Below are 230686 nucleotides of genomic sequence, written 5' to 3'. Positions count from 1 at the left end.
CCTCTAAGCGGGCTATGCCACGATGCTTATTCCAAACGCTTTGCAGCATCCTGAAAAATATAAAAAGCAGGACGTATACCGTCCTGCTTGATCATCACCGTTTCTACCATTCATGTTACCCTTTTAACCTATTCAGCAATCGTATCGCATCCGTTTCCTTAGACAACGCACTGACCAGTGCCGGCTGCTCACTGATGCGCGACAATTCCTTGAACAGCTGCCGCATCTCTTTTCGCTCATCATGCTGGATCGCAAGCAAGAACACAAGCTCTACCTTCTCGGTCCCCCAGGTAATCGGCTGCTTCAACGTAACGACAACGATGCAGGACTGTGTAACCCACTCCGAGCCGCCATGAGGGATGGCAATGCCTCCTCCTATCGTCGTAGCAGACAGTTTCTCACGTTCCAGCACACTTTCCGTATACCCGGCCTGGACATACCCTTTGTCCACCAGCATCTGCGCAAACTTGGAGATTAACTGTTCCGGACGCTCTAGCTCCTGCTGAGGAAAGATGAGAAAAGGTGTCGTATATTTCAAAAAAACCGATTCCTCAGCCGCCCTGCCGTCCGGCTCATCAAGCCGACGGATCGCTTGCTCCAGCTTTCGCTCGTCACTGTCCTCGAGCAGAGGGGAAACGAGGATATGAGGTATTTTTAGCTTGGGCAGATCAACGGTCGTAATGACAAGATCCACCTCATGAGCTGCCAGATAATCCTCAACTTCCGCTTTGGACATCGTTGTCTCTACATGCACGGACGGGAATCTCCGCTCCACCTTCGCGAGAAGGAGTTGGGACATCCCTACCCCCATATGACACACGATAATGACCTTTTGAGGGTGACTTTCATTCTGGTGAAGCCGCTCCACGGACGCCTGAAAATGCAGCGTCAAGTACGCGGCCTCCTCTTCGGGAAAATACAGCTGGAACGCTTCCCCTACCTCTTCCAGTGCCATAATGACCCGATCGAACATATACGGGTACATCTTTTTGATCTCAGCCAGCATCGGGTTGGACACAGGCAGACCATAATGAAGACGGTTCATGGTCGTGTACAAATGCAATTTTAACCCGTTCAGCAATACGGGGTCCCTGGAGAAAGGAAGCATATTCAGCTCCGACATCCGCTGGGTCAGCTGCTCAACCAGGCGGGGCAAGAGGGGGTGGCTGTCTGCCAGATCGCTTCGTCCAACGCCCTCATTCTCCTGCGTGTATCGGATCTTCCCGCCAAGCAGGTGCAGGGTTAGATAAGCGGTTTCCTCCTTGGAGAAAGGGACGGCAAACAGTTTTTGCAGCTGCTTCAAAAAGTCCGTCGCCCATGCAAATTCCGTTTTGTTTCCCAAAAAGGCCATGTCCTGATCAGAGAGCGAAATCGGCTGACCCAGCTTGGTCCGTTTGACCATGAGCAGAATATGCAGCATCAGGCTTTCAAAGGTTTCATCGGTGAAGCGGAGCTGATGCTGCTTTTGCAGCTCCTTCAACTCATGGGACACGGCTGCAATCTCGTGCGGTTCAAACTGGTTACGCATCATCTGTCCCGTCAACTCCGGACGGTTGATCAATTGGTTCAGCCGCGCCAGCGCCATCCGTTTGTTCTTCTCCGTACCCTCAATCATGAAGCCTACGCGCTGCTTCGTCACTAAACTCAGATCAAAGCTTCGCAGCCAGTCCGCAATCTTGTCCATATCCCGTCGGATAATCGCCTTGTTCACGTAAAACGGCGAAGCCAGGCTCTGCAGGGTTACGGGCTTCGCGTTCATCAAGAGCCGATATGCCAGGTGCAGCACCCTTCCCTCATCGGATTCATCCTCGCCGGTACGCTCGTTGGAATACAAACGGTGGAACAAATCAGCCCGATCCGCTTCTCCAATCTCCAGATAGACGCCAAGTCCCGGCCTTTTCACCAGACGGCCACTGGAGTGCTTAACGATATATTCTTCAATCACCTTCAGATCGTTACGGATCGTCTTCTCCGAGCACTCGGTCTGATCCGCGAGATCCTGAACGAGCCATTGGCGGTTCGTTTCCATTAACAAGTTGCGAAAAATCTCTTTTTGCCTGTTATTCATTCCGGTCTCCTATTCAGCTTATTGGGAGAGCTCACGCTTCGTAGAGCAGGTACATCGTCCTACGTATATCATATCCGGGTCGCTATGGCAATCTGAACGGGGACGTTACACGGGAAGGGAGCTATAAAAGGGCTTGTTGACAGGAAAACGGAGCGAGCGGTAAACCAAACAAGGATGCCTCAAAAGTCGGCACCCTTGTTCTTGATCCGCTTATAATCCTCGTACAACTTAAGAAATCCCTTCGGCTCCTCGGCGTATCTTTCCCATAAAAGCCTCCACAGCCTCCTGCGCCGACGCCGCTCCCGTCACGGCGGATATCACCGCGACGCCATCCGCACCCGCTCCAATCACTTCCTCCACGCGCTCCACGGTAATCCCGCCAATGCCAACGATCGGCAATCGGATTCCAGCTTCGCGCAGCTCACGGAGAATTGCCGGGCCTTGCGCAGCCTTGGCATCATCCTTTGAGCGGGTCGGATAGATCGGTCCGATGCCAAGATAATCGGCACCATGGAGGATCGCGCGCCGGGCTTCCTCCACCGTATGCGCCGAGACGCCCAGCATCCGGTTGCCGATCCGTTCACGTACCGAAGCCGCAGATTCGTCGTCCTGGCCGATATGCACGCCGTCGGCGTCCAGCTTCAGTGCCAGCTCTACATCGTCATTGACGATGAAGGGTACGCGTGCTTGCCGGCACTGCTCCTGGATCCGGCGAGCCAGCCGGAGCATCGGCTCCCCGTTGAGTGCTCCATGTCCCTTCTCACGAAATTGGACCATGGTTGCGCCTCCAGCCAACGCCTCCTGCACGACCAAGCTAGGCTCGACGATGCAGTTCACGCTGCCGAGCACGAGGTACATCCGCAGATGCCGCCTCATCATCTCAGGTGCCACTCTGCCTGTCATTGCAGCACCTCCTGACGGCGGCGATTGTATGCCCAATGATTGGTCGGGCCCTGTCCCTGCCCCAAGTTTAATCCGTCCTCAATGGCCGCTTGAATGAATAAACGCCCGCTCTGAATCGCATCGAAGGCGCTCAAGCCCTGGGCCAGACCTGCCGTAATGGCTGCAGAGAACGTACAGCCGGTCCCATGCGTATGAACGGTGTTCACGCGCTTGGCGCTGAGTTCCGTAAAGCCGGTGCCGTCATATACCAGATCCACCACCTGATCTCCATCCTCCTCGAAGCTGCCATGACCGCCCTTGATGATGACGATCCGCGGACCGAGCCCGCCGATGCGGCGAGCCGCTTCCCGGCAGTCATGCCTCGTGCGGATTCCCATTCCCGCCAGCACCTCCGCCTCCGGAATATTAGGCGTCACCACCATCGCCAAGGGAAGCAGCTCCCGCTTTAGTGCATCAACCGCTTCAGTACGCAGCAGCTCCGCACCGCCCTTGGCGATCATCACGGGATCGACAACGACGTTCTCCCAGCCAAACGACCGGATCTTAGCGCTGACCAGGCGGATAACATCCGCATGAAACAGCATCCCGGTCTTTAAGGCGTCCACGCCGATATCGCCGCCCACCGCCTCGATCTGCTCCGCCGCCGCTTCCGGCGGGAGCGGATAGACGCCATGGACGCCCAATGTATTCTGCACCGTTACTGCAGTCAATGCCGACATGCCGAATACGCCCAGCTCCTGGAACGTCTTCAGATCCGCTTGAATACCTGCGCCGCCCCCGCTGTCGGACCCGGCAATCGTCAGCGCTCTCGGAATCCGCGCGTCTGTCATCGGGACACGCTCCCTTCCGTCAGGATGTCCGCTTCGCGGACCGACGCGTGCCCTTCGAGCGAACCGGAGTGGAGCTTTGCAAGCTCATCCAAGAAGGCGATCTGGAAGCTGCCCGGCCCGAGTCCGGCCGTTTGCTCGGCCGCGCGGGCGGCTGCTGCCCCATAGAAGGCAAGGCCAGCCGTCCCCGCCAGCAGCAAATCCGGCTCCACAGCGGCGAAGGCCCCGAGCACGGACGTGAGCAGGCAGCCCGCTCCGGTTACTTTCGTCAGCATCGCATGCCCGCCGCGTATGATTCGCGCCGAAACACCATCGCTGATCACGTCCTCCTCTCCCGTAATGGCCACCACCGTATTTAGCCGCTGTGCAGCCCGCAGCGCCAGCTCCAAGTTCCCGCCGGACGCAGAGTCGTCTGCATCGACCCCCTTGATCACCCGGACTTCGCCGATCAGATTGGCAACCTCGGCCGCATTGCCCCGCACCAGGGAAACCTTCACTTCACGCATGATCCGCAGGGCCGAATCGGTCCGAAACGGCGTGGCCCCCGCTCCTACCGGATCGAGGAGAACCGGGACGCGATGCGTATTGGCAGATTGCCCGGCAATGATCATCGCATCCACTTGTTCGCGGGACAACGTGCCGATGTTGAGCACGAGCGCTCCGGCAATTTGGGCCATATCCGCCACCTCGTCGGGGGAAAATGCCATTACCGGCGACGCGCCCAGCGCGTATAAGCCGTTGGCCGTAAAATTCGTAACCACCACATTGGTCATGTTATGGACAAGAGGCTTCTGCTGCTGCACCTTCGTTAAAAGCCCCGCAAGCTCCGAATCCCATGTATTTCCGCTCATTGCCATCATCCTTTCCCATTCTTTTCTTGGTTTTTGGCATATGACATACGACATATGAAACCCATAATCTCATCTCAACCCGAATTCTGATTCATTCTCAAAATGCATGACCTTTCGTAACCCCTGTCTGTCCCATAACTCAAATGCTCAGCGCCCATACCCCTTGGCATCGACCAACGGCTGGAACGGCACGGGCCATTCCTCCTGCTTGTAAGCCATGTCCCAGAACATATACTCCAGCTGGCAGCTCAGCATGAAATGCTCGCGCATCCGCTCGCGCTCCTTCATCGTCGCTCCTTCCGCCCACGCATCCACACGGCCAAGGAACTTCCCTGCCGCATCCTCCCCTCGATTCCCGTAAAAATGAATCCATTCATGGAACGGATGGGTGCGATCCGGCTTAACTTCATCCAGCAGTCTGCGGCCGATCTCATAATACGTCCACGGACAAGGAAGCAGGACCGCCATAATTTCGCCGAGGGTTCCCTCGTGCGCAACGGTCAGCATGTGACGGATGTAATGGTGCGCAGACGGGGCAAGAGGGTAGCCCTGGAGCTGCTCATAGTTCACTCCCGCGACCGAGCAGAAATTTTGATGCGGATGCACCTCGCTGTTGAGGATAAACGCAATCTGTTCGTTGAACGCCGCCATATCCTCCCGCCTCGTGCACTTGGATATGGCGACGCCATAAATGCGAATGTAGGCATTCAAATACTCGAAGTCCTGCTTCACATAGTGAATCAGCTGTTCGCTGTCCAGCTTCCCGGCGGCAATTCCCCGCACGAAGGGATGGTTTATGATCGCCTCGAAAATTCCGTCCGCCTGCTGGCGAAGCTCTTGAGTAAACGTCATGGTTTTCCCCACCTCCATCTTGAAATGAAGAGCAGGAAGTCCTCCTAGCGACCCGGCAATCCCGGTAATCCGGGCAATCCTGGCATTGGCAGCCAAGCATCCATTGCATGTCCCGCAAACCTACGCATACCGTGCATCCTTTTCATATCAGCAACGGTTGCATCCGGGAAACTTTGCAGATCCGGCAGCCGTTGTACCCGGCTACATGTGTATATCCGGCAACCCTTTATGTACACGGCCAACCCTTTATGCACGGCATATGGCAACCTTGCATGCTGCTAGCTCGTACTCGTGCGCTATCGTGCTGGGCAACGAAGATGCAGAAAATTTACGTTCTTCGGAGCATGACAAACAAAGCCGCCCCGAAAAACGGAGCGGCTTCAGCAATAGTCCTCTTGCCCGGAAGAAGCAGGCGCAAAAAGGACTCTATCCGTGAAGGCTCCACTTTCCTACGCTAGTACGAACTAGATCAGGTTCAAAGGGTCCAAGATACGCTCTTGTCTCAGCCGCTGACGGCTCCCCTAGTGGACTTCCTATTCTATTGACTATTACTGTACATAGGTTTGGCGGTGGTGTCAAACGTTTCCGTGTTTGCTGCAATACTCGGTAGATATAACCCCCTAACCCCCTTATTCCAGAAAAAAAGGTGACCGTTCATGCTTTCATTCGCAAGACTAACGAAGTGCAAACCCCCGATCCCGTAATTTCTTTGCCAGCGAACTTGAGATTTTTGAATGATAAGGGGGATATTAGCTGTGCAAAGAAAAATCTCAACTCCTTCCATATGGTTGTTCATGATCCTGGTGGGTTTTCCACAGATCAGTGAAACGATATATACACCTTCATTACCGGACATTGCCCATCAATTGGGCGCTAGCAATAATGCGGTCCAGCTAACGCTCAGCATTTACTTTCTGGGTTTTGCGCTCGGCGTTTTTTGCTGGGGAAGGCTTTCCGACTCCATCGGACGGCGGCCGGCCATGCTGTGGGGCATCCTGGTTTATGGGATCGGCAGCTTGGGCTGTTATCTGTCAGGCTCAGTCGAATGGCTATTCGCGAGTCGATTCGTTCAGGCATTCGGTGCCAGCACCGGTTCTGTCGTCACGCAGACCATTTTGCGCGAGAGTATCGATGGAGCCAAGCGTCATGCGGTATTTGCCCAAATATCAGCAGTGCTTGCGTTTACGCCTGCCCTAGGGCCTCTTATTGGCGGATGGGTAGATCAATTGTTAGGTTTCAGAGGGGTATTCTTGACGCTCGTTCTGATGAGCGCAGCCATTTGGGCCTATACATGGACTTCTCTGCCTGAGACCAGAGTGACGGCTGCTTCCAAGATAAACACCCTATCCGTTGCCAAGCGTCTGCTCTTCGACCGTAACGTATGGGGATTCGGGTTTCTCATTGGAGCAACGAACGGCATATTATTCAGTTATTATGCGGAGGCCCCGTTTATTTTTATTGAGTTTTTTCAGATGAGTCCCGGCAGGTTTGGTTTCTTCGGCATCTTTGTTGCGCTCTCATCTATAATGGGTGCCATGCTGTCGAAAAGACTGCTGAAAAGGCTCCAGGCTGAGCAAATTATCGTGATTGGCACGCTCTTTACGATGGTGGGAGCTCTTGGTCTTACAGCACTTGCGGCTACCGGCATCAAGGTCTCCTTCTTTGATCTTGTGCTTATGGTAGCATGTATTTTCGTTCTTCTGCTCGGGATCGGAATGGCGATACCCAATTGCCTAAGTCTGGCGCTTACGTCTTATCCAGATGTGCTCGGCACTGCAGGAGCGATCTTCGGATTGGGTTATTACGTTGTCGTCAGCCTGATCACCACGGGCATGAGCGTTCTTCACAATGGTTCGTTAATGATGATGCCTTTGTATTTTCTAGGCCTGTCCATTGCCATGATCTTTGTGAGCAAAAGGCTTGCCGGAAATGAGCCGAGGTAGTAATCGGCATATACTGTAGTAATCTTTAAGAAAGTTATTAATAGAAGCTGTCCCTTTCGTTATCTAAGATGGGGCAGCTTCTTCTTTTTATTGAAATTGTACAGGCACAGAAATAAAATGTTATGCTGGATTCTGTCAAACACAGATAAACGGACATATGGACAAACGAAAGCAGCCTGTTGAGCGGACTCAACAGGCTGCTTTTACTAGTATCCCATCATACTCTCTATATAAAATGGGGGCAGGACACGATTTATTTCTCCAAGCCGTAAAATTCATACAGCTGATCAATCATCAGGTTTGCCGCCAGAATGCCACCTGCGGTGTTCCAAATCGCGTCATCGACCTTATGGGCTTGACCGTTCTTAACGACGTTCAGGTTTTTCCACAACGGATCGTTGACCCATTCCTGCTCGGTCTGGTTGGCGCCGCCGTCGCCGGTTTCGTACGTGAAGTAGAACAGTCTGTCGGCATCCACCTCAGGAAGCCGTTCCTTCGTAATCTCGTCCACGAAATTGTCCTTCGCGTTCTTCGTCATCTCATTACGTGCGATGCCGATCTGATCGAAAATAACCCCCGAGAAGGTGTTCGTATGGTAAACGCGCGTCTTTCCGGCCATGAAGCGCACCACAGAAACGGTCTCATCCAGCTTGCTTCCGGCTTTCTCCTTGAAATCCTGAATACGCTGGTCGTACGCCGCGAGAAGCTCTTCCCCTTCGCTTACCTTATTCACTGCCTGTGCGTAGAGCTTGAAGTTGTTCTGCCATTCTCCGCGAAGATCCTCCGCAAATACCGTCGGCGCGATCGCCTTCAGCTGCTCATACACTTTCTCCTGACGCATTTTGTTGCCGATGATCAGGTCAGGCTGCAGTCCGGCAATCAGTTCAATGTTAGGCTGGCTCTCCTCGCCGACCACGGTAACGCCTTCCATCTGGTCTTTAATATGCGGGTACCACGGATCGCCTGTCCAGGATTTAACGGCGCCCACCGGCTTCACGCCCAGTGCGAGCAAGGCTTCCGTTCCTTCGTTCGTAAGGACGACCACTTTTTGCGGCGTGCCCTTGATCGTTTCGGTTCCCATCGCATGCACCACTTCGTACGAATCGCCGGATGCACCGGAGCCGTTATTCGCAGGAGCCGTTCCGCTTTCTCCGTTCGATGGCTGGCTTGCATTATTCTGCGTCCCATTCGATCCGCAGCCTGCGAGTATGACAACCATAATAAGCGCCAGCAAGCTCCATTTCAGGCTTCGGCCCGGTTTCTTAGCTGTTCCTTGTCCCATTCCTATCGTAATCCCCCTCATATCATTTCCGCTTTATTGAAAATCATTATCACTTACCGATTCAAAACTATAACGGTTTCCAGCAAAAATATCAATATATTTTTTGAGAATGATTATCAAGTTCATTGACAGATCGGCTCCCTTTCACCTAAAATTCATATGAACTTAATAATCCATGAACTTAAGAAAGTGAGTATATATGCGCTTACTCGGACTATTGATATCGCTGCTGGCGCTTGCCGCCGCGATGATGGGCAGCATCGCGTTCGGCGTAACGAACATTCCGCTAACGGAAGTATGGAACTCGTTCGCTCACTATAATGGCGGCAACGAGCATCTCATCATCCTGACCGCAAGGGTTCCCCGGGCACTCATCGCAGCAGCCGTAGGGGCGAGCCTCGCAATCGCAGGCGCGTTGATGCAGGTCATCACCCGCAACCCTATTGCATCGCCCAGCACGCTAGGCGTGAATGCCGGTGCAGCCTTCTTCATTATTATGGCCGCAGGCTGGCTCGGGGTTGACGGGCTGCAAGCATTTACCTTGGTGGCCCTGATCGGCGCCGCTGTCAGCGGAGGCATCGTATTTATGCTCGGCAGCATCGGCCGTGACGGCATGACCCCGGTCAAGATTACGCTGGCAGGCGCCTCCATGGCCGCATTCTTCCACTCCTTGACCCAAGGACTGATGCTCTCCGACGGTAAAATGTTCGACCAGGTGCTGATCTGGCTCGTTGGATCAGTTGCCGGTCGGGACTTGAACCAATTGAACGCCGTCTGGCCTTACATGGCGGCAGGTATGCTGATCGCCCTCCTGCTCGGGCGGCATCTAAACGCGCTCTCCATGGGCGATGACATCGCGCAAAGCCTTGGACAGAAGACCGCGCTTATCAAGCTGCTTGCTGCGGCCGCCGTCATTCTGCTGGCTGGCGGATCCGTTGCCGCCGCCGGACCGATTGCATTCATTGGCATTATTATTCCGCATATCGTGCGCTATTTTATAGGAAATGATTACAGATGGATATTGCCCTACAGCGCGGTGCTCGGCGCCATCCTGCTGGTAACGGCCGATCTGGGCTCCAGGTACATCGCGATGCCGAAGGAAGTTCCTGTCGGCGTTATGACGGCAATCATCGGTGTGCCGTTCTTCGTGTACATTGCCAGGAAAGGAAGGCGAACATCATGAGCAAGCACCGCATCCTCCGTGGAGGAAAGGCCGGCATCTCATTCATGCTGGAGCGAAGAACCGTCTGGGTATCCCTCATCCTGCTTGCCGTATGCTTCATCGTCATTGTGGTTAGCACGGGCATGGGAAGCCAGCCCATATCGCCGCTGAACGTCATCAAAGCGCTGGCGGGCAAAGCCCCGCCGATGGAGCAGGTCATCGTCATGAAGCTCCGGCTGCCGCGGGTGATCATCGCCGTGCTGATCGGGGCGGCGCTGGCTGTAGCCGGCGCCATCCTGCAGGGCGTAATCCGCAATCCGCTCGCCTCTCCTGACGTGATCGGCATGACGGAAGGCGCATCGCTCGGCGCGGTGCTGTTCATCTTCCTGTTCACCGGAACCGTATCGATTCACTGGTTGCCGCTGTTCGCAATCCTCGGCGCCTTCCTCATTACCGGGCTGCTGTACGTGCTGGCCTGGAAAGGGGGCGTATCGCCGCTTCGTCTCGTGCTGATCGGCATCGGGGTGTCTGCGGCGGTCAAATCGATCTCGTATATGCTGATCATCTCCGGCCCGCTCCAGCTGGCCGATCGCTCTCTTACTTTTATGGCAGGCAGCATATATGGAATGTCCTGGGATAAGGACGTTATGACGCTGCTGCCATGGGTAGCGGTCCTTCTGCCGGTGACCTGGCTGCAGGCCCGCAATGTGAACATCCAGGCACTCGGGGACGATGTTGCCAGCAGCGCGGGCGCCCATGTGCAGAAGCAGCGCCTGCTGCTGATCGGCTTAAGCGTGGCGCTTGCCGGGGCGGCTGTCTCCATCGGAGGCGCGATCGCCTTCATCGGCTTGATGGCCCCGCATATGGCCCGCAGGCTGGTCGGACCTTCCTTCGGCAGCCTGCTGCCGGTAAGCGCCCTGATCGGCGCGATCGTGCTGCTTGCCGCCGATCTGGTGGCGCGGACGGCGTTTCTGCCGCGCGACGTTCCGGCCGGCGTATTCACCGCCGCCATCGGGGCGCCGTTCTTCCTCTATTTGCTGTACCGCAATCGGAATCGGTTTTAATATGAAAAAAAGGAGCTGACATGATGAGTGCACTCGAAGCGAAAGGATTGAGCCTCTCCTATGGGGGAGACTACATCTTTGAAAATTTGGATTTGACCGTGCCCGTAGGTAAAATCACCGTGTTCATCGGCAGCAACGGATGCGGCAAATCGACGCTGCTGCGCTCCATGGCCCGGCTGCTGAAGCCGCAGCGCGGCGCGGTCGTGCTCGACGGCGCCGACATTGCCGGCATGTCGACCAAGGATGTGGCCCGCAAGCTGGCCATCTTGCCCCAGGGTCCGACGGCACCGGAAGGGCTGACCGTCCTGCAGCTCGTCAAGCAGGGACGCTACCCTTACCAGAGCTGGCTTCGCCAATGGTCGCCTGAAGACGAGAAGGCCGTCATGGCAGCTCTTGAGTCGACCGGACTTACGGGCCTTGCCGATCGAACGGTGGATTCGCTATCCGGCGGGCAGCGTCAGCGGGCCTGGATCGCGATGACGCTTGCGCAGGAGACGCCGCTGATTCTGCTGGATGAGCCTACGACGTATTTGGACCTGACGCACCAGATCGAGGTGCTTGATCTGTTGTACGAACTGAACGTGCAGGAACAACGAACCATTGTCATGGTGCTGCATGACATCAATCTGGCCTGCCGTTACGCCGATCATATTGTCGCCATCCGGGACGGCAGCATCAAGGCGATGGGAAGACCGGAGGATATTATCTGCTCCGAGCTGATGCAGACGGTGTTCCAGCTGCCGTGCGAGATTATTCCCGACCCGCTGTACGGGACGCCGATGTGCGTTCCGCATGGAAAGGGCCTTCGCCGGACGCAAACCGCCTCGTCTGCTCCAGAGGAGACGGAACGGCTCCGAGAGCTGACAACCGCATAGCAACCGAAATGCACGGGGCTGTATTCCTCACCGAAGTCGTGAAGGTGAAGGGAAACAGCCCTTCTGTATGGAATTATCTGTATGGAATATCCGACACAAACCAGTTCAACAAACAGCAAGGTGGCGTATATGTTGAAAGAACCTATAATTACGCCGGCTCGAATGCTCGGCTCTGGCTTAGCTGCAGGCAGCCTTCTGGGGATATACCTTAAATTTATCGAGCATTTCACTTCATTCAACGTGTATACGCTGCTTCTGAACGTCGATTATATCCCCGGCCTAAATCGTCTGGAGCTGCCGGAATGGGTGGAGTTTCTGCTCCATCTTGCGATTTCCGTCCTGCTTAGCGCTGTGCTGGCTCAGATTCTGCGCATGCAGCTTTTGCCGCCTGCACGAGCCTTCACCTTTGTCGCAGCCGCCTGCACCGGTGTGGGCGTTCTGCTCTACCCGACAACGGCATTATCCGATCGGACGCCGGAGCTTACCGATCCGGTCTCTTTCCTGCTGTGGCTGTCCGGCCACTTGCTGTATGGGGTTGTATTGGGGAGGCTATTGGCGGGTGCACGGGCACGCACGCGCTTGGAGTAAACAACGCGAATAAGCCGCCCCGAAACGGGACGGCTTCTCTATATTTCCGTAAGACTGCTTAACGCCCTACAGACAAATCCTGATCCTCATGGCTTTCTTCTGCATCCTCGGAATCCAACTGGTCACCGGAGGCCGCTATGCCATCCATAAAATCTTGAATCTGTCCGCTATTGCGGGTCAGGGTTGCTACGGCAACCTCATGCTTCTTCGCAATGTCGGACTTCGTCACGGAGATGTTAAGCAGTGAAGTCGCAATATATTCTAATGCACTGGCGTATCCGCCTGGCTTGCGGTACTTCGGATTGGCTTCCCTGGAGAAGTTATTCCAGACGATCAGCAGGCTGAACACTTGAAACAGCTGCTCCTCGCTCTTAAGCTCGTAATCCCGGCAAATCTGCGGAAATAACGACTCGGCGAGCTCACGGTGCTCGTCCGCATTCCAGTCCATCCAATCCAGCTTATCGTGAATCATCTGGCGCAGCTGGTCAGCCTTTTGCTGTGGTACGGATGCAGCTCTGGTACCAGGGAACGGAATGACCTTACCTTGGATCGTGCGTTGATCCTTCTCAAGACAACATCTTTTGTACTTATTCCCGCTTCCGCAGTGACATAGATCGTTTCTTCCTAGCTTTTTCATTTCCTAGCTCCTATTTAGATGATTTCTTCTATTATACATGGAAAAGCTCGAAAAGCGCACCTCTACCTGTAAAATGCTCATGCATGCTTCCCGTTCCTCCCCTGATTCATCTCCTAAAGGGATAGTCCTTTACGCTCAGAGACGAATGGCCGGGGCGAATAGCAAAAAAAACGCGGGTTGCTTCGTGGAAAGCCGCGCTCTATTTTATTATTCTATAATATTTCATTTTATGCAAGTAAGAAGTAACAAATTTGTAAAAACTTATCCCTTCCCATGATTTACATACTTCATTTCGGAGCAAGCAGCCTTGGTTATGTAAGAAAACCGAAGCCAGCCCCCGTGATGGAGACAGCTTCGGCTTGATCTAATTAATAACCGAGCGCGGTTTTCGCTTCCTTCCACTTCGCGTTCAGCTTGTCGAACGCTGCCTGCAGATCCTCGGCCACGACATATTCCTGTACATAGTCGCCGGTTCCGATGCCGATCTGGGCTTTATTCGCAATCTCGTTAAACTTCGGATCGGTCGCCTCACTCTCGATGAGGGTCGGATTGAACGACTGGAATTCAGCCAGCTGCGGAATGGTGGACTCGGCCGTCTTGATAATCGGCATAAAGCCCGAATCTTCCACGTAGCCGGATTCTTTCACGAAAAATTCCACCCACGCGGTTGCCAGCTCCTTGTTCTCGCTGTCCTTGCTGACTGCAACGAAGTAGTCCGAGCCAAGCGGTGCGTTATACTTGCCGCTGTTGTCGTAAGGGAGCGGGAAGAACCCGATGTCCTCTGAAGCGGCGCCTGCGCCGATCACCTGGGGAATGACCCAGTTGCCAAGGAAATACATCCCGGCTTTGCCGGCAGCCATTTCCCCTTTCGAAATCTCCCAGTTATTCGTGTACAGATCCTTCTCTACCCACTCCTTCTGCACGAAGGTACGTGCAATCTGGGCCAGCGTGCCCCATGCATTATCAACCTGGAACGGAGCCTCTTCCGATACCAGCTTCGAGTGATATTGCGGATCGCCTGCCACATACCATGCCGAGTTATCGGCCCAGTTGCCCATCGTCCACTGAGCGCCGAAGTTCATGTAGAGCGGAATGATATCGGCTGCCTTCAGCTTCTCGGCCGCGGCATAGAGCTCATCCAGCGTCCCCGGAACCTTGTCGATCCCGGCAGCCTCGAACGCTTTTTTGTTATACACGATCCCTTGCGTATTCACGCCGGTCGAAATCCCGTAACGCTTGCCTTCGAACAGCGTGTTGTCCGCGAAATACACGTTCTCGAACATCGCATCCGGCAGCGGCTCAAAATATTTCGGATACTCCGAGGTTGCAAGGCCGGTCGGAATCATGAGCACGTCACCGGCTTCTCCGGTCGTCAAACGTACCTGGATATCCTGGGCGTAGTTCGTCAAGCCTTCGAATTCGATTTCGGCCTTCGGATACTTGGCTTTAAAAGCCTCCTCATACTTATCGAGCGTTCCGTCATTCACAAGATCCGTACGGTGCGTCAGCACCTTTAGCTTGCCGCCAAGCTCGGTCGCTCCCTCCGTGCCGGCCGTTTCGCTGCCCGTGCTCGCACCAGGCGTCGTGCCCGCATCATTCGCTTTGTTGCCTCCGCAGGCGGCCAATATGGATGATACGGTAAATAACAGAAGCAGCAGCATTGTCAGTCTGTTCTTCATTTGTCTCTTCCCCCTGTACTTTGTAATGATCCGGCGTCTCCCAAAAAGGGAATGCCGATATTGTTATCGCTTACAACTCAAATATTAATAGCTAACAAGAACAAAACAAATGAAGTACATTTGTTTTTATTGTCATAAATTATGCTAACCTATGATTATTTTGTTAGGCGGGGATTCTATCGATCATACCGACTCCCGACAGCGTGCCTCTTCCCAAGCAAATACCGCACCGCATGCGCCAGAAGCTGCATGCGATGCGGTTCACTTCACAAAGCAATAAACCTATTTAAACTTGCGTGTTATCGAGCATCGGAACTCTCACCGGCTTCCAATGCCAGGGAGCCGCTTGCGTAGAAGCGCCGCACCGTTCCGGCCGCGCGTTTGCCGTACATGCAATAATCGTCGTTCTCCGAAGCCTCCTGCGCGTCGTACAGCCGGGCCGGCCAGTCCCACAGCATATATCCCTGCATCCAGTCCCGCTGTGCGCATGCAGCGAACATCGCTTCATAGTACCGCTCCTGCTCCGCTTCGGACGGCCCGCCCGGCAGCGACCAGTCATTCGGCCGGGCCGCGGAGCCTTCGCGGCTCGGGCATCCGGCTTCCATGAAGAAGAAAGGCTTGTTCCACTTTTTGACCGTGTCTTCGATTCGGTCCAGCTGCGCTTCCCATTGATCGATCGGATAATAGCCGCTCGACGAGATGATATCGACCGCGTCCCACCAGGTCAGGCGATCCTCCTGGTACTTATCGCAATTATAGGTAATCAAGCCTCCATATACCGACCGGACATCCGCAATCAGGCACCGCCATTCGGCCTCGCGCTTATCGGCCTGTACCATCTCGCAGCCGATGCACAGCATTTCGCAGCCCTCTTCTTCGGCGATCACAGCATAGCGGCGGATGAACTCCCCGTAGGAACGGAACCATTCCGCCCAGCTTGGCTCGCCAGGCACCTCTTCATCGAAGAAGCTGATATGCGCCCGCCATGTGCCGTTGCCAACGTTGACGACCGGCTTCAGGCACACCTTCAGGCCAAGCTGCTTCGCCTTGCGGATCGCCCATCGGACCTCGTCATCCGTTACCGTCGGCTCCTCGCGAAACGGAATCTCCGTCGATTGCGGCGTTGCTTGCACGGCGGAAAGCGCGAGTGCTGTCCAGTTCACGTTCATCTCCGCCATTCGCTCCATGGAGAACTCCGCTTCAGGCCCGCTCCAGGTGCCCCGGATGCCGGTCCACCCCCATGTCATGCCGTTGACATACTCCGGCCATATCTTGTTTGTATTCATATTGGCACTCTCCCTCTCCGTTATGTCGTTTTTATCTCTTTTTTAGGCTCCGGCAAACCGGGTCTACGCTGTTCACAGCGGTATACAATTCATCATTTGGTTGGGTCCGGGAGGTTGGGGACTCGGCGTTAGCCTACGTCGAACTCTAGTGCGTCCATCCGTCACATCGAGCCCGTCGAACCCTAGTGCGTCCATATGTCACATCGCCCCGCCGAGCCCTATGCACCTATCCGCACCCCGGCTCGTCGAACCCTATGCAATCCATCCGTCACATTGGCTCGTCGAACCCTATGCACCTATCCGTCACATCGCTCCCACCGAGCCCTTTTTGATCCGTCACCGTCAGCCTTCCCCTAATTACTTGACCGCTCCGTTCGTCACGCCTGCAAAAATATACCGCTGCATGAACAAGAAAAGCACCACCGTCGGAATAAAGATAATCAGAATACCCGCTGAAATGACGTTCAGCTGCGCCGCGTTCGGACCGATGAAGGAATAAATCGCGGTGGATACCACCTTCAGATCCTGCTTCGGCATGTACAGATACGGCGTGTAGAAATCGTTATATATCGAAATGCTCTTCAGAATGATCAGCGTTGCCGTAGCCGGCGCAAGCAGCGGGAAGATGATGGAGCGATAGATTTTGAACAGGGATGCTCCCTCGATCATGGCACTCTCGTCAAGATCTTTAGGAATGCTGTTGACGAATTGGAGATAAATGACGATCTGGAGCACGTCCGCGCCCAAATAGAGCAGAATCGGCGCAAGCATCGTATTGTAGGCGCCCAGGCTTTGGATCACGCTGAACGTTGCGACCTGAGTCGTGACCATCGGGATAACCTGGGCTACAAGGTACATGCCCATGATCGCCTTTTTCAGCTTGAAATCAAAGCGTCCTACCGCATAGGCAACCATTGTTCCGAGCACGATGTTTCCCGCCACGGAAATGGCCAGAATGATCAGGATATTGCGGAAGCCGAGGCCCAGATCGCCAATGTCGATCACCCGCTTGAAGTTTTCCAGGTTGAAGAAATTGTCCGGCAGCGCAAGACCCGATTGATAATACTCCACCTGGGTCTTGAAGGCTCCCACCGCGATCGAGTAGATCGGGAAGAAGACAACGAACAGCGCAACCGCCAGCGTAAAATAATTAAAAATCGTCATTGCGATGGATCGTTCCCGCTTCATTCGCTTCTCCCCTCCCTAAACAACAGCTTCCGCTGAATGACGATAAACAGCAGCACCATGATGAGCAGCACGACCGCCATGGCCGAAGCCAGACCAAAGTTTTGATACTTAAACGCCGTATTCACCGTATGGATGACAAAGGTTGACGTATCGTTTGCGCCCAGCATCATGACAAACGGAATATCGAATGCCTCAAGCGCGCCCGTCAGGGTCAGGATGAGCATCAGCTCCAGTACGCCGCGGATGCTTGGCAGCGTAATATAGCGGAACTTCTGCCAGCCCGACGCGCCATCGATGGAAGCGGCCTCATAAAGATCGCCGGGGATGGACTGGAGCGCACCGATGAAGATCACCATGTTCAGCCCCATGTATTTCCACATGGAGATGAATGCCAGCGCGAAATTCACGATCCGCTTGTCGCCGAGCCAGCTCTGCTGCCAAGAATCCAGCCCGAGCGCGCCAAGGAGCGTGTTCAGCGAGCCGTATTCCATGTGGTACACGTTCTTGAACATGATCACCGTCGCGACGCTGTGCAGAACATACGGCAGAAACAGAGCTACGCGAAAGCCGTTTCTCCCCTTCAGCTTCCCGGTCAGAATGACCGCGAAATACAGGGCAAAGACGACCTGCACCAGACCGCCGCCCAAATAGTACAGATTGTTCTTCAATGTGCTGAACACTTCAGGCTTCGTAAATATTTCCACATAATTATCCAGTCCGATGAAATTCATATCCCAGCCGAGGCCGGTCCAATCCGTCAAGCTGTAATACAGCAGGGAAATCGCCGGATAATACGAGAAGGTCAGAGACAGGACAACAGGAATGGTGAGGAACCCGAACAGAATAAGATAGCGCTGTGTTTTATAACTGAAATTGAACAAGCTCCCTTCCTCGCTTTCTGCTTGAAGTGGTACCGATTTCATAATTATAAAAGACAGCATGCTGAAAAATAATAGATTCGGTTTCGTTTTATTGTCCTCATTTTAGATAACAATCACCTAACAAAGTCCCGGTATTCCTTCGGCGTTTTTCCCGTCATCTTCTTGAACACCTTCGTAAAATAAGCCGGGTCGGGGTACCCTACCCGTTCGCCGACCTTATACGTCTTCAGGCCGCGATCCTCTTTCAGCAGCCGCTTCGCCAGCGCGATCCGCTCGCTGATGATATAGTCCGTAATCGTCTCTCCCGTCTCGGTCTTGAACAGCTTGCTTAAATAGCTCGGCGTTAAGTAAACGAGATCGGCCAAATGCTGAAGCTCGAGCTCCTCGGTAAAATGCTGCTGGATATAAGCTTTGACCGTTTCAACGGCCCGGTGCTCAGTCTTTACCTGCTCCAGCAGACCTGCAAGCTTCTCTACCGCGCCCTTCAGCGCTGCGGCAAATGCACGCCAATCCTCGAACCGCCCCGGATCATGGGGCCATTCAACCTCATCCTTGGGAATCCCGCGGTGCACCAGCTCCTCCGAGCCATGGGCCGCAATCGCTGCGCACGCTTCTTTAAGCTCCGCCCACCCGGGTGCCAACGGTGCAACCTCATCCAGCCAGGCGCCGGCCAAATCCGGCAGTCGGGCATAATCGCCCCCGTGCAGAGCCGGAAACAGCTGCTTGTCCAGCAGCCGCACCAGGCGGTAGCGCTCCTCCGGCTGCCTCCGCGCCCCTTGCCCGTCCCCCTGGGCTCCGCATACCCGCCGTTCTCGGCTGTACCACGCCTGCTCCAACGAGCGCAGCGCTTCCTCGTAGGCCTGCGGTAGCCACTGGCTGCCGGAGAACACGCCGCTGATGCCCGCTTTGACTGCGGTTCCGGCAGGCAGCTGCTGCAGCAGCATCACCGAGCGTTCCCTGGCTATGCCGGCATGCTCGATGGGCCTCACCGGCAGGATCACGGCCCTTCGGCCGTCGATGCAGCCCACGATTCTGCGCTCCTCCCCCCACTCGGCGGTGAGATGCTCCAGTCCGGCCGGCGTCACCTCTGAGGAAGTCTGAAGCAGCAGGATGGCATAATAGCCCCGGAACAAGGGCTGGCGGTCCAGTCTTGCGCACACCTCTTCGAAGAGATGCTCCGGCACCCTGTTCTCACCCGGACCCAGCAGGAAGCTCACCAGATCATCCGATTCGAGTCTTCGTTCGCTTCGCTCCTTCTGCACCATCTCAAGCACGTTTGCAAGCAGCTGATGCAGCTCCTTGATGTTGACCGGCTTCAACAAATATTCCACGGCGCCCTGGCGCATGGCCGTCCGGGCGTACTCAAAATCGTTGTAGCCGCTCAGCACGGCGATTTTCGCGCCGCTCGCGAGCTCCCGCACGCGGGCCATCAGCTGTAGGCCGTCCATCTGCGGCATTTTGACATCGGTAATGACAAGGTCCGGCTGCAGCTCATGCATTCGGTCGAGCAGCTCCTGGCCGCTTGCGAACGTCCCGACGACACGGTAAGGCTCGCCCGCGTCCCGAATCAGCTTGCCCAGCCCCAGCCGAATTCGCTCCTCGTCATCCACCACAGCAATCGTAAGCATCCTCAACCAACTCCTGTTCTTAAATGCTGCTCTGTATCGTCACTTGGAATCGTAATCCGGACCGTCGTTCCGAGCCCCTCCTCGCTCTGAACGGCAAGCCCGTAAGCTCTGCCATATCGCAGCTGTAAGCGTTCATGAACGTTGCGCAGACCGATTCCCCGCCCTTCCGCTGCCTGCGGCTGCTCCTCCTCCAACGCTCGGCGCAGCCGCACTAGCGCTGCCGGCGGCATGCCCAGGCCGTCATCCGCTACGGTGAAGATATGATGATCCCCCTCGCGTTCATGGGTAATCGTCAGATGCAGGACGGCTTTCGTTTCATCGAAGCCATGATTCACGGCATTCTCAATGATGGGCTGGAACAGCAGCTTCATGACCCGGATGGAATGAACGGCTTCCTCTTCCGGCAGCGAGAGCACGAAACGATCTCCATATCGGTAATTCAGCAGCTCAATATAGGCTTTAATATGTGCCCACTCCTGCCTCGCTTCGACGATTTCGCTGCCGGCGTGAATGCTGTACCGCAGCTGCTGTCCCAGCAGCTGAACCATTTCTCCTACCTCGGCATCATCATGAAGCACGGCCGTCATCCGGATCGTCTCGAGCGTATTGTAAATAAAATGCGGGTTGATCTGGTGCTGCAGGCTCTCCAGCTGAGCTTCCTTCTTCCTCGCTTCCATCGCGTAGATATCGTCGATCAGCTGCTTGATCCGGGCCATCATGCGGTTGAAGGAAATCCCGATCAAACCCGCTTCATCCCGCCTGCGGACCGGAAATACGACATCCAGGTTGCCGGTCTGCACCTGCTTCATATGCTGGACAATGGATCTCAGCGGCCGCATCAGCGCATAGATAAGGACGAGCGAGATCATGAGCGCAAATCCGGTGACGCCTACGGCGGCGGCAATGGTGATCCGGCGGGTATCGAAGGCCTCCTTCATCAGCGGCTGCTCCGGTACCGTTATCAGGATCAGCCATCCCGTCTTCTCGGATTTCTTGTACACGACGAGCTGAGGCTCGCCCTCAATCGTCATGCGGAAGCTCCCCTCCCTTCCGGTAACCTGGGCCAGGGCCGCATGCTCGTTCATGCTGCGCGCCAAGTATTTTTTCTCGCTGTCGTAAATGACGGTTCCGTTATCATCCAAAATAAAGGTCTTTCCGCGGGTCGTATCCTCGAGGTCGGTCACGATATTCTCGATCACGCCGATGTTTGCATCGACCGCAATCGTCCCGATGGAGTGATATGACTTGTCGATGATGTCGCGGACGACCGTGAACATATACTGCTTGCTTCCGGCAGGAACCGCAATCTCCTGCGTGCTGACCAGCACGGGCCGGCCGTTCGCCGCGGTGGCGAGCTTTCTCCAGCCCTCGTAATACTGCTGCAGATTCGAGCGGCTGCCGCCGCTTTTGACCACGAAATACGGGTTGCCGTAAAGATCGAACAGATATACGTTGCTGGTACCTTCCTTGATATTGTTCATAAAATAAATGCTGCGCTCGACCTTCCGCGTAATCTGCAGCTTGACCTCGCTCTCGTTCGGGCGGTCCGCTGCCTTAGACGGGCCTCCCTCTTCGTAATACCGGTTCGACATGTCCAGCCCTGATTGAATTTCATTCAAATACGAAGGGATAATGGAAATCTTCATCATGTCATTCACGTAATCGTCCAGCTTGCCCATCATCTTGCTCGACAGCTGGGAGACATAGGCCACGGTATTCTTTTCGATCGAAGCCGTATAACGCTCCGCCGCAAAATACGTGATGAGCCCCATCGGCAGCATGATCAGAAATAAAAATACGACAGACAGCTTGCGGTCCAGCCGGCCGGCCGGCCGCTCTCTCCATAGCTGCGCAATACGGCGGAAGCCTGTCACATCAGTCAACCTTCCTTGCATAAGCTGTTGAATTCCGGATGACGAAGTCCCCGGCCAGCAGTATTTTCTCCAGCGGGCTGTCCGGCTGCTCCACGCGTCTTAGCAAGCTCTCCACCGCCCGCTGGCCGAGCGCCTCCTTATGCACATGGATCGTGCTTAACGACGGGGACGAGCTCGCCGCATCCTCGATGTTATCGAAGCCGGTAACCGAGCATTGCTCCGGTACCGCTACATCCATTCTTCCGAGTACGGTCATGACGCAAATGGCAATGGAGTCGTTCGCGCATACGAAGGCCGTCGGCAGCTCATCCATCCTCCCCAAAATTCCTTCCAGCGCCTCGGTCAACTCGGATCGGTTCTCGCCCTCAAGACGAAGCAGCTCCTCGTTCTGGCCGAGCGGTATCCCCTGCTCTTCCAGAATGGCCCGATATCCCTGATAGCGGTCCGCGAAGCTCCTCGAGAAGTGGATGTTGCCGACGAACTGCAGCTTCCGGTGGCCGCAGCCGATCAGGTAGCTGGCTGTCCTGCGGATACATTCCACATTATTCATGAACAGCGCATCCGACGGGATCAGCGGGTCTTCATGGTCAATGAGCACGAACGGAATGCCGAGGCTGCGGATCTCAAGCAGCAGCTGCGACGAGATGAAGCCCACGCCGATGATGCCCTTGACGCCGGCGGGATTGATGAGATTGGCGAAGCTGTCCTTGAACTGGTCGGTCACGATCACCATCCCCATATCTCTGCGCTCAAGCTCGCTCGTTATTCCGTCGATGATGCGCCCCCAATACATCGAGTCGCGGGTCTGATAGCGGACGTTCGGGACGAGCACGATGACGGTTTCGCGCGCAGCCGTCTGCCCGCCCGCCGCCTCGCTCTTCCGGCTTCCGTTTTTTGGCGCTTTATTCGCGAAATACCCGAGCTGCGTCGCCACGCTCACAATTCGCTCCCGCGTTTCCAGACTAACGCCGGGCTTTCCTGAAAGCGCTTTAGAAACCGCGAACTTCGAAAGGCCGAGATGATCGGCAATTTGCTGCATCGTTACTTTGCCTGCCATGTGAACAGCACATCCTTTTTCTATCATCATTATGTTAGTTTGTTGTTATCATAACATCATAATAATTAGGAAAACAATCGTGATTTTTATCTTTTGCCTTGCGGTAGAGAACTTGCGGTAGTGAATGTGAGGTCGAGCTTGACGCCAGTGGACATGCGGTGGGGCTACGGTGGAAGGACCTGTGGTTAAGCTGTGGAGGAGATGTGTAGGACTCGAGGCTGAGCCTATAGTTGAGGAGTTTCAATGGTGCTCACAGTGAAGGACTTGCGATGAAGCTTAAAGCGGAGAATCTGCGGTGGGGCTTACAATGGAGGGTCTGCAGTGAACATGAGTGTGGAGCTCACAATGGAGGTATTGCGATCGAGCTTACTGCTGAGGACTTGCGATTGAGCCTACAGTGAAGTTTTTGTAGCGGAGCTAAGCAAAATAAAAACGGCGCAGGAATGACTCCCGTGCCGTCTTGTTTCCCGCCGCTATTCGGCGGTAAATGATTGAACGAATCGGCCATTACCAGCCGGATGCTTGGTATTACCGGCTCGTCGCTTGCCGAATAACCGGCAGCAGACCGTCTGCGATCCGCTGAAAGCCCAGATCCGTCGGATGAACGCCGTCCACCATCGCCTCGCCCGGATCGTCGCCGAGCAGATCCGACCCGTCCACGAACACAATATGCCGGTCCCCGGCCTTATTCCGCTCCGCGACAAGCTCCGACTGGAACTTCAGCCTGGCGAGCCGCCCTTCCCGGATCTCCGGCTTGAAGGACTCCGCTCCATGCGGAATCCGCGATACGAGAATGATCGGCACATCCGGATGGGCTTCCCGGTACGTCTTGATGAAGCCCGGCAAGGTATGCCGGTATTCCTCGGTTCCTCCACAGTTCGCTTCATAATCGATAACGAAGCATGCCGGATCCGAAATCTGCGAGGCGAGCATTGCCAGCTCCGGCTCGCCTTTTCCGTTGCCGGAAAAGCCGAGGTTTATAAACTCCAGATGGATATGCCTGCTAAGGATATTCGGATAGGACATGCCGGGCCGTGACGCACACCCGCCCTGGGTGATGGAAGTGCCGTACAGGATCACCTTTTTGCTTGAATCATACGGTTCTGGTGCCCACACCTTCGCACCTGGTTCCAATCCGATCCATAGCTCTCGTACGCCCTGATATAGCGGCATGTTCAACATGAAGGAGCGCTCCTCGGCGTCCTCGCAGGTGAACAGGCTGCTCTCGTATTCTTCCTGACCGGGCTTGAAGCTTGCCGTTCCCGCGTGAATCCAATGCCCGGGGCCTCCGATATAGGCATCCATGCCGCACTCCCCGGTCGGCGGCATATGGTACATGCCGGAGCCTGACGTTAAGCGGACGCGAACCGATACGGTGCGCGAATCGGTTCGGAACCGGATCTGGCCTCCCGAGGTGCAGTTCGACAAAGCATCCACTTCCGGGCGGACCGGTACATCCGGCACCGCCGGCAATCTCCGGTACAGGCGCTCGGCCTGAAACCAGCCGAATCCGGCTACGAGAAACGGGGCCTCCAGCGGGGAATGCCACTGCAGGCGGTCCGAGAGCGGGCTGCCGATGCTCATATTGCGGTCCAATTGATACAGAGGGCTGGATGTTAGCTTCTCGCTATCACTTCCCATGTTGTTTACCCCCTGTCCCAGGCGGTGACCAGCTCTTCTTTGCGTTCCTTCAGCAGCTCTTCCTTATCGTCCCGATAGAACAGATTATAGGTATCGAACGGGATCATCCGCCCGTCAGGATGGACGATGTGAACGCATGATTTTTTGACCGAGCGGACATCGAAGTTATGGGCATCGAGGAACTGCATGATAATGACGCGGAACACATTATCATAGGTAATTTGCTCCGGCACAGCCGCCAAAGGAAGGCAGCAAAGCAGGCTCTTCAAGGACAGCGCCGAGGACTGCGGGGAATGTCCGGTAGAGAGCAGCTCGAACATTTTGCCGCGAATGACCGGATCCTGCTCAAATACGATCGTATTGCTGTCGCCCTCAAGCAGAATGTTCGGATCGATCATGCCTGTCAGAGGCAGCACCTCCCCGCCCAGCTTGAGCGCATAGCCCATCGCCAGGCAATCCGGGTGGCAAGGCACCGGCAGAATGTCGGCCTCCTGGAACACTCCGGACTGATCGATGATCATCCTGCGCACTTCGCTAACCGTAAGCCGATCCGTCGACGGGTCATAGCCTTCCAGACGACCTGCCGCCTGAATCGGCTGAATCGTCACGCCTCGCACCGCCCGCTGCTTCATCCCATACTGGATAATGTCGCCGATCTCGCCGTCATTGAGCCCTTTCTTCAGCGTAACCACGAGCGTAGTGGAGATATTAAATTCATTTAAGCGATCGATGGCCTGCTGGCGGATACGTCTCAGATCGGCCCCTCTCAGCTCCTTCAATACATGGGCTTCAAAGCTGTCGAACTGCAAATAGATCTCGAATCCGGGCATATATTCCGACAACCGCCGGGCAAAATCGGCATCTTGAGCAATACGGATGCCGTTGGTGTTCACCATGATGTGTTTGATAGGACGGCTCTTGCACATATCCAGGATTTCGAAGAAATTCGGGTGCGTCGTCGGTTCCCCGCCGCTGATCTGCACGATATCCGGCTCGCCTTCGTTCTCGACGATCCGGTCGAGCATGAACTCGATCTGTTCAAGCGACCGGTAAGAGGTACGGTGCGGCGATGATTCCGCGAAGCAGATCGGACACTGCAGATTGCAGTGGTCCGTAATCTCGAGGAGGGTCAAGCAGCTGTGCTGCTCATGATCGGGGCATAGACCGCAGTCGTAGGGACAGCCGTAACGTATCGGCGTGTTCCACTTAAGCGGCATTTCGGAGGGCTTAATAAACTTCCGGGTCTGGTGATAGTAATCGACCTCCGTTGAGATCAGCACTTTCTCCGGGCCGTGAACAAGGCAGCGCTTGACCATATAGATCTTGCCGTTCTCCTCAATGATTTTGGCTTCGACTTTACGGTAACAGGTCGTGCAAATGCTATTCGTCAGTTCATGATACAGATAAGGCCGGTTCGGCATAATGTAACGCTCCTTTATCTTGATCAGCTTGGAAGATGGGACTCCGGGATCGATCGGCGAAGCTTGCTCTTGCCGCCGATGAGCCAGGCGTAGTAGATCAGGCCGGCAATGCAGGCCAGCTGGATATTGTTCAGCCCCAGGTAGGGGTGAGGCGTCGGCTTGATCCATTCGACCCCTAAACGGAACAGCAGGTACCCGGCCATGAACCATTGGAACATCCGGCCCGATACATAACCTTCACCGGGGGATTGGCTGCGGCTCTGACGGTACAGCGGGATAAGCAGCAGTGCCAGGACGATCAGAAAAACAATCTCATACAGCTGAGTCGGATGGCGAAGGACTCCATCGCCGAAATCCACGCCCGTCACCCAGGACGTCGCCGTGCCGTACGTATGGTCGTCCAGACCGGTCAGAAAGCAGCCGATCCGTCCCAGCCCCATGCCCAGGATAAGCGGGTATACGAAATCATCGCCGGTAGAATGCTTCCAGCCCACCCAGCGTTTCGTCAGCTCCACCCCGATTAGGCCCCCTAGGAGACCCCCAACAATCGTTTTCCCGCCCCACAGCAAATGGAGCTGGCTCAGCTGCTCCCACGTGGCGGCCGGATCCTCCAGCCAAAACAGCAGCTTGGACCCTATGGCCGCGCCCGCGATCGTCCCTGCCAAAATTTGCAGGCTCATCAGCTTGGACATGCCGCTGGGCCGCCGGGTCCACAAATAGACGCGAAAGCCGATAAAGTAGGCCAGTGCTTCAAACAGCACATGCGGATGAATCCGCCAGGAACCTAGGTATATATAAACGGGAAATTCCATCTGCCCACTCCTTGATTTACAAACTTAACGCATAAGATTCATTGCCTAATAGGAAAACAGCATGGCGCCGCAAATCGCAAGCAGCAGCACCGCCAATCCGCCGAGAATGGCAAGCAGGGACACAATGACGCTCCAAAACGCGCTCTTGGGCCGGGGCGGCGTATGCGGAGCATAGCCGATCTCGCCGCAGCGGTAGCGGCAGCAGCCGGTGTCCAGGTTATAGCAGTCCTTGCAGATCGGTTTCCCGCAGCGCCTGCATTGACCGATGGCCGGCGCTTCAGGATGGTTCATGCAGCGGTAAACGTCCATCCTTTCACCTCACTTGGAATTTCTATCCTTGTATTTTCTTATTGTAACCGCTGCCGGGTCGGTTGGCTACGGTTCGGTATCGGGAGCGTCTGCGAATGCGGACCGGACATAAGGAAAGCAAGCCCTTGGACCAGCATTCTAAAAAGGTCCGAGGGCTTGCCATCCGCTCTTTTCATTGTTATATATCAAAACGGATTCCATGCATGGAATGGAGTGCTAAGGTGCAAGCTGCGCGCTGTTTTTACTTTAAATCCTCCCACCGGGCCCACATCTCCTGCGGGTTCAGCTCGTACACGCCATTGTCCCGGTACATGAAGTGGTGCATGATGAATTCCCGGCGAATCGTCGCAAAGTCCTCATGGAATCCGGCGATGAACTCGTTGATCTCCTTCTCGCTGTACTTTCGTCCATTTTCCAGCATGGATACGATATGCGTCAGCACGATGAGCTTCTTCTTCAGCTGTGCCGGAATGCTCTTCAGCTTCCCGTCTTGTGTGAAGAAGTTCTTGATCACCGATTCCCGCAGCTGCTGATCCGCATCCGGAATGCGCTCGGCTGTATGCTCCGGGTTCACGCGCTGGTAGATTAAATTCTCCGTTGCCGACGCGCTGTTCTTAATGAAATAATGATTGAGCGAAAAATAAATCGTGTTCTTGTCCCGGCGCTCTTTAATGAGGCTCGCTTCCCGCAGCTTGGCGGCATGATGCGTAATCGTTGCCGGCGTAACGCCGAGCTTCTCCGCAAGGACCTGCCCGTTCAATTCCCCTTCGGCGAGCAGGATGAGGATTTTAATCCGCGTTGGATCCGCAAGTGCTTTGTGATAGTTGACCACTTTATCCAGTTGCATTGTCCGGGTCCCTCCAATCCGTTAGTTTAATCATCGTCTAATTTAATATTCATCTAATTAAATATTAAACCAACGGCAGGGAAAAGTAAACCAGCATGGGCACGACGTACGTACACCTCAGCTCGCTTACCATTGGTCTGCTGGAGGTCTACACCATCGGCAGCGTTATCCTGTCAAAATGAAAAGACCATCCCCTTGAATAAGGAATGGACTTTTTGATGGATGCCTCTTATTAGAAAGGCGGCTCACTCCCGCCATCCGGCGCCTTGCACCGACCCCCTCTAGATTACGGGAGCGTCCACCCTGGCCGGGTCGGCGTTCTGGCATCGCTTGCATACCTTCAGCGCCGTGCCGTCCGATTTGTTCGCGGTATAGAGCAGCTTGATGCGCTTCGTGCTGCATACCGGACATGTGCCGCGGCCCCGGGAAGGCGTGTTCCACAGGGCTCGGCCCCGTTTCGTTTTAGCCATGTTTCATATCTCCTTTAGTTTGATATCTCTCTCTTGTTTCAGCGAACCTGTACACGAGCAGCTCCCTTGATGCGTTTATCCCATGTTATGAGAATCCACATCCTTAGGGACACAAGCCGCTATGCATGTTCAACTCCATTATAGAGGCCAGCTTGATGCAAAATATAGGGAATAAACGCCTCTAAACCTTTTTTACATATATCGCTTCGAGGTTCGAGCTTCACCTAATCTTGATATCGAATGTATGCGGCAAGCTTCGGGGATATGGATATCCGGAATTTTGCTGTCCCGCTGTAAATCATGAACATGACAGGCGGGGATGCCTTTGCATCTCCATGATAAAAAACCGAGCGAAACGATGGTTTTCCCACGTCTCACTCGGTTCGTTGTTTCTATAAACCCGACCCGCCTTAATCTTCGTCGTCTTCTTCCTCGATCTTCAAGATTCTTCCTGACTTCGCGAGTACCTCGACTTCGAATAGCCTGTTCTCGGATGTCAGGATAAATACTTCGTATACCAACACGCCGTGCTCCAGCTCCATATCGACATGCACAATTCGCCCCGGAACGCGGGCCAGTGCTATTTCTTGGGCTTGCTGCATTGAAACTCTCTGCCTAGTCATGGGTCCCGGGACATGATAGTAATTTCCGTACATCGATCAATAACTCCCCTCATCATAAGATCCGCTCCTGTACCATATGAAAAAGGCCGGTTGTTGGTGCGTCTTCATCTACCGGATGTCATTTCATTTTCCCTCTACCTTGAGGACTCCTTGCAGCACGGCACGGTGAATTAGCGCCATGATCATGCCTTTCTCTGTACCCATAGCTTCCAGCTCCGCTTATGTGGTAAAGTACACGATGGTAGGATTTAGGACATTATCCGAGGGAGGGACCTAATGCGCAATCACGGAACTGATTTTTATGACAACGACGCTAACTTTGAGAAGTATATGCAGCGCCGGCAATGGCAGGAGAACGCTAACGATACCTTAGAGAAGCCCGTCATTATGGAGCTGCTCGGGGATATTTCGGATCGTCATATACTGGATCTGGGGTGCGGGGATGCGGGATTTGGCGTGGAATTGTTGAAAAAAGGTTGTGCAGCCTACGTGGGAATCGAGGGTTCCCGCAAAATGACGGATGCCTCTACGAGCAACCTAACGGCATACAACAACGGGACCGTTCTGCACATGAGGATGGAGGAATATACGTATCCGCGGGATACCTATAATGTGGTAATCTCCAGACTCGCCATTCATTATCTGCAACATATCGAGAGCGTCTTTCGAGGCATTCATCAGACCCTTAAGCCCGGCGGAAAATTCATCTTCTCCATTGAGCATCCGGTCATTACCTCTACCCTTCAGCCGTCCGGGATCAGAACGAATTGGGTCGTGGACAACTACTTCATCGAGGGGTACCGGGAGCAGCAGTGGCTTGGGGGAACGGTCCATAAATATCATCGCACGGTGGAGGATTATTTTATGGCACTTACGGGAGCAGGCTTTCGCGTAGCGTCTCTTCGCGAGTCGAGGCCGGTTCGGGAGCATTTCCTAACCGAGGAGACGTATGAACGCCGGCGGCGGATTCCGCTGTTTTTGTTCTTGGAGGGGGTTAAGAACGGGTAGGGCTTCATTGCGTTGATGACCACGAAAAGTCTGGCATTAGATGTTCAATCATGTGTTCCAATGAACGACTCAGGACTTCATTCGTCCTATGATAATCCGTGAAATAATAACGGCCGTTTCCTTGGTGATATTCCAGGAAACGGCCGCAATTCAATGCTGTTCAATTCATTCATTTCATATTTATTCATTTCAATGCAATACAATAAAATAAAATGCAATGCGATATAATACATTGCGATACATGTAGTACGATACATGCAATACGATACATAATACGGATACATGCAGCACGGTACATGCAATACGGCACAATGCAATGCAATGCAAAGCAACGTAATCCAATGTAATCCAATGTAATCCATGTAAGTCCGATGATACCAGTATACGCGTTAATCCTTGTACGGATCGAATTCATCTGCACCCGCCATGCAGACGCCGATCGGCTTCAGCACATGCAGTACCTCAATCGTCCCGGCGTGCGCATCCAGAACGTCCTGGAGCTTGCGGTACACAAACGGGCTTTCGTCCGTACCGGCGCCGCGCAGCTCCACGCCAAATTCCTTAACTGCCGACAGCATCTGTGCTGTCGAGATTTGTCCGCCGCTGCGGGTCCGGGTCTTCCAGTTCATTCGGCCGGCCGCCTGCGTCCGGCTCATGATGCGTCCTGCCCCATGTACGGTGCTGTAGCAAGCGTCCCGGTTTTCCTCCGAATCCTTGCCCCGAACGATCACGGATATATCACCCATGCTGCCGCCGATAAACCCGGTCTGCCCCGGTGCCGACGGCGTGGCTCCCTTCCGCACGACAATGGCTTCTCTCCCGTCATGCGTCTCCTTCCAAGCATAATTGTGATGATTATGCACCTCGAAGTCGGCTTCGGCCCCGAGCATCGACAGCACCTGCCCGATGACGTAATCCCGTCCGGCATAGGCGTAACGGCCCACAAGCTTCATCGCCCGATAATACATATCGCCAAGCTCGCTGTCCAGGTCGAACAGCACCGGCGGTTGGTCCATCGATTCCCCCGGGGCATTTGCCAGAAAATCGCGTCCGGCACTCAGATTGAGGAAGCCGCTCGCCGTTTTATGTCCAAAGCCCCGGCTGCCGAAGTGATTGGCGACCCACAGCCGTCCCGTCTCCTGCTCCTCAAACAGATCGACGAAATGGTTGCCGCTGCCGACCGTGCCAAGCTGGCTCCGGGCCAGCGCCAGCAGCTTGTCGTGCTCCTTCTTCCCGATCGAGCGGTACACGTCCCAGTCCGGATCATCAAACAGCTCATGATCGACCCGTGTGTTGTTGACGCGCCCGATCCCGAAGGAAATGCTGCGCGCGATGTCGTCCATTATGCGTCCCAGCACTGGCTTGATGTCCTTCGCATGCAGGTTCGTCCGTACCGCCTTGTTCCCGCAGGCAATATCGTAGCCTACGCCGGAGGGTGAGATCTGGCCGTCGTATACAACGACGCCTCCGATCGGCTGACTGTACCCTTTATGATGGTCGGCCATGAGCAAGGTCCGGATGACATTGCCGGTTTCGGCGCATCTGCGCGCTTGGGCCACCGCGCTTTCATCCGGCTTTCCCCACACCCGTACACCGTCGATGTTTTGATATCCCATTTTCCGTTCACTCCAGTTTCTTAAAAAATGAAAGCCTTCTGTACTAATGCTTCTCCCCAAGGTTACACGTATGATTGCTCGTTAAGCGTATTTTTCTAAGCGTTTTTTAGGGGCCGTCTCCTAAGAGTGACCTGAGGAGTTCTCTTCAAAAGTTCTCCTCATTCTCAAGAGTCCTCCTTAGGAGTTTTTTCCTTGGGAGTTCCTTGGGAGTTCCTTGGGAGGTTCCTTAGGAGTTCTTCCAAGGCGTTTTTCTTGGAGCCAGCCTCAAGCGTTCTTTTCATGACCCCACCTTAAGAGCTCCCATAAACAACTTACTTATGCTTCTCCCTGCGTTGCCTGTTTGTTTGAAATTCCAATCTCCTCCAAAAGGGAGCGAATGCGTTCCCGGACCGATTCATCCGGGTCAACCGCCAACACCTGAACCAGCACTTCGGACAGCCGTGCTTTCCAAGAAGCTACCGTCCATGCCTCCAGCGCGGTAAGCGCCATATGCCGGTTATTCACCACCGGGCTGTTTAGGCCGGCTGCGATCAGCTCAAGGCCGATCCCTTCATGACGGTCCAGGTTCTGAAGGATGCTGCTAAGGCACCGGTGTGCCGCAAATTCCTCGCCGAACCCCATCTCCTCGCCCGGGCCCGAGGCAATCTCCGCGAGCGGCAGCCGCTGCCCGGCGAAGTCGACAAGCTCCCGGATTCGCATGGAATCGTTGGATTTCATCAGCTCCAAATAGTGCGAATCTAGCAGCGGGTTCACCGTAAGCTGAGCAAATAGCTCCTGCCAGATATCAACGCCCAGCCTGCGGGCAGCGGACACCCCGTACCATTGCTCCGTGGGACTTCCGCTCTTGACCGCTCCCATGACGACTTCTTGCCACATCGGCTTCGATAGGATGCGTTCGCAAGTGCCGGCAGCGGCTTGTCTCCGCTCCTCGGTCCATCCCGCGGTTAACCGTTGCACCCAGCCTTCATCCGAAGCGTCCAGATATTCACGGAGCTTCAGAATGACCGTCAGATGCTTCGCCGTCCGCCCCTGCTCCTCCGCGAGCCGCACGTAGTCCGTTACAACCTGCGGGGCGAACTCGTAATCGTCGATATCCTCGGCGGGTCCGCCATGGAGCAGCGCCTGAATGATATCAGTCGCGCCTTCAAACAGCTCGTCATCGACGCGGCTTGCCGAGAGCGCTTCATGAAGCTCGCCGTTCCGTGCGCAAATGCAAGCCAGGTATTCATCCATGATGCTGTTTGGGCAGCCGTAACGAAGCAGCCACGCCCGAATTTCCGGTGTATCGGGCTGCAGCCGTTCGACTGTATGGATTTTTCCCCAGCCATGGACCGTCTGGGCCAATTCAAACAACACGTCATTGCTGTTTTCCATCCCGTTCGTGATCGCTACGGCGGCATACAGTGTAAATTCTTCATGCCTTCCCAGCGTCAGGAGCAGGTCCTTCGCCGCTTCGTTTCGGAACAACCCGAGCACGGCCATGCCGAATTTGACGACATTGCGGTGTGCCCCGCATTCCGCAAACCATTTAGCTTCGTAAAACAGCGGCTCCGGCTCGATGCCGGGAGCTTGCCGAATCTCCTCCAGCACGGCATCGATGCTGCCGCCGATATCCAGCTTCATCAGCTGTTCGTATACGGCCTTACGCTTCAACGCCCCAGGCTTTCTCGTCAGCTTTACCAGCAGGCGGATCAGCTCCCGGACATCCTCCGAAGCGCCGGCTGGTGCCGCATGGTGCCCAAGCGCGCCATCCAATCCTCCGGCCACCCAACGCATTCGGCTTCCCGCCCAGAATTCCTCATCATCCGGCAGGGAGCCGTCCACCGTGCCGCCCTGCTGCCGAATATGATCGTATATAGAGGTCCTCCCCTCCCAAGGCATCCGTTTCGCTTGATTAAACAAAATGACCATCGCACTCATCCTTCTCCCATCCTTCATATACTACCGACCGGAACAGATCGTCAAGCTTCGCATCGATGCCGACTTCGTCCCTTTCGGCCGTCCGCATGTCCTTCGCGATCCGCTCGTATTCGGCTAATTTGGTCTCAATATATTCATTGATCACGGCGATTTTAGGCTCATCTTTCATTTCATCCCCGGCGATTTTGCGGGCGAGCAGCTCCTGAACGGCCGTCTTCAGCCCGCTCCCTTCGGGAATCAATGCATCCGCCAACCGCTGGAACTCCATAGGCGGCATCGCGCCATGCTTCTCGATCCACTCGCAAGCCAGGATCGGACGAAGCACGTAGAAATATTTTTTGATCTTGACGGTATCGCCTTGGAGGTAGGTCCGGTAGTTCCCTCTGGCCATATGCAAGTAATGATGCATGCACGCTCTAGGCGAAAACATCTGCGACGCGTGCTCCCGGATTCGCGAAGCGGCCGAGTAGCATTCCAAATACCGGATTGGCGACTGCAGCCATTCGAGCAGCGGCGGGTTTGATTTGCGGAAGAGACGGAGCGCTTTTTTCAAATCCCACCCGTTGATGTCCAGCCTATCGCTGATCGGTCGTTCAATCACGTCCCGCTTGTCGAATATGGATAAGTACCACTCAACCGGCCGGATATATAGAAAACGCACGTCATAATCGCTGTCCCGGGAAGGAAAGCCCCACGCCCGGCTGCCCGACTCGCACGCATATAGAATCCGGACGCCCTCCTCCCGTTCAATGCGCTTCAGTTCTTCGAGGATCGTTTGCTTGATCTGCGACATGTTGAATTCCTCCTTTGGGGGTCTATTGGTGCGGTCACATCACTTCGGATGCCGGACCGTCGTCGTTGGGACTCTCTGTTCAAGCACGCCTGGCAATAACTTCGTGTGCGAATCGTACCTTTGTTCATCTATCAGCACTCCGCATACGGATCAGTACCTTTGTTCGTCGCCTATCAGCACTCCGCATGCGGATCATGTCTCCAATCTCTGTTGTCCTCTAATTTTTGGAATGATCTTCACAGTTGTTAAAATTAGAGGACAAAGGAGAACGCTGACGCTTTTCCGACCTGATTCCGCCTGCTCCGTTGAAGCAGGTTTTGAGAGCTAACTCACGTAGTACAACTCACTCGTGCGCTGGCAGCGCTCGCTCGCGCTCCGAAGGCCCCTTTTAGGGACTTGCTCGCCCCGGCAGGGCTCGTTTGCGCTCCACATGTCCCTTTTGGGGACTTGCTCGCCCCGGCAGGGCTCGTTCACGCTCCACAAGTCCCTTTTGGGGACTTGCTCGCCACTGCCCGGCTCGTTTGCGCTCCACAAGTCCCTTTTGAGGACTTGCTCGCCCCGGCAGGGCTCGTTCACGCTCCACAAGTCCCTTTTGAGGACTTGCTCGCCACTGCCCGGCTCGTTTGCGCTCCACAAGTCCCTTTTGAGGACTTGCTCGCCACTGCCCGGCTCGTTTGCGCTCCACATGTCCCTTTTGGGGACTTGCTCGCCACTTCCGGGCTCGTTTGCGCTCCACATGTCCCTTTTGAGGACTTGCTCGCCACTGCCCGGCTCGTTTGGGCTCCACAAGTCCCTTTTGAGGACTTGCTCGCCACTGCCAGGCTCGTTTGCGCTCCACATGTCCCTTTTAGGGACTTGCTCGCCACTGCCCGGCTCGTTTGGGCTCAACATGTCCCTTTTGGGGACTTGCTCGCCCCGGCAGGGCTCGTTTGCGCTCCACATGTCCCTTTTGGGGACTTGCTCGCCACTGCCCGGCTCGTTTGGGCTCCACAAGTCCCTTTTGAGGACTTGCTCGCCACTGTCCTGCTCGTTTGCGCTCCACAAGTCCCTTTTGGGGACTTGCTCGCCACTGCCCGGCTCTTTCACGCTCCACAGGTCCTTTTTAGGGACTCGGTTCTTTGTTGCCTCTATCTTCGCGCATTCCGGGGGTATTGAACATGGCAAAAGTATTACGAAGCGGCAAATCCGGGTTAAAGTTTTCCGTTTCACCGCTTTTCAACCCCTGATACAATAGAGAGATAGCCTGCTTAACGAACGGAGGTTGACCATGGCCAAGGAAAGCTTTGACAAGGAGATCCAGTTTCTGCGCATGCTTGCACTGACGAGCGGCGCCTACAGCCGGCAGCAGTTCGCCGACCGGCTCGGCATTTCCGTACATACCTTTGATAAAACCATCCGGAAGCTGAAGGACATCGTCAGCACCGTGCACCAGCAGCTGCCCATGGAGCAGGGCGCCGAGCTGGCTGATGCCCTCCGGTTCAGCTACTATGAGTCGGCCGATCCGGTACTGCTGTTCCTGTTCCGCGCCAAGTCGGTCAAGGAATCCGAGGGACTCCGGATTTCTTTGCTCCTCAGCGCCATGCGTGATGAGACCTTAACGGTCTCGGAGCTGCTGGACGCCTGCTGCGGCGGAACCCCGGACGGCGTTCCCTACCCGGATGAAAAAACCGTCCGCTCCGATCTGAAATATCTCGAGGAGGTCGGCGTCATTTGCAGGGAGCCCGGTCCCCGGCCTTACCGGTACCGGATCCGCGGCGAGCTGGTCCATGAGCTGTCCGAAGAGGAGCTCCTGGACCTCTATGACTTCGTTGATATCATGGCAAATACGCAGGTGCCATCCGTGCCGGGATACCTGCTCCGCGACGGGCTTAAAAAGCAGCTTCAGCGAAGCGAAGCCATGCCGTTTACCGAAACCTTTTTATACAAGTATCACTATCATTCCCGCATCTTAGACGAAGCGCATCTGTTCACCCTCCTTAAGGCCATCCGTAATCGGCACAAGGTACGCTTTCTGTACTTTTCGCCGAAAACGGAGCTCAGCTATGCGTCTAAAAATACAAACCCGCTGTTCGAGCGGGAATCCAAGGGCAGATGGGAAAAGGTGCTTCCGTTGAAGGTCGTCTACGACCACCAGTACGGCAGATGGTATCTGCTCGCTAATGGCCGGGAAGGCATTCGCAAATATCGAATGGAGGGCATGACTCAAATTGAGGAAGACGCGGCGGTTGACGAGGCATGGTTCGAGGCGAAAATGCAGGAGCTGGAGGAGCGTATCCGGCACAGCTGGCTGATCGATACCGGCCGTCCGGTGACGGTTCGGGCCCGATTTTTCCACCCCGGGGTCTCCGGGCCGAGCTTCGTGAAGGAACGCGTACTGCTGCAAGGACAATGGGGAGAGATCATCGAAGAAGACGAGGTCTCCTTCATATACGAAATTACCGTGAACGGCACAACCGAGATCAAGCCTTGGCTGCGGAGCTTCGGCTCTGCCTGCGAAATTCTGGAGCCGCTGACGCTCCGCCAGGAAATGATCGACGAATGGAAGGAGATCCAGGCTGCCTATGAATCCGTTTGAAAAAATTTTTAACTACCAGATCCTATCCCGTCTCGAGGACTCGGGCACGTTCATGGTGACCTCGCAGGAGCGCAGCTGGCTGAAAACGATGCTGGACCATCCGGCTGCAGCGGATGCCTTCTCCCCTGCCACGCTGGAGAAGCTGCGGGCGATCCTGGAACCCGATGCGGGAATGGAAACCCCGGAGCATCTGCTGGAAAAAGCGAAGGCCGCTGGCAAACCGGTCGTCCACCCGCTGCTGCGGCCATTGCGCCGAGCGATCATGCGCAAGCGCGCGATCAACATCTCCTACGCGATCAAGGGCGGGCGTACCCATAAGGACCAGCCTGGGCTGCCTTATAAGCTGGAGTTCTCCATGGTCAAGCAGGAGTGGTACCTGCTCTGGTATCACCGGAAGAACCGCTCGCTGCTCCGCACCCGGCTGTACAGCATCCTGTCGGTGTCCGAGGAACCGATCGCCGAATCCGATGCGGACCGCATCCTGGAGAGGATTCCGCAACTGCTCGATGCAAGGCGGACGGAAGCCGTCATTGACGTCGTCCCCCGGTATAACGGGGAGCTGTCCCGAATTCTGTACGCTCTCTCCTGCTTCGATAAGGAAGTAACGTATGACGAAGGGCAGGATACCTACAGTGTCCGGCTCTTGGTGCCCGGTGACGAGCAGGAGTATCTGCTATCCAAGCTCCGCTTTCTCGGCCGGCGGGTGCGCATCCGGGAGGGTGCCTATTTACGGCGGCGGATGCTGGAGTCATCCACGAAGGCGCTGGAACGGTACGGCATCGTCTCGGCCTGTAAGGAAGAAGTGCCAAAGGGATAGGAAATTATGTTAGTGAGGTGAATACATGAGGAGCAAACGGTATTTCGTTAATGTATTTGGTAAGATTTTCGCGATGCTGTTGTTGGTTATGGCCCTTGGCTGCTCGGGAACCAGCAAGCAGGATGTGCTAGATTTTCTATCATCCGATTCGAAAGATCAATATAAAATCCATTTATTCTATGAAACTTACTCGGGTCTCGACATGCAGCTTCTTGAATTCATGAACTCCAGCGATGTTCTCTTGAAAGTGATTCAAGGCATTCAGGTATATGATCTCGAGACCCCGACAAACCGAGACATCGCCGACAAAATCGGCCTCGATCGATTTCCTGCGATCATGGTAACGAACGATAAGGAAGTGGTGCTGAAAACTCAGGAGCTGGAGGACATACGAAGCTTTTATTGTTCAGTAACACCAATCCATTGCTCCTATTTAAAGCTTGGATCTTCTTTTCCTAAACAGCATGACTGCGGCTCCGATGATGGCGAATCCGGCAAAAATAACAGCTCCCACAGTATAATATTTCCCATGTGCATGTGTAGAATCAGACGGAAACAGCCTTCCCCCCGCTGAACCAGGAGGGAGCTTCCGGCTTGCTTGATATTGCTGAATCAGTTGATTTCCAAGCGAACGGATATCGATTTCCTGTGCAGTACTCAGTTGGTGTTCACCTGCTTTTTGTATATATTTCTCATTTTGACTAATCCCCAACAGACCAAAGGCTTGATCGTAGATCAGCTTGGTATCCGGAACGGCTGCTGATTGTTGACGGGTATCGACTATCGCCTGAACCGGGCTGATTCCACTCGAAAGCTTGAAGATGCTCCAAGCCCCATTTTCTTTGGTAACGTCTACGTTCCCAACAGGTTTTCCGTTCTCCTCCATAACAAATAAATACCCGCCGTGTTCAAAAATATCATCGTCTGTGTGCTCCCCGTCTGCACTCGAAGACTTCAGAAATTCGGATGAGACGATGTAGTAAGGCTGCCCTTCACCAAGCTGTACATCCTCCGTGTCGGTGATCCCATAATCATCCTTAACCGGACGTAAAGAGCCTGATGTGTAAGTCATAAACTCAGGGTTTACCAGTTCCCGGATTTGCTCAACGGGAGCTACGGATGCCTCAGCCGGACTGATCATAAACAGCGAAAAGATCATCAATAGGACGAAACCAAGCTTCTTTTTCACAGGCAACATCATCCCTCCCCACTTATTCACCGAGAAGCGTCAACATAGAGGCAAATCTGATCGGCTGCTGATTCTATATTAGTACCTCAAGTATATAAAAAGAAACGATATCGCCAATAATATCGCTTCTTTATTTCATCCAGGAGATCCGTCGAAAGCGAAATGTTCCTTATACAATGCGAGGCAGCGACATCTTTTTAAATGTGAATTTCTTTAATCACCTTCGCAGGATTGCCGCCGACAATCATGTTGTCCGGAACATCTTTGGTCACCACGGCTCCTGATGCGATAACCACATTATTGCCAATCGTAACACCCGGATTAATGACGGCGCGTCCGCCAACCCATACATTGTTGCCGATCATAACCGGCTTCCCGTATTCCGGTCCCTTTATCCGTTCATACGGATCCACCGGATGCGTAGCCGTGTAGATGTGAACGCCAGGTCCGAACATACAGTTATCGCCAATCCGTACCTCGCATACATCCAGAATAGTGCAGTCAAAGTTGGCGAAGAAATTTTCACCGACATGAATGTTGTAGCCATAATCGAATCGGATGTTCGGCTCCATCTTCAGGTTATTCCCGGTCGATCCCAGCAGCTCTTTAAGAATCCGCACCCGCAGATTCTCGTCGGCTTCAGTGGTTTGGTTATACATGCGCGTCATCCGTCTGGCATAGGCCTGCTCACGCACCAATTCAGGGTCCCAAGCCTTGTATAGCTCTCCATCGAGCATTTTTTGCTTTTCTGTTTTCATGTGGTACTCCCAATCCTCTCTCATATCAGGTATTTGTTCCGAAATGGTTAGCGTCCGGCGAATATGGCCGAAGAACCCGGGATATCAGCGGTTAATTGCCTACAATCGTTTCTCCACCAGCTGAAGCGAATAGGCCAGGCTTTCGAGGGTCATTGTGATCAGTCCGTACATATAATCCTCCTCCGGATGCTCGAGCAGGGTCAGCTGCGGCATATGCATCTCCGGAATCGATTTCAGGCATTCCTGTTCGTGAAAACAAAAGCCGCCCCATCACCGGCGACTTTCTTATGTATCCATTACCCGGCAGATCTCCAAGGACTTTCCTGCGGAACAGCTAGGAGATGGCAAAATAGCATTTTCAATAGTCTATCTGTCTTTCTACATTCATCATTTCATTCATACAAACGGTACATGGACAGCTCGCTGCTCATAGGTACGGTCATCGCGAAAGCTTCCTTCACATCCCGGCCCTGCTGAATGATCTCATAGAACAGCCGGAGCACGAACATTAGCGCATCGTTGCCGTCCGGATAGTCATCCGGTCCGATGAACATGTTACAGCCACTGGCAAGAAAGGCTTCGGCCAGCGCCGGATCTCCCAGCGTGCAGCCATTCGCGATCACCGTCTTTCCGTCCAGCCTCGCAAATCGCCGGATCTCGTCCGGCCCGAAATCTCCTCTCGGTTCGTTCGGCTCATATACGTCATCGCCGAGCTCCGGCATGATTAGACGGCCTTCATCCCCGTGAAAGCTCAGCAGAATCATATCGGTGCCTTCATATAAATCATCGCCGGACAAGACGTCGATCAGGTCATTCGGCCTGCCGATCCAGTAGGTAAAGACGCGTACCCCAAAATACTCCAATGCCGCTCGCACGGCCTGGGCCTCCATATCACTATCCGGTCCGCATACCAGCGCGACCTGCATGACAGGCTTACTCATTTTCTACATTCCCCCTGTTAACCTAACGATATTTTTGAGCGCAGTGCCCTTATATATTTGGAATCTGCCAATCGATCTCCGGCAGACCCGCCTCACGCAAGAAGCGGTTGGTCCGGGAGAACGGACGGCTTCCGAAAAAACCGCGCATTGCCGAATACGGACTCGGATGCGGTGACCGGATCAGATGATGTTTCGGGTTCGTAATCAGCTCCGCCTTCCGTTGGGCATGGCTCCCCCACAGCAGGAAGACGACCGGCTCCTCCTTCCGATTCAGCGTCTGGATCACCTGATCCGTGAAGGTTTCCCATCCCATCTCCTTGTGCGAATTGGGCGTGCGCGCTCGAACCGTCAGCACCGTGTTCAGCAGGAGCACTCCCTGCTTGGCCCAAGGAACAAGATAACCGTTGTTCGGAATTTCGCAGTTCAGATCATCGTGCAGCTCCTGAAAAATGTTCTGCAGCGACGGCGGCGGCGTCACCCCCGGTTTGACCGAGAAGCTAAGCCCATGGGCCTGCCCGGGTCCGTGATATGGGTCCTGCCCCAGAATGACCACCTTCGTATCGGCAAACGACGTATAATGCAACGCGTTAAAAATATCGTACATATCCGGATAAATCCGTCTCGTCTTATACTCTTCCGCAAGAAATTTGCGCAGCTTCAAATAATAGGGCTTCTCAAACTCCGGCGCCAAATAGTCGGCCCAGTCATTTTTCAATATCGCCACTGTGTATCACCTCGGTTAAACAATGGATGTTGAGTAAGGGGCTTGTCCTAAATTATCCATTTCATGAATATGTCGTATGCGCTTTATAGAACAGTTGAAGGTGCATGCTCCCATTCCTTACTGAATTCCATGCCAAAGTTTCTTACGGACTCCTCATGGACGGTCAGCGTAAAATCCTGATCCGATCCAAAAAATCTTAACCTGTAGCAACCTTCTGGTCCTGTCTCCTCCCAGTCCAGCTGATATAGATGTTTTTCGAACGACATGAACAATCCTTTCGAAGGCATGCTGTGCGGGGGTTCAACGGGAAAGCGTGAAGTGACCTTGATATAGTTCCTGATCGTAATATTGGTCCAGCCAAACTCCAGGTCATATACAAGCTGCCCCGCCTTGCAAAACTTGAACTGAAGCCTACATCCCTCATCCTCACCAGGTATCCGGGATATGAACCTAAATTCAACCCATGTCCCCGGCTCGCGCATATCCTGAAGCACCGCCAAAGGATGACCCCCTTTTGCCAGGCATACTCTATCATTCGTTAACGATCTATCACGATGAGCAGCTGTTCTCCTTCATCAACGCCGCCCTTCTAATGCTCTCTTTCGTCCAAGGCGGCGCCTGCGGGTGATTCATAATAGCCTCGTAATCCAGCCAATGCACCGCTTCGACCTCGTCCGGACTTTTGCAATAGGCCGTTCCCTCTTCGTATTCACACAGGAAAACCACGTTAATGACATGACTTCCATCGTCGGTTACAAAGGAAGAGCTGTATACGAATGCAGCCTCATCTTTAACCCGGATTCCGACCTCTTCGAACAATTCGCGCCTTACCGTTCGCTCAAGAATCTCCTGCGAATGCCCTTCCGCATCGACTTTGCCTCCTACAAGCGAGAGAGTCCCCCCGGCATGCTCCTCCTTCATGCTGCGAGTAATCAGGAGCCATTGCTTGTCCCTATATACAGCGCCTTCCACGTTGACGATGAACATCGAATCGCCCTCCTCTTCTCCATAACTTTAACATGATTTTCCTGTTGGTGGAACGGAAGCAGACATTGGAGAATTCACGTCTGCACGGCAGCTATAAATTTGCGTTTAGACTTGCTGGTCCATGTTCCAAATCGGTTTGCAGGGGGCCAGCCCAGGCCGACTTTTATTATTCGCAATATGCAAAAAGCTTTCGAGGCATTTTTTCAAGCAAGCTTCCCGGTCAAGGACCTTATGTAAGTTCGTCAGCTAATCAAAAGATTACTAATCTTTCATAAAAGAAATACATTGTATCAACTTTCCAGTCCAGAGAATCTACTATAATAAGTCCGGAATTGGATTTCTACTTATTCCAAATATAACAAATCGGAGCAGAAGGGATGAAATAATGAAGAAACTAAGATTTACAATCTTAACCGCACTATGTCTTCTCGCAGGTTGCAATCAAGCATCTGACGTCCCCGCAATGAATTCAACACTTTATGAATCCGATATCCATGGGTTGAACACAGACACCAATGAAGCTCAGCAATATACCTTAAGTTTTGAAATTGCTGACATAGAGAAGCCGCTAATGGAACTAACTGCAAAGCAACTAACCAATAGCATACTTACACAAAAGATCGGTGACTACACCGTGTATTTTTATCATAAAAATCGAGATCATGGAGAGGTTAACGCAGCTATACAGCTGGGAACAAATCGATTCGAGATCGGTCAGGTTGGCTACTCTGCACAAAATACTGAACTGTTTACAGTTAGACAAGTAGATGCGTTCGGCAAAAACTATATAAAAGTCAATGGCGTATGCGGAGCAAACTGTCCGATTAGCGACTACATTGATGTAAATACGAATTCTCCAAAAGTCATGCGAATTGAAGCACATACCGTGGAAGCTGACGTTGACAAGGATGGCATCAAGGAAATTGTCGCTACCGTTGGTACGATTGCTCAAACTTCAATTTACAAACTAGAGCCTTCTCATACTGTTGTAACAAACCTAAATGAAACGCTGGGAGTTCAGGAAGTAACTTATGACAATGAAGCCAATACATTTGTAGTGGGTACTACGAATTGGATTGTAAAAGGTGGGAAACTACATGAAATTGTTCGATAATGATATCCGAACACGATCCCAATCGAAATGCCAGAAATAAAATTATCCATAATCCAACCCAAGATGACGCCTATGAAAAGCCCATAGCTAGTCCCCAGTACGACCGTTTGTCCTTGCTCATTGCCTTTCCCACTACATCCCGCATCATTTCCTGTATATACGCTGGAATATTGCTATTGTTCCAAAATTGTTAGGATGCATCATCGTTAGTCTCCCATTCAAACGAAACTAAATAACCAGTCACCGAATAATTTACGGCGACTGGCTGCTTAAACTTGCAAGGCGTTTTGATCCCTGTCTCACAAACGGGGGTCATTCTCAACAAAGTGAGACAGGGTGCTTTCTATTAGGGGGATTGTCAGAAATGCCGGGAATGCCCGTATACATCGTTCGCACGATGCGTGGTTTGGAGTATGCCCGGATGGCTGTCGCCTATGAAATCATCCCCCATACGTTATTTCTGCTTACGAGGATCTGCCCGTCTTGCTTCCCTTTTTGAATCCATCGGACTTGCGCTTACGGGCTTGGCCATCCTTAGGGTTCAGAGCAGCTTCCGACTTCAGCTTACGTGCCATCTCTAAATACGGATTATTAACTGCCTCCGCTTTCGGCTTACGTGGCGAATTCGTGCTCGAATCGCGAGCCGCGTCTGATTTCGGTTTACGAGCCTTGTCGGTCTTTGGCTTGCGAGTGGTATCAGCTTTCGGTTTAGCAGGTCTGACTGCTGCCGACTTAGCTTGGCCGGGCTTGGCCGAGCCCGATTTCGGGGATTGGTCTACCTTGGCGGCTCTTAATGAGCCGGACATCGGATAGGCATGATCCTTCACTTCCGGAATGGACTTTCCGATTAACTTCTCTATATCCCGGAGCAAAGGCACCTCGTCCACTTCACAGAACGAAATTGCCGTTCCACTCAGCCCCGCGCGCCCTGTTCGGCCAATCCGGTGAACATACGTTTCGGGGATATTCGGGAGGTTGAAGTTAATGACATGTGACAGCTCGTCGATATCAATGCCTCGCGCGGCGATATCCGTTGCCACCAATACCCGCGTCTCGCCGCTTTTGAAATTATTAAGTGCGTTCTGACGGCTGGTTTGCGATTTGTCGCCGTGAATGGCCTGAGCCGTAATATTCACCTTGTTCAGACCGCGCGCAACCCGGTCAGCTCCGCGTTTCGTACGGGTAAAGACCAATGCGGATGCAATCGATGGATCCTTCAGCAGCTCGTTCAATTGCTTCTGCTTACTCCCCGTTTCCAGCAGGTACACGGATTGCACGATACGCTCGGCCGTAGAGGAAACCGGGGTAATCTCTACTTTCACGGGATTATGCAGTAGTGTTTTGACCAGCTGGGTGATTTCTGAAGGCATCGTTGCCGAGAAGAAGAGCGTTTGTTTTTTGCTCGGCATTTTGGCGATGATCCGCTTCACGTCATGAATAAAGCCCATATCCAGCATACGGTCAGCTTCATCCAGCACCAAAATCTCCACATGCTGCAGATCGACGTGCTTCTGATTTATGAGATCGATAAGTCTGCCCGGGGTGGCGATGAGAATGTCCGCTCCTTGCTGAAGGGCCCGCTCCTGCGTTTTTTGCGAAACGCCACCGACAATTGCGGTCGAACGCAGCTTCGTAAACTGGCTATAAGCTTTGACGTTATCCGAAATTTGCAGGGCAAGCTCGCGAGTCGGCGACAACACCAGCGCGCGAATGCGGCGTCCCATACCTGGTTTAGGAGGCTGTTCGTTTAACAGCTGGATCATCGGTACCGAAAAAGCAGCGGTCTTCCCTGTCCCGGTTTGGGCACAGCCAAGCAAATCTCTGCCGGCTAACACAGCCGGGATGGCCTGAGCCTGAATAGGCGTCGGCGTCTTGTAATTCTCCTTGGCCAGCGCCTTGAGAATGATCGGGGATATATTTAAATCTTGAAATGTCATGGGGTCTCCTTTATGGTGAATACCTGAAATTTAAGTCATAACACATAACGATACCACAGATCGGCATGAAAAAAGAAGCGGAATTTATCTCCGCCTCTTGAAGTCCGGCTATGCTGTTGGCGATCCCCGAACTGTTGATATAGCTTTTACCTAACCTTAATGATCCTCCAGCATTGCTTTCACATGATCAAGCGAAATCTTGACACTCTCATAGCCATCGATCTTGATGCGATCCTGCTCAACAACGACCCACTTGTAACCCAAGGACTTGGCCTTTTCGATAATGCCTTTCAGATCAAGGATGCCCGTTCCTACCTCGGTCATCTCTTTACCTTCTTTATTTACCATGTCCTTCACGTGAACGGTCTTGCAGCGGGAACCGAAGTGTTCCATAACCCCCACCGGCTCACGGTCAGCATGCGTCGTCCAGAACATATCGATTTCAAAGCCCAGCTCTGCTTCCGTTGTTGCTTCTCGCAGCATCTCCAATATCGGCTTGTCTCCGAACTCATTCGTAAACTCATGGTAATGGTTATGATATAGAAGATCCATGCCGGCAGCCTTGATTTTCGGACCCATCTCTTTCACAATATCGACCAGGCTATGTACGTCTTCCATCGATTCAATCTTATAGTACGGGATCACGATATAGGACGAGCCGATCACTTGATTGTAAGCAATAACCTCGTCCAGATGATCCATCAGCTCCTCCACTCGGGTATGGCTGCCCATGGCTTCCAGTCCTGACTTCTCGAGCATCGCCTTCATCGCTTCTGCCGAAATATCGGCAAATCCTACGAATTCAACGCCGTCATAGCCGGCCTCCCTTACCTTTCCAAGCTTCGCAGCGAAATCCTCCTGATCGTAATCCCTCAAAGTATACAACTGTAACGCAACCTTCAGATTTGTCATGCGGGCTCGTCATCATGTTAGCGCTTTCGATGATCCTTGCCGCTTGCGGAGGCAAAGATTCCGGTTCCGGCGCCAAGAACGATTCTGGACCTGTCGCTGAAGGAGATTTGAAAGAAAAGGAGCTCGTAAAGCTTAACGTTGTCATAATGGGCAATAACAAGAAAGATACCGCCGAGGTCGTGGAGGCAGTTAACCAAATCACAAGAGAAAAGCTAAACGTCGAGATGGACCTCACGTATATACAAAACGATCCTGTTATGGATCGTTTTTTTAATTACAATATGCTGATGCCTTAGCGCGCAGCCCCGATCAATCGCTTTTATATGCAGTCAGATTACGCCCCAAATCTCTGCCGATACCCGCATTTTCGGCATAGCTCCTCGACGGCTTCCCGGCGCGAAAATCCATCCACAAGGTTGTTGGCCCGCTCCCCGTCAACGATATCCGAGAACGACGTTCGGTGGATATTACCCAAATTAATGACGCCTTCCCCGTCCAGACAGCACGGCACGACCGTCCCGTCCACGAGAATGGCGGCCTGGCTGCGAAGCGCATGACAGAAGCCTTTGCCGTCATCCTCAGGTGCCGACAGGCTTGGCCATTGGAATTCGTAGTCCTGGTTCAGGTAGACGTTCTCGGCCACCTTCACGCCACCGCCGGGCTCCACCTTTTCCTCGATGCGGTAGTCGAGATTAAATTCCTTCTCCAAAATTTCAAGCGTCTGGCGGTTTCGCTGCTTCTCCAGGTTCGTTTGGTTGTCCTGCGTCAAATTCCACAAGCGGAAGGAGAAGATCACATTATGCTCCTTGGCATCCCGTACGAAAGAGAGAATGTCCCGCAAATATCCCTCACGGTCCGTGGAGCCGACATGGCCGTCAAAGCTGTGGAGCGAGAAGTTCATCTGCCTTAAGGCCGGCTTGCCCAGCAGCTTATGCCGGTTCTTGGCGATCAGCGTGCCGTTGGTCGTGATGTTGACCTTGAACCCTTTTTCATGGCTAACATCCAGCAGCTGATCGATCTTCGGATGAAGCAGGGGCTCCCCCTTCACATGCAGATAAATGTAACTCGTATGCGGCTTGATCTCGTCCAATCTTCTCGCGAAGTCCTCCACCTTAATAAAGTTGGCCTTACGCTCCGTAGGCGGGCAGAACGTGCAGGCCAGATTGCAAATACTCGTAATTTCTATGTAAACCTTCTTAAATTTCTTCAAGATCTTATCCCCTATCCAGATGTTTATGATCGCATGATGATGATCTGCTAGTTTGCTAGCTATCAATCATCCACATCGTACCATAGGCTGGCATTTACAGCTACAACTACAGCTACAGCTGTAAATATTAATCTGATGCCATTCTGTATAAAGTAAAAAGAAGAGGGGGCCCCCTCTTCTCTCATTTTGCTCGAATTAACGTTCACCGTATATATTGGAATGCGCCACTTATCAGTATCAAACATACTCAGCAAGCTCTTCAAGTGTCATGAATCTTAGCGTGACGGAATTTCCCGTGGGGCCTCGTTTGGCTGCAGCTTATAACCCTCCTTGGCAGGTCGAGCTTCTGTTGAAGGAGCAACAACTTGGTTCCCTTCACTTACGACCGCCTCCGAAGGAGCTGCTTCTTTAGGAGGAGCTACAACCTGGCTTCCTTCATTCTGAACGCCGGCTTCCGCCGGGGCAGCTTCTGTTGGATAGGTTACAACCTGGTTCCCTGTTTTCTCAACGACAGCTCCCCTAGGAGCAGCTTCTATTGGAGCAGCTACAACATCGCTTCCTCTATTTTCGACAATGACCGCCATAGGGGCAGCTTCTTTGGGAAGAGTTACAACATGATTTCCTTCATTCTCAACGACGACTTCTCTAGGGGCAGGGGCAGCTTCTTTGGGATAAGTTACAACTTGGTTCCCTTCATTGCCAGCTACGGCTTCAGAAGGCGCCGCTTTAGGGGCCGCTTCGCTTGGTTTAGCTTCCGGCCGGCTTTCCTCATTGCCAACGACTTTGGGCGAATTGCCAGACGCCCATGCCGCTGCGGATGTGCTAATTGCACCCACTAAAAACAACGCTGTTATGGTGAGATACACTGTTTTCTTTTTAGGCTTCTTTACATTAAGCATCATCATCAATCTCCTTTTCAATTGTTTGCCGTCACCGGATAAGGAGGCACAAAATTGCACGGGCAAATTCCTTGATCCTGCCATGACGCTTAAGATCGTCTCCCCATAGCGTTTTCGCTGGGCATGAGACATCTCTTTTACGACTTCTTCATCACAGGACAGCTCGCTCCAAAGATGAATATCCTTGCGAAGGATGTGCACCAAGGGATTAAACCAGTGCAAGGCGCTTGCTCCGAGCGTGAACGCTTTGATCCATAGATCCTTCCGTTTCAGATGGACCAACTCATGACGAATCACCATGTCCAGGTTAACGGTATTCTCTATAGGGAGATAAATGGTTGGTCTCCATAGGCCGACGAGAACGGGACTCCGAACGATGGGGCTGTAGGCAAGCCTGACGCTGCTTTTCACGCCAAGGGCTTCCCTGACGAAAGCGAGCTGTTTGGCTGCTTCGCTGCTTTCCGGAGCGATCGTACGGGTTGGTTCTAGTTTCATTAAAAATCTGCGATAACAATACATCTGCCATGCAGCAAAAGCTATAGCGCCGAATGCCCATAAGACAATAAGTACAACGGCCGCGGTTGCTGACAGGGTCAGTTCCGGGACAAGCAGCTTCGGATGAACTGCCGAATATGGACCAGGCAGCGCATGCTGCACAGTTGAAGACAGCTCGTTCGCGGTGGGAGCGGTTGCTGTTGCATTGAATGTAAACAACGGCGAGATCCACTGAATGCCAAGGGCTACGGGTACAAGATAAAAGCCTACCGCCATTTTGCTCATTCCATAGCGCCACTTTGCAGGAAAGGCATTGGCGGATACGGTCCGCAGCAATAGTATGCAGGCTACGACGGCACTTCCAGCAACGGTAAGGGTAAACAGCATTTGGAGAATCGTATTCATCATGCCCCCTACTTTTCCGAGAACCATTGCTTCAGCTCTGCGATATCTTCATCTGAAAGCTTATCGCCGTCATACAAAGCTGAAATTAGATTTTTAACCGAGCCTTGATATAATCCGTCCAGAACATGCTGCGTTTCCATGAGCTTATAATCTTCAGGCGAAATGCGAGGCGTATATTTATTCGTCCGTCCATGCCTCGTAGCCGTTAGTGCCCCTTTGTCCACCAAGCGCGATAAGAAGGTGGAAATGGTCTGCGCCTTCCATTCCTTCCCTCTCTCGGCGAACAGTGCAAGTAGTTCGGTGGATGTGACAGGCGGAGTACACTCCCAAATCACCTCCATGAGCTCCATCTCAGTATCCGATAATTTTTGAACCTGGTTCACGGTGAACACCTCTTTACGTCGTTATGCGTCCATAACGAGTTTAATCACTACACTGTGTAGTGATTATAACCTACTACATCATGTAGTGATATGTCAAGCGAAGGGAGTGAATGTACGACTTCATCGAACTTATGCGTACATCGAGCTTATACGTACATCGAGCTTATACGTACATCGAGCTTATATGTAAAATTAAAGAACCGCGCGGGAGCGCGGTTCTTTCTACAATACAGCTTAAATGATCAAGAGCGCCGACATTCCTCGGTCTCTTCTTATTTTTTCACTCGTACAGATGGCTGGTTTAACGCCGCTCTGTATCTTGATTCTTGCCGTTATCGTCTGCTGCCTCGCCTGCTTTGTTCCCCAATGCTGCACCAGCGATACCACCCGCAATGGTGCCGATTGGACCTAGAACGGAGCCTACAACAGCACCTGCAACGCCACCGCCAGCGGTGCCCAAAGCTTCTCCAGCGTTAACATCCATCTTGGTTGTGTCGCGGTTAGAATCAACCTTTGAATTACGATCGTTTTTGTTAGCCATCATAGCTCACTCCCTCGAAAAATGGTGACAGGAACAGCTTTCTTGCCAGACCCGTTCCAAAGCCTATCTTGCCCTAACCGTGGAGAAAGAATTCTTACAATTGTTCCTGCCCGGATTCCTCTCCACTCCAAAATAGGTTGCGTATTTTAGACGATGTTTGCGGATTATGGGATTATGTAAACGCTATCACCCCTGCTACAATGAACATGTAATTACGAAATGAACTATGTTCAAGGGGGATCAATCATGAAAAAGCTGTCGATTTTACTATTAACCTGCGTGCTCATTATAGGAGCGCTAAGCGGTTGCGCCAGCGGCGAGTCCGACTCCGGTTCGTCGAATAAGCTCGTCATCTACAGCCCGAATAGCGAGGAGATCATCAAAACGATCATTCCGATGTTCGAGAAGGAAACCGGGATTACGGTTGAGCTTGTCACGGCCGGTACGGGCGAAATTATTAAACGCTTACAGTCGGAAAAACAAAACCCTTACGCTGATGTGATGTTCGGCGGTTCGATGGCCGGCTTCCGTGAAAATGCCGCGCTGTGGGAGCCTTACGTCTCTCCCGAAGACAAAAATTTGATCGAAGGCCACCGCAATAAAACAGGCTTCGCCACTCCTTATATCTCGGATGGCAGCGTGCTGCTCGTCAACAAAAACCTCATCGGCGACATCAAAATCGAAGGCTATGCGGATTTGCTGAACCCGCAGCTCAAAGGGAAGATCGCTTCCGCCGACCCGGCAAGCTCCAGCTCCGCTTTCGCCCAGCTAACCAATATGCTGAAGGCGATGGGCGGCGATTATGAGAGCGAGCAAGGCTGGAGCTATGTAGCCCAGCTGATCGAGAACCTCGACGGCAAAATCGCCAGCGGCTCCGGCGCGGTGCACAAAAGCGTGGCAGACGGTGAATATGTCGTCGGCCTGACTTACGAAGACCCTTCCAGCACCTATGTGAAGAACGGGGCTCCGGTCGAAATCGTGTATCCGAAAGAAGGCGCGGTGTTCCTCGACGCGGGCTCGGCGATTGTCAAAGACGCTCCGCATATGGACAATGCCAAGAAGTTCATCGACTTCATTCTCTCTAAAGAAGCACAAGATGCATTCGGCACCCAATTAACGAACCGTCCGCTTCGCCAAGATACGAAGCTCGGCGACCATATGAAGCCTTATGAGGAGATCTACATGATTGAGGAAGACACAGACTATGTAAGTGAGCATAAATCCGAAATCGTTGAGCGCTATGTCGATTTGTTCACTAGCGTTAAATAAATTATAGAATCAGGTGACAACCATGAGCGTGACCATAACCATTCAAGATTTAGTTAAAAAATACGGCGACACGACCGTCATTCCCGAGCTGTCCCTGGAGATCAAGCAGGGTGAATTCTTCACCCTGCTCGGGCCTTCGGGATGCGGCAAGACGACGCTGCTGCGCATGATCGCCGGCTTTAACAGCATTGAAGGCGGAACCATTCACTTTAACGAGCGCGTTATTAACCAGGTGGAGCCGGGCAAGCGGAATATCGGGATGGTTTTCCAAAGCTATGCGATCTTCCCCCACCTGACCGTCAAAGGTAACATTGCGTTCGGACTGGAGAATCGGAAATTATCCAAGGCGGAGATTAACGCCAAGGTCGACGACATCTTGAAGGTCGTTCAGATCGAGCCCTATAAGGACCGCATGCCGAAGAACCTGTCGGGCGGTCAGCAGCAGCGCGTAGCGCTAGCAAGAGCGATTGTGATCCGGCCGGATGTCCTGCTGATGGACGAACCTCTCTCCAACCTCGACGCCAAGCTTCGCGTCGACATGCGTAACGCAATTAAAGACATTCAAAGAGAAGTCGGAATCACCACCGTCTACGTTACGCATGATCAGGAGGAAGCCATGGCGGTATCCGACCGCATTGCGGTCATGAAATCCGGCGTCATTCAGCATCTCGGAACGCCTCAGGAGATTTATCAGCGTCCAGCGAACGTATTCGTTGCGACCTTTATCGGCCGCACCAACATTCTGGCGGGAAGTATAACGAAAGCGGCAGGCGGCAGCTATGCCTTGCAGCTCGGCTCCGGCTATGCGGAAGAGCTGTCTAACATCGAGGTTCCGAGGGCCGATGCCGCAGCTAATACGCTAAATGTTCAAATCTCGGTTCGGCCGGAAGAGTTCATTCTGACCGAGGATCAGACCGGCATGAAAGCAACGATCGTACACAGCGTATTTCTGGGGCAGAACACCCATTATTTTGTGGACTTGGCGTCCGGTCAACGCGTGGAAATCACCCAGGAATCGAAAGCGTCACAGATCCTCGAGCCTGGTCAAGTCATCTATCTCAAGGTAAAGAAAGAGAAGATTAATGTCTATGATGCGGCAGGAGACCTGAACTATACAAGGGGCGCCCGGCTATGAGAGACACGCGCAAACGATTTGATGTCTGGACCAACATTTCGTTACTGATCTTTGTGTTCTACATCCTGTTTCTGGCCCTGCCTTTGTTTACGATGCTGTTTAAAAGTGTGTACAACGGTACGACCGGTGATTTCTCGCTGGCTTATTTCACGAAATTTTTCAGCAAGCCCTACTATTTAAATGCCCTGTTCAACAGCGTCAAAGTCACCGTCAGCGTAACCCTGCTTGCCGCGATTATCGCAACGCCGCTGGCCTACATCATGGCAACGGTGAAGATTAAAGGCAGCTCGGCCATTCGGGTGTTAATTCTGATCTCGTCAATGTCGGCCCCCTTCATCGGAGCCTACTCCTGGATCCTGCTGCTGGGAAGAAGCGGCGTCATTACCAAATTCGTGAGCAGCACATTCGGAATCCAAATGCCGGATATCTACGGGTTTACGGGAATTTTGGTGGTCTTGACCTTGCAGATGGTCCCGCTGATCTTCATGTATGTATCGGGCGCCCTGAAGAATATGGACCAATCGCTGATGGAAGCTGCGGAAAGCATGGGCTATAAGGGCTTAAGCAAAATGCGCAAAGTGCTCCTCCCGCTCATTACCCCAACCTTGCTGGCCGGGGGTCTGCTCGTCTTCATGCGCGCGCTTGCCGACTTCGGTACGCCGATGCTGATCGGCGAGGGCTACAAGACCGTGCCCGTGCTGATCTTTAACGAGTTCATCAGCGAGGTCGGCGGCGACGACGGCTTTGCGGCAGCGATCAGCGTCATCGTCGTTCTGTTCGCCACTACGATCTTCCTGCTGCAAAAATTCGTAGCCAATCGCAAGTCCTTTACGATGAGCGCACTGCATCCGATCGAAGCCAAGAAGAAGAAGGGATTCGGCAATATCGCGGCCCATGCCGTTATCTATCTGTACACGTTAATCGCACTGCTGCCGCAGCTCTATGTCATCTATACTTCGTTCCTGAAATCCAACGGCAGAGTGTTCGTTAAAGGGTTCTCGCTCCGAAGCTACCAGGATGCCTTCAGTAATATTGGCGGCGTCATTCTGAACACGTTCTTCCTGGCCATCGTGTCGCTGATCGTCATCATCCTGCTGGCGATTCTGATCGCCTACGTAACCGTTCGTAGAAAGAATGCGCTAACCAACACGCTGGACATCTTCACGATGTTCCCGTATATCGTTCCCGGCTCCATTCTCGGGATCGCGCTGCTGATCACGTTCAACAATAAGCCGCTCGCTTTGAGCGGAACGGCCGTCATTATGATCATCTCCTTTGTCATCCGGCGCCTGCCGTATACGATCCGATCCAGCGCTGCGATCCTGCATCAGATTAACGACGGGATCGAGGAAGCAGCCATCAGTCTGGGAGCTTCCCAGATGAAGACGTTCTTCAAGATTACGCTACCGATGATGCTGGCCGGCGTTGTGTCCGGCGCGATCCTGAGCTGGATTACCATCATTACGGAGTTAAGCACGTCCATCATTCTGTATACAGGCAAGACCAAGACCGTAACGGTGGCCATCTATACCGAGGTCGTCCGCGGGAACTACGGGGTGGCGGCAGCGCTGTCCACGATTCTGACCGTCATTACGGTGGTATCCCTGCTCGTCTTCCTGAAGCTCTCCGGACAGAAGGAAGTTTCCATGTAAAACCATTAGAACACAGAATACATCCAAGTCGGCACCTGCAGTCTGAAGGGAGCGGCTTGGATGTATTTGGATTATCTGCGGTTGCTCCGAGTCAGTATAATAGGTTTGACAGCTAACCGCAGGTGGAGGGCAGCATGAAGCATATCCGTTATCGTAACTTCAAGGAATCAACCCGTCATTTATTTCGCATCTATGCGATGATCCCGTTCTCCATCTTAATCGTATTGTTCCTGGCGTTTACGATCGTGAATGGCAGAATGAACCTGACCCAAAAAACGACCGAAGCCGCCCAGTCCATCAGCCAGACCATATCGGACGTATACCGGCAGTACGAGGAGGAGATTCAGCGGATGGCCGCCTCTCCTACCGTGATCAATTATGTAAGCTCCCATCTGGGCAGCGAGCAGGTATATTCCGAGTTCTATGATTTCAACAATCGGCAGAAGGTCAAGAGCATTTTTCATATCGTCAATACCAACGGGGTCTTTCTGGCAAGCTCCGCCCCGCCCGACGTGCTGTATTCCAATTTCGCCTTCGGCAACCTGATTCACCGGATCGATCAGCGCCCCGGCGACACGCTATCGGAAATGAACAGCTTCCGTTATTCGCATGACCGCGATACGAGCTATACGTTTGGCCAAGCCATCGTGAAGGACAACGAGACGATCGGCTATATCATTTATCAGCTGTACGAAGCCGATATGCAGAAGGTGATTTTCAAGCAAAATAATGAGATTGCCATGATCACCGATGAGCATAACACCATCATAGCCACGACGAGCAATGTGACCAAAGGCGGCTTGAATAAATTCAGCCCCAAGCTCGATAACAAGGGACGCGTACTGCTGAACGAAGGCAAATACTACATGTATGCCAAGCGAATCCCCGGTACGCCGATTCAAGTCGTTACGCTGAATTCCTACAAATCGGAGCAATATACCTACTTTACGGTATCGTTTTTTGTCCTTGCTGCCGGCCTGCTGTTGTGGGTGTTGATCGAGTTTCTGGCGAATAAAATGTCGGCGCGCAACTCCGAATCGATCGATAAATTAATCCATGCCTTGGAACAGCTGCGCGAAGGTAATTTCAATGGCTATGTCGACATTCAGACGAACGACGAGTTTCAAATTCTCGGTAATGAGTACAATGTAATGCTGGATCGGTTGAAAGAGTTGATCGAGAAAAATAAAGAGCTGTCGGAGCTCCGCACGATTATCGAGGTGAAGCAGCTGCAATCGCAGTTCCATCCGCATTTTATTTTCAATGTTCTGGAAACTCTGCGCTATGCCATTAAGATCGACGCGAATCAAGCCCAGGAAATCGTGCTGATTCTATCCCGGCTGCTAAGGTACAGCATCGGGCCTGACCGCAGCGTCCAGCTGAAGAATGACATGAGCTATGTGCGCGATTACCTGAAGCTGCAGCAAATCCGGTTCAACGACCGGCTGGAATATCGGGTTAACGTCGCGGAGGAAACCCTGGATGTATACGTCCCCAAGCTGCTGCTGCAGCCGATAATCGAAAACGCTATCAAATATGGCTATGAGAATCAGAGCGAGGTGCTGATCGAAATTAACATTTACACCTCCACCGGCAAGCTCATATTGGAGGTGCGCGACAACGGACAAGGCATGAGTGCGCAGAGGCTGCAGGAAGTGAACCACATTCTGCAGAGTCAGACGAATACGACGCAGCATATCGGGCTGTACAACGTTCATCGCCGTTTAGTGCTTCTTTATGGCGAGGAATCCGGCATCCATATTGACAGCGCGGAAGGAACAGGCACCTGTGTCGCACTTACGATTCCTTACGAATGGAGTGGATATCATGTTTAAAGTTCTGCTGGTCGAAGATGAGGATATGATTCGCAGGGGGATACGGTTCAGCATCGACTGGGTTCAATACGATTGCATCGTCATGGAAGAAGGATTGAACGGACAGGATGGCTACGAGAAGATCTGTGAGCTGAAGCCGGATATCGTCATCACCGACATTACCATGCCGATCATGGACGGGATCTCGATGATTCGCGAAGGCCTCAAGCGGCATACCTTCAGCAGCGTCATTATCTCCGGCTATAATGAATTCCATCTTGCGAAGCAGGCACTCCAATTAGGCGTGACCGAGTTTCTCGTGAAGCCGCTCGAGGACGAGCAGCTGGTTGAAGCCCTGGAATCGGCCAAGTCTAAAGTGGACCTGCTCCGCAAATATGAAGTGATCTCGAAGCATCCGCAGGAAAAGGAAGAGATTCTTAGCAGCAAATTTCTGGAGAAGGAAACCAAAACCTCGAAGTATGTGTCCAAGATGATCGCCTATGTCCAAGAGAACTATGCCAAGAAAATCAGCATTCACGATCTCGTGGAAGAGCTCGACTTAAGCGCCTACTACCTGAACCAGAAATTCAAGGCCGAGACAAGCTATACCTTCAATGATTTTCTCAATCGCTATCGCATTCAGAAATCGATCGATTTACTGAAGTCGGGCGATAACAAAGTATACACCATCGCGCAGGATATCGGATTTAGCGACTACAAATATTTTATCAGCATCTTCAAAAAGTACGCCCACGTCACGCCGAGCCAGTACCAGGAGTATTTCGAGAAGAAGCAATCGTAGGATGAGAGAATGCCTTGTGGCGCGGCGAGTGGTTCCCCCTGGATAATCGAATCACACTTTTCTCAATACCATCCACCATTGGTTATCATACGAATCGATTTCGATCTCTTCCAGACCTAGGTTTGCTTCGCTAATCCAGCTTCTTGCGAGCTCTATATAGCTGCTGTGAAATTCGGAGGAATAACCTACCTCATCATATCCGGCATACGTAATGTTATCGAAGATCATGTATCCTCCGCTTTTTAACTGCTTGCGGCTTGTGTCCATGATTTGGATAAACGCATCGTATGCTGCATCCTTCAACATGCCTTTTCGGTGATAATCCATGACAGCTTGCAGCATTAGAGGTTCGATGGTCCACCAATCATGATTTACCGTATCAATGCCCTCACGGTCGGCGATAATGGTCTGGATGATATCGTTAATTGCGTGATGGAAAGCGACAACGTCAAAAGAAGACGCTGGATAATATAAACCGATATTTGCGGCATCGTCCTCAATCACCTGTACGTTGATTGCCATCCCTTTCGTTTTGTCCTGAAAGCTTCGGGTCAGCTCCCTGTTGAGATTGGCAGTCACATAGGTGCCCATGTTGTTGGAATAAGCGTCTAAAGCTTTTGGAATGTAAACAATATCACCAGAACCAACCTCCAAAAGACTTAATGTACGGGGCATATTCAGCTCCATGAAGAGATTGTGCCAAGATGCTGAATAATACAATTGAAGGTATTCAAATACCCTCGGCTTGGATATGTCGATCGGTACTGCTAATGTGTCCTTCAATTTATTTTCCAATTGGACCGCGTTCATCTGTTCTAATTCAGAAATCATGTCCCGCGAAAAGTCACGTTTTAGAATATCATCAAACGCGCCGGCACTCAGTTTCTCTGCTAGTGTCTGCATGTTCATCAGAGTATCCCTCTCTTCGTTTTAGTTTCTAGAGTTATTCGATTATATGGGGGTTATTCCTCTATAAATGATTAAAGAATCTTCTTATGCGTCGCAGGATGATGGCTGTTTATATGATGGAAAGAAAAGACGCCGTCCGACGATGGCGTCTTCTATGCTTACACTACGCTAAGCAGCATAATCGAGATTTGGAATCTACCGCTTTCGGGAACGATGCAGAGCACCTGCTCTCCTTCAGTGAGATGTCCTTCATTCATCAGCTCCTCCAGCATAATATAGATCGATGCTGCGCCTGTGTTCCCTTTTGTATATAAATTCGTAAACCATTTCTCTTCCGGAATCCTCACCCCGCCAAGGTCCAGCAGCCGGAAGACTTCGTCCCTGAAAAAATGCGATGAATAGTGGCACACCATCCAGTCTATTCTCTCGGGATGAATCCTTCCTTCCTCCACGAGCTCTAGTATTCGATTGGTGCCTACCTTTGTTATTTCATTGACAAGCCTTACATCCTGCTTCAAATTCAGAGCTCCTTGATCGGCTGCTTCATGAATGGATGGATAATCCAGCCAGGAACGGATTCCACTCTCCTTACTCATGCCTGAATACATACACACCTCATACTGGTTCGCATAGGATTGGTTATCGATCCATTCAATACGCAGCGACGGCCCATTGGGGGAGGGCTCATTTTGCAATACAGCTGCTCCTGCCCCATCTGAAAGCATAAAACGTAAGAAATCCGTGTCAAAAGGCACCCGGCTATTGCTATAAATCCCCTGCGCTTCAAATTTCGTATGTTTGAATTCGCGGCTCAAAAACTCGCTGGAACAGGCGATGGCCGCCCGGTGCTCCCCAGCTTTGATATGTACATACGCATTCTTGAGTGCATGCATTCCGCTGGCGCATAATCCGGAATGAGACGCAATTTCCATAGGGGGCAAGCCCGTCTCTGCATGCACCATGCTCGCAAATCCTGGCAGGAGCAAATCTGCTCTTGTCGTGCCCGTCGCTAGAAAATCGATATCTTGGTCGGTTACGCTGCCGTTTCGCTCCAAGGCATCCCGAATAGCTAAAGAAGCCATCTCAGCGTTCGTGTATAAGCTCTTCTGCTCTTTATCTATGGCGTAATAGCGGGACCGAATTTGATTCTTCTCCAGAATGAGCCTTTTGGTTTTGGAAGATTTCCCTCCAATCTTGCCAAGATAATCTTCCATCTCTTCGTTACTAACCGGAGAACCAGGGAGAAATTTTCCCACACTTGTGATATAAACGGAATTCATAGCACACCTCGCAAATATAGAATTTGGTTAATATTGGTATATTATATTTCTATGAATGCAAGATATGACTAAATTAAAAGAATAATCTAGCGGCCTTTGGCAACCTGTGATGACCATCAATATCCATAGATAGATTCAGGTATCATCGCAAAGAGCCCGAGAGAGGCACTTTCAAAGAATCGGCTCGGTAAAGGGCAGAGGACTTTAACGTGCAAAAGGCTCATTTCTAACTCATGGTCAAGTTAGAATGAGCCCTTTTATGTTAGTTTTCCAGTCCAGCTGCCCCGTAGAAAAACAATTCCATCCATTGATCCATGCGCCAGGTCATCCGCTCTTGATTCGCTGACTCCCAGTGCCGACGCAGTTCATTCTGGAACATCGTGAAGTAACGCACCAGCATCTCTTCTGATCGATCCTCCCGAATATATCCCTCCTGCTTGCCTAGCGCGATAAACCTTTTGAAAAAGCCGACGATTTTCTCCTCGCTGTAGCGGTCCATCATGTCCATCAGCCCACTTAATTCGGAGGATGGGACTTTCGGAAATTCCTCGCCTAAAATGTTCAGATTACGCGCCTCCAGCAGCATGATTTCCTTCGTCTTCTCCGGAAAAGTCCGCGCGGAATCCAGAATAGCCTCATACTGCTCGAGCTGCTTGTCCATCCAATGGACCAGAGAATCGGCATAAAGCTGCTCTTTCGTACCGAAGTAATTATATATCGTTGCAGGAGAGACCTTTGCTTTCTGCGCGATTTCATTAACGTTGACCTTCTGAAAGCCGTGTTTGAAAAATAATTCAATCGCTGATTCGAAAATTTGCTCCATCTTCTTCTGCTTCCGTCGTTCGTAGCCGTTCATCAGCCTTCACCTCATATGTAGTTTAATCAAAGTTTTAGACTGATTCAATAAAGACACTACAAAACATATTGAACCATCGGATTCAAGTCGATATAATTGTTTTAGAGTGGAACACCAAATTTACTACATAACTTTTAAAATAAGTGTATGGGATGTTCCAATCATGATGGGAGTGAAGCGAAATGAAACAGCTGCGAATGCCTTCTTATTTGCACGATGTATTTGGAGAAAAGCAGTCCGTAGGAGCCATTCTGACAATCCTGCTGTTTGGGGGCATCCTGACGGCTGCGTTATATTACCGATTCCCGGAAATGACCGGGCATTTGCCGGCATGGCGCAGCACCCTGGCCTTATTGTTGATCTTCGACGTGTTTGCCGGCTGCATTGCGAATTTTACGGCTTCCACCAGTAACTTCTATGCAGCGCGGCCTGCCAATCGAATCGTATTTATTGCGATCCATGTCCATATCGTCCTGATCGCTTTTCTATTGAATACCGACACGGGCTATGCCCTGGGAATATGGGCTTATACGGTGATCGGAGCATTGATCGTGAATGCCTTAATCGGGAAGCACACGCAATTATTCGCAGCGAGCTTGATGATGGCCGCCGGCCTGGGCTGCATGCCCATGCTGCCGGGAATCACGCCTTATATGCTGATCATTGGTATGTTGTTCGTGATAAAGGTATTGTTCGGCTTCGCTGTCGATCATTATGGGAGGGGGAAACCCTGCCGGTGAAGGGTGGAGGATGGAATTGGAGTACTTGAGAAGGGGCAAAAAAAACGGTAGCCCCACACATCCTGCTTTATCTTGATGAAGTTTTTCAACTTAAGAAGGTGTATAACTCGGGAAATGCTATGATAAATTAGAATAAGGAGCAGTCAGCCAGGACTGCTCCCCTATACAGCATTTGCAGTGGGATTGCCCCACTCCGTGTTTCACAAGACAGTAACCCGTCTCATTCAGGCCGATCAACCTGTAGCGGGTTACTTCTTTTTTCGTTCATAACGAATCCCCTTCCGCCTGCCTCAGCCTATCGCCAAGCACATAAGCCAGATGCTGTTCGGCCAAACGCATATGTCGGTAAAAGGTCGCCCTGCTCATATGAAAGGATGCTGCGAGCTCGCTTTTATTCCGGTCCTTGCGCAGATAACCCGCGATTAAGATTTCCTTCTCCATTGCCGTCAGCGGCCCCGCCTGATGAGTGTCGGCCAGAATCTCCTGAATGGTTGCCCTCACCTGCATCCCGCTCCAACAGAAACGCCGCATGACAGGGAGTTCTTCCAGCTTGTCTAGCTCAAACAGCCGTTCCAGCATTTGCTTCATTTCATTTCTTTCAATGGATAGACGATGATCGTTCTCCCTTGGAAGCGCTGGTTGAGCTGCTGCTGTCTCTGTTTGCCGAATGATCCGCTGAATCCACTGATCAAAGGCCGATTGCCGAAAATCAAGCTCCCATGTCGTCAACTCGATGCCCGCGAATCCCGTCACTTTCCCGCACGCTTGAAAGCCTAGTACCGATAATAAGGCATTCAACTGCGGATCCGCTGCCGCCAGGATCCCCCGCAGCCCCCTAGTCATATGGACCAGCCACTGCTGCATCAGCAAGGCCCCCAGCTCTTCGGGGCGATATAAGGAATGCTCGGAATTGACTGCGGACAACAGGACGAATATCGTATCGGCCGCCTCCAGAGGAAGCTCATGCAGCGAAAAAGCTTCTTCGCCCAGCATCTGTCTGCATCCAGGCGCGTATCGTTCCAGCAAGGGCATGCTCAAGGCGTGCAGCCACAGACCTGCGCAGAACGCCAGCGGTCTCCCCTTCTCGTCCCGCACAACAAAGATCCCCTCGGGAAATCGAGCGGCAATCCCGTCCAGCAAAGCCGGGTAATCGGCGGGTTCGACCAGCTCGGACTGCCAGTCGGAACCGAGAATCGACGCCTTCATAAAGCGTTGCAAATCCGGCAGATCCTCCAGCTGGAACGGCTTCTGCTCGCCGGGCTTCAGGCTTGAAGAGAAATTGGCATAAGCATGGGCAGAGGGCAAAAATTCGCGGTACAGCTCCAAGATATGGGCGCTCAGGCGCATCTGCATCCGGTGATCGACCGAATGGAACCGCTCCGCCAGCAGGACGAACGCTCGATGGCGAACCGCTTCGAATTGCTCGGGGGTTCTGCGCGCGAAATCCTCCCGTAGGATTCGAGCGACGACCTGGTGCAGCGATATTCCATCCATCGTATCCCGAACAAATGAAAGGGCCGTCAGCTGGTAGTAGTCCGCCCCTTCCAAGGGCTTGTCCAACAAACGGTTCAGCAGCGCCTCATCGGCTGCCGGCAGGAGCGACAAGGCCGTCAGCGCGCGGTAGAGGTTGGGGGAGGCTGCTTCCCGCAAAAATTCGGCGCTCAAAACTGCCGGAACTTCCCGCCATACATCCCGCTCTTCCGCAGATTCGGAAAACAGCATATCCACGGTCAAGGCGAGCGACAACGGGTGGCCGTCCGTCTTCTGGGCAATCTCCCTTTGCAATTCCACAGGCAAGCCGCTGCTACCTAAATAATCGTAGACCTCTTCTCGCGTAAACAGCCGCAAAGGGAATCTTCGTAGTCGGGACTTCCATTCCGGATTCGTCTGCCACTGGAGCGGCAGTCCATTGCGCGAGGCACATACGAACAACACGCGGGCAGACTTCAATTCCGGAAGGAAGCTCGAAAACAGCCAGCCTTCCAGCCTTTCAATCTCCTCACAGTTGTCTATGAGCAAGACGGTAGGCACCAGCGACAACTCCGAAGCGATGTAAGACAGCAGCGCCGCATCCCGATCCCGGGTTCTACCGTATTCGGTTGCCAGACTCATCTCCAGGCTCGCCAAAAAAGAACCCAATGTCGTTAAGCCGCCTCGTCCGTCCAGCCAAAGAGAACGTACGGAAAACTGCCTTGCCGTGCGAGCCATTTGAAGCAGCAGCGTTGTTTTGCCAATGCCCCCGATCCCTGATATCGAAAAGATGGATGTCTTCGCCTGGGCGTCCGTCAGCCAATCCGTGAAGCTCATCATTTCCCGATCAAAACCGATGATGCGATGCCTTGCCATGTTCTCCATTCGTTATATCCTCACCCCATCCGCTTCCCGCAAGCCGAAATCCGCTAACCAACCAACCTTCTATTTGTATACTATACTATGTTTCGAGACTGCGGACAGGCATGATCAAGGAAGAAACGCAAAAAAACGCGCACATTCCTGGCGGAATGTACGCGTGCCATGCGGCTGCGATTAGTTGATGAAATTCAAGTAGTGGAGCATCCGGTGTAAGAGAGCGGCGCTTTGGGCCCGCGTTGCAAATGCCTGCGGAGCGAACGCTGCATTCCCGATGCCTTCGATCAAGCCCGCGGCCAGCAGCTCGGCAGCCGGTCCCTTGGCCCAGCCGGATACCTCGGCATGATCCGAGAAACGTTCTAACACGGAGGCGTCCTGCTGCGGAAGCTCTCCTGCGTACCGGACAGCTCTGCCCAGCATAACCGCCGCCTGCTCTCGCGTGACCCCAGCGTCCGGACGGAACGAACCGTCGGCATAGCCTTCAATCAGGCCGGCCGCGGAAGCCGCTCCAACCGCACCCGCGTACCACGCTTCGTTCGGTGCAACATCAGAGTAAGAAGCTCGCTGCGGCTTATCGGCCAGTTCGAGCGCACGAGCGAGCATCGCTACGAACTCGGCACGGGTCACCGTACGGTTGGGGTCAAACCTGCCGTCAGCCGATCCGTTCACGATCAGCTTGTTCTCCATCCGCTCGATATCGTCTTGCGCCCAATGTCCCCGCATATCCTCGAAGGTTCGGTTAGAGCGTACCGCAGTGTATACGCCGTTATGCGCGCTGTACAAAGTCGCCGTCTCCCTTTCGAAAACGGACGGGACATAGTGCAGCTTCCCAGCATCATCCACCCGGATGACCGTGGAACGATCAGGATCAGCCACAGCGTTCATTGAGAATGTCCGCTCCATGTACGTGCCCTCGGCTTCAAGTCTCTCATCACCATCGCCGTACAAGTCAAAGCTCGTCGGTTCCGCCAGCATGACGTACCCTTGGCGGGCCAGCTCTTCCTCCAGCGCGCGGTTTGCAGACTTCGTCATTTTCGCAATGGCGATCGTTACAGCCGCTCGATTCCGAAGGTCGCTTAGAACGTGCAGCGGAACGCTGTAGCTTGCGCCGTTCACCCCAATCCGAATGGCGGCGTTCGGCCTCGCCGCAAGGAGTTCCTGCAGCGCTTCCGCCGGAAGATCCACCTTCACCACCGGCTCTTCATTGTCGATGTCGATGACGATTTCATCCCCGCCGGCAGCCCACGACCGTACCAGCTCGGCGCCCGGGATAAGCCGTAGAACGGTGCGTCCGTCCTGCTCCTGCTCTTTCTTGATGGTCACCCGAACGTGTTGACCGTTGATCGTCACGGTCATCCTTGGATCCGCCGTAGGGGCAGGAGCGGGAACAGAAACCCAGCCATAGGATGGGGATTCAACGGGTTCAGGGGTCTCCAGTACAGGGGGATTGGCAGCGCTCAGATCGATGCGTCCTACATCCGCCGTCTCTCCCGCTAAGACATTCACGGTTGTCGTATGGCTGCCATAACCCTCTGCCGTCACCGTAAGCGTATGGATGCCTGCGGTCACGTTCGTTAGCGCAAAATCCCCATTAGCGTAGGTGACGTCCGTTACGCCGCCGGCCGATACCGATGCACCAGTCAGCGGCGTATTACCAATGCCATATACCGAGCCGATGACCGTCCCTGTTGCCACAGGCGCTGACTGCACCATAACCTTAGCGGAAGCCGTGTACCCGCCATCGGCCGTTGTCACCGTAATGACCGCCGTACCTTCAGCCATCGGCGTCACCTCGCCGCTCTGGCTCACCGCCGCAACGGCTGGGTCGCTGGAGGCCCAGGCGACCGCCGGGTTCGTCGCATTCACCGGCGTAAGGACGGCTGTCAGCTTCTGCGAAGCCCCTCCTACCGCAAGGGTTAGCTCCGTCTGATCCAGCGTCACTCCCGTAACGCGGACCTGGTCTTGAATGTGAGCTGCTTCTACCTGGACGCTGCTCCATGCCTCGATGGACTTCTGTTCATCCACCTCAAATACCTGAAGATATTGACCCGGAATCGGATGCAAAATATCCGTGCCTAGCGAGTATAGGACCGCTTCGCCATGCAGCGCAGCCCCCCTTAGGGGACGCACACCGGCATCTGGCCCGAGCAGATATGCAAACATGTGGCCGGGATCGCTCGGGACCGCCGTCACGCTTGTCGACCCGTTCGCGCTGCCTGGACTAACGACAAATCCGTCGATGTCCGGAGCAGATTCATCCACGTGCAGGGTCAACACCGTGCTGACGGTGCTTCGGCCCGCATCGGTTGCCGAAACCGCAACCGTGAATGTGCCGCTCTCCTTAGGACTGCCTTCGATCATGCCATAGGCTGTCATCGATAGGCCATCCGGAAGTCCGTAGGCATTCCATGTCAGCCCGCCCCTTGAACCATCGAAAGCGTCCATCGCAATCGAATAGGGGGCGTCCTTGATTGCCCGCGGAAGATCGGTCGTCAAGATGCCGGGGCGTAAATAAGGATAGCCGCCATTGACGCCAGCATCAATGGCCCAAAGATCGGTGAAATCCCAGCCATGATAGTTGGAGGCTGCCTTCATGTCATTGGTCGTAAGGCCCGTGAGATGAGGCGAGCCTATGATATCCCCACTCCCCACGCCAGTGGTTAAGGACGATGCCTCGATATCATAATACGAGGCATTGATCGTGGCAACCGCCATGGTTCCGATAAAACCGCCCACGGCGTAATAGATAGCGCTTCCGGATTGCATGACGGCAGCCGAAGAATAGCTGTTGGCAATGGTTCCGTATATCAGTTGTCCGGCTAAACCGCCCCCAAAATAATAGTAACCTCCCCCCGAATTCGTTACCGTTCCGGTGGCATACGAGTCGTTGATCGCGCCCGCTCCCTGAGATCCGACCAACCCTCCGGCATACTGATTGGGGGTATCTCCGCTCTTCACGGCAGCGGATGAAGATGAGCGGAGAATGCTCGAATCGCCATTGGCCGCCCCGGCCAACCCGCCTGCTGCGCTCACGTAACCCGTATCTCCGGCCGTAACCGTGCCCTGCGAATGCGAGTTGATGATGCTGCCGCCGATCAGATGACCCACCAATCCGCCGGCATAGCTGCCACCGTTCACTTGAACCGTAACGTCCAGATTACGGATCGTACCCGAAACACGGCCAAAGAAGCCGGTAAACTGCAGAGCTCCTCCAGCAATGGTGAGGCCTTTGATCCGGTGTCCCCTTCCGTCGAAAATGCCGCTGAAGACGGTCGCTTCATCGGCTAAGGGCACCCAATCGTATCCGGTCATATCGATGTCGCCGGTCAATCGGATATTCCGATCCAGATAGGACGCTTGATTCCGATCGATATAGGCCAGTTCCTCTGCGGTCCCGACCCACACCCAACCGTCCGCTTCGGACGGAATCGAGGCGTTTCCGGCCCGAACCCCAGACGCAGCGGAAGCCAAGGGAGCAAGCACCGCCGAAAAAATGAGCAGTACCGCCAGCATGATGGACATTTTTTTCATAAACCCGTTTCTCCTTTTACATCAGCGAAGTCAAGCGATGAGTCGTAGATATACTCCGTGATCTGATAGATTCAACATCTTCAATCAGTGTAAACCAATTGTCGATCAAGAACTGTCTCATTTTTGTTTCAAGTTCAAGGAGGGCTGTTATAAACGAAAACCGAGCCAATCCCAGAGGCCGACCCTGCGTTCCGCTTCCATTTTCTGAAATATATATGTCATTTTCTGAAATTCATCAGTCCTATTTTTCTAAGACAAGAGGCTGATATTCGGTTTGCAAAAATAAAGCGCATGAGGCGAAATCAAGAGGAACGGGGCCTAATTAATGACGTTTTTGTAATCTTTAGACCTAATTTTGTGACACTCTTGTCATTTTCAAAACAGCGGCATCCAGGAAATGGGTGATGCACTTTCTCTAAAAGTGCGTTAGTCTAATTGCCGGGAGATCAACCGATTTACCAAGGAGGGATGCCGCGGCACATCGGATGGACACCCAGTCTTGCCAGTTCTTCTATCCTGCAAACCCCAACAAGTTGACGGGGCGAAGTACCAGCACCTTAGATTATGCAGCATGCTGCGGCCACCATCATTAACAGGGAGGAAGGCTGCAGGCTATTCCCTATTTTCCAACTATTCCTATGGGAAAATATATTTTCAGGTGACTGGGCGGATAAGGGGAACACCCATTTAGACCCCTATGATCGCTTGAAATCAAAACGATCACGAGATGTACCGGTACATAGTACGGCGCATGCCATAGAAATGCGTGAAGGGGCAAAAGCCAAAAATAAGGAGGAGCTTATACCATTGAAGTTAAGATCACGATTATTCTCTAAACTTGTTGCACTTACCGTTATTGGAGCCATCGCTGCCGCTCCGCTGCAGATTGCAAACGCAGAATCGAATGATGGAGGAGCGCGTCCGTGGATGAACACATCTCAATCCGCCGAGAAACGCACGGAGCTATTGCTTGACGCCATGACGCTATCCGAGAAAATTGATTTTGTTACCGGGAACGTCAATAACAATTACGGGTTTTATAACGCTCCTATTGAGCGGCTTGGCATTCCCGCGTTAACGATGGCCGACGGGCCGACCGGCGTGCGGGTCGCCAATCCGGAAATTCAGGATAAACAATCGACGGCTCTCCCTACTCCGATTGCGCTGGCCGCAACCTGGAACACGACAACCGCTTCGGAGTACGGAGACCTGGTGGGCAATGAATCCTTTAACACCACCCATAACGTCCTGCTCGGTCCTGGATTCGATATTGCCCGTCTGCCTTGGGGCTCCCGGAATTTCGAATCCATGGGGGAAGATCCTTTGCTGCAGTCGAAGATGGGCGTTGCTTATGTCAATGCGGTGCAAAAATATCCGGTTATCGCGACAGCCAAGCATTTTCTGTTGAACAACCAGGAAACCGACCGTTTCACGGTGAACTCGATCGCTAGTGAACGCGCGATGCAGGAAGTATACCTGCGTCCATTCGCCGCAGCCATCGAGAAAGCCAGCCTGGGCTCGGCCATGTGCTCCTTCAATGAGATCAACGGCACGCCGGCCTGCGAAAATAAAGAGGTCTTGACTACGATGCTCCGAGACCAGTTGAACTTCAATGGTTTCGTCATGAGCGACTACGGCGCCAACCTGAGCACGGCTCCTTCGGCCAACGCGGGTCTTGACTTGGAAACCCCCGGGGACCCTTACGGATTTTGGGGCTCTAAGCTCATGAACGCCGTCCAAAACGGCGAAGTCTCTGAGGACGTCATTGACGAGATGGTAAGCAATATTCTGTATCAGATGTTTGACAAGGGGCTGTTTGATCATCCGGCGGTAAATAAACAGATTCCGGCAGCCGAGCATGGAGCGAAAGCACAGCAGATTGCCGAAGAGAGCATGGTGCTTCTGCAAAACAAAGATAATGCTCTGCCGCTGAAAGCAGACAGCCTGAAATCGATCGCCGTTATCGGTCCGGATGCGGACAACTATGCAACGGTTGGCGGCAGCTCGCTTGTGAAGCCGACTTATACGGTAAGCCCGCTGGAGGCCATCCGCAAACGTGCCGGAAAGGGCGTTGAAGTGAAATATGCAGCCGGTACCGATCCGATTTCCACCGCGGATATTATGAATGGACCATCGGCCATTCCATCTTCGATGCTAAGCCCCGTTGATGAGAACGGTAATGTAATTCAAGGCGAGCATGGACTTCGCGCGGAATATTTCAATAACACGAATCTCGAAGGTCAACCTTCCGTGGTACGCACGGATGGCCAAGTGAATATGAACCTTGGTTTTTATAATTATGACGGATTAAACGGACAGTCCTCCAAGCTGACTCCCGTCCCTGGCGATTTGAACGGCAGAATGTCGGCACGCTGGACCGGCGCGATTGCAGCCCCACAGGACGGCGAATACACCCTGTCGCTCTCGAGCTTCGGCTCCAGCAAGCTGTATTTCGACGGCAAGCTTCTGATCGATAATAAAGGTGAGAAGGTGGCTACCGAGAAAGCGACGCTGCAGCTAAAAGCCGGCGAAAGCCACGACGTGCGCATTGAATACCGCACGGATTGGACGGACGGCGACAGCGATTTTGGCGGACTGGTCCGCTTCGGCTGGGAAGCACCGGAAGAGGTAACCGATTCGAAGATGCAGAAGGCTGTTGATCTTGCGGGTAAATCCGACGTTGCCGTCGTGGTGACGCGTACCTATGAAAGCGAAGGGTACATCGACCGTTCCGACCTGGATCTTCCGAATAACCAGGAGCAATTGATCAAGAAGGTGGCTGCAGCTAATCCGAATACGATCGTGGTTCAAATGAGCGGCAGAGCCGTGCAAATGAACGGCTGGCAAGATGACGTTAAATCCATCGTGCAAGCCTGGTATGCCGGGCAGGAGCAGGGTGACGCCATCGCCAGCGTGCTGTTTGGCGACGTGAATCCATCCGGTAAACTGCCGATTACGATTCCTGTCGACGAGCATTCCACCCCGGTTTCGGATGAAAAGCAATTCCCTGGAGTAAACGGAGACGCGGAATACTCTGAGGACATTTTCGTGGGATATAAGGGGTATGAGAAAGAAGGCATCCAACCAGCGTTCGCGTTTGGTCACGGCCTGTCCTACACGACCTTTGACTATAGAAATCTGAAGACGAAAGCTAAAGGGAATGGGCAGGACTCCACGATTGAAGTCTCGCTGAACCTCCGGAATACGGGAGCTGTAACGGGCGCGGAGGTTGTACAAGTCTATGCAGGCAAGCTTCCGACCAGCGTAGCAACACCGTCCAAACAGCTGGCCGGCTTTGCCAAAGTCGAGCTTAAACCGGGCAAACAGCAGCGCGTAACGGTTAAGCTTGATCCTAAGGCCTTCTCATATTGGGATGAAAATAAAAAGACCTGGGTTATGCCTTCCGGACAAGTGCCGATCTATGTAGGCGGCGCCTCCGACGACATTCGCCTTACAGGCAGCGTCGCTGTTAAAGGCTCCGGCAAATAACCATACGATTCATTCATTCTATTCATCAATTCTTAGCCTGGGGCGTTTTCGCCCCAGGACTTTTTGTTAGGAGATAAGGAGGAGCGGAATTTGAAACTAACGGAGAAGAGGACGGTATTGGAAGTCAAGACCGCGGCCAAAGCCGTAACAGAGACCAAGCTCCTATCCGGCCGGGCGAATAAACCGGGAAGCACACAGCGGCGCAGACGGTTCCTGCTCAGTCTGCTGCTGCTCGTTCTCCTGCTGCTGATCTGTTCTATAGCCATCCCACCCGGTACAGAAGGCGAAATCTCTTCCGAGGTATGGCTAACGACCGGCGATCAGACCAACCTGCTCACCCAAAAGGAGCCCGTCGCATTCACGAATCAAGCTTCAAGCCAGGAAACCCTCAACATCAAGGTGAATCCGGAAATCCGTTATCAAACCATGGACGGTTTTGGCGCAGCGATTACCGGCTCTTCGGCGTATCTGATCAACCATACCATGACCGAAGCTCAGCGAAGTTCCCTTCTGGGCGATTTGTTTACGGAAGAAGGCATCCGCCTCAGCTTTGTCCGACATACGATCGGCGCTTCCGATTTTTCCGTGGATGAACAAGGCCGCCCGAGCAGCTATACGTATGACGATATCGAATCGGGAATGGATTACGGCATGGAGCACTTTTCAATAGCTAAGGATGCGGATGTGGTCTCCCTGCTGCAAAAAATCCTGAAGAAAAACCATGCGGTCAAAATACTGGGCACCCCCTGGACCGCCCCGCCGTGGATGAAATATGGGGAGAAGACATACAACGGCTGGTATTTGGATTATACCAATCCCAAGGTTTATGCCGCTTATGCGGATTATTTCGTGAAATACATTCAGGCGTATGAGGCATCGGGAATTCCGATTTACGGCCTGACGGTTCAGAACGAACCGGCATTCACGTCGCCGGACTATCCAAGCATGAGCATGGGTGCCGAGGAGCAGGCACGGTTCATCCGGGATTACCTCGGCCCCGCCTTTACCAAGCAAGGGATCGGGACTAAAATTATCGCTTTCGACCATAATTGGGGACTTGGGGAAGCGTACGCCCGACAAGTTCTTGGAGACGCAGGAGCCGCTTCGTATATCGACGGAACCGCGTACCATTGTTATGAAGGCTCCGCGGAGGCCATGTCGGCCGTTCACCATGATTTTCCGGACAAAAATATATACCTTACAGAATGCAGCGGCGGACAATGGAGCCCGGACTTTGGCGACAACCTTAGCTGGCAAATGGACCACCTGATCGTCGGTGCACCGCGAAATGCCGCCAAAACGGTTCTTTTCTGGAACCTGGCGCTGGACCCCAGCGGGGGGCCGACCAACGGAGGCTGCAAGGACTGCCGAGGTGTGATTACGGTGAATCCTGCAACGGGAGACGTGGAGAAAAACGTGGAATATTATGCTCTCGGGCATGCCAGCAAATTTGTGGATCCCGGGGCTGTCCGGATCGCATCTACTCGTTACAAAGGTTTATTAGAAACCGTGGCATATGAGAATCCCGACGGCTCCCTTGTCCTGATCGGCGCCAATCCAGGAGCCGAGGAGCTGCCCTTTAGCGTGGAATGGAACGGTAAAGCTTTCTCTTACAGCCTGCCTCCCCAAAGCGCCGTCACTTTTAAATGGCTGCCGGGTTTTGACAGCCGCTCCTAAACGGAAACGCTTAGCCTTCTTGGCTTTCTTTTATTACTTCAAGGAGGCCTGTTATAAACAAAAAAAACCGAGTGAACCCCAGGGACCGGCCCTGCTCTTCGCTCGGTTATTTCTGCTTCAAGTTCCTGCGCTTTGGATGCGGAATCCTTCCAAACATATGCTGCATTAAAAGCGGAAATCATCCTAGAGATAGATGTCTTAACTTATCCGGATTCGCGACCGTATAGATTGTCTGAATTTTATGATCGCGGTAAGCGAAGGAATACACGTATTGGACGGTTTCATCCAGCAGGAATCGGATCCCCGGGAGTCCGTTCACCATGAGGAAAGAGTACGTAAATCGGCCTGCATACGTTTTGATCAGGAACTGATGGAATTTCAGCACGAGCTCAAATCCAACCACAGGCACTTGCGCCGCTTTGACTTTGCCTCCGCCATCCGAGTAGAAAACCACATCTTCGCTAACCAGCTCTAGCAGTCTAGTCGTATCTCCCTGCAATAGCGATGCCACGAAATCCTTGATATGCTTCTCCGCCGTCGATACCGACGGATGCTGGTCCGGATCGAAATGGATGCTCTTCTTGGCGCGATGGAAAATTTGCCGGCAGTTCGCGTTGCTCTTCCCGACCATATCGGCAATTTCTTCAAACGAATACTGGAAAATCTCCCGCAGGAGAAAAACCGCCCGTTCCATCGCATTCAGCTGCTGCAACAGCAATAGGTAGGCCGTGGAAATCGACTCTGAGCGCAAATACGTGTCGGAGGGATCGCCAACCGAAGCGCCATCCGAAGCCCCCCTCTCAATGAGAGGCTCCGGGAGCCAGGGGCCGACGTACAACTCCCTTTTTTTGACGGATGAGCGTAAAAGGTCCAGACACCGATTCGTCACGATTTTGTATAAATACGCCCGTTCATTTCGAATGGCATCCGCATCCTGAAGCCTTTCATAACTCAGGAAGGCCTCTTGTACGATATCCTCCGCATCCATGACGCTTCCGAGCATTCGATAGGCTAAAGAAAAAAGCGGAGCTTTATAAAGCTTATACAATTCCTCGATGCTCATAAAGGTCAGTCCTTTCCTTCCGTTCAAGGGAGAGGATGTGTTGCACCGCTCTTTTGGCACTTGCCGTCGCGGCATCCACCAATAGTTCACCATGTGACGCCCAATCTCCTGCTACATATAAACCGCTAATTTCGGGAACGGCCGGTCCGGGATTAACACGTCCGTTCACATGCATAAAATCATGAGAAACCGTCATTTTCGGCAGGTATTGTTTGACAATCAGCTCTTCCCGCCACCCCGGCTGCACCAAATCCAGCATCCCCTCAAGCTCGCGCAAATCCTTATTCGGGTCGGTCTCTTTCCCTTGGTATTTCAGAACGGATATGACTTGCGCACCGTCGTCGCTTAGATAAGCGGCACGGGATTGATTGGAAAGAAAGACGGTTTGATCGATGCCGTATACAAATTGTTGTTTGGGTTTCGGTAGACGTCTCAATGCAACATCCAGGCAGGCTGCCGTGATTTCGATCGCTTGTTCTTTCCAGGTATGAAGGGCGGTTTTTTCTGAAAAAGGCACCAGCTGATGGGCAATCGAAGGCGGTGTGGCGAGAACGACATGGTGTGCGCCGATCTTCGCTCCATCCTTGCACAGCACGTGACGCACGCTGCCATCCTGGACATCGATGGACGTAACCAGGCTGTTCGTTACAAACCGCACGCCGAGATCGGATGCCTTTCTTCTTAACGCTTCGACCAATTCGCCCCAGCCTCGGTCCAGATACAACACACCTTTAAGGGCACTTTGAAGCTGCTTCAATGCAGGACCCGCTGCAGGCAAATCCGGCCCCACCACATAACTTGCGGTTCGCAGCAAGGAATAGAAAATATTACGCACCATCGGATCCCGCAAATTCGATTCGACCCATTCGCGAATACTGATGCGATCATAGGGATGGGTATCCATTTTGCCGAGTTTCCCCAGCCAGGCAGCAAGCTCCAGCTTCCCTTTCCAAGACAAGAGCGGGGTCGTGAATAAAGATTTCATATCCGTGGGCAAAATGCTCAATTTCCCCTTCCACACCCCATAACCTTCAATCGAGGGCTCCGCTCCCTGAACGTGAATTCCCAAATCCATGAAAGTTGCGTAAGCATCTCCCTTATACAAGGCATGCCCGCCCAGATTGAAGTAAGCCCCTTTTTTCTTCATGGACATGGCCCGGCCGCCTAATCGTTCCTGTTTCTCAATGATGAGCGTTTGCTTCCCTGCTTTCGCTGCATAAATTGCAGCGGTCAACCCGGCAATCCCTCCGCCAACAACGACCACATCATACTGTTGCATCGTTCATCATTCCCTTCGATTTTTACCTGTATGACGGGCAAGGGGTGCGGAGTGTGACAGGAATCGAAAAAAAATTATGAGGCTTATCCTTGCGTGAAAATGAGAGCCCTCCCGAGAAGGGAGGCGCTCGGAACAAAAATATCTCCCCGGGCCGTCTCAACCACCGGGAATCCATTCGATTCAAGATGCCGCCGGGTAATGGCAAGGTCTCGCACCTTTACTACATATCCGGAAAATCCCGGTGAGGACGTGAAGGCTTCTCCCGGGATCGTTTTCATATCATGGACCACATGCCCCATATGATGGATTTTGTTAATTTCGGTCTTCATGGACAAGCGAGTGCCCTCCAATGAATAAAATCCTTGTAACTTTCCAGCTTTTTTTACGTCATAAAGTATGACACCATATTTTGGAGGGAAATTCATGAAAAAAATATCGCAAATTTCAATCGCGCTGCTATGCAGTGCGGCTCTAATTGCTCCAAGCTACAACATATCTTCAGCAGCTTCAAAACAGGAACCACATGTAATCATCAACAACACAAGTCTATCCTCTGAAGATATACTTCTAAAAAACAACCAAGTATTTATTACCTTAACGGGAGCCAAGACTTTAGACGATTTAACGTTTAAGTGGAACAATAAGACAAAGCAAGTGACTGTCCAAGGAAAAGAGACTCATTTAATACTCACGATCAATAAAACAACTGCACAAAAGAATAGTGAACCCGTAAAACTTAGCTCCGCGCCGTTCATCCATAAAGGCAAGACCATGATTCCTTTGCGCTTTGTTACAGAAGCAATGAGCAGCTCCGTAACCTGGAATCAGGCGACCCAAACCGCATATATCACAAAAGCAAGTTCAAAACTGACCAAGGATTATAAAAGCGACGAGCTTAGTACTGCAAGAAATGCAGCCATAAATTTGCCAAGGGTTTCCCAACTACCGAAAGAATTTGAGCCAACATTGGATACGTTTAGTCTTCAATATTATTTTCCTGAACGGGAATCAGGCCAGTTCATAGAAGTAAATAATAACGTAGTTAGTTACTATAAAATTTCTAACCATACGGCTTACCTGAAATGGCAGGGCCTCCCGGGTGATAAACCAGGCACAGCAAACGACCTGTATTTTATTAATCGCATGTTAATAGATGAAGCTGGAACACTTCCGTCATTTAAGGGTACAACCTTTGCAAGCTTCCGTTGGATGCCTCATATTGGAGCTACGGGTTACAGCCTTATTAACAAACAAAACTGTAATAAGGTCACATATAAAGATCAGGAACTCGAGCAAAATCAAATGAAGGAAAATTATATTATCGTGGAAATTCCCGAAGAATAAATAATCTATTGTTTTACGTAAAAAAATGACTTATTCGGGTCCAAATGTTGAGGAAGATGATGTTTCAACGACATTTTATCGAGGAGGATTTATACGATGGGTCTTTACTACGAAGTTCATGGGAGTGGCAGACCAGTTGTATTAATCCATAGCGGCGCTATGGATTCTCGTGATTGGAACTTTATTACGCCAAAGCTAGCTAAGATATTCAAAGTCATCATATACGATGTACGTGGAGCCGGAAGGTCCCCAGTTCCAGAAGCACCAATTGACCATGTTGGGGACTTAAGGCAGCTATTAGCCGAACTTAACATTGACGAAGCTGTACTCATTGGTCATTCCCTAGGAGGTCAAATTGCTGTTGATTTCTCTCTGACCTATCCGAGCATCGTGTCTAAACTCGTATTAATTGCTCCTGGCCTATCCGGGTATCAATTTTCTCCTGAGTATGCTGAACTAGAGAAACAAGCTGCCAAAGCGTTGCCGGACGTCAATAAAATGATTGATCTAACATTGAGCGAACCTTCCTGGAGCATTCCACCAGGAGAAGCCCATGATTTACTACGTGAAATGATGAGACACAACATTCAAAAGACATTTGAATGGAAAACTTACGAAACGGTTTCCTTACCTCCCGCATTAGGAAGGTTGGACGAAATTCAGGCAGAGGCTTTATTATTGATCGGCGAGAATGAATCCAAAGATCTTTTTCGCATAGCTGAGTTATATAATCAAATTCCTAAAATTAAAGTCGTTCGAATACCTGGCGCGAATCATATCATTACCCTGACCCATCCTGACGACATTTGCGAACATATTCTCCATGATTTGAGTCTTCATAAACAGGAAGGTCAATAAATGTAGAAACGAAACTCTTCATTAACAGAAGGCATCCCGCTTTGTCTCCAAACGAAATGTAATCATAAAAAACTGCACCTCCGTTGTTAGTTCTGTCTAACAATTGGGGTGCGGTTTCATTATCACTATCATATGTTTCTGATGCTCACTCTATGGGGTGCTCTCCCCAAGTTGGGGAGAGCCATTGCTCCGCATTTATTTGAACTCTTGCCCGGTTTGCCCGATTTTTCTTTTCATAAATATGGCCACTTCCCCATCTACAACATCATCATTGGTGTAATGAGATAAATCAATGCCTTCGATTTCAAATCCACATTTTCTGTAGAACCTTATAGCATTTACGTTCGTGTTTTGCGTCTCCAGGTTTATTGCTCTTATTCCGTTTCCTTCTGCAAGACGTACTAATTCATCCATCAATTGTTTGCCAACATGCATTCTTCTACAGTCTTCCGAGACTTGGAAATGCCAAATCAAAACGGTATTATTCCACTTTATTTCCTCAGCGATTACGACCCCGATTAATCGAGTACCTATGTATGCTCCTAGTGAATATCCCATGGGGACGATCTTGCTGTAAAGCTCCAAATCATCTTCACTGTCTGTATATTCTTTGTGATACGGTGCTTCAAGCTCTACTAATTGAATGTCGATCGTGGTTCTCTCTTCATTTTCAATTTTGGTCACCTTGTACTTTGCGTTTGAGGAATATCCACACTCCCCAAGTTCAGTTTGTTCTTCGTCCGTGAACCGATGAATCGGTTTAATGCATATAGCTTCTATAGGAATCACCCTTTATAAAAATAATTCGACGGTCCCGCTGCCTAAAGACATGTGCACGTCATGTACAGACTACGATGCATTAGTCGTTGCGGTTGTATCCTAGCTTTTAATAAAAACAATCTTCACGCCTACCACCTGATCCTGCCCATTCACCGCCTTGTACACGCCGTACGCCCCGTCGCCAATGCCGGTACGCGAGACAACGCCTCCCTCGAGAACACCCGCCTCTTCCCCGCTTTCGGTGATATCACAGCAGGCATAATACCATTCCGTATCCGTGCCGTCCGATGATCCTTCCGCATCCGGAATCCGGTATTTGTGAATATCAAAAATCCCAGCCTGTCCGCTGTCCACCCCCGCCACGAAAGGACACTTGATCCACTCCAAGGATGCCCCTTGTTCCGCAACGGACTGATGGTATGCCGTCAGCTTGGCGTTGGCTTCACCCCAGTCCGGGATCTCCGCCTTCTCCACTTCCGAGACCCACGTTCCATTCAATGCAGGCTCCACTACACCCATAATAACGATGCTCGTATCTAGTTCGTAACACGGATCCGCAACAACCAATTGTCCGGAAGTTACTTCAAAATTACCCAGTTGAATGATCAATGAGGATACCTCCCATAACCGCTTGGATTTACATCTATTCTATCATGGGTGCAAAGGAAAGTTTAATGACGCACCAGGATGGTTATCCATCAGGATAGGGTATTACAATCGCTCCTATTCGACATGTATCTACATCTATTCGCCTTTAGGGTATGGACGAATCCTTTTTGAAGGTCTATAATAACAACCACATTCCAAAAAACGAACATTAAGGCGGTAACCATGAGTAAATATATGCAATTATTTCAAGGCACGTCTTTTTCAAGCAAATCGCCCACAGAAATTCAAGTATTACGGGACCATCTGTATTGCATCAATGACGACGGTATGATTGAGCGAATCGTCGCCCCGGAGGACGCCGAGTACGCGTCCTTGCTGGATGCGTATCAAGGCACTGACAAATTTCAACGGTTAGAGGCGGGTCAATATTTCTTGCCTGGTTTTGTCGACTTGCATGTGCATGCGCCGCAGTGGGCCCAATCTGGAACCGCATTAGACATCCCGCTCTACGACTGGTTAAATACGTACACCTTCCCGCTGGAATCGAAATTTTCCGATCTCGAGTTTGCGCGCACGGTTTACGACGATGTGGTCAGCACCTTACTGGCCAACGGAACGACAACGGCTCTTTATTTTGCAACGGTGCATAAGGAAGCCAGCTTGCTGTTAGCCCAAATCTGTGCGAGCAAAGGCCAGCGCGGACTTGTTGGCAAAGTCGTCATGGACGATCCCGAGCAGAATCCGGAATACTATCGCGATGCGGACACATCCACCGCACTTGCGGATACGGAAGAATTTATTATCGCTGTACAGGAATTAGCCAAGACTACAAAACAAGGCGTCTATCCCGTCGTCACCCCACGATTCATTCCAAGCTGCACCGATGAGGGGCTTAGAGGCTTAGGCGAGCTGGCTGCCAAATATGACACCTATGTTCAATCCCACTGCAGCGAAAGCGATTGGGCGCACGGATATGTCAAGAATCGATTCCACAAGAACGATGCCTTTGCGTTACATGATTTTGGCCTGCTGCGGGATAAATCCGTTATGGCGCATTGCAATTTTCTGGAGGATCAGGATGCGGAGTTATTTGCGGACACCGGCACCGCGATTGCCCATTGTCCGATATCCAACGCGTATTTCGCCAACAGCGTCATCCCGGTCGCCCGTTTCCATGCCAAAAATGTCGAGATCGGCCTGGGCTCGGATATCTCCGGCGGCTTCTCGCCAAGCCTCTTCGATAATATTCGACAAGCGGTAATATCCTCGCGGATGCTGGAGGATGGCGTTAACCCTTCCCTTCCTGCCGAAGATCGCGGCGTACCCGATTCGCGCATTACGATCCATCAGGCATTCTATCTGGCAACGGCCGGCGGCGGGGATAGTCTGAGCTTGCCGATCGGTCGTATCCAGGAAGGCTATGCATGGGATGTGCAGGTGATCGATACGAGCATTCCATCCGCCAAGCTGCCGATTTTCGATGAGCATGAGGATGTGCACGATATTTTTCAGAAAATCATGTATTTGGCAAGACCTGAGCATATCCGCGAGGTATGGGTGCAAGGGGACAAGGTCCATTCGCGTTAAGCATGATAGATCAATTAATCTAAACATTCGAGGTGTCCATCGGAGTGAAAACACAAGCAGACAAGCAAAATGACGCACAAACGAATTCACAGCAATTAACGGTTCCGCCCGACGGCAAAATTTCCTTCGGAAAATCCGCCATTCTCGGTTTGCAGCATGTCGTCGCGATGGACGTCTACGTCGTTCCGTTCCTGATTGCCATGTTAATCGGCTTAGCGCCCAATCAGTCCAGCGCCTTAATTCAATCCACGTTTATCGCGGCCGGGCTTGCCACGATCGTGCAGACGTACTTCTGTATGAAGCTGCCGATGGCGCAGGGTCCTTCCTATGTTCCGCTCGGCGCGATTGTCGCCATTTATGCCGCCAGCGGCGGCGGGGAGACGGGCTGGGGCTCGGTGCTGGGTGCCAGCTTGGTTGGTGCTGTTCTCGTGGTGATTTTGGGATATACGGGAATCTTCAATAAAATCGTGAAATCCTTCATCCCGCCGATTGTAGGGGGCACGATTATTTTCATTGTCGGTCTCTCGTTACTGCCGGTTGCCATCCGCGACAATATCTATGGCGCCACGGACGCTGCCATCAATCAGAACGTGCTGCTGGCGCTGATCTCAGCAGGTGCACTCCTTCTATTCGTAGCCCTCGGTTCATTGATGCGAGCGAAAGGCGCGATCTTCCGAGTTACCTCCGTCATGATCGCGTTAATCATCGGATGCATATCGGCTAACTTCATGGGTGTCCTTAATTTCAGCGCTGTCGCAAGCGCCAAGTGGTTCAGCATGCCGCAGCTGCCGTTTAAGGATTTTGGCTTCTCATTTGATCTCTCGGCGATCATCACCATGGTCATCATTTACCTCGTACTCTTGGCGGAAACGACAGGGACATGGTTTGCAATCAGCAACGTCATTGATAAACCGTTAACGGATAAGAACATTAACCGCGGGGTTATTGGCGAAGGGATTAGCTGTCTGATCGCTTCGGTACTCGGTTCAACGCCGGTTACCGGCTATTCCACCAATGCAGGCATTATTTCCATCACGGGCGTAGCCAGTCGCCGGGTCTTCCTTGCGGTAGGCGGATGGTTCGTCCTGTTCGGCTGTTCCGGTAAATTGGCTGCGCTGATCTCCTCGATCCCAACGGCTGTCATCGGCGGCGTATTCGCGATCGTCTGCGGCATCATCTCGATTAACGGAATCCAGGTCATGAAGAACGTAACCATTCGCGAGAAGGAAATGTACATTATCGCCATCCCGATGATTCTGACGTTGGCGCTAGTGCTCATTCCTAAAGATTTCTTATATACGCTTCCTACGTTCGTGCAATATCTATTGGGCTCCCCAATTCTGGCTGCTTCCCTTGCAGCGATTGTGTTGAATAAGTTACTGCCGAGCGCGAAGTAGGTTGTAAAGCGAGGCAAAAACGAGCGGATTATATGTAAGCTAAGCACGTCTGCCCCCAAAGAGGCTGCGTTCATCGCAGACTTTGGGGGTGTTTTTTATAGTTAGGGGATAAACACTTCGTTACACACAAAGTCTAGGAGCTTAGAAGATGCTTGCTGTTTATTAGGTGATGGCAGGTGTTTTATATTTCTGCATGTTGGGCTGGGCAATTCACAAAAGAAAATAAGACCCTGCAACATATAAGCGCAGAGTCTCACCTGTTTATTTCATTTCAATTAGTCTTTTTAGCCATTTAATCGTAATTTCGTCTTTTACCTCTGGATTCATATCTGCAGGAAACTGTAAATATTGTTCTTCCTCTGGCAACTTATGCAGTTGACTCTGAATCGTAGCGTCAGCCGTGCTGTCATTGTAATATTCCGGGAAGCGAAATTCTTGTCCTTGAAGTGACCGATAAACGTGAAAACTGTACTTAATCCCATTCACTTCGCAAAAAGCATGTCCTTGAACTTTCGGATCACACCAGACATGCGTACCCTTCAATTTTTGCAAGGAAAGCATAAACCCATTCTTCTGCGCTTCCGTTAAATGAAAATCTTCCAAATAATACTTCATTGACACTCGATTAAAATTCGTATCGATAATCTGGTAGTTCAGAATTAACTCAGCGCCGCTTTTAAGAACAGGATTGAAATAATCCTCCTGAATCCTCCCCCTATACTTAAACAGTCGGCTCTGGACCAAGTAGTCGATATTGCTATGGTCTAAATTCCGACCAAATGTTAATAAAAATCTTCTCTTTTCCACTTTTATTCCGAACCCCATTTTGGAAGTGAATTTTGATACCGGTCAACATTTCCCTTATGATCTTTCCAATTATCTTTAGTATGATAATGCCACCGAGTGTGATTCTAGATTGAGAAGTATAAGTTATATTAAAACACAATTTAAGGCGCTGGCTAAACGCTTTTGCATTTACACGCAGCACTAAGATTCCGATTCGAAACTCCAACTAGGGCTGTACCCATCCAGAAGCTTCTTTGGTGCACAGGATCTCCACGCTCGTTCGAGATGCTCCAGCAGTTCCTTCGGGTCGACGGCCGAAAGGCGCACAAGCACATACGGAGCGTTGCGGTAATGATCTGTGATGTAATAGACATCGGGATCGAACTGCATCAAGAAGTCCCGCGTTTCGTAGTCCATTCTTAGTACGAGGGTAACCCCATCTTCGTGCAGACGCGCCAATAACTTTCCTTTGATGCGATATGCGGGGGTTCCGTAAGAGGTCCCCTCTTCTACGGCCGGCAAGGATAGAGCAAGATTTCGAACCATATGAAGATGGTCGGACGGTTGAATCGCTCTCCCCCCTATCGTATAGGTATGAAATACCATGATCACCACTTCCTCAACTCATAATTCCCTTATATATTTTATCAATTCTGCGATTCCTTTCATTTGAAGCATTAGTTGATTATTTAAATTTTCCAAAGCCAATTGAAAGGAACGTTCGACTTTATCATAATTTTGGTTGTCCAAATTATTCAATAAACTCTTCATATTTTCAATATAATAAACGGTTTTCCTCAAGCTGCTTATGACCAGGATTTTGCGAAGCTGAGATATCGAGAACAGTCTATAACCGTTTTCATTATTTCTTTCCGAATGGATTAATCCCTCATGTTCCCAATGCCGGATAGCTGAAGTATTTACGCCCGCTATTTGGGCAGCCTCTCCAATACTCATATATTCTTTTAGTTTTACATTTTTATATTTGGTAAAATCGGCATTCTGTATCATCGTAAGTATTTCTTCGACTCGCTGCTTCTCCACTTGAATATGATATTGCTGTTCATTAACTAACCAAAGGGCTTCTTCATATCGTGCATTTTTACTCAGTCTCATGACTTCGTAAACAATAGGGATGTCATATCCTTTCAACAAGGCCCTAATCGTAATAAAAGCTTGGAAGTGTTGCGCTGTATAGAAACGGTGATTACTTTTTGTTCTCGGTACGGCAGGAATGAGATCTAGTTCTTCATACCTTCGCAAAGTTGTGGTGCTGACATTTAAGGTCTTTGCAATTTGTTTAGGGGTATATGTCTCCATCTATTACCTCCTTTTTAAAGTAAGACCTTCAAGTGCTACAATAACATATTTTCCAATAAAGCCCCAATATATAAAGGGCGGGAAATAGAAAACCGAAAGATTGCATGAATGTTATATGATGGTCGTATGAACCGTTTAGGAGTGATAAAAATGGAAAAGAACATAAAACTTACGGATGGAACAGAGCTAAAAGTTGGTCTAGTAGGAAATGCAAACTCTCCCACCATCATGCTTCCGGTTGCTAAAGAATCCGTTTATGGACAGGATGCCGAACACTTAAAGCTGTGGGGAGTAGACCCCGAATTAGGAAAGCATTTTGTTGAGGGACTTATGGACAAGTTCCGGATTCTACACTTCGACTACGAAGGGCACCGTTTACAACATCCGAATCCAGAAAATCTCACCCCTGAAAGCATTGTAAAAGATATACTAACCATTGCTAATGAAATGAACGTTAAGAAGTTTAGCTATTATGGTTACTCTTGGTTGGCTTTGGTTGGATTACAATTAGCTATTCGGACAGACAGACTAGAAAGCTTAATCATGGGTGGCTTTCCGCCAATAGATGGTCCGTATAAAGAAATGATGGTTGTGACAAATAAAACATATAAACAAGCTTTAAGCAATCAAAATGCTTCCGTTGTTGATGAACAAAGCCAAATCAGTCCAGAAAAGGTCGATTGGGATAACATTCAAGTAAAGATCGACACGAATCAAACTAAACAGTTTGTTACAATGTACGAACATTTAATGGAATTTGATGATCGGGAAATTCAACATAAATTAGCTATTCCGAGATTGGCGTTTGCCGGGGAAAAAGACACTATCGTTTATGGAGAAAACTTCGGCAATGTCACAGTTGATATTATCGGTATACTTCAAAACAATAAAGAAGAATTAGAACAGCTTGGATGGGATATAGAAATCCTAAAAGGAAAGGATATGGATCACACCAAAGCCATGCAACCTGCAACGGTTCTGCCATTGATAAAGGCTTGGTTCATTAAACATTTGAAGTAGTTAAAAAATTGTTGGTGATTTTAAAAAACAAGAGGGCAGCCGATCGAGTTCCATCGGCTGCCCTTTTATATGTATAGTTCCATTTTCCAAGATGTTGACCGCTTTGGAAGCCCGTCTGGTTGAGGAATTCTGGTTTCATGGCTTTATAGGCAGCTTCAGCCACGGCCTTATCATCAAATCCAGACCAATAGAAGTCACCTAGACATCGTCGTGGCCGCTGTACCGAATCACTTCTTCTTGTTCCTCATGGCGGCGAGCAGCTTCACCTTTCCGTTCGCCCCTTCCACGAAGCGATGGTAGTCCGGAGATTCTACCGGAACGATCGCGATTTGCCCCTTCGCATTGAAATGGAGACCCCATCCGTATTTTTTCGGGAGCATGGATGCTCTCAAGCATGGTTGCGGCTTCCTAAAAAACGCTTCTCGAATCTGCTCCCTTCTCTCGGCCAGCTCCGCTTCCGGAATGTTCTTGTGCCGGATATGTACTTCGAACAGGAGCTCCTCCTGGGTATAGACGTACGGATGATTCTCAAGCAACTCAAACTCGATGCCCGGCTTGGTTTTTCCGCTTTTCTTGTCCGGAGGCTTCGTTCCGTTCTCTGCGGGGCAATCCGGGGCAACGGTAATAAACGTATCATAGTAATTCCATTCCATCTTCGTTCCTCCTGAACCGATGTATAGCTTCGCTCATCACACATCGAATTTTCTAACATCTATTATAACCCTTTATTCCTGACAGAATCGGTCAGTTATTACGGCAAAGATAGAGCAAGATTTCGAACGAGATCAAGATGGTCGAATGTTGAATCGCTTTCGTCCCGTTATCCTCTATACCGGGTATTACATGGGTTAGAAGTGTTATTGGTTAGAAGATGAAGAACTTTTGATAAACTTCTTCTACATCACATTTATTTTTAGAATTTTGCAGAAGATTATCTAAGAAATCCTTAATGAAACTTTTGACGGTAGATTCAAATATCCCAAGTGATACGTACTCAATTCCAGTTGGATTAATAAATGATATTCCTTCCGAAGAGTAAATTGATTCATTATTCCAAGCAATCTCTATTTTATCGTTAACCCTTCTGAAAAGTACATCAGGCAAAAATGAACCTGCTCTATTTGAAAACCAAGAGTGCTTATACTCCCATTCTTGTTTTGTATCGAACCATGCATCAAACTCATCATCGTTGTCTGATTCAAACAACAGACTATTATTCAAAAGTTCAAGTGAGTTCTGTCCTTCAACAGGGAAGGGGAATGGTTCTTCACTCAAAATATACTTTAAATTTTCGCTAAACCATTCGACAATGTATATCAAATTCCATTGATAGGTAGCTTCGCTATTCAGTCTTTTATATCGACAGACGTCCATGCCACGAACAATTAATTCAAACTTCCCCCATGTTTCACCAGTCAAACTGGTTTCATTAAAAGGATTAACTTCAAACTCATACTGAATAGCAAATGTGTTCTTATCTCCAAAAGTCCTCAGAATTAAGCACCTCACTTGTTTTTAATAGCTTATTGTATTCAAACAAAATAATGGTTGATTAAAGTTACCATCATGCGTTAAATTACTTATATAAGTCATTTCCTAAATTCTGGAATAACGAGGTCGGAGGATGATATTCTTGTTACCTACAGAGGCTACGATCAGTAGGGAGCTATTACGATACCTAGAGAAGGAGCAATTAAGCATCACTTCTTTTGCCAATCGAGCAGGCATTAATTCGGGAACGCTCAGCCGGTTTATCAAGGGACAACAAGCCTTGTCCGTTTCAAGCCTTGATTCCATTACAAGAGCTATGGATGTAGAAGAAGGATTTTTTTATGATCTATATTTAAACGAATTATCCTTGAACTGGCGGCGGCTTGGACCCTTTATCATGCGCTGTGCCGAGCTAGGAAAACTAGACTGCGTCGCACAGGCAGTCGATATGATGATGGATTATCCATCTTACGCTGCACCGCTCTTTGATTGTGCGGAAGAACTATTCCAGCAAGGGAAACGGGAAGCCGCCCTAATCATATACAAAAAAGTGGCTGACGGTGAGAAGTACCAGCACGCCGAGCGGCTTGGCTTGTGCCAATACCGGATTTTTACCTGCTCCTTAAATGAGAACCAGGAGAATAACCTGCACTGCGCCATTCAGTTTGAAGCTTATATCCGGCGAGTCCCCGAAGGCGTGCAATTAGATGCTTTAAAAGACCTGACCAACACGTTATTATCCTTACGCAAATGGAACAAAGCCAAGACGCATGCCCAGGAAATGGGGCGGATCGCAAGAATGTTGTACGCTCAGAAGCATAGCCAAATCAAGACAAACCGGAGACAACTTGAGCCAGTAAAACCATTGTTCGGCTATATTTTGTACTCCGATTTGTTATTAGGTTCGATAGCAGCAGAAAACGCTGATTATGATCTAGCCCTTTACTATTTATCCCGCTACGAGGACCAGAGCTGGATTATCGAAACCGACGAACAGGCTGAACAGACCAAGGAACAGTTTCGGGAATGGGCCAGAGGCAACCGTTATTTGTACCGCCTCATGAAGGGGAATATCGATGTTCTTGAACCGTACATTGAATATATTGCTGCTCACGAGGACGAAATTTTAAAAGCGTTGTTTAAAATCATTCAAGCGGCTAACATGTATCATTTCGAGGTGGATCCCTATCTCGAAAGATTTGAGGAGCTCATTGAAGAGCATCTCCGCCCTGGGGGAATCATCGGCAATTACACCGGACAGATCATCGATGACCGCTTTGCCAATTTCCTGATCGATGTCGGCGACTATTATTTACGGAAGAACAACCTCCTCAAAGGTACGAAGTATCTCTTGGACGGTCTTGAAGTTTCCTATCGCATCAATAATCCGGTCAACATCGTAAGATGCAATACCACGATGGAGCATCTAAGACCCAAATTAAGTCCATCCATTCTTCAACGGTATGGAGCAATTCGGAAGAAAGGGGATTCTTGGTCCAGGAAAAGAAATATTTCTTGAATCACTACCTACGCGGCCTCAAGGTATACTTGAGAAATATGTAACTTCATTTGGATGCTTGAGTGAATAAAACCAGCCGATTCTAATAGAGATTTCAACTGCCCCCCTAATGTTAGACATCATCTAACATTGGGGGGGGCAGTTCACTCGAGGGCCGTGGTTTCTAGCTGAGCCACAGCATCGCCTGCTTAGAGGAAGAGTCTGTGCAAGGGCTGGTAGTATCATTAGGGCTTACGAGTTTTTTGCAGATCGGAATTTGAAAATATACGGCTCTTTCTGCTTTATTTCATGGTCCCCTTAATTTATTACATTTCAAGATTTGGGTTTACTGTTTAGCCTTTAACTTGGAACTAGCGTTTTCCTGAGGTTTTGTGACTAGATCTTGCAATTCATCTTTTGATATTCGTTTCGCGAATAAATAATAATCGTCCCAGCGTTTGTTATCATTTTTATTGATGACATCTGATAATTTCGATATAACGACACCCCCCATTTTACATGAGTGTATCATTTTGTCGTTTCCAATAAAAATAGCGACGTGGGCTATCCTTTCAATGCCTTTTTTTGAATATGGATCGTCTACACTTAGTTGGACAATAAAAATGAGGGCTTGTAGAATAAACCTATCATCCTAAGGAGCGGATCTCTACAATGCCAAAACAACAACGACGTACCTTTACAGCAGAATTCAAAAAACAAATGGTAGAACTCTATGAAAACGGAAAATCCAGAGCAGCGATCGTGGAGGAATATGACCTCACAGCCTCCGCTTTAGACCGCTGGATCAAACAAGCCCAAACAACGGGTTCCTTCAAGGAGAAGGACAATCGCTCCTCCGAAGACAATGAGCTGATTGCCTTGCGAAAGGAGAACCAGCGTCTGAAAATGGAGGTGGATATTTTAAAGCAAGCCGCGCTGATCATGGGACGAAAGTAGCTATCATCCAGAACAACCGTGATAAATACTCGGTATCAGCAATGTGCGACGTCCTGCAAATCGCAAGAAGTACGTTTTACTATGAAGCGAAAGAACAAACGAGCGAAGACGATGTCGCCGAAGCGATTGCGGACATTTTCCATAAGAATCGAAAAGCTTACGGTACACGCAAGATTAAAGTCAAGCTCCAGGAACGTGGTTTCGTCGTCTCCAGACGTCGAATTGGCCGGATCATGAAAGAGCAGGGACTTGTTTCTACGTACACCGTGTCGCAATATAAACCCCTTAAGTCCGCGTGTAATGAAGCGTCTACAGCCAATACGCTGAATCGCGAATTCGATCAAACGGAGGCTAAACGAGTCGTTGTCAGCGATCTGACGTATGTGAAAGTTCAGAACCGGTGGCATTACATTTGTGTACTTATCGACCTGTTCAATCGAGAGATCATCGGCCATAGTGTAGGCCCTCATAAGGATGCCGTGTTGGTTTCTCGTGCCTTTGCAACGGTTCAGGGTGATTTATCTCAGATTCAATGGTTCCATACCGACCGTGGCAGTGAGTTTAAAAATCAAAAGATGGATGCACTTTTGGAGACATTTGAAATTGGCCGATCCCTGAGCATGAAAGGCTGCCCCTACGACAACGCTGTGGCGGAAGCGACCTACAAGATTATGAAAACAGAGTTCGTGAACCAGATGAACTTCCAGAGTCTTCGTCATCTGGAACTGGAATTATACGATTATGTTAACTGGTTTAACAAGCATCGGATTCATGGAACACTAGGATACATGACACCGGTTCAGTATCGCCATGCAGCCCTTAAAAATGCTGTCTGATTTACTGTTGACAATCCAATATCGGGCCCGACTGGTAAAAAACAATAAATCCCCTCTTCGAATATTTTCTTTCTTTATTTTTTTGCCGATCAGGCTCTGCTGCCTGGAAGTACGAGGAAGAATCCCGTCAACTTGACTATAAAGATATTGTACAAATGAGCTGCAATCAAACTCTTTGGTCTGAAACGGCTCAGCCCCCAACCTGTATGGTTTACTCATATGTTTCATTCCAGCAATAATAATTTTTTCATGCGTATTTATTTTTTTTGGCTGTGCCATAAGTTCCTCCCCTCCAGATTCAAAAATAGATCAGCAAATGGTGACATGTACCTTTTTTGCAATGCTACAGATTATTCAAAACCAAACAAAAGGTTTGGTTATTCGTTTATATGCAAATATGCTCTCTAAAAAATGTATTCATTCACCAATAAATTGGCCTATTCGAAAGATAGGAGTCACTAATTTAAACTCCTCGGGAAAATTCTTTACGATCTGATAAAACATCCGGGTCATATGGAATGGACTTCGTGACCGCATATCTAAACAGCGGTTGACAAGATCCTGTATCTTTAAAATAAAAAAGCCGCTATCATGCGGCTATAAAACGCTCAAATCATCCTGAGCAAGAGATAATTCCTTACCATTTTTATTGATAATATAAATTTTCTCCGGAAGACTCTTTAGGCTTTTACCTGTAATAAATAACTCGTGTCCTCCTTCGATTTGATACTTTCTTATATATACTCCTGAACCGATGTCCTCAAAAGAGTATTTGTTGAAATCATCCCAATTCAGTGATACACCCTTTTCAGACAAGCTTTTTAATTCATCTAATAAAATAGCTCCACTTGGCCCTTCTTCCTTAGTGCTCAGGCATGCCGAACAAATAATAAGAATAAGAAAAAATGTTATTGAAAACTTAATGGATTTTACTTTTTTCATTTTCTACCCCATTTCCATTATTTCTGTAAATCATAGGAAGTAAATTATACCGTATTTATGAAAGGGATGATCTGACATTAATGATCCAGTTCGGTTCGCTACTTGTCACGCTTATCGGGCTGGTCGTAACAATTGTCTTAGCATTGAACCAAAACAAAAGAAATAGGCCGCCCGTGGATGGGATAACGACCTATTTCTAGTCCCTCTAACTGCCTACTGCCCTTAGAAGCGGCTGTTGTTAAAGAGTGAGGATGCTAGCTGCATCCTCACTCCACATTATTAATTACATATTGTACCATAATATTACCTGGTATTGTTACTACAGAATAGTCCAAGATTTCCATAAGAACAAAGAGGGCTGTCTATGATAGGCACCCTCCAGCAAAACCATTACCCCCCTCAAGACCTCTTCTAAAGGGGGACGAGCATTTGCATTATCTCCCGCAGTGTGTGATGCGAGACGGGCATCGGTCATTATACCATATGGGTTATGCGTTATAGTTAAATGTAAGGCTCATTCGGCACTGGGTAGCCCCTGCCAAAAATCATATCCTTACATTAATGAATTTTTCTTTCTATCGTTTCAACATAACCTTGGTACGTTTCCTTCTGTTCATCAAACATCCAAACATCTGCTAAATCTATTAAATTCTTTTTTTTAATATTTTCAATCATTCTATTTAATTTATCCTTATGTGTCGAGAGAATTTCCCCACTAACGGACGATAGTTTTTCCATTAGCTCCAGCGAATCAATATCAGCATAGAAAGGAGTATTATTTTCATCAATCCTTTCAATAATTTCATACGTTGCTAAGTTTGTAAAAACATCTTGGCGAATACAGCGAATTAGATCAAAATTTGACAACTCACTTAGACTTTTTTTCGCAATTTCCAGGTGCCATACGGGCAGTGGCATATCGGAAAAATTCGTTGCATTTTGTACTATAACCTCATATTCGTCATCAGATAAAAACTCTTTTAACTTCTTCTTTCTATCGTACATATTTACATAGCCCCAATCATTATTTTGGTGGAAACACTCCCCCGCGGGGAGCAAACATATCTTCTATCTTTTTCATTGTATTATTTACTTCATTCAACTTTGACGTGTAAAGTTGGCGAAGTTCAGTATCTAAATTGGGATTTTTAAGCATTCCTTCCCAACTTTTTTTCAAATCTACTAAACCACGATATGCATCGGAAACTTCTTGAGCATGATCATAATAACCTCCACCTGGTTTTGGAACTGGGTTACCATCTAAGTCCCTCTGAGCTCCTTTTAAATCCATTGCGGTTAAATGCGAATATGTTCTTTCCTGTTGATTCAAAGTTGCCCTCTGACTAGTGGTAATCATTGATTTGGAAGAATCCGATAAATCATCAATACTTGAGATTACCCTATTAAGATCACCAGTCCCCGCTCCACCCTTACCCCCATCGCCACCAGAATCTTTCTTGAGGTTAGGCGTATCCTTGACACCAAGTCGTTTCAAGGCAAAGCCGCCGAAAATCATGGCAGCCTGCTGACCCAGGTAGGTCGATGTGCCCATCTCATTGATTAGTTCTTGCTCCGCCTGGACCTCCTCACCGAATTTCTCGCGGGTGTCACCGATATCAAGTGCCATTTTGGCACCCCAAATCGTTGTCTTTACAATCTCCTCCGCGGTCCCGATCGTAGCATTGTATGCCATCTGCTTCCCAGTCTCGACCGGTTCCTCGATCAAGGCGTTCGCCGTATCTTTAGCTGAGTCCCACATCTCGGCGGCAGCTGCCTGAACTCCCACGCCGAATGCTTTAAATTCCATTCCCAGTTCATTGACATGGTCTCCAAACGATTTTTCCTTGATGGCCTTTTCATAGTGGACATTGCTCATCCCCAAAGAGTTCAGGGTCTGTGGAGATGCGCACCTAGGGTCTAAGTTTCCCTGCTCATTGTCGACCTGCATGAATTTATAAGCAATTTTTTTTAATTCCTGAGAAGTCACCTGCATATGCTCAATCGTCAATTTCATGTCGCGATACGCCTGCTGGAAATCATAATAAAAACGCGAGCACGTGGTCCCGTCCCAACATGACGCCAGCATCTGAATGTGTTGGTTCAGCGTGTTTGAATTCGCCTCCAACTGATTGGAGGCTCGATTGAACTGCTCTGACACCGACAGCAGCACCTCAGGAGGCACAAGGATTTTGGACATAATTCAACCTCTTCATCATTTGCTAGATAGTCATTCTACCCTACTTCAAATAACTGGAAAAGGTTCCAAGGTCCTCTCTTATACGCAGCTTCGCTCAGCCGAAAGTGCCTATCAGAATCGCCAAATCTGCAACGTACTACACAAGAATCGTCACGATTCTGATTGATTCGATCGAAACGCAGGCAAGTTGGCCACTCGCCCCATCCCGCTCAACAGCTTCCCCAAATTGGCTCGCTCGAAAGACGCCAGGTACACAGCCAACACGTCATCCGTTTCCTCTTCGGATACGTAGAGCTCGAACACAATCAGCACATCATCCTTTACGTAGATTTTCCATGCATTCAGTTCTGACCCCTCATCAATCTCATGCTCCCGCTCCAAATGCATGCTGCGGCAATAGTCGGACAAGCCCCACATGCTCTCATCGAAAATGGCCCAATACGGCAGCCGATCCTCGACGCCCAACTGCACAAATGCCTTACCAGCTAGAAAATGCTGAAGTGACCGGTTTTCCAGCTGCCAGTCGGGTGAGTTCCACGCGCAGAGATAGACTGGTGGATCCTCCTTCTCCAAATCCTGAATGCGGATCCCGCAATAGATCACGGATTCCTCCACTTGATAGAAGACCAGGAATGCCTTGTCTGTCGTGAAAAACGTTTTATCCGGAATGAACACATCCTGCAGCGGGAGCGGTTCATATTGGTTATTGCACCCTTGGGTGATATATGGGGAACGTCCCAAATTCTTATAATAATCCCGCAAGACCACCGGCAACCGAAAGCCAAGGCTCTGTTCCTTGGCCTGGATGTCCGCTTCCGGAATGCCGTGGGCCTCCTTATGATGCTCCCCTAATACACGGAGAAGTCCTTCGATTGTCGCTTTCATTAATTGAGTCAACCTCCTCGACGTCTACATCCTTAAACAAGCTTCCGGAACTCCCTGCCAGAGAGCCTTCTTCCACCCATCACAACGAATCCAATCTAGTTTATTCGGTTTCTTTAGTTTTGATTTTGCTGAAGATTGCGGTGGTAGCGTACACCTAATGAATGCCCCTATCTTTGGATAATTTGTTTTCGTCAAAAACCATTCTATCAAAGATCCAGCACCCTTGTTACGTTTTCATAGAGTGATGCTTTCGAACTTCCGGGTGAACAAATATTAGGAAATCCGGCGGATCCGCCGGCTTCTTTTTTTCATAGCAAGGAAAGAGTCATGAAGGTATTCCCTTTAGTCCCATGAGCACGATGTATTATTAGATTCAAAATATGGAAGATGGTTCCAATGCAGTAGGGAATTATGAAGTTTGTGGGATACCAACACCTTAGAATCAAATGAATAATGAATTTGACAGAGGATATCAACAAATTCTCAAGTCAAATACATCATTTGTATCGAAAGGGGTTTGATTATGACAAGAATCTTTTCGCGGTTTATTACGGTATGCATTGCCGGGGTGCTGCTGACGTTTGGGTTTCTGTCCGGATTGGGACATGCGGCTGCCGAAGAGGTGCAATCAGCTGTCGAATGGTCCAGGGATTACGGAAGCAACTCCACCGGGAAAGGAGTGATCTCGACTTCTGACGGCGGCTACTTAGCCTTGGGAAGCATATACGAGAAGGAAAAGGTTGGACCGGAGGATTGGCAGTGGTCTTTGTTTCAAAAGTCCTATATTCTGAAGCTTGATGCGGAAGGACAGGTGGAATGGGAACAGAAACTGAAAAATAATTCGGACAACAGCACGGCATATCTGGCCATTGAACCAAAAGACGGAGGATACCTTGTTGTAGGTTCAGCGAGAGGAGACGGTGAACCCATCCACCAGTTGTTCATAGTCCGATTGGATTCATCGGGGAATGTGCTGTGGGAGAAGGCTCTGGTCAATGACGGATTCTCTAATACCCCCGAAGCTATTGTCGAAACGGACGACGGCAGCTTTTTAATTGCCGGCACAGGGATTTCAAGAGGTGTCGCCTATGAAACACCGAATATTACAAAAATCGATAAAAACGGAGAGACGCTGTGGTACAAAAGGTACCGTTTCTCGGGTACTGCCGACTCTATATACGATCTGATCCCCGCGACTGACGGCGGTTATATCGCTGTTGGCTTTGGAGGCAATGTCGAATATGAATCGAAAGAACTTGATGCGCTGCTGATGGTGAAGATTGATGATCAAGGCCAACAGGTCTGGTTGAAACAATTCGCTGACCCAGGCAGCCGCTGGACTGGCCAATCGATTATTGCTTCGGAGGATGGAGGTTATGTGATCTTAAGCTCCAAATATATGGATCGTAAACGTGTAACTGTTCTTACCAAAACCGATTCGAACGGACAGGTACAATGGGAGAAAACATATCGCGATGGTACAAATTCCGAATCCTTTAATCGCCTGCTCCAGACAAAAGACGGCTACGTCATGTTGGGAGGACATACTACTAAGGGCGCTTTGGATTGGAGACAGCAATACAATCTGGTAAACGTGGACGCGTACGGCGGGTTTATCAGCAGGGAATTGTTTAAGGGGGCTCCAATTTACAACATTGGGACCGCAGCAGCAACCCCTGACGGCGGCTTTATTTTCTCTGGAACCGTTTTGCGGGGGGACGACAATAAATTTCAGCTGATGAAGGTATCTCCTTCCGAGGCCCGGCCGCCAGCGGAACGTACGCTAACGGGTATCTCGTTTACGGATAAGGAGAAGAAATTGAAAGCAGGCGCAAGCGTCACAACCGTGCTTCAAGCAGTTTATTCCGACGGGGTCAAGGATGATTTGTCCAGCGCAGCAGTATACATCGCGGGGGACAGCGCCATCGCAGATGTCGATGCATTGGGCCGGATCACGGGGCATATGCCGGGACAAACCTATGTCGAAGCAACGTATGAGGGTTTCACTGCCAGAATAAACGTCACGGTATTCCCTGAAGATACGGACGAATTCGATCCCGTCTTCGGGTCTATCAAACTGGATTCGGGCGAGTATTCAGTTATGGAAGGCTCGAGTCTTGATCTGAAGGTCACATTCTATGACTATAACACAAATACGGAAACCGACATCACCAAGCAAACAACGTTTATCAGCGATAATCCGGACATTGCCGAAGTAGATGAGGAAGGAAATCTGATCGGCCATAAACCGGGAGAAACCATAATCTATGCGAAGTATAAGGGAAGCATGACATATGCCAGCGTGATGGTCGTTCATGCACCTGTGTCAGAATAATTCCGGTTGACGAAAATTAAATGAAGGTCACAGCCTCAGCAGATAATTGTGCTGGAGTTGTGACCTTTGAATGAACACATCCTCCAGCGGGAGCGGTTCATATTAGTTATTGCACCCTTGGGTGATATACGGGGAACGTCCCAAAACCATATAATATATTAGACACTCTTGTCCCCACACATTTCATGTCTATATAAGATTCGCCCTGATTACCACGTAACGATCACGAATTTAATAAGTCTGATGCTGAAACCTTTTTCCAGCTCTCAAGTCCAATTAAATTTAGTATCCGTTCTTTTTCCAAATCGTCAAATTTGTCGGTATCCTTTTTAAGACTCCCTTCAAATTCCTTCATGTACTGCTTATTACTCGTGTCCGTAACGTACATATAATACACATCTTGGATGGTATCTCCGTTCCGAAATTGAAACTGAAAGACATACATTTGCTCTATTTCTTGGGTTTCAGGCAACGGTTCAAACTCTCCACGATGTGCCCATTGTGCAGCAGTCTTTAGCAAATCAGGATCACTTTGTACATTGATCAACTCAGGCTGAACGCGATGGGAATCGTTACGGTACAAATAAATATTTACCATCTCCAACGAGCCGGATTCTTCTTCTATTCGATCCTGGTTTTTCGGCGAACAGGAGGTTATGAGCAACGTAACAAGAAGAAGATACAACAAGACTATTTTTTTGTTCATATAAAACACTCCTACACATCATCTTCACTCAAGTACGTATTTTCCGTAAGAGAGAATTTGCATTACACCATATTTTAACATAACTTCTTCCATGGACTCGCACATTTCCGGTTGACGAAACCAAAATCCGGAAGTATAATCAAATCCATATTAAACTTATAGGAATTATTAAATATTAAAAAGATACCGACCATTCAAATGGAGGTCACAGCCTCAGCAGGATATTCTGCTGGAGCTGTGGCCTTTTATTTTTGATCCTATTTTTGAAGGCTAGGTGAGTTGAAGCGATGAGAAAGCTCATGTCCAATCCATTGATCGGAAAATGTTTGCCTTGGGTTCTCCCCATCTTACTAATCGTTGTGTGGGCCATATTATCCAATCTTGATGTGATATCGAGGAAAATCCTCCCCCTGCCTCAAGACGTTTTATTTTCTTTCAAAGATTTGCTGTTATCAGGAAAGTTAATCGAACACGTCTCCATCAGCTTTCAAAGAGCGTTCATAGGTTTCTTAATCGGCGGGGGAATCGGCCTTGTACTGGGCTTCATCAACGGCTTATCGCCCATCGCTGAAAAATTGTTGGATACCACGATTCAAATGGTACGCAATGTTCCTCATCTGGCGATGATTCCTCTAGTCGTCCTATGGTTTGGCATTGGCGAGGAGTCGAAAATATTTTTGGTCGCGATCGGCGTGTTATTCCCGGTCTACATCAATACCTTGCACGGCATCCGATCCGTGGATAACGGATTGATCGAAATGGGCAGCGTATACGGGCTGCGCACCGCTTCGCTCTTCTGGAAAGTCGTTCTGCCCGGCGCCCTGCCTTCCATTCTGGTCGGACTCCGCTACGCTTTAGGCATCATGTGGCTCACCCTGATCGTATCCGAGACGATTGCTACGAATTCGGGCATCGGCTTTCTGGCCATGAATGCAAGAGAATACATGCAAACCGATATCATTCTGCTGACCATTGTGCTGTATGCCTTATTTGGAAAGCTGGCCGATTCCATCGCCAAACTCTTAGAGAGGCGGTTCTTACGCTGGAACCCGAATTATCACAACTAAGCCCTGAAAGGATGTGTCGACCCTGAAATCCTCTACCCATGGTGTGCATCTTCGTATAACCCAATTACAGAAAAGCTTTGGCGAACAGCCTGTACTTCGAGGCGTTGAGTTAGACGTGAAGCCTGGAGAGTTCATAGCCATCATCGGGCGAAGCGGCTGCGGGAAAAGCACGCTATTGCGCGTCATCGCCGGATTGGAGCCCGCCACGTCGGGAGGCGTATGGATCAATGACCATCCGGTCCACCATGTGCATGCCGAGACCCGGATGATGTTTCAAGATGCCAGGCTGCTGCCCTGGAATAAGGTCATCGATAATGTAGCGATCGGACTTCGAAAAGAAGATCGTCATAAAGCCGAAGCCGCTTTAGAACAGGTTGGGCTCGGTGCCCGGGCCAATGATTGGCCGTCCTTGCTCTCCGGCGGTCAGAAGCAGCGCGTCGCCTTAGCCAGAGCGCTCGCCAGCCAGCCCAAACTATTGCTGCTCGATGAGCCTTTAGGCGCGCTGGATGCATTGACCCGCATTGAAATGCAGCAATTGATCGAATCACTCTGGCAGCAGCAGCCATTTACGACCGTCCTGATTACGCACGATGTCGAAGAGGCTGTCGTCTTGGCCGATCGCGTGGTCCTCATTGAGGAAGGCCGGGTCGCGATGGATCGAGCCGTCCCTTTCCCCCGCCCCCGTCAACGGGGAAATGCCGAAGTGGCCGCATTTATCGATCACATCCTGAAACGGGTCTTGGGCATAACCGAAGTGGCATGCCGGCATGAAGCAGAAAGCCTCCCCTATCCCTTAAAGAAAGGTTCATAGGTTTCGAATACCCTCCCGCTTGGGAGGAGAATTCCATAACTATTTCTAGAAGGAGGTGGATCACAAGCGAGCGGTATGACCGGATGTGAAACCGTAAGAAAAACGTCTATCAACGTACTTTCAAAGAAGACAGACCGCGTTTAGCGGTAGTTTCTCTTGCGATATCAGGCAGCAGATTCTCCGAAGTTTATACGTTCTGATATCTAGAAAAAGAAAGGAGCCATAGAAACCATGCCCAACATCGATAGTCCGCAAGAAATCGTAAAAGAAATAAGGATTACCCGCTGCCCGGTTCCGACAGCAGCCAGTTTGGCCCTTGACCTCGGGCTGCTTGATCAGGAGCTTGAAAAGTCCGGATGTACGGCAGCGGAGCTGACGCGAGACACCCGTCAAGCTTTGCCTGATGCGCATTTTAATCACACCTTGCCTTTCCTGGTGCGGGAAGGAGGCAACATTCCGGCTTTATGGGCACGCTCAACCGGAAGCGATACGCGGCTGATCGGACTAAGCTGGGTCGATGAATATCAAGCCATCCTCACCCTTCCCGACTCGGATATTCAGGGGCCTGGCGATTTGCGCGGAAAACGAATAGGGATTCCTCGTCATCGATATTTGGAGATCGATTTTCGAGCGGCCCAAGCGCTTCGCGGGTTTCATAATGCGCTCTCGCTGGCGAATCTTACGCTGGATGACGTCAACATCACACATCTTGAAGCGGCTCGTGAAGGAAGAAGGGATTCCTGGAATACCGAAATTGAGGCGCTGCAGCGGCGTGAGATCGATGCTGTTTTTGTCAAAGGAGCTACCGGACTGGAGGTCGCCCGTACGGTCGGGCTAAAGGAAGTGATCGAGCTCGGGTTCCATCCGGATCCGCTGGTGCGAGTCAACAATGGCGTGCCCCGAACCGTGACGGTCGATACGGCCTTAACGGAGCAGGAGCATGTCGTGGAGCAGATTCTCACTTCTCTGCTTCGCGCCGCCGATTGGTCCAAAGATCATCCCGAGGATTTCATTCGGGTCGTTACGAAGGAAACCGGCGCTTCCTCCGAATATGTTGCCTCAGCTTATCGCAATATTTCCCTTCGACCGTCACTGCGTGAAGACTATTTAAAAGCGCTTGAAGCCCAGAGCAGATTCCTGTTCGAGCATGGTTTCCTCCCGAATCCCGTAAACGTATGGGACTGGATTCTTCAAGAACCGTTAGCCGCGGCTGAACAAAACATTGCCAAAGGAGTGTCCCTCACATGACTCAAACGAAAGCAGACGTAACCATCGGCGTTCATCCTAATAATCATTCGTTATTCGTATTGCGCCGCTTGGGCTTTTTGGAAGAGATTCTTAAAGACCTTAACGCAACCGTTGCCTGGGTTGATTACACCGACGGAGCGAGGACGCCGCTGCGGATCGCATCCGGCGAAATCGACTTCGGCGGTACAGGGTCTACCCCGCCTTTAACCGCGCAGGCGTCGGGTATCGATATTGTGTACGTTGCGGTATCGAATCCTCGTACAGCCAGCGGCGCCTTAGTCGTGCGCAAGGAATCGCCGGTGCAATCCGTTGCGGATTTGAAAGGCTTGCGCATTGCGCTGTCCGAAGGTTCCTGGCATACGAGTTTTCTGGCAACCGCGCTCGATAAGGCAGGCCTTCTATATGATGATGTCGCTCGTGCGGATATAGGCAATAAGGGGGCAAAAGCACTGCTGGCCGGCGAAGTGGAGGCTTGGGTCGGCAACGATCCGCAGCTGACGGAGCTGCATTACAAAGGTCTCGTTCGCACGCTGGTGCCGCTTGAGTCCCATATCTCCCACCGTTCCGTATGGTTTGCCAGCCGGGATTTTGCGACGAATCAGCCGCAGCTGCTTAAGGCTGTCGTTGAAGCGCTGCAGCAAGCAGATCAATGGATTCAAGACAACACGCGCGAAGCGGCAGAGCTGTTTGCCCGGGACCTGCCCGATTGGCCATCCGCGGATTCATGGGAAGCCGCGCTTCGGCGGAGACCTTGGGGGCTGCAGCCGATTACCGAGGAGTTCATAACCGAACAGCAGCGGGTTGCCGATCTGTTAGCAAGGCAGCATATTTTGCCGAAAAGCATTGTCGTTTCCGATGCCGTTCTGCCCGTACCCGTAGAAATTGGAGGAGAATAGCATGGCTGCTCACAAAGAGAACGTTGAAGTGTATTGGTATTTAACAGCGCCGGATGGCCGCAGTCCTTGGTCAACGGATGGCGCGCGCAAAATCGATTTGCCTTACCTGAGGCAGATTGCCTCGGCTGTCGATCAATTAGGGTTTACCGGCGCCTTGCTGGCAACGGGCCCGCATGATACGTGGGTGCTGGGCTCCTCCCTGATCTCCAGCACGAACAATATGCGTTTTCTCATCGCTGTGCATCCGCCTCTGATCTCCCCCGTGCTCGCCGCGAAAATGGCGCAAACCTTCGATGATTTCTCTGGAGGACGCGTCCTATTAAATATCGTGAACGGGAACACGGCGCAAATGCGCGCCTATGGATCAACGCTTGGGCATGATGAACGTTATGCCTACACGGATGAATGGATTCAGGTATGGAAGCAAGCCGTGGCCGGAGAACACCTGGATTTCCATGGCAAGTACATTACCGTCGAAGGCAAAGCCTTGCAGCTCACCTCCACGCAAAAGCCAACGCCGCCCCTGTGGTTCGGCGGATCATCGCAAGCGGCTCACCTCACGGCCGCCAAGCACATCGATACGTACCTGAGCTGGGGCGAAACGCCTCCGCAGGTCGCCGAGAAGATTCAAGATCTTCAGGCTTTAGCGGCAGAGCAAGGCCGTACGATGCGGTATGGCATCCGGCTGTATCTGATCGTGCGCGATACGGATGAGGAAGCTTGGCAAGAAGCGGACCGGCTGCTCAAGACGATGGATCCGCAGACCGTGGAGCATATGCAAACCATTCTTCGAAACAGCGATTCGGTGGGGCAGCAGCGCATGCTGCGCAACCACAACGGCCAAATTCCTAAATACGCGCGGGAGCTCGAAATTTATCCGGATTTATGGGCCGGGATGAGTCTGGTACGACCAGGTCCGGGCACCACGATCGTTGGCAGTCCGGCAACCGTTCTGGCGCGTTTAAGAGAGTATCAGGATGCGGGCATTTCAACGTTTATTTTCTCCGGTGTTCCGCTGCTTGAAGAAGCTTACCGTGTAGGAGAATACATCCTGCCCCATCTACGCGTGAACCGTCAGGCCGTGACGACGCCGAAGCAAGAAGAACAGGAGAAGGTCTTCACGTGGGCTCATAACATCCACTAAATGATCCGGCAAAAAGGGAAGTGTCCTATGCGAAAAATAAGCTTACATCTACTATTAGTAATTCTGTTAGTTACGTTATCGGCTTGCGGCAAAGCCGGCCAAGCGAATCAAGCCAGTGCCGAGAATGAGGCCGTCCCCGTTCGTCTTGGCATCCTGCGCAGTGCCCAGCCATTAAGTTTATCCGAGGAAGTCGGGCCTCTGTATAAAAGGCTGGAAGCAGCCGGAGCGAGCATTGAAAAAACCGGCGGTTTCGCCGCCATGTCGCCGGCGATCGAAGCGTTAAACGCCGGTTCGATCGACATCACGATCGGCTCGATTACGGCAGCCATCAGCGCCCTTGTCGGAGGCTCCTCGGAATTTACGATTTTTACGAAGCAGCCTGGCGATCAAGATAATCAAGGCATTGTAGCCAAGCCGGAAGCCGGCATTAAGGGCCCTTCCGACCTCCGAGGTAAAAAAATCGCCGTCAACCGCGGCGGCACGGGCGAATACTTACTATATAAAGCGCTGGAGAAAGGCGGACTTGATGCAAGCGAAGTCGAGATCGTCTATCTTCCGCCAACGGAAGCGGGGCCTGCCTTTGAAAGCGGGCAAGTTGACGCTTGGGCGACATGGGGTTCTTTTACGGCCGTGGCGCTCGTCGACTTCGGTGCAGAGCTGGTCATTTCCGCAGGCGATATCGAATCCGAGAACGATACGGTGTATATTGTGCGAAACGGCTTCCTGAAGGAGCATCCTGAGCTCGTCCATGAAGTGTTCGAAGGCTTGAATGAAGAGTCCGCGCTTCTATCGGGCGACGTCGATCACACCGTCCAATTAATTCAGGACATCCAAGGCGTCTCCGAGCCTGTGGCTCGTCAGCAGCTGGAAGGCTCTTTATACCCGTTTGACCCGATTGATGACACCGTCCGCCAACGTTGGCAAGCGGTCGCCGATTATATGTTTGAGAAAGGGATTATTCCGAATGAAGTGGATGTCCTGTCCAATACGGTGGATGTGAGGACGTTGAAGTGAAGCCGCTTGAGGAAGGTTAGAGGAGCGGTGAGCGTCGAGCACTGCTCGGTAAACTAAAACAAGAGGAACTTCATTTGGCGGTAGGGCAGTCATGACCCTGGTCACGTTTAATATTGAAAAAGGCAAGGAGACTAAGCTCCTTGCCTTCCCGTTTAAAGCCCCTTCCTTATCATTGCGGGACAGGAAAATTTACGGCTTGTACTCAAAATCGGGAATCGAATGCCACCGCTTTCTCAGCTCGTGTGCAGCGGCTTTTGGTTTGCGGTCGCGGGTAAATACGCCTTTTTTGTTTCCTTGAACCCGAATGATATTTTGACTTGTATGGAAGTCGGCGAAATTCCATACGTGTTCCCCGGCGAAATTTCTGCATTCGTCAAAGACTTCGTGATTCGCCTGCAAAAATTTGACCTGAAACTCCTCGGTGAACATGACGGGATCGACATCGTGAAACCCGGCGATCGTATCCGCGCCGTATTCCGTCATGATGATCGGTTTGTCCGGGCAGCGTTTGTTCCAGCCTTCGAGTTCGCGGCGGAGCTTGGCCTGAGCCAACTCCCACTCCCCGCCTTCCACATACCAACCGTAGTAGCGGTTTAAGCACAGGACATCCGCCAGATCCGATACCTTGCAATCTTCGGGGCTGCCTTCCTGCAAGGTCACTACCGTGACGGGACGCTGCTGCGGATCGCATTCCTTCGCCAGCCGGAACAGCGGTTCAAAGTACTCATACGCCCCGTCCTCCGCCGTTGCCGGCTCGTTGGCGATTGACCACATCACGACACAGGCGTGGTTTTTGTCCCTCGCAATCAATTCACGAATGGCCTCCCGATGCGCCTCGCCGGTTTTGATTTCCTTCCACGTATTCCGTTTCGGGCCCTTTGCATGAATCGCCATGAAATTCAAATGCAAGCCGACAGCTGCCACCTCGTCGATCACGACAAAGCCTTCCCGGTCGGCTAGCCGCATGAGCTCTTCCGAGTACGGATAATGGGACGTCCGGAACGAATTGGCGCCGATCCATTTCATCAAGCGAAAATCCATCACGTTGGCTGCCTCGTTGAATCCCCTGCCGTGAATCGGGGAATCCTCGTGCTTGCCGAATCCTTTAAAGTAGAACGCTTTACCGTTGATGAGGAACTTTCCTTCTTTCACTTCCACCGTTCGAATCCCGAAGGGCTGCTCGTATTCGTCGATCTTCTCACCATGTTGCAGCAGCTCGATTTTCAGCCTGTACAAGTAAGCGTTCAGCGGCTCCCAGAGCTTCGCTCCCGTGATCATTAATTCGCCTTCCGCCCCCTCTCCACTCGCGACAACGACGCCGTCCTCATCCAGGATTCTGACCTTTGTCTCCACCGTGCCGCTTGCAGCCACCGAATAATTCACCAAGGCGGATCCATCAGACTGCACGCCGGATACGATCTCGACATCCCGAATGTAGACCCAAGGCGTCGTATAGATTTTGACCGGCCGGTGAAGTCCCGCATAATTAAAGAAATCAAAATTCGGACGATTGCGAACGATTTTGCCGAGTCCTTCAACCTCCTGCTCTGAATAGTTGCCGACGGGCAGCGTTGATTCATCAAGCACGTTACAGACCGCAACGGTAAGCCGGTTTTTCCCTTCGGTTAACCATTCGTTGATTTCGGTCTCGAACGGCGTAAACCCGCCCGCGTGCCCGGCCGCCAAGCGGCCGTTGACGTACACCTTCGCCTCATGCGTGGCCGATCCGAATCGGAGAACGATTCGCTCTGTGGAAAGCATGCTTGGAACGATGAATTCCCGCTCATACCACACCCAGCCGACATGATCTCGAATTTCGGCGCTCACGCCCACATCATTGTATGAGGAAGGTACCGCCATCGGGATCGTATCCGAAAGCGGACGTTCCTGCCATTTCTCGGCGAATCCGTTGCCGGAATCAAGTTTAAAATTCCATATTCCGTTTAAATCGAAGACCGTCCGGGATGCGGTCATAATGGGATAAAGCATGAGCTTCCCTCCTACTTGGAATCGATGATTTTTTGAATGCGTTGCTGTGCGTTTTTTACGGTTGTATCAAGATCCTGGCCCGACAGCATCATCGCGTCGAATTCTTCGACGAACACTTTCTCCAGCTCCGCATGGAACGGCACCGCGACCGCCGCCGTCGTTTGTTTTGTATGTTCAAGCACGTAGAGCAAAGATTCCTTGTCGATCATTTCCGGGGTTTTCGTGCCGGCGATGATGTTATCGACGACTTCGTCCATGTTCACCTTTTTCCAGGAAGGAAAGTACTTCCCTTGAAGGGCGATTCCCTCTGTCGTATACCAACGGATAAACGTGTACGCTTCTTCTTTATGCTTCGATTTGCTATAGATCCCCAGCACATCACCGCTGACATTGCCCGAAATTGGATCTTCCTTATTCACCTTCGGAAGGGGAGCGAAAACCGTTTTGAATGTCGCCGGCACTTGATCCGTTCCTCCGGTTTCCGGAACCAGGAATGATCCCATTGAAATCATGCTCGTTTCCTGATTGAAATATTGGGGGCGATAGTTCAATTTTTGGCTGATGACTTCCGAATACGGCGTCACGAAGCCCTCCTCTTCCCCTTGCAGCCGCAGCTCCAACGACTTGCGAACGCTCGGCGTATCCGCGTTGGCTTTCGTTCCGTCGTCCGTGGTCAAGTTCGCTCCGACCGCTTGATTCATGCTCTGAACAAAGTATGCTTGCGTGGACCAACTATGGAAATAAGTTCCGTATCTTGTCTTGCCGGCATCGGTTTTTGTCATCGCCTTGGCATACTGCATATATTCGTCCCACGTCCAATCCTTCGGAAGTTCAAGCCCCGCCTCTTTGAGATGGTTTTCATTGATGAACACCAAGGGGAGAACCGATTTGCCCGGCAACCCGTACGTTTTCCCCCCAATCCTGGTATCTACCGTATACTCGTCAGCAAGGACTGCACCTTCTTGCTCCAGATAGCCGTCGATCGGTTCCAGCATGCCGAGTTCCATACGCTGGCTGAGGTAATTCATGTTGCTGAACATTACGACGTCCAGCGCTTCGCCGGAGGCCGCTGCGAGATCGAGCTTCTTGTAATATTCGTTGGAATTGTTGTCTTCCGCGGATACGAATTCCACTTTGATATTGGGATGTTTTTTTTCGAATTCCGCGATGGCAACATCCCAGTTGTCGGTCTTCTTCGGATACCAGGTATGCAGTTTGATGGTCACTGTACCGTCCGCTGCGCTGCCGTTCGAACCGGCCCCCTGGCTTTCTCCCGAACCTGAAGCACATCCGGATACGATGAGCGAAAGGATGGCCGCAGCAGCGAAAAAGCGCTTCCAATTTCTTTTGAACATGTGAATTCCCCCTTGGTATATGATAATAAGCGTTCCAAAAAAACCAGCGATGACGGTTTGAACTACTGTTAGATCGTTTATCCTTTGACGCTTCCTGATGCCACCCCTTCTATGACTTGTTTTTGACCTATAATGAAAATAATCAGCAGCGGCAGGATTGCGGATACGGCTCCCGCCATCATGAGCGAATAAAATTCGCCGTTAAAATCGGCAAATTTACGAATGCCGAGCTGCAGCGTGAACAGTGAATCTGTGCGCAGGAAGATCAGCGGGTTCTGGTAGTCGTTCCAGGTCCAAATGAAACGGAGTATCATGTAGGTCGAAAGCGCGGGTTTGACCAGCGGCAGCCCGATCCGGAAAAAGATCCTCCAGTGATTCGCGCCGTCGATTCTTGCGGATTCGATAATCTCGTTATGAACCCCCATGAAAAACTGGCGCAGCAAAAACGTGCCCAACACCCCCGAAGCGCCCAGCAACACGAGGCTCATGTGATTGTCAAACAATCCGAGCCAGCGAAACATAATGAATTGCGGAACAAGGATGGCTTGATGCGGAATCATGTACGTAGCTAATACCAGTATAAAGACCGCATCCCGTCCTTTGAAATGAACCTTGGAAAAGCCGTAAGCCGCCATGGCGGAGATGACCAAGGATAATGCAGTCGTCAGTAAAGTCACCTTGATGCTGTTCAGATAATAAAGCCCGAACGGGATGCTCCCCAGCCATACCTGGCTGTAATTTTCAATGATTTTCCACGTACTCGGGATCCATTGAATCGGATAAGTCATCACCTCAAGCTCTGGCTTGAACGATGCCGACAACATCCACAGAAACGGCAGGATAAAGAAGATCCCTGCGATGCCCATCAGGGCCGTAATGATGACCCGGTTCAGTCGAATGGATTTCATGTTTAACGGCCTCCTAGTAATTTACCCACTTCTTCTGTCCTACCCATTGGATCAAGGTGATGAACAGTATCAGAATCAACAGAACAATCCCCATGGCGGATGCATACCCGGATTCCAGATTCACGAAAGCCTCTTCATACAGATAGAAAACAATAACGGATGTCGAACCAGCCGGCCCTCCGTTCGTTAGCACCATAATCAGATCAAAAACCTTGAAAGATCCTACAACCCCCGTAATCAACAGGAAAAAGGTTGTCGGCGACAGCATAGGCAGCGTAATTTTGAAAAACTGGCGTATCGGCGAAGCTCCGTCCACTTCGGCCGCCTCATAAAGATCCTTCGGAATGCCTTGCAGTCCGGCCAAATAAATGATCATGTTAAACCCTAGCGAAGTCCAGATCATGATGATCATGACGGCCATCAGCGCGTAGTTCGGATCCGCCAGCCACATCGGTGGGTGATCGATACCGATCGACCGTAAAAAGCCGTTAATCGGTCCGCTGTTCGGATGGAACAGCACCCTCCAAAGCAAAGCGATTGCGACAATACTAGAAATAAACGGCATAAAATAGATGACTTTGAAAAAGCTCTTGAAGTACGTCCCCTTGTTAATCAGTGCCGCGAGCACCATCGCAATGAACATGGACACCGGAACGACTGCGATCAACACGGTGTTATTTCGCAAGGAGCGGTGAAACGCTTCGTCCCGAAACAACTCCATGTAGTTGTCCCATCCGATTATGTTCAGCCCCCCCATGCCCGCAATGAAATTCCAGTCCGTAAAGCTGATCACCCCCGACAGCACAATCGGGATGACGACCAAGGTCATCGTCAAGACCAGCATCGGCAAAATAAACAAATAGCCGGTAACAGTCTCGTAGAACGTTCGTCTTCGGATCACCTCATCACCTCTTTGTTAATCTCTATTTTTTCTCATTATAGACACCGGTGTATCCGGCGCACATGAAACGATTTTTTCTAATCGAAAAAGATTTTTGCGATATTTTTTCCCGCATAGAAAAAAATGTTGAATGAATCCGTCCACAGAATGCATTAATATTTGCTTATAACGCAAAAGCAATCGATTCATTGTGGCTGAGGTGATGGACAACGAATGCGCATCCGACTGAACTTCAAGCATGTGTCCCTGCGAAAAAAACTGATTGTTACTTCCATTGCTTGCCTCGTACTGCCTGCCATCGGCATGCTTTACACCACCGGCGTATACTCCAAAATCATCATTCGCGAGCACACGCTCGGAAAAGCGGAGCAATCGCTCATGATTGTGCAATCCCAAGTGGAAGCGATACTGGAAGAAATGGTGTCCATATCGAACTTCGTCCAATTGGATCCGGAAATTAAAACATTATTGGAAGAGGCGAAAGAAAGTCCTGTCGCCGCGAGGCAGCTAACGACCCGATTGGAGCAGGTCGCCGGCGAGAAGCAGGACCTGCGCCTGACCTTACTGACAGAAGACGGCCGGGCATACTCCGACTACTCGTTCTACGACTTTCAGCCGCAGCGCTTTTTCCGGCAGGACTGGTTTTCGAGGGCGGAACGCTTGACACCTTACGAGACGTTATTTTTAGGCGGACTGGAAAACTACCTGCCACCGCTGTACCCTGAACAGAAATATGTTTATATGACCGCGCGGGCATTGACCGAGACCGTGAATAAACCGCCCTTTGCCTATCTCGTGGTCAGCCGCACGGAAAACAGCATTCGGGAGCTCTTTGCCGATATGGAAGAGGACGTGTATTTGCTAGACGAAAACAATCGCATCCTATCGAATCGCCATGCCGATTGGATCGGAGACCGGTTCGAGAACATACTGCCGCATCCTATTTCAGCTTCGCCGGAGATTATTCAGGTAGGCGAGGAAAATCAATTGCTTCTTACGCTCCCGCTTCGTTTTTCGGGATGGAAGCTTGTAAGCGTGGCTCCTTACGAACAGCTTACGGGAAAAATGAACGGGATTTCTAAAACGATGCTATTTCTGCAAGCGATGTTCGCGATCGGTTTTTTGCTCGCCCTTACCTATTTGTTAAGGCGCTTCACCAGGCCGGTTCTGGCGCTCGGGGAAGCGGCGAAGAAAGTGGAATCCGGGGATTTAAGCGTGCGTTCCAACATTCGCGGACCTGATGAAATCGGCCGGCTCGGCCGTTCGTTCGACTTTATGCTCGATCGCATCCAGCAAATCTTGACGCAGGTGAAGATGGAGCAGGAGTTGAAACGTCAGGCTGAAATGGCGATGCTGCAGGCGCAAGTTCATCCGCATTTCCTATTTAACGTATTGAACTCGATCCGTTTAAAATTGTTGATGAAAGGCGATGATGAAAACGCTGCCACCGTCGAGTCGCTATCCTCGTTGCTTCGGACAAGCCTTAGGCAGGATGAATTCGTTACGTTTTATGCCGAAATGGAAACAGCCAAACAATATACGGACTTAATGAAATTAACTACGCGATTTCCGATCGAGATTCATTGGCATATCCAAGCGGACCCGTTTGCCGCTACCGTTCCCCGCTTTATCTTGCAGCCGATTATCGAGAATGCGTATAAACACGGCTTTTCGAAGAATGGCGGGATGATTTGGATCCGGGCGCAAACCGCCGGCGCTTCATTTATCATCACCGTTGAGGATAACGGCCTGGGCATGAATCCGGAGACGCTTGAGGAATTGAAGAAGCGGCTTAGTTATCAAAAGGAGGATATCATCGAGCAGAAGAACCTGGGCGAACGGATCTCTCCTGCCGGTATCGGCCTGTTCAATGTCTTCAGCCGTTTGAAATTGTTGTACGGGGAGCGGTTTGAAATGAATATTCAAAGCGAGTACGGGCGGCGCACGACCGTGGAGCTGCTGTTGCCGATCGAGAATACAGGGGAGGATGATCATCATGTTTAAAGTTCTTGTCGCCGACGATCATTATACGGTATTGGATTATTTGAGTGCCGGCATTCCCTGGACGACGCTGGGTCTGGATTTGGCGGCCGTTTGTTCCGACGGCGGCGAAGCATGGGAAGCTTGCCAAATTCACCGTCCGGACATTCTCGTCACGGATATCGGAATGCCCGTTATGGACGGACTGGAATTAATCGAAAAAGCGCGCGCTACCAACCCTCGGCTGAAGACGGTCATCTTGTCTTGTCACGAAGATTTTCACTACGCGCAGATGGCCGTAAAACTTAACGTGAGCGAATATATTTTAAAGGAGAGTCTTCGGATTGACCAGGTCGTTTCCGTGCTGGGCCGGTTGACGAACCAATTGACCAAGGAAAATGACTTGGAACATGACCGGAATCAGCTCCAAAAGAAAGTCCAACAACATCTATCCGCCATTCGATCCGGATTGATCCGCAAGTTTCTTGAACAACCGGTCTGGAGCGAAGCTGAATGGGCGAACGAATTTCGAAATTCCGGCATCCTTCTCCAGGACGGCGTCCCTTATCTGCCAGTCCTGGCCCTGCCGGATAGAGCCGCCGAATTGGAAGTCCGGTTTGGCGGAGCCGTCAACATGCAGTTTGTGATCCATAACGCCTTGCAGGAACTAGTCCGTGTTAACGGAAGCTTCCTGTTTGTCCTGAACGAACGCCAATACCTGTTGCTGTTCCCCTTCCCGCATATGTTGACACGGAATCTTCATGAGGACGTTCAGGGCGAACTGCAACGCGTCCAACAACAGATGTTTCAACATCTGCGCATCGGCATCTCGTTTATCCGCGGGGAAGTGAGCCGCGAATTGCTCCAATTGAAAAAAGAGATTCAGAAATTGCTTGATGCCGCAACGTTTCGTTTCTATACGGGCGAGCGCGTTTATACGAAAATGCTGCCTCTGAAGACCTCGGAAGAGGATATTTTCCTGCATTATTCCAAAGCCCTGCAGGATTTGAAAGATTGCATTCTTGCCGGGGACAAGACCCGGATCTCGCTTGCCGTCAGAGAATGGAAAGATTTGATAGAAAGCAGGGTCTATCCGGTGGAGGCGGTAAAATGCTGGGTGCTCAAAATGACAATGGAACTCCAGCTCAAGTACACCGTCATGCAAAACTTCGTCACCAACTTCAACACCGAAAGGCTGCAGCGGAAAATCGCCTCGATCGAAACGCTGGACCATTTGCTGGAATGGCTCCAGGGATTTCTCGAACAAAAATCCGTCGAAATCGAGTCGCTTCGGGAACAAACCGTTGTACGCCGAGAAATTGCCGAGGCGCAGCGATACGTCCGCCTCCATATGGGCGAGAAAATCGCGATGGAGGAAATGGCGCATCGCTTGAATCTGAACCCGTCTCATTTCAGCCGTATTTTCAAGCAGGAAACAGGAGAAACCTTCGTCGAATTCGTCACCCGCACGAAAATGGAAAGAGCCCAGGAGTTGCTGAACCAGTCCGATTTAAACGTTGCGGAAATTTCCGAGCAGCTCGGATATGAGCATACGAGCTATTTTATTAAGCTATTCCGGAATTACGCCGGGATGTCGCCGAGCGAATACCGGCGATCAATATAAGGCATCAGCTTACTGAAAGTTGTCATGAAGAAAAACAGGAGACCTGCCTCTGTTTGCGAGAGATGATCTCCTGTTTTTCTTATGAAGTTCAACCGATCCACTATCAAGGGTCATGTTGCGAGCATCAATAACCAATTTATCTGGGAGCACGAGGTCTGCTTAGGACTTGGTGTCCTTTTTTTCATGTTCAACAATACATCGGACCGTCAATGCAGAAAGTGGTGATGGATCTTCAAGTTCTGGATTCGGCTTTCGGTTAAAGGTAACTTTTCACGCAGCCATTAAGGATCTTTGATCCGTCTTCACCTTCACCCCTCCCTATGTACTGCCCTGGCTTGCATTATGCCCTGAATTCTATTAACTTAGTTTTGATAGCTTCATATATTAACCATGATCGTACATGCCGTTGTAAGGAGGATTGGAAAAGGCGTGATTCGCAAAAAGAACCGATATATCCTAGCCATCTTCATGGCCTTCGCTGCCGTTTTTACCGGCTGCAGCACGTCCGTCAAACAAACTGTCCCGCTGAACACGGACCCCGAATCAATATTAAGCGCAATCTATGAGTTGGAAGGGATCAAATCCGCCGGATCCGTGAACACGGAGCCTTTGACCGAAATCTCGGAGATCGAAGACAATATCAGCATCCGGTACCAGTACGTTTTCTTGGTGAAGGATGCCGTCAACCAGAATAACCAAGCCGTTCCGGATCGGCTGTATGTCGTTTCTGCGGTCGAGAATACGAGAAAGGATCGGGAAATCAGCATCCAGTACATCGACGGCTCCATCAATGGGGAAACAGCCAAGCACAATCCGCGGCACCGCCCCATTACCGTAAACCTATGCCCGGATGATTCCAAATCTCCTTGCGGGACTGAGGATTCGAAGACTTATCAAGCGGATGCGGTTGTTTTTTCGTTGGACCAATTCCCCGCATTTCGTTCGCATGACAATGTCGTTGATATTAGCGTTAAGTATGCATTAGGTAAGAGTAAAAAAGAGCTCCGCGAGCAATTTCTAAGTGATTCAGGGCTGCAGGAGACTGACGATGCTGTCGTCTCCCTGAAGCTGCCGGACTCATTCGTGAAATAACAAGAAGCACAACGAACAATGTGAATCCGTTGATTTGAGGGCACGAGGTCTATTTAGGACTTGGTGTCCTTTTTTCTGGTTTCCGTACTGAAGGTCCCCGTCGACTTATATTCCTTTTATGATATAATATGTTTGATAATGGAATTTGAAAGGAGTATGCCATGAAGGCGAAAATCACAGCTGCCCTGATATTGAATGTTTGCATTGGATTCATATGGTATTACTTTTCTGGATTCATTGTTCATTTAATTAATCGAGGGAATAACGGATTATTCAACATCCTCTTATGGGTCGTTAGCTTAATGCTCTTTTTTGGCATTCATCGATTAACCATTTCAAAAATGAATACGAATCATACTCCGAAGCAGTCCAACCTCTTAAGTGCCGTTTCCTCGATTTCCTTTTTATCCACCGTTCTTCTGATCTATATCTTCTTGTGATTCTACCTGTGGAACAACGGTTCCGTTGCACTCTGTTTAACAGACACAGGCAAAACGAACTGCTGCTCCGTCCATGTTTTGTATGGAGACAGAACGACAAGCAATTCGCCCGCGATCGGATAAAGTCCTATTTCTTCTTGTGTGAATTTAAATTATTTAAATTTCGTCAACTCTTCATAGTTCGTAATGTTAAGTTTGATTTTCCCTTCTTGATGAATATTATTTTGATAATAAACTTCTGTAATCAGCTCAGAGATCTTTCTTGCATCTTGGGACAATTGATTGAATATTTCCTGATCAGCTTCAGTTATTTCCCCTGTTTCATTATAGTTTGAGGATATTGCGCTAATTTGAGTATTCATTTTATTGGCAATAGGAACTAATAACTCTGTCGATACTCCCGAATCTATAACTTTAGAATAGCTCTCTACACGATATAGCCGATTATTGATTTCCTGAATGCTATTACCATCCACATCTTGAAGGTTTCCGAGATCGTGATAAAAATTCCACACTTCAAATACGGAATTACCAATTATAGATTCCAGTTTCATTTTTGAATCCCTATCGTTCGTGATGTTTTGACTAATCAAAAATATAGAAAAGATAATCAGCGTTATTACAGAGAAAGAAATCAGTACAGTCCTGGTTTTTTTCCTCAATTCACTTCCCTCCTTCCGCCTTCCTGATTATTTATAAATTTCTCCCTTTCCCATACTCTTTTTCCGTCGGTTAAACATACTGAACTGGGTGGATCTTCATAGAGGGAAATTTCAACCAATGAACTTTTTCCTTCTTGCAACCAATTATATACCCTGCCTTCGTTAATAGAAGGAGATAGGATAAAATTGAAATGCAGTTGCATAATATTCCGTGTAGTCGGGGTGATCATCATCTAATCCATTGTCTATCTCAAAAAATGTGTCTGTTTGTCCTACAATTCTTAATCCACTGAAACACTCTAAAATGATCTCTACACCTTCATACTCCCTTAATGTTTTAAATAAAGAATCTACTTCCATAGATATCCTCTTTCTTATTTTATTCTGATGGTTTTGGCTGGAAAATATATAAGCACCATCTTTTCCATATTGTATCATCCCTCTATGAGTCCCTATATAAAAAGGCCCCAGAATTTACTTATTGATTCACCAAAGTCCACTCTTATCTTATCATTTTTATAAACAAGCTCTATTTCCATTCCGTGACTCATTCGCCTCTATAAACATTATGATGCAGCCTTATTTATAGTTGATGAAGAATTAATTAAAACAAACCCCCACCATTTCAATATCAATGATGAGGGTGTTTGCCATAGCTGCTTACTAGTCCGCTATATTGATGACGTTATCTTTAACCTGATAAATGATATATTTATGATTCCATTGCTGCATGGTAACGATCGTTTCTTTATTTCCCTTTTCAAAAAAATAATTAGAGCCTTCTTGCTCGACATAACTCCATCCTTTACTGCTCATTCGCTCTTTTAAAAGTTCAACGGAACGATCCTCTCTTGCCAGATAATGCCCCACTTTATCCATTGGAACTATTAATTTCTCCGTAGTACTCAACATGTACATGAGCTTTAAGTTATGGAATCCGATATTATTGATATAGGCACCTGCGAACATAACGACAAGAAAAACAATGCCAATAATACCGAATGCTATGATCTTCCAAGGTCTCTTCAAAGTCATTCGCCACCTCTGCGTATAGCTGCTTATTGTATTATATCAGAATCAAAACTGGCGTATGCCCTGGTAATGCAATATCCGGAAAAGGCTCGCGACGAAAGATCTACACGCAAATGCATTGACTGGCAATTCTAATATTTAGGATTTTTATAACACCAATCAGAATCATAAGGTAACGATTTTAATCTTTGCATGTCTTCCCAACTGTAGACCCAATCATAATCTGCTACCCAAAAGTAATCATCCGGGTTAATCTTCAGATATTCATAGATAAAACGAAAAATAACCTTCTCTGCTCCATAAACCTCTTCAATAGTCCCTATCCGAAATAATTCGCGGTCTGAATTCAACCCAAGATCATCATAGTCACTGAAAAGGATACTAGAATTCTCTCTAGCCTTTACATACAAAATAAATTGGTAGTTATTCTCTTCGCTATTATAGGAATGGTCAAGTATATTCAATGTTGTTGATGAGAATCGTCCCTCTTTGTAATTTTTATAATTCTCAAAGATAAGTTTAGCATCCGAATGAAAGGTTGCTACAATTGTATCCGCCAAGAACTTTTCCGGCGTATATTTTTCACGATCTGTCAAAATAAAAGCAGTGGTTCCCATTCTATCTCAGTGCCTCCTTTAAATCTTCCAATGAATTGACAATGGTTACACCTTGTGACTTTATATCTTCCAGCATCTTAGAATGCTCAGGTCTTAAGTTAGCTAGCGGCTTATCAATATAGAGAATTATATCTTTGTTCTCAGGATTGAAAAAATCCGGATGGTTTTGCTTAGTCATCTTCAAAAATTGCTCTGCATCAACACCTTTAATCGATGCCTTAACTTCAATTATTGCATTCTTGGTAACAACATCTAAATCACCGGCAGGTTGACCATCTTTTTTTATTATTCTTTGTCCAAATCCGACAACTTCAGTTTCATTTCTCAAAAAATTAGCAACCTTTGCTTCAGTAGCTTTACCAACGTTAGAACTATTCAAAAAATCATCAATATCACGATTAATATTTTTCGGATGTTGATCTACCCAAGTTAATTCATTTCCTGCTTGGTTCGTGTATTTCGTTTTATTTCCGTCCTTAACTATACTATCAACATTCGAAGCTTTAGGTGTCCCATCCCCGTTATCGCTTCCATTACCGCCACCATTACCGCCACTATTTCCGCCACCAAGATCATTATGCTTATTATTCAGCGGGCCTCTCCCCCTAATTCCAGCACGGTTGAGAATAACCTCCCCAACGATCAATGCTGCCGCCTGCCCCAAATAATTGGACCAACCACCTGCTGAATCGACTTCTACCTTTACGTCTTCTGCAACTTTTTCGCGGTACTCATTGCTAAAAAGCATTCGGCCGGCCCACATCCCCGTGTTCCAAATTTCTTCGACCGTCCCGATGGTTGCATTATAGAGCATCTCTTTCCCGGTTCCAAGTGGATCTTCGTACAAGGATATCCCCGTATCCTTTAACGAGTTCCCTAACTGGGCGGCCCCGATCTTTACGCCCTCCCATACTTCCCCTGCTTCTTGCTTCACGGTGTCCCATGCCTTCCCGGCTTCCTGCTGCACCGAATTCCAGGTTTCCTCCGCTTTTCTCCCCATATCCTCTACGGCCCTATAGACTGCGGGTCCCCTCATCAAAGGGGATGTTCCCAGCACATGCCCAGCAACTTGGATCGGTTGTCCCCGCTCATCTGCTGACTTAAACCGTTGGGCAATCCCTCTCAGCTCCAGGCTTGTCCGATGGATATGCTCCGTAGTCTGCGTCATCTCCCGATGCGCCTGCTGAAAATCCGCGTAAAAACGAGATCTCGTCGTACCTTCCCAGGCAGACTCCAGCATATGAATGTTCTGATTCAGCATGTGTATCATTGCTTCCAGCTGTTCATGTGCCCTGGAGCATTGCTCTGCAACGCGCAGCAACATCTCCGGCGTGACCAAAATTCTACTCATAACAACCTCTCCATCTTGCTTTCGGGATTGAACCCGATCTCCGATCATAGCTAACTTAAATATTTTACTCCACTTGAATTATATGGAAAAGGTTCTCAAGGCCTTGCTATGTCACTTAAAACTAGGATCTTTTTCTCAGTTAGATACGGGACTTTATTACGAGCGAGGTTTTCAATAATATGACCATTATTATAGGTGGGAGGATGAAGGGAGTTACGGACATGACATACCGTAAAAAAGGGGCGAATAGATGGGTTAATTTATCCTTCATTATTCTCGCCCTTGGTGGCACTGAACATGTTCGGATCGGCTGTATGTCGTTTCTGCGGTCGAGAATACGAGAGAAAGGATCGGGAAATCAGCGTCCAGTATATCGACGGCTCCATCAATGAGGAAATAGCCAAGAACAATCCGCAGCATCTTCCCAATACCGTAAACCTATGCCCGGATGATTCCAATCCCCTTGCGGAGCTGATGATTCGAAGACTTATAAAGCAGATCCGGTTGTTTTTTCGTTGGACCGACCAATTCCCCGCACTTCGTTCGCATGGCAATGTCGTTGATATTAGCGTTAAGTATGCTTTAGGTAAAAATAAAAGAGAGCTTCGCGAGCAATTTCTAAGTGATTCAGGATTGCAGGAGACTAACGATAATTAGAGCCTTCTTGCTGGACATAGCTCCATCCTGTACTGCTCATTCGCTCTTTTAAAAGCTCAACGGAACGATCCCTAATGTACCTAAAGAATTGGTACTCAGGTTCACCGGACTCTAACAAGAACCAATGATGGTTATCATTCCGTAGAAAAGTTAAGGGTGGAACCGAATACATCTCAAAAGAGATGCTACCTGATGATTGTCGGGTTGGTGATGCACTTTCCATTAGAGTAGTAAAATTACAGTTGATAAGGCTGAAACCTTGAAACTCAGAGAAGAAATTAATGATCTAAAGAAAATATTAGAAGATTAGCACGATAAAAAAACAAGCCGCTATAAATATAGGGCTTGTTATTTATGAAATTATTCTTGTTTAACATTCTTATTTCTTAATTGGCTTCTTCTTAAATAACAAGTAAACGATGAAAGTAAATACAGCTGCAACTAATAAACTAGTGACTGCGGTTAAGAAGTAGTTGTTTACACCGTTCGAAGCGTTAGATTCTAAAATCGGATAACCTCCAGTTCCATCTGCATCAGGATTTCCACCATGTGACTGGACTTGTTTTAGAAAGCTGATTGTTTTTTCGGAATCCCATAACTGATTATTGTCCATCCCACCCATCAATGCATTTTTTTCTGCCGGAACGTCTGGGATATTTACTTCTTTACCATTCAAGTTTGCTACTAGATACCTAATATTTCCGTCTTTAATTAAAACCGGATCAGTGTAATCACTGTTTGTAGAAAGTGTATTTGTCATTATGTCTAATGACTTAGCCAATCTAGATGCATCTCCTCCTGCAACCACTACTCTGAAACTATCTTCATACCTTTCGATGGTGAGAAAAGATTTGCCTAATCCATTTGACATGACAATAAATTCATATTGTCCAGTTGGTTTTGAAACATCGATTAAACTTGTAGAAACATTATTGAACTTACTAGCGTCAAACAAATGAACTTCAAAACCTGGTCCAAGCGTAACATTATTCACCTCATCTTTATCGGCATAGCCATATCCAACTGGATCTTCGAGAATTAATTTCTTAAATTCCTCAAGCCCAGTTCCTTCTGCATACTTTTGAATATCTTCTGGAATATTTGTACTAGCATAAATGTTTTGTACTGAAATAAAACAGATAAATATACTAATCAAGAACACAGAAAAATATTTTACTTGTCTCATTTATTAGCTTCCTCCTTTTTTTGTAATGTAGTTAATTGTAATGCCAGAAATCCTTTAATCCCCATCTCCAGGTTCTGTCTGCACCTGATCCTCCATTAAATTTTGAGTATTCCATCGATGTTTTTACTCCATCCCAAGGGTCCAGATAGTTCATGTACCAAGTATAGGTAGGTGTATTGCTATAGCCGTAGATAGCAACGGCATGGCCATCTATCGCTGTCGGACTATTCCATTTCCAACTAACGTACACAGGACGTCCCCCATCGATTTGACTTTGAACTTGAGATACATTTAAATTCCCTGAATAATAGTTTGATGATACTCCATAGCTATGCATACCGCTCTGAGCTTCCGTCGTTGTAGCCGAAACATTAGCACAGGTACTAGTGGACTTCACTTTCTTTACGAAATCACACTGATAAACGTTTTTACTCGCCATAAACTTAAGGACACTAGAACTTACTGCCGCCCAGCACCAACTATCCTTTTCTTGTTTAGCAATTGGATATGAGGGGAGATCTCTGGAAGCAGCAAAAGTTTGTGTTATGAAACTTACAGTAAATATTAAGGAAAATATAGCGGTAAGAATAAATTTGCGGTGTCTCATTTTGATAAGCCTCCTTTAGTTTTTAATGATCGTTTTTTGCATTATATTCTTCAAGACCATGGACCCTATTTACATGATAAAGTTTATCCCCCCTCTATATGTCATAACATCAAGCCACGCATTACCCCTAACTAAGATCTAAGATGTTAAAAAATAACTTACTGAAGAAATTATCCGTATATTTTAATTAACGCCTTAAGATCAATAAATGTTTCCTTTTTTTCTTATTTTTTTATTCCTTCCCATAATTAAACAAACATTTAAAGGGAGGGCATATCTTTTTCTCAGTAGATACGGGACTTTATTACGAGCGAGGTTTTCAGTAATATGACCATTATTATAGGTGGGAGGATGTAGGGAGTCACGGTTCTACGAAGCCCTCGGAAAGGTACGAAGTTTACCAGGACGAGCCCAGCCTAATCCCGTGTAGATCAGTCCTTCCTATATCAGTGAGCTGGAGAACAGTGAAAAGCGCCCTCTCTGCTAATGATTATGGCATTAGCAAGGGCGCTAAAGTTAAGCCTTTGGCTCTACTTGAGGATTATGAGAGGTAAAACTAGATACTTAGATGTTCGCCTCCAGTAGTCGGAGACTTCAACATTCCAACAAAATAGTGGTGAAAGTTCAGTTGATCTCCAAGTCTCTTAGCCGACTTTAGATCTCTGCTTGCTAGTATGGTGTATTTATATAGTATCGTCAGGGGTACCAAGCTGAAAGTTCTGTAGAAACGAAACTAGATAGGTGTTAACTTCATTATACTTAAATACTTTCTCCAATAAATGTTTCATGCGATCCACAACATGATCAACATCTGACCAATCATTCACGTCAACGCTTTTGGAGCGAAGTCGTGTAAAAGTCCCATCCTTTTTTTTCAAGGCAGTAGACTTAATAGAGAATAGGTTATCTGGATCGTTATCATTTAAGTAATTTAGCAAAGCATGTCTTTTATTACCGTCTGCAATGGGTCCTACTTCCAGGATAAGGCGTAGTCTTGTTTCTTCAGCTGCAAAGAAATAAGTAATCGGCCTTGGCGACCTCCATTTATTCACTAGCCGAGGAAGTAACTGATCTAAAGATGAAGGGATAAACCAATACTGTGTATCACTAAGATATGAATCTGGATCTTCATGGTGGCCTATACAATCAAGTTCAGATCTCAATATTTCCGTCGCTTGATTAAGTGTTGATATGGAAGTGACTCCATACTTAATGATCGTTTCTATTGCTTCTCTATGGTGCTTATAAATCTCACGACAAAGTTTAATGAGTTGTTCATCTTGCATGGTTAGCACCTCCAAAGTTCTAGTATAGTAGCGAATAAAATCGTATACTTTTGTGTTCATATGATCTTTATTCAAAGTGAGAATTGAATTTAATATAGACAAAATATCACCATGACCTAAATGATAATATTCCGGATGTGGAGCCTCATCTCCATTTAGAGTTAAAAATAGCGGAATGATATTCTTGATCCCCGGGTAATTGTCCTTAATTAGATTTATGTACTTCTCCAGCTGGTGATGTGCTAAACCTGCATGTACTTTATTCTCAATAAACAGGATGAAATCGTTGCTTTTTGAAATGACAAGGATATCGATGTTTCTCCATTCACGCAAAACCTCTGCATCGAAAAAGCTGCTTAACAGTACATCCGATATCTGCAACTGGTGATTTTTGACTTCAATATCCCTGCATAGTACCTCAGCAATTAATTTTTTCAATACCATATCACTTAAAAAGTGGTTCTCTTGCGGACTTAAGAGCCATGCCAACATATTAGAATGTCTTATTTCAAATTGATCCACTTTCAGTACCTTAAAAGGATTAAACTCATTGATCTTGGCAGTTAGAAGCTCCAGTAAATGGTTGTTCGTAACAAAACGGTTGATCTTATAGTAGAGTTCATCAGTCTCATTCATAGTTCTACCTCCTTAATTTATATCGCTAAAATGAAAATGATCCCCCTATCTCTCCTTGAAGTAGCTTCGTGACAAGTTATAACTTAAGCTTAGTCAATTACAGATTGCCACTCTATTATAGAATATCTATGTAACAAACCTTGTCATCGAATATGTGTTCTTGTTAAAATAAAAACAATGTCCCTCATAGGGAACATTGCAAAATAACACATAAGAAACTAAACCGCCTTGCTTTTTCACATTCGTCAACACTTTGTTGTTGAGAACATCACCTCTTAATCATTTTCACAACATCAATCGACGATCCTCGTCAACACATACATCCATTCGCCAGAAATCGATGAAACCCTTCTATAGAACCATTGCAGATTATTCTCTAACTTCAATACTATTACTAATGACCTACTACTAATCCGAATGACAACCAAATCGTTATTGGTTTAATCCTCTTTATGTGGATCGGGATCGCAGCTTTCATCAGATTTTTGCTCCTCTTCCCTATACTTTTCCTTCATTTCATTATAAAACTCTGTTACTTTATCACTCGTTAAACCTAACTTCTCAATGACTTGTTTAATCTCCAAATGCATTGCACGGTTTCTTGGTTTCATGGGATTCCTCCATCACTAATTCCTCATTTATCCATAGTTTAAAGAATAGTGGTGACATGGGAATGCCAGCAAACGTAAGTTCGGAACCCAAAATCGGCATAAAAAAAAGACTGCTCATTGAGCAGCCATTGATTAGCCTTATGGTAACATAGAGAGTAACTTGGTTTAATTACTTCACAACCACCCGCTGATTTTCATCTTCATAAGCGAAGCCCAGCTCTATAGCTCTTTGAATCCCCGATTTAATCGACTTCTCCAGAGAACTGCCGGATCTAGCGTATCCGAGCGCCTTAACGACTTGTTTCGTTAGCTCATCATAGGGAAGACTAATTTGAGAAGACAGAATGGATTTCACGGCAACCGCTACTTCTTCCGGAGGTAAATCCTCGGCCATTCGCCGCTGAGCGTCATCTGTGGCTACCCTGTAAATGCCATACTCGGATGGTTTTATTTCCTCTGGCCACAAGAAGGTCATTTCGTTCACTTCCGTATGCGCAGGTTGTATCTTCATCAACAACTCTGTAAACCTCTGATCCAATCGTGCTCCAAGTCTGGTAATGCCCCATGCCTGTAAAATACGTTTTGTAAGTAAACTCCGGCTAATAGGTCCCTCTTCTTGAATGACCTTTCGGATTTGACCCAAAAGGAGCTCCGTCGATTCTGGGGAATGAAACCAATCCGACCCTAAAGAAACAGCATCCAGAACGCAGACATGGTAAGGGTGCATCTCTTTCGGTTTCTGGGGCTGTGCAGGTTGAACAAGATGATCCTTATCCTTTCTTACCGGAGGATTCTGTGAACGTTCAAATGTCACTTGTTCATGAGTCACTGCTGCTTCAGCTTGGGACTGAACCCGTAGCTTCTTGACCTCTCTTCCTCGCTTAACAGCTTCCACAATACGGTCCATTACGCCTTCTCTATTGTCCCACCAATCCGGACTCCACACCCTCAACAAATTCCAGCCAAGCTGCTTAAGGACTTCTTCCCGCAAAATATTACGATCCCGTGCAGAATCCGCATTTTGATACATCGGTCCGTCAAGGAGAATCCCTAATGCATAATGATCGGACTCAGGGTCCAATACCGCTAAATCAATGCGATATCCCGATGCCCCGACATATAGATCTGCTTGGTATCCGCGCTTCTTCAATTCAGCGGCCAGACTTCGGTGAACATGCGAAACCTGAAGCGCTTGAGACGACGCCTCGCTTGCAGGCAGGATCCGTTTTCCTTTTTCCGCATACTCAAGGAACGCTTTTAAGCCTAGTACACCTTCGCTGCTGATCCTGCTCGCATTCAGGTGATGGGCGTGCAGTGTTGAGAATACCAGCATTTCATACCTAGCTCTTGATACGGCAACATTTAACCGTCTCCAACCTCCCTGCCGGTTTAATGGGCCAAAATTCAGGCTTACCTTACCGTTTGCATCAGGCCCATATCCTACTGAGAACAAAATAACGTCCCGTTCATCCCCTTGAACATTCTCAAGGTTTTTGATGAATAGGGGTTCCGGCATTTGCATCATGAGCATTTCCACTTCCGGTTCTTGCTTCAGTACTTCTTCAAGCATATCCTCAATCAAGGTTTGCTGAATGGAGCTAAACGTGACGACCCCTAAGCTCTGTTGACGCAAGACCGGATCCTTAATGCGGCGAACAATCTCAGCAACGACAGCCTCACCCTCCGCTCGATTCTGTTTCGTACGTCCCCGATCATAATATCCTTCGACAGGGCACCATTTCACACTTGAAACGGGTTCATCCGGAGATGGGAAGGTCATTAACTTATTTTCGTAGTAATGAGCGTTACTGAAAGCGATCAGGCTTTCATGCCGACTACGATAATGCCAGGTCAGATGTCGCTCCGGCATTCCAAGCGCCAAACAATCATCCAATATGCTCTCCATGTCTTGCAGCGCCGGTTCCTCTTCCTCCGTTTCCTGACGGCTCTTCGAAAAGAAGCTCGTTGGTGGCAGCTGTTTCGGATCACCTACGATGACAGACTGTTGTCCCCTTGCCAGTGCCCCAACCGCTTGTGCCGTTGGCACCTGAGAGGCTTCGTCAAATATCACCATATCGAATGGGGACCGTTCAGGATCGAGGTACTGTGCTACAGAAATCGGACTCATCAACATGCAGGGCACTAATCGCGGCAGCAAATTCGGAATCTGTTCAAACAGTTTGCGAATTGACATATTTCTCCCGCCGCTGCGAATCGCCCGCTGAAGAATGCCGGCTTCCGAGCTTTGCGATGCTTCCTGCGACATTTGAGGGACTCTCGAAGAAAGCCTGGCCACAATTTCTTGTTGGGTTAGTCTCGTATATTCCTCGTCGGCTTCTTTGAAGCGAAGTAGGGTCTCTTCAAATACATTGCCGGAGAATGACACGAATTGCTCATCACGCGCAATGATGTAATTCGCTATTTTTTTATAGAGTCCACGTTCAAAAGCATCCTTCAACTGGTCATTAGATAGACGCCCTTCTTCGTATGGAATGACAAGAGGGAGAAGTCCTTGCTCCTCCGCCTGCGATCGCACTCTTTGCCACGTACACCAATCTCTCAATACATCTAGATGAGATATCCATCCATTTGCTTTTTCCAGGAGATCATCGTGCCAGTCCAAATCCTGAGACTGATGCGCCATACGCTCAAAGTCAATCTGCAATAGATCGCGGAGCTCCTTTTCCTGATGCTTCACTTGTTCATGACTGCGGAGTACAGACTGTATCGATTGATTCAGCGCAGCATTCCCACGAAGCTCAACCATAAATTCTGCAATCTGTGTTCTTGCGTGATGGGCATCGGTCGTATTTTCAAACCAAGCCGTTAACGCTGCATGCAATCGATTCAGCCACTCGCAAGTCTCCATGAGGTCGTCCCACTTGCCTTCGTCATCCCAGATCAGCGAGGAACCAAGGAATGGAGCGGATTCGTCCCTTGCTCGACTTAACTTCTGTTCCTCTTCCTGCAGGGAAATGATATCCAGCAAGTGAGATCTGACATCCTGCTTGGCTATCCCTTGACCGGGAACCGTCATTTTCTTCAGCATATTTAAAATGCGATTTTGCCCGGCCCATTTCGGAAGGAACCATTTTAGCTCCAAGCTATCCCAAGTAGATAACATCATTTGGGCATCTAGACGCTGAGTCTCTGCAGTGAATAGTTTGGCAACCCGATCTCTAATCTGGTCTCGGCGTTTGCCCTGAAGTGCTGCGGCCTTTAGCCTTTCAACCGATTCTTCGAGATTGATCTCTTGCATGAGGGCAGGTTTAATATCCGGTACACGGCTAGCCAGCTCACACAACTGTGCAAGTATGGAGATTTTGTCTTGAGTCATCGGAAGAGCTCCAAGCTTGAAATGCGTCAGCGCTTCATTCATCGCTTTCTGACGTCCCTCAAGCTCTACAATGTAGCTCTTTATTAATACTTCTGCGTTTGCCTTCAGCTCCTGTGTATAGGATGTAACCTTAGAGTCAGCCCAAGGGTGCGTGCCCGGATTGCCAAGGGCAGCCCCGGCTGCGATTAATTGAGCAACCGTGTCATTCCATGCAACCAAGGTATCCGGGACCAGTCCTTCAATCGCTGCGTCATTGAACGTAACGACATCCGGTGCTTCACCCGCTCTCTCATACTCCGATATCGCTTCAAATAAAGATAAGCCAAAAGCATGTTTTCGATGAAGGGCTTTTACATAACCGTTTAACGTCTCTCTCAACTGGAACAAGCGATCTGCTTGTCTTTTCCATGACTCGCTAGACTGTATCCGCTGCACATCAATCGCATTGCTTAATTGGTCAAGGACTGCTCGCTTAGTGCTTTTGTTGGAGTGAAGTTCCAGGCAAAAAGGGCCCAAACCGATCTGTTCTAATCTTCGCTGAACAACGGACAATGCTGCCATCTTCTCCGCTACGAACAGCACTTTCTTCCCATTGGCCAGAGCACTAGCAATCATATTCGTAATGGTCTGGGACTTCCCGGTTCCTGGAGGGCCGTGCAGCACAAAGCTTTGCCCCTTAAGCGCCGCGCGAATGGCCGACAATTGTGAAGAATCTGCACTGACCGGAATCAACGAGTGAGCCGGATGCTCTTCATCATCGAGCGGCTCGGGCTTCACTTCCACAGATTCCTGTAGCTGTAATTGCCCCTGAATAAGGCTCGCCACCACTTGATTCTCCGCCAAATGATCCGCTCTCGTGCGAATGTCATTCCACATTACAAATTGCCCGAAAGAAAACAATCCGAGATTAGCCGTTTCCTCGATGTCAAAGCGGGATACTTGAATTAATGCATGTCGAATAACGTTAAAGATCTGTTTCAAGGCAATGCCTTTCTCATCCCTCGGAAGCGGATCCAGGCCATCGATGCCGATACCGAAATCCTGCCTGAGCATCTCCAGCAGTGTAATATTAATTTGCGGTTCTTCATCCCTCGCCCGAATGACATAGCCTTGTCGTGAAGATTTTCGCAAAATATCTACAGGAATCAGCACAATCGGCGCATATCGAGGAAGTTCGCTAACCGGTGACTCATACCATTTCAAGAGACCCAACGCAAGAAAAAGCGTGTTAGCCCCATTCTCTTCCAATGAAGTTCGGGCAGACCGATAAATATGTACAATTCTTTTCTCTAGCTCTTGAGCATTCAAATCGGCTCTCAGTCGTCTCCGGACGAATTCTTCTTGCAACAATTTAACGAGTGGGTGATTGGCATTCACACTTTGATACAAGCTGGCGTTTCGCCCGTTGTCCTCCCAGTCACTGGGCCTAGCCAACAGTTGAAATTCATCGCCGTCAGCCAGAGCATCTTCTAAATCTCCCAACTGGGCAGAAATGACCGGAATGCTCGATTTGGTTAAGCGAAAATTGAGCAGTGAATTACGAAGCGTCAAATCCAGCAGCTTACGCTCCCATTGCTTTTGCCGCGTTGTAGGCTGCAACGATTCAACTTCCAATGGTTTTTCCAGCACTTCCAGAAGTTCCGGAGCAGCACTTTCATGGATCTTCGTCTCACGAGTCTCCTCAATGACCCATCCATTTGTCGCCTTCGTACGCAGTGGTAACGGTCGTATGGCTGCTGCGCGTGCTCTTCGAATATCGACCAAGCCATCGAATGAATCGGGATCTCTCAGATGCTCCTCGGCTAGCATAGCCGCTTGATCAAATGGAATACGATCCCCCTTTACCATAGCCGTAGACTCCACCACGCAGATTTCATTTATTCCCGCTGCGAGCCTTTTCGTTAATAACGATATATCATCTTGAACCGTCTCCGAGAACGTCTCCTCTACAAGCCAGACTCCGGCAAACGCATGCCCTTTCGTGAAAATGATCAGGGGATGTAGACCCACCGCCTCCATACAAGCAGCATATAGCATGGAAAGATCCAGACAATTCCCCAGGCCATGCGTGAAGATGGTCTCAGGAAGACGAATACGCTGACCGATCAACTCAAAACTAGGAGGAGCTACACAGTAGGAAATCTCGCGATTCTGCAAAGCCGAGTAGATTGCAGCGGCCTGCATACGTACCCGGTTGGGATCCTTACTCTGATAAGCTGTAAACGAAGGGCTTCCCGACCATTGCTCCAGAATGGTGCCCGCCTCCCGTACGATCTCGGCCACTTGATGATGATTTGGCGTGACAAAAGCAGCGGTCATCTCAGGCAATACGGCAAGCCCACTCCATTCATCAAAGGCAAGGACGGAAATCGAGCCGCGTTGCTTGAACAATTCGGTGTCATTCTGCCATACCGTCAATGTCAATGTACCTGATATGCGTTCCGACAAATCCCCCAAAAATGAGGTCGACATATGTAAATCAATCGTACCTATATCCAAGGATTGCCCTGCTGGAAGCATGTCAAAATCCTTCTTCCATTCATATGCAAATTGCGGCTCAGATTCTAGCTTCACCGTGATTCCCTTGATATCTTCACCCGTTGTATTCGTTAAGATGATGCTCTTCATAACAGGAACATGGTTCTGCTGCATAGCGTAGTTCACGGTTTCGCTATACAACCATTCGCATGATATTCTGCTCTCCACTTCCATATCCTCCTATAATTCTTGTTTCTCAGTCCTGTAGACCTACAGCGATTGCCAATTAGTTCTATAATAACACTAAATAATGGGTGTATCTGCTTTATTCGACATGAAAATACGAGAAAATAAAAGATGATTCGTAAAAGAACGAATCATCTTGGGGGATGTTTAATTTAATGCCTTCTCAATCCTAAGAGCATTGACTGGTTTAACTTTAATTTACAACAACAGGAACTTCATCAAACTCCTCTACTACTTCAACCTCATCATCAAATTCATCATCAAAAAACTCTTGTTTCCCTGTAAGATACTTGGATAAAATATTCATTACCTTAATTGGGTACGGATCAACGGTATGGGTATCAAACGTCAAACCTACTCTTCGTAATTGATCAACCAAATAAGCCAGTTCATCACGTTCGTTTTCGTCCAGCGGTCCTAATGGAATACACTCAACTGCTCGTTGTTGTAGCAGAAGCTTAGATGGACTAGTAAACTTTATATCCGTAACACGGGAACCTTGCCAAGCACTAGGTCTTCCACCTACTCCATAATAGATTCCTAAAGGATCTCTAAAAATACCACTTGCCTTCATTGGTTGTTCTTCATTATCCGGGCTAAAGATTCGATACTGGGGCACATCCTGGGTGGTATTAATCCGGATAAACTGAATTCGAGATTCATTCGCCAAACGCTCATTTAAATAAGGAACAACCTCATATTGTATACGAGGATTTTGAAGAACATCCAACCATCCATTTCTTAACTTGGCATTCATCATGACAACGATCGGCCTATCATCACGGTCCAACTCATTTTCAATAATTTGCGAGACAAATCTCTTAAAAACTGCGCTGCTATTGTTCTTATTTTTCTGCGGCTTTTTAAGCATCTTTGCAATTTCCAAATGGAAAGGCGCCTCTCCTAGAGGGACCCAAGTGTCGACACCAAGCATTCTGATCATAACCTCCGCTCCATCCATTTTAGAAACGACAGGCAAGTAATCCTTATCAGCTTTAAGCACGTTGAAAGACAGGATTGATTTGAATTCGTTGAGCTTGGTTACATTATGACTTAGAAAACCAGCATCATTCAACAAATCAAGCAATGCGTTGACCATGCGTCCCGTATCCGCTTTACTCCCATTGTCTTCGTTATTTTCAACGGTGATATGTTCAGAATGATCCTTTTTAACGGTAAGTGGTTCGATAAATTGCGATAAACGCCCAGACTGCTTCATCGCATCTCTGATCGCTGCTTTCGGATCGGCCCCATCACGCCATGAATCTTTACCGTTTATTTCAATGAGAGCTAGCGTCTTTTTAACAGAATGTTTTGTATTTGAACCCAGCTTCTTTTTAATTCGATCAACCAGCTTTGAGTAAGCAATATCAGCCGTATAAGTGCCTATCTCCAGCTCACTTACAATGCCCTCCGGGTCCCGATGTACAAATTCGATGGTAACTACTTTGTCGCTGTTAAGTTCGTAGACATCATCCGAAATTTGACGCTTGAAAATTACAACTCCTTCTTCTCCCTTTGGGATTATATTTATAAATTTATGGGGTGTGGTATATGCCTGCTTCATCGCTACAAACATTTCTTTACTGCTGTATACTTCAATAATAATATCTTGATCCTTATGAGAGACGATCGGAAGGCGTTGGTTATTCATTTTATTTCTGGGGATTTCCATAATAGCTGGCAGTGACTTCATATCGTATTCAGCAAGCACTTCTTCAAAAGCATTGAATAAGCCTCTTTTTTCCGATATACCTAATCCTGCTTTGACCCAGTTACCTGCATTTTTAAATGAATTATGGTTAACAACCCAGGCCGTGATTTCCCCTTTTCCCTCAAGATAAGCAGTTGGTTGGGCCAGTAACATATCAGCTTCAAACTCTGCGCCATACAATATATCCCAGTAGAGATTATCCAACGCAGTCCTCCATCGTGTAAAGGTCCCTTTGTCTTTATGCACGAATCGTTCAAATTGAAGTTGTGAAAAAGACTTAGTATTTTGATCAAGCTCTGGGTTGCGGACGGATACAAGGACGGAGCATGTGTGATTGTCTTTTAAATAACATGCAAGTTCCTTAGTTTTCTTATCAATTTTTATCTTGGGATCCTTTAAATATCGCCGTCTTCCCACAGAAACGGATAATAACATTCTGTTCGCATCTCCACCTCGATTTTGTAGGCTCACTCTAAGAACATAAGAAAAAGGATCGTATTTATTAGACTTCATGTAGGGCTCTGTGACACACTCATGTTTGCCATTAAAAATAGTATGATAAAACTGAAATTCCTTAATAATTCCCTGACCTAGATCAACTTTTCGAGGTTTAGCGCAAAATTTAATGGCCGCAAGTGCTGGTAACCATTGATATTTATCAATATACTTTTGAGTTGAATCTGTAGTTATCTCCCCAAAACGGGTCGTAATCCAGGATAATTGGGCCTTCTTCAGATCTTCAGGCAACTCAGAAACCGTACATCTCTTGGTAGAAGCCAACCAGCCCAAAGTTAATCTTTTGATTAGAGATTCCGATATTTTCTCTGTTGCTACAATCCATGGCAGATCCGTTTCTACAAATCTATAGTCTACTGCCACGTTAATAATTTCCGGAAAAATGCTTTGCAATTTTAGGCCTAATGGCTTCACTTTAAATGCAAGCTTATACTCATTCGAACTTTTCCCTTTGTGTGATGAACTCTCTTCTGAATAAGTCTGATCCTTCAGATAGTTTCGCCAGCTTTCCGGCATATACATCAAATGAACAACTTCATCGTAGAAGACTTCCTCTTTGACTTCCAATTCAAATAACTGCATCATTTTAATACTCTTCAATATCCTCATCCTCCATTTCCATCTGTTGAATAGCTTCCATAAACGGCCCATATAAGCTTTGAAATAGTACATCGTTTCTGTTCTTAACCATTATGTTTTTCCATACTTCCAGCATAGAAAGCCCATCCGACTCATCTGCCTGCTTAGCGCTAAACTTGGCATCACAGAAAAAGACCCTGGCATCCCTACCACCTCGCAGCAAACGGCCAATCATCTGCCAAACAGGGACAAAGGTGTACCAGCCCATCATCTCCCGCTCATCGTTAGTAAGCAAAGACCAATAATCGGGCTTTTGGTACATGCTCTCCAGTTTGCCACTACTCATCTGGCGCAATTTATTGATGGCGCTATCGTAATGAAGGCTTTGCTTTCGAATCCTCTTCATGTACTTAGGCAGATATGCATGCAATATCTGGACCAAGTAATTTAAATCATTCGGCACCGGATAAGGCCGTACCAAAAAGTAGACACTGCCAAACAAGGCTCCACCTTCCTCATCAAGGATGTTATATCCCCTCCCTACAGACAACAAGGGGACTATCAATACTTCTGCCGATTGTAGATGGAAAGTTTCAATCAGGCTTCTCGAAAGTTCATCCTCCTTAAGTTGTGAACCTCTGCCAAGTGCTTTGTATCGACCTGCCCAAGCGGAATCATCTGAGAATACTTGTCGCACAGTTTCAACATCGTCATAAGAATTGACGACCAGCAAGACCCGACGCCGCTTTCCTAACCGTTGCCAATAACCCAGTTCATAATTCACATCCGATTTTAATTGTCTGACCATGCCCGATAGATTGTTACTCTTATGTTCTGGATCACGAACGCCGGAAACTACATAAAATTCTCCACGGGTCATATCAAGAACAGGTTTATAATAAAGCTGAATTTTGGAACTTTGCCGCCCTGCTCTCAGCAACCAGTCTGAAGAAGTTTCCAAATCATAATGCGCCGAATTAGGCGCATGGCTCGTCCCGGATAGAAAGACAACTGCAGGTCCTTCTTTCCCGTCACTAACTTGATATAATTGGTGCCAATCTTTCAAAAGCAATCTTCCAATCGCCGTATACTCGATCAATTTGAATTTTCCTGACTTCTCAGCATCAGGCAGATCATACTTGTAACCAAGCGTGATTCCCGTCATAGCTTCTTTCATAAACGCTTCGTAATCTTTCTGCATTGTAAAAAGTGGAGAAAAATCAATCGACAGACCTAATTTGACCTGAATCATCGGAAATGCCGTCAATATATATTTGATATTCTCTTCCGCACGGCATAGGTAAATGAAGAACTCCAACTGAGCGTATAAAAGCTGCCTTTTCACCCGTGGTTTTACTTCTCCCTTTACCTTGGCGATAAACTCCTCAATCCATTCCTGTTTTCGTTCTGGGCTGTCTGTATCTATAAGATCATTTGCAATTCCCGACAATCGCTTGTCCTTATATGGTTCAGAGGCATACTCCATCAACCATTTAAAGATCCGTGTCTGCTCCTTCGGATCTGTGGATAATTTCTCACTTAGCGTTCCGGCTAGACCCGCTACCCGAATGAGATTACTCCGTATGTCATTTCTTAAAGTAGCCGAATCATTCAACTTCGCATAAATCCGCCAGACCATATGTTCCAACATTCGCAAGCGGTCGTTCCACTCTATGATTGCTGAATCTCCGGCATATTGACCATATTCGCCATTGGTGAGTTGGCTTGATTCAAATCTGAGCTTTTCAAAAATATCCTCAGTCGAACCGAACACATTGTACTCCGTTAAAAATGCTTCATCGAATTGCTTCTGTACCTGATCCGCCTCATCTACAAATATGACATCTAACAAGTCATACATGGCTTCAAAAATTGTTCTGGAATACGGATCAATGATTTCAGGAATGCGTGTTTTTAACACACTAGAGGCCGTGGTCACCCATACTTCTGCATTTTGCAAATCCACAAAATCGCGATAGACCCCGCATTTATGGGCTAGTGGACAGACAACTTTACCGTTTTCCTGTTGTAACTGCAAACATGGGGACGGTTTATTTCGTTCGTAATCCTTGGCTAGTGCTTTGATCAAGCACACATCGGATACATGCTTAAGTGATTCGTACTGCTCGTTTTGCCACTCACTAATGTTCTGAATTTGATTCATATTGGCGACAAGATAATTTTGCTGATGCTTGCTTCGTCCCATTCTACCGATGACGGGGACTGCATGGACGCCAAGACGCCGTAGCTCTTTAACCCGTTCCAGTACCTGAGCCACACTGCCTTCGATAAAACCAATCTTGGCACCCGTCTTCTTTACCAGTCGGAAAGTTTCCAAAATCATAAAGGTCGATTTCCCTGCACCTAATCCGCCACCAATATGAATGTTCCCTTTATAGATCAGCTCCTGTTCCTTACCTTTTACGGATTCCAGAATGACCGTTTTGGCTCGATCATGCCACATCGTACTCTCATTCTTACATCCATCCAATTCCATAGCTATTTCAGTCCCATTGTAAGGCAACGGCAGTGAACGTATTGTTTTAGAGCGATATGCTGGAAAGGGACTTGTAGGGTCTTTCAATAAACTATCGGGAATACTGCCATGAAAAGTACTGGGATCACAGCCACGAGTTCTGCGCTTGTAACTAAATTGGCCAGCACCGGCAAATGTTTTTGTGCTTGGCTTTCTAGGGATATATTGCTTTAGAATCCGATTATAGACGGTCAAACGATCCGTTCTGTATTTTGGCGATATTTGTATAGCTATTCCTTCCTCCGTGATGTCATATAACCGGTAGTCACGGTGTAATTCAGAGTATCTGCCTAACCGTCTAGATAGCACCTTCTTATGACGAAGTTCAGCAAAAAGAATGCGCATACGAGTAATGATCTCAATCTGTGTCAGATCAGGTAGAACGGGATCGTTGTAACCTACCAAAAGCGACCATGCTTGCTCGATTTTTAATTTTGGATCAATCATATGGCAGCCCGTGATGAATAGTTCTATATTGATTAATGTTGAGATATCATGTTTACCGAGATTTAACGAATCAAACTCTCTGACAATTTCCTCAGACAACTCCCAGTACGTCTTCCTCACCAAAATATATCCTCCAACACTTGTTCTACTTCATTTTCCATCACAATTCGGATGTAGTTCCTAGCTGTCTCATTCAAATACATTTCCGCTCTTTTCTTATACTCTTGGAACAACAAACTTCGATATCGCGGAACGACAATAAGGCACTGATCCTGATATTTTTCAAGATAAGACGCGGGTTGCTCATTAAAAAAATTAGCTAGTGTCCGCGGATCCTTAAAATCTTTAACATCTAGGAAAAATTCCCGACCTGCCTGCCTAACAGAAAGATCAAATGTATCAATGTTCGGATAGAGATCAACCTCGTAACCTTTTTTCCTCAAACGCTTAGCCAGACGAAGCTCAGAGATCCCGGGCAGAAGGACAAAACGCTGAATGCCTGGATTTAGACGGAAAACCCGTTGTTTTCCGAACTCAAACGGCGCTAGAATCTCCATATCAGCAAGCGAGTGGCAAATATCCTCCTTATTACATCGCCAACGATCATGTTTATATTTCATCGTCCAGCCGCAATGCGGGCATTTTCGGAAATTTGACAGTTCTTGCGTAATCTCCGGATAACAATTCCTGATCAAATTAATGAGTTCAGAATCCTGAAAATTTTCAAGAAATTCATTGAGTTCACGGGCAGTAATTACTGCATGTTGAGGTTCGGACAGAAATGTACGGATAGCAGTATATTCATCCTGCAGCTGTCTACCATCCTCTCTGCAGTATTTCAAGATATCATACATGTTCTGCTGCTCCGCATCCTGCGGAGAAATATAGCGATTCATAAACTCGTCCGTATCGGCAACTAAACCGACAGCTTCATCAAGTAGAGGGGAATGTTCTGGGTAGTCGTTCTGGAGGCCTTGGATCCCCCATTCATGTGAGGGTCTATGAAGAATTCGTATCAACTGATAAATATCTACCGGAGGATCGGAATTACCTTCCGCAGACAAATGGGCAAACATTAGCATCCCCGTATACAGTTCGTCTGGAATTACACCGAAATTTTCCTGCCATTTCTGGATGCCTGTAATTAAGTTAAAGAGCATATCCGGTCTCTTGACCGTTTCCACTTGGGCCATATGATCACCATTCCTTAAAACAGTAGATAATAAATATAGGATAGACTATTGAGGTGTTCAGAGGGTGTCAGCGAATGTATGTTCTGTTCGTAAAAACCAAAATAAGAGGCCGACAATAAATAAACGACCAAGGTAATAGACCATGGCCGTTAAAATACAGAACCTCAATAATTATATACTCTTATCAAATGAGGTTGTCTCCTATCATGCAACCACACCTTACTATTGATTTACTTCGTCATAAACCTCATTCATCATATCATCCATAATGAAATTTCTAAAATCATCATTTTCCAGGATCTTCATAAAGAATTTTTCATTACTATTCATACGATCAATAACAAAGTTCATAAATGTTTTTTCAAATGCGAATTTAAAGTTATCTCTCGTATTATTTTTTGCTTTTTGTTGGATATCCTCGCTATTGAGCATATCTTCTTTTACTTGTTCCCTCGAAAGAAAATCTGTTTCTGTAAAATCGGTACCAAACCGCTCATTTAATTTATCCAGAACAGACGATAATCGCACCTTCTCATCCTCTACTGCTCCACTAGTACCATGGGAGGTCGGCTTTAAATCCACACCGCCTGTTATTTCTAGTTCGATGCCTCCCTCTGCTATCATTTGATTGCGGTAGTACTGAAGTGCCACGTCATCCGCCAAATACACATCCTTATCTGTATTGCTGCGAGGGAGCTTCCGCATGAGATAACTCAGATAGATATATTGTTTATGCAGACCAACATCAATAAACGTAGCAATTTGCAATATAAACGAATATGTTCTTACATATTTGGTGGCTGCTGCTTTAAACGCTTCTTTCTCTTCCTTGGTTAATTGTTTAAAACGCTCAACGCCTTTATCCACCCAAGCGTTCAACTGCATTTGAGCTTTGGTGGATTTCTTGAATCCCCCTTTAATCTCAAGTTCGTTAACCGCTTGTACTTCTTCTTCAGTAAAGATTTGATAGGGTTCAATTTCTGCCTGAAGATCATATAAGATATTGGGGTCCGTTACTTCTTCCAAGCCAGTGGTTTCGTAATACGGTTGGAAAGAAGCTTTAATCTCTTCATGGTTATTGACAAAATCAAGAACGAACGTATCGTCTTTCCCAGGGCAAGTACGATTTAAGCGTGATAGGGTTTGAACCGCTTTAATCCCGCTCAACGGCTTGTCTACGTACATCGTATGCAGCAGTGGCTCATCAAAGCCCGTTTGATATTTCTCTGCAACCAGTAACACCTTGTACTCATCCGAATTAAATTTATCAGGTAATTCCTTTTCACTAAATCCATTCATATCTGGCTCTGAGTATGGAACTTCGCCATCTTTAACTATACCGGAGAAGGCAACGACCGTTTTCAGGTCATCGTATCCCATTTTATTGATATATTGGTCAAAAGCTATTTTATAACGTACTGCATGCAATCGACTGGCTGTGACAACCATCGCTTTAGCTCGACCACCAATTTTTTTACGAATAAAATTACGGTAATGCTCTACTATAATTTCTGTCTTCTGTGCAATATTATGAGGGTGCAGGGAGACGTATTGGGCTAACTTCTTCGTAGCTTGCTTCTTAGAAACCAACGGATCATCATCGACTTTTTTAGCTATTTGATAGAAGGTCTTATATGTAGTGTAATTGCTCAGCACGTCTAGAATAAATCCTTCCTCAATAGCTTGACGCATCGTATACTCATGAAAGGCATGCGGTTTACCATCCGTCCCCAACGTCCCGAACTTTTCGATTGTTTTAGGCTTGGGTGTTGCGGTAAATGCAAAGAAGGAAATATTATCTTGTTTCCCACTTTTCATGATCGTCTCTACGATTTGCTCATCCAAGTTGTCCATGTTTTCTTCCGCAATGCGATCTTCTTCATAAGCATCCTCTAAGGTTTTGTCGGACAAAATATTCGTTAAAGCGGTTGAGGCTTTACCACCTTGAGAAGAGTGAGCTTCATCGATAATGACTGCGTATTTTTTGCGATCAAGATCGGCTACTTTTTCCATAATAAACGGAAACTTCTGAAGGGTTGTAATTATAATACGTGTCTCACCATTAATAGCTTGGGCAAGTTGATTCGAATCTTTATTAATTCGTTCCACCATTCCAGCCTTATGCTCCAGTTGATAAACCGCATCCTGTAGCTGTTTATCTAGAACTCGACGGTCTGTAATGACGATTACACTGCTAAAGACAGCCTGATTATCTTCATCATGGAGTTTTGCAAGCCGGTGCGCCAACCAAGAAATTGAATTCGTCTTCCCACTGCCTGCACTATGCTGAATTAGATAGTTGTGGCCAACGGATTTCATACGCACGTCTTCCTCAAGTTTGCGAACGACATCCAGTTGATGAAACCGTGGGAAAATAAGCATCTTGCGTTCCCCAATAGTCTCGCCGTTGGAGTCTACAATTTCATCTTTCTTAATAAATGCAAAACGGAACAAAATATCGAGCAGACTGTCAGGCTGCAAAATCTCTTCCCATAAGTAGTACGTTCGGTAATTATTATAGACAACAGCGTTGCCTTTGCCTCCATTATTTCCTCGGTTAAAAGGTAGAAACTTTGTTTTTTCCTTTTTCAGTTCGGTGGTCATATAAACTTCATCTGGATCTACCGCAAAATACACAACGACTCGTTCATTGAATTTAAACAACGTTTCGCGAGGATCCCGATCATTACTTAACTGCTTCATCGCATGCTCTACAGTTTGGCCTGTAAACTGATTCTTAAGTTCCATAACAACGATCGGTAAACCATTCACGAACAGTACCATATCCAGACTATTATTATGTTTATCGCTATAGTAAACCTGGCGACTCACAGCAAATCTATTTTTGCGATATAACTCATTCATGAGCTGGTTCATCGTAGTAGAAGGCTTATTGTAAATCAGCTTTAGTGTTACACCACGGTCTTTAATCCCGTGGCGTAAACAATGAATTAAGCCCTGACTCTTCAGCTGATCGCAAATTCGGTTCAGTACTTTCTGTCTGTAATCTGCCCCATATGATTTTTCTAGAGCTTGAAGTGACTTACTCTGGGTGTCTTCCAAAAACATAAAGAGTTGTTCTACATCAATGGCATACTGCTTAAATAGACGGCTCACCTCACCTTCCAGTGTGCGCTTCCGGTAACCGCTTGTTATGAAGGACTCTTCGATATTGGTTTCTAGCCCTTTTTCAGTGGCATCTATAGCCATATGTTGTCACCTCCCATTATGAAACGACTTCAAAGTCACGCACATCGATCTTGCCTGTAACTGCTTCGTAGATGAGGGATTGGCGGTATTCCTTTAGTTTTTCGATTTGTTGTTTGATATCTTGCACTAAATCATTTATCTCTTTTACTTTCTTTGTGATGTATCGAGTGATTTCTTTTTGTTCTTCAATAGCCTTTGGTAATGGAAATTCTAAATTCTTAACTTGTGTGAAATTCAACCCTTCCCTGGAACTACCGTTTTGGTTCATCAAAATTTGCTGGATAATGAAACTTGCTGACATTATATTACTTAATAATTCTGGGAGTATGATACTAGGAATAGTTCTAATAATACATACATGTTGGTTTACATTAGCAGGTCCAAAGTCTTGCGGTACGATGCAAGACCGGCCAATGGATGCACCAGTAATATTTAATAGAATGTCTAATGGTTGTACTCTGGTTGATTTCATCTCTTCATCAATTTCTGAACTGATGTAAACCATATCTTTTAGTCGGAGGCCATTAAAGTGGACATTTAAACTTCTTAAAAAAGGAATACCCTCTTCTGAATAAATTTCCGATCCGCCTTTTGGTGTTTTACCACTACCTACAAATTTAGCTATGTGTTTAATTTTTTTTATTTCCCAATGCTCAGGTATCTCCCCAATGCATTCCTCACCTGAATCTTTCATTTTTACATCTGGGTTTAGGCCTTTTGTAACTGCTTCTGTAATAATGGTCTGAAGTTGTTCCTTTAACAGAAATATCATTTTTTCCTTTGCCCTAATTAATGCCTTAATTTCATTACATTTAATATCTAAAAAGGTTGCAATTTCAACCTGCTCAGAATACACAGGAACTGAACACTCAAAGTTCTCTACTTCTGTCCCTACTATACTAGGTAGGGCAGTTTGAGTAGTAATAACGTCCCAGGGAAATACCTTCATTAAATAGAAGAAATATTTAGGATATGCTTTATTTCCAAACACCGTGTAGTACATGGTATCTACTGTCCAAAACTCACCATTGACAAATATCGGTTTTCCGATAGTACCCTTCCTGCCAAAAAGTACTGATTCCCCGCTATATAGTACTTTATCGGTCCATTTAAATACTCCACCAGAGCCATAAACATCAATTGAACTTTCGCTGTTTGGTAATTCCCGAGTAATTTCTTTACCGTTTTTAACAGAAAGAAAATATTTCAGTTTTTTATTTTCCCAGTATAATGGAGTGTTACCATACCAATCTTTTTTATAATTACTCATCCCAACACCTTCTTCAGCTGCTCTGCAATACTTGCTTCAAGTTCTTTAATTTCATTCATAAGCTCTTTAGAACTACGCAGAGCCGTATATTTATAAAAGTGCCGAGTAAATGGAATTTCATAGCCAACTTTTGTCTTCGATTCATCAATCCATGCATCAGGTACATGCTGAAGAACTTCTCTCTCGAAATACTTACTGATATCTTCTTTAAGCGGCACATTTTCAGTATCTCGTAAATCAGCATCTGGCTCGGCTTCAGTTTTATTTTTCATACAAATATCCGCCGTTTCATCCTTCTCAGAGAGAGCATTCAAAACAGATTTTAATAGAGGTGCTGCTACAGTTAAATCAGCTTGTTTAAAAGCCTCTTTCAGGATCTTGGTAAACTCATCCCGATTTTTATACACTTGTTCACTGGTCATACTACGTAATGTCTCTATTATTTTGTCTTGCTGCGACTTGCCCGCTTCGATCTCAGCTAATCCACTCTCTCCTTTTTTCCTCGATGTAGCAAGGCTCTGGAACGCTTTTTCTTCTTGGATTCGTTGAATACGCTCTTCTGAAATTACGAAATTCAGACGAAGCGGGCGTTCGACTGTAATCTTGTGATAACCAAAGTCTTCATTATCGAAGATTTTGACATACTCACTTTCTTTAAAGTCACCATACATACGGACAATCTCATCAATTTGCTCTTGAGAAATCTCGTTCCGCTTACTTCCCAAGCTTTTTTTCATTTTTCTGGAGAAATCAACTGCGTTTACCAGTTGTACTTTTCCTTTACGATTAGCAGACTTATTGTTTGTCAAAATCCAAATATAAGTTGCAATACCGGTGTTGTAGAATAGGTCATTTGGCATTGCTACAATTCCTTCTACCAAGTCGTTCTCAAGCACATAACGGCGGATCTCACTTTCGCCTGAACCTGCATCCCCTGTAAATAAAGGAGAACCGTTCATGATAATGGCAAGCCGTGAACCCTGCGGATTTTCCGGTGTTACTGGCTTCATTTTCGAAATCAAGTGAAGCAAAAACAGGAGTTGCCCATCGCTTGTACGCGGAGTTCCAGGGCCGAATCGTCCGTTATAACCAAGCTCTTCATGCTCTGCTTTAATCGTTTTCTCGTACGATTTCCAGTCTACACCGTATGGAGGGTTCGTAATAAGATAGTCGAACTTCTCTCCCTTAAACTGATCGTTTGATAGGGTATTACCTAGGCGAATATTTTTCGCATCGGCGCCTTTAATCAGAATATCTGCTTTACAGATCGCATAGGACTCACCATTAATTTCTTGGGCAAAAAATTCAAGATCAGCTGTAGGGTTTAGCTCATGTAAGTATTCTTGTGCAACAGACCCCATGCCGCCTGTACCCGCAGCACAGTCGTATAATGTCTGAGTTATTCCATGTTTGGTTAGAATGTCGTCATCATGAAGGAAAAGTAAGCTAACCATAAGCCGTACCACTTCACGAGGGGTGTAGTGATCCCCTGCTTCCGCATGCTCCGAGAAGCGGCGGATTAACTCCTCAAAGATGTACCCCATCTCAACATTAGTAACCACTTCAGGATGCAAATCCAATTCGCTGAACCGTTTAATGGTTAGGTACAACAAGTCGTTCTGATCCATCTTGTCGATCTGACGGTCGAAATCAAAATGATCCATGATATCTCGGGCTGTTTTGGAAAAGCCATTAATATAATCACGCAAGTTATCTGCAATGTTATCCGCGTCAGTTAGCAAGTTGGCAAAGTTATATTTACTTGTATTATGGAAGTTCTGCTTGGCAATACGGTTCAAGATCGGTTCGCGCGCGTCTTCATTCATTGCTTTAAATTTTTCGAAATTCTCTAGTACTTCCTCTTTCGTGCTTTCCAGTACGCAATCAAACCGACGCAATACGGCTAGGGGTAAAATGACCTTTCCATAATCCTCAGGTTTGTATGGGCCACGTAAGACCTCAGCTATAGACCAAATAAAACTGACTTTATCCTGAAAGTTAATCATCATGCATCTCCTCTTATGGCAAAACAATTCTAGTATACCTTCTAAGTTTACCGGTATCTCTTCTTTTGTGGAAGTCTTCCCTTGTAGAAATATTTAATTTAAATGATGTAAAAATCTCTATTTAAACACGCTCTCCAAAACCTCGTTCTCAATCTCCAGTTTCCGGCTAGACACAATAATGGACGAAGCAAGCTCCTGTTTCTCAGTTAATATGCGGTGGACAATTTCTTCAACTGTGCCAGAGGTCAGGAATGACTTTTCAGCTGTTACGATCGGATAATATACTTGAACAGGTTTGTTCTGTCCAATTCGGTACACACGATCCGTTGCCTGATTCTCCACCGCTGGGTTCCACCAACGCGTGTAATGAATGACATGGTTAGCCGATGTTATCGTCAGTCCAGTACCAGCTGCTTTAGGAGAGAGAATCATCACATCAAAGCCGGGACGATTGTTAAATTGGTCAACATAACTCTGTCTTCTTTCCGTCATGCCATTAATAATCTGCGGATTTATATTGAATTGATCACGAATAGCATCCCGTAGAATCTCTTGCATTTGTCTAAGCTCTGTAAATATCAGGACTTTCTCGCCTTTGGCCTGAATTTCTCTAATTAGATCTAGTGTTTTGGCCAGCTTTGGAACAGACTGGATATGCAGGTTCCGATATGTCTCATTCACCAAGGCTGGGTGAGAGCATAGCTCTCTAAGCTGCTGTATGGCTTGCAAACCAGACAATGTTTTCATTTTAACTTGTGAAATAACGGCAGCATATGCTTGCTGTTGTTCAGATCCTAAAGGAACAGGAATCTCTACGGACAGCTTGGCAGGCAATTGACCCGCCAGTTCCTCCGACTTTGTTCTGCGTTTGTAAACCATTGATATACGAGCAAGCAGTTTTTGCTCTGTTTCATGATCCCGTTCTTCAGCTTCGAGCTTATCCATAAATTCTCTTTTAAATTCATGCAAGCTCCCCAGCAAACCAGGTTGAACATAATCCATAATAGACCAGAGCTCGCTTAGCCCGTTCTCCACCGGAGTTCCCGTCATCGCAACTCTAAATTTTGCATTCATGGCCTTAATAACCTTGCTGGCAGCAGTAGTTGGGTTCTTAATCGCTTGAGCTTCATCGCAAATAATGGTCTGCCATTCAACTTGCCCAAATGCCAGTTGATCTCGCACCAATGTTTGATAAGTTGTAAGTGTTATGGCATATTTCTGAAGAATTTCTGGATCTTTAACACGATTCCCGCCACTATGGACATGAATCAAATGAGCAATCGGTGATGCAAATTTATGAATTTCAGCAACCCAGTTTTCGATTAGAGATTTCGGCACAACGATTAATGTTGGAGTTAACTTTCCCATTTCATGCAAGTATGTAAGAAAGGAGACAACCTGAATGGTTTTCCCCAATCCCATATCGTCTGCCAATAACCCACCCAGTTTACGATAATGAAGGGACTTCTTCCATACGTAACCTTCCTCCTGAAAAGGCTTGAGGCTGGCGCCAAAACTTGCCGGTGGCTTGCGATCCAAAATACCGTTATCCAACATCTCCTGATGCACGGTTAGAATAGGCTGGTTATACTCCAGTTGGTTAATATTCTCGAATATTTCAAGTACATATGGAAGTTTGGTAACATCTACTCGCGCGTTATCCCCCCATGTCTGTTCCAACTGAGTTACGGCTTCTTGGAAAGCGCTGATATCATGGGGGACTCTAATCCATTCCCCATTATGCTCGACATATTCTTCCCCGTTTGTAGTTGCATCCCTGAATACTTCCTCTAGCCCACTTGCATCGAATGTCTGATTAACTTCGCCCTCAGAATCCATGATATGAACCCCTGCATGGAGCTCAAACCAACCACGTCCGCTATCATTCGCATGGACATAGGGCTGGGCTTTATATACTCGTATCCCTAATGATTTGACTCTTTCCCCAAACATAGATAAATCCAAACCCTCAATTTCGGGTAGAAAGGCTTCCGGATTCTCAGCGAAACGAGGAATGTCTTGGCCACGGATGGGATCCTGTTTTCGAATTTCATCGGACTTGGTCACGACATCAGTTGAAACAAAAATTTTACCATGTACAGGGTGGGAGTAATATCGGCTCCCAGTGCCCCCCATTTCATCAAGAATTTCTTGGGGGATAGGATCACTCGATCGATATTTAGGTATCAGTTCAATTTGGCCCGAATCATATTTCAGATCAATATCCACATCATTTGCGAACTTGAAATCTTGCTTCAAAAGATAATCATCCATGGGTATATTTAGTTTTCTAGCTTGGGAACGAATCTTGGCTACATACGCAAAAATCTGGTCCTTATCAAGGACATTCGGCTGTTGGTTAACTAATTGTTCAAATTGATACTGCTCCGGTTCCATTAGGAGCCACGTACGATCAGGGAGTCGGATCCAAGGACCAATTTGTCTCGCTGTTCTCTCTATATGTTTCCGGTTACCCCAGTGCTTTTCGAGAATAAATTTGAAATTAGACCCACCAATGATCCCCACATGTCCGAGCTTCAACTCAAGACTCGTTGTCTCGGGTAGTTCAAATTGCTCTCGGACTTCCGGAGGAGCTTCAATAACTAAGTCATAGGGAAGTAAATATCCGTCATCTGTCTCCTTCAGCAATTCTTCATACCACATCGACTCTAAGAGCTCTAATGTTTCTACATTGGGCTGATGCCGAATTTCTGCTACAGTCATATTTAACGGGAGGCTGATAGGGATGTTATCCTGGCCTTGAAATAGATGAACGAGTAATCCTCTTTGATCTTTTATAAACTCCCATTGTATAGGTTTATATTCAGGTTCTTTTGTTCGTTTAGATAATCTGTTCCACCAACTCATTCTATTTGTCACTCCGAGTAATCATAATATCCATTCATGAATTCGCTTATATGTTTTCTGAATTTATCTGTCCAAGTCTCAAAAGCCCCGTAATGTCCCAAAGAAGTTATATACAGAGGTTCTCCTCTTTTGATTTTCTCTGTATCTTTCAATGCCTTTTCTTTGGCTGCTTTTCCTTTTCTTCTAAACTCTGTTCCCGTAATTCGACTCAATATGAACTTATTAAAACCTTTTTTATGATAGAAATATGCAGCCCCTATTTCTCCAAACTCAACGACCACAAATTCTTTGAAATAAATAAACAACACGGCAGGGTCGTTTTCCCCATCTAATTGACTGACATCCTGAATGTCCAATAGATACCTTTTCCAGAATTCAAATCTTCTATATTCATCATTAATCGTTTTCAGCCTGGCTACAATAAGCCAACGATTGACCTCCTCACGCCCTTCCTCAGATAAGAAAGTCCAGTCCTCATCACGTTCTCTAGGGTCATGAAGTCTCCTGATCGCTTGTTCCATAATCCGAGCGTGAAATTGTTCATGATTTCTGGCCTCCAGATAAATTTTCATAAGCTCTTGATAGGATTGCATGGGATATTTTTCAAGCATTTGAACAACGAAAGTTTCTCCATCACGACTAATTATTCCATCTTGGTGTAGGCTTCGTTGCAATGTCTGGAACACAAGATAATCTTCAAGTTCAGATTCGGGCTTGATTTTCACCATTCTCATAAACTCGATGGATTTCATCTTTTCATTAGCCATGAGTTCGGCCAAGCCTTGTGCGATACCATTTTTGTTCATAAACACCGGCATTAGCTGTTTCGTAAGTTTTTCCTCTTCATACTCAGAATACAAGAAACTAGTTCCGTCCTTGGAATAAAATCGCCGCAATAAATCCTGGATATATACGTTGTTATATTCCCCTTGAAATCCCCCCCATATCATGGAACCGATAGAAGGAGAATAGTGATGATATAAAACTAAATTGATTTTCTTCTGAACGTTATAGGATTCCTTATTGAAGGGATACTCATAAACCAAAACCATTACATCTCTTTTCTTAAGAGTGTGTGCTAGTTGTTCTATTTCATCCTCGGGCGTTTGACGTATGAGTTCCAACAATTTGGGTAATCGTACCGCGCTCAATTGCGAGGCTGTAAGCTTATCTATATCCCCATACTTTTTCTCTATATCCTGTCTGGCTTGGGATAACTTCTGTGGTCGAAACGAAAAAGTAAATATATATGTCTTATCGTCCATCATCCACCATCATTCCCTGAAGCTTCTCTAGTAACTGCTCGTCTTTCAATCGAAATTTAAATTCCACACGCCTTGATTTGTCCGGGTCCATCTCCCCATTTTTATCAAGGATCGGAACACTAAATGATCGACCGTTGGCTGTAATAACCGTCTTAAGCTCCTCCTGGTATTTAAACTTAGGGAAATTAGGTGCAAAGACTTGCTGAGCCACGGCTAGCGCACGATCCTGCGATAATTGAAGATTATATAGATATCCGCCATCACTATCCGTATGACCTTCTACGATAATCTGAGCTATCTCATCTCGAAATTGATCTGACATTAAGATCTCGATATATTTCGGAATAAAATCCTCAAGATAATCAACGCCCTTTGCAGATACTTTACTACTATTTTTATCAAAGAACACGCCGCCCGAAAAACGGATCGCCCCTGTTTGCTTATCGATTTGGAGGTCCAGATTCGAATCTTTGAATGCAATCATGAGTTCCTCAATAATTTTAGATTTGACTCCAATAACATCCTCGATGAGCTTATTATTTTGGGCGATGGCCTCCTCTTTTTGCTTAATAGCCTCAGTAGCCTCATCCATTGCTTTCTTTTGCTGTTCATAAGCATTTTGTGTATCATACATGGTCACCATGATTACCAGAGCAAAAATAATTAACAAAGCAGACATTAGGTCTGTATAAGATATCCATGAACTTTCTTTTTCCTCACCTATTAGGCCCTTTGACCGTCCTAAATTACGACTTCCACGTGCCACATTTTAACCCTCCTTACCTTATGTATTTAATGTGGCACGCTTGGCCAGTCTATTGATTTCATTAACTGACTGTTTTAACTCTTGAATGACTTCCGGCATTTCTACGAGACCATCCCTCATGGAGTCAACGCCTCTGGTTAATAGGTTCACAGACTTTGTTAACTCCTCATCAAATTGTTCAAAGGTACGCATGATCCCACGATGCATATCATCTGCAAACTGATTGATGGAGGTACTCAATTGTCTGTTTAAGTCCTTCATTAACTGGCTGTTCTCTTCCCATACCGAGATCATCTTTTCCGTTCGTTCATCCATAGCTTCGACTTGATCCACCAACTCAAAGTTCACTTTCTCAATGAGCTTATCTAAGCGACTCTGCTCTTCCAATGACTGTTCTAGCATACCTCCCACTCGGCCTTGAAGTTCCGTAAATAGAGTGGCGTTATTCTCAAATCGTTCTACTAAATGGCCAAGCTCTTCACTGGACTTTTTAGAGAGAACGGCCTGATCTGATAACGATGTGGCCAGAACTTGTTGGCTATCAGCCATGTCCGTAATTCGTTCTAGATTCTGTTCCAGTAAGGTCTGTACCTTCACCTGATATTCGGTCTGTATGATGATGGACTCCACATTACTTTGTAATTTAGCAAGATGCTCGTCGAAATATTGGTTAAAGACATTACGTTCCTCAACCATTCGGTCCAGTAGACCGCTCACGACAGACTGAAGCTCGCTGTTCTTAGATGTAGTATCATTTAACTGAGATACGGTACCTTCAAGAACCTTCTGATAATCCGTAATGTTATCAGTATACTGATGAATTTCTTGTGTCAAAACTGTCGTTTTTTCAACCATTTCGGATTGATTCCTCGCAGATTGCTGCATAGATTCGACCAAGTTACTCATTTCTTCATGAACTCGCTCTTGCCATTCTACGGTTTTATTTATTGATTCGCTTAGATTCTTCATTTGCTCACCCGTGAGCTCATTCAAAGAATTCATAACCTCAGCGGTCAGTTGCTTCACTCCATCCATCTGGTTTACACTGGCACTTGTAATCAATTCATTCATCAACACTTGAGTCTGTTCCATTGGTGGTAATAATGACTGCTTTAATGTATCGTTAAAGCCTGTTATCATCTGCGGAATTAATTGCTCAGACATAAAAATTTGAAAGTCGTTCATTTGGCTTCTTTGATTTTCTAGCATTTGTTGAAGAAGGGTATTTTGGTCTTGAGTAGGAAATGCCTCGTCAAATGATTCACGAATATCGAGAAAAGCGGATTGCAATTTGGGTAGAACGATATTTTTATCAATGGCTTGCCATATTAAAGAAGCAAAAATACCAACCATTGAAGAAATAAATTTAGTCTGCATTCCATGAAGTAAAATGCCAATCCCTGACTTCATTGCCTCTGAATCGCCATTTGGATCAAGGCCCTGAACACCTGAAGCAATTCCCCAAAAGGTTCCAAGTATACCTATCGAAAGAAACATTCCCGGAACTAGTTCAACAAATCTCCTCTTACCGAAGTCGTTCACTAACTTTTCTTCTTGAATATAATCGTAAACATCAGGGATCCTCATTCCATTTTCCTGATGTATATATTTCCTATAAAAGGCATCCCATCCTGGTCGCACAAATTTCTTGAGATACTCGCCTTCTCGTTGAAGTATCCAATCATTCATTTTGTTAAAACGCTCAGGTATATCCATCTCATTCTGCAGCTCTTTCAGTATGTTCCTTATATTAGCAGCATCTCTATTTGATTCCCTAGTCTTTTGGATTTGGCGAAATAACAGCCCAATGAATAATAAAACAATAAGTGCAGCAAAAATAGGGCCTGTTAATGAGGCATTCATTCCTCTTCCTCCTCAGGTATACTTACTTGTTTATTCACAAAACACAAAGCGAGCATTCTCTTATAAAAAATGAACCCCAAGAAGGGCTCAAAAATGTGTTGAGATTTACTTCGCTCCCCTTATTATCCATATTTTGAGATTGATCACATGGTGTTTGCATCAATAGAATCTAATGTTGAAGAAATTTCATCGAGCTTATTATAAACATCGGACAGAGAGTTAAATAGCCCGTTCCCCACGATGTCCTCTGACATTGAATCCAACTTGTCACAAACATCAGTAATAGAATTATATAATCCATTTCCTTTAAGTTCTTCGACAGAGCTCTTTAGTTCTTCAATATTAGCGTTCATAGCATAGATTCCATTTCGGATCTCCAGTAATACCTCAATTAAACTTTCCAAAAAGATTCACCCATTTCATTTTTTCTATTGCAACATGATCTATCGAGAATTCTTATGCTTTCCTTTCAAAATACTCCATCAACCGATACTCACAAATCTCTCGAGTCCATTCATATAACGTTAGATTGTCGGACTCCCTGATTTGAAATCCAATGCTAAAGCCCTCTTCTGTATATCTAACGAGTCTTTTAGCGCTTTTTGCAAGATGTGTCATAGGCATTCTTGCGATAAGCTGCGCGGTCCGTTCTAACGGAGCATCCCAGAGCTTTCGAGTTTCATTATCTGAGAAGTCAATCTCCTTTCTTTTAGGAATACTCATATAATATTCATAGAAAAATGGAGCTGCTTCTTCAGGAGTAATAGGACGCTTCCAATCATGAATACCCCGGTCAAGCATTGCAAGCAGCAGTACCATCTTATAGCTTTTACGGATAATTGTGTTTTCGATTTCAACTAGCCAGCCAGAATAACGTTTGGCGACTGCCGATTCTGTTTTGTCCAGTTCTTTGGCTTCAAGTAAAAAATTATAATAAGAATCGAACAAGAGACGATACTCTTGACTATCTATCCCCCCCTGTTGATAAATCTCCAAATATGAAGGACGTCGACCAAGTCGTTTCTTAAGGCGTCGATAAGCCATCACAGCCTGCTCTTTACGTTTTCCTGAACCAATTAGTCTCTTTTCTGCAGTAATTGCTTCTTCTAGTTGTTTGACAAAGCGTTCAATGCCTTTAGGACCAACACCATTGATCTGGTTCGCTAAATTCGGTAAATCTTCAGGAATCTCTTGAATTGTAGTAGCCCTGCATTTTTCTTTAAGATACGCTAACAAAGCTCCACAGCCATTGATATTAATATCATCAAGTTTCATGTCAGCCATAGATTGCGGAAATACCAATTCCTTATTCAAAAACGACTTGCGTATTTCTGTTCCGAGTCTAGACTCTTCAGTGGTTACAATAGGCTCCACCGTAGGTTCTATAATTTGATCATCTGTTGATCCTAATAAATCCGACTTGCTCATCACTGTTTCTGAGTTCCCTAAATTTGTAAAAGCATTAACGGCCGTAGGAAGATTAGTCGGAACCCCATGTTGAGCTGGTTCAATCAGAGGTAAGCTTTCATTCTCCAGTGTAATCCAACGTAACTCAGTGGGATCCTTGCCCATCATAAACCAGGCAGGTTTTCTTTTTGTGGATTGGCTTCCGTTCTTGGCAAACTTGAAATAGATTTTTTGTTCTTTAAGTGCTAACAACTCTTCTTTTAGTTCCCAACCGCCAACAATCCACATGGCCCCACCATGTTTTCGCTTGTCAACAATTGTCATTCCCTTCTCCTCCAGATACTCCCTCACTTCAATTGAACTGCGATCCGCACGGTAATCGGTTACTTTATTCGACCCTGATAAGGAGATGTCTATTTCGCTGTTGCCTTCCTTTGAACCCATGCTTGGATCATGAGTATTCCTCTGTGAATCAATTGCATTAGCGACAGTTACCTGGGTAATTGTATCCTGCAACTGTTTGAATTTCTCCGTTAAGGCGGGTAGTATCTTGGCTTCCAATTGAGCGCTCAACAACTGCTCCAGTTGGTCACTTACACTGGGGTTCAGCTCACTGCCTTCTGACTCGCGTTCTGACGGTATCACTGGCATCGAGTAAACTGGCGTACTAATATCTAGTGGACCGTAAGATTCTACAAACCATTGAGCAAGAGTAAATAAATGACGATGTGCGGTTAGTGCCAGATCCATGGGGATCGGTTTTACATCATGAGCCGCTATATTTCCATTTCGGCGAAGCCACTCAAAACTTTCTTTAATTTCTTCTGAAACAATACCTCTACGAACAAGTAGTTGCATTCGTTCATTTGGTTTTATTGCATAAACTGGTTCTACTTTCTCCATCTTTGAAACTGTAGCGGCTAGTTCTTCACTAAATAATCTGCCTTGAATGAGTGTTGCACGCGGGTTTGACCATATATCTGCTTCAGCTTGGATAACCAACGCTGCTAATGGTTCATTAACCTCACCTAAAAAGGTAAAAATTGATGACATTGATATTGCACTTCCTTTAATTCCCATCCTGAATAACAGATTGATTTTTACTTCCGTTATCCGCATTGTTTTTATTTTTCATCAGAAAAGTAACCACCGATTCGGTCCCTGCTAACTCCTAGATGATAACCCAATCTTCCGTACCATTTCTGTCACTAAACATATGTTCCTATTAAATTTATTTTGCTTTTTTCCCATCCCCGAACACCCATTCCCTGACAATCCCAGCCACTCCTCCCTGCTAAACTAATAACAACCAATGCAGAGAGGAGCATTCCAATGCCAACTTATATCATCTTCGATCTTGAATTCATGGTGGTTCGTAAACATCAGCATCTTGCCGACATTATCGAAATCGGTGCGATTAAAATGACCGAGCAAGAAGGAACACTGGTCATGACCGATGTGTTTCATTCCTATGTAAAGCCTTCGAGACAGTATAAATTAACACCGGAAACGACACCGTTTACGGGGATTACGCAGGATCAAGTCGATCAAGCACCGTCTTTTCCCGAAATGCTAAAGGCTTTTCAAGATTGGATCGGCGAAGCGCCCTATTATTTATGCGCGTGGGGTATGGACGATAAATATCAGTTCATCCAGCATTGCCGGTATCATCAGATCTCCTTGGAATGGCTGCAAAATTATAACGACCTTCAGCTGGCGTTTACTCGACTTCACCAATCGGATCATCGACAGAGGATTGGATTGAAACGGGCGCTTGACCTGCTGCAGCTCCCATTCATCGGAGAGCCGCATCGAGCCACCGATGACGCCTATAACACGGCGAAAATCTTTCTTTCGATCTTCCCTAACATCCAGTTGGTTACGAATAATGCCGCAGAAGATCAGCTGTACGTCTCGGAAATGGTATATTCCACAGGCTCGGAAGAGAATCACCCATTCAGTAAATTGGCGGAAATGCTGGGAATGGCGCAATAGTGCCGTTCCTTATTTCCCCTCATACAGCTTGCGCCATCGTTCAAGACGTTCCTTCATTCGTTCCCGGTAAGATACCGGGGCCAGAATTTCAGCATCCGGCCCGTACTGACTTACCCAGTTCATAAACTCCCGATCGTGATTCAAGGTAACCTCGAACAACAAACTGCCGTCCGGCAGGTCCTTCATCCTTGGTCTCACGAACATCTCTTCTTCTTTGATGTAACGGGCGACATCCGGCGAGAATTTCACTTTGAAATGGATTTGTTCCTCGCCGCGTTCAATCGACCAGGTGTTCTTCATATAATTCTTCAGGTTAAAGTCCCCGCGCTCGAAAGTGCGGCTGGTCATCTCCATAGAGCGGAAACGGCTCAGACGGAAGGTCCGAATATCCTTCGCCTGATGGCAATATCCGATCAGATAGAATCGTTGATCCCTCGGGACGAGGTAATACGGATCGATCTCCCGTTCCGTTTGCTGATTCCGGCTCTGCGTATGATATACAACGGTGATCGTCTTTTCTTCCACGATGGCCTGAATGACTTGATATAGATAGTTGGGGGCATCCTCCCGATATGCGGGAGACCCCATCTGGATAATATCCGTGACATGTTTCAGGATTTCCCGATCCCGCTTCTTCTGCCGAAAATGAGCGGCCATAACCTTGTCATACGCTGTGTCGAATCCCGGCGGCATATTGCTCTGATCGACAAAGGAAGGGAGCATGGAGAAGACCAACGCCTCCTGCTGCGTCCAATTGAATGGAAACATGGCAAAATCCCCGGCGAACGTGTAGCCTTTGCCATACCCTTCGTTGGTAATCGGTGCTAGGACGTCTAATGAACGTAAATCCCGGTATATCGTTCTTTCCTCGGCTTCACATCGTTCCGCCAATTCCTTGGCGCTGATCCCCGGCCTTGCTTGGATGGCATAAATAATTTTGAACCATCTAAACAGCTTATCGGACATAGTTCAATTCTCCTACTTGTATTTTCATTATGATTTATACACATTTCGACAACAAGCAACCATATCCTCCCAGAGAACTAAAAAAATTTCCGGTTACTTCTTCCTATAGAAAGGAGAACTCCACTCAATGTTTAAGCTCCCCTGTTACCATTAGTTGGATGGAAACCTTGACCGTTATGCTTTTAGAACACTAGATACATAGATACAGAGCTAGTGTCACAGCACTACATACCGCCCGATCCCTGCGAAATAAAGCCCTGCTTCTTTCACTTTGAAGCCAAAGGTGCGTTCCCATTCCGAAGCGTAGACAAGGACCTGAGGACGATAGAAATTAACGAACGTCTGCAGGGCCCCCTCCTCGACGTGATCGGTCTTGAAGTCAACAATGACCCAGCCGTCTTCTTCCTCGAACAGAAAATCGATGACGCCTCGCAAATAAGCATGCTTCACAGCATCATCCCCGGTTGCCGAAGCCGGGGCCGCTTCGAGCTTTATGTCTTCCATTGCCATGTTGTTGAATGACTTAAGCTCCGCGGCGTTCTTCCTAAGTAACAGGGGCAGCTCGAATAACCGGCGGCGTGCACGCAAGCTTCGCTGCCACAGTTCGCTGACCAGGATGCTTTGCGCAATTCGTACGGCTTCGGGGATGTACTCTGCTGCCAATCCTTCTTCGCTCGCAAGCCATTGTACGGCCTCATCCAGATCCGACTCCGCCAATCCATTGCCGAGCATTTCCAGCGTGCGGTGGACAACGCTGCCGAATGCCATCCCTTTCCCCTCCGAGGACCATTCCGGACGGTCATGGAGCGTCTTGGTCTGTTCCGTTACCGACAGCAGGGAATAGGTAGGCAGGCTTATATCATCCAATTGGCGCTGACGAGCAGCCCGAATGACGAGGATATCCGGTCCTTCGGTTAACTCCGTTTTTGACGTTTGTATGCGTTCAGGAACCTGAAGCTCCGGAAGCTCTGGCATTCCTTCAACGAGCGGGGTCCAAGGGCACTTGGCCGGCTGCTCGGGATATAAACTGATGACCAGCATTTGCTTGGGCCGCGTCGCTGCTACATACAGCAGCCGATCTTTCTCAGCCTGTGCGAATGTCCGCTCCCGCTCGCTCATTACGTCCCAACCGGGAGGCTGCGCAGCTATTTTCGGATGATATCCCCCTGTTTTCTTATGGATCGTAAAATACCCGGCTGCCGGGTCGGAAGACCGATCGATATATTGCGAGGGCTCGTGTTCGGACTCTTCGCATGGACCCGCAAGAATAACGACAGCCGCCTCCAGCCCTTTGGCTTTATGCAGATTCATCACACGGACGGCTTGATCGCCTCCGACATACAGACTCGAGGTTTCCATCCCTTGACATGCTCTTTCCATCAATCGGCATAGTTCACTCCAGCTTGAAGCAGCCCTTGCGTCGCTGTGCACAAGCTGCATCAATCCGACCAAGGTTCCCGCGCGTACCGAACCAGCGGGCAATGCCGATACATACGGTATGATCCCTAAATCTTCGACGATAAGACTGAAGGCTGCCGCTGCATGTAATGTACGGACCCATTCCGAATACATGCGCAATCTGGCCAGCGCTGCGCCAACCGGCTGCGCATTTTCGCTCAGTTCTGCCTGCGATATCGATTCGTGTATGGATATCCGGCTGCCCTCCTGCTTATAGGCCCACAACTGCTGGTCGCTTAATCCAAATAACATGCCGCGCAGAACCGCGAGCAATGCAGGCTGATCGGAGGCGTCTTCAAGACAGCGGACCAGCTGCCATAGCATCAGCATTTCTTCATAAGCGGCCGTACTTCCGGAAGTATCGGCAGGAATACCGCTTAGGTCCAGCTGTTCCGCATAGACATGAATGAATGTTTTCGTCTTAGTGAGAATCAGGAAGTCCCCCGGAACTGCATTCCGGCTTGTGCCGTCCCTCTGGATTATCTGCAGGTTGCCGTCGGTGCAAGCCCATGAAATATAACTTGCGATACGCTTGGCATCTTCCAGGGCAGCCGCTGCTTTTCCCCCGGTAATCTTGGGATAGTTCAACACGTACACACCATGCGCTGCTGCTTGGGACGAAATATCCCAGTCCGTCTCCATCTTCGCGAACGCCGCTTGATATTCCGTTTCGACTGAAGGAAATTTGCCTGCAAACCGACTGTTAATATAATCACCGATCGATGGAACGGAACGGAAATTAGACGTTAATTTAAGCACACCCCCGCACTCACGGATTCGCGCTTTGACCTCGTTATAAATCGAGATATCTGCCCTGCGAAAACGATAGATCGACTGCGTCGGGTCTCCCACCAGAAATAACGAGCCGGGCCGCGGTTTCAGCCGCCTCCAGTCCTGATTCTCCATTCCCAACTCGGTAACGTCCGTGAGCAGAAAAATAAGCTCAGCTTGCACCGGATCCGTGTCCTGAAATTCATCAACGAGGATCCGTTGGTATTTTTGTCCAAAGTAAGCCCGAACTTCAATATGGTCGCGAAGCAGCCTGGTAGTTTCTACGAGCAGGTCCTGAAAATTCAACCGTCCTGCAGATAAGCGGCGTTCCTGGCAATAGAGAATAGCCGGGCGAACGAACGCAATCAGCTTCGGGTATAAATACTCGCGCCATTCCTGCAGAAAGGGAAATAACACGGTTTCCTGCCAATCGATAAATCTGGTCTTCAGCTGGGCTGCCTGCTCTTTGGATGTCCATCGCTTCTGCGTTACATGGATCTTGCTCTCGAACTGCTCCGCAATCTCAAGAATGCGCGTATCATCCTTCACGTCGATCAGCCGCAGCTTTTGGCGATTTGTACGTACAAGCGTTTGAAGCTTGTCCCATCCTTGGTCAGGCTCAGTCGATGGTATATACGGCGCCGCCGCCTCAAGCAGTGGGAAGAGCGTATCCCGAATGCGGTCGAAGTTTGGATACAGTCGTTCTTGACAAGGCAGCTCGACATCGGAGAATGTGGTTACCCGATCATAAACATCCCGCAGTGTATTCACATCAACGCCGAGCAGCGATAGTTCGTCCAAGAGCCGCAGCTGCGCTTCATTCAATTCCGTAATATACTCATCCCAACAGGCATCCCGAAAGAGCTTGTCCTCCTCTTCAGCCATCTCCTCAAAATACGGATCCAGCCCTGCTTCAATCGGACGCTCTCGCAGCAGCAATGCGCAGAAGGAATGGATCGTTCCAATAAACATGAGATCCAGCTTGCTTAGAGCATCCGAATATCGACGGCGGCTCGTTGAACCGGGTTCAGCTGTTCGATTAGCGTTTTCCAACGCGACCCGGAATCGTTCCTTGAGCTCCCCGGCAGCTTTATTCGTAAATGTAATCGCTGCGATTTGTTCTGCCTGCACGCCATGATCAATTAAGGCAAGAAGCCTGCCTACCAAGCTGGTCGTTTTACCCGATCCGGCCCCTGCCTCCACAAGTAGCGTTGTATCTAAATCATGAAGGATTCGATGACGGTCTGCTTGATCCACCGGCAAGTTTAATAAACTGGATTCAATCAATCTCTTCCACCTCCCGCAGTGAACCTAATACAGCTGCATTGACAGCAGCTCCCCGTTTATTCCCCATCCACTCGGCGTGCGAGCCGCACACGGATTGGTATTTGCACCACGTACACGTATTAACATCTTTAGCTGGAATAAACAGACCTTGATTCATGGAATCCAGAAGTTTAGAGATGATGTCGCCTAATTCCTCCCTGCGGTCTTGCTTCCTCCTGACATACTCTCCTCTTCCCCGTACGGTTGGAAAAGCATATTCCGCTTCCGTTACCCTGGCCTCAATATCTTTGCCTGTTACGTGAAGCCACTGTTCAACCGCGATGGAGTACAGAGCATGCTGAAGCTGTGTTCCTCCGCGGAAATATTCGGCTGAGGCGTATTTCTTCATATTGCCTGTTTTATAATCAATGATTCGATATTCATGAGGGCCGATACGATCCACCCGATCGACGAACCCTTTCAATTTCACTTGCATGCCGTCCGGCAATGTCAGCTCCATCGGCTCACCCTCAGGTGTACCTAGTTCCAATTCGAAATAGCAGGGCTGTTTGGTCTTCCCTTCTTCGTTCCTGTAAAAAACCTCTGCATCGCGCCGGATCTCCTCGCATTCCTTCTTCTGTACATGCGGGCTGGGAGCCGGTATAGACTTCGCGGCATCATCAAGTGCTTGGTCTACAATCCTATGCAGCTTGCGTCTGTCATGCTGCGGCGGCTTCGTACCGAACTCCGTAACCTCCTCCAAATACAGCCTGTAAATATGATGCAGGAGCGTTCCCCGTTCATCGGCCTGCAGCCAACGGGCACGGTCAAAGACAGGAATTTCTTTAGGACGCAGTCTTAACACGGAATAAAAGTAGTATTGCAGTCCGCATGCCGCATATTTCTCCAGTTGACTCACACTGATGGCTTGTTGCCCCAGTATGCCATCCGAACCCGCTTTATTCGTGCTAAGCCACCCGTCATAAACCGACAGTCTTTCGTCTTGGCGATTCACCTGTGCCAGATATCCCTGCGCCAAAGCCGGATAAGCATGTGATACGGCCTTCCTTCCATCTCTTGTTCCGCTTGAATCCCGAAGATATTGCGCCCATACATCGATCTCATCATATGTACTTCTTCGTTCTTCCGGATGCAGCACATCCATTACGCTATACGGCTGCCCTAATACTCTCTCTAAAGCGCTGAAATCCTGCGTGTCATCCCCAGATTGCAGCCTCATTATTTGCAGCATCTCGAATGCAGGGGTTCGGCTTTCCCGCTCCCCCGGATCGTACGAAGCATAACTAAGCCACAATTCCCCGCATATGAGTGATAACCGGGCATCACGAACGTTTCTGAATTGTTTGGCTTGTTCACGGACCAATTGTAAATGTTTAGATACCGCTGCCCGCTCTTCATCCAGCAACAGAGGATCCTGCATGATCGGCATGCTCCAGGCTCGCTCATCCATGCCGACGATCCATGTTCGGTATCTTCCGCTGAAGCCGCCGTTGTGAATGGAAGTAACGTGAACTGCCCCCGGCCTCGGTGTTGCATCGACCCGGATCCGTATACCGTTCAATATTTCAGTTACATATCGTACCGCCCACTCGGGCGTCATGGACCCAACTCGGATTCCCGATAGACGTGTGCTCCAAGCTTGAATGGCGGTTTTTACGTTCTGGTCGTCGCTCGAATGAAGAGGTACATGCTTCTCAACAAAATCCCCCAACCATTCGAGCAACAGATCGGGCCTCCACTCGCTTCCTTCCGGAAGCTTGTCGAACCAGCCTTGAAGCACCTCATGCAGCTTCATTCCAAGCTCCTGCTGCCCGTCCCCCATGCGTCGTTGTCGGGAATCAAGGATTCCGGCATAGCGATGTCTGCCCCAGCCGATTCCGCTCTGCTCCAGCAGGCGTATCCAATCCCCGGCGGATGCTTGCTGGTCAGCGATTTGCAGGCATCCGCTGCGAAGCATCTCCGTAAGGCGAGCCACTGGGAACCCTTCCTTAATCCAAGCAAGAATAGCTAAAGCAGCCTTGCCTGCCGTACAGTAGGAGATCGGAAGCCCATTGGAGAACGTACACGGGACCCCCGATGCCTCGGCCTGCGAGTAAAGTACAGGCGCATATCGTTCATAATCCGACAACATGATTTCCATCTGATCCAGCGGCTCGGGCTCTGCAATCATTCTGCGAAACCCTTCGCGAACTTCAGCTAAACTTCCAGCGGCGCGAAACATCATCAGTCGATTGTTAGAGAATCTTGCATGGGTATAAAAAAGCTCATCAAAATTGATGATGTCCAGTTGGCTCCCGGCTATTTTCTCGATCAGATCCCATTCCATTCTCGACCATCCGGCGGGCTGCAGAAGTAAAAATCTTGTGTTATCCGCAGTTGGAGTACAATACTCGGCCAAACCCGCAAAGTCCGTCAGCGCCTGCTCCTTGAGGTAAGCCTCATAACGATCAAGCAATTGTTGGAGATACAAGCCCTTGCTCTCGTTCGAAAAGTCATTCGGATGTATGTCGCCGGAACGAACCCCAGCCATCCGCAATTCAACGAGGGACTGATGAACTTTACGGACCACCCCTGGGTTTAGCATTGATTGGTGCTTAATATAACTATGCGGATCTGCTTCGGCCTGATGCAGCATTAGCTGTCGAATCACCCAGAACGCTTGCTCGTCCTCAAGCAAACGTATCTTTCGACGCGACAGCTCGAATGCCGTATTGGCATGCACCATGCCCTGAAGTGTCTCAACTTCCACATTAAAAACCGAACCGAAACGTTCGCAAATTCGCTCTAGCAATTGGTGTCCTTGCGAATAGGACGGGACAATCAGTATCTTAGGGGATAGCGGATCTTCTTTTATTTTCTGATACAATCGATCTATTAGGTCCATGCCAATCCTCCTCCCTTGTAATTCTATATACCTACATTCGCCAAATTTCTCGTTGTCCCCTTCCTAAATCCGCAATAAAAAACAGAATACGCCAATTTTCCTCATTTCCAGGGAAAAGATTGATGTTCTGTTTGGAGGAATATATCGAGTGATGCTATTCCTTCCATAAGCTCAACAATGGCCAAATCCTTCACAATAAACCGGATCACACCGTAAACTTGTTGTTCAAATGAATCATAGATCCGACCAGCGCTCCGACGTCCTTTAGGCACCGTATGCGTGCTGTTCGCAACGTAGCCGATCTTTCCAAGCGGAGGAATCACCGCCTGGATCGCCTCCTCGTCATACGGATTGTCCGGATCTTTCATAAGCTGCACAACCATCCCCGGCTTCAAAAAACTTGCGCCGAAATAATGCGATGTCCCGGTAATTGCGATATAAATTTGTCCCATGCACGCCTACTCTCCGTTTCTAACCAGAAACTGTATTTATGTATTCTGGATATTCAGCCTCAATCTTGATAAGCTTATTTTAAAGCTCAGGATGAACAGCTGTTTGTCAGCGAATGCATGTTCTAACTAAAAGACCTTCACACGACTGTCGTGCGAAGGTTTGAGCAGGATACTGCTGTATAAGAGGATTCAATACTTGTTGTCTAGAAGTATTTCATTATTCAACAATTTACTATTGCCGATAGGAGTGATTAAATTGGACGCACGAAAATTAGGAGAAATATTAAGCGATATGTATAATCGCGCCCCGCATGGAAGACAGGTGACCATGATTCATCTTTTTGGAATTAAATATGCAGATGTAATTCTTGCCAACCATCTGAGTATTAAGGAAATTGTTGGTTTCTCAGGTATAAATCCCTCTTATGCTACGGAAGTAAATAAAGGAATAAACTTATCGGAGTTTGTTATACCGAAAGAATAGTAATTCTACATAAAGACCCCATCATTCCTGATGGGGTCTTGGGTCGACAAGATGTTACACCGTTATTCTATTTCTATAACATAGAATTTACTTTGAGCATTTAAGTCATTCCATTCAACCTTATAGTTGCCTTCTAAAGTAATATATTCTTCATTTTTACCGGAGCCTGTCGGTTTATAAATTTCACCGTAAACGGCATATTCCTCTCTGAAAAATTTGTAAATGCCATTATTATTTTTCCCCTGGTAAAACGGTTTGCCAGATACAAGAGCAACACAAGCCGTTTTAGCGAAACCTAGCCTCCTCAATTCTTCCATGAATCTGATATCTTTCGTGAAGGAGTATAGTTGTTCCGGATACTGTCCATTTAGAGGACATTTCAATTCAATCGCGTATTTCTCCAGCTTATCCTCTGAGAAAATTGAAATGTCGATTTCCTTTTTGATGGTGTTACGATTGCTTGAAAAATACGAAACATTTCGCTCAAATTGAACTTTGTATTGAGGGAGTCTTTCTCTTAAAAAAATCCCCAACTCATGTTGCAGGCTGAATTCATTATAAATTTCAATATGGTTTTCTTGAATGTGCCTAAAGAATTCTAATACGCTCTTTTTTAGTTCTAGCATCTGTGTCACCTCAATCACTATTCAACGGCATCAAGAGCACTTTTAAGCTTATCAAAGTGGCTGACAAGCCATTCAAAATGCTGCTGATACTTTTCTGGGTTATGAATATCGGCTTCAAGAGAATAGAGAATTCTTTTGGCTACACTTTTTTCTCTGCTCGTATACCACTCAAGTGGATCCCCAAATATATTTTCAATCTCCGTCTTTTTCGATTCGAGTAATGCAAAATACTCCGGGCGATGAACATAAATCCCAATCCGCAGTATTTTCCTTCTGACAAGCTGAAAGAAGAGATGATACTCCGGATGATTAACTGCTACATCGTACCAATCGTCATATGATGGTTTTCGGGATGCGATATCATCCCCACGTCCATGATCGCGACAGTACTGTACAAAATTTGTCCAGAAATCCATCCTTAAAAAATGTCGATCAGAAAGTACCCTTGTTGTTTCAGAAACAAGGGCGGCTGACTCTTCAGAATCAGGCTTCGGCAGTTCAGGGACATCCGCACGGCCATCATTGACAAAGGATAGGTGTAACAGATCAATCATTTGCGCTTCGTCTTTAAATTGAATGTTCCAACGAGTCTCAACAAATTTCAGAAGCTTAATGCCACGTTTTAATATACGCTGAGCATCCCAATCTACTTCCCGAGACACTTCGATTTCGGAGTGAGATCCATCCTCATAACCACGTCGTCCGCTGCTCTTTGAAGATTTCTTATCTACAAAACTATCATTCTGTAAAGCAGAGTTTACGCTCTGCGACAACGGCAATAAATTGCCAAGTGTACCCGATAATATTTTTATCTCGTCATCTGTATACTGACGGAACTGATTTTTCCAGTACCATTTTGTTGGAGTCTGAGGAAGAATATGCTCAATTGACACCTTGTCTTTTTCAACCTTTGTAAATGGCATCCATCCAAGTTTTTCAATCCCTGTTTCTTCTGCCTTCTTAAATTCATATTCAAAAAGCAAATATCGAAGATCGCGCCAGCCATAAAATCCATCGCCATTTGAAAAACGTTTATCGATCCGGGTCATGAAGTTCTTGATCGCAAAATCCATATCATTCGTGGACGTTTCCATCAGGGACGCTGTAACCTCACTTAAGGCAAGTTCACCGATATAAACATCGCGGGTCTTTCGGTAATAATCACTGCTCTTATAACTCGACTGGAATGCCGCCATTCTGAATGATAAGAAGATAAAGCGTTCTACAGCACGGAAGAAATCGACACGTTCTTCTGGCGTGGTATTGGCATCCGGGGTTAATGATACTGCAACAAGTGGTCTGAAGTAACCAATCCCAATTCGATTGAGACGTTCAATCCAAACCTTCTCTTCATGTGTTAACTCACTAAGTTCCGGGAAAAATGTATAAAACCAATATTTCGCAACGCTCTTCAAGCTATTAACATAGGCTGCTATTTCACTAGGCTCAAGTTTGCTAATTGTTGTAACTGTTTCTACTTCAGACTCCGTAGGTTGTGGAACATCATCGTCTTCCTCAAGATCCGAATCAACAATTCCTGGAACATCCTCTCCAATGGCCACGATCTGCTTATCAAAAATATTCTTAGAAGAAAACTTATTAAGTAGAAATTTTATGTAATCGTCGCCCTTCTTACGAGAGTACTGAAAATACATAATCCAATGAGCTCTTAAGAACTCATCATCCGATAATGGTGAATTCTGATTGCGGCCGAGCTGGTAATAGATTTCCTTCCACGCCTCATTTATTTGTTTGCGCAATTCTGCTTTATCCATCGCATCCAATTTATCGGTATCATATAGAGTAGTCAGATAAATCAGACGATTTTTCAACAGTTCAAGATTGGTCAGCTTTTTACCGCGATTGTTCATCGTTTCAAAGGCTACAAAAACATCATAGTCATCCTCAATTTCATGAATATTAAACATCAATTGTAATGTGATTTTACGAAACACGACTTCTATGCCATCCATACCCTCGTCTTCATACAACTTTTGCAAACAATCAAAAAAGAACTCTTTTGCATATTTTAAGTTTTGAGTATAGTAGGTTTCATTTACGGCACCGCTATAAGGCTCCTCAAATACTTGATAGATAAGATAATCAGCGCTTGGATTGTCAGCCTCATACCCAAAAAGGTAGGTCGTAATAAGGTTTTGAGGCGGCCGTTTCTGCGAGATGTATTTATTACGGATCGCTTTCAGCGTTTGGTAGCAAAGAACGATCTCCTCATCATTTTTTTCCGCATTAAACTCTAAATTCTTAACGAATAAGACGATCTCATTCACGAGAATCGAGAAGGTAGTAAGACGCTGCTGGCCATCAACAATGTGGTATCCTTTATATCCGGAGTCCAGCAGCCACGTATCATTGCTCCATCCTTTTGATTCAGATTTTGGAACTGCCTTCAATGACAACAGGCCGGTATAGTGATACCTGTCTTCCTGCAAATTTACGATATCATCCCAGAAATCTACGAGTTGATCCTGCTTCCAGGCATAACCTCTTTGATAGTCTGGAATACGAAACAATTTATTTTGAAACAATTCAGATAATGACTGTAGGTCGCTCATGCTTGATCTCCTTTTTAGTTCCTCTTAAGAGTAAAAATATCAATTATCTAATATCACCACTCCAACGTATCATCTTCTTGATAGAGTGAAGCTGCATAGTCTATGAATTTCATTAATTTGTTCCTGCTAATTGCTTTAATGCTGATTTGATACTTAGCACCGTATCGCATATTAAGTTCTAATGCCGATAGATCGGCACCGAGGAATCTTTCCTCTTTAATGTACGTGGATTCTATATCTTCATATTTCGCGATAAACTTGGACGTGAAGTTGCCCGAATCTTTCACGCAAACCGAATCGACGGTCAGAACTAAACCCGACTTCCCGTTGCTAAAGATACTCGTATCGGTGATATCAATCATTTCATCCTTGCTATATCGACCTTGGCAAATAATTTCGCGAGCATTTTTAACTCTTGGAGCATATTCATCGCCGGGTGTATAACCGAAAATTTCTTCAAACTTTGCAACCAGTGCAGACTTCAAATCACTCATTGTATGACTCTCCAATCCCTTTAACATTTCGCATGACTTATAGTTAATTTCATAGAATTCCTCTATAGTCATCTGATCTTGAAAAAACAACTCGAATGATGCATCTACCCTGCATATGACGGGACGATCTTTGTAGATGCTGCACAGATTCGTCCCAGTGTCAAAATGAAGGCATACGCCGTCCCCCCGATCCAGATGTTTGTATTGATCGGTTATGCCTACCCGCTTACAACACAATCCGCATTGGTCGCAATGAAACATGCTATCCTTGCATTAGCATATCGAGATATTTATTACCGTTCTCAAGCACGTAATCTGTCGCTTCATCCAATTGCCCCTCTTGCTTAAGAAGAGACGAGTCAAGGATGATCTTAATGGCTTGAGCCATTTGAACACATTTGTAGATTTCTTCTTGTTCAGCCTTGGAATAGTCCTGCCAATTGACCCCTTTTGAATAGATGATGTCACGTAACACACCTACTTGATAGGCAAAGAAAACGTCTAGCTTTTTCAATAATTCTGTAAGTTGGTTCGCCCGAGTAAAAATTGCTTTCAACGCGATGCCGATATTCCTTGCCTGTTTCTTAAAGGCTTTGGCTTTATCGTAATTGCCGTATGCATCGTTTAAAGCAGTTTTCGCTTGGCTTGCAAAAATAGCTCCGCCAATGGCAAGTGCGGGTCCAGCCACGAGCCCCCCTAGAACAACCATGCCTCCGGTTACTCCTAACCCTCCTGCAGTCAACGCCCCTCCGCCAAGCCAAGCCAATGTCGCATTCGTCGCTGCTACGCCTGAAAGGGTGCCTATTGCAGTGCCAGTCGTAGCGGTGACTATAAGTCCACCTAATCCGCTCATAACCACGCTGTATGTACCATAAGCGAGCAAAGCCCCTGAACCAATTGCCGCTAACCCATTCATTGCAATTTTTTTAGCTTCAAACGATGCTTCCTTCAACTGTTTAAAGCTCTCACTAGTTGGATTGAAGTTTTTAAGCTCATCAATACCTTGACTGTTCTTAAGGTTGATATTTTTAATTTTCTCAAAATTACTTATAAACTCATTGATCGACGTTGTCAGGATTCGAATCTTCTCTTGCCCAAGCTCAGTAATAGCCTCATTTGTTCTTTCTCTCGCCATTGCAATAAATTCTTCCGCTTCTTGTGCAATCTCCTGCGATGTCTGATTAATGGATTTTGCTTTATTCATGTCCCGTTTTGCTTCAAATCCTTTTTTGGCTCCTGCCGCCGCTGTTATAACTGCTAGTCCGGCAGCAATTGCAGGGATTAATGGTAGTGGCATGTATTGCCCTCCTCAATAAAGTTAAAATTCTAAAACTGCATCCTTCTCAGACATAAAACGATCAAACTCTGTGAAATTCTTAAACTTTAGGGCCCCACCCATTTCAACCGCAATGTTGTTCAGCCCCTGAGTGAATAACTCCATATCTTCAATCCGACTTGCAGTTTCTAACATGGAAAGGGATTCCGCGAAGACTCTTTGCCTATCAGCGTAGAACTTTCCTACCATTTCAAGCAGCTCGTTCCCCTGCTTACCCATCGCCTCCTTAGCGGCTGTTGCGATGGTATGAATTTTGTTTCTTCGTTCAATAGAAAGCCGTTTTTCCTGAAGGGTCTGCATGCATGCCATATATATGGACGAGCTTGCTAGATAGCCGACCATCCCCCCAATGGCAGTTCCTACACCTGGGAATATCGCTGTCCCTACGGCTGCACCAAAGCTCGCTGCCATCATGCCGGTACCTTTTTCACCTAACTCCTCAACAAGCTGAAGACTATCGATTTCACCTTTGGCATATCGAAATAGTGATTTTCCTGCTTGGACTGTCGCAGTTGCAATCATTGCAGGCATGTTGGTTTTTGACAGATTAACAAAGACGCTGTTCTTGCTTGCTCCCATGAACCCCCTGATTGCAGTATCGGTCGCACCAATGAAATACGCGGAAGCTGCTCCAGCTGCGGTATCTTTGGCCACATCCCTTATCACTTCCACTGCCTGTTTCTCGCCTCGGATAAAACTTGTGACGTTCTGTACTGTTGAAATGACTGCAGATACGACGGCTGCACCTTTTGCATTCTCAAGCCCTGATCGATGGGCAGTTTCCAGTACATACTTCGCTGTCGCCAGTTGGGGATGCTCACGAAGGAATATCGCTTCTTTGGATGTTATCCCACTGTCCTTCAAATCACTCGATACTTGGCGGTATTTTTCTGCCTTCTGCTCTAATAGCTCAGCTTTATCGAATTGACCCTGGCTTCTAAATTTCTCGGCTTGTTCAGATAAGCTGCTGGCTTGATCTTCGGCATACTTTTTGGCGATCACAAATTGCTCTTTCGGAACTAGAACGTCATTGCCCCTATACCTCTCCCATTTATCGCCGCTCATTTTATCTACTAAGTTTTCAGAGCTAATTCTTATTTCCTCAGGAGTTCCAAACTTGCCGCAAAACTTCATCTGAGCTCCCCACGAAGGGTTCCCGGAGTCATCGACTGACAATATGTCGAATTGTGGGTCGTTTCCTCTTCCTATGTCATTTGATCGATGAACGCGAGTATTACTTTTGTTGATGATATTCTCGGCGTTCGTTTTATCAACATAATGGATTTCGGCTGAAAAACCAGCTTGCTGCTTTATATTCTGGTACTCAAAATCCGGATTAACTTTGGACTCAGCTACCTGCTTGAGCCCTTTCCTTACAATATCGCCATTAGCATCAACTGACCCTTTATAGCCTTTAATAAATTCCGATGCCGCTTGACCATAGCGTTCAATATTTTCTGTTGTTGCAGCCCCTATAGTTGCATCAATAAAACCGCTATGACCTTTGTCCTTCTCTGTATTCCCCATAAAATAACCTTTCACAGCACTGTTATAGGTACATCGAACTAATTCGACAAAATCCAGTAAATCCCTCCTATACAAAGTATCAAGGATAAAAAACTAAATTATTGTTAAGTAGGGTTTGCTAACATTTCTCATTCTACAGTCGGTGTTTGACATGACTTTGTCAGCGAATATTCGTTCCCATTCAAATTTTGATCACTAGCAAACCACATTGGACAATATAAATAAAGCACGAATGACCTTTACTCCGGTCGTTCGTGCCCTTGCGAGTTATTATTTCACATGTTTCATATTGCCGCCCAATACTAATAGTTCCTTCATGATCCGCCCCAATGACATTAAGCCTCGTCCTCAACATCAATTAAATACACCCGTTCCTGGAAACCGCCTCGAGCTTCCGCCTTCTTCTCTCTCAAGGCCTCAAGCTCTTCCCATGTTGCCCCGTGAACAACTGTCAACGCCCGGATAACCTCAAGCATATCTGCAAGTTCTTCCAGCGACTCTTTTGAAATTTGAGCAGTAAAGTATTCCTCCGACTCTTGTTTGAGCTTTATGATCAGTTCTTTCTTATACTCTTCCTCATCCAAGATCCGTGTGCGAAATTCTTTGCCTGTAGCTTCAATGACTTGGGGAATCAGATCCCGAACTAGCTTATTGTAAACCGGCATAGATTCTCATCCTTTACATGGTTAATTATGTAATCCCATTGTATCAAATCCATGAACCAAGGAAGCTTAATTGTCGGTTGCATCCCTTGATTAGGCTCAACCCAAATCAATTCACTGAGTAGCTCCCCACCAACCCAACCTCTTGATCTACTCACTACTTACACCTTATTCGCAATCCATTCACTACAAATCATGGTAAATCTTATGTCATATTTGCTTGACACTCACTACACTACGTAGTAATTTATAATCACTACGTAGTGTAGTAATACGATTCGTTATGGACGCATAACGATTTGAAGAGGTGTTCACCGTGAACCAAATTCAAAAGCTATCGGATACTGAAATGGAACTCATGGAGGTAATTTGGGAATGCGACCCTCCTGTCACATCGACCGAATTACTGCATATTTTCGCTGGGCGTGGCAAGGAGTGGAAAGGGCAAACGATCTCCACCTTCCTTTCGCGGTTGGTTGACAAAGGGGCGCTTAAAGCAACAAAGCATGGCCGAACGAACAAGTATACGCCCCTAATCACACCGAAAGATTACAAACTGGCCGAGACGCAGCATGTTCTGGACGAAATATATCAAGGATCGGTGAAAAATTTAATCGCAGCCTTGTACGACGGTGACAAGCTTTCGGATGAAGATATTGCGGAACTGAAGCAATGGTTTTCGGGAAAGTAGGTGCCATTCATGAATAACATTCTTGAACTGCTGTTTACGTTGAATGTAGCTGGTAGTGTAGTTGTAGCTTGTATTCTGTTATTGCGTCTATTACCCACCGATGCCTTCCCTACAAAGTGGCGTTACGGACTTAGCAAAATGGCCGTAGTTTTCTATCTTTTCCCCCTAGCTCTTGTTCTGCAATGTCTTGGGTCACTCTTTACTCCGAATCAAGCACCTTCTTTATCCGGTTTACCTATGAGTGTGCAGCAAATACAGCCTGATCTATCCAAAGTGGCTATTCCGGAACTGAATTTTACGGCTGATATTGCCCTCGCCTTTTTGAGTATGTGGGGGATCGGAGCTTTAGTTTTTGCAATATGGCAGGTTTATTGCTATCGGACGTTTGTAGGGAAGTTACAGCAAACTCGCATACCCGTTTTGGAGAACAGTGAAGCTGCGAGACAACTTACCTTGATGAAGAAAGCTCTGGGCATACACAGCAACGTCCAGCTTGCATACAGTTCTGCTGTTCGGAGTCCTCTCCTTGTCGGGCTATGGAAACCGACTATTTACCTCCCTACGGAAAATATCGCGGATATGGACAAGGGCATGGTGATCCGCCATGAGCTGATCCACCTGAAACGGAGAGATTTATGGGTCAAAGCATTTGCGTTAGGAGCGTCCGCCATAAATTGGTTTAATCCCTTAGTACACATTCTTCGTATGGACATTCAGACATGGAGTGAATTTTCTTGCGATGAAGATGTCGTAAAAGAGATGTCTTATGCCGAGCGCAAACGCTATGGGGAGACAATCTTGAACGTCATGGAAGGGGCACGAAATTTACCCGTGCAATTCTGTGCCTTCTTATCCAGTGACGGCAAACAATTGAAGAGGAGATTGATCATGATGCTTAGTGTGAAGAAGTTGAAAAGACAAACCGTAATTATTGCGGCAACGGCTGTCATTGCTGTTGGAGCAATCGGGACATCTACAGCCGTTTGGGCTTCGAAAAATTCACCTGAGATCAAAACTGAAGCAACGATAAACGATGCTGCGAACCAAACCATTGAAGAGATCGGTGGTTCTGCATCAAATACAATCTCTCAAAGCACACACTATTTTAAGTATGATGCTCTATTACCCGATGAGAAAGAATTAGTAACTAAAGAACTGGGGCTTTATGATCCTAAAGGTTACGACACCTTGGTTCCTTATGAAAAACTCACACCAGAGGAACAGACTCAAGTTACTAAAGAAGATGGAATTTACACTTCTGAAGTAATTGATAAGCTCAAATAAATCTAGTGAAAAATAAAGCCCACGAAAATAGTCGTGGGCTTTTTCTTGTAGTGCTATTGCTAAGAAGATTAATAAATAAAATAACCAGTTGCATTAATTCGCTGATCAGAGAGATTACCGACTGCCAGGCTCCAGACACTCGTATAAGGTACTGTAATTTTGCCACTGAGAGGCGGTCTAGAATCCGTTTCTTCCCAATAGAAATTACCAGAATTTCTATCGTATAATCCAACACGTACTAAACCTGCACGTGGACTCCAACTAATACTGTATTCAACGGTATTACCCTTGCTCATACTGAATTGGCTAACACCATACTCATCATATCCAGCAGGAATATTCCAGTCAATATTGTATCGAGCAAATACTTCTACTTCATCATTAACGATGTTAACATGTGTCTCGCTACTGTTTACGCTGCTATTCGACTTTTCCTCAATTTCTAACCCAGGAGAAGAAGCAAACGCAGAAATGGAGAGCGTCATCATCATTACCATTGTCAGAGCAACAGTAAGTAGCTTTTTCATACGGAAAATCCTCCTTAGAATTTAATAGGAAACAATAGACTAGCCCTAAAAGAACTCACCTCCCATTTATTACTTGTGTGCCACCTCATTTCTAATAGCAAATGTCTTTACTATGTTGGTGCACAGTCTCCTGGTTGTTATTTTGCCCTAAGAAAGGTAAGGCAGCTTCTAAGACGCCTGTTTAACCAAAAAGAGCTAATCTACTACTATAACGACTTATACTAGGAAAATATGACTTTTTTTCTAAAAAATATTTCAATGACTTAATCTAGGAAATTAATGTTATTTTATGTTAGTATTTTACTAAAGATGGAATGATTATTAGGTACTTATAACTAGTAGTAAAAGAGTTAAACGGGGGAGGGTATAAGTGGAGCAGGAACAATGGTTGTATTTCTTACGCAGCAATTTCTATGATTTAGACCACGAGGTCCAAAGATTAGCCTATGAAGCTTATCGGAATTTAGTCTACCGGGACATTTTCTTTCTGACACGAAGCCATGAACTGACTGAGGATGTTGTGCAGGAATCATTCTACAAAGTGGTAGCTAAGGCCCCGCAACTGAAAGGCACTATGCATTTGAAGGCCTGGATCGTTAAAGTCGCTAGAAATCACGCCTATGATTTGTTCAAAAAGAATAAAAAGTATCGTCATCTAAGGGAGCCTCAAGTCGTTATTGATTTAGAGGCTCCTTTCCTTCACCCTACGGTAGCCGAACAAGTGGAGGATCGGATTCGAAATGAAATCCTCCACGAAGCGCTAAATGAGTTAAGCCCCGAGTATCGGCAGGCATTGTTCATGTATTACATCGAGGAAAAACCGTATAAGGAAATTGCACGGGAGTTAGGCAAAACGGAGCAAGCTTTAGCCCAAACGATGGTGAGAGCCAGAAAGAAATTGTACCGCTATTTTTCAAAAAGATGGGTTGATGCCGATGAATAACGAATTCAAACACAACGATGAGGTTTTGCAAAAGTGGTTAAAGGACGTCCATCAAGACGTGGACATTCCAGACGGTACCCAATCATGGCTGGTAGTGAAAGCTCGGCTGGATAAAAATAAAACACGCAGACGTTGGATCAAGCGATTCCAAATAGGCGCGTTAGTTGCTTGTGCGTCTTTGCTGATTAGTTGTTTCATGACAACAGACTTGCCTGCCGCTTATTCCCAGTTCCAAGGTCTTGTAAAAAAAGTACAAGAGGACCTGATCGATATTTTCTTTGAAGAACCTGAACCTTATTCTGATGAAAATCCGGAAGCTAGAACATCTCCTCCGCCCCCAGACAATATGGTTTCGATTTCTCGAGGTGGAGAAGGCCGTGTAGAGGATACAAGTTTGGAAGAGGCAAGAGGGAAAGTCATATTCCCTATGGTTTCCCCAACCTATCTACCAGCCGGTTATGATTTAGAGACCGTTCGTATTTTTCAGGATTCTGATGGAGAGTACCGGACGGTTTTTATGGAATACGTCGATGGAGAAGGACAGATCCTGCAATTCAATCAGCACATGATTCGAGAGAATTCTTCACCAGAGAAAACAACGATTAACCATGACTCAGCCATCATTAAGGATACGGTCATTAACGGTTATAAAGCAGTTCTGATTATTCAAAGTCCCGATTTAATTCATCTGGAATGGATCACAGCCGATCATATTAAACGATCTATCTTTGGGGTCTTGACTGAAAAGGACATCATTTCAATTGCGGAATCTTTACAGTAATCAAAAAGCAGCAGGAGCCCTGCTGCTTTTTGATTTTACCTGTCTGGAATTAGAATCGATCCCGAATATAACGTCCCTTCTTCTTTTACGGTTCCGTGTTGCGTCCAATGAGACGATTTAGAACGATAATAATAGCCTGGGGCTACCGTAACCTCATGTTCCGTGTATGTATTTGAGGAAGTTGCTAACTCTGCCTTGGGACTGCGATAAATGTCTACCCAATTCGAGCCTGTCCATCGTTGCAGCGTCAATTGTACACCGATGGCATCTACCCGCTGTTTGGCTGTGCTATATCCTGAAATGCTAATTTTTGAATTTCCAATATTACTAACACTTGTCCCTCCGTTGTTCAAATACTTGTAGCTCGGATCGAATAAGGAATAAATCGTTGGCGGCAGCTCGTCATCAGACTGGGCTTGCGTATCATCAATCGGTTGGGCTGAGACAAACTGGACCGAGAACAACAGTAGCATGGCGAAACTTAAAAAAGACAGAAATACTTTCTTCATTCGTTTTCATCCTTTCTAATTTTCTCTACTACTAAAACGACTTATCACAATCAAATATGACGCAACTTTTTATTTCAAATAAGCCCAGGAATAATAAAAGACCCCGAATCCCAACCAAGTTGAAATTCAAGGCCCTTCCCTCTACGAATAAACTACTCGACTATACCCTTACTTGATCCCCGATTTACGATAAAAATACGCATTGATGACATTGCGCCACCACTCCTTTGCGGCTCCCCTGCTCCCCATCACGCCATTCCTTTGCTCTCTCCAGTCTTCCAGCAGTTCTTAACGCCTCCCCAGAATCATTTCACAAGCTCCGTCGGGTTCATGCCCGTGAATTTCTTGAATACCGTGCTGAAATACGGAACGTTTTTATATCCAACCTTTTCGGCCACTTCGTAAACCAATGCATTCTTCTCCATCAGCAGCTCCCGGGCCTTCTCGACCCGTACTCGGGTCAGGTAATTGTTGAACGTCTCTCCGGTCATATTCTTAAAAATCATCGACAAGTAGTTTCTCGAAATATATACCTTATCCGCCAGTCCCCCGAGCGTGAGGTCCTCGGCATAATGCTCGTGAATGTACTCGATCATAAAGTCGACCGCCTGGCGATGCTTTCCGTTCCCGCCCCATTCGCGGCTGCCGAACACGAGTCCGATCTTGGTGATCAGCCATTCGGCAAGCTCGGACGGACGCTGCAGCTTCGCCATTTCGCGCGTTATGCCGTCATACGGGAAGATATCGTCAACGACGGTCCCCGTCTCATAGAAAGCAAAGGCGATAATGCCCCACAGCTCCCCGGCCAGCATGCCGACGTAGGGTTTGGTGATGCCCCCTTCCTGCTCCAGCCGCTTCATATAATCCCTTATAATCGTCTGCGCCTGATTCTCCTGCGAGGTACGAATCGCGCCGGCCAGCTCCAGGTATAGCTTAACGGGACGCACCGGAGACTTGGCCTCCGCATTGCCCGGCTCCTGTGCACTGTAGAAATACAGCTCATGCTCCGGAACCGCCGGCCGGGAAGTCACATCGATCGCGCGGAAGGCTTCTTCCGTCGAGATGCCGATATCCCCTATGCAGCTCTTCCGCTCACCGATGCCGATCCGGATCTTCAGCTTCAGATAGTTCCGCACACAGTCGATTAATCGGACACCCAGCTGCTCCAGCCGCTGCCGCACTCGCTCGGCAGGCTCTGTTCGATCATGATGAATAATGATCACCGAACGATTGGTGTGGAGATCCGTATGGTCGAAGCGTGAAAATGCCGCCTGCGTAATTTCGCACGCCATATTGCTGATTGCAAACCGAAGGAGGCTCCAGTCCGGCAAGCTTAATTTGGCTGCCCGTTGGTCGTAGACCAGCTCGATGCCGATGACCGTATGATCGAAATCGGTCCAATACCGATAAGGCTCCGGGATTTCCGATTGGAGTCCTGATTGCAGCAGGGTGCCGGCTGCGGCCGATTTGACCCACTCCTTCTCGACGAAGGGCTCGTACAGATGCAGCTTCTGGAGCAGCTCATCCTGCTTGATGCGCAGCTCTTCACGCTCCTCCAAATCGGATATCGCCTGGTTTAACACGGATTTCAGCGTCGGAAGGCTGACCGGCTTGGATAAATAATCGCTCACGTCCAGACGCAAGGCTTGGCGGGCATATTCGAAGTCCGAGTATCCGCTCAGAATGATCACTTTTCCCGTATAGCCGGCGTTCTTCCGCAGGTGCTCGATCATATCCAGACCGTTCATGACAGGCATGTATAAATCGGTAATCACGATGTCGGGGCTGGCCGATGCAATCATTTCAAGCCCTTCTTCCCCGTTCAACGCTTCCCCTGCCCACTCTGCATTCAGTTCATCCCAAGGGATGGCTTTGCGGATTCCCTGTAGCACGGCGCGGTCGTCATCCACGATTCCTATCTTCCACATCTGAAGAGCCCCCTTCTTATTTGCAAAAAGGAAAATAGCCTCACTCTAACGGTAATACGCCATGCCCGATCGGCGTGAAACCGCTCAGGCATGACGTAAACCGGAAAATAACTGGAACGATGTTAACAGAATGATTGATTTGGATGCGGGCGGCAAGTAAGTAAAATGTTCCTATGATTGGGGTTGCTCCCGGATTTCTTGGATTTTATATGATGCGGGTAAATATCCGGTCACAGAGGCGGTCATTGGTTCAGGCTTCCGCTGCAGCTTTCTCTCAGACAGCTTTCACCGAATAAACGAATCATTTTACCCTTGCCGGCATCTCGTTCTCACTCATCCCATTGTATAGGAGTTATTCATATTCTTGCGCGGCCTTCTTTAAGGATTCATAGGCCTTCTCCGGCGTCGTTCTGCCGAAGCTCAGCTCATCCCGGACGAGCGGGAAGTCTTTGTCGATGAAGTTCACCCAGCCTTCCGGCCCTGTCGTAAAAATCTGTCCATCCGGCGTCGTGGCGTCGATCAGCTTCATCCCAACCTTTTCGCCCTCCGGAAGATTCGGAATCAGCGACTCGGCAATCTTGGCATTGGCAGGCACGCCCCGAGCGGTACCAAGGATGGCCCCTGCCTCCGGATCGTTGATGAACCAGTCGATGAACTTGGCCGCTTCTTCCTTATGCTTGGAATTCGGCGACAGGCTGAAGTACATGGACGGCTTGAGCCAGCCCCCTGCTTCCTCGGCCCGCGGCATCGTAACCAGGTCGTACGCCCCTTCCTTCATGCTGTCCCATGTGGTGTAGTTATTGGAGAAGGAGTAGCGGAACAGGATTTTGCCGTTGACCAGCAGGTCTGCCGTCGGATCCATTTCCTTGTCGGATGCGTTTAGATCCGCCGGAGGTACAAGGCCGTCCTTGCGCAGCTGTTCAAACTTCTTCGTCCATTCCAGGAACGTCGCTTCATCGATATTGAATTTGCCGTCTTCCGTGATCAAGGTACCCTTACCCTTGGCATAGTGATACGCACTGAACATGAAGTAGTTGCCGGCGTAATCCAGCGTGAAATATTGGCCTTCCGCCAGCTTAGGCTTTACCTCTTCCGCCAATGCGAAGAAATCATCCCATGTCCAGCCGTCCTTCGGCATCGTTGCGCCCAGCTTCTCCAGAGCCGCCTTGTCGTAGATCATCCCGAAAGCAACCGATCCGAGCGGCACGCCGTATTGCTTGCCGTCTCTCTGCCCGATCGGCAGCAGGCTCGGCGTCAATTCATCCAGCTTAACCTTGGAATCGAGCTCTTCGAGCTGGTTGCGGGAGGTCCAGTCCGAAATCCAGCCCGGGTCCATTTGGAAAATATCCGGCTCATTATGCGCTGCTGCCTGCGTAGAGAGCTTATCCAGATAACCGTCCATCCCGGAATATTCGGGCTCGAAGGTCACATGCGGATTTTTCGCCGTATAGGCCTCCAATGCCTTCAGTGTCGCTTCGTGACGCGGCTGTGAGCCCCACCACATAATCCGGAGCTTGACATTTTCCGCCGCCGAACCGCCTTCGTCCTGTGTATTGTTCGTGGTTGAGCTTGTGCTGCCTGTGTTTGTGTCGGTGCCTCCGTTGCCGCCGCATGCCGCAACCAGCAAGGAGAACACCATCCATAACGCGAGAATCTGCAATCGCTTCCATTTGTTCATGCCGACTTCCCCCTAGAAACAATATATTGTGGTCAATATGATCCTATCAATTCCGGGATGACGGGAGTATAAGAGAGATGCACAATTTATTATAAAATCGTCTGATTATGCTTTACGTCTGTACTTCCTCAAGCCTTGGGAAAATGATCGTTACAACCACCCCTTCAAACTCGCCGTCCTTCACGTGGATCTCATAATTTTCATTAAAATACGCCGAGAACCGCTCTCTCACATTCCGGATCCCGTAACCGCCCTTGCGGCGATGGTTCCCTTTGCTCTCGGGAGCAAGCCCGCTTCCGTCGTCGGTAATCGTCATGCGGACCCGGCCGCCCTCTTCCTCTGCCTTAATCTGAATTCGGCCGTGTTGCCTTGCATTGAATCCGTGAATGATGGAATTTTCGACGAAAGGCTGGAGCGTCATTTTGGGAATGAATAAATTCCGGACCTCCTGGGAGGCCTGCACCTCATATTCCAGACCGTCTTCCCACCGGATCTGCTGGATTTCCAAATAGCACGCAACATGAGTCAGCTCTTCATCAATCGTAATAAAGCTCTCTCCATGCGATAGTCCGATGCGGAACATGCGGCCCATCAGCTCCAGAATGCGGCTCATCTTCTCCTGTCCCTCCGCAATCGCCATCCAGTTCAGCTGGTCCAGAGTGTTATATAGAAAATGCGGATTAATATTGGCTTGGAGCGCTTCGATTTCGGCCTTCCGCTGCTGCTCGTAACGCTGCGCCAGGGAGGCGTACAATGCCTGGATTCGCTCATTTAGTCTGCGAAACCCTGCAAACAGAATGCCGAATTCATTCGTGTAGTCGCCGGCCAGCTCCGCTTGCTTCCCTCCAACATCGTAATTCTTCATCGCTCTCACTAACTGCGCGATCGGCTTCAACAATTGCCGGCTTAACCATAGCGTTAACAAGAATGCCAGCAATAGGGCGCCGACGCCGATGGTAATGATGGCTCCGGCCAGCTTGACGCTGCCTGACGTAATTCGCTCCCACGGGGTAATCTCCACCAGCATCCAGTTGGAATCGGCGACTTTGGAATAGACGACCAGAGGCTCAACTCCATGCGGCTGCGTATGCAGCCGAAGCACCCCGGATTGGTCCTTGAACCGCAAATCCTGCTCCTGTAACCCGGCATCCTTCATCGATGTCCCGACGCTGAGCAGCTCCCTGCCGTTCAGATCCAGCAGCATCCGGTTGGAATCCTTGGAATATCCCTCGAGAATCCCGCGGATCCAGTCGGCTTTCACATGCACGACAAGAATGCCCAAGTACCGGGAGTTGTTGTACACCTTGCGGGAGAAGCTGAGCACAGGCACGTTCCCATTATAGGTCGCTAAGTCATGCTCCTCTGACCAGGAGAAGTCATTGTTCTGCAGCAAAGGATACCATGGCTGTGCCGCAGCTTCCTTTAAGGCGTGGAATTGAATATAGCTCTGCCGGTCCCCCCACTCCGGCTGCTCCATATATAAATCAATGGCTTGAATTTGCGGAATCGAGTAGGTGAGATGAGCCAGCGCTTCCTGTATGCCTTTGGAGCGTCTGTAGTGGCTGAACTCATCTTCTTTTCCCGACAGAAACGTAAGCAAATCATTGTCCCTGGACGTGGTCAGCGAGATCTGCTCGATCGACGTCAAGCGTCCCGTAATTTCATTGTTCAGCTCCTCGAGCAGCCTTTTCTGGTAATACGACGTGTTGTCGGCCAGCTCCCGCGAGGTCATGGCATAACTGGTCCATACCGTGATCGCCAGTACAATCGTGATCAACCCTGCAAAGCAAATAATAAACAGGGAATCGATCCGGTATGTCTTGAAGGGATTGATCATAAGCGCTCATCCTCCGTGCTCCATGCTTATCCATTCCGATCCGAAAAAAACATTGAAGCCGTGCGGCGAACCGCTGCCTCAATGTTTTCTCATTTTATAATATATCGGCAGGCCTAGCTACTACCCTTTCAATCCTGTGGTAGCCACACCCTCCACAAAATATTTCTGGGCAAAGACAAACAGCAGCGTAGCCGGCAGAATGGATACGAGCGACATCGCCAGCAGTTGTCCCCACTCCGCGCCGCCTTGCGAATCGTTAATCATCCGCAAAGCCAAGCCTACCGTGTATTTGTCGACGGAATTAATGTACAGGAGATGGCCAAGGAAATCATCCCAGTTCCATAGGAAGCAGAAGATGATGACGGTCACGATGGAAGGCTTCATCAAGGGCATCACAATTCTCCAGTAAATCCCGAACCAGCTGCATCCGTCGATCTTGGCCGATTCATCCAGTTCCCGCGGGATCCCGCGTATGAATTGAACGAGCAGGAAGACGAAGAAGGTTCCTCCCGCCCCTCCCGCTAACGCATGGGGCACGATGAACGGCAGGTAGGTGTTGACCCAACCGAACTGGTGGAACATCGCATACTGCGGAATGATGAGCACTTGGCCCGGCAGCATCAGCGTGAGCATGAGCAGCGAGAACCAGAAGCCGCGAAGCGGAAAGTCCAGCCTTGCAAATCCGAAGGCGACCAGCGTACAGGAAATGACCGTTACGATGATGACCGCCGTAATTAAATAAAAGGTATTCAGATAGAAGTCGGTAAAGGTGAAGCCCGGAACGGAATTCCATCCGTTAACGTAATTGGACCACTGCGGCACGGACGGGAAGATGGACGGGGAGCTGAGCTCCTGGTTCGTTTTCAGGGAGGCGCCAATCCACCAAATGACCGGATACACCATAACCAAGCTGAATAGGATGAGGACCGCATGGCGAATCACGGGGCTCCATTTGTGTCTGGTCATTTTCTTTTCCCTCCTTGGCTCTCGGACTCGTAGAATACCCAGTATTTCGAAGTCAGGTTAATGATCACGGCGGCAGCCACAATCAAGATCAGCATGATCCAGGCCAAGGAAGAGGAATAGCCCAGCTGATAGCGGCTGAATGCCCGTTCGTACAGGTATAACGCATACACATAGGTAGAGTTCATCGGCCCGCCGCCGGTGATGACGTATGCAGGCGTGAACATCTGGAAGGAGTTAATGACCCCCATAATGAGATTGAAGAATAACGTGGGCGACAGCATCGGAAGCGTGATTTTGAAAAATTGCTTCAGCTTGCCCGCCCCATCCACCGCGGAGGCTTCATACAGATCATTCGGGATCTGCTTCAGGCCCGCGAGGAAAATCACCATCGAGGAGCCGAATTGCCATACCGACAACCCAATCAGGGACCATAATGCGGTATCGGGGTTCGTGACCCAGCCCGTGCCGGGAATCCCGAAAAATCCAAGCACTTTGTTGAAGAAGCCGTCCACGCCGAAAATATTTTTCCACAGCAGGGACACCGCGATGCTCGCCCCGATTAAGGAAGGGAAATAGATAGCCGTCCGATAGACGGATATCCCGCGCACAGCCCTTTTCAGCAGGAGCGCAACCATCAGCGCGGCAATCAGCTTTAGCGGCACCGAGGCGAGTACATAATAAAATGTGAGCTTGAGCGATTGGGCAAATTTGTCGTCCGCCATAAGGATGCGCTCGTAATTGTCCAGGCCGACCCACTCGATCGGCTTCATGAGCGTGTAATCCGTGAAGGAATAGTAGAGGGACAACAGCATCGGATAGGCCGTCAACGCCAGAAATCCAATCAGCCAAGGGGAAATAAACAGATAACCTGCAAGGGGAGAGTCCCAGCGCTTGCGTAATGGCTTTTTGCGAACAGGTATTCCGGATGCTGCAGATGTTGCTCGTTCCATGAACTCACTCTCCTTTATTCGTACCTTCAGTATAGAAGGAGAGCCGCCTGGAACTACATAAGACAATTGCTCAAAATCATTCAATATTTTCAGAATGTGTCGTCAGAAACGGAAAACCGGAATCCAGGTGTGCCGGATAATCCACAAAAAGATAAGTATAGTTGATGATGAAAAATACAATAACAAATAGGATCTGGATGATTAGAGCGTAGAATTGATATGCCTTTGCGTTTTGTCGACCTTTGGTAAGCAGGTAGAACAGAAGAAGTAGGATGCCTATTACGACCAAGAACCCAACGATGTGCATAGCGAGTAATTCAATTTTATCTTGCTGGGTTAACTCACCAGGTGCACTTGAACTCGCAATGGATCTGGAGGCTTGAATACTCATGTAAGACAGCTTCGATCCCAACCATGTGAGGAAAGCGCCGGCTACAAACAAAAGGAATATTAGTAATATCGACAATGGAAGTTCCCCTTTATTGGTTTTATCTTCATCACGATCCGCCGCCCCATCAATCCCAATCCATAAAAGACGTCACCATCAGCTCGCTTTCCCTGCAATCTGGACAGGTTAGACGGATCGGGACGCTGTGCTCGATCGGTGTTTGTTTCATTTCAGTTCCGCATCTCTTGCAATGGCAAACGTGCTGATAATGTGACCGGTCCGACTGCATCTCGATGTACAATTCATTTTGAATGCCGTCACATTGCGGGCACACGTACAGCGCCTGATGAGCGTCGTACGAGACGGAGCCATCCTCCATAAATTCTCCGATCACCTGCTTAAGCGCCGGATCTGTGACAAACGAAGCGATCGACTTCAAGGAGATGTACATAAAGCCGATTCCTTCATAAATAATGCTGTTGTAATGGCACGTACCGCACTCCAATTTGAATGCTACTCCCATGATCATCCCCCGCGGGTGGGCTCCAATAAGCCCGGTAGTTTTGTATGAAAAAAATAAAGTTAAAGTCCACGTTCTTCGAATCCTTGCCGTTCATGTCCTGCGCTTGTGGAAAGGGTCTAGCTGCTCTGGCTCCCCCGTTCCCCAGCTCCGTTACAAAAGCCGCATAAGGCTCCGGCAGAACAATTCCGTGACTTTGCTCGAATTGCTGCAGCTCGGCAAGGCTGAGCGGCTCGACCAGCTTGTACCGATGCACCCTGGCTCCGAATGCGCGGCATGCCGGATCGGGCGGGGCGGCTTGCCCGAGCTTGGCCCGAATCCGGTTCAATTGTGTTGTGAACATATGTTTTCTCCTTTAATCCGAAACTCCTGAAACAAAAAAAGGATACGAGCAACTCCTTAATGCCCCCTCATAAAATGAGTTCCCTCATCCGATCCGTATGTTTGGACGAAACCACAAAATTTTTAAATTCCAGATGATTGCAGTTTCAGTTATTCTGTAGGAAGCATCGAATATCCTCTTCTCTAAACAAAGTGGCTGCGCCCGTTTTGTGTCTGCATTTTATGAATGGTAAGCACATTCGCCATTATAGACATGATGGCACAAGAATAAAATAAAAGACCGTAGACGCTATAATCTACGGCCTTTCCCGCATTAAAAACAACTACCACTCCAAAAGATTAAACTCCTTCATACATGCAAGTTTTACAAGATCACGCTTAGGCCATCCGATTTCTCTCGATTTTGTCCTGCAATAATAACAAGAACAATGAATCTTCCCCTTAGCAAGCTTACCTCTAAACTTTACATGCCATCCGAGTTGTTTAGCAATTCGGCTCTTACGCTGAATCACTCTTCTCCGATGATGACGGTAGTACGAACGAGTACGATTTTTACTTTTGCTTTTCATTTCATCACGCCCCTTGGGTAAAGGCCCAGCCTGCAAAGGAGCCAAGAGGGTTACATCATCCTTTACAGGCCGAGCGTGATGAAGCTGCTAAGCTGCACAAACACCATATATCACCTCAACTTGATGGGCTCGAGCATTCGCCATCAGGGCGTTAAAGAATAACTTCTGCCGATTGGTCCCCTAACAACTGGGCCCTTACATCCGTAAAACCCTCACCCGGATTACGCAGGGCTTCCAAAACAACCTGCGCGTTATACCCATCATAGAAATCGTAAATCTTCCCGGGCTCTCCATTCAGTATCTGAATAATCTGCTTCAGGATCGGCAGCATGCTGTCCTCGCCGTCCACAGGTACAGGCTGCAACTCGGTTTCCCTACTGCTTCGGTACAGGTTGTCCCAGTTCTCTAACGCCAAGATTCCCTCATCACCGTAGACCACAAGGGAGACACGCTCCTCCCCTTCACGTCTGTCGGTTCCCGAAAGGTGAATTTCGATTTCATTATGTAATCTGAGAACAGCCTTAGCACGGCTTTCGGACTGATTCGCATCCGGCGGAAACTCGATCTCGCTCTTCACATGCGTAATGGGACCGAACATCTGCTGGATCATCTGGATCCAGTGAATGCCGACCTCCAGCAGATACCCGCCTTGATGCCTTGACGAGATCCATGGATTCTGCTGCCAGGCCCGCGGCCACTGCGGGAATTCCAGAAACAGCTCCATTCTTTGGATCGAGCCGATCGCCTGTTCCTCAAGCAATCCCTGCAGCTTCTGAACGGCCGGCTCGAGCGGAAACGAGAAATGAACCGCATGAAGCCTATTGGCCTTCTCGGCCAGCTCTACCAGACTCCGAGCTTCGGACAGGCTGTTGGCCAGCGGCTTCTCGCAGAAGACGTGGATGCCTTTCTCGAATGCGTTCCGGGCTACATCATAATGCAAGGATGGCGGGACCGCGATATACACCAGATCAAGCGGTACCTCGTCCAGCAGCTGACGATAGTCGGTGTACAGCTGTGGACGAGCCGCTGCTTCTGCAATTTCCCGGTACAGACTGGATTCATCACTGTCGCAAATAGCGACCAATTCGATCTTCTCATCATATTGGGGCAATAATCGGTGCATCATATTCCGGCCCATGACCCCTAAGCCGATAATGGCCATTTTTAGTTTATTCATCCTGTTCTCCTATTCCATTACGCGATGATATGACTTCCATTGAATTCCACGACCTTATTATAGTTCAAGGGTTACTCGACGGTCTATCGTTCAGCGAAGCTGTACACACCAAAAAACGCATCTCCATATAGAGACGCGTCTTCACTGGCATTTATATGCTGTAATCCATGTATGTCGCAGCTTGCCTCATGACTCAGGTATGTTTCCGCCCGCCACACGTTCGCCCGAATTGCCCGCCGGATCGGTAACGTTGTCATCCTCGCCGGCATGAATGATCAGCGAGCGCCCAAGTACCGAGTTGGGCTGGCCTTTCTCTAGCGTTCCATGCTGAATGATCGTCTCAGCTTCCACGGTGCCGGCAGCGCCTACGACCAGGTTCGGCATGTCGCCGACATGGCTTCCTTGCGGATTCTCAAGGCCATGATGCTTATGGGTCGGGTTAAAATGAGCGCCGGCAGATTTAAAATCCCCATCTTGAATCGGGTTCTCATGCACATGGAACCCATGCTTGCCTGGAGTGAGCCCCGATGCGGTGATCTTTACCTTCACCCCGTCATTGACCTGCTCCAAGGTAGCGGAACCAATAGGCTCTCCCGCCGCATTGTACAGCTTGACTACAGGATGACCCATGGATTCCTTCCTGGAAGCCTCGCTCCAGTAGACGGGTTGGTTAACTGGTTCCGAATCCATGCGAGCTGACACATCGCTGCTGCCGGCAGGCATATTAGGATCCGAGGTTGCCGTCCCTTGTTTCGCTAATGGGCCGTCAGCGGTGAAGTTGTCCTTCCCGTTAACGTAATCGCTTATTTTAGACGTTGTGTGTTTAATCGCGCTTAGGGTTCCTTCGGGATTCGCAGCAGTCAAGATCCCTATAATCAATAGGGCTCCGGCAAGAAAAGCTCCAGCCATATATTTTAACTTGTTGATCTTCTTCCTCACTTCATCGCCTCCTGAATGATGGTATCATTCATCTCCCAATCCTCTGATTTTATACGTCTGGGCCGTCAATTTATGAGAGTTGGGGCTTTCGGCGTTAGCGATTGATTCCGAAAGACAGGTTCAAGCGATAACAGATAAATTTTAGCACTTGATAACTCCGTACAGCTTCAGCTTGAACAGCATTTTTACGATTCCACGCCTGGTTATCGCAACCCGAGGAGATCGCTGCATCACTCCCATAGACATCGAGATCTGGGGGAGATTGAGTCAAAAGAAAAAGCCCCGAATATCGGAGCTTTAAACTGACTTTAGCAAGCTTGCCCAGTTCTCTTTGAAACCCATCCTTTTAATATCGACATCATCATATTGTTCAATTAACGCTTCTAGACGAGTAATCCAAGAATTCCAAAGAGTACGATCTTTAATAAAATATTTTAATTATAAATTTGCGTGTATAAATGGTGTTCTTGAAGATCTAGATGTTTATCTTTATGCAAAATTTTTGGTTTTGTGATAATCAGACTATTAAATAATCTACTATGATGTGCGCAGCGATTTCTTAGTATTTTTAAGGTGATGAGCCAATTCTTGAACACTTTATAATTTATTGAATATTGCATAGATATTTCAACTCTATCTTCCGTTTTTAAATTGCTATATAGTTCGACGAGATTTGAGAACGTTGCCATTTCTAGCGCTACCTATACTGGAAAAATTCCATTGCGATTCTCGCGATGGTGTTTAACAAACAACTCGTTAGATTTACTGAGCTCCTGGTCCAGTATTTCCAACAACCATTCGTGTTTCTCGGCGTTCAAAAAGTTGCTTGAATCCCTATATCCAAGATCTGGGTATTTATGGGCAATCATATAAGACAACTGAGTTCTTATTGAGATTTCGATGTATTCAATAAGCTCCATCAACATTAATCTTAGAGATTTGTCAACTCGTAGTGACGATAGATAGTTTCAAAAGTGGTGCCTTCTATGTATATGTTATCTTTTTTGAAGGTTAAATCGTATCCGGTAAAACGATAATAGCTAACTCTTTTTAATACCTCGATCGCTCTTTCTTCATCTTCAATGATCATACCTCGATCTTAAAAAGAGAAATCATTTCTAGATGTGTAAGAGCTGGCTTAATTTCAACTGGTGTGTAGTCATAAAAAAGCCCCTAATAAAAAATTGGCTCGCCCTATGCGCCAATTAGTTAGTACTGACTGGCGGGGCGAGAACTGTTAACCTGATTTTACCATATAAAATCAATTTTAGTCTATTAAATGTTCAAAGAATGGACTTTTCGTAGAAAAATTATAAAAACACAAAAAATAGACCGCCCGTCGCCTGGTCAAGACCCCATTTAATAGACATTGAAAAAAGACCCTAGGCTACAAACTGCTTCCGGAACTCTGCCGGAGGCAGTTTATTGAGTTTTCGTTGTGGTCGATGTTGGTTGTAAAAATGGATATAGGCTTCAATTCGCCTTTGTGCCTCGTCCATATTTCGGATATCATAAGGATAGAGCCCTTCCGTTTTGAGATGCGAGAAGAAGCTCTCCATCGAGGCATTGTCATAACAATTTCCTCGGCGAGACATGCTGATTTGGGCGCCAACCTTTGGCAGCATGTCGTGGTAGGCATAGGACGTGTACTGGAATCCCTGATCGCTGTGAACGATCAGTCCAGTCACGTTTTTTGTCTTGTTAAAGGCATTCTCAAAGGTCTGCAGCACCAGCAGATTGTCGTTTCTCTGACTCAGGTGATAGGCTACAATCTCATTATTAAATAGGTCTTTTACGGCAGAGAGGTAGATCCACGACTCACCTACACGGAATTGAGTGACGTCCGTAACCCATTTTTGGTTCGCTCTATCTGCTTTAAAGTCGCGCTTTAGCAGGTTTTTGGCAACACGTCCTTCGGTTGAAGAAACGTAATTACATCGATGTTTACGCCGAATTCGTGAACGGATTCCAAGTGCTTGCATCAGCCGTAGCACTTTCTTATGATTCATCCAGACCCCGTGCTCCTGCAGCAAGAACAACTGGATCTGACGGTAGCCATACACTCCGTTGTATTGGTCGTAAACCTTCTGTACAAGTGCCTTGTCCATTTGATCCCGATCTTGACCTTTGCGTTTGAGATAAGCATAGTAGCCACTTCTAGAGACGCCAAAAATCTTACAAAGAGCGCTCACTGAATACTCTTTCGCGGCTTTCTCGACGCTAATATATCTTTCCGTTTCATCTCCTGCATCCAGATTTCCAAGCACTTTTTTAGCATTTCATTTTCTCGTTTCAGCCGGCTCATTTGTCTGTCTTGGTCAACATATTCGTCTCGTCTTCCACGATGATCGATGAGTCCAAACTCGCCGAATTCCTTGTACTTCTTCATCCAGTCTTTGAGACGATGTCTGTCTGTCATCCCAAACTTCTCCATGATTCTGCGATAAGTCCAGCCTTCCACCAAGTGAAGATGTATCGCCTCCATCTTTGTCTCGTAGGAATACTTCTTAAACTTCTGACCTTTAATTGCTGGCATAAAAAATGCACCCCCTAGAATTTTATCGGATCAACCAGGGGGTTAATCCAATGTCTATTCTAAGGGGTGCACTTCAGCAAGGTAATCGGTCTATTTCCGTGTTGGCTTGCTGCCGAACGCTCTTTTAGCGGTTGTTGTGCAGGGGATCGTGTTACAGCACGGTCCCTTATTTATTCTTATCTTATCCTACCCGGTTTTAGCCCCCAATGATCAGAGCTGATTTTCAGATGAGAGCTCGATCCGGTATTCTGCAGCTTCAATAACCAGCGATATCTGGCAGCCACTGGTACAGAGCAAGCCCTCATTTCGTATCCATTCTGCATCGAAAGAGGGTATCGTTGGTGAATATTGAATACATATATATAGGCTACAAAATGCTTGTAAGGAGGTTGGCATGAGGCAGGAGGATGAAATCCAAGAGCTTAAAGAACGATTGAATTCTGTTGAAGAGCAGCTGGCGAAGAAGTCAAATGGCTTCAAGACACTTAAAATAGGAATCATCATAGTACTCGTTATCTTTCTCTTATTAGTTCTTATTGGGGTACTCCAATTTGTGAGCGCAGGATAAAGACCGTCAAGGGGCGGTCTTTTCTTTGTCCAATGGAAGACGCAGCAACGTCCCTTATCGACCGGGGGAGTCCCCGGCTAATAAAGCGGGCCGCCATGCGGGGCATTTAGCTGATACCCGCTCAGCTTCCCGATTTTAACAGCGACCGAAGCCGATATACGCACCGCCCCACGGCTCGCTAACGGATGCAGCCACAGCCCTCGCATTCAAAAGACAATAAGAAAACCACTCCTTTTAATGTAAGGAATGGTTTTGATATGAACCTATACGGTTCCGAGCTTATACTACTCCTCCACCCTCAAATTCATCAAGCAGCGCACGTGCTTCATCGGTTGACTTTGCGTTCATTAAGCGATTTCTCAATTCGCTTGCCCCCCGGAATCCGCGGACATAGATTTTGAAAAAGCGGACAAGGGCGCTGAAGGAACGCCGCATCTGTTCGGAATATTGATCATGCAGATCCAGATGGAGCCGCAGCAGACCCAGCAATTCCTCACTGCTATGTTCAATCGGCTCCTTCTCAAAAGCGAATGGATTATGGAAAATCCCGCGCCCGATCATAATTCCGTCCACGCCGTATTGTTCAGCGAGCTTCAGGCCGGTCTGACGGTCAGGGATGTCCCCGTTAATGGTTAGAAGTGTATCTGGTGCTACCTCATCACGAAGCTGTTTAATCTCCGGAATCAGTTCCCAATGAGCGTCTACTTTGCTCATTTCATCTCTTGTCCGCAGATGGATGGACAGATTCACAATGTCTTGCTTCAAAATATGGGTTAACCAGCCGCGCCATTCGTCTACCCTGCTAAACCCGAGCCTTGTTTTTACGCTAACGGGCAGTCCTCCGGCCTTAGCAGCCTGGATAATATCCGCTGCAACGTAGGGACGGCAGATCAGGCCGCTTCCCTTCCCATTCTCTGCTACATTCGGCACAGGACAACCCATATTAATATCGATGCCTTTAAACCCTTCTTTCGCCATGCCGATACTCATCTGACGAAAGTATTCCGGCTTATCTCCCCAGATATGCGCTACCATGGGCTGTTCATCCTCTGTAAACGTCAAACGTCCGCGCACGCTATGATGCCCCTCCGGGTGACAATAGCTCTCTGTATTCGCAAACTCCGTAAAAAACACATCCGGTCTGGCTGCTGCGCTTACGACATGGCGAAACACAACATCCGTCACGTCTTCCATGGGCGCCAGCACAAAAAAAGGCCGCGGCAAATCCCGCCAAAAATTTTCTGTCATATCCAATACTCCTCTATAAATACAGGGAAATCTTTATCCCGAAATAGTAAATGTAAGCTCGTTCATGCCCTTGCTTTTTCTTCACTTATAGCATATTTAAACCATGCATATCAAACGGCAGTATATGTTAACCGTAGACACAACAATGAATATACCATAATCCGAAGTGAGGAGCATACTCCCATAGATTTGTAAACAAAGAAGGGGCATCGCCCCTTATCAGAGTGCCCCGTAGAGTCCAAGGCCCCTGCGCCTAGTTTGATCGCTATTCACATGTCCAGAATCCCATGGGAATTAATAGTCTCTACCCCAAACAAGATTGCCGGGAAATGTATAGGCCGCGAAATAAAAAAATGGCGGTACCGGAATGGAATCCGCACCGCCACTTTACATGTTACTTTGGTCCCTAGCTGTTCGTTGTTCGCCGATCGCCGCGAGCCCCGATATGCGAAATGCTCACTGGCTATGCGCAAACTTCTCATGCGGCAGCGAATAGTGGCCGAGCGAGGCTAATGCCTTGAGCGCGTTACAGCTTACCCGCAGCTTTCACCTTCACAAGCAGCGCATTGCCCGGCAAATACGCAATCGGAATGTCCTCGACGGACACGATCTCCAGCGTCTCCGGGTTCGCGCCGGCAGCAGCTGCCTCGTTCATGGCGCTCTCCTTCGCATCGCGGATGACGTCGTCATAGCTCCAGTCGTCCAGCGAATAGATCCGCTCCGACTCCCCGCTGACCAATCCCAATGCTGCGCCGATTGCGTTCGCCGCATCATAGTTGTCCGGCCGGATGATTCGGCTTGCCCCGGCCAGCGTCTCCGGCACCAACAAGCTGCCGCCGCCGACCAGAATGACATCGACCGGGTCTGCACTCGTCTTCATCCGGTCAATGGCATCCTCCAGGCTCTGCTGCATGACTGCATCCGCTTTGCTGCAGACGACTTCGTCCACGGCATCCGCGTTGGTGCCCGGCCATGCGGCCCGGCCCAGCTTCACCGCTACGTCCGTCGCCGTCAGCGTATCCCCGCCAAAGATGCGGGCCCGTTTCGTCAGCTCGTAGCCCACGCTGTCCGGGCCAACCGTTACGCCGCCCGCGTCATCAAGCCGGACGATCGTGCCGCCGCCAAGGCCGATGGACAAAATATCCGGCATCCGAAAATTCGTGCGAATGCCGCCGATATCCACCGCTGCCGAAGATTGGCGCGGAAAGCCCTGCACGAGCACACCGATATCCGTCGTTGTGCCGCCGATGTCGACGACCAGCGCGTCGCTCAGCCCGGACAAATGCGCCGCGCCCCGAATCGAATTCGTCGGACCGCACGCAATCGTCAGAATCGGGTAGCGGAGCGCATACTCGCTCTTCATCAACGTCCCGTCGTTTTGGCAAATATACAGCTGCGCATCAATGCCGAAGCCATTCAACGCTTTCTCGAAGCCGCGCACCACGCCTGCAATGACTTGCAGCAGCGCCGCGTTCAGCACGGAGGCATTCTCCCGCTCGAGCAGCCCGATGCTACCAATCTCACTGGAATACGTGACCGGCATGTCCGCACCCAACACTTCGCGCACGATCTCTCCGGCCCGCTTCTCCTGCTCACGGTTCACAGGAGCAAACACCCCGCACACCGCCACCGCGTCGACTTCTCCGCTCATCCGGCGGCACAGCTCGGCTATCTCCTCTTCGTCCAGGCTGGCGATCTTGCGGCCGTCATACTCATAACCGCCGGAGGCGATATAACTATGCGGCCCTACCGCAGCGCGCAGCGATTCGTCCCAGCCGGCAAGCGGCGGAACGGCCGTCGTTGCCGGAGCGCCGATACGTATCAGCCCTACCCGGCCGAGATGCTTGCGCTCCACGATGGCATTGGTGCAATGCGTGGTGCCGAGCATCGCATAGCGAATATCCGAGCCATTTACGCCGCTTTCCTGCAGCAGCAGGCGAACGGCCTCCAGAATGCCCTCGTTCACGTCGGCCGTCGTGTGGACCTTTACCTTGTGCACGCAGCGCAAGTCGGAATCCAGCAGGGCGGCGTCCGTATTCGTTCCACCCACATCAATGCCGATGCGGTAAATCCGGTTTGCATTAGCAGTTGTAGTCTCGGTCATTTCGCCGCACCTCCTTTCGAAGCCAACGTCTCGATCGGCACATAATCAAAGTCATAACCGAAATATCTCGGTCCGGCCGTCTCGATGCCCTTCGGCGTGCGCCATTTGTCATCGCACGGCAAACCTGCTGCCGTCACCCGGGCGCCATACTTCAAGTTCTCCGTCGTCACCGGCATGCCCGTATCCTGATCCAGCAGCGTAATTAGATCAGGCGTAATGGCGAGCGGTTGATCGTCAACGGTGGCGAGCAGGAATTCATTCTGGAAAAACAGCCGCATCGTTTCTCCCTTGTTCTCGCCGGTACCTTCAAATACCGCTTCGCCGCGCGTAAATCCGCCGTCCATGCGGCGACGGATATCCACGGCCTTGCCGTGGAACAGCGCATGGCCGTTCAGCCTCGTGAGCAGCTCGCGCACAGGATTCAGCTTCTGCTGCTTCGCTTCGAACAGCGTCCGCCCGATCTCATAGGCGAGCGTCAACGTGCCGCCGATCGCGCTTCGCTTCGCCTGCGCGCCGGATACCGGATAATCGCAGATGGAGGCAGAGCCCCCCATCTCCACCGTCAGCGCACGCGCCAGCCGTTCTTCCCACACGCCGTCAATCGTATGCATCAGCGCGCTGTTGCCGCGCTCGTCCGCCATCGCCACCGGGCTGCAGGGGATGCCTTCCAGATGGAACGTCACCATCTGCGATTCGGGAAACGCACGCCCCATCGCATCGGCATCGACGAGCGGAATTCCGCGCTGTGCCGCCGCAATGACCGGAACGAGCGAGTTGCCGCCGCCGACCTCGATCGGCATAACGGCGTCCACCTTGCGGCCGAGCTCTCTCTCCATCAGATCCAGCGGCTTGGTCAGCTGGTCTGCCGAAGGGATTTTCTCCAGCATCACCGTCGGTGCTCCGATCATCGATACCGGCACGATAAGCCCTTCATCGTCCAGCTCTTCGAGCTGGACGATTCGTACCGGGCCAAGCTCGCGGATCGCCTCCATGGCCATCAATTTTCCGACATGAGGATCTCCGCCGCCGCCCGTGCCAAGCACCGCAGCTCCGATCGCGATATATTCGATTGACTGTTCATCCAATGAGGTTAATCTGGTTGCTTGATTCATGCTTTCATCCCTTCTTTACGACCCATTTGCCTATGATTGCTTGCAAGATAAATGCCATCAGGAAGCTGTCCAGCGCCGGAACCTGCGTTACCTGGAACCATCCGAGCCCATCCGGGGCCATCGTTGTCATGAACCCGAAGAACGTGGCGATGACCCATACGACGATGGAGCGGGGGATCCAGCTCCGGTTGCTGTCCAGCCCGTCAAACGAGAATCGCTTTTTGTTCACCAACAAATACTCAGCCGTATAAATGCCGCCCAGCGGTGCGACAAGCATCGTAATGTACGTCAGGAACGTCATGAAACGGTCATAAATACCAAAGCAAGCAAGTGCCGTCGCAATGAGACCTGCAATAATCGTAATCACGGATTTAGGCACCCGTTTGAATACGACGGAGAAGCCCAGCCCCGCGGAATATAAATTGTTCGTATTGGTCGTCCATTGTGCCAGCGTCAGCACGATGATCGCCGGAATACCGAGACCAAGCGTCAGCAGAATGCCCGTCAGATCGTCGGAATCCATCGTACGCGACAGGAATATCGCAATGATGGTCATGAAGCTGTTGCCGACAAAGAAACCGATAAATGCTGCGGTAACGGCATGCTTTGGCGTTTTGGCCCAGCGCGCGATGTCAGGGGACAGCGCCGTTCCAAGGATAAAGATACCGATAACCAGCGAAATCGCCGTCCCCATCGGCACAGCCTCACCCTCGAACGGTGCCCAGACGGTGCTTCCGCCGTCCCCGTTAAGCGCCATGACCAGCGCGATAATGATAAACACGACGAGCAGCGGTACCGACCAGACGCTTAGTTTCTCAATCGCCCTGTAGCCCCAGATCGCCGTGGACATCATGAGAAGTCCGCCAATGATCGACAGCACCCAGAGCGACCAATGCCATCCCCATAATTCGTTTAACGCGGTCTGGAAGTTGGAAGCGAAGAAGCCCACCTGAACGCCGAACCAGCCCAGCGATGAAATGCCGAGAATGACCGAGACGATTAGCGCCCCTTGATTCCCAAACAGAAACCTGCTGATCATGGCCGTCGACAGGCCCGTTTTCGCTCCTACATAAGCGCAGACAGCCCCGATCAAGCCCAAAATGGCCGAACCGACGATGACCGCCGTAAACGAGTCGCCGATGCTCATGCCCGCGCCGAGCTGCGCCCCCAAGAACATCGCGGACAGGTCAATGCCGATCGCAATCCAGACGAATGCCATCGAGAGCCATGATTTCCTCAAATGCTGGGGTACGGGCTCCCGTTCGTAATCTTCTATTTTCGTATCGTTGCTCATGCTCCCACCCTCTGCTTTCTGTACCATCTTGTTGATTGCCTAAGCTTTGACGGATCTCCAGAACATCTCAAAGGCATGTTTCAGCTTCCGTTCAAACAGCTCCGGCGATTTATAGTAGTAATATTGCATGCCCAGCCCGTCCATCAAGGTAAGGTACGAATCCACCAGCGTCTCCATCGGGATGACGGCCAGTTCGCCGCGATCCAGACCTTCCTGCATAATCTCGCCGATAATGCTGCTCAGAAGCGTATCGAACCGCCCAAACGCCTCGTGCATCCGATCTTGCAAGAAATCCGGCGGGAAAATTAAGTACCGGAAGGCAAATACGGCAAGCTCCCGCTTGTCCCGGTGAAAATCGTATTGACGAAGCAGCAGCGCATGCAATTTTTTCTCCGTGCTCATTCCTTTGCTGGTTTCCGCCATCGCTTGGATATATTCGTTGTAGGCGCTCATCGATTCTTCGAAGACCGTCATGAACAGATCTTCCTTGCTCTCGAAAAAAGCGTAGATTGCCGGGGTTTTGACACCAACCTCCTTCGCGATTTCCGATAATGCCGTTCCGTCGTAGCCCTTCTGTCCGAATAACCTCAGCGCAGCTTCTTTCAGCTTCGTTCTGGTCATGTTCATCCCCTTTTTCCCAGTTTAATTAACGTTAATTAAGTAGATTATACAACTTTCTGCATAAAAATCAATTGATTTAATTGCCCAGCCGAATTGTCTTCGAATCTTTATACGTTCAATGATTTAAGCAGGACAATGCACCAAGGTAGATAAAAATTCCCATACCAAAAAGAGATATCCCAACTCGAAGGATACCTCTTCTGGAAACTCAAACCTATTCATTCAAACAATCTTTGATGCTTATGAAAAAATCGGTAAAAGAATTGTACATTGTCCAGTTCAAACCATTCTGCCGTGTGCAAAATCTGGGCATCGAGATTGTAGATCTTCGCATGAAGCGTACCCAGAACAAAGGGAGAGTGTGTAGCGATAATAAATTGACTGTCAAAATAACGCGCCAGATCATTCATCTGCTCGGCCAGCTTGATTTGATTCGCCGGAGAGAGCGATGTTTCCGGTTCATCCAGTAAATACAGTTTACCGGGTAGCAAATGCTCCTCAAAAAACTGCATCGACGTCTCCCCGTTCGAGTATTTCTCCTGAGCGAATTGAATGATATCCACCTTCTTTTTGAACTCATACGACTGCTCCAGCTCCTCTACCTCTTGCTTGCTCTTTCCCTTTACGAGCTGCTCATGCAGCAGCCCTTCGCGGAGCACGTTTTCCTGCTGTATTTTCTTGACTTCGTACAATATATCCTCTGACTTAATGTACCGGCTCCCTTCGGGAAGCTTATATACGGGATGCTCCTGATCATCATGCCCGAGCTCATAGCTGCTTTCCTCGATAAACCGCTGTGCGTACGCGTTGTGACCATAACTCGTCATTCGCTCAGCGCCCGCGATGTTCAATTTGTTAGCGATTAAATTCAGCAAGGTGGATTTGCCTGAGCCATTACTGCCATATAACACTGTGATTCGATCAAACAGCAGAACTTCCCCTGCGATGTGCCTGAACACATGATCGGGATATATATTGGGATTGCTGGAAATGGTGGAAGAGAGTTTGAAGTTCCTTAAATATAGCATCGCTTTCGCTCACCTCTATTCACGCACGGTCCAAATATCCAACGCAGCCAGACGGATCGCCTCATGTTCATGCTTCCGGTACGCTCTCAAACGGTCGGTACACGCCTGGTTCCACAATAAGGCTGCCCCCGCAACCTGCATCAAAGAAAGACCGAAATATTGGGCCGCAAACGACTGCCGATCTCTCAAATGATCCACCAGATCCAGCATCGCCTCCGGGCTCCAATACGCCTTGCTGGCATTGGCTGCCTGAGCGATCTGTCTGTAAACGTGATCCAGCAGATACGGATGCGTGTCAACGACCTGAATCACAGGGTCCAAATGCAGGGCCGCCTGATCCGCCTCGCTCCATTCCACCATCGCCAAATATAACTTGATCACGGCGGGTTTCAGGGTTTCTTGGGATTTAAGAGCATCGATCAGGCCCGTATATAAAGGAATGAGCACCCGCCTTGCATTGAGAGGCAACGAGGTCAGCTTGTCGATCAACGCCGCCAGACGCTGCCGCTGAGGAAGGTCTCTCTCCGGCGCAGCATTCCATTCCGCCCTCGTCTCCATGCCGGCAAGCTGTGTGCAAACGCTGATGACCCGATCGTTTACCTTGCCGTCACGGCATGCCACCACGAGCGTATCCATCGCCGCCTTCCATCTGGCGTTGTCCTCCATATCAAGAATCGCTCTGCCGGTGCTAGCCGCCACCTTCTCCTCGCTTCCATTCACCCAATAGCTCATCGCCTGGAAAGCCTCTCTTGCCACCACAGCATCGGGATGTCCTGCGATCTCCGTAATCAATTGCAAATACCTTGGCCGAGCCTCCACCGGAAGTCCGCCAGGGTACTGGTTAAGCAGGCTTCTTGCGATATCACGCTGCGGCGAAGCAGCCATGGCACGCATCATGGACCAGCTGCGTTCATTATCAAGCCATTGTCTGGCAGCATGCCCGATGGCGATCATCACGTCTTTGTGCACATTCGGTTTTTCGTATTCACGGATGAGAAGCGCCATGCTCTCACTGCTTTTATGAGCCCCAAGGAGCCGGATGACCTCTTTTCTGACCGTGATCTTCAACTTCTCCCGGCTCAGCAGGTCCGACAGCGTCGACGTTAACATCATCGGGCTCACCCTGCGCATGCATCTGGGGATCGAGTACATGGCGACCCGGGCACGGTCTCCATCCAGGTTGCCCAGCAATACAGGAAGTGCCTTCTCCGGCTCTTCCTCTAACGAATAGGCGTGAAGCGCTGCCTCGACGACATGCACTTCTTGGTCCTGCAGCAGAACCTCGAATTGATTAGAGCGATAATCCGGCATAACGGCCAAGCTTCGCATCGCCGCTGCACGTTCATGGAAGCTTCGTTTGGCATCCAATGCCACCCGCTCCAAGAGGGAGGCTAATGCCTTTTGCTGACGCGGCAGCCACCGGTGAAACCCATTGTGGGCGGGCACGACATAAATCGTTTTTCCCGATAAATGCTTGCCTTGGATGATTTGCCCCGAGATGAACGGGTCCAGCCACTCCTGACGCTTCAGATGCAGATGCATGAATACGTCGTGGAATGAGATGAAGGATGGGTCTCTGTCCAGCAGTTCTCTAACTCTCTCATCCCGCGTTCTGTACGGTGCCAGCCAATAATGGACCGCCTGCGGCGATACCGTTTTGGAATCCAGCAGCTCTTCCAGCAGAAGCTGCAGCTTCGGCAATCGATCCACGGCTTTCCCGAACAAATTAGCCATTCGCAGGACCACACTCACGTTTTCGCGCTTGTTCGCTTCTACGCCAAAGGCGTAAATCTCATCGAACAACGCTTCCAGCGCAGAGCTTGGTATGCTCTCCCAATCCATCGAGAAGAGCGCCAACTGACCGTCACGCATCGTCAATCTTCCGAACGTTCTCAAAGCGAATTTGAACAGCTCGCTCTTCGGCTCCAGTGCATGTTCACGCAGCAGGGCAAAAGCCAGCTTCTCCGTGGCCGACCTTGTCCCGTACGAAGTGTCTCTCGCTTCCACCACGCTATCCACCAGCACAGTCAGATCATTCACATGCTCTTCCTTAAACATGGGAGCAGGACAGTTCGAGAGCTCGACCATCACTTGCCAGCGCACCGGATCCTGGTCGTTCTTGATCCGGGTCAGGAAGCGCAGCGTCTCATCCATTCCGCTTCGGGATAACGCCGTACTCCGAACGAGGTGGGCATAGGCCGCAGCACGCTCATCGCTATTTGACACCTGGACGGCCTGCACCAGCTTCTCCCTGGCATTCGCAATGAAACGACGCGCCGCCGTTTCGAGCATGCTATCCCGATGATCGCGAACATCGCGAAGCCCCAGCATGCGGGCAGCTTCCTTGTCGCGCAGCCGATGCGGCAGTACATCCAGCAGCGGCATAGGGAACATACGCGTCTTCCGCTCATCCTCCTTATAAGCGGCATCAAACATCGCTACACGGCAAGACGGGGCAAGGGTATCCAGCACCTTGGCAACATGCTCAGGCCGATCTGCAAGCAAAGTCGTCAGCGTGGTCCACTGCGCTGTGGTGAACCATCTTCTCTTCTTCAAAACTCCTGCCGGAATGCCTTGATTCAAAAGCTGTTCACGCGCATCCTCACGTGTCAGCAGCTCGAATACGTCCGCAGGGCTGGCCTGAATCAGTATGCCCAATTGCAACTTGAGTACAGGATGAATCATATCCGTCGGTCCAAGCTTCAAGGCACATTCCAACACGACTGCCGGCCTTGAAACACTCAGTACCTCAATCGCGGAAGAGAGCGTCCACCATACGCTGACCTTTTCCCGATGCGTTGCGTTCTGCAAAGCATTCTTGAAATACGCTGCAGCCAGATCGGGATAGCGCTTCGTTACAAGCCGCCAATGGCGTAGCGCATACCCCAGCTCAGGAAGCCTGCTGCGAACCGTCTCTCCGCTGCACGCGGCTAATAATAAAGAGGCTTCTTGCGCCCCCCAACGGTCAAGCACGAGCGGCAGCAGCCGTTCCGCCCAATCCTGGCGACGGGTATTTACGATGCTCCGCAGCAGTTGACGACGGCAATGATAGGACATCTGCACGATTTCGGATTCAACCGAAAAGTCCGGAGCTGTCACCACCTCCGGCAGTAATCTGGCCGCCCGTCCTCTGACCCCTGCCTTCGGATGCTTCAGGGCAAACAAAACCGCACGTGCATCATTTACTACACCCGCACCGGTCAATGCCAAATGCGCCTCATAGGCGGTGCCGCTTTCGAGCAAGGATATGAGCAGCGCGGAAAAATCCGCATCTCCTTTATACTGGCGCCCCAGAAGCGCCATCCGCTTCATCCTGTCCGAGTAACCCAGCAAATCCAGCTCCTTGAGCAGCTGCTCTTTGTTCAACAGATCATGGTTATATGTCAATATTTCCTCTCCCCTCATGCTCTTATGACCGATCCCCATTTATTCGTAACCGGTTTGCGCAAGCTCTCCTGGAAACATATAACTTCTCCATAAGCGAGGGCTTCTCCTGTTCGATGCGACAGTTCGGGCCTGCATAGCCTACGGAATCGGCCATTGCAGCCTAGTTAATGTATGGGGAAGCAGGTGCACAATCCATATTCATGATCTATATTTTCGGGACTTCTGCCCGTGAACGGGGAAACAGTAACTCGCTGCGTACAACAAGCCGCAAACAAAAAGAGATGCCTCCCGGCCCATTAAAGGTCCTTCGAGTCATCCCTTTTTAGCTCCATGATATTTATCCGAATTTAGTTATTCCAATACTGCTCGGCAATCTTTTGACCTTGATCGATTTTTGCCCATTGCTCGGCTTCGCTTAGCTCGTTACCGCCATCGCAGGATGCAAAGCCGCATTGATGCGAGAGCAGCAGACGATCCTTATCAATGATTTTGGATGCTTCGTCAAGCAGGCGGATGACGCGGGCTTCATCATCAAGCGTATTTGTCTTGGAAGACAGCAGGCCCAGAACGATCTCCGTTTCCGGCCGGTCCTTGAAAACCTCCAACGCTTCAATCGAACCCGCACGCTCATCATCCCACTCCAGGAAGAAGCGGTCATATTTCAATTGCTTCAGGAACAGGTTGGCGATTTTTGCGTAAGATCCCCCGCCCATGTTCCGGGAATCATAGTTCCCGCGGCAGTTGTGTGTCCACATTTTTAAGCCGAGGCTATGACCGTAGTCAATCAATGTATTGTTTAGTTCAATAAATTCGGTGGCCAGCCCCTGTACTTCCGCTTGGTTAATATGCTCCCCGGTAAACGGAGAGTTCGGGTTGTCGTCCGCAAACAGCTCCCATAAGCAATCATCGAATTGCAGGATTGTGCCGCCCGCCGCAGCGAATTCCGCCACGAATTCCTTATACGCGCTAACAAGGCCCTCTTTGAGCTCCTGTCTGTTCTGATAAACGGCATCCGTTCCGCCAATGTTATCCGACCAGGAGAGCTCGCCGAAAATATGGGAAGGAGACGGTACGCAAAGCTTCGTTTGGTGATCGCCTGCGAAATCCTGAAGCTGTTTGAACAGCTTGATGAAATGATGATTCGTTCCGCTCAGTTTGCCAGTAATACGCAATCCAATATCTTTGCGCGTTTCATATTTCGAGGTTCCGTCCACATCCCGGAAGAAGTAGCCATGGTCCGCGATATAACGCTGGACTCCGCCAAAGCCCCATACAAAATCCAGATGCCACATCGATTTGGAAAATTCGCCGTCCGTAATAACCGACAGGTTATGCTCGATTTCCTTCTTCACGACCTCTTTGATGGCCTCGGTCTCGCACTCGGCATACCCTTCAAAATTTTCATAAAACGGATACTGGATATCATCACGATGTTCAATTTGCTTTTTATATTTCAGCAGCTCTTCAGGACGCAACAAACTTCCTACGATCTGAAACTTATCAGTCATGTAAATAACCCCCCTCGTTGTATACGATGATCATATCACGACGAGCGGGGTTAGAAGGCATACCAAAAAATCATAACTAGCTATAGCTAGAAGCTATAGCAAAAAAGGTACGGAAAATGCATAGGAAGCCAACTTAAACAGTGAAGTTGCAGAATTAGATAAGGATATCCAAAATGATATGCTGTGTTTATTAAACTGTTTGTTTACAACGTACTGCGCCGCAGCTCATAAAAATACTGCACAGCGGGATGCTTTAGCTTCATCTTCTCGGCCATGTTCAATATGCGCTTTTTGCCGACTCGTCTGTCCACCAAAGCTAGAATATTCAATAAAATATCATTACTCTCCAAGCTTTCATCTATAGAAATCGATAAAAACGTAGTGGCTGCTGTGACAAAATTGGATTTGCTTAATGCGGCCTGTACCGACAAAAGCTCTTTTGCAAGCTCTGTTATTTTTCGGTTTCTTGCGATGACTTGCAGACGCTCCTCGGGAACGGTCCCCTTGGTTTCCTTGCGGATCGCTTCAATTTCCTCCTGGCTGATAGGGATTTGGAGATCCGGATCATTCTTTATTTCCTGCTCTGTCTGGTACCAGCGGATGGAACCCGTGGTCTCACTCATATTGAGCACGTTCTTCTTATCTACGGCAAGATAACAGATTCCGGGTTTGCCTGGCAGGTAACGATAACTGGTTGCCCGGTATTCGACCCTTCCATGTAACGCAGGAGAGAGAAAGCTCTCCAGTTGTTGCTTCAATTTGCTCCAGGACATGGTTCCTCCTAATTGAAAAGATTACCCTTGGGTGAAGGTCAATCATACCATGATTATGGTCATATTTAATCTTAGCACTGAACCAAAATAAAAAGAAATAGGACTCCCCAGGCAAGGGTAACGACCTATTTCTGAACCTTGTACAGCCTGCCGCCCTTAAAAGCGGCTGTTGTCAGGAGTGAGGATATTACCAGCATCCTCACTCCACTTTATTATATACTAGCGTACGATGAACGAGTCTATAAATCTATAATAGCGTTTCCGTACTAAGCGTAAAGCCTTCAATGACGGCATCTTCATCGACCTCAATCAGGATGCAGCGTCTCCCTTGGTAATTCACCTGCTTCACATATCGTAAATCCTGCGGGCTGATCGAAATCGTGGCTACCTTGGTATCGATCTTAATCGATTTCGACGAAAATTTCGGCATCACGCTGCTGGCCTTCAGTTCATAATTCGTATCGTCGACAACCGTTTGAAACGCTTGTTCTACTTTTTCCGGCGTCACGTTCTCTACGCCGCTTACGGTCAGCACGCGTTCCACATCTTTATAATCCAGCTTCGGAGGCTCTTCCTCCTCCTGGTGGCTTTCAATGACATGGTTGATCTCCTCATACACCTGCGCGAGGGTAGCCGAGTCCAGCTGTTCGCCAGCCACTTCCTTCACGATTTCTTCGAAGATGCCCCTCTCCTCCATTGCGGTCATGGACCTCTCAGCATTCAGGACTTGTTCGATGAAATCCTGATCCGGAAAATTGGATTTTCCCGTACAATACAGAACGCGGTTCACATCCGAGTAATTGTCCGTCACGCTGGGGTAGAAGAACCCTTGCTCCGGCGAACTCAATTTGATAACCGGGTCCACCATGACATTGTACTTGAATTCCTTCTCCACATAATCGAACAAGAGCGTCTTCCGCTGCTTCTCCGTGGAATTCACGCTGCATAGAATGAACGGGTGCCCGAACACCTCATCCTTCTCGCTCTCCTCAGCCTCCTCATTCCGGGCCTTGGTCGGCCGGTAATATTGCCCGCGAACGAAGGTGATCACCGTATCTCGCTCATACTTGGTATCCGCCATCATTTTATCCACCAGCATCAGCATCAGGTCCTGCCATTCTTCCGGATCTCCTGTCGACAAGCCTTGATGAAGCATCACCCGCGTAGGTTCCCCTGCCTCCTCCTGAAACTTCAATTCAAACAGCTTATGATCCAGCTCACCGGTCAGCAGCTTCTTGAAATTGCCCATATGCAGTTCCTGCTTCTCTCGATCCAGCAGACCAAACGGCAGCCGCTCCCAGTGATAGATTTCGTTCGTTTCCTTCATAATGTACACGTTGAGAATGTCCTCAATATTCAGCAAATCATTATCCATCTTAAACTGCTTGCGTATATGTGCGACTTCTTTCTTATTCATAGCTCGGCAGACAACTCCTAGAAAGTAAATTGGCTCTACCAGTATAAACGAATTAAAAACCCTTCGCCAGAAGGGAAGGGTTTTATAACCATGACGCCTGTTCAGTCAGAGCCAACCATCTGTGAAGCTATCGCCCAACGACAACTTAATTCTACTTGCCAAAATCCTGCTCTCGAACGGTCCACTTTTCCCTATTTCGTCACAAACTTCTCCATTTGAACCCGGTCGATCATTCGAACGCCGTATACCCCTCCGGCCAATTTCCCATTTGCCGATGCGAACTTGACTTCGACACTCCGTTTTCCTTCCGTCAGGCGGATGGGGATTTCATAAGTCACATTAAAGAGATGTTCCCCCTGCGTCCCCTCCAGCCTCTGCCGTGCAATCACATGGTCATCTATCCAAATTTCAAAATCCCGCTCCATCAGCCTTCCGTCAACATGAGCTGCTCCTTCGCGGCTGAAGTAGGTCACCTGCAACAACATCGGTTGATCAGGCAGAACCGACATTTGATAGCTAAAATATCCGCTGCCTATCGCATCTCGGTAGCCGCATTGAGCGTAAACGGAATAGCCTGACCTCGATTGCTCGGACTTCATATGGTGATCAACCTCGGATTGCTGTTGATAAGGATGGACGACATCCACCGTAATGGCCTTCAGCCGTTCCCTCTCAGCCCGCTCGCTATTCTCATAGTTCTTGAATTCCTCTTCAGTCAGTAGATTCCAATAAATCGTATATCGCTGATGGTGCAGGGCGTAGAAAGGGATCAGTCTCACCCGCGAATTGCCGGGTTGCCCGACAGGCTCCGTGACGAACGTCAATGCCTCCCCGTCAACAGGCTTAATCCATTGCCGGATATCCGGCTCATCTGAGACCCATATCGGAACCTCAATTAATGGATGCTGATGCAGCTTCGTATGATTGTCCACGATATCACTGTCAGGAAACGCCTCCGTGCCCAGCGCACCCGCAAGTACGATTGGGCCATACAGGATGCCTACCTTTTTCGCATCATCTTTGGCATGGTACAAGCGAAGCTCCATTGGTAAGGTTACTTCAATCGTATCCCCAGCATTCCACTCCCGCTCGATATTGAGATATCCGGGCTCCGCATCAGCATAGATCTCACTCCCGTTCACCACGGCCGTTACCGCTCCGGCGGTCCATTGCGGAATACGGATACAAAGTTTGAAATGAGCAGCCTTCGCCTCTTCTATAATGAGTCTAGTTCGCGATTGTTTCGGAAACTCTGTTTCCTGTCGGATGACGACCTGGTGATCGTCGAAGGTTGCTTTGGAGGCGATGAACAGATTCACGTAAATCGCATTCGACGTGGCATGATAGATTTCATGCGTATAACGAGCCGGATTCTCCATACCGGTGCCTGTACAGCACCAGAACGAATGTTCAGCAGTTCCATATACTTTGAAATGGCCCGGCTCCGTGGATACGAAATACATTTTCATGCCGGTATCCGGATCCTGTGATGCAAGAATATGATTATATAAGGCCCGTTCGTAGAAATCCATGTATTCCGCATCTTGCGACCAGCTGAACAAGTGGCCTGTAAGCTTCAACATATTGTAGGTATTACAGGTTTCAGCGGTCTCAACACCAAGCTTCTCCTGGTTCGCAGCCCTGAAGTGCTCGAAGATGCTGTTGCCTCCGATGATGTAGGAGCGGTTGCGCGTAACCTCTTTCCAGAAAAATTCTGCGGCCTTCCGATAGAAATCGTCGCCTGTGATCTCATATAGCTTGGCAGCGCCGATGACTTTCGGAATTTGCGTATTGGCGTGCTTTCCTTCAAGTTCATCCACACCGCGGGCCAGTGGTTCAAGGATTGCCCGGTGACAGAACCGGATCGCAAGCTCTAGGTATGCGTGGTTATTCGTCAGGCGATACAGATCAGCCATAGCGTCATTCATTCCGCCATGCTCGCAGATTAACATGCGTTGGAATTGCTCGTCCGTCAGTCGATCCGTTCCCTTTTTGGCCCAGTCCGCAAGTCGGATCACGACCTCAAGCGCCTGCTCGATTCCAGTCAATCGGTAAGCATCGATCAGCCCTGCAAAAATTTTGTGCAGACTGTACCAAGGCACCCATGATCCGGCAAGGCTGAAGTTATGAACTTCAAAGTCGCCGGTAAATACGATATCGAAGCAATCGCGGGGAAATCCGCTCACATAACCATCCTGATCATGCGACTGCACATAAGCTAATTCGTTAACTGCATAGACCAGCTTCTTAAGCAAATCCTCGTCGCTCGTTGCATCAATCATGGCTGCGGCTGCGGACAGCCAGTGCCCGATGGAATGTCCTGCAATCGGTGTCTCTTCCCATCCGCCGTATCGCGGTTTTTTCGGCTCTAATGAGGCCGCCTCGTAACAAGGGGCCATTAATCGATCGACATCCAGATGAAGTAAATATCCTTTTCCCGTTTCTTGCGATTCTTTAAAAATACCTTCCAACAGTTCGGTCTTTGGCATTGTATCATCTCCCCACAAGTCCACCAATTTAACACTCATACATTCCAGTTTACCTTCTGCATGCGAGATGAACGATGAAAGAACCCAACCATTTTTTTATAAAATTTCACACAAAGCCATGGATCGTTAGCCGTAACATTAACACCCATTACAGAAAACTCAACTTCAGTGCTGGTATTCCATTTATAAAAAAACAGTCCCTTCTACGTCATATAGAAGGAACTGCTGAGCTTAATGATCTTTGCCATAATTCAAACCTAAACGATAAGCTTGGTCCAACAGCATGTCGTAATGAGCAGGCCCGGATTCCAGAGTCTCATATAAGAATTCAACCTTGGAATTGGAAATACCGCAATAACCTGCGATTCCCACATTCAGCAGATGCGTAATCATCTCACCGTAGCTGCGCTTGTTCATCTGTTCTTCCGAAGCGCCTGCCAAGCCAATCCACAAGGCATGCTGGTGATGAAGGTTGTTCGCACCGTATGCAAACCCATTGTTCCATACACGGTCAATATACCCCTTTAGCATTGCCGGCAGATGCCACCACCAAACGGGGAAAATCAATGCCAACGCATCATGCTCCTTCAGCCGCCTTATTTCCTTTTCCACTTCAGGGGAAAAGGTCTGTACCGAAGCGGACCAATCGGGTTCATCTGCGCCTGTCAGGACAGGATCAAAACCAATCCCGTGCAAATCCAATATCTCATAGTCATGGCCAGCCTCGGCAAGACCTTGTACGAAACGATCGGCAACCTTAAAGGTCAAGGAATCTTTTCTCGGGTGGGAAACAACGGTTAGTACTCTCATGCTTATATCTTCACTACCTTTCTTCAGCAGCTGATTTGTAGCCATGACCCATGGCTGCTGTTATTATAAACAGTAGGAAAATGATCCGGAAGTACGCACTTTGATGTGCTATAGGAAGATACATGTGCCATAGGAACACGGAAGTTCCCTAGGGGAATCCCTTGAATCTTGGCCTGAGCAATGGATAAACGGGATTGGAGGACCAGAGATGACGGAACCGGTAAACAACAGCGCTCGAAAAAAATATCAAGTCGGTGTGGAAGCGGCTTTAGAGGTCATGGGAGGAAAATGGAAGCCTTTAATCATCTACCATCTAATGACAGGGCGGAAACGTACGTCTGAGCTTCGCCGGTTAATGCCCGGCATTACCCAAAAAATGCTGACCACCCAGCTCAGAGGCCTGGAAAAGGATGAGATCGTGACACGGAAGGTATATAACGAGGTTCCGCCTAAAGTGGAGTATGAGCTAACGCCTTACGGCTGGGGATTAAAGCCCGCGCTGGACCTGTTATGCTATTGGGGAGAGGATCACCTGGATAAGATGTACGGAGACAAATCCAAGGTTTTGGAGGAATTCCAAGGCTGCCGTACGGAGGAGAAATAAGCCTTTAAGTGTACTCTCCGAGCCATGAAAAACTGGGACTGCTTGATACTTGATACGTAACGAAAACATAACCTGCCGGTTTAAGAGCAGGTTTTTTTCACAACAACCTTTGTAGACGATTCTCTTGACCTATACCCGGTTGCAACTTTTATTGAAATGGATCCGTCTACTCTATGTGCTGTGCTTTCCTCAAGGCATCATCATGTAACGGCCTCTGATAGGAAATTGGCAAGACGGCTGCCGCACTTCGTATTAACTGCCCCCGTAAATACCCGGGTGGCGGTTAGCTCACGAAGCCTTCATAGCCTGAGTCTTTCACTTTGATGTATCATTCGTCAATATATGAAGCTTGTTCATAAAATTTCCATAGGCTTCGACTTGTGGATCGTGTAACATGAACAAGGGTATAAAATTACGTATTTTTGACGGCTTGGATGGTGGATACGGAAAAATTATGATGTATACGGATTGGTTTTACTGGCTGTTCGTGCTCGTGGCTGTCGTCACGTACCACCTCGTGCCGCAACGTGTCAGACCTTGGGTGCTGTTTGCCTCAGGTGTCGCTTTTTACTACAATTTTGCAGGTGCTTACCTGTTCCTGTTGCTTGCGGAAGTTGTCATCGCGATTATTGTCGTGAAATCTGCAGCGAAATGGGGCAGGCGATGGATTTATCCCGTAGGAATCCTTACCGCCATTCTGGTCCTTGGCTATTTCAAGTACACGAATATGATGCTGGATACGTTACATAATCTATTCGGTTTTATTCATCAGCCCTTCTTGCCTAAGGCAGAGCAGATTGTGCTCCCGCTCGGCATTTCCTACTTTACGTTCGAGCTGATTCATTACTTGGTTGAACGCAAACGAGGAACGCTGCCGGGGCATCGGCCGGAGGGTCTGTTGTCGTTCATTTTCTTCTTCCCGACGATGGTGGCTGGCCCCATAAAGCAATTTCAGACGTTTCATTCACAGCTAACAGCGAGATTTCACGTGGACCACTTGCTGACCGGCGTCATACGGATCGGGATCGGCCTTTTCAAAAAGCTCGTCCTCGCCGGATCGATTGATATCCTGGCGCAGCCTGTCTATTCGGCGTCCGGCATCGCCGGGACAGATACCGGAGGACTCTGGATTTCGCTGATCGCCTATACGTTCGTCATCTATTTTGACTTTTCCGGCTATTCGGACATTGCCATCGGGACCGCACGCTTGTTCGGCATCGTCCTCCCGGAGAACTTCCGCTTCCCTTATCTGGCCCGCAGCATCGCCGAGTTCTGGAACCGCTGGCATATCTCGCTCGGTTCATGGCTGACCCGCTATGTATACTTTCCCCTCGGGGGAAGCCGCGTCTCTGCTCCCCGGGTTTACTTCAACCTGATGGCTACGATGACCGTCTCGGGTCTATGGCACGGAGCCGCCTGGAATTTCGTGGTCTGGGGCATGTTCCACGGCGTGATGCTGTGCATGCACCGCTTTTATGTAAAGAAGCTGAAGCCTGCTTTAAAGCCCGTTCCGAAATGGCTGAAGCCGGCAACCGTCACGGTCGCGATATTGTTTACATTCTTCGGGGTGACGATCAGCCGCGTATTTTTCATATTGCCGATCGCAGACGGATGGGATTTAATGCTCCGGCTGCTTGGCATGCGATAAGTTGTCGATACTCGAATATGAATATGGATGGAAATGGAAGTGTAAGCTGTCTTGCCTAAATTCATTCTGAATAAAACCGTATTTGTCATGATGATCTCCTTTGCCTTGATCGGATTGCTCGGATTGAGCATTCGGGCGAATCAAGCGGTCGAAGAAATGAGACAAGAAGTCGTGACATACGCGGAGAAAGAGCTGCGCGTTCCGACCTATGATGCCATTGTCTATACGCCGTTATGGGTCGAATATTTGAAGAAGCATCTGGATGACGGCACCAGGGTGATCGGTATGTTCGGACCCTCCACGCTCTTCGGCACGACCGTAAGAAAAGGGGAGAACACCTCGGCCGGCGTCCTTCAGGCTCATTTGAAGGACAGCCGTGTGATCAACCTCGGAATTTCCGGAGGAAGATTTACGGAGACCTATGCCCTGCTCGCCTCCATGATCGATAAGGTTGATTATGTTGTGTTTGAGATCAACTATGGGATCGTCGTCGTGTCGGATAACGAGCCGTACGTTGTTGTCTACCCGACGCTGGTGGAGAAGCTGGGACAGCCCATCCCGCGCAGCTGGCTGGCTGATTTCCCGGACAAAAACCGCGAGTCGCTTCCGAGCAATGCCCACAATTGGGTGACGTCCCGCCTCCTGAATCAATGGACCCTCTATCATGACCGCGACGCGATCAGCTACCGTCTGTTCAAGACCCGTACGCCGATGGAGAAAATCCGCCAGGAGGTTCAAAAGAACGAAAATGAAAGAAAAGGGATCGAAGAAAGCTATACGCCGATGTATACCGCTTATGACAACATGAATGACGCTCAGCAGGAAGGCATCGACCAGCACTACGAAGAGCTCTATCGCTGGAATAAGCCTTTCGATCCAGATCACAGCTTCGGGTTATTCATGATCGAACAAACGCTTGATCTGCTGGAGGAGCATCAGAAGCAAGCCGTATTCTATTCCGCTCCGCTCGATAAAGAGCATATCGCTGACAAGAAGCTGTTCCATTGGAGCGAGTATACGGAAGCGATGGGCGCCTATCAGAAGCTGGTAGAATCAAGAGGCTACCCCTTTATCGAATTTAATCAAGAACCGATCAACACCATTCCGCATGAATATTATCGCGACCCGGCTCATCTGATCGACCAAGGGAGTCACCGGTTTGGCGAAATCTTGTATACGAGGATGAACAATTATGGAATTGCAGCCCCATAACGCATCGGCGGAAGCGAAAGCCCGCAGCCTTACGGATCGTGTCGTACGGGCGCTGATCATGGTCGGCCTGGCGCTCGGCGGAGCCGTCGTCCTGATCGCCGTCGTGCTTGGTATTATCTTCTTTTCCGGAGAAACGCAGGAATTTATTTATATGAACTTCTAATATCTGATGCGTAACAGGATGTTGCAAAATCCTCGCATAAAAAACGGCGTGCAAATGACTGACTTTCAGTCCTGCATGCCGTTTTGCAATTTCGCCCGCCGCGGTGTCCGAACGGACTTTTCGCTCTGAGGCTCGTCCACCCCGGACGGTTTAACATCTTACATATTTGCGTTTGAAACCAAGCTGATTTTTGTCAATCGCCTTCTGAATGCTTTCGGAGGCGTTAACGATGCTGCTCTTTTTGTTATCCCGTTTAATTTCAACCGGGCCTACGGCCTTAGCAGTCTCGACTGCCTTATCGTGGAGCGGCAGATAGGATACCCCAACGGTGTACATAAAGTTATTCATCGAGGCTTTCGTGCGTTCGGGAGATTCGTGAATCGTCTGTTCCACCCTCTCCAGCATGCTCGCGAGTTTGCTTTCGTCAAACTGGGCGTCCGGCCGGCTGCCCAAAAGCCAGCAATAACAGCTCCATCCTGCTGACATTCGCAGCTCATCGCCGCTTGCGATCCATTGATCGGCAACCTCTTGCGCAATATCGGCTTCCGCCAGGGTGACCGCAACCACGTAATCGGACAGCATATAGAAATACGCCCCCTCGATCCAGCGCTCAAAATCCGCCGCGGTCATCGCTTTCGGATCGGCAATGATGCCGGCAAAGTACATGGCGTCGTAATTTCCTGTAGCGTAAAGCTCCTCGGCCAAAGGCTGATTGATCTTGATTTGCTTGGCCATGGGCTTCATCGCGCCTGTCGCCACGCCGAACAGCGGTTCGCGCGCTCCATTGGACATGTACATTTTCTTGAGCCGTTCCTTGCCGAGCGCTTCAAGCTCCTGCATCACCGTTTCAAAATTCATCGTGGGACCTCCCGTCTTTATTTTAGTTGTATTTAATTACCATTATTTTCGCAAAATTCGATTGCCTTACACATTCATTCCCCGCTTGACTTCCTCAATCACGGCTTGCACGCCTTCATGAATCTGCTCCGGGCGGGCGCGGGAGATGCTGATTCGCAAAAACTTCTCCCTCTGCCGATAGTCCGTCAGGTAAAACAGCTTCCCGCTCAACACGAGCACGCCCCGTTTCTGCAGTCGTTCCACCACCCGCTCCAGATTGACCGTCTGCGGCATTTTGAACTGCGTATATATGCCTGATCGGACTTCCGCCACTTCGAGCAGTCCCGGTTCGTTATACCTGTTCACCGCATCGTGTAAGGTCCTCATCCTCGATTCATACTGCCGATGGATCTTATCCCGGTGCCTATCATACATACCGTTCTTCATGTAGATATCAAGCGCAGCCTGAGAGAGCAGTGCAGCACCGTTTAGCTGGTTAGCCTTGTGAAAGCTGGCTGCAAGCGACTCAGGCAGCACCACGGCGCCGATCCGCAGTCCCGGAAAAATGATTTTCGAGAAGCTTTTCAAATACACCACATACCCGCTCCGGTCATACGCAAAAATCGGGTCAAACCCGCGCCGATCACCCAAATCCGCCATGTAGTCGTCTTCGATCACATACACGTCGTGCTTGCCGGCCAGACGGGCAATCGCCTGCTTCTCCCGAGCGTTATATGAGGTGCCAAGCGGGTTATGATGCCTTGACATCGTGTAGAAGCATTTAATATCGCCGCTGCGGAATATCTCCTCCAGCTGCTGCAGATCGATGCCGTCCGCGGTGCGGGCGATGGTCTTCACCGGCAACCCTTCCGCCTCAAGAAAATCCAAATACTTATTATAACTCGGCTGCTCCACCAGGATGGCCGGCTTGCCGCTCGGGAACGGCATCTCCGCTAACGTGTGAAGCGCCTGCTGGATGCCTGAGGTTACCACAATCTGCCCGGCCTTGGCAAACACCTGGTCCGCAGCCAGGTGCTTCACGAGCGTTTCGCGCAAAGCCCCCAGACCTTCCGGATCCCCATAGGTAAACAAATGGTATTTGTACGTGTCGATTGCCTTGTTCAAGCAATGTTGGAAATCCCGGTAAGGAAACACATTCAAATCGGGCGAAGAAGAGGCAAAATCAATGATCCCGTGATTCATATCAGTTTCTCTCTCTTCATCCTGCACCACATAATAACCGCTCTGCGGAATCGAGTAGATGAAGTGGCGTTTCTCCAGCTCCGCATAGGCCCGGATTACCGTGCTGACGCTGCAGCCGTATGCTTCGGCCGCTTGACGTACGGATGGCAGCTTCTGTCCCGGTCGCAGCTCGCCAGCAGCATGCTTTTGTTCGATATCCGCCAGGATCACCGAATATTTGTTCATGATTTGCCTCGCCCCCTAAGCCCTCGAATCGGCCCGAAGTTCCTCTCATACCCTACTATACCGAAAAAAGAACTCCCACACCACAACAGCCGGGCGTAACTGTACCGATACAGTTATGGATTTTTCGCATTGTGGCATGATCCGGAATCCCGTACGATTTCAATTGCAAGCTTCATCAACCAGTAGCTAATAGGAGGTTTTATCCATGTCATCCATGCGATCCAACAAGTCGCGACGAGATCGCGCCTTTGCGTATTTAGCAGTTCTCATCTACGCATCCATCATCGGGTTATCTTTTATGTATACGAAAGTCGCTCTGGCGTACGCAAGCGCCATCGACACCTTGGCGCTTCGCTTCACCTTGTCCTTCGCGGCAATTGTGATTCTGGTTGCTACAGGCGTATTTCGCCTTTCGCTCAAGGGCAAGCCATGGCCGAGGCTGCTTCTGTTGGCTTTGATGTATCCGCTGGGGTTCTTCACCTTGCAGGCGTTCGGTCTGAAGCATGCATCCTCTGCCGAAGGCGGCATCATTTTTGCCGTCACGCCGATCCTAACCGCCATGCTCGCGGGATTTTTTCTGAAGGAGTCCACGACGCTGCGGCAAAAGCTCTCCATTCTGCTGTCCGTATTCGGGGTGGTGCTGATCTTTGTCATGCAAGGCGGCTCAAGCATGGATCTTACGAATGCGGCCGGAATGCTGCTGCTGTTCCTCTCTTGTCTCGTATCCGCAGGGTATACCGTACTATCGCGCTTCCTGCTGCGTACGTTCACGCCGCCCGAAGTGACCAGCTTTATGATGACGATCGGGTGCGTGACCTTTTGGCTGGCGTCGCTGTTGGATCATGCGGCCAACGGAACGATGAATCAAATCTTCACACCGCTGGCCAATCCGGATTTTATCTGGGCTATCTTGTATCTCGGCATTCTGGCATCGCTGGTAACGGCCTTCTCGTCCAGCTATGCGCTCTCCAAGCTCGAGGCTTCGAAGATCAGCGTATTTTCCAATCTGTCCACCGTCATCTCCATCGCAGCCGGAGCGTTTTTACTCGGAGAGGCCGTGACCGTCTATCATCTTATCGGTTCGGTACTCATTGTCGCGGGCGTCATTGGAACGAATGTGAGACCAAAGCCCAAAGCGGCAGCAGTGCTCCGGGATACGGAACGAAGCATGCCGAAGGATAATGTTGTTTGACCCATACTTAAATAAAGGGAGTGTATCGAAAATGAACGTAAACCTCGATAGCAAGCAGGATTTTTTGACCGTAGCAAAAGAAAGGCATGCCGTAAAGCGTTATGACCGCACTTATCGGATGAGCGAAGACGAAATCAAAGAACTGCTCCGAATCGCTTCGCAAGCACCTTCCGCCTGGAATCTGCAGCATTGGCATTTCCTCGTCGTGACGGATCAAGCGAGCAAGGACATCCTCCTTGGTATTGCGAACGGACAACAGCAGGTCGCCGAAGCATCGGCGACCGTGGCGATCCTCGGAGATTTGCAAGCCGACCGGAATGCGGAGAGCATATTCGAAGCGGATGTGCAGGCAGGTCGGTTATCTCCGGAGATAAAGGCAAATCTGATCCTGCAAATCCAGGGAGCCTATACGAACAAACCTACCTGGGCGCGGGATCAGGCCTTCTCCAATGCCTCGCTTGCCGCCATGCAGCTGATGCTTGCCGCAAAAGCGATGGGACTGGACTCTTGTCCGATGAGCGGCTTTAATCCGGACAAACTGATCGAGGCCTTCGCGATTCCTGACCGGTACGTGCCGGTCATGCTCGTTGCCATCGGCAAGGCAGCAGAGCCGGCTCGGCCTTCCGTAAGACTGCCGGTCGAAGAGAAGATTCATTGGAATGGGTTCGGATTCCAGGTGTAGTATGCCAGAGCAGAAAAGCCAAGCTTCTCAGTACAGCTGGGAGGTTGGCTTTTTCTTATGGAATGTATTTTTATAACATTGACTCGATCTCATCTTATCGTTTATAGTACCTACGTGCTTCAATGCAAAAAAGCCAAAAAGCACAAAAGTGAAAAAGCAAAAAAAGAGCGGATGGGGATCCATGTCTTCAAGCCGCTAACCTCATGTATAAGGAGCTCCAGCATCATGGAACGACAGCTTGGTTTTGTACAAAGCATCATTCTTATCGCTTTCATTCTAGCATTTCTGTTTGTTTCGATCTTTATATTCAAGGCGGAGCCTCATATCCCGCTTCTGGGCGCAACGATCGGCACTGCCGCCATATTACGCTTATACGGATTCTCCTGGAAGAAGCTTGAATCCTCTATCATACAAGGCATACAATCCGCGATTATGCCGATCTTGATCCTTTCGCTTATTGGCATATTAATTGCCGTGTGGATGATGAGCGGAACCGTGCCGACCATACTGTATTACGGCTTGGATTATATCGAACCGCATTATTTTGCAGTTAGCGCCTTATATGTCACCATCATGGTATCGATGTTCACCGGCAGCTCGTTCACCACGGTCAGCACGGTCGGCGTCGCCTTGATGGGGATCGCCATGACGACGGGAATTTCGCTTCCTCTGGCAGCGGGGGCCATCGTCTCGGGTGCCTGTTTCGGGGATAAAATGTCTCCGCTGTCCGATACGACGAATTTTGCGCCTGCCGTGGCCGGCATCTCTTTGTTCACCCATATTCGTAATATGATGTATACCACGGTACCTGCGTTAATCATCACAACGATATTATTTCTTCTGATCCCGACGACCGGGTCTATGGATTTGAGCTCTATTCAGCCCATCAAGGAGTCGCTGCAAGACGGGTTTCATCTTCACTGGTTAACGCTGCTGTCACCCCTTGCGGTCATTGTATGCTCGGCAAAGCGTATACCGATCCTTCCCACATTAATAGCAGGCATCGTTACCGGACTGTTGATAACGGCATTCGTTCAACAGCAAACCACGATAAGCAGCTGGTTTAGCGTGATGCAGGGCGGTTACAAGAGTAGCATCGTGAATGAGACTGTAGCTCAGATCGTGAATCGTGGCGGCCTGCAATCGATGATGGGGTCGGTGTCCCTGATCCTGATCGCCTTATCATTAGGCGGCTTGCTGCAGCACTGCGGAGTCATCGAAGCCTTGTTCCGTAAATGGATTGAGCCGCTGAAACGGCGCAGCAGCATTGTTCTTATGACGGGCGCATCATCGATCGCCGTTAACGGCATGACAGGGGAGCAGTATTTATCCATCCTGCTGCCGGGCCAAATGTTTAAGGATGAGTATACCCGCAGACAAATACCGGCCAAAACCCTGTCACGAACCTTGGAGGATTGCGGAACCCTCGTCAACCCTCTGATTCCATGGGGCGTCAGCGGAGCTTTCTTCGCTGCCACCCTTGGCGTTCCGGTACTAGAATATACCCCGTTCGCTGCATTCTTATGGTTAAGTCCGATATTCACGTTCGCCTTTGCCTTGATTCCGCAATTACAACGAAACTCGCTGGGAGAAAGTAAGTGATATCAAGCTTCAACTCTGGTCTTGTACCCTATCAATTAGGATACAAGGCCTTTTTTATTATGAGCTATGCGGGTATAGTTCCCTTCCATATTCGCAGGATTCCGAGTATGGCTCACTGGATAAGCGCTGCGTGCTCAAACGGCTTTGATTCATTTCCGATGGGAGTGAAGATTAATTTGTTGACATTGTCTGAGCAGTACTGTCACATCTCCTTTCGTGTCATCGCGATGGCGTCGGCGAGGGTGCCCTGCTCTTTCCAACGTGCAATGTCTTCGGAAGCCCCGACCCGCACTCGACGTGCGACATAAATAAAAGCCGTATCGAGATTACTTGAAAGAATGCGCCAATCATTTGGAAGACCCTAGAATCGAACAAGCCTCCTCTACGCCAATTGACTTAGCCCTTTATTTCTGTAGAAATAAAGGGCTAAGTCACATCAATCTAAAGTTAAAAAGTCATAAAGCTCAGGTTGTGCGGCTAAAAACGACCCAAAGTGATCATAGTCTTGCATCCGCCTCAGTTTCGCGTTCGGGATGATAGATGCTAGGTAATCCGCATAGCGAATCGGGACAACATGATCGTCTTCGCTATGCCAGAACGCAACGGGCACGCGTATTTTTTGCAGTGGGATGTTCCATGGTTGACCAAAAATCACATAATCATCTACCATTCCTTCCACCTGCCGAGTTGCTTCGATACCGGATTGCTTAAGAACGGGAACCAGGTCGTCCGAAATTAATTTTCGATCCAATTCTGGAAGGTTATCGATATAATATTCCGTGAAGCGGTCTGGGTTAGCATTGACCATATTTGCTAACTTAGTTATATATGCTCGGGTGAATTCAGGACCCTGAAGGCAAACCTTTTCTTCCGTAAAGAGACAGAGCCCCTCTTGACCAAGGATATCGATAGGACCCATTCCACAAATAACGGCAGTTTTCCGAACGCGTGTTGGCATTCTATACGTACAGGCAAGAGCAAAAGGCGCCCCCCCGGAAATCCCGACAATAGAAAACCGCTTAACACCAATTTCGTCAGCCAAAGCTTCAAAATCCCGGCACCAATCATCCAGTGTTCTTCCCGCTTTTGCATCCGATAACCCGTACCCAGGTCGTTCTGGCACGAAAATTCGCAACGGAACTGGGCCTTCTTGTGCGATAGATTCCAGCCGGGCAGCGTAGATTTGGTAGCGTGCTCCGGGCGTTCCATGGAATACAAAGACCGCTTCACCATCAATTTGACCATACTCTGCACATCCAAGTTTTCTGCCATCATTCAACATCACGGTATAATCCCTCATATGCTCAGCCTCCATGCTCATTCATAAATTTAGAAACCGCGTGCTTCCTCACCATCACTGCCCGTTAGCTTAAGGACAGTGGTCAGGGAATATATCTGGTTGCTGGGGCGAATGCTGCCGACTCCATAACCGGGCATACAGGCCATTCGACGAAAGCAATTCATCATGGCGGCCCTGCTCCACGATCTGCCCATGATCCATTACAACAATCCGGTCGGCATGCAGCACGGTCTTTAGCCGGTGAGCAACGACGATGACGGTTCGGCCTCGAACAAGACGATCGATTGCTTTTTGAATCTCGGCTTCGTTCTCGGGATCGAGAGAAGCCGTTGCTTCATCGAGGAGAATGATCGGCGCATTTTTCAGCATCGCCCTGGCAATGGAAATCCGCTGTTTTTCACCTCCCGACAATGTGCTTCCTCCCTCACCTACCATCGTGTCGTAACCTTGTGGCAGCTTCAGGATAAAATCGTGACAACAAGCAAGCCGCGCTGCTTCCTCGATTTCCTCACGCGTTGCGTCCTTTCGGCCGAACCGGATATTGCCTGCGATCGTATCCTGAAATAGGTATACATCTTGAAACACCATCGATACTTTGTGAAGCAATGCTTCCGGGTCCATAGCACGAATGTCCTCCCCGCCCATCATCACCGTTCCCTTATCCGGGTCGTAAAAACGGGCAATGAGCCGAAGAATCGTACTTTTGCCGCTGCCCGAAGGGCCGACCAATGCGGTAAAGGAACCAGCCGGCATGCTTAGGCTCACGTCCCGGAGAACCTGCTGATCCATGTAGCCAAACGTAACTTGCTTCAATTCGACATCATGATTTGCAGGGGGCTGCCGCTCTCCTTGCATGACGGGCTCCCGCAAAAGCTGCACGATGCGTCCGCCCGCCTGCTCGAGATAGCGAAGCTCCGCATAACCGGCGAGCGCTGTCATCAACGGATCGAAGATTCGGGTTCCGATGATCAGGAACGCTACGAATGTGATGACATCCAGGCTTCCGCCGAGCAGCAGATGAACACCAGCCATGACCATCAGGGTTAGACCGCCACGAATACAGGCAATCGCGCTCAGTACAATGGGCCCCACGATCCCTTCGAGGCGGATGCTCTGCCGCATCAATTCCCTGAATGAGCTTTCAAGCCGGACAAAACGTTCTCCTGTCAAGTTATAGGCTTTGATCACCCGGATACCGTTCAAGTATTCTTGCAGCCGGCCTCCGGCATCGATCTTGGCCCGCATATGCTGCGAGCCGAGTTTGCGCTGGATGCCGGACGTCAAGAACACCAGCAGGATGGCCAAAGGCATCGCCGCGAACAGGGAAAGCGCGAGGCGCCAGTCGAGGAAAGACAGGCCGATCAAGGCCAGAACCGGCATGACGGCGGCCCCGATCATCTGCGGAACCAAATGGGAGATGCCGTGCTCCAACATCGCAAAATCGCCCGTTATCATATTGGCCAGATCACCCGGATCCCGCTTGTTCAGGTATCCCAGAGACAGCTTGCGCAAATGCTCGGCCAGCCGAGACCGTCCGTCCGCCGCCGCACCATATGCGTCGCGGTATTGGGCACGATAAGCAGGAATTTCGCAGACAAACAAGAGAACGAGCGAAGCCGCCAGCCCACCGCACACCCACCAGAGTCGTGCCGTATCCAGCGGGATATCGGGATGGACAAACGGGTTAAAGATCAATCTCGCCGCTTCCACCAACAGCGCAAAAGGAATGATCCCCGCCAGGTTGGCAATCGTCGTGTAAAAAACAGGTTTGACGAGCGAGCGCGGATTATCCGCCGTAATGTTGCGCAGCATGTTCATGTTCAGCGTCCACCTCCCCTTTGCCCATATGCCAAGCTGCCGCTTGACGATAGGAATTCCACATGCGTCCGTACAGGCCGCCCGCCGAGAGGAGCGCTTCATGCCTTCCCCGCTCGACGATTCTCCCGCTGTCCATGACGAGAATTTGTTCTGCATCCCGAATGGTGGACAGGCGATGCGCGATGACGATGACCGTCTTGTTTTTCATCAACGTTTTCAACGCCAGCTGCATCTCATGCTCGTTCTCCGGGTCGGCAAACGCCGTCGCTTCATCAAGCACAAGGATGGGGGCGTTTTTCAGGATCGCTCTAGCCACGGCGATCCGCTGTTCCTCCCCGCCGGACAAATAAACGCCTCCTTCTCCAATCAGCGTGTCATACCCAAGCGGAAGGTCCTCGATGAATGCATGGCACTGCGCCGCCTTCGCTGCGGCGTACACATCTTCCGGCGGCGCGTCCGGCCGTCCGATCGCGATATTATTGTACACGGTATCGTAAAACAAAAAGGATTCCTGAAACACGAATGCAACGGTGTTCATCAGATCAGGGGTCGCTATTTCGCGGATATCCACATCGCCGATGCGAATCGATCCCGTGTTCACATTCCAGAAACGAGGCACCAGGTTGGCGATGGTTGATTTGCCCGCTCCTGACGGACCGACGAGCGCCGTCACTTCCCCTTGGCGGGCGGTAAAGGAAATGTCCGCAAGCGCATCGGTATCCGCATGCTCCGATCCATACGAAAAAAAGACGCGATCGAATGTAACATCGAATGAAGTCGGCCGTCTCGGATGCTCGGGCTCCGGCACATGCGGCTCCGCCAATATGCGATCGATGCGCTCCACGCCCTCGTTAATATCCCTGATCGTTTCGGCCAGGAACATGATTTTAAACATCGGGGCGGATATGCCCGGTGCCATGACCAGGAAAAACAACAGAACAGAGGCGAAAGCGACGCTGCCCGGATCGCGGCTTAACAAAAACACGCCGACAGGCAGAATCAACGCGGCTAACGAGCCAAGAATCACCTTGAAAATTAAAGATCCGTATTGAAACTGATCCGTTAATTTCACGCCATAGTCGCGGTAACGAATCATGTCCTGGTGAAACTGGCGAAAAGATTGTACGGTTTGTCCGAACACCTTGACGGCAGGCATCCCCCGCACATATTGGACGGCAGAAGCATTCATCCGTTCCAGTGAATCATAGCACCGCTTGAGGTTTTCTTTCGTCTCCGACCCGCTTATGAGCGCGATCTGAACCGCGAAACCGAGAACAATCGGCACGATGCAAGCAATCGCCAGCCAAACATTCAGCGTGAACATCACGGCAATCATCAGAAGCGTGGTCACGGCAACATGTACGAGATCAGGTAACTGGTGAGCAATGAACGTCTCCACTTTCTCTACGCTTTGTTCCAGCGTTTTCTTGACGGCTCCCGTCGATTTGCCGGTCAGCCATCCGAGCGGAAGCTTGCCGATATGGCCGGAAAGCTTGATCCTGAGACCGTAAAGAATACGGAAAGCGGCGATATGCGAAGCCATTCCCCCTGCGTACATCGTAATCAAGCCGACTGCGAAGCCGAGCAAAGCGATAACGCCAAAGCGGATCATCTTCGCTCCGTCAGCCAAAGCCGGGGACGCCGCGTGCTCCAACAACTCTTTCAAAATGAAATAGACGGAAGCGTAAGGCACCAGCATACAAATGGCACTAAGCGAAGATAACAGGCCGGAGACGATCATCAGTCCGCGCTTCTCTCCGGCGATTTCCAGCAGTCTGGCTATCCCCTTTTTATTTGTCATAGCTCTCCCTCGACCTTTCGAGTTTTATTGTATTTAAACAAACTCCATAATCCTTAGCGTACAGTCGAATCGATTCCTTCTCTACCAGTAGACGGAGTATTTTCGCGGTCACAGGGAGCCATCGGTCCAAAACAAAAAGACCGCTCCGAAGAACAGCCTTTCCATAAAACAATTGTTCATGATTTCCAATGCTACAAATCAAAATGAACGTCTAAGCAGGTTTCCGGGATTTACGCCGTACTTTTCCCGAAATGCCTCAGTAAAGTAACTGGGGTTGGAGTAGCCTACCGAAAGCGACGTTTCAGTCACATTCAAGTCTCCTTGCTGCAAAAGGAGAAAGGCTTTTTCCAGTCGTTTTTCCCTCAAATAACCAAATACGGTCGTTCCGTATAGTTCTTTAAAGCCAACTTTTAATTTGTTATCGTTCAGGCCAATCATACGGGACAGTTCGACCAGCGAGGGGGGATTCGCCATTCGTTCCAACATAATATCGCGCGCCCGCTGTATTTTTTGCCTTTCAATGCTAGATAGTCTCGGAGTCTTCGGCTCGGTAAGAAATGACTGAAAGGCCGATGACAGGAGCTCCAGCACATTGCACTCCAGCTCCAGGTTCTTCATGCTGCCTGTTTGCACAGACTGAGACAAGCGTTTAATAATTACGGCAGACGCGGGATCGATGGGCTCATCAAAAAGGCGGAAAGGCTTTCTCCCGAGAAGGCTGGAAAAATGAAGATGCCTGGCACCCGAGATATCCTCCATGTAATGATGGAAGGTCGAAACGGGAATCCCGACTGATAGTGCCTGATAAGGCTGATTTCCGGTAAATTCAAACAGCGCTTTCCCTTCGTCGATGAGTTGAAGCGCACACGTCCCGGGAACAAATTCGTACTGATTTCGTTCGACATGAATAACCCTCGTTCCTTGCAAACAATAGTGAAGCTCAACCATTGGCGTTGTTGTGGCTAGCGGCATGAGAAAATCGCCATGGAACATCAGCTCTTCAAACACGATCTCGAGATCGGGGCGAGGAACGAGTCGACGAATGCTTCCATCTCCGATCGGCGTATTCATCGTCATTTCCGACCCCTTTGTACTTTGCTGCCGCAGCCCGAATTCGTCGAAAAACAAATGAAAGTTATGATGGAAATCTGCCATTTTGTTCCTACCCCGTTTCGCAAAAAATTGTTAATTCAGGATTTTGCAAAATTTATAAATATACTTTTGTAGCATCATTAGCACCTCGATGATGATGTCTAAATTATAAAATAATGTTTCCCAGAAATATCGCCTTTTCTAAAAAAAGACCAATAACTCTTCCCACATGAGATCGGTACAAGTCTACAAGATGAGTGCCTCCCCTTTCGAATGTGCTGTTGGTCAACTCTGACCAGCCGTACGCGCCTCCATAGAACCCGTTATTGAACTTATATTTCACTAGTGTTATATTACATATGTGAAATAATAAATTTAAGGGGGTTCTTCATGCACCCTATTTCCAATGTCGAATTCATGCTGCTGCAAATGATCGCGGAATGCCGTCAAGCTTCGGGCTACGATATTAAGAAATTAGTCGATCAACGAGGGTATCGGGAATGGGCGAACATCGGCACGACCTCAATCTACGTCGGACTGAAGAAACTGAGTGAGAAAGGATGGATTGCATCCGAGGAATCCGATGGAAAATCCGGCAAGGGACCAGCGCCGACCCGGTATGTCCTCACCGAAGCCGGCATGGCCCAGCTGAAAGATGAGATCCTTGACAGTCTATCGTCAGCACGTGAGCGCGACAATCGCTTCGATCTTGGCTTGGCCGCTATGCCTTTTATCGGGAACGACATGGCCATAGCTGCATTACGGAAAAGGTTGGCTTTTCTTCGGGAGGCTTCAGAAGGCATACGGCAAAAATTCGAATCCCAAGGCGGCGTTCGATTGCCGCTGCACGTAAGGGCGCTGTTCTTGCATCCGCTCAGGCTGATAGAGAGTGAGCAAGCGTTCGTTGCCAGTTTAATTAACGAATTGTCGAAGGAGACCAGGGAAGATGAGCACAATCATTGAAGGCTTCGTTCCTTACCAAGGTGAGCATTGCGAAACGACTGCCATGGGCAATTTAATGCAGTTTGCGGGAATCCAGCTGTCGGAGCCGATGCTGTTCGGACTCGGACAAGGGCTCGGTTTCATTTATTGGGACTCGAAGGGAATGGATTTTCCGTTCATCGGCGGAAGAGTGAAGGTGGATCAGTTGACGGCCAACCTCGCCGACATGCTGCGTTTGACCGTTAACGTTCAAGAAACGTCCTCCGTCGATAAAGCGTGGCGGAACGTACGGGGCTGTATCGAACGCGGGATTCCGGTCGGGCTGAAATTGGATTCCTATTACTTGGACTATTTCACGAGCAAAGTGCACTTTGCCGGTCACTATGCGGTCCTATACGGTATGGATGACGAATACGCCTATATGGCGGATACCGGACAACAGGGCAGTCTGGTGAAGACGCGTTTGACAAGCTTGGCTGAAGCCAGAAATGCAAAAGGACCCATGAGTTCCCGGAATCGTTCCTTTACGCTCGAGCCGATTGACGCCTTACCTCCGCTCGCTCCCGCATTACGCCAATCCTTGACCAAGAATGCGCAGGACTATCTGAACCCGCCTATCCGCAATATCGGAAATAAAGGCATCGTGAAAATGAGCAAAGAAATCCTGAAGTGGCCTTCCCGCAGCAGCCATTTCGAGCATGATTTATGCCTGACGGCTTTGCTGATGGAACGCGCGGGAACCGGCGGCGCTTTGTTTCGGAATCTGTATCGGGATTACTTGAAGGAATGCGCCGATCAATTAGCAGACCCGCGAATCGAGCAAGCCTACCAATTGTTCACGGAGATCGCCCCAATGTGGGTCAGCGTCTCAGCATTAATCGACCGTGCGGGAAGAACGGGCAGCCACCAGGAGCTGCAGCAGGCTTCCAAGCTCTTGCTCGAGATCGCGGATAAAGAACGCACAGCCATGGAGTTATTGTTGTGAGAAAATAAATCGTTCCTTTGTAAAAAAGGATAGAGTTTCAGAAGGTATTCTGATGACTCTATCCCTTTTTCTTTATAATCTGGGCGTAACCTATGAGCGTTGTTAACGGAGGATTCATCTCGTGCGCAGCATTAGCGAAAAACACTTTGTTTTGTGCCTGAGCTTTCTTTAATGCACCTCGTTTCTGTTCAATGATACGGATTTGCTCCCTGATCCTCTGCATCATCTTCTTAAACATGCCTGCCAATTCACTGATCTCATCGCGGGAGGATACTCGCATATCCATGTTGTAATCCCCGGCATACACCTGCTGAGAGTTTTTGGATAACCGGGGGACAGACTTCGTAAAATAAGCGATCTCTCCACGTTGTGCTGCGGCCAGCTCCTTTCCTTCGTTATCGGTCGCGCCTCCCGCCCTCCCTTTTTCAAATTCTCATGAGGATACCCTCACGGCTCAAACGGTATCGGGCAGATGTATCATCCCAGCCTTACATGTATCGGATATGTAAATTTTTTTCGCGTTACTTCGCTTTTCGCAACATGTCAAAAAAAGGCTTGCGTCAGTCGGAAAATGAGTGTATGATCATCTCACAAGAATATATGAGCAATTGTTCATATACGAGGAGGTAAACGTTATGAGCCATTCCAGCCATCCGCATTCTACCCATGATCATCATGATCATCATGATCACGGGCATGATCACAGCCATGGACATGCTCACGGACATCACGGTCACGCGCATGCCCACATGCCCAATAACAAAAAGGGCCTGACCATCGCCCTGATCATCACAACCGGTATCATGTTTTTGGAATTTTTCGGCGGATTGATTACGAACAGCCTTGCCCTGCTATCAGACTCAGGCCATATGCTTAGCGATGCCGGCGCACTTGCATTAAGCCTTGCAGCCATGTTTCTGTCGGCCAAAGCCCCATCGGCGCGGAAATCCTACGGTTTTCACCGGTTCGAAATATTGGCTGCCTTACTGAACGGTGCTGCATTGTTTGTCGTTGCCGGTTCTATCATTTGGGAAGCCTATGGACGATTCTTTGAACCTCCGACCGTAGCCAGCGGCCCCATGATGGCGATCTCCTTTATCGGACTGTTTGCCAATTTGCTCAGTGCCTGGTTCCTGATGAGAAAAAGCGATGTCAAAGAAAATATCAATATCCGCAGCGCCTATCTTCATGTTCTTGGTGACGCGCTCGGTTCTGTAGGCGCCATCGCGGCCGGACTGATTATGAGCCTGACCTCCTGGTACGTCGCTGATCCTATTATCAGCGTGCTTGTCTCCCTGCTCATTTTGAAAAGCGCCTGGGGGGTCATCGCCAATGCGGTCCATATCCTGATGGAGGGAACACCGGCAGGCATCGATTCGGCAAAAGTACGCGAGGCGTTGATGGAGGTCGATGAGGTTGTGGATGTGCATGATCTCCATATTTGGACGATCACTTCAGGACTGAATTCCTTAAGCTGCCACCTTGTGATCGAAGACAACACAGACCATCAGACCGTGCTACAGCAGGCCGTCCGAGTAATTGAAGAAAAATTCAACATTACCCATACCACCATCCAGGTGGAAAATGGACAGCTCCAGCATGGTGAGCTAAAAGTTTAATGGACCGGCCGAACTGAGCAACTTTATAACAACTGTGCTAGGGGCGGCTGACTAAATCCGCCCTCAGCCTTTTACTGGTTAATACGAGGGGATGGAGATGGTGTGCCTAGCAGGATTCATTGTCGGCTATAGTGGAAGTTTAGGCCAGTAATTATACGCGAGAAATTTTCTCTAGATGTTGTCCCACAGCAATAATCTTTAGACCGTCACACGAACGATGTAGCGTTCAAAGGTTGTGGGTAAGCCTTTGTCCGTTGCGTTCTTTTCAAATATCCTTGTTATCTCCGACATAGACTGCTGAATTACCGATTCAAATACGGAAGGTTTTTGACCGAAAAGACTCATTCTAATTACGTCAATTGGTTCATGCAGGTATTCAAGGCTTCTTACCGTTTCAATCTTAGCATTCTCTAGTCCTCCCTCTTGTAATCTTTGCTTTATATTATCGAGTATAGGAGTACCTGAGGGAGAAGGTTCAAAAAAATCAGGAAATAACTCTGACAACTCCGATGTAATATGATCACCGGGGTGAAGAGCGATGAGTTTCCCACCCTGTTTAATGACTCTCTTTACGTCAAGGTAAGCTGAGGTAGGTCCTCTACGGTTATATGCACAGTCAAATTCCTCGTCTTCAAAAGGCAGCTTGTCTTTCGTGTTTGCCGTTATAAAGGTTACATTGTGCCGACCTGCATCATTTCCCTGCTTGATGAAGTCACTCGTTATATCTATACCAACAATATGCTTTACGACCGGGCTCCATTGTAAGGCAAACTCACCGTGCCCACAGCCAATATCCAGTACCTTCTTGCCCGGAACCATCTGAGACACTTCATTAGTGAAAATCAATTCACCATTGGGCTCAGTAATGGTCGATTTCCAAGAATACGAATACTGTCCTGTTAATCTTCCTAATTGAGCATACCACTCGATTGAATGGGGACGCACCCAATCCGTATGTGTTTTCGGATTAAACCATTTAATACTCATAAAACACCTCCAAAAATAATAGGGAAGAACTCATATAATAAAATTTACCAGTCAAACTTGCAATACAATTTCGGAAGAAAAAAAAGAGGGGCTTGGTCGCCCCTCTTTACTATTCCCGCCAATACATCTCCGAATTAATTGTCCTTTCGCACCAACAACGCCACACACTCCACATGTGTTGTTCTCGGAATAGGAAGGCACTCTCCCCCTTTCACTTCGCAAGGACTTTTTTTGCTTATGCATCTTGCTTTGGATGCTGTTATGAAAGCCGGTCTTATAGACGAAGGTCAGTCTGTACGGCTCGGGACTTTCCTGATTGGAGTTCTCCCCAATAATCACTTTATCAACGATGCTTTCGAATACGTTTCGGTCGAATGCGGTCAGAACCTCATTTGTTTGAAGCACTTTGCGGAAATGCTCAAGCCGCTTTCCCAAATCAATTTCATCTTGTGCGGATTGCTCCAGTTGTTCCTTTTCTTCGAGCAGTTTAGTGAGCGAAGTATCGAGTTCCACATACTTCTGTTCGTAGGTAGCCCTGTCTATTTTCTCATCCAGGCACAAATCAATCAGTCTGCAACGTTTTTGCTCCGTGGCCTGAATATCGCTGTTAATTTTGTTCAGTCTCATTTGATTATTCTGGTCGCTAAACACCGATTCCATTCTTTTCATAAGCTCGTCCAGCACGTCCGAATTTTTGCGGCACACCAATTTGTATGATTCGACAAAAGCACCCTCAATCAGCTTTTCCTCCAAGGCTTTACTGTGAGGGCAGTATTTCTTCCCCTTTTTCGTGGCTGTCACGCACTGCCAAATCACCTTCTCGTGCGGAGTTCCGCTGTGCCAGTTCCGCCGCGAGAGATTGCTTCCGCAGAAAGCACATTCCAACTTGCTGCTGAAAGCAAATTTTCTGCTGTACTTGTCCCGCTTGCCTATTGCGCCGCGGCGGCGATTTTCGCCTCTTCGATGCAATATATCCTGCGCCTTCTCAAATACTTCCTCGCTGACAATCGGCTCATGATGATTTTTGACATAAAACTGATCTTCCTCGCCGTAATTGTCCAATCTTCTCTTGGAAATGGGATCGACGGTAAATGTCTTTCCTTGCAGCAAATCGCCTTTGTACTTCTCATTCTTTATGATACCAAGAACGGTTGTGTCCTGCCATTCGACTCTTCCGTACTTGGTCTTATGTCCCGCCTCAGTCAGTTCCTTGGCAATAACGTAAGCGCCGATCCCCGATGTATATCGTTCAAAAATATAGCGGACGATTTCGGCTTCTTCTTGATTAACGGTGATCTGTTTCGTATTCACATCGTAATCATAGCCCAAACAACTTTGGAAGCCCACCAGTTCGCCGCGCTTCATTTTCATCTTCAACCCTTTTTTTACGTTGGCGGAGATGTTCTCCACTTCCTGCTGCGCTACTGAGCTTAGAATGACGAGCAGCAATTCGCCGTCCATCGTCAGCGTATTGATATTCTCATCTTCAAAATGTACGGCGATGTTCTTTTCCTTCAACATTCGGACGTATTTCAACGTGTCCAGCGTATTTCTTGCAAACCTGGAGATAGACTTCGTGATGATCATATCAATTTTCCCGTCCATACAATCGTTAATCATGCGCTGAAAATCCTCGCGCTTCGTTACCTGAGTACCGGTTATGGCTTCATCTGCATAAATATCAACCAGCACCCAGTCGCTTCGTTTGCTAACGAGATCGGTGTAATAGGCGACTTGCGACTTGTAGCTGCTCAATTGCTCCTCGGTGTCGGTACTTACGCGGGCATAAGGGGCGACGCGAAGGACATCCGATAACTTTCCGGCGTTGCGATCGGATATTTTCCTACTTGCTTTAATTACTTCTACTTCGAGAGCCATGATGTTGTCCTCCATTCTTATTTACTTGCCATCAGTTTAATAAGAGATGGGCGGACCGACAAATGTGCGAATCAAGAAGTAAGGTCCGAAATGATGCCGTAATCCCGCATCGTTTTGTTCTTTATCAAATGAAATTCGTTTTCGGTAATCAAAGATAATGCCAGTAATTGTTTTATCATAGCGATTTGCATGCTGTACCGGATGAGTTTATGGTTCATAAAAACCTCCCAATAATCCAGCAAAGCTGAAAAACAGAGATGCGCGACAAACATTACCGCTTGTGCGCATCTCTGTTTCCGCCTCTGTTTTGGTTGCTTCTCTTCCATTAACCCTATCCGGCGGACAGTGGTTAGCCGTCCTCATAGGCTTCAAACCTCTTCCAGGATCGCTGCAAGCCGCCCCCATTGCGATGAGCTATGGCTGGACGAAAGTATCATTATCCCTCCGCATGGATCTTCGCCTTAAATGGAACCACCATTTATGGATTGCATGGGCAAAATCGCTCGCTTTCTGACGGTTCCGCTACAAGACATGCAAAAACAAGAACCGGCAAAATGGTCGTGGCGCGCCTGCAATTTGGCTATCCTTCTAGGCCATGCGGGGAACGTACCGGATAAGATTGTATTCGGTTGTCAAAGTTCATTGAGAGGAACGGAACATGTCCCTCTATTATTCATTTCATTTTTAATGCAAAATCGGACCAAACTTTTCGAATATCTCTTTTCATTTAGCTTACAACAAACGTCCTATAGGGACTTATCTCCCATTTATATGGTATTATTATGAGAAAGACTTCTCGTTTGTTCGTAGGTCGATTTGGTTGAAACCGTGAGAATTTCGTTCCAACAAAAAAATTTCAACTTAAGTTCACATCGTACCGAATCAAAACTCCCAGCAGAATTGCTTTACATTTATAACTTCGAATAGTCATAATTTTTTCTTATATAAGATTCCTTGAGATTTGATTCTAATTGAAAGCGAGGACATCTAACATGTCGTATATTTCAAAGATTAAACGTTCTAAAGAAAAAGTTTACAGTCATGCAATTGCTACGAAAATCCTCGACTTGATGGATAAATTGAGATTTGATGAAAATGGAGACTCTGCACGGCGTTGGGTATGGGAGCTATTGCAAAATGCTAAAGATGTTGCACACGAAAATTGCGATCTAACAATCGAAATTGATTTTAAAGTAGATGATGAAAATAAAATTATTGAATTCAAGCATAACGGGAAACCTTTCACGACGGATAATGTAACCTTTTTGATTGAGCAAGTTTCGACAAAAGAAAGGACAACGCAGGAAACTGTCAAGAAAAAAACAGGGAAATTCGGAACAGGCTTTCTCACAACACATCTACTGTCAGAAGAAGTTGAAATTGAGGGTGTACTTAAGGAATTGGATGAACCATATAAAAAATTCAAGATCAGACTTGATCGAAGCGGTACTGATATTCATGAGATTATCGCTTCAGTGAACAATTCACATGCATCACTTGAAGATATTGATTTGCAAGGTCCGTACAATGATTATTCACCTGAAGGTCTCAATACCGTTTTCAGATATGTTTTGGACGAAAGTGGCGTAAAGGTAGCCCAAACTGGATTAAATGACCTACACATTGCATTGGCTTATACGTTAGTCTTCTTGCCTGAGATAAAATCCGTCAATATAGCCAATGAGAACGTTCAGTACGAGTTGTCCAGAAGCCATCGTGAATTAGGAGATAATATTAAGCTTTACAAAGTGACAAAAAGCGAATTGTGGGACGAAGACGAGACTCAAATTGCGGTTTTAACTGAAAATGATGTTTCTATAGCTGTAGAGATTGAATTTGCTGAGGATAGAATCTTTCTAAAAGAGTATAATCCGCAATTGCCTAGATTGTTTTGTGATTTTCCATTAATCGGGACAGAGGATTTTTCATTTCCTGTTGTTATAAATAGTTCTAATTTTAATCCGAATGAACCGAGAAACGGTGTATACCTCACAGATCGCCCAGGGCAAAAAATTGAGGAGAATAAATCAATAATTCTTAAAGCGTTAAAGCTCTATAACACTTTGTTAGACCATGCCTCAAAGGAAAACTGGGGGAATATCCATTTACTTGCAAAAATACCGAAACAGAAAGAACAAGCATGGATTTCAAAAGAATGGTTTAATAGTGAAGTACTCCTCCCTATTAAATCTAAAATACTTAATACTCCAATCGTAGATACCGAAGACGGCAGGAGAATTACAATTCTTCGCGAGGATGGTAAGGCAAATGTCTGGTTTCCTTCAGCATCCTCTAAAGATCTAAGAAATAAGATTTGGGATTTAGGGTCTCAGTGGATACCATCAATGTTACCACGGAAGGCTCATATTGATGTTTGGTATGAGCTTATATGGCCTGAAATGGGCCAGCTTACATCGAAAGTGATTACTAATTCAATCCATCAGAGAAATGACATAGATAATTTGGCCAAATCGCTTGTTAGAGGTATTGATCCCATCTCATGGCTAAATTCTTATTATCAGATATTAAATTTAGACCAAGATTGTTTGAATGATGTGAACAACGACCAATATTCAGTTATTCCCAACCAAAAGGGCATTTTTAAGAAAAAATCAGAGTTGAAAATTGATAAGAATATCGACGAAGAATTAAAGAACGTAATGGAACTACTAGGAATAGATATTCGGGATTACTTAGTGCATAATAAAGTAGCAACTGGTCAAATCAAATATGCAGTTAAACGACAAGAAGAAATCGTAGATGAAATGAACAAATTAATAAGGGAAGGAAAACGCGAAAAAATATTGCACGCTTGCAATTATTTAATAACGCTATATTCCAAAACACCTGATTTTCCAAGCAAGAGAAAATTAATTTACCAATTTTGTAAGGCGATTTATCCCAATGAGATACACGAAGAAAGAATAATATATAACTGGTCCGAAAACATTTGGGACGAGGTTGATAAAAGGCAGATTAGGTGGATTGCTCAAACCATAGCTAAAACAGGAAGTGTTTCTGCATTTACAGAATACCTGCAGTGGACAAGCACATCACAAACTCTTGGCTGGTTAAACAATTTTATTTCATTCCTGATAGATAATGATTACGATAATATATTAAACAACAGTGTCAATCCGATTCTGCCCAACCAGTATGGTGAATTTGTCATAAAAGATGATCTATATTTGGATGACGGCGAGATTGACGGAGCTTTAAAAGACATTTCTGCTGAACTGGGATACGATTTCAGAAAAGAATTGCTTGACCTAAATATATTTTTAGATTTGCCAGAAACTCGAGTGAAGAAGGAACAGGATGTAGCGGACCAAATATCTGTTCTGTTAACAAAACGACTTAATGAATATCCTAGGAGCGAGGAATCTAAAGTAATATTCAGAAAAATTTTCGTTTGGTTTAATGAGAACAAAGAAAAAGCCAAAAAGTTATTTCATGAAATATATAAAAATAAACATAAGCTTATTGATGATGAAGAGATTGCGATTAACATGGAAAAAGCAGAAAAATTTGATCGAATACTTAATAAGTATGGACTTACCGATGAATCGGCTTTGGAAAATCTATTATCAATTCAATCGACATTAGAAGCCGAAATCTTAGGGGCTAAGCAAAAAATTACAGAAGAATTTTTGATTCAGTCGGGGATCTTTTCGGATAGGGGGTTAGAGAGAGCGTTAGAGAACAGCTTCTTTGCTGAAAACTTTATTCATATATCTGACAGTAACCCTATTAAATTTGACTATGTGCAAAATATATTGAACAGATCTAGAGAGAGAATATTGAATTACTTAAAAAAGAAACCAGATTATAATTTAGATAATATGATTGAAATTGACAAGACTATTTTTTTAATATCGAAAAATAACGAGGAAATTTACCTTATTACTAGACCTTCTGACTTTGGCCAAATAATAATTTATTATGACACGGAAAAAGACGTACTTGATTACGAGAAGGATTGGGAAATATGGGTTGAAAACGGTCGGGATGAGCCAGAGAAAGTAACATTCGGGAAAATACTAAAAACTACGGGAATAAACAAAATTCCATTGAGAAAAATACGATAGGTGTATTAAATGTCTTTAGATACCGATATCACTAAGTTACTCGCGAAGGAAATTACGGCCAATATAATATGTCGAGAATTTCAATTAAAGCCTAGTGCTATTGCAACATATATATGTGCATTAGCGAACACTGGTCTCGGTTATATTATCATTGGGGCTACGTATGATGGTGAAAGTTTTTATTTAAATGGAATCAGTCAGAAATTTAATTTTCAAAATGTAATTGATAATGCGCTAAAACTATTTTCTTTGCAACCTGAAATTGAATATGCCATTGTGGAAAAGGAAAAGAAATATTTGTTTGTAATTAAGGTGTTAAAATCCAAACATGATGTCTTTGTACTTAATAGCAAATATGTCTTAGAGGGCTCTGACATAATAAAATGCGAAGGAGCGATTGAATTGGATACTTCAAAAGTTTTCATTGTTCATGGTCATGACAATGAAGCTAAATATACAACAGCACGATTCGTTGAAAAGTTGGGTTTGGAAGCAATTATTTTACACGAACAAGCAAGCAAGGGAAAGACAATTATAGAAAAAATCGAAGAACATTCCAATGTTGGATTCGCAATCGTATTATATACTTCTTGTGATGTCGGGAAGTCGAAAGATGAGCAAGAATTAAAACCTCGTGCAAGACAAAATGTGGTCTTTGAGCATGGGTATCTTATTGGAAAAATAGGACGAGAAAATGTATGTGCGCTTGTAAAGGGGGATGTTGAAAAACCTAACGATATCTCTGGTGTTGTTTATGTTGATATGGATAGTCATGGCGCTTGGAAAATAGCATTAGCTAGAGAGATGAAAAGTTCCGGCTACGACATTGATATGAATAAAATTTACTAAAAACTAACTATCGCCCAGAATTTCAAAGATTCTGGTATGGCGCGTCGCTCGTCACTGCGGTTTGAACAATACACACCAGGAGAGAAGGGAAAAGACGATATATTGGCCGGAATAGCCGCGCTGCTTGGGCTATTCTGGCCAATTAGCCGCACCGAATTCGGCATCACTTCACGTCCAAGTAATTTTTTGAATATTTGGTCATGATTCGGCTCAGCATTCTAGCTCTCCGTCTGCTCAAGCGTCACAGCTTCGCCAACACACATAACCTACAGTGACGAGTGTTTTAGCTTCAACAGTACAATGGTCAAAACCATTTACGTATCATGCGCTAGCAATTTGTATGCTTTGTATCGCCTCACTTTTCCAGCCCAACTTAGGTAAGTAGCTTTCTTTGTGGTTATGCACCAATTCTCCCAAAACTTTTTTAGATTGGATCAAAATCAACTTTAACTTCGCGGAAAATTGCTAAAAATTTTTCACTCATAACGAGTTCTCTGTTATACTCCAATTAGTTTCTTTTCCCATGCTCTCTTTTCAATTTCGTCAGGAACAGCAAGCACAAGCAGTTTACGCGGCCTCGTAATGCCCACATAGACAATTCTTAACTCTTCACAAGTTGTAATACTAGTGTTATTTTTTATATACGTACTGTAATTACTTCTCTGGCCGGCCTTTTTCTTTAAAAAAAGTAGCACAGCATCAAAGGTCTCGCCTTTCGCGGTATGCACTGTTCCCAATCTATACTCACGATGTTCCGCATATAATTCGGCAGTTTCAAACAATTGATTGAACGTCAGACCTCCAAAACAAGAGTCAACTTCCAGTTTTATTCTGATGCCATTTATTTTGAAATTCTGATTTGCTTGATTAATCCAGCTCATAAGATCGACGTTAGTCTTTGGCAGTAACTGAAGAATCTTTAGAACACGTTTTCGATATTTCAAAAAACCTTCCACTGATATCCTTTCGGCAATGTCATTTTCCGAGCAGTAATTATTGCCTGTAAGTGCTTTATAAATTGCACGCTCAATCATTTTATAACCATCTTTAAATTGCTTACGATCGTATAAGTATTTGCCTTTGGCGAACTCTCTTGTAAACATTTTTCCGGGGAGCCAAGGGACTTCCTGCTTCATTGCACCGTCGATACCTATAATTTGATTGTAAAAGCCCTTACTTCTGTACAATACAGCAATTTTTTCACGGTTTATATCGATTTGGTGCTGAATGCATAAGCGAAGAAAATCATCGATTGTATGCTGTAAATTGTCTGCATTATAGGTAACAATAGTTGGCTGTAGTTCGCATTCTTTCACATTT

182 protein-coding genes, 4 pseudogenes and 1 riboswitch (1 of these 187 cut by a window edge) are annotated in these 230686 nt (G+C 48.3%); of the genes and pseudogenes, 56 read left to right on the top strand and 130 right to left on the bottom strand.

Annotated elements, in window-relative coordinates; all coding sequences use genetic code 11:
- Window positions 1-115: 115 nt before the first annotated feature.
- The 5 genes from NST08_RS05665 to tenA all read right to left on the bottom strand — a co-directional run bounded on the left by NST08_RS05665 (window position 116) and on the right by tenA (window position 5501).
- On the bottom strand, window positions 116-2068 hold the full coding sequence (locus tag NST08_RS05665; protein ID WP_341341561.1) for a BglG family transcription antiterminator: 1953 nt from the start codon (window positions 2066-2068) through the stop codon (window positions 116-118).
- 228 nt (window positions 2069-2296) lie between these two features.
- Window positions 2297-2971, bottom strand: a complete 675-nt coding sequence (gene thiE, locus NST08_RS05660; RefSeq protein WP_007131223.1) for a thiamine phosphate synthase — start codon at window positions 2969-2971, stop codon at window positions 2297-2299.
- Window positions 2968-3801, bottom strand: coding sequence for a bifunctional hydroxymethylpyrimidine kinase/phosphomethylpyrimidine kinase (gene thiD / locus NST08_RS05655; RefSeq protein ID WP_210095379.1), 834 nt, complete (start codon window positions 3799-3801; stop codon window positions 2968-2970). The genes thiE and thiD overlap by 4 nt, the downstream gene beginning before the upstream one ends.
- Window positions 3798-4649 carry a hydroxyethylthiazole kinase gene (thiM, locus tag NST08_RS05650; protein ID WP_210095378.1) on the bottom strand — a complete coding sequence of 284 codons (852 nt, stop codon included), beginning with the start codon at window positions 4647-4649 and terminating at the stop codon, window positions 3798-3800. Before thiM ends, thiD begins: the two co-directional genes overlap by 4 nt.
- Window positions 4650-4796: 147 nt before the next feature.
- Window positions 4797-5501 (bottom strand): thiaminase II, encoded by a 705-nt coding sequence (gene tenA / locus NST08_RS05645; RefSeq protein WP_210095377.1) that lies wholly within the window; start codon window positions 5499-5501, stop codon window positions 4797-4799.
- 429 nt (window positions 5502-5930) lie between these two features.
- A riboswitch (TPP riboswitch) is annotated at window positions 5931-6034 on the bottom strand.
- A gap of 222 nt (window positions 6035-6256) precedes the next feature.
- Here tenA and NST08_RS05640 point away from each other — a divergent pair.
- Window positions 6257-7444 (top strand): multidrug effflux MFS transporter, encoded by a 1188-nt coding sequence (locus tag NST08_RS05640; protein WP_210095376.1) that lies wholly within the window; start codon window positions 6257-6259, stop codon window positions 7442-7444.
- Window positions 7445-7697: 253 nt separating this feature from the next.
- On the opposite strand, the gene NST08_RS05635 is transcribed toward NST08_RS05640, so the two are convergent.
- Window positions 7698-8726 carry an ABC transporter substrate-binding protein gene (locus NST08_RS05635; protein ID WP_007131217.1) on the bottom strand — a complete coding sequence of 343 codons (1029 nt, stop codon included), beginning with the start codon at window positions 8724-8726 and terminating at the stop codon, window positions 7698-7700.
- Window positions 8727-8925: 199 nt separating this feature from the next.
- On the opposite strand from NST08_RS05635, the gene NST08_RS05630 reads away from it, so the two are divergent.
- The 4 genes from NST08_RS05630 to NST08_RS05615 all read left to right on the top strand — a co-directional run bounded on the left by NST08_RS05630 (window position 8926) and on the right by NST08_RS05615 (window position 12415).
- Complete coding sequence (locus NST08_RS05630) at window positions 8926-9909, top strand: FecCD family ABC transporter permease (protein ID WP_210095375.1); 984 nt, start codon at window positions 8926-8928, stop codon at window positions 9907-9909.
- On the top strand, window positions 9906-10952 hold the full coding sequence (locus tag NST08_RS05625; RefSeq protein ID WP_210095374.1) for a FecCD family ABC transporter permease: 1047 nt from the start codon (window positions 9906-9908) through the stop codon (window positions 10950-10952). Before NST08_RS05630 ends, NST08_RS05625 begins: the two co-directional genes overlap by 4 nt.
- A gap of 23 nt (window positions 10953-10975) precedes the next feature.
- A complete protein-coding gene (locus NST08_RS05620) occupies window positions 10976-11827 on the top strand; it encodes an ABC transporter ATP-binding protein (protein ID WP_050954056.1) in 852 nt (283 codons plus the stop codon).
- Between the two features lie 129 nt (window positions 11828-11956).
- Window positions 11957-12415: a hypothetical protein gene (locus tag NST08_RS05615; protein ID WP_210095373.1), complete on the top strand. Its 459-nt coding sequence runs from the start codon at window positions 11957-11959 to the stop codon at window positions 12413-12415.
- A 58-nt stretch (window positions 12416-12473) separates the two neighbouring features.
- Here the strand turns inward: NST08_RS05615 and NST08_RS05610 are convergent, their stop codons facing one another.
- From NST08_RS05610 to NST08_RS05540, 15 genes are all read right to left on the bottom strand, one after another.
- Window positions 12474-13052: an SEC-C metal-binding domain-containing protein gene (locus NST08_RS05610; protein WP_007131211.1), complete on the bottom strand. Its 579-nt coding sequence runs from the start codon at window positions 13050-13052 to the stop codon at window positions 12474-12476.
- 368 nt (window positions 13053-13420) lie between these two features.
- Window positions 13421-14731 (bottom strand): ABC transporter substrate-binding protein, encoded by a 1311-nt coding sequence (locus NST08_RS05605; protein ID WP_210095372.1) that lies wholly within the window; start codon window positions 14729-14731, stop codon window positions 13421-13423.
- 299 nt (window positions 14732-15030) lie between these two features.
- Entirely contained in the window at window positions 15031-16017 is a 987-nt protein-coding gene (locus NST08_RS05600) for a glycoside hydrolase family 113 (protein WP_341341560.1), read from the bottom strand.
- Between the two features lie 357 nt (window positions 16018-16374).
- A complete protein-coding gene (locus NST08_RS05595) occupies window positions 16375-17205 on the bottom strand; it encodes a carbohydrate ABC transporter permease (protein WP_007131208.1) in 831 nt (276 codons plus the stop codon).
- Window positions 17202-18086 carry a carbohydrate ABC transporter permease gene (locus tag NST08_RS05590; protein ID WP_028405439.1) on the bottom strand — a complete coding sequence of 295 codons (885 nt, stop codon included), beginning with the start codon at window positions 18084-18086 and terminating at the stop codon, window positions 17202-17204. Before NST08_RS05590 ends, NST08_RS05595 begins: the two co-directional genes overlap by 4 nt.
- Window positions 18087-18199: 113 nt before the next feature.
- On the bottom strand, window positions 18200-19714 hold the full coding sequence (locus tag NST08_RS05585) for a response regulator (protein ID WP_210095370.1): 1515 nt from the start codon (window positions 19712-19714) through the stop codon (window positions 18200-18202).
- Between the two features lie 2 nt (window positions 19715-19716).
- The gene (locus tag NST08_RS05580) at window positions 19717-21588 is read right to left on the bottom strand and encodes a sensor histidine kinase (RefSeq protein ID WP_244869172.1); all 1872 of its coding nucleotides are present in this window, start codon (window positions 21586-21588) and stop codon (window positions 19717-19719) included.
- 1 nt (window position 21589) lies between these two features.
- Window positions 21590-22645, bottom strand: a complete 1056-nt coding sequence (locus NST08_RS05575) for a LacI family DNA-binding transcriptional regulator (RefSeq protein ID WP_028405442.1) — start codon at window positions 22643-22645, stop codon at window positions 21590-21592.
- A gap of 528 nt (window positions 22646-23173) precedes the next feature.
- Window positions 23174-24286, bottom strand: a complete 1113-nt coding sequence (locus NST08_RS05570) for an SGNH/GDSL hydrolase family protein (RefSeq protein WP_144868957.1) — start codon at window positions 24284-24286, stop codon at window positions 23174-23176.
- A 5-nt stretch (window positions 24287-24291) separates the two neighbouring features.
- A complete protein-coding gene (locus tag NST08_RS05565; protein ID WP_007131202.1) occupies window positions 24292-25707 on the bottom strand; it encodes a radical SAM protein in 1416 nt (471 codons plus the stop codon).
- A 23-nt stretch (window positions 25708-25730) separates the two neighbouring features.
- Window positions 25731-26519, bottom strand: coding sequence for a prolipoprotein diacylglyceryl transferase (locus NST08_RS05560; RefSeq protein WP_007131201.1), 789 nt, complete (start codon window positions 26517-26519; stop codon window positions 25731-25733).
- 45 nt (window positions 26520-26564) lie between these two features.
- The gene (locus NST08_RS05555; protein WP_028405444.1) at window positions 26565-26828 is read right to left on the bottom strand and encodes a B-box zinc finger protein; all 264 of its coding nucleotides are present in this window, start codon (window positions 26826-26828) and stop codon (window positions 26565-26567) included.
- Between the two features lie 241 nt (window positions 26829-27069).
- Window positions 27070-27675 (bottom strand): DUF2087 domain-containing protein, encoded by a 606-nt coding sequence (locus NST08_RS05550; RefSeq protein WP_144868960.1) that lies wholly within the window; start codon window positions 27673-27675, stop codon window positions 27070-27072.
- 281 nt (window positions 27676-27956) lie between these two features.
- Window positions 27957-28145 carry a hypothetical protein gene (locus tag NST08_RS05545; protein ID WP_144868963.1) on the bottom strand — a complete coding sequence of 63 codons (189 nt, stop codon included), beginning with the start codon at window positions 28143-28145 and terminating at the stop codon, window positions 27957-27959.
- A gap of 410 nt (window positions 28146-28555) precedes the next feature.
- Window positions 28556-28801, bottom strand: a complete 246-nt coding sequence (locus tag NST08_RS05540; RefSeq protein WP_144868966.1) for a PepSY domain-containing protein — start codon at window positions 28799-28801, stop codon at window positions 28556-28558.
- Between the two features lie 243 nt (window positions 28802-29044).
- On the opposite strand from NST08_RS05540, the gene NST08_RS05535 reads away from it, so the two are divergent.
- Window positions 29045-29776, top strand: a complete 732-nt coding sequence (locus tag NST08_RS05535) for a class I SAM-dependent DNA methyltransferase (protein ID WP_210095369.1) — start codon at window positions 29045-29047, stop codon at window positions 29774-29776.
- A 389-nt stretch (window positions 29777-30165) separates the two neighbouring features.
- Here NST08_RS05535 and NST08_RS05530 read toward each other — a convergent pair whose 3' ends face one another.
- From NST08_RS05530 to NST08_RS05520, 3 genes are all read right to left on the bottom strand, one after another.
- Window positions 30166-31392, bottom strand: coding sequence for an RtcB family protein (locus tag NST08_RS05530; protein WP_210095368.1), 1227 nt, complete (start codon window positions 31390-31392; stop codon window positions 30166-30168).
- A 315-nt stretch (window positions 31393-31707) separates the two neighbouring features.
- The gene (locus NST08_RS05525; RefSeq protein WP_245256135.1) at window positions 31708-33312 is read right to left on the bottom strand and encodes a limonene hydroxylase; all 1605 of its coding nucleotides are present in this window, start codon (window positions 33310-33312) and stop codon (window positions 31708-31710) included.
- Window positions 33287-34105, bottom strand: a complete 819-nt coding sequence (locus NST08_RS05520; protein ID WP_007131193.1) for a nucleotidyltransferase domain-containing protein — start codon at window positions 34103-34105, stop codon at window positions 33287-33289. The genes NST08_RS05525 and NST08_RS05520 overlap by 26 nt, the downstream gene beginning before the upstream one ends.
- Before the next feature lie 1267 nt (window positions 34106-35372).
- Between NST08_RS05520 and NST08_RS05515 the strand changes: the two genes are divergently transcribed.
- A complete protein-coding gene (locus NST08_RS05515) occupies window positions 35373-36680 on the top strand; it encodes a WYL domain-containing protein (RefSeq protein ID WP_007131192.1) in 1308 nt (435 codons plus the stop codon).
- Complete coding sequence (locus tag NST08_RS05510) at window positions 36667-37497, top strand: WYL domain-containing protein (RefSeq protein ID WP_007131191.1); 831 nt, start codon at window positions 36667-36669, stop codon at window positions 37495-37497. The genes NST08_RS05515 and NST08_RS05510 overlap by 14 nt, the downstream gene beginning before the upstream one ends.
- A 433-nt stretch (window positions 37498-37930) precedes the next feature.
- Here NST08_RS05510 and NST08_RS05505 read toward each other — a convergent pair whose 3' ends face one another.
- The 5 genes from NST08_RS05505 to NST08_RS05485 all read right to left on the bottom strand — a co-directional run bounded on the left by NST08_RS05505 (window position 37931) and on the right by NST08_RS05485 (window position 42096).
- Complete coding sequence (locus NST08_RS05505; RefSeq protein WP_138919345.1) at window positions 37931-38686, bottom strand: hypothetical protein; 756 nt, start codon at window positions 38684-38686, stop codon at window positions 37931-37933.
- Between the two features lie 197 nt (window positions 38687-38883).
- Window positions 38884-39444, bottom strand: a complete 561-nt coding sequence (locus NST08_RS05500; protein ID WP_007131188.1) for a sugar O-acetyltransferase — start codon at window positions 39442-39444, stop codon at window positions 38884-38886.
- Window positions 39445-39836: 392 nt separating this feature from the next.
- On the bottom strand, window positions 39837-40385 hold the full coding sequence (locus NST08_RS05495; protein WP_007131186.1) for a hypothetical protein: 549 nt from the start codon (window positions 40383-40385) through the stop codon (window positions 39837-39839).
- A 49-nt stretch (window positions 40386-40434) separates the two neighbouring features.
- The gene (locus NST08_RS05490; RefSeq protein ID WP_007131185.1) at window positions 40435-41109 is read right to left on the bottom strand and encodes a uracil-DNA glycosylase; all 675 of its coding nucleotides are present in this window, start codon (window positions 41107-41109) and stop codon (window positions 40435-40437) included.
- 549 nt (window positions 41110-41658) lie between these two features.
- Window positions 41659-42096 (bottom strand): NUDIX hydrolase, encoded by a 438-nt coding sequence (locus NST08_RS05485; RefSeq protein ID WP_007131183.1) that lies wholly within the window; start codon window positions 42094-42096, stop codon window positions 41659-41661.
- Window positions 42097-42481: 385 nt separating this feature from the next.
- Between NST08_RS05485 and NST08_RS05480 the strand changes: the two genes are divergently transcribed.
- Window positions 42482-43210, top strand: a complete 729-nt coding sequence (locus NST08_RS05480; RefSeq protein ID WP_007131182.1) for a hypothetical protein — start codon at window positions 42482-42484, stop codon at window positions 43208-43210.
- 464 nt (window positions 43211-43674) lie between these two features.
- Here the strand turns inward: NST08_RS05480 and NST08_RS05475 are convergent, their stop codons facing one another.
- A complete protein-coding gene (locus tag NST08_RS05475) occupies window positions 43675-45147 on the bottom strand; it encodes a DEAD/DEAH box helicase (protein ID WP_007131180.1) in 1473 nt (490 codons plus the stop codon).
- 156 nt (window positions 45148-45303) lie between these two features.
- Entirely contained in the window at window positions 45304-46059 is a 756-nt protein-coding gene (locus NST08_RS05470; RefSeq protein ID WP_007131179.1) for a sugar phosphate isomerase/epimerase family protein, read from the bottom strand.
- A 14-nt stretch (window positions 46060-46073) separates the two neighbouring features.
- Here NST08_RS05470 and NST08_RS05465 point away from each other — a divergent pair, with 14 nt between their 5' ends.
- Window positions 46074-46355, top strand: coding sequence for a hypothetical protein (locus NST08_RS05465; protein ID WP_007131178.1), 282 nt, complete (start codon window positions 46074-46076; stop codon window positions 46353-46355).
- Between the two features lie 38 nt (window positions 46356-46393).
- Here NST08_RS05465 and NST08_RS05460 read toward each other — a convergent pair whose 3' ends face one another.
- The 4 genes from NST08_RS05460 to NST08_RS05445 all read right to left on the bottom strand — a co-directional run bounded on the left by NST08_RS05460 (window position 46394) and on the right by NST08_RS05445 (window position 49992).
- Window positions 46394-47269, bottom strand: coding sequence for a radical SAM/SPASM domain-containing protein (locus tag NST08_RS05460; RefSeq protein WP_144870950.1), 876 nt, complete (start codon window positions 47267-47269; stop codon window positions 46394-46396).
- A 275-nt stretch (window positions 47270-47544) separates the two neighbouring features.
- Complete coding sequence (locus NST08_RS05455) at window positions 47545-49068, bottom strand: M56 family metallopeptidase (RefSeq protein WP_210095404.1); 1524 nt, start codon at window positions 49066-49068, stop codon at window positions 47545-47547.
- An 8-nt stretch (window positions 49069-49076) separates the two neighbouring features.
- A complete protein-coding gene (locus NST08_RS05450; RefSeq protein ID WP_028406413.1) occupies window positions 49077-49451 on the bottom strand; it encodes a BlaI/MecI/CopY family transcriptional regulator in 375 nt (124 codons plus the stop codon).
- Window positions 49452-49752: 301 nt separating this feature from the next.
- Window positions 49753-49992: a hypothetical protein gene (locus NST08_RS05445; RefSeq protein WP_210095403.1), complete on the bottom strand. Its 240-nt coding sequence runs from the start codon at window positions 49990-49992 to the stop codon at window positions 49753-49755.
- 246 nt (window positions 49993-50238) lie between these two features.
- Here NST08_RS05445 and NST08_RS05440 point away from each other — a divergent pair, with 246 nt between their 5' ends.
- The 5 genes from NST08_RS05440 to NST08_RS05420 all read left to right on the top strand — a co-directional run bounded on the left by NST08_RS05440 (window position 50239) and on the right by NST08_RS05420 (window position 56664).
- Complete coding sequence (locus NST08_RS05440; RefSeq protein WP_077569570.1) at window positions 50239-51261, top strand: ABC transporter substrate-binding protein; 1023 nt, start codon at window positions 50239-50241, stop codon at window positions 51259-51261.
- Window positions 51262-51283: 22 nt separating this feature from the next.
- Entirely contained in the window at window positions 51284-52396 is a 1113-nt protein-coding gene (locus tag NST08_RS05435; RefSeq protein ID WP_210095367.1) for an ABC transporter ATP-binding protein, read from the top strand.
- On the top strand, window positions 52393-54048 hold the full coding sequence (locus NST08_RS05430) for an ABC transporter permease (protein WP_210095366.1): 1656 nt from the start codon (window positions 52393-52395) through the stop codon (window positions 54046-54048). The genes NST08_RS05435 and NST08_RS05430 overlap by 4 nt, the downstream gene beginning before the upstream one ends.
- A 134-nt stretch (window positions 54049-54182) precedes the next feature.
- Window positions 54183-55883, top strand: a complete 1701-nt coding sequence (locus NST08_RS05425) for a sensor histidine kinase (RefSeq protein ID WP_210095365.1) — start codon at window positions 54183-54185, stop codon at window positions 55881-55883.
- A complete protein-coding gene (locus NST08_RS05420; protein WP_210095364.1) occupies window positions 55876-56664 on the top strand; it encodes a response regulator transcription factor in 789 nt (262 codons plus the stop codon). Before NST08_RS05425 ends, NST08_RS05420 begins: the two co-directional genes overlap by 8 nt.
- A 51-nt stretch (window positions 56665-56715) precedes the next feature.
- On the opposite strand, the gene NST08_RS05415 is transcribed toward NST08_RS05420, so the two are convergent.
- From NST08_RS05415 to NST08_RS05405, 3 genes are all read right to left on the bottom strand, one after another.
- Window positions 56716-57573, bottom strand: a complete 858-nt coding sequence (locus NST08_RS05415; RefSeq protein ID WP_210095363.1) for a hypothetical protein — start codon at window positions 57571-57573, stop codon at window positions 56716-56718.
- Between the two features lie 158 nt (window positions 57574-57731).
- Window positions 57732-58853, bottom strand: coding sequence for a beta-ketoacyl-ACP synthase III (locus NST08_RS05410; protein ID WP_007131167.1), 1122 nt, complete (start codon window positions 58851-58853; stop codon window positions 57732-57734).
- A gap of 262 nt (window positions 58854-59115) precedes the next feature.
- Window positions 59116-59709 carry a TetR/AcrR family transcriptional regulator gene (locus NST08_RS05405; RefSeq protein ID WP_210095362.1) on the bottom strand — a complete coding sequence of 198 codons (594 nt, stop codon included), beginning with the start codon at window positions 59707-59709 and terminating at the stop codon, window positions 59116-59118.
- A 182-nt stretch (window positions 59710-59891) separates the two neighbouring features.
- Here NST08_RS05405 and NST08_RS05400 point away from each other — a divergent pair, with 182 nt between their 5' ends.
- Window positions 59892-60449: a hypothetical protein gene (locus NST08_RS05400; RefSeq protein ID WP_210095361.1), complete on the top strand. Its 558-nt coding sequence runs from the start codon at window positions 59892-59894 to the stop codon at window positions 60447-60449.
- Between the two features lie 264 nt (window positions 60450-60713).
- Here NST08_RS05400 and NST08_RS05395 read toward each other — a convergent pair whose 3' ends face one another.
- Together NST08_RS05395 and NST08_RS05390 are read right to left on the bottom strand one after the other, a co-directional pair.
- The gene (locus tag NST08_RS05395) at window positions 60714-62804 is read right to left on the bottom strand and encodes a bacterio-opsin activator (RefSeq protein WP_210095360.1); all 2091 of its coding nucleotides are present in this window, start codon (window positions 62802-62804) and stop codon (window positions 60714-60716) included.
- Between the two features lie 171 nt (window positions 62805-62975).
- Complete coding sequence (locus tag NST08_RS05390; protein WP_341341558.1) at window positions 62976-66329, bottom strand: S-layer homology domain-containing protein; 3354 nt, start codon at window positions 66327-66329, stop codon at window positions 62976-62978.
- A gap of 807 nt (window positions 66330-67136) precedes the next feature.
- On the opposite strand from NST08_RS05390, the gene NST08_RS05385 reads away from it, so the two are divergent.
- Complete coding sequence (locus NST08_RS05385) at window positions 67137-69818, top strand: glycoside hydrolase family 3 protein (protein WP_210095358.1); 2682 nt, start codon at window positions 67137-67139, stop codon at window positions 69816-69818.
- A 90-nt stretch (window positions 69819-69908) separates the two neighbouring features.
- Window positions 69909-71495 (top strand): glycoside hydrolase family 30 protein, encoded by a 1587-nt coding sequence (locus NST08_RS05380; RefSeq protein WP_341341557.1) that lies wholly within the window; start codon window positions 69909-69911, stop codon window positions 71493-71495.
- 178 nt (window positions 71496-71673) lie between these two features.
- Here NST08_RS05380 and sigJ read toward each other — a convergent pair whose 3' ends face one another.
- The 3 genes from sigJ to NST08_RS05365 all read right to left on the bottom strand — a co-directional run bounded on the left by sigJ (window position 71674) and on the right by NST08_RS05365 (window position 74172).
- Complete coding sequence (gene sigJ, locus NST08_RS05375; RefSeq protein ID WP_341034301.1) at window positions 71674-72558, bottom strand: RNA polymerase sigma factor SigJ; 885 nt, start codon at window positions 72556-72558, stop codon at window positions 71674-71676.
- Window positions 72536-73837 carry a phytoene desaturase family protein gene (locus NST08_RS05370; protein ID WP_144870934.1) on the bottom strand — a complete coding sequence of 434 codons (1302 nt, stop codon included), beginning with the start codon at window positions 73835-73837 and terminating at the stop codon, window positions 72536-72538. The genes sigJ and NST08_RS05370 overlap by 23 nt, the downstream gene beginning before the upstream one ends.
- An 83-nt stretch (window positions 73838-73920) precedes the next feature.
- Entirely contained in the window at window positions 73921-74172 is a 252-nt protein-coding gene (locus NST08_RS05365; RefSeq protein ID WP_341341556.1) for a hypothetical protein, read from the bottom strand.
- An 88-nt stretch (window positions 74173-74260) separates the two neighbouring features.
- On the opposite strand from NST08_RS05365, the gene NST08_RS05360 reads away from it, so the two are divergent.
- Together NST08_RS05360 and NST08_RS05355 are read left to right on the top strand one after the other, a co-directional pair.
- Window positions 74261-75181 (top strand): copper amine oxidase N-terminal domain-containing protein, encoded by a 921-nt coding sequence (locus tag NST08_RS05360; protein ID WP_341341555.1) that lies wholly within the window; start codon window positions 74261-74263, stop codon window positions 75179-75181.
- 96 nt (window positions 75182-75277) lie between these two features.
- A complete protein-coding gene (locus tag NST08_RS05355) occupies window positions 75278-76039 on the top strand; it encodes an alpha/beta fold hydrolase (protein ID WP_007131144.1) in 762 nt (253 codons plus the stop codon).
- Window positions 76040-76234: 195 nt separating this feature from the next.
- Here NST08_RS05355 and NST08_RS05350 read toward each other — a convergent pair whose 3' ends face one another.
- Window positions 76235-76723 (bottom strand): GNAT family N-acetyltransferase, encoded by a 489-nt coding sequence (locus tag NST08_RS05350; protein ID WP_260985845.1) that lies wholly within the window; start codon window positions 76721-76723, stop codon window positions 76235-76237.
- Window positions 76724-76918: 195 nt separating this feature from the next.
- Entirely contained in the window at window positions 76919-77428 is a 510-nt protein-coding gene (locus NST08_RS05345) for a DUF4241 domain-containing protein (protein WP_144870926.1), read from the bottom strand.
- Between the two features lie 222 nt (window positions 77429-77650).
- Here NST08_RS05345 and guaD point away from each other — a divergent pair, with 222 nt between their 5' ends.
- Together guaD and NST08_RS05335 are read left to right on the top strand one after the other, a co-directional pair.
- Entirely contained in the window at window positions 77651-79015 is a 1365-nt protein-coding gene (guaD, locus tag NST08_RS05340) for a guanine deaminase (protein ID WP_210095355.1), read from the top strand.
- Between the two features lie 44 nt (window positions 79016-79059).
- On the top strand, window positions 79060-80412 hold the full coding sequence (locus tag NST08_RS05335) for a uracil-xanthine permease family protein (RefSeq protein ID WP_340901500.1): 1353 nt from the start codon (window positions 79060-79062) through the stop codon (window positions 80410-80412).
- Window positions 80413-80673: 261 nt separating this feature from the next.
- Here the strand turns inward: NST08_RS05335 and NST08_RS05330 are convergent, their stop codons facing one another.
- From NST08_RS05330 to NST08_RS05320, 3 genes are all read right to left on the bottom strand, one after another.
- Complete coding sequence (locus NST08_RS05330) at window positions 80674-81219, bottom strand: hypothetical protein (protein ID WP_341034304.1); 546 nt, start codon at window positions 81217-81219, stop codon at window positions 80674-80676.
- A gap of 180 nt (window positions 81220-81399) precedes the next feature.
- Complete coding sequence (locus NST08_RS05325; protein ID WP_340897168.1) at window positions 81400-81804, bottom strand: MmcQ/YjbR family DNA-binding protein; 405 nt, start codon at window positions 81802-81804, stop codon at window positions 81400-81402.
- An 18-nt stretch (window positions 81805-81822) separates the two neighbouring features.
- On the bottom strand, window positions 81823-82518 hold the full coding sequence (locus tag NST08_RS05320; protein WP_213614874.1) for a MerR family DNA-binding transcriptional regulator: 696 nt from the start codon (window positions 82516-82518) through the stop codon (window positions 81823-81825).
- 150 nt (window positions 82519-82668) lie between these two features.
- Between NST08_RS05320 and NST08_RS05315 the strand changes: the two genes are divergently transcribed.
- Complete coding sequence (locus tag NST08_RS05315; RefSeq protein WP_340897172.1) at window positions 82669-83538, top strand: alpha/beta fold hydrolase; 870 nt, start codon at window positions 82669-82671, stop codon at window positions 83536-83538.
- A 227-nt stretch (window positions 83539-83765) separates the two neighbouring features.
- Here NST08_RS05315 and NST08_RS05310 read toward each other — a convergent pair whose 3' ends face one another.
- Window positions 83766-84191, bottom strand: a complete 426-nt coding sequence (locus NST08_RS05310) for a DUF6157 family protein (protein ID WP_340897174.1) — start codon at window positions 84189-84191, stop codon at window positions 83766-83768.
- 211 nt (window positions 84192-84402) lie between these two features.
- Window positions 84403-84957, bottom strand: coding sequence for a hypothetical protein (locus tag NST08_RS05305; protein WP_340897176.1), 555 nt, complete (start codon window positions 84955-84957; stop codon window positions 84403-84405).
- A 205-nt stretch (window positions 84958-85162) separates the two neighbouring features.
- Here NST08_RS05305 and NST08_RS05300 point away from each other — a divergent pair, with 205 nt between their 5' ends.
- Complete coding sequence (locus NST08_RS05300; protein ID WP_341341554.1) at window positions 85163-86548, top strand: helix-turn-helix domain-containing protein; 1386 nt, start codon at window positions 85163-85165, stop codon at window positions 86546-86548.
- Window positions 86549-87199: 651 nt separating this feature from the next.
- Window positions 87200-88320 (top strand): IS3 family transposase gene (locus NST08_RS05295; protein WP_156124786.1). Its coding sequence is split into 2 segments (ribosomal slippage): window positions 87200-87449 and window positions 87449-88320, totalling 1122 coding nucleotides; the frame shifts between segments, so codons are not numbered across the junction.
- Here the strand turns inward: NST08_RS05295 and NST08_RS29900 are convergent.
- Window positions 88264-88539, bottom strand: coding sequence for a C40 family peptidase (locus tag NST08_RS29900; protein ID WP_445933642.1), 276 nt, complete (start codon window positions 88537-88539; stop codon window positions 88264-88266). The genes NST08_RS05295 and NST08_RS29900 overlap by 57 nt on opposite strands.
- A gap of 378 nt (window positions 88540-88917) precedes the next feature.
- On the bottom strand, window positions 88918-89262 hold the full coding sequence (locus tag NST08_RS05290; RefSeq protein ID WP_341341553.1) for a hypothetical protein: 345 nt from the start codon (window positions 89260-89262) through the stop codon (window positions 88918-88920).
- 53 nt (window positions 89263-89315) lie between these two features.
- Between NST08_RS05290 and NST08_RS05285 the strand changes: the two are divergent.
- Window positions 89316-89423, top strand: a pseudogene (locus tag NST08_RS05285) (putative holin-like toxin); the annotation flags it as partial.
- Between the two features lie 397 nt (window positions 89424-89820).
- Here the strand turns inward: NST08_RS05285 and NST08_RS05280 are convergent.
- The 3 genes from NST08_RS05280 to NST08_RS05270 all read right to left on the bottom strand — a co-directional run bounded on the left by NST08_RS05280 (window position 89821) and on the right by NST08_RS05270 (window position 92344).
- On the bottom strand, window positions 89821-90267 hold the full coding sequence (locus tag NST08_RS05280; protein WP_340897184.1) for a contact-dependent growth inhibition system immunity protein: 447 nt from the start codon (window positions 90265-90267) through the stop codon (window positions 89821-89823).
- A gap of 19 nt (window positions 90268-90286) precedes the next feature.
- Window positions 90287-91459, bottom strand: a complete 1173-nt coding sequence (locus NST08_RS05275; RefSeq protein WP_340897186.1) for a WXG100 family type VII secretion target — start codon at window positions 91457-91459, stop codon at window positions 90287-90289.
- 150 nt (window positions 91460-91609) lie between these two features.
- Entirely contained in the window at window positions 91610-92344 is a 735-nt protein-coding gene (locus NST08_RS05270) for an SMI1/KNR4 family protein (protein ID WP_341341552.1), read from the bottom strand.
- Window positions 92345-92867: 523 nt separating this feature from the next.
- Here NST08_RS05270 and NST08_RS05265 point away from each other — a divergent pair.
- Entirely contained in the window at window positions 92868-94679 is a 1812-nt protein-coding gene (locus NST08_RS05265; RefSeq protein ID WP_341341551.1) for an Ig-like domain-containing protein, read from the top strand.
- A 223-nt stretch (window positions 94680-94902) separates the two neighbouring features.
- Here the strand turns inward: NST08_RS05265 and NST08_RS05260 are convergent, their stop codons facing one another.
- Window positions 94903-95385 (bottom strand): hypothetical protein, encoded by a 483-nt coding sequence (locus tag NST08_RS05260; RefSeq protein ID WP_232239257.1) that lies wholly within the window; start codon window positions 95383-95385, stop codon window positions 94903-94905.
- 287 nt (window positions 95386-95672) lie between these two features.
- Between NST08_RS05260 and ssuC the strand changes: the two genes are divergently transcribed.
- From ssuC to NST08_RS05230, 6 genes are all read left to right on the top strand, one after another.
- Entirely contained in the window at window positions 95673-96452 is a 780-nt protein-coding gene (ssuC, locus tag NST08_RS05255; RefSeq protein WP_028404389.1) for an aliphatic sulfonate ABC transporter permease SsuC, read from the top strand.
- 13 nt (window positions 96453-96465) lie between these two features.
- Entirely contained in the window at window positions 96466-97263 is a 798-nt protein-coding gene (locus NST08_RS05250; protein ID WP_341341550.1) for an ATP-binding cassette domain-containing protein, read from the top strand.
- A gap of 231 nt (window positions 97264-97494) precedes the next feature.
- Entirely contained in the window at window positions 97495-98511 is a 1017-nt protein-coding gene (locus NST08_RS05245) for an ABC transporter substrate-binding protein (RefSeq protein ID WP_144878733.1), read from the top strand.
- Window positions 98508-99407: an aliphatic sulfonate ABC transporter substrate-binding protein gene (locus NST08_RS05240; RefSeq protein ID WP_341341549.1), complete on the top strand. Its 900-nt coding sequence runs from the start codon at window positions 98508-98510 to the stop codon at window positions 99405-99407. The genes NST08_RS05245 and NST08_RS05240 overlap by 4 nt, the downstream gene beginning before the upstream one ends.
- A gap of 1 nt (window position 99408) precedes the next feature.
- Window positions 99409-100551 (top strand): LLM class flavin-dependent oxidoreductase, encoded by a 1143-nt coding sequence (locus NST08_RS05235; RefSeq protein WP_341341548.1) that lies wholly within the window; start codon window positions 99409-99411, stop codon window positions 100549-100551.
- Between the two features lie 27 nt (window positions 100552-100578).
- The gene (locus NST08_RS05230; protein ID WP_341341547.1) at window positions 100579-101565 is read left to right on the top strand and encodes an ABC transporter substrate-binding protein; all 987 of its coding nucleotides are present in this window, start codon (window positions 100579-100581) and stop codon (window positions 101563-101565) included.
- A 189-nt stretch (window positions 101566-101754) separates the two neighbouring features.
- Here NST08_RS05230 and uidA read toward each other — a convergent pair whose 3' ends face one another.
- The 4 genes from uidA to NST08_RS05210 form a co-directional block, all read right to left on the bottom strand.
- A complete protein-coding gene (gene uidA / locus NST08_RS05225) occupies window positions 101755-103554 on the bottom strand; it encodes a beta-glucuronidase (RefSeq protein ID WP_028404395.1) in 1800 nt (599 codons plus the stop codon).
- A gap of 11 nt (window positions 103555-103565) precedes the next feature.
- Entirely contained in the window at window positions 103566-104909 is a 1344-nt protein-coding gene (locus NST08_RS05220) for an ABC transporter substrate-binding protein (protein ID WP_341341546.1), read from the bottom strand.
- Window positions 104910-104986: 77 nt separating this feature from the next.
- Window positions 104987-105817 carry a carbohydrate ABC transporter permease gene (locus tag NST08_RS05215; RefSeq protein WP_099477429.1) on the bottom strand — a complete coding sequence of 277 codons (831 nt, stop codon included), beginning with the start codon at window positions 105815-105817 and terminating at the stop codon, window positions 104987-104989.
- 13 nt (window positions 105818-105830) lie between these two features.
- Window positions 105831-106718 (bottom strand): ABC transporter permease subunit, encoded by an 888-nt coding sequence (locus NST08_RS05210; RefSeq protein ID WP_051425051.1) that lies wholly within the window; start codon window positions 106716-106718, stop codon window positions 105831-105833.
- Window positions 106719-106931: 213 nt separating this feature from the next.
- Between NST08_RS05210 and NST08_RS05205 the strand changes: the two genes are divergently transcribed.
- The 3 genes from NST08_RS05205 to NST08_RS05195 all read left to right on the top strand — a co-directional run bounded on the left by NST08_RS05205 (window position 106932) and on the right by NST08_RS05195 (window position 111414).
- Window positions 106932-108722: a sensor histidine kinase gene (locus NST08_RS05205; protein ID WP_028404398.1), complete on the top strand. Its 1791-nt coding sequence runs from the start codon at window positions 106932-106934 to the stop codon at window positions 108720-108722.
- Window positions 108715-110322, top strand: a complete 1608-nt coding sequence (locus NST08_RS05200) for a response regulator transcription factor (protein ID WP_028404399.1) — start codon at window positions 108715-108717, stop codon at window positions 110320-110322. The genes NST08_RS05205 and NST08_RS05200 overlap by 8 nt, the downstream gene beginning before the upstream one ends.
- Window positions 110323-110751: 429 nt before the next feature.
- On the top strand, window positions 110752-111414 hold the full coding sequence (locus NST08_RS05195) for a hypothetical protein (protein ID WP_028404400.1): 663 nt from the start codon (window positions 110752-110754) through the stop codon (window positions 111412-111414).
- 592 nt (window positions 111415-112006) lie between these two features.
- Here NST08_RS05195 and NST08_RS05190 read toward each other — a convergent pair.
- From NST08_RS05190 to NST08_RS05170, 5 genes and pseudogenes are all read right to left on the bottom strand, one after another.
- Window positions 112007-112516, bottom strand: coding sequence for a hypothetical protein (locus NST08_RS05190; protein ID WP_028404402.1), 510 nt, complete (start codon window positions 112514-112516; stop codon window positions 112007-112009).
- Window positions 112513-112876: pseudogene (locus tag NST08_RS05185) on the bottom strand (hypothetical protein). The gene NST08_RS05190 and the pseudogene NST08_RS05185 overlap by 4 nt, the downstream one beginning before the upstream one ends.
- A 303-nt stretch (window positions 112877-113179) precedes the next feature.
- Complete coding sequence (locus NST08_RS05180) at window positions 113180-113545, bottom strand: hypothetical protein (RefSeq protein ID WP_028404403.1); 366 nt, start codon at window positions 113543-113545, stop codon at window positions 113180-113182.
- Window positions 113546-113679: 134 nt separating this feature from the next.
- Window positions 113680-114165, bottom strand: coding sequence for a hypothetical protein (locus NST08_RS05175; RefSeq protein WP_028404404.1), 486 nt, complete (start codon window positions 114163-114165; stop codon window positions 113680-113682).
- A gap of 1 nt (window position 114166) precedes the next feature.
- Entirely contained in the window at window positions 114167-115516 is a 1350-nt protein-coding gene (locus NST08_RS05170; protein WP_244869185.1) for a WXG100 family type VII secretion target, read from the bottom strand.
- A gap of 297 nt (window positions 115517-115813) precedes the next feature.
- On the opposite strand from NST08_RS05170, the gene NST08_RS05165 reads away from it, so the two are divergent.
- On the top strand, window positions 115814-116173 hold the full coding sequence (locus tag NST08_RS05165) for a hypothetical protein (RefSeq protein WP_341341545.1): 360 nt from the start codon (window positions 115814-115816) through the stop codon (window positions 116171-116173).
- 379 nt (window positions 116174-116552) lie between these two features.
- Here the strand turns inward: NST08_RS05165 and NST08_RS05160 are convergent, their stop codons facing one another.
- From NST08_RS05160 to NST08_RS05080, 17 genes are all read right to left on the bottom strand, one after another.
- The gene (locus NST08_RS05160; RefSeq protein WP_251536545.1) at window positions 116553-117359 is read right to left on the bottom strand and encodes a hypothetical protein; all 807 of its coding nucleotides are present in this window, start codon (window positions 117357-117359) and stop codon (window positions 116553-116555) included.
- A gap of 31 nt (window positions 117360-117390) precedes the next feature.
- On the bottom strand, window positions 117391-117966 hold the full coding sequence (locus NST08_RS05155) for a papain-like cysteine protease family protein (protein WP_028404407.1): 576 nt from the start codon (window positions 117964-117966) through the stop codon (window positions 117391-117393).
- Between the two features lie 683 nt (window positions 117967-118649).
- Window positions 118650-119888, bottom strand: coding sequence for a PDDEXK-like family protein (locus tag NST08_RS05150; protein WP_341341544.1), 1239 nt, complete (start codon window positions 119886-119888; stop codon window positions 118650-118652).
- Between the two features lie 440 nt (window positions 119889-120328).
- On the bottom strand, window positions 120329-120499 hold the full coding sequence (locus NST08_RS05145; protein ID WP_341341543.1) for a hypothetical protein: 171 nt from the start codon (window positions 120497-120499) through the stop codon (window positions 120329-120331).
- A 169-nt stretch (window positions 120500-120668) separates the two neighbouring features.
- Complete coding sequence (locus NST08_RS05140) at window positions 120669-126542, bottom strand: DUF3320 domain-containing protein (protein WP_341341542.1); 5874 nt, start codon at window positions 126540-126542, stop codon at window positions 120669-120671.
- A gap of 211 nt (window positions 126543-126753) precedes the next feature.
- Window positions 126754-129390, bottom strand: a complete 2637-nt coding sequence (locus NST08_RS05135; protein WP_341341541.1) for a pPIWI_RE module domain-containing protein — start codon at window positions 129388-129390, stop codon at window positions 126754-126756.
- Window positions 129377-132472: a pPIWI_RE_Z domain-containing protein gene (locus NST08_RS05130; RefSeq protein WP_341342614.1), complete on the bottom strand. Its 3096-nt coding sequence runs from the start codon at window positions 132470-132472 to the stop codon at window positions 129377-129379. The genes NST08_RS05135 and NST08_RS05130 overlap by 14 nt, the downstream gene beginning before the upstream one ends.
- Window positions 132469-133545, bottom strand: a complete 1077-nt coding sequence (locus tag NST08_RS05125) for a restriction endonuclease-related protein (RefSeq protein WP_210095737.1) — start codon at window positions 133543-133545, stop codon at window positions 132469-132471. Before NST08_RS05125 ends, NST08_RS05130 begins: the two co-directional genes overlap by 4 nt.
- Window positions 133546-133767: 222 nt before the next feature.
- A complete protein-coding gene (locus NST08_RS05120) occupies window positions 133768-136755 on the bottom strand; it encodes a type I restriction endonuclease subunit R (RefSeq protein WP_341341540.1) in 2988 nt (995 codons plus the stop codon).
- 16 nt (window positions 136756-136771) lie between these two features.
- Entirely contained in the window at window positions 136772-138025 is a 1254-nt protein-coding gene (locus tag NST08_RS05115; protein WP_341341539.1) for a restriction endonuclease subunit S, read from the bottom strand.
- Window positions 138022-140031: a type I restriction-modification system subunit M gene (locus tag NST08_RS05110; RefSeq protein WP_341342613.1), complete on the bottom strand. Its 2010-nt coding sequence runs from the start codon at window positions 140029-140031 to the stop codon at window positions 138022-138024. The genes NST08_RS05115 and NST08_RS05110 overlap by 4 nt, the downstream gene beginning before the upstream one ends.
- Before the next feature lie 117 nt (window positions 140032-140148).
- Window positions 140149-142899, bottom strand: a complete 2751-nt coding sequence (locus tag NST08_RS05105; protein ID WP_341341538.1) for a DEAD/DEAH box helicase — start codon at window positions 142897-142899, stop codon at window positions 140149-140151.
- A gap of 8 nt (window positions 142900-142907) precedes the next feature.
- Entirely contained in the window at window positions 142908-144167 is a 1260-nt protein-coding gene (locus NST08_RS05100; RefSeq protein ID WP_341341537.1) for an EH signature domain-containing protein, read from the bottom strand.
- Complete coding sequence (locus tag NST08_RS05095) at window positions 144154-144930, bottom strand: OmpA family protein (RefSeq protein WP_341341536.1); 777 nt, start codon at window positions 144928-144930, stop codon at window positions 144154-144156. Before NST08_RS05095 ends, NST08_RS05100 begins: the two co-directional genes overlap by 14 nt.
- Window positions 144931-144948: 18 nt before the next feature.
- Complete coding sequence (locus tag NST08_RS05090) at window positions 144949-146793, bottom strand: hypothetical protein (protein ID WP_341341535.1); 1845 nt, start codon at window positions 146791-146793, stop codon at window positions 144949-144951.
- Between the two features lie 143 nt (window positions 146794-146936).
- On the bottom strand, window positions 146937-147197 hold the full coding sequence (locus tag NST08_RS05085; RefSeq protein WP_341341534.1) for a hypothetical protein: 261 nt from the start codon (window positions 147195-147197) through the stop codon (window positions 146937-146939).
- A gap of 52 nt (window positions 147198-147249) precedes the next feature.
- Window positions 147250-149253: a DUF4145 domain-containing protein gene (locus NST08_RS05080; protein WP_341341533.1), complete on the bottom strand. Its 2004-nt coding sequence runs from the start codon at window positions 149251-149253 to the stop codon at window positions 147250-147252.
- Window positions 149254-149532: 279 nt separating this feature from the next.
- On the opposite strand from NST08_RS05080, the gene NST08_RS05075 reads away from it, so the two are divergent.
- Window positions 149533-150195: a 3'-5' exonuclease gene (locus NST08_RS05075; RefSeq protein WP_341341532.1), complete on the top strand. Its 663-nt coding sequence runs from the start codon at window positions 149533-149535 to the stop codon at window positions 150193-150195.
- Window positions 150196-150204: 9 nt separating this feature from the next.
- Here the strand turns inward: NST08_RS05075 and NST08_RS05070 are convergent, their stop codons facing one another.
- The 4 genes from NST08_RS05070 to NST08_RS05055 form a co-directional block, all read right to left on the bottom strand.
- Window positions 150205-151161 (bottom strand): helix-turn-helix transcriptional regulator, encoded by a 957-nt coding sequence (locus NST08_RS05070; protein WP_341341531.1) that lies wholly within the window; start codon window positions 151159-151161, stop codon window positions 150205-150207.
- A gap of 216 nt (window positions 151162-151377) precedes the next feature.
- Window positions 151378-154677 carry a UvrD-helicase domain-containing protein gene (locus NST08_RS05065; protein WP_341341530.1) on the bottom strand — a complete coding sequence of 1100 codons (3300 nt, stop codon included), beginning with the start codon at window positions 154675-154677 and terminating at the stop codon, window positions 151378-151380.
- Complete coding sequence (locus NST08_RS05060) at window positions 154670-157561, bottom strand: PD-(D/E)XK nuclease family protein (RefSeq protein WP_341341529.1); 2892 nt, start codon at window positions 157559-157561, stop codon at window positions 154670-154672. The genes NST08_RS05065 and NST08_RS05060 overlap by 8 nt, the downstream gene beginning before the upstream one ends.
- A gap of 101 nt (window positions 157562-157662) precedes the next feature.
- Complete coding sequence (locus tag NST08_RS05055) at window positions 157663-158013, bottom strand: HIRAN domain-containing protein (protein WP_341341528.1); 351 nt, start codon at window positions 158011-158013, stop codon at window positions 157663-157665.
- 256 nt (window positions 158014-158269) lie between these two features.
- Here NST08_RS05055 and NST08_RS05050 point away from each other — a divergent pair, with 256 nt between their 5' ends.
- The gene (locus tag NST08_RS05050; RefSeq protein WP_341341527.1) at window positions 158270-158497 is read left to right on the top strand and encodes an HTH-like domain-containing protein; all 228 of its coding nucleotides are present in this window, start codon (window positions 158270-158272) and stop codon (window positions 158495-158497) included.
- A 62-nt stretch (window positions 158498-158559) separates the two neighbouring features.
- Here the strand turns inward: NST08_RS05050 and NST08_RS05045 are convergent, their stop codons facing one another.
- The 7 genes and pseudogenes from NST08_RS05045 to NST08_RS05020 form a co-directional block, all read right to left on the bottom strand.
- On the bottom strand, window positions 158560-159123 hold the full coding sequence (locus NST08_RS05045) for a hypothetical protein (RefSeq protein WP_341341526.1): 564 nt from the start codon (window positions 159121-159123) through the stop codon (window positions 158560-158562).
- Window positions 159124-159140: 17 nt separating this feature from the next.
- Complete coding sequence (locus NST08_RS05040) at window positions 159141-161696, bottom strand: DUF4268 domain-containing protein (RefSeq protein WP_341341525.1); 2556 nt, start codon at window positions 161694-161696, stop codon at window positions 159141-159143.
- Window positions 161697-161749: 53 nt separating this feature from the next.
- Window positions 161750-162190, bottom strand: a complete 441-nt coding sequence (locus NST08_RS05035; RefSeq protein WP_341341524.1) for a hypothetical protein — start codon at window positions 162188-162190, stop codon at window positions 161750-161752.
- A 75-nt stretch (window positions 162191-162265) separates the two neighbouring features.
- A pseudogene (locus NST08_RS29895) lies at window positions 162266-162451 on the bottom strand (YkgJ family cysteine cluster protein); the annotation flags it as partial.
- Between the two features lies 1 nt (window position 162452).
- A complete protein-coding gene (locus tag NST08_RS05030; RefSeq protein ID WP_341341523.1) occupies window positions 162453-163487 on the bottom strand; it encodes a hypothetical protein in 1035 nt (344 codons plus the stop codon).
- A gap of 21 nt (window positions 163488-163508) precedes the next feature.
- Entirely contained in the window at window positions 163509-165053 is a 1545-nt protein-coding gene (locus NST08_RS05025; RefSeq protein WP_341341522.1) for a hypothetical protein, read from the bottom strand.
- A 335-nt stretch (window positions 165054-165388) separates the two neighbouring features.
- Entirely contained in the window at window positions 165389-165718 is a 330-nt protein-coding gene (locus NST08_RS05020; RefSeq protein WP_341341521.1) for a nucleoside triphosphate pyrophosphohydrolase, read from the bottom strand.
- A 313-nt stretch (window positions 165719-166031) separates the two neighbouring features.
- Here NST08_RS05020 and NST08_RS05015 point away from each other — a divergent pair, with 313 nt between their 5' ends.
- Window positions 166032-166406 (top strand): BlaI/MecI/CopY family transcriptional regulator, encoded by a 375-nt coding sequence (locus NST08_RS05015; protein WP_341341520.1) that lies wholly within the window; start codon window positions 166032-166034, stop codon window positions 166404-166406.
- A gap of 9 nt (window positions 166407-166415) precedes the next feature.
- Window positions 166416-167690: a M56 family metallopeptidase gene (locus NST08_RS05010; protein WP_341341519.1), complete on the top strand. Its 1275-nt coding sequence runs from the start codon at window positions 166416-166418 to the stop codon at window positions 167688-167690.
- Window positions 167691-167758: 68 nt separating this feature from the next.
- Here the strand turns inward: NST08_RS05010 and NST08_RS05005 are convergent, their stop codons facing one another.
- Window positions 167759-168217: a hypothetical protein gene (locus NST08_RS05005; RefSeq protein ID WP_341341518.1), complete on the bottom strand. Its 459-nt coding sequence runs from the start codon at window positions 168215-168217 to the stop codon at window positions 167759-167761.
- A gap of 370 nt (window positions 168218-168587) precedes the next feature.
- Here NST08_RS05005 and NST08_RS05000 point away from each other — a divergent pair, with 370 nt between their 5' ends.
- Both NST08_RS05000 and NST08_RS04995 read left to right on the top strand, forming a co-directional pair.
- Window positions 168588-169160, top strand: coding sequence for an RNA polymerase sigma factor (locus NST08_RS05000; RefSeq protein ID WP_341341517.1), 573 nt, complete (start codon window positions 168588-168590; stop codon window positions 169158-169160).
- Window positions 169153-169941 (top strand): DUF4367 domain-containing protein, encoded by a 789-nt coding sequence (locus NST08_RS04995; protein ID WP_341341516.1) that lies wholly within the window; start codon window positions 169153-169155, stop codon window positions 169939-169941. The genes NST08_RS05000 and NST08_RS04995 overlap by 8 nt, the downstream gene beginning before the upstream one ends.
- Window positions 169942-169976: 35 nt before the next feature.
- Here NST08_RS04995 and NST08_RS04990 read toward each other — a convergent pair whose 3' ends face one another.
- From NST08_RS04990 to NST08_RS04930, 14 genes and pseudogenes are all read right to left on the bottom strand, one after another.
- Window positions 169977-170450: a hypothetical protein gene (locus NST08_RS04990; RefSeq protein ID WP_028404435.1), complete on the bottom strand. Its 474-nt coding sequence runs from the start codon at window positions 170448-170450 to the stop codon at window positions 169977-169979.
- 305 nt (window positions 170451-170755) lie between these two features.
- Window positions 170756-172378: a response regulator transcription factor gene (locus NST08_RS04985; RefSeq protein WP_341341515.1), complete on the bottom strand. Its 1623-nt coding sequence runs from the start codon at window positions 172376-172378 to the stop codon at window positions 170756-170758.
- 352 nt (window positions 172379-172730) lie between these two features.
- Window positions 172731-174056, bottom strand: a complete 1326-nt coding sequence (locus NST08_RS04980; protein WP_341341514.1) for an ABC transporter substrate-binding protein — start codon at window positions 174054-174056, stop codon at window positions 172731-172733.
- A gap of 112 nt (window positions 174057-174168) precedes the next feature.
- Window positions 174169-175893 carry a sensor histidine kinase gene (locus tag NST08_RS04975; RefSeq protein ID WP_341341513.1) on the bottom strand — a complete coding sequence of 575 codons (1725 nt, stop codon included), beginning with the start codon at window positions 175891-175893 and terminating at the stop codon, window positions 174169-174171.
- Window positions 175894-176013: 120 nt separating this feature from the next.
- The gene (locus NST08_RS04970) at window positions 176014-176859 is read right to left on the bottom strand and encodes a carbohydrate ABC transporter permease (protein ID WP_341341512.1); all 846 of its coding nucleotides are present in this window, start codon (window positions 176857-176859) and stop codon (window positions 176014-176016) included.
- The gene (locus NST08_RS04965) at window positions 176856-177809 is read right to left on the bottom strand and encodes a carbohydrate ABC transporter permease (protein WP_341341511.1); all 954 of its coding nucleotides are present in this window, start codon (window positions 177807-177809) and stop codon (window positions 176856-176858) included. The genes NST08_RS04970 and NST08_RS04965 overlap by 4 nt, the downstream gene beginning before the upstream one ends.
- Before the next feature lie 76 nt (window positions 177810-177885).
- Window positions 177886-178200 (bottom strand): hypothetical protein, encoded by a 315-nt coding sequence (locus NST08_RS04960; protein ID WP_341341510.1) that lies wholly within the window; start codon window positions 178198-178200, stop codon window positions 177886-177888.
- 124 nt (window positions 178201-178324) lie between these two features.
- Window positions 178325-178648: a hypothetical protein gene (locus NST08_RS04955; RefSeq protein WP_341341509.1), complete on the bottom strand. Its 324-nt coding sequence runs from the start codon at window positions 178646-178648 to the stop codon at window positions 178325-178327.
- Between the two features lie 13 nt (window positions 178649-178661).
- Window positions 178662-179060 (bottom strand): SMI1/KNR4 family protein, encoded by a 399-nt coding sequence (locus NST08_RS04950; RefSeq protein ID WP_341341508.1) that lies wholly within the window; start codon window positions 179058-179060, stop codon window positions 178662-178664.
- Between the two features lie 719 nt (window positions 179061-179779).
- Window positions 179780-180805: a Gfo/Idh/MocA family protein gene (locus NST08_RS04945; RefSeq protein ID WP_341341507.1), complete on the bottom strand. Its 1026-nt coding sequence runs from the start codon at window positions 180803-180805 to the stop codon at window positions 179780-179782.
- A 186-nt stretch (window positions 180806-180991) separates the two neighbouring features.
- Window positions 180992-181744 carry a superoxide dismutase family protein gene (locus NST08_RS04940; RefSeq protein ID WP_341341506.1) on the bottom strand — a complete coding sequence of 251 codons (753 nt, stop codon included), beginning with the start codon at window positions 181742-181744 and terminating at the stop codon, window positions 180992-180994.
- A gap of 434 nt (window positions 181745-182178) precedes the next feature.
- Window positions 182179-182834: pseudogene (locus tag NST08_RS29890) on the bottom strand (Abi family protein).
- 292 nt (window positions 182835-183126) lie between these two features.
- The gene (locus NST08_RS04935) at window positions 183127-183936 is read right to left on the bottom strand and encodes an IS3 family transposase (RefSeq protein ID WP_341342612.1); all 810 of its coding nucleotides are present in this window, start codon (window positions 183934-183936) and stop codon (window positions 183127-183129) included.
- Window positions 183933-184280, bottom strand: a complete 348-nt coding sequence (locus NST08_RS04930; protein WP_095399394.1) for a helix-turn-helix domain-containing protein — start codon at window positions 184278-184280, stop codon at window positions 183933-183935. The genes NST08_RS04935 and NST08_RS04930 overlap by 4 nt, the downstream gene beginning before the upstream one ends.
- Window positions 184281-184674: 394 nt before the next feature.
- On the opposite strand from NST08_RS04930, the gene NST08_RS04925 reads away from it, so the two are divergent.
- A complete protein-coding gene (locus NST08_RS04925) occupies window positions 184675-184848 on the top strand; it encodes a hypothetical protein (protein ID WP_186311082.1) in 174 nt (57 codons plus the stop codon).
- Between the two features lie 279 nt (window positions 184849-185127).
- On the opposite strand, the gene NST08_RS04920 is transcribed toward NST08_RS04925, so the two are convergent.
- The 12 genes from NST08_RS04920 to NST08_RS04865 form a co-directional block, all read right to left on the bottom strand.
- Window positions 185128-186096, bottom strand: coding sequence for a tRNA dihydrouridine synthase (locus NST08_RS04920; RefSeq protein ID WP_341341505.1), 969 nt, complete (start codon window positions 186094-186096; stop codon window positions 185128-185130).
- A gap of 526 nt (window positions 186097-186622) precedes the next feature.
- Window positions 186623-188200 carry a hydantoinase/oxoprolinase family protein gene (locus NST08_RS04915; RefSeq protein ID WP_341341504.1) on the bottom strand — a complete coding sequence of 526 codons (1578 nt, stop codon included), beginning with the start codon at window positions 188198-188200 and terminating at the stop codon, window positions 186623-186625.
- Window positions 188197-189312 carry a DUF917 domain-containing protein gene (locus tag NST08_RS04910; protein ID WP_213614958.1) on the bottom strand — a complete coding sequence of 372 codons (1116 nt, stop codon included), beginning with the start codon at window positions 189310-189312 and terminating at the stop codon, window positions 188197-188199. Before NST08_RS04910 ends, NST08_RS04915 begins: the two co-directional genes overlap by 4 nt.
- A 4-nt stretch (window positions 189313-189316) precedes the next feature.
- Window positions 189317-190606, bottom strand: coding sequence for a cytosine permease (locus NST08_RS04905; protein ID WP_341341503.1), 1290 nt, complete (start codon window positions 190604-190606; stop codon window positions 189317-189319).
- Window positions 190607-190645: 39 nt separating this feature from the next.
- Window positions 190646-191227 (bottom strand): TetR/AcrR family transcriptional regulator, encoded by a 582-nt coding sequence (locus tag NST08_RS04900; RefSeq protein ID WP_077569673.1) that lies wholly within the window; start codon window positions 191225-191227, stop codon window positions 190646-190648.
- A 218-nt stretch (window positions 191228-191445) separates the two neighbouring features.
- Window positions 191446-192255 (bottom strand): AAA family ATPase, encoded by an 810-nt coding sequence (locus NST08_RS04895; RefSeq protein ID WP_341034348.1) that lies wholly within the window; start codon window positions 192253-192255, stop codon window positions 191446-191448.
- Window positions 192256-192270: 15 nt separating this feature from the next.
- On the bottom strand, window positions 192271-195642 hold the full coding sequence (locus tag NST08_RS04890; RefSeq protein WP_341034349.1) for a HEAT repeat domain-containing protein: 3372 nt from the start codon (window positions 195640-195642) through the stop codon (window positions 192271-192273).
- 347 nt (window positions 195643-195989) lie between these two features.
- A complete protein-coding gene (locus NST08_RS04885; protein WP_341341502.1) occupies window positions 195990-197150 on the bottom strand; it encodes a cobalamin-independent methionine synthase II family protein in 1161 nt (386 codons plus the stop codon).
- 203 nt (window positions 197151-197353) lie between these two features.
- Window positions 197354-197923 carry an SF0329 family protein gene (locus NST08_RS04880; protein WP_210095641.1) on the bottom strand — a complete coding sequence of 190 codons (570 nt, stop codon included), beginning with the start codon at window positions 197921-197923 and terminating at the stop codon, window positions 197354-197356.
- Window positions 197924-198170: 247 nt separating this feature from the next.
- Window positions 198171-199340 carry a DUF4317 domain-containing protein gene (locus tag NST08_RS04875; RefSeq protein WP_007131049.1) on the bottom strand — a complete coding sequence of 390 codons (1170 nt, stop codon included), beginning with the start codon at window positions 199338-199340 and terminating at the stop codon, window positions 198171-198173.
- A gap of 191 nt (window positions 199341-199531) precedes the next feature.
- On the bottom strand, window positions 199532-201829 hold the full coding sequence (locus NST08_RS04870; protein ID WP_341341501.1) for a beta-L-arabinofuranosidase domain-containing protein: 2298 nt from the start codon (window positions 201827-201829) through the stop codon (window positions 199532-199534).
- Between the two features lie 231 nt (window positions 201830-202060).
- A complete protein-coding gene (locus NST08_RS04865) occupies window positions 202061-202639 on the bottom strand; it encodes an NAD(P)H oxidoreductase (protein WP_341342611.1) in 579 nt (192 codons plus the stop codon).
- 208 nt (window positions 202640-202847) lie between these two features.
- On the opposite strand from NST08_RS04865, the gene NST08_RS04860 reads away from it, so the two are divergent.
- The 4 genes from NST08_RS04860 (at window position 202848) to NST08_RS04845 (ending at window position 206266) form a co-directional block, all read left to right on the top strand.
- On the top strand, window positions 202848-203243 hold the full coding sequence (locus NST08_RS04860; RefSeq protein ID WP_210095637.1) for a winged helix-turn-helix transcriptional regulator: 396 nt from the start codon (window positions 202848-202850) through the stop codon (window positions 203241-203243).
- 394 nt (window positions 203244-203637) lie between these two features.
- Window positions 203638-204891: an MBOAT family O-acyltransferase gene (locus tag NST08_RS04855; protein WP_341341500.1), complete on the top strand. Its 1254-nt coding sequence runs from the start codon at window positions 203638-203640 to the stop codon at window positions 204889-204891.
- 51 nt (window positions 204892-204942) lie between these two features.
- Window positions 204943-206103, top strand: coding sequence for a hypothetical protein (locus NST08_RS04850; protein ID WP_251536485.1), 1161 nt, complete (start codon window positions 204943-204945; stop codon window positions 206101-206103).
- Window positions 206084-206266 (top strand): hypothetical protein, encoded by a 183-nt coding sequence (locus tag NST08_RS04845; RefSeq protein WP_028404457.1) that lies wholly within the window; start codon window positions 206084-206086, stop codon window positions 206264-206266. The genes NST08_RS04850 and NST08_RS04845 overlap by 20 nt, the downstream gene beginning before the upstream one ends.
- A gap of 150 nt (window positions 206267-206416) precedes the next feature.
- Here the strand turns inward: NST08_RS04845 and NST08_RS04840 are convergent, their stop codons facing one another.
- On the bottom strand, window positions 206417-207124 hold the full coding sequence (locus NST08_RS04840; RefSeq protein WP_251536483.1) for a DNA alkylation repair protein: 708 nt from the start codon (window positions 207122-207124) through the stop codon (window positions 206417-206419).
- A 66-nt stretch (window positions 207125-207190) separates the two neighbouring features.
- Window positions 207191-208531, bottom strand: a complete 1341-nt coding sequence (locus NST08_RS04835; protein ID WP_341341499.1) for an aminotransferase-like domain-containing protein — start codon at window positions 208529-208531, stop codon at window positions 207191-207193.
- A 205-nt stretch (window positions 208532-208736) separates the two neighbouring features.
- Here NST08_RS04835 and NST08_RS04830 point away from each other — a divergent pair, with 205 nt between their 5' ends.
- The 3 genes from NST08_RS04830 (at window position 208737) to nhaC (ending at window position 212007) form a co-directional block, all read left to right on the top strand.
- Window positions 208737-209723: a DMT family transporter gene (locus NST08_RS04830; RefSeq protein WP_341341498.1), complete on the top strand. Its 987-nt coding sequence runs from the start codon at window positions 208737-208739 to the stop codon at window positions 209721-209723.
- Between the two features lie 31 nt (window positions 209724-209754).
- The gene (locus NST08_RS04825) at window positions 209755-210405 is read left to right on the top strand and encodes a nitroreductase family protein (RefSeq protein ID WP_341034353.1); all 651 of its coding nucleotides are present in this window, start codon (window positions 209755-209757) and stop codon (window positions 210403-210405) included.
- 225 nt (window positions 210406-210630) lie between these two features.
- Window positions 210631-212007 carry a Na+/H+ antiporter NhaC gene (gene nhaC / locus NST08_RS04820; RefSeq protein ID WP_341341497.1) on the top strand — a complete coding sequence of 459 codons (1377 nt, stop codon included), beginning with the start codon at window positions 210631-210633 and terminating at the stop codon, window positions 212005-212007.
- A 436-nt stretch (window positions 212008-212443) separates the two neighbouring features.
- On the opposite strand, the gene NST08_RS04815 is transcribed toward nhaC, so the two are convergent.
- From NST08_RS04815 to NST08_RS04800, 4 genes are all read right to left on the bottom strand, one after another.
- A complete protein-coding gene (locus NST08_RS04815; RefSeq protein WP_251536472.1) occupies window positions 212444-213307 on the bottom strand; it encodes an alpha/beta fold hydrolase in 864 nt (287 codons plus the stop codon).
- Between the two features lie 69 nt (window positions 213308-213376).
- Window positions 213377-215125, bottom strand: coding sequence for an ABC transporter ATP-binding protein (locus NST08_RS04810; RefSeq protein WP_341341496.1), 1749 nt, complete (start codon window positions 215123-215125; stop codon window positions 213377-213379).
- Window positions 215094-216926 (bottom strand): ABC transporter ATP-binding protein, encoded by a 1833-nt coding sequence (locus NST08_RS04805; RefSeq protein ID WP_341341495.1) that lies wholly within the window; start codon window positions 216924-216926, stop codon window positions 215094-215096. Before NST08_RS04805 ends, NST08_RS04810 begins: the two co-directional genes overlap by 32 nt.
- A 198-nt stretch (window positions 216927-217124) precedes the next feature.
- Complete coding sequence (locus NST08_RS04800; protein ID WP_210095629.1) at window positions 217125-218081, bottom strand: helix-turn-helix transcriptional regulator; 957 nt, start codon at window positions 218079-218081, stop codon at window positions 217125-217127.
- A 327-nt stretch (window positions 218082-218408) separates the two neighbouring features.
- Here NST08_RS04800 and NST08_RS04795 point away from each other — a divergent pair, with 327 nt between their 5' ends.
- Window positions 218409-218981, top strand: a complete 573-nt coding sequence (locus NST08_RS04795; RefSeq protein WP_341341494.1) for a PadR family transcriptional regulator — start codon at window positions 218409-218411, stop codon at window positions 218979-218981.
- The gene (locus NST08_RS04790; protein WP_341341493.1) at window positions 218965-219945 is read left to right on the top strand and encodes a BtrH N-terminal domain-containing protein; all 981 of its coding nucleotides are present in this window, start codon (window positions 218965-218967) and stop codon (window positions 219943-219945) included. The genes NST08_RS04795 and NST08_RS04790 overlap by 17 nt, the downstream gene beginning before the upstream one ends.
- 58 nt (window positions 219946-220003) lie before the next feature.
- On the opposite strand, the gene NST08_RS04785 is transcribed toward NST08_RS04790, so the two are convergent.
- Window positions 220004-220303 (bottom strand): HAMP domain-containing protein, encoded by a 300-nt coding sequence (locus tag NST08_RS04785; protein WP_341342610.1) that lies wholly within the window; start codon window positions 220301-220303, stop codon window positions 220004-220006.
- 277 nt (window positions 220304-220580) lie between these two features.
- On the opposite strand from NST08_RS04785, the gene NST08_RS04780 reads away from it, so the two are divergent.
- Window positions 220581-221564, top strand: coding sequence for a cation diffusion facilitator family transporter (locus NST08_RS04780; RefSeq protein ID WP_341341492.1), 984 nt, complete (start codon window positions 220581-220583; stop codon window positions 221562-221564).
- A 198-nt stretch (window positions 221565-221762) separates the two neighbouring features.
- Here the strand turns inward: NST08_RS04780 and NST08_RS04775 are convergent, their stop codons facing one another.
- Both NST08_RS04775 and NST08_RS04770 read right to left on the bottom strand, forming a co-directional pair.
- The gene (locus NST08_RS04775) at window positions 221763-222551 is read right to left on the bottom strand and encodes a methyltransferase domain-containing protein (RefSeq protein WP_210095625.1); all 789 of its coding nucleotides are present in this window, start codon (window positions 222549-222551) and stop codon (window positions 221763-221765) included.
- A gap of 51 nt (window positions 222552-222602) precedes the next feature.
- On the bottom strand, window positions 222603-224429 hold the full coding sequence (locus tag NST08_RS04770) for a recombinase family protein (protein WP_341341491.1): 1827 nt from the start codon (window positions 224427-224429) through the stop codon (window positions 222603-222605).
- Between the two features lie 992 nt (window positions 224430-225421).
- On the opposite strand from NST08_RS04770, the gene NST08_RS04765 reads away from it, so the two are divergent.
- Window positions 225422-228517 carry a sacsin N-terminal ATP-binding-like domain-containing protein gene (locus tag NST08_RS04765; protein ID WP_251536455.1) on the top strand — a complete coding sequence of 1032 codons (3096 nt, stop codon included), beginning with the start codon at window positions 225422-225424 and terminating at the stop codon, window positions 228515-228517.
- 9 nt (window positions 228518-228526) lie between these two features.
- Window positions 228527-229366 (top strand): TIR domain-containing protein, encoded by an 840-nt coding sequence (locus NST08_RS04760; RefSeq protein WP_251536453.1) that lies wholly within the window; start codon window positions 228527-228529, stop codon window positions 229364-229366.
- A gap of 497 nt (window positions 229367-229863) precedes the next feature.
- Here NST08_RS04760 and NST08_RS04755 read toward each other — a convergent pair whose 3' ends face one another.
- Window positions 229864-230686, bottom strand: partial view of an ATP-dependent helicase gene (locus NST08_RS04755; protein WP_251536451.1) — the end only. It continues 917 nt past the right edge of the window; 823 of the gene's 1740 nt are visible here — the last part of the coding sequence; its start codon lies beyond the right edge, outside the window; its stop codon occupies window positions 229864-229866.

This window comes from Paenibacillus sp. FSL K6-1566 (genome assembly GCF_038050475.1).
Lineage (GTDB): Bacteria > Bacillota > Bacilli > Paenibacillales > Paenibacillaceae > Paenibacillus_AQ > Paenibacillus_AQ lactis.
The sequence above is the reverse complement of the archived record's forward strand: the minus strand, read 5'-3'. Positions and strand labels throughout refer to the sequence as shown.

What these genes read in the sequence shown, in the direction of transcription:
- NST08_RS05665 (WP_341341561.1), bottom strand. Translation starts at nt 2,068, where the DNA reads ATGAATAACAGGCAAAAAGAGATTTTTCGCAACTTGTTAATGGAAACG.
- thiE (WP_007131223.1), bottom strand. Translation starts at nt 2,971, where the DNA reads ATGACAGGCAGAGTGGCACCTGAGATGATGAGGCGGCATCTGCGGATG.
- thiD (WP_210095379.1), bottom strand. Translation starts at nt 3,801, where the DNA reads ATGACAGACGCGCGGATTCCGAGAGCGCTGACGATTGCCGGGTCCGAC.
- thiM (WP_210095378.1), bottom strand. Translation starts at nt 4,649, where the DNA reads ATGAGCGGAAATACATGGGATTCGGAGCTTGCGGGGCTTTTAACGAAG.
- tenA (WP_210095377.1), bottom strand. Translation starts at nt 5,501, where the DNA reads ATGACGTTTACTCAAGAGCTTCGCCAGCAGGCGGACGGAATTTTCGAG.
- NST08_RS05635 (WP_007131217.1), bottom strand. Translation starts at nt 8,726, where the DNA reads ATGGGACAAGGAACAGCTAAGAAACCGGGCCGAAGCCTGAAATGGAGC.
- NST08_RS05630 (WP_210095375.1), top strand. Translation starts at nt 8,926, where the DNA reads ATGCGCTTACTCGGACTATTGATATCGCTGCTGGCGCTTGCCGCCGCG.
- NST08_RS05625 (WP_210095374.1), top strand. Translation starts at nt 9,906, where the DNA reads ATGAGCAAGCACCGCATCCTCCGTGGAGGAAAGGCCGGCATCTCATTC.
- NST08_RS05620 (WP_050954056.1), top strand. Translation starts at nt 10,976, where the DNA reads ATGAGTGCACTCGAAGCGAAAGGATTGAGCCTCTCCTATGGGGGAGAC.
- NST08_RS05615 (WP_210095373.1), top strand. Translation starts at nt 11,957, where the DNA reads ATGTTGAAAGAACCTATAATTACGCCGGCTCGAATGCTCGGCTCTGGC.
- NST08_RS05610 (WP_007131211.1), bottom strand. Translation starts at nt 13,052, where the DNA reads ATGAAAAAGCTAGGAAGAAACGATCTATGTCACTGCGGAAGCGGGAAT.
- NST08_RS05605 (WP_210095372.1), bottom strand. Translation starts at nt 14,731, where the DNA reads ATGAAGAACAGACTGACAATGCTGCTGCTTCTGTTATTTACCGTATCA.
- NST08_RS05600 (WP_341341560.1), bottom strand. Translation starts at nt 16,017, where the DNA reads ATGAATACAAACAAGATATGGCCGGAGTATGTCAACGGCATGACATGG.
- NST08_RS05595 (WP_007131208.1), bottom strand. Translation starts at nt 17,205, where the DNA reads ATGAAGCGGGAACGATCCATCGCAATGACGATTTTTAATTATTTTACG.
- NST08_RS05585 (WP_210095370.1), bottom strand. Translation starts at nt 19,714, where the DNA reads ATGCTTACGATTGCTGTGGTGGATGACGAGGAGCGAATTCGGCTGGGG.
- NST08_RS05575 (WP_028405442.1), bottom strand. Translation starts at nt 22,645, where the DNA reads ATGGCAGGCAAAGTAACGATGCAGCAAATTGCCGATCATCTCGGCCTT.
- NST08_RS05570 (WP_144868957.1), bottom strand. Translation starts at nt 24,286, where the DNA reads ATGGGAAGTGATAGCGAGAAGCTAACATCCAGCCCTCTGTATCAATTG.
- NST08_RS05565 (WP_007131202.1), bottom strand. Translation starts at nt 25,707, where the DNA reads ATGCCGAACCGGCCTTATCTGTATCATGAACTGACGAATAGCATTTGC.
- NST08_RS05560 (WP_007131201.1), bottom strand. Translation starts at nt 26,519, where the DNA reads ATGGAATTTCCCGTTTATATATACCTAGGTTCCTGGCGGATTCATCCG.
- NST08_RS05555 (WP_028405444.1), bottom strand. Translation starts at nt 26,828, where the DNA reads ATGGACGTTTACCGCTGCATGAACCATCCTGAAGCGCCGGCCATCGGT.
- NST08_RS05550 (WP_144868960.1), bottom strand. Translation starts at nt 27,675, where the DNA reads ATGCAACTGGATAAAGTGGTCAACTATCACAAAGCACTTGCGGATCCA.
- NST08_RS05545 (WP_144868963.1), bottom strand. Translation starts at nt 28,145, where the DNA reads ATGGCTAAAACGAAACGGGGCCGAGCCCTGTGGAACACGCCTTCCCGG.
- NST08_RS05540 (WP_144868966.1), bottom strand. Translation starts at nt 28,801, where the DNA reads ATGTACGGAAATTACTATCATGTCCCGGGACCCATGACTAGGCAGAGA.
- NST08_RS05535 (WP_210095369.1), top strand. Translation starts at nt 29,045, where the DNA reads ATGCGCAATCACGGAACTGATTTTTATGACAACGACGCTAACTTTGAG.
- NST08_RS05530 (WP_210095368.1), bottom strand. Translation starts at nt 31,392, where the DNA reads ATGGGATATCAAAACATCGACGGTGTACGGGTGTGGGGAAAGCCGGAT.
- NST08_RS05525 (WP_245256135.1), bottom strand. Translation starts at nt 33,312, where the DNA reads ATGAGTGCGATGGTCATTTTGTTTAATCAAGCGAAACGGATGCCTTGG.
- NST08_RS05520 (WP_007131193.1), bottom strand. Translation starts at nt 34,105, where the DNA reads ATGTCGCAGATCAAGCAAACGATCCTCGAAGAACTGAAGCGCATTGAA.
- NST08_RS05515 (WP_007131192.1), top strand. Translation starts at nt 35,373, where the DNA reads ATGGCCAAGGAAAGCTTTGACAAGGAGATCCAGTTTCTGCGCATGCTT.
- NST08_RS05510 (WP_007131191.1), top strand. Translation starts at nt 36,667, where the DNA reads ATGAATCCGTTTGAAAAAATTTTTAACTACCAGATCCTATCCCGTCTC.
- NST08_RS05500 (WP_007131188.1), bottom strand. Translation starts at nt 39,444, where the DNA reads ATGAAAACAGAAAAGCAAAAAATGCTCGATGGAGAGCTATACAAGGCT.
- NST08_RS05495 (WP_007131186.1), bottom strand. Translation starts at nt 40,385, where the DNA reads ATGAGTAAGCCTGTCATGCAGGTCGCGCTGGTATGCGGACCGGATAGT.
- NST08_RS05485 (WP_007131183.1), bottom strand. Translation starts at nt 42,096, where the DNA reads ATGTTCATCGTCAACGTGGAAGGCGCTGTATATAGGGACAAGCAATGG.
- NST08_RS05480 (WP_007131182.1), top strand. Translation starts at nt 42,482, where the DNA reads ATGAAGAAACTAAGATTTACAATCTTAACCGCACTATGTCTTCTCGCA.
- NST08_RS05475 (WP_007131180.1), bottom strand. Translation starts at nt 45,147, where the DNA reads ATGACATTTCAAGATTTAAATATATCCCCGATCATTCTCAAGGCGCTG.
- NST08_RS05470 (WP_007131179.1), bottom strand. Translation starts at nt 46,059, where the DNA reads ATGACAAATCTGAAGGTTGCGTTACAGTTGTATACTTTGAGGGATTAC.
- NST08_RS05465 (WP_007131178.1), top strand. Translation starts at nt 46,074, where the DNA reads ATGTTAGCGCTTTCGATGATCCTTGCCGCTTGCGGAGGCAAAGATTCC.
- NST08_RS05455 (WP_210095404.1), bottom strand. Translation starts at nt 49,068, where the DNA reads ATGAATACGATTCTCCAAATGCTGTTTACCCTTACCGTTGCTGGAAGT.
- NST08_RS05445 (WP_210095403.1), bottom strand. Translation starts at nt 49,992, where the DNA reads ATGGCTAACAAAAACGATCGTAATTCAAAGGTTGATTCTAACCGCGAC.
- NST08_RS05440 (WP_077569570.1), top strand. Translation starts at nt 50,239, where the DNA reads ATGAAAAAGCTGTCGATTTTACTATTAACCTGCGTGCTCATTATAGGA.
- NST08_RS05435 (WP_210095367.1), top strand. Translation starts at nt 51,284, where the DNA reads ATGAGCGTGACCATAACCATTCAAGATTTAGTTAAAAAATACGGCGAC.
- NST08_RS05430 (WP_210095366.1), top strand. Translation starts at nt 52,393, where the DNA reads ATGAGAGACACGCGCAAACGATTTGATGTCTGGACCAACATTTCGTTA.
- NST08_RS05425 (WP_210095365.1), top strand. Translation starts at nt 54,183, where the DNA reads ATGAAGCATATCCGTTATCGTAACTTCAAGGAATCAACCCGTCATTTA.
- NST08_RS05420 (WP_210095364.1), top strand. Translation starts at nt 55,876, where the DNA reads ATGTTTAAAGTTCTGCTGGTCGAAGATGAGGATATGATTCGCAGGGGG.
- NST08_RS05415 (WP_210095363.1), bottom strand. Translation starts at nt 57,573, where the DNA reads ATGAACATGCAGACACTAGCAGAGAAACTGAGTGCCGGCGCGTTTGAT.
- NST08_RS05410 (WP_007131167.1), bottom strand. Translation starts at nt 58,853, where the DNA reads ATGAATTCCGTTTATATCACAAGTGTGGGAAAATTTCTCCCTGGTTCT.
- NST08_RS05405 (WP_210095362.1), bottom strand. Translation starts at nt 59,709, where the DNA reads ATGAACGGCTACGAACGACGGAAGCAGAAGAAGATGGAGCAAATTTTC.
- NST08_RS05400 (WP_210095361.1), top strand. Translation starts at nt 59,892, where the DNA reads ATGAAACAGCTGCGAATGCCTTCTTATTTGCACGATGTATTTGGAGAA.
- NST08_RS05395 (WP_210095360.1), bottom strand. Translation starts at nt 62,804, where the DNA reads ATGGAGAACATGGCAAGGCATCGCATCATCGGTTTTGATCGGGAAATG.
- NST08_RS05390 (WP_341341558.1), bottom strand. Translation starts at nt 66,329, where the DNA reads ATGAAAAAAATGTCCATCATGCTGGCGGTACTGCTCATTTTTTCGGCG.
- sigJ (WP_341034301.1), bottom strand. Translation starts at nt 72,558, where the DNA reads ATGAGCATCGAGGAATTGTATAAGCTTTATAAAGCTCCGCTTTTTTCT.
- NST08_RS05370 (WP_144870934.1), bottom strand. Translation starts at nt 73,837, where the DNA reads ATGCAACAGTATGATGTGGTCGTTGTTGGCGGAGGGATTGCCGGGTTG.
- NST08_RS05360 (WP_341341555.1), top strand. Translation starts at nt 74,261, where the DNA reads ATGAAAAAAATATCGCAAATTTCAATCGCGCTGCTATGCAGTGCGGCT.
- NST08_RS05355 (WP_007131144.1), top strand. Translation starts at nt 75,278, where the DNA reads ATGGGTCTTTACTACGAAGTTCATGGGAGTGGCAGACCAGTTGTATTA.
- guaD (WP_210095355.1), top strand. Translation starts at nt 77,651, where the DNA reads ATGAGTAAATATATGCAATTATTTCAAGGCACGTCTTTTTCAAGCAAA.
- NST08_RS05325 (WP_340897168.1), bottom strand. Translation starts at nt 81,804, where the DNA reads ATGGTATTTCATACCTATACGATAGGGGGGAGAGCGATTCAACCGTCC.
- NST08_RS05320 (WP_213614874.1), bottom strand. Translation starts at nt 82,518, where the DNA reads ATGGAGACATATACCCCTAAACAAATTGCAAAGACCTTAAATGTCAGC.
- NST08_RS05315 (WP_340897172.1), top strand. Translation starts at nt 82,669, where the DNA reads ATGGAAAAGAACATAAAACTTACGGATGGAACAGAGCTAAAAGTTGGT.
- NST08_RS05310 (WP_340897174.1), bottom strand. Translation starts at nt 84,191, where the DNA reads ATGGAATGGAATTACTATGATACGTTTATTACCGTTGCCCCGGATTGC.
- NST08_RS05300 (WP_341341554.1), top strand. Translation starts at nt 85,163, where the DNA reads ATGATATTCTTGTTACCTACAGAGGCTACGATCAGTAGGGAGCTATTA.
- NST08_RS29900 (WP_445933642.1), bottom strand. Translation starts at nt 88,539, where the DNA reads ATGAGTAAACCATACAGGTTGGGGGCTGAGCCGTTTCAGACCAAAGAG.
- NST08_RS05290 (WP_341341553.1), bottom strand. Translation starts at nt 89,262, where the DNA reads ATGAAAAAAGTAAAATCCATTAAGTTTTCAATAACATTTTTTCTTATT.
- NST08_RS05280 (WP_340897184.1), bottom strand. Translation starts at nt 90,267, where the DNA reads ATGTACGATAGAAAGAAGAAGTTAAAAGAGTTTTTATCTGATGACGAA.
- NST08_RS05275 (WP_340897186.1), bottom strand. Translation starts at nt 91,459, where the DNA reads ATGTCCAAAATCCTTGTGCCTCCTGAGGTGCTGCTGTCGGTGTCAGAG.
- NST08_RS05270 (WP_341341552.1), bottom strand. Translation starts at nt 92,344, where the DNA reads ATGAAAGCGACAATCGAAGGACTTCTCCGTGTATTAGGGGAGCATCAT.
- NST08_RS05265 (WP_341341551.1), top strand. Translation starts at nt 92,868, where the DNA reads ATGACAAGAATCTTTTCGCGGTTTATTACGGTATGCATTGCCGGGGTG.
- NST08_RS05260 (WP_232239257.1), bottom strand. Translation starts at nt 95,385, where the DNA reads ATGAACAAAAAAATAGTCTTGTTGTATCTTCTTCTTGTTACGTTGCTC.
- ssuC (WP_028404389.1), top strand. Translation starts at nt 95,673, where the DNA reads ATGAGAAAGCTCATGTCCAATCCATTGATCGGAAAATGTTTGCCTTGG.
- NST08_RS05245 (WP_144878733.1), top strand. Translation starts at nt 97,495, where the DNA reads ATGCCCAACATCGATAGTCCGCAAGAAATCGTAAAAGAAATAAGGATT.
- NST08_RS05240 (WP_341341549.1), top strand. Translation starts at nt 98,508, where the DNA reads ATGACTCAAACGAAAGCAGACGTAACCATCGGCGTTCATCCTAATAAT.
- NST08_RS05235 (WP_341341548.1), top strand. Translation starts at nt 99,409, where the DNA reads ATGGCTGCTCACAAAGAGAACGTTGAAGTGTATTGGTATTTAACAGCG.
- NST08_RS05230 (WP_341341547.1), top strand. Translation starts at nt 100,579, where the DNA reads ATGCGAAAAATAAGCTTACATCTACTATTAGTAATTCTGTTAGTTACG.
- uidA (WP_028404395.1), bottom strand. Translation starts at nt 103,554, where the DNA reads ATGCTTTATCCCATTATGACCGCATCCCGGACGGTCTTCGATTTAAAC.
- NST08_RS05220 (WP_341341546.1), bottom strand. Translation starts at nt 104,909, where the DNA reads ATGTTCAAAAGAAATTGGAAGCGCTTTTTCGCTGCTGCGGCCATCCTT.
- NST08_RS05215 (WP_099477429.1), bottom strand. Translation starts at nt 105,817, where the DNA reads ATGAAATCCATTCGACTGAACCGGGTCATCATTACGGCCCTGATGGGC.
- NST08_RS05205 (WP_028404398.1), top strand. Translation starts at nt 106,932, where the DNA reads ATGCGCATCCGACTGAACTTCAAGCATGTGTCCCTGCGAAAAAAACTG.
- NST08_RS05200 (WP_028404399.1), top strand. Translation starts at nt 108,715, where the DNA reads ATGTTTAAAGTTCTTGTCGCCGACGATCATTATACGGTATTGGATTAT.
- NST08_RS05175 (WP_028404404.1), bottom strand. Translation starts at nt 114,165, where the DNA reads ATGGGAACCACTGCTTTTATTTTGACAGATCGTGAAAAATATACGCCG.
- NST08_RS05170 (WP_244869185.1), bottom strand. Translation starts at nt 115,516, where the DNA reads ATGAGTAGAATTTTGGTCACGCCGGAGATGTTGCTGCGCGTTGCAGAG.
- NST08_RS05165 (WP_341341545.1), top strand. Translation starts at nt 115,814, where the DNA reads ATGTTCGGATCGGCTGTATGTCGTTTCTGCGGTCGAGAATACGAGAGA.
- NST08_RS05160 (WP_251536545.1), bottom strand. Translation starts at nt 117,359, where the DNA reads ATGAGACAAGTAAAATATTTTTCTGTGTTCTTGATTAGTATATTTATC.
- NST08_RS05155 (WP_028404407.1), bottom strand. Translation starts at nt 117,966, where the DNA reads ATGAGACACCGCAAATTTATTCTTACCGCTATATTTTCCTTAATATTT.
- NST08_RS05150 (WP_341341544.1), bottom strand. Translation starts at nt 119,888, where the DNA reads ATGAATGAGACTGATGAACTCTACTATAAGATCAACCGTTTTGTTACG.
- NST08_RS05145 (WP_341341543.1), bottom strand. Translation starts at nt 120,499, where the DNA reads ATGAAACCAAGAAACCGTGCAATGCATTTGGAGATTAAACAAGTCATT.
- NST08_RS05125 (WP_210095737.1), bottom strand. Translation starts at nt 133,545, where the DNA reads ATGGCCCAAGTGGAAACGGTCAAGAGACCGGATATGCTCTTTAACTTA.
- NST08_RS05120 (WP_341341540.1), bottom strand. Translation starts at nt 136,755, where the DNA reads ATGGCTATAGATGCCACTGAAAAAGGGCTAGAAACCAATATCGAAGAG.
- NST08_RS05115 (WP_341341539.1), bottom strand. Translation starts at nt 138,025, where the DNA reads ATGAGTAATTATAAAAAAGATTGGTATGGTAACACTCCATTATACTGG.
- NST08_RS05110 (WP_341342613.1), bottom strand. Translation starts at nt 140,031, where the DNA reads ATGATTAACTTTCAGGATAAAGTCAGTTTTATTTGGTCTATAGCTGAG.
- NST08_RS05105 (WP_341341538.1), bottom strand. Translation starts at nt 142,899, where the DNA reads ATGAGTTGGTGGAACAGATTATCTAAACGAACAAAAGAACCTGAATAT.
- NST08_RS05100 (WP_341341537.1), bottom strand. Translation starts at nt 144,167, where the DNA reads ATGATGGACGATAAGACATATATATTTACTTTTTCGTTTCGACCACAG.
- NST08_RS05090 (WP_341341535.1), bottom strand. Translation starts at nt 146,793, where the DNA reads ATGAATGCCTCATTAACAGGCCCTATTTTTGCTGCACTTATTGTTTTA.
- NST08_RS05080 (WP_341341533.1), bottom strand. Translation starts at nt 149,253, where the DNA reads ATGTCATCAATTTTTACCTTTTTAGGTGAGGTTAATGAACCATTAGCA.
- NST08_RS05075 (WP_341341532.1), top strand. Translation starts at nt 149,533, where the DNA reads ATGCCAACTTATATCATCTTCGATCTTGAATTCATGGTGGTTCGTAAA.
- NST08_RS05070 (WP_341341531.1), bottom strand. Translation starts at nt 151,161, where the DNA reads ATGTCCGATAAGCTGTTTAGATGGTTCAAAATTATTTATGCCATCCAA.
- NST08_RS05060 (WP_341341529.1), bottom strand. Translation starts at nt 157,561, where the DNA reads ATGGACCTAATAGATCGATTGTATCAGAAAATAAAAGAAGATCCGCTA.
- NST08_RS05055 (WP_341341528.1), bottom strand. Translation starts at nt 158,013, where the DNA reads ATGGGACAAATTTATATCGCAATTACCGGGACATCGCATTATTTCGGC.
- NST08_RS05045 (WP_341341526.1), bottom strand. Translation starts at nt 159,123, where the DNA reads ATGCTAGAACTAAAAAAGAGCGTATTAGAATTCTTTAGGCACATTCAA.
- NST08_RS05040 (WP_341341525.1), bottom strand. Translation starts at nt 161,696, where the DNA reads ATGAGCGACCTACAGTCATTATCTGAATTGTTTCAAAATAAATTGTTT.
- NST08_RS05035 (WP_341341524.1), bottom strand. Translation starts at nt 162,190, where the DNA reads ATGAGTGATTTGAAGTCTGCACTGGTTGCAAAGTTTGAAGAAATTTTC.
- NST08_RS05030 (WP_341341523.1), bottom strand. Translation starts at nt 163,487, where the DNA reads ATGCCACTACCATTAATCCCTGCAATTGCTGCCGGACTAGCAGTTATA.
- NST08_RS05025 (WP_341341522.1), bottom strand. Translation starts at nt 165,053, where the DNA reads ATGGGGAATACAGAGAAGGACAAAGGTCATAGCGGTTTTATTGATGCA.
- NST08_RS05020 (WP_341341521.1), bottom strand. Translation starts at nt 165,718, where the DNA reads ATGCCGGTTTACAATAAGCTAGTTCGGGATCTGATTCCCCAAGTCATT.
- NST08_RS05010 (WP_341341519.1), top strand. Translation starts at nt 166,416, where the DNA reads ATGAATAACATTCTTGAACTGCTGTTTACGTTGAATGTAGCTGGTAGT.
- NST08_RS05005 (WP_341341518.1), bottom strand. Translation starts at nt 168,217, where the DNA reads ATGAAAAAGCTACTTACTGTTGCTCTGACAATGGTAATGATGATGACG.
- NST08_RS04995 (WP_341341516.1), top strand. Translation starts at nt 169,153, where the DNA reads ATGAATAACGAATTCAAACACAACGATGAGGTTTTGCAAAAGTGGTTA.
- NST08_RS04990 (WP_028404435.1), bottom strand. Translation starts at nt 170,450, where the DNA reads ATGAAGAAAGTATTTCTGTCTTTTTTAAGTTTCGCCATGCTACTGTTG.
- NST08_RS04985 (WP_341341515.1), bottom strand. Translation starts at nt 172,378, where the DNA reads ATGTGGAAGATAGGAATCGTGGATGACGACCGCGCCGTGCTACAGGGA.
- NST08_RS04980 (WP_341341514.1), bottom strand. Translation starts at nt 174,056, where the DNA reads ATGAACAAATGGAAGCGATTGCAGATTCTCGCGTTATGGATGGTGTTC.
- NST08_RS04975 (WP_341341513.1), bottom strand. Translation starts at nt 175,893, where the DNA reads ATGATCAATCCCTTCAAGACATACCGGATCGATTCCCTGTTTATTATT.
- NST08_RS04970 (WP_341341512.1), bottom strand. Translation starts at nt 176,859, where the DNA reads ATGACCAGACACAAATGGAGCCCCGTGATTCGCCATGCGGTCCTCATC.
- NST08_RS04965 (WP_341341511.1), bottom strand. Translation starts at nt 177,809, where the DNA reads ATGGAACGAGCAACATCTGCAGCATCCGGAATACCTGTTCGCAAAAAG.
- NST08_RS04960 (WP_341341510.1), bottom strand. Translation starts at nt 178,200, where the DNA reads ATGAGTATTCAAGCCTCCAGATCCATTGCGAGTTCAAGTGCACCTGGT.
- NST08_RS04955 (WP_341341509.1), bottom strand. Translation starts at nt 178,648, where the DNA reads ATGTACATCTCCTTGAAGTCGATCGCTTCGTTTGTCACAGATCCGGCG.
- NST08_RS04950 (WP_341341508.1), bottom strand. Translation starts at nt 179,060, where the DNA reads ATGTTCACAACACAATTGAACCGGATTCGGGCCAAGCTCGGGCAAGCC.
- NST08_RS04945 (WP_341341507.1), bottom strand. Translation starts at nt 180,805, where the DNA reads ATGAATAAACTAAAAATGGCCATTATCGGCTTAGGGGTCATGGGCCGG.
- NST08_RS04930 (WP_095399394.1), bottom strand. Translation starts at nt 184,280, where the DNA reads ATGCCAGCAATTAAAGGTCAGAAGTTTAAGAAGTATTCCTACGAGACA.
- NST08_RS04925 (WP_186311082.1), top strand. Translation starts at nt 184,675, where the DNA reads ATGAGGCAGGAGGATGAAATCCAAGAGCTTAAAGAACGATTGAATTCT.
- NST08_RS04920 (WP_341341505.1), bottom strand. Translation starts at nt 186,096, where the DNA reads ATGACAGAAAATTTTTGGCGGGATTTGCCGCGGCCTTTTTTTGTGCTG.
- NST08_RS04915 (WP_341341504.1), bottom strand. Translation starts at nt 188,200, where the DNA reads ATGACCGAGACTACAACTGCTAATGCAAACCGGATTTACCGCATCGGC.
- NST08_RS04910 (WP_213614958.1), bottom strand. Translation starts at nt 189,312, where the DNA reads ATGAATCAAGCAACCAGATTAACCTCATTGGATGAACAGTCAATCGAA.
- NST08_RS04905 (WP_341341503.1), bottom strand. Translation starts at nt 190,606, where the DNA reads ATGAGCAACGATACGAAAATAGAAGATTACGAACGGGAGCCCGTACCC.
- NST08_RS04900 (WP_077569673.1), bottom strand. Translation starts at nt 191,227, where the DNA reads ATGACCAGAACGAAGCTGAAAGAAGCTGCGCTGAGGTTATTCGGACAG.
- NST08_RS04895 (WP_341034348.1), bottom strand. Translation starts at nt 192,255, where the DNA reads ATGCTATATTTAAGGAACTTCAAACTCTCTTCCACCATTTCCAGCAAT.
- NST08_RS04885 (WP_341341502.1), bottom strand. Translation starts at nt 197,150, where the DNA reads ATGACTGATAAGTTTCAGATCGTAGGAAGTTTGTTGCGTCCTGAAGAG.
- NST08_RS04880 (WP_210095641.1), bottom strand. Translation starts at nt 197,923, where the DNA reads ATGTCCTGGAGCAAATTGAAGCAACAACTGGAGAGCTTTCTCTCTCCT.
- NST08_RS04875 (WP_007131049.1), bottom strand. Translation starts at nt 199,340, where the DNA reads ATGAATAAGAAAGAAGTCGCACATATACGCAAGCAGTTTAAGATGGAT.
- NST08_RS04870 (WP_341341501.1), bottom strand. Translation starts at nt 201,829, where the DNA reads ATGCCAAAGACCGAACTGTTGGAAGGTATTTTTAAAGAATCGCAAGAA.
- NST08_RS04865 (WP_341342611.1), bottom strand. Translation starts at nt 202,639, where the DNA reads ATGAGAGTACTAACCGTTGTTTCCCACCCGAGAAAAGATTCCTTGACC.
- NST08_RS04860 (WP_210095637.1), top strand. Translation starts at nt 202,848, where the DNA reads ATGACGGAACCGGTAAACAACAGCGCTCGAAAAAAATATCAAGTCGGT.
- NST08_RS04855 (WP_341341500.1), top strand. Translation starts at nt 203,638, where the DNA reads ATGAACAAGGGTATAAAATTACGTATTTTTGACGGCTTGGATGGTGGA.
- NST08_RS04845 (WP_028404457.1), top strand. Translation starts at nt 206,084, where the DNA reads ATGGAATTGCAGCCCCATAACGCATCGGCGGAAGCGAAAGCCCGCAGC.
- NST08_RS04840 (WP_251536483.1), bottom strand. Translation starts at nt 207,124, where the DNA reads ATGAATTTTGAAACGGTGATGCAGGAGCTTGAAGCGCTCGGCAAGGAA.
- NST08_RS04835 (WP_341341499.1), bottom strand. Translation starts at nt 208,531, where the DNA reads ATGAACAAATATTCGGTGATCCTGGCGGATATCGAACAAAAGCATGCT.
- NST08_RS04830 (WP_341341498.1), top strand. Translation starts at nt 208,737, where the DNA reads ATGTCATCCATGCGATCCAACAAGTCGCGACGAGATCGCGCCTTTGCG.
- NST08_RS04825 (WP_341034353.1), top strand. Translation starts at nt 209,755, where the DNA reads ATGAACGTAAACCTCGATAGCAAGCAGGATTTTTTGACCGTAGCAAAA.
- nhaC (WP_341341497.1), top strand. Translation starts at nt 210,631, where the DNA reads ATGGAACGACAGCTTGGTTTTGTACAAAGCATCATTCTTATCGCTTTC.
- NST08_RS04815 (WP_251536472.1), bottom strand. Translation starts at nt 213,307, where the DNA reads ATGAGGGATTATACCGTGATGTTGAATGATGGCAGAAAACTTGGATGT.
- NST08_RS04810 (WP_341341496.1), bottom strand. Translation starts at nt 215,125, where the DNA reads ATGAACATGCTGCGCAACATTACGGCGGATAATCCGCGCTCGCTCGTC.
- NST08_RS04805 (WP_341341495.1), bottom strand. Translation starts at nt 216,926, where the DNA reads ATGACAAATAAAAAGGGGATAGCCAGACTGCTGGAAATCGCCGGAGAG.
- NST08_RS04800 (WP_210095629.1), bottom strand. Translation starts at nt 218,081, where the DNA reads ATGGCAGATTTCCATCATAACTTTCATTTGTTTTTCGACGAATTCGGG.
- NST08_RS04795 (WP_341341494.1), top strand. Translation starts at nt 218,409, where the DNA reads ATGCACCCTATTTCCAATGTCGAATTCATGCTGCTGCAAATGATCGCG.
- NST08_RS04790 (WP_341341493.1), top strand. Translation starts at nt 218,965, where the DNA reads ATGAGCACAATCATTGAAGGCTTCGTTCCTTACCAAGGTGAGCATTGC.
- NST08_RS04780 (WP_341341492.1), top strand. Translation starts at nt 220,581, where the DNA reads ATGAGCCATTCCAGCCATCCGCATTCTACCCATGATCATCATGATCAT.
- NST08_RS04775 (WP_210095625.1), bottom strand. Translation starts at nt 222,551, where the DNA reads ATGAGTATTAAATGGTTTAATCCGAAAACACATACGGATTGGGTGCGT.
- NST08_RS04770 (WP_341341491.1), bottom strand. Translation starts at nt 224,429, where the DNA reads ATGGCTCTCGAAGTAGAAGTAATTAAAGCAAGTAGGAAAATATCCGAT.
- NST08_RS04765 (WP_251536455.1), top strand. Translation starts at nt 225,422, where the DNA reads ATGTCGTATATTTCAAAGATTAAACGTTCTAAAGAAAAAGTTTACAGT.
- NST08_RS04760 (WP_251536453.1), top strand. Translation starts at nt 228,527, where the DNA reads ATGTCTTTAGATACCGATATCACTAAGTTACTCGCGAAGGAAATTACG.